The organism is Streptomyces griseoloalbus (assembly GCA_014650015.1).
Lineage (GTDB): Bacteria > Actinomycetota > Actinomycetes > Streptomycetales > Streptomycetaceae > Streptomyces > Streptomyces griseoloalbus.
The window spans coordinates 5,714-236,399 of record BMUD01000012.1 but is presented as its reverse complement, the minus strand read 5'-3'; the positions used below and the strand labels follow the sequence as shown (position 1 = coordinate 236,399).

At 71.8% G+C, this 230,686-nt stretch carries 175 protein-coding genes, 1 tRNA gene and 11 pseudogenes (1 of these 187 only partly in view); 114 read left to right on the top strand and 73 right to left on the bottom strand.

Annotated features, from left to right (window positions below; genetic code table 11):
* The 3 genes from IE178_RS20040 to map form a co-directional block, all read right to left on the bottom strand.
* Positions 1-1,417, bottom strand: the 5' portion of a protein-coding gene (locus IE178_RS20040) for a lasso peptide isopeptide bond-forming cyclase (RefSeq protein WP_193513269.1). The gene continues 437 nt to the left of window position 1, outside the view; only the first 1,417 of its 1,854 coding nucleotides appear in the window; the start codon lies at positions 1,415-1,417; its stop codon lies beyond the left edge, outside the window.
* Between the two features lie 25 nt (positions 1,418-1,442).
* Positions 1,443-1,553, bottom strand: coding sequence for a keywimysin-related RiPP (locus IE178_RS20035; RefSeq protein WP_193513268.1), 111 nt, complete (start codon positions 1,551-1,553; stop codon positions 1,443-1,445).
* A 394-nt stretch (positions 1,554-1,947) separates the two neighbouring features.
* Positions 1,948-2,721 (bottom strand): type I methionyl aminopeptidase, encoded by a 774-nt coding sequence (map, locus tag IE178_RS20030; RefSeq protein ID WP_193513267.1) that lies wholly within the window; start codon positions 2,719-2,721, stop codon positions 1,948-1,950.
* A 35-nt stretch (positions 2,722-2,756) separates the two neighbouring features.
* Between map and IE178_RS20025 the strand changes: the two genes are divergently transcribed.
* The 7 genes and pseudogenes from IE178_RS20025 (at position 2,757) to IE178_RS19995 (ending at position 9,998) form a co-directional block, all read left to right on the top strand.
* Positions 2,757-3,017, top strand: a complete 261-nt coding sequence (locus tag IE178_RS20025; RefSeq protein ID WP_184762919.1) for a helix-turn-helix domain-containing protein — start codon at positions 2,757-2,759, stop codon at positions 3,015-3,017.
* A gap of 111 nt (positions 3,018-3,128) precedes the next feature.
* Positions 3,129-4,601, top strand: coding sequence for a hypothetical protein (locus tag IE178_RS20020; RefSeq protein ID WP_193513266.1), 1,473 nt, complete (start codon positions 3,129-3,131; stop codon positions 4,599-4,601).
* 168 nt (positions 4,602-4,769) lie between these two features.
* A complete protein-coding gene (locus IE178_RS20015) occupies positions 4,770-5,612 on the top strand; it encodes a nitrilase-related carbon-nitrogen hydrolase (RefSeq protein ID WP_193513265.1) in 843 nt (280 codons plus the stop codon).
* Positions 5,609-6,895, top strand: a complete 1,287-nt coding sequence (locus IE178_RS20010; protein WP_184762922.1) for an aspartate aminotransferase family protein — start codon at positions 5,609-5,611, stop codon at positions 6,893-6,895. Before IE178_RS20015 ends, IE178_RS20010 begins: the two co-directional genes overlap by 4 nt.
* 212 nt (positions 6,896-7,107) lie before the next feature.
* A pseudogene (locus IE178_RS36965) lies at positions 7,108-7,402 on the top strand (PucR family transcriptional regulator); the annotation flags it as partial.
* Between the two features lie 182 nt (positions 7,403-7,584).
* Complete coding sequence (gene hydA, locus IE178_RS20000; RefSeq protein WP_184762923.1) at positions 7,585-8,988, top strand: dihydropyrimidinase; 1,404 nt, start codon at positions 7,585-7,587, stop codon at positions 8,986-8,988.
* An 11-nt stretch (positions 8,989-8,999) separates the two neighbouring features.
* Entirely contained in the window at positions 9,000-9,998 is a 999-nt protein-coding gene (locus IE178_RS19995) for a TIGR03842 family LLM class F420-dependent oxidoreductase (RefSeq protein WP_193513264.1), read from the top strand.
* A 98-nt stretch (positions 9,999-10,096) separates the two neighbouring features.
* Here the strand turns inward: IE178_RS19995 and IE178_RS19990 are convergent, their stop codons facing one another.
* The 3 genes and pseudogenes from IE178_RS19990 to IE178_RS36960 form a co-directional block, all read right to left on the bottom strand.
* Positions 10,097-11,005, bottom strand: a complete 909-nt coding sequence (locus IE178_RS19990; RefSeq protein ID WP_193513263.1) for a CAP domain-containing protein — start codon at positions 11,003-11,005, stop codon at positions 10,097-10,099.
* Positions 11,006-11,412: 407 nt separating this feature from the next.
* Complete coding sequence (locus tag IE178_RS19985; protein ID WP_184762927.1) at positions 11,413-12,078, bottom strand: hypothetical protein; 666 nt, start codon at positions 12,076-12,078, stop codon at positions 11,413-11,415.
* Between the two features lie 166 nt (positions 12,079-12,244).
* Positions 12,245-12,520: pseudogene (locus IE178_RS36960) on the bottom strand (carboxymuconolactone decarboxylase family protein); the annotation flags it as partial.
* Between the two features lie 230 nt (positions 12,521-12,750).
* Between IE178_RS36960 and IE178_RS19975 the strand changes: the two are divergent.
* Positions 12,751-13,191: pseudogene (locus IE178_RS19975) on the top strand (LuxR C-terminal-related transcriptional regulator); the annotation flags it as partial.
* Between the two features lie 95 nt (positions 13,192-13,286).
* Here IE178_RS19975 and lplAB read toward each other — a convergent pair.
* The 4 genes from lplAB to crcB (IE178_RS19955) form a co-directional block, all read right to left on the bottom strand.
* Entirely contained in the window at positions 13,287-14,378 is a 1,092-nt protein-coding gene (gene lplAB, locus IE178_RS19970) for a lipoate-protein ligase LplAB (RefSeq protein WP_193513262.1), read from the bottom strand.
* A 135-nt stretch (positions 14,379-14,513) separates the two neighbouring features.
* Complete coding sequence (crcB, locus tag IE178_RS19965; RefSeq protein WP_193513261.1) at positions 14,514-14,888, bottom strand: fluoride efflux transporter CrcB; 375 nt, start codon at positions 14,886-14,888, stop codon at positions 14,514-14,516.
* Positions 14,885-15,271, bottom strand: coding sequence for a DUF190 domain-containing protein (locus tag IE178_RS19960; protein WP_193513260.1), 387 nt, complete (start codon positions 15,269-15,271; stop codon positions 14,885-14,887). Before IE178_RS19960 ends, crcB (IE178_RS19965) begins: the two co-directional genes overlap by 4 nt.
* Complete coding sequence (gene crcB, locus IE178_RS19955) at positions 15,268-15,750, bottom strand: fluoride efflux transporter CrcB (RefSeq protein ID WP_184762932.1); 483 nt, start codon at positions 15,748-15,750, stop codon at positions 15,268-15,270. Before crcB (IE178_RS19955) ends, IE178_RS19960 begins: the two co-directional genes overlap by 4 nt.
* Before the next feature lie 276 nt (positions 15,751-16,026).
* Between crcB (IE178_RS19955) and IE178_RS19950 the strand changes: the two genes are divergently transcribed.
* On the top strand, positions 16,027-17,295 hold the full coding sequence (locus tag IE178_RS19950; RefSeq protein WP_193513259.1) for an APC family permease: 1,269 nt from the start codon (positions 16,027-16,029) through the stop codon (positions 17,293-17,295).
* A gap of 40 nt (positions 17,296-17,335) precedes the next feature.
* Here the strand turns inward: IE178_RS19950 and IE178_RS19945 are convergent, their stop codons facing one another.
* Positions 17,336-17,644 (bottom strand): Rv3488 family transcriptional regulator, encoded by a 309-nt coding sequence (locus IE178_RS19945; protein WP_193513258.1) that lies wholly within the window; start codon positions 17,642-17,644, stop codon positions 17,336-17,338.
* Between the two features lie 371 nt (positions 17,645-18,015).
* Positions 18,016-18,429, bottom strand: coding sequence for an arsenate reductase ArsC (locus IE178_RS19940; protein ID WP_184762935.1), 414 nt, complete (start codon positions 18,427-18,429; stop codon positions 18,016-18,018).
* 91 nt (positions 18,430-18,520) lie between these two features.
* Between IE178_RS19940 and IE178_RS19935 the strand changes: the two genes are divergently transcribed.
* The 9 genes from IE178_RS19935 to IE178_RS19895 all read left to right on the top strand — a co-directional run bounded on the left by IE178_RS19935 (position 18,521) and on the right by IE178_RS19895 (position 27,118).
* Positions 18,521-18,829 (top strand): ArsR/SmtB family transcription factor, encoded by a 309-nt coding sequence (locus IE178_RS19935; protein WP_184762936.1) that lies wholly within the window; start codon positions 18,521-18,523, stop codon positions 18,827-18,829.
* Positions 18,826-19,908 (top strand): ACR3 family arsenite efflux transporter, encoded by a 1,083-nt coding sequence (arsB, locus tag IE178_RS19930; protein ID WP_193513257.1) that lies wholly within the window; start codon positions 18,826-18,828, stop codon positions 19,906-19,908. Before IE178_RS19935 ends, arsB begins: the two co-directional genes overlap by 4 nt.
* Positions 19,909-20,070: 162 nt before the next feature.
* A complete protein-coding gene (locus tag IE178_RS19925) occupies positions 20,071-20,841 on the top strand; it encodes a helix-turn-helix transcriptional regulator (protein WP_193513256.1) in 771 nt (256 codons plus the stop codon).
* Between the two features lie 216 nt (positions 20,842-21,057).
* Positions 21,058-22,107 carry an iron-siderophore ABC transporter substrate-binding protein gene (locus IE178_RS19920; RefSeq protein WP_184762939.1) on the top strand — a complete coding sequence of 350 codons (1,050 nt, stop codon included), beginning with the start codon at positions 21,058-21,060 and terminating at the stop codon, positions 22,105-22,107.
* A complete protein-coding gene (locus IE178_RS19915) occupies positions 22,104-23,147 on the top strand; it encodes a FecCD family ABC transporter permease (protein ID WP_193513255.1) in 1,044 nt (347 codons plus the stop codon). Before IE178_RS19920 ends, IE178_RS19915 begins: the two co-directional genes overlap by 4 nt.
* Positions 23,144-24,196, top strand: coding sequence for a FecCD family ABC transporter permease (locus IE178_RS19910; RefSeq protein WP_193513254.1), 1,053 nt, complete (start codon positions 23,144-23,146; stop codon positions 24,194-24,196). Before IE178_RS19915 ends, IE178_RS19910 begins: the two co-directional genes overlap by 4 nt.
* A complete protein-coding gene (locus IE178_RS19905) occupies positions 24,193-25,053 on the top strand; it encodes an ABC transporter ATP-binding protein (RefSeq protein WP_193513253.1) in 861 nt (286 codons plus the stop codon). The genes IE178_RS19910 and IE178_RS19905 overlap by 4 nt, the downstream gene beginning before the upstream one ends.
* 2 nt (positions 25,054-25,055) lie before the next feature.
* Positions 25,056-26,342 (top strand): MFS transporter, encoded by a 1,287-nt coding sequence (locus tag IE178_RS19900; RefSeq protein ID WP_193513252.1) that lies wholly within the window; start codon positions 25,056-25,058, stop codon positions 26,340-26,342.
* A gap of 158 nt (positions 26,343-26,500) precedes the next feature.
* Entirely contained in the window at positions 26,501-27,118 is a 618-nt protein-coding gene (locus IE178_RS19895) for a TOPRIM nucleotidyl transferase/hydrolase domain-containing protein (protein ID WP_193513251.1), read from the top strand.
* A 182-nt stretch (positions 27,119-27,300) separates the two neighbouring features.
* Here IE178_RS19895 and IE178_RS19890 read toward each other — a convergent pair.
* Positions 27,301-27,759: pseudogene (locus tag IE178_RS19890) on the bottom strand (Rossmann-fold NAD(P)-binding domain-containing protein); the annotation flags it as partial.
* Between IE178_RS19890 and IE178_RS19885 the strand changes: the two are divergent.
* From IE178_RS19885 to IE178_RS19865, 5 genes and pseudogenes are all read left to right on the top strand, one after another.
* Positions 27,672-28,454, top strand: a pseudogene (locus tag IE178_RS19885) (helix-turn-helix transcriptional regulator); the annotation flags it as partial. The pseudogenes IE178_RS19890 and IE178_RS19885 sit on opposite strands and share 88 nt — an antisense overlap.
* A 286-nt stretch (positions 28,455-28,740) precedes the next feature.
* The gene (locus IE178_RS19880) at positions 28,741-30,570 is read left to right on the top strand and encodes a gamma-glutamyltransferase family protein (RefSeq protein WP_193513250.1); all 1,830 of its coding nucleotides are present in this window, start codon (positions 28,741-28,743) and stop codon (positions 30,568-30,570) included.
* A gap of 100 nt (positions 30,571-30,670) precedes the next feature.
* On the top strand, positions 30,671-31,561 hold the full coding sequence (locus IE178_RS19875; RefSeq protein ID WP_184762946.1) for an inositol monophosphatase family protein: 891 nt from the start codon (positions 30,671-30,673) through the stop codon (positions 31,559-31,561).
* Between the two features lie 45 nt (positions 31,562-31,606).
* Positions 31,607-33,016: a phytoene desaturase family protein gene (locus IE178_RS19870; RefSeq protein ID WP_193513249.1), complete on the top strand. Its 1,410-nt coding sequence runs from the start codon at positions 31,607-31,609 to the stop codon at positions 33,014-33,016.
* Complete coding sequence (locus IE178_RS19865; protein WP_193513248.1) at positions 33,013-33,522, top strand: O-acetyl-ADP-ribose deacetylase; 510 nt, start codon at positions 33,013-33,015, stop codon at positions 33,520-33,522. The genes IE178_RS19870 and IE178_RS19865 overlap by 4 nt, the downstream gene beginning before the upstream one ends.
* Before the next feature lie 16 nt (positions 33,523-33,538).
* On the opposite strand, the gene IE178_RS19860 is transcribed toward IE178_RS19865, so the two are convergent.
* A complete protein-coding gene (locus IE178_RS19860; protein ID WP_193513247.1) occupies positions 33,539-33,967 on the bottom strand; it encodes a DUF7919 family protein in 429 nt (142 codons plus the stop codon).
* Positions 33,968-34,257: 290 nt separating this feature from the next.
* Between IE178_RS19860 and IE178_RS19855 the strand changes: the two genes are divergently transcribed.
* Together IE178_RS19855 and IE178_RS19850 are read left to right on the top strand one after the other, a co-directional pair.
* Complete coding sequence (locus tag IE178_RS19855) at positions 34,258-38,202, top strand: glycoside hydrolase family 2 TIM barrel-domain containing protein (RefSeq protein ID WP_193513246.1); 3,945 nt, start codon at positions 34,258-34,260, stop codon at positions 38,200-38,202.
* Between the two features lie 10 nt (positions 38,203-38,212).
* Complete coding sequence (locus tag IE178_RS19850) at positions 38,213-39,094, top strand: DUF72 domain-containing protein (protein WP_193513245.1); 882 nt, start codon at positions 38,213-38,215, stop codon at positions 39,092-39,094.
* Here IE178_RS19850 and IE178_RS19845 read toward each other — a convergent pair.
* Complete coding sequence (locus IE178_RS19845; protein ID WP_193513244.1) at positions 39,075-39,437, bottom strand: ArsR/SmtB family transcription factor; 363 nt, start codon at positions 39,435-39,437, stop codon at positions 39,075-39,077. The genes IE178_RS19850 and IE178_RS19845 overlap by 20 nt on opposite strands.
* A gap of 35 nt (positions 39,438-39,472) precedes the next feature.
* Between IE178_RS19845 and IE178_RS19840 the strand changes: the two genes are divergently transcribed.
* From IE178_RS19840 to IE178_RS19830, 3 genes are read left to right on the top strand one after another with little or no spacing between them, the layout of a single operon-like run.
* Positions 39,473-41,425: a heavy metal translocating P-type ATPase gene (locus IE178_RS19840; RefSeq protein WP_193513243.1), complete on the top strand. Its 1,953-nt coding sequence runs from the start codon at positions 39,473-39,475 to the stop codon at positions 41,423-41,425.
* Positions 41,426-41,480: 55 nt separating this feature from the next.
* On the top strand, positions 41,481-42,962 hold the full coding sequence (locus IE178_RS19835; protein WP_280526853.1) for an AlkA N-terminal domain-containing protein: 1,482 nt from the start codon (positions 41,481-41,483) through the stop codon (positions 42,960-42,962).
* Positions 42,963-42,983: 21 nt separating this feature from the next.
* On the top strand, positions 42,984-43,466 hold the full coding sequence (locus tag IE178_RS19830) for a methylated-DNA--[protein]-cysteine S-methyltransferase (RefSeq protein ID WP_184762954.1): 483 nt from the start codon (positions 42,984-42,986) through the stop codon (positions 43,464-43,466).
* Here the strand turns inward: IE178_RS19830 and IE178_RS19825 are convergent.
* The 3 genes from IE178_RS19825 to IE178_RS19815 all read right to left on the bottom strand — a co-directional run bounded on the left by IE178_RS19825 (position 43,463) and on the right by IE178_RS19815 (position 46,087).
* Positions 43,463-44,188: an SIR2 family NAD-dependent protein deacylase gene (locus IE178_RS19825; RefSeq protein ID WP_193513242.1), complete on the bottom strand. Its 726-nt coding sequence runs from the start codon at positions 44,186-44,188 to the stop codon at positions 43,463-43,465. The two genes, IE178_RS19830 and IE178_RS19825, sit on opposite strands and share 4 nt — an antisense overlap.
* Positions 44,189-44,246: 58 nt before the next feature.
* Positions 44,247-44,750, bottom strand: coding sequence for an NUDIX domain-containing protein (locus tag IE178_RS19820; protein ID WP_193513241.1), 504 nt, complete (start codon positions 44,748-44,750; stop codon positions 44,247-44,249).
* Between the two features lie 263 nt (positions 44,751-45,013).
* Positions 45,014-46,087: an ADP-ribosylglycohydrolase family protein gene (locus IE178_RS19815; RefSeq protein ID WP_193513240.1), complete on the bottom strand. Its 1,074-nt coding sequence runs from the start codon at positions 46,085-46,087 to the stop codon at positions 45,014-45,016.
* A 167-nt stretch (positions 46,088-46,254) separates the two neighbouring features.
* Between IE178_RS19815 and IE178_RS19810 the strand changes: the two genes are divergently transcribed.
* Positions 46,255-47,424, top strand: coding sequence for a glycerate kinase (locus IE178_RS19810; protein ID WP_318280137.1), 1,170 nt, complete (start codon positions 46,255-46,257; stop codon positions 47,422-47,424).
* 422 nt (positions 47,425-47,846) lie between these two features.
* Here IE178_RS19810 and pssA read toward each other — a convergent pair whose 3' ends face one another.
* The 9 genes from pssA to IE178_RS19765 all read right to left on the bottom strand — a co-directional run bounded on the left by pssA (position 47,847) and on the right by IE178_RS19765 (position 58,829).
* Positions 47,847-48,629, bottom strand: coding sequence for a CDP-diacylglycerol--serine O-phosphatidyltransferase (gene pssA, locus IE178_RS19805; protein WP_184763258.1), 783 nt, complete (start codon positions 48,627-48,629; stop codon positions 47,847-47,849).
* 58 nt (positions 48,630-48,687) lie between these two features.
* Positions 48,688-49,344: a phosphatidylserine decarboxylase gene (locus tag IE178_RS19800; protein WP_184762958.1), complete on the bottom strand. Its 657-nt coding sequence runs from the start codon at positions 49,342-49,344 to the stop codon at positions 48,688-48,690.
* 170 nt (positions 49,345-49,514) lie between these two features.
* A complete protein-coding gene (locus IE178_RS19795; protein ID WP_184762959.1) occupies positions 49,515-50,729 on the bottom strand; it encodes an acyl-CoA dehydrogenase family protein in 1,215 nt (404 codons plus the stop codon).
* A gap of 3 nt (positions 50,730-50,732) precedes the next feature.
* Positions 50,733-51,245, bottom strand: a complete 513-nt coding sequence (locus IE178_RS19790; protein ID WP_184762960.1) for a MaoC family dehydratase — start codon at positions 51,243-51,245, stop codon at positions 50,733-50,735.
* 5 nt (positions 51,246-51,250) lie between these two features.
* Positions 51,251-52,270 (bottom strand): HpcH/HpaI aldolase/citrate lyase family protein, encoded by a 1,020-nt coding sequence (locus IE178_RS19785; RefSeq protein ID WP_318280136.1) that lies wholly within the window; start codon positions 52,268-52,270, stop codon positions 51,251-51,253.
* Positions 52,267-54,294 (bottom strand): protein meaA, encoded by a 2,028-nt coding sequence (locus tag IE178_RS19780; protein ID WP_193513239.1) that lies wholly within the window; start codon positions 54,292-54,294, stop codon positions 52,267-52,269. Before IE178_RS19780 ends, IE178_RS19785 begins: the two co-directional genes overlap by 4 nt.
* A 10-nt stretch (positions 54,295-54,304) precedes the next feature.
* Positions 54,305-55,648 (bottom strand): crotonyl-CoA carboxylase/reductase, encoded by a 1,344-nt coding sequence (gene ccrA / locus IE178_RS19775; protein WP_184762963.1) that lies wholly within the window; start codon positions 55,646-55,648, stop codon positions 54,305-54,307.
* A gap of 390 nt (positions 55,649-56,038) precedes the next feature.
* Complete coding sequence (locus IE178_RS19770; RefSeq protein ID WP_184762964.1) at positions 56,039-56,851, bottom strand: TetR family transcriptional regulator; 813 nt, start codon at positions 56,849-56,851, stop codon at positions 56,039-56,041.
* A 172-nt stretch (positions 56,852-57,023) separates the two neighbouring features.
* Positions 57,024-58,829, bottom strand: coding sequence for a 3-hydroxyacyl-CoA dehydrogenase family protein (locus IE178_RS19765; protein ID WP_184762965.1), 1,806 nt, complete (start codon positions 58,827-58,829; stop codon positions 57,024-57,026).
* A 398-nt stretch (positions 58,830-59,227) separates the two neighbouring features.
* On the opposite strand from IE178_RS19765, the gene IE178_RS19760 reads away from it, so the two are divergent.
* Positions 59,228-59,833, top strand: a complete 606-nt coding sequence (locus IE178_RS19760) for an adenylosuccinate lyase (RefSeq protein ID WP_193513238.1) — start codon at positions 59,228-59,230, stop codon at positions 59,831-59,833.
* Between the two features lie 112 nt (positions 59,834-59,945).
* On the opposite strand, the gene IE178_RS19755 is transcribed toward IE178_RS19760, so the two are convergent.
* Both IE178_RS19755 and IE178_RS19750 read right to left on the bottom strand, forming a co-directional pair.
* Complete coding sequence (locus IE178_RS19755) at positions 59,946-60,467, bottom strand: GNAT family N-acetyltransferase (protein WP_318280144.1); 522 nt, start codon at positions 60,465-60,467, stop codon at positions 59,946-59,948.
* Between the two features lie 160 nt (positions 60,468-60,627).
* Complete coding sequence (locus IE178_RS19750; protein WP_193513236.1) at positions 60,628-62,208, bottom strand: alpha/beta hydrolase; 1,581 nt, start codon at positions 62,206-62,208, stop codon at positions 60,628-60,630.
* Between the two features lie 485 nt (positions 62,209-62,693).
* Between IE178_RS19750 and IE178_RS19745 the strand changes: the two genes are divergently transcribed.
* A complete protein-coding gene (locus tag IE178_RS19745; RefSeq protein ID WP_193513235.1) occupies positions 62,694-63,374 on the top strand; it encodes a DUF899 family protein in 681 nt (226 codons plus the stop codon).
* Positions 63,375-63,501: 127 nt separating this feature from the next.
* On the opposite strand, the gene IE178_RS19740 is transcribed toward IE178_RS19745, so the two are convergent.
* Entirely contained in the window at positions 63,502-63,681 is a 180-nt protein-coding gene (locus tag IE178_RS19740) for a hypothetical protein (protein WP_193513234.1), read from the bottom strand.
* 377 nt (positions 63,682-64,058) lie between these two features.
* Here IE178_RS19740 and IE178_RS19735 point away from each other — a divergent pair, with 377 nt between their 5' ends.
* From IE178_RS19735 to IE178_RS19705, 7 genes are all read left to right on the top strand, one after another.
* A complete protein-coding gene (locus IE178_RS19735; RefSeq protein ID WP_193513233.1) occupies positions 64,059-64,502 on the top strand; it encodes an SRPBCC family protein in 444 nt (147 codons plus the stop codon).
* A gap of 165 nt (positions 64,503-64,667) precedes the next feature.
* Entirely contained in the window at positions 64,668-67,064 is a 2,397-nt protein-coding gene (locus IE178_RS19730) for an MFS transporter (RefSeq protein ID WP_193513232.1), read from the top strand.
* A gap of 190 nt (positions 67,065-67,254) precedes the next feature.
* Positions 67,255-68,088, top strand: coding sequence for a M55 family metallopeptidase (locus IE178_RS19725; RefSeq protein ID WP_193513231.1), 834 nt, complete (start codon positions 67,255-67,257; stop codon positions 68,086-68,088).
* Positions 68,081-69,385: a M20/M25/M40 family metallo-hydrolase gene (locus tag IE178_RS19720; protein WP_193513230.1), complete on the top strand. Its 1,305-nt coding sequence runs from the start codon at positions 68,081-68,083 to the stop codon at positions 69,383-69,385. Before IE178_RS19725 ends, IE178_RS19720 begins: the two co-directional genes overlap by 8 nt.
* Before the next feature lie 16 nt (positions 69,386-69,401).
* Positions 69,402-71,357, top strand: coding sequence for a S9 family peptidase (locus IE178_RS19715; protein WP_193513229.1), 1,956 nt, complete (start codon positions 69,402-69,404; stop codon positions 71,355-71,357).
* Positions 71,354-72,286, top strand: a complete 933-nt coding sequence (locus IE178_RS19710) for a S66 peptidase family protein (protein ID WP_193513228.1) — start codon at positions 71,354-71,356, stop codon at positions 72,284-72,286. Before IE178_RS19715 ends, IE178_RS19710 begins: the two co-directional genes overlap by 4 nt.
* A gap of 273 nt (positions 72,287-72,559) precedes the next feature.
* Positions 72,560-73,117 carry a GNAT family N-acetyltransferase gene (locus IE178_RS19705; protein ID WP_193513227.1) on the top strand — a complete coding sequence of 186 codons (558 nt, stop codon included), beginning with the start codon at positions 72,560-72,562 and terminating at the stop codon, positions 73,115-73,117.
* 185 nt (positions 73,118-73,302) lie between these two features.
* Here IE178_RS19705 and IE178_RS19700 read toward each other — a convergent pair whose 3' ends face one another.
* Positions 73,303-73,650, bottom strand: a complete 348-nt coding sequence (locus IE178_RS19700) for a VOC family protein (RefSeq protein WP_184762978.1) — start codon at positions 73,648-73,650, stop codon at positions 73,303-73,305.
* A gap of 108 nt (positions 73,651-73,758) precedes the next feature.
* Here IE178_RS19700 and IE178_RS19695 point away from each other — a divergent pair, with 108 nt between their 5' ends.
* Positions 73,759-74,196: a phage holin family protein gene (locus IE178_RS19695; protein ID WP_193513226.1), complete on the top strand. Its 438-nt coding sequence runs from the start codon at positions 73,759-73,761 to the stop codon at positions 74,194-74,196.
* A 266-nt stretch (positions 74,197-74,462) separates the two neighbouring features.
* Here IE178_RS19695 and IE178_RS19690 read toward each other — a convergent pair whose 3' ends face one another.
* Entirely contained in the window at positions 74,463-75,554 is a 1,092-nt protein-coding gene (locus IE178_RS19690; protein ID WP_184762980.1) for an enolase C-terminal domain-like protein, read from the bottom strand.
* A 258-nt stretch (positions 75,555-75,812) separates the two neighbouring features.
* On the opposite strand from IE178_RS19690, the gene IE178_RS19685 reads away from it, so the two are divergent.
* The 13 genes and pseudogenes from IE178_RS19685 (at position 75,813) to IE178_RS19625 (ending at position 85,140) form a co-directional block, all read left to right on the top strand.
* A complete protein-coding gene (locus IE178_RS19685; protein ID WP_193513225.1) occupies positions 75,813-77,402 on the top strand; it encodes an NAD(P)/FAD-dependent oxidoreductase in 1,590 nt (529 codons plus the stop codon).
* A complete protein-coding gene (locus IE178_RS19680; protein WP_193513224.1) occupies positions 77,399-79,246 on the top strand; it encodes a transketolase in 1,848 nt (615 codons plus the stop codon). Before IE178_RS19685 ends, IE178_RS19680 begins: the two co-directional genes overlap by 4 nt.
* A gap of 20 nt (positions 79,247-79,266) precedes the next feature.
* Positions 79,267-79,614 (top strand): annotated as a pseudogene (gene ligD, locus IE178_RS19675) (non-homologous end-joining DNA ligase LigD); the annotation flags it as partial.
* Positions 79,615-79,718: 104 nt separating this feature from the next.
* Complete coding sequence (locus tag IE178_RS19670; RefSeq protein ID WP_193513223.1) at positions 79,719-80,096, top strand: gas vesicle protein GvpO; 378 nt, start codon at positions 79,719-79,721, stop codon at positions 80,094-80,096.
* A gap of 46 nt (positions 80,097-80,142) precedes the next feature.
* The gene (locus tag IE178_RS19665; protein WP_184762984.1) at positions 80,143-80,577 is read left to right on the top strand and encodes a gas vesicle structural protein GvpA; all 435 of its coding nucleotides are present in this window, start codon (positions 80,143-80,145) and stop codon (positions 80,575-80,577) included.
* Positions 80,574-81,347, top strand: coding sequence for a GvpL/GvpF family gas vesicle protein (locus IE178_RS19660; protein WP_193513222.1), 774 nt, complete (start codon positions 80,574-80,576; stop codon positions 81,345-81,347). Before IE178_RS19665 ends, IE178_RS19660 begins: the two co-directional genes overlap by 4 nt.
* Before the next feature lie 4 nt (positions 81,348-81,351).
* A complete protein-coding gene (locus IE178_RS19655; protein ID WP_193513221.1) occupies positions 81,352-81,618 on the top strand; it encodes a gas vesicle protein GvpG in 267 nt (88 codons plus the stop codon).
* On the top strand, positions 81,615-82,274 hold the full coding sequence (locus IE178_RS19650; protein ID WP_193513220.1) for a DNA primase: 660 nt from the start codon (positions 81,615-81,617) through the stop codon (positions 82,272-82,274). The genes IE178_RS19655 and IE178_RS19650 overlap by 4 nt, the downstream gene beginning before the upstream one ends.
* Complete coding sequence (locus IE178_RS19645) at positions 82,271-83,443, top strand: SRPBCC family protein (RefSeq protein WP_193513219.1); 1,173 nt, start codon at positions 82,271-82,273, stop codon at positions 83,441-83,443. Before IE178_RS19650 ends, IE178_RS19645 begins: the two co-directional genes overlap by 4 nt.
* Positions 83,440-83,775 carry a gas vesicle protein gene (locus tag IE178_RS19640; protein WP_184762989.1) on the top strand — a complete coding sequence of 112 codons (336 nt, stop codon included), beginning with the start codon at positions 83,440-83,442 and terminating at the stop codon, positions 83,773-83,775. Before IE178_RS19645 ends, IE178_RS19640 begins: the two co-directional genes overlap by 4 nt.
* The gene (locus IE178_RS19635; protein WP_193513218.1) at positions 83,772-84,551 is read left to right on the top strand and encodes a GvpL/GvpF family gas vesicle protein; all 780 of its coding nucleotides are present in this window, start codon (positions 83,772-83,774) and stop codon (positions 84,549-84,551) included. Before IE178_RS19640 ends, IE178_RS19635 begins: the two co-directional genes overlap by 4 nt.
* Positions 84,548-84,736, top strand: coding sequence for a gas vesicle protein (locus IE178_RS19630; RefSeq protein WP_193513217.1), 189 nt, complete (start codon positions 84,548-84,550; stop codon positions 84,734-84,736). Before IE178_RS19635 ends, IE178_RS19630 begins: the two co-directional genes overlap by 4 nt.
* Before the next feature lie 140 nt (positions 84,737-84,876).
* Positions 84,877-85,140, top strand: a complete 264-nt coding sequence (locus tag IE178_RS19625; protein ID WP_193513280.1) for a gas vesicle protein K — start codon at positions 84,877-84,879, stop codon at positions 85,138-85,140.
* A gap of 81 nt (positions 85,141-85,221) precedes the next feature.
* Here the strand turns inward: IE178_RS19625 and IE178_RS19620 are convergent, their stop codons facing one another.
* On the bottom strand, positions 85,222-85,392 hold the full coding sequence (locus tag IE178_RS19620) for a hydrophobic protein (RefSeq protein ID WP_184762992.1): 171 nt from the start codon (positions 85,390-85,392) through the stop codon (positions 85,222-85,224).
* Between the two features lie 42 nt (positions 85,393-85,434).
* A complete protein-coding gene (locus IE178_RS19615; RefSeq protein WP_193513216.1) occupies positions 85,435-86,256 on the bottom strand; it encodes a class I SAM-dependent methyltransferase in 822 nt (273 codons plus the stop codon).
* A gap of 149 nt (positions 86,257-86,405) precedes the next feature.
* On the opposite strand from IE178_RS19615, the gene IE178_RS19610 reads away from it, so the two are divergent.
* Positions 86,406-88,025 carry an ABC-F family ATP-binding cassette domain-containing protein gene (locus IE178_RS19610; protein WP_193513215.1) on the top strand — a complete coding sequence of 540 codons (1,620 nt, stop codon included), beginning with the start codon at positions 86,406-86,408 and terminating at the stop codon, positions 88,023-88,025.
* 65 nt (positions 88,026-88,090) lie between these two features.
* Here IE178_RS19610 and IE178_RS19605 read toward each other — a convergent pair whose 3' ends face one another.
* Positions 88,091-89,203 carry a baeRF2 domain-containing protein gene (locus IE178_RS19605; protein WP_193513214.1) on the bottom strand — a complete coding sequence of 371 codons (1,113 nt, stop codon included), beginning with the start codon at positions 89,201-89,203 and terminating at the stop codon, positions 88,091-88,093.
* A 63-nt stretch (positions 89,204-89,266) separates the two neighbouring features.
* Between IE178_RS19605 and IE178_RS19600 the strand changes: the two genes are divergently transcribed.
* Complete coding sequence (locus IE178_RS19600; RefSeq protein WP_193513213.1) at positions 89,267-89,554, top strand: DUF6158 family protein; 288 nt, start codon at positions 89,267-89,269, stop codon at positions 89,552-89,554.
* A gap of 143 nt (positions 89,555-89,697) precedes the next feature.
* Here the strand turns inward: IE178_RS19600 and IE178_RS19595 are convergent, their stop codons facing one another.
* The 3 genes from IE178_RS19595 to IE178_RS19585 all read right to left on the bottom strand — a co-directional run bounded on the left by IE178_RS19595 (position 89,698) and on the right by IE178_RS19585 (position 91,206).
* Positions 89,698-90,252 (bottom strand): type 1 glutamine amidotransferase domain-containing protein, encoded by a 555-nt coding sequence (locus IE178_RS19595; protein ID WP_193513212.1) that lies wholly within the window; start codon positions 90,250-90,252, stop codon positions 89,698-89,700.
* A gap of 7 nt (positions 90,253-90,259) precedes the next feature.
* A complete protein-coding gene (locus tag IE178_RS19590) occupies positions 90,260-90,724 on the bottom strand; it encodes a CBS domain-containing protein (protein ID WP_184762998.1) in 465 nt (154 codons plus the stop codon).
* Positions 90,725-90,813: 89 nt separating this feature from the next.
* On the bottom strand, positions 90,814-91,206 hold the full coding sequence (locus tag IE178_RS19585; RefSeq protein ID WP_184762999.1) for a DUF2795 domain-containing protein: 393 nt from the start codon (positions 91,204-91,206) through the stop codon (positions 90,814-90,816).
* 91 nt (positions 91,207-91,297) lie between these two features.
* On the opposite strand from IE178_RS19585, the gene IE178_RS19580 reads away from it, so the two are divergent.
* The 5 genes from IE178_RS19580 (at position 91,298) to IE178_RS19560 (ending at position 95,945) form a co-directional block, all read left to right on the top strand.
* Complete coding sequence (locus tag IE178_RS19580; protein WP_193513284.1) at positions 91,298-91,504, top strand: hypothetical protein; 207 nt, start codon at positions 91,298-91,300, stop codon at positions 91,502-91,504.
* A 143-nt stretch (positions 91,505-91,647) separates the two neighbouring features.
* Positions 91,648-92,445: an RNA polymerase sigma factor SigF gene (locus IE178_RS19575; protein WP_193513211.1), complete on the top strand. Its 798-nt coding sequence runs from the start codon at positions 91,648-91,650 to the stop codon at positions 92,443-92,445.
* Between the two features lie 137 nt (positions 92,446-92,582).
* Positions 92,583-93,362: a hypothetical protein gene (locus IE178_RS19570; RefSeq protein ID WP_193513210.1), complete on the top strand. Its 780-nt coding sequence runs from the start codon at positions 92,583-92,585 to the stop codon at positions 93,360-93,362.
* A gap of 154 nt (positions 93,363-93,516) precedes the next feature.
* Positions 93,517-94,764 (top strand): aminotransferase class I/II-fold pyridoxal phosphate-dependent enzyme, encoded by a 1,248-nt coding sequence (locus tag IE178_RS19565; RefSeq protein WP_184763001.1) that lies wholly within the window; start codon positions 93,517-93,519, stop codon positions 94,762-94,764.
* On the top strand, positions 94,761-95,945 hold the full coding sequence (locus tag IE178_RS19560) for an MBL fold metallo-hydrolase (RefSeq protein ID WP_193513209.1): 1,185 nt from the start codon (positions 94,761-94,763) through the stop codon (positions 95,943-95,945). The genes IE178_RS19565 and IE178_RS19560 overlap by 4 nt, the downstream gene beginning before the upstream one ends.
* 51 nt (positions 95,946-95,996) lie before the next feature.
* Here IE178_RS19560 and IE178_RS19555 read toward each other — a convergent pair whose 3' ends face one another.
* Complete coding sequence (locus IE178_RS19555; protein WP_193513279.1) at positions 95,997-96,620, bottom strand: DedA family protein; 624 nt, start codon at positions 96,618-96,620, stop codon at positions 95,997-95,999.
* Between the two features lie 47 nt (positions 96,621-96,667).
* Positions 96,668-97,441, bottom strand: coding sequence for an MBL fold metallo-hydrolase (locus IE178_RS19550; protein ID WP_193513208.1), 774 nt, complete (start codon positions 97,439-97,441; stop codon positions 96,668-96,670).
* Positions 97,442-97,523: 82 nt separating this feature from the next.
* Between IE178_RS19550 and IE178_RS19545 the strand changes: the two genes are divergently transcribed.
* The 5 genes from IE178_RS19545 to dnaK all read left to right on the top strand — a co-directional run bounded on the left by IE178_RS19545 (position 97,524) and on the right by dnaK (position 103,598).
* Positions 97,524-97,925 (top strand): hypothetical protein, encoded by a 402-nt coding sequence (locus IE178_RS19545; RefSeq protein ID WP_184763004.1) that lies wholly within the window; start codon positions 97,524-97,526, stop codon positions 97,923-97,925.
* A gap of 121 nt (positions 97,926-98,046) precedes the next feature.
* Positions 98,047-100,122 carry a phage holin family protein gene (locus IE178_RS19540; RefSeq protein ID WP_193513207.1) on the top strand — a complete coding sequence of 692 codons (2,076 nt, stop codon included), beginning with the start codon at positions 98,047-98,049 and terminating at the stop codon, positions 100,120-100,122.
* A 256-nt stretch (positions 100,123-100,378) separates the two neighbouring features.
* Positions 100,379-100,807 (top strand): OsmC family protein, encoded by a 429-nt coding sequence (locus tag IE178_RS19535; protein ID WP_184763006.1) that lies wholly within the window; start codon positions 100,379-100,381, stop codon positions 100,805-100,807.
* An 80-nt stretch (positions 100,808-100,887) separates the two neighbouring features.
* The gene (locus tag IE178_RS19530) at positions 100,888-101,631 is read left to right on the top strand and encodes a glycerophosphodiester phosphodiesterase family protein (RefSeq protein WP_184763007.1); all 744 of its coding nucleotides are present in this window, start codon (positions 100,888-100,890) and stop codon (positions 101,629-101,631) included.
* 86 nt (positions 101,632-101,717) lie between these two features.
* The gene (gene dnaK / locus IE178_RS19525) at positions 101,718-103,598 is read left to right on the top strand and encodes a molecular chaperone DnaK (protein ID WP_193513206.1); all 1,881 of its coding nucleotides are present in this window, start codon (positions 101,718-101,720) and stop codon (positions 103,596-103,598) included.
* 57 nt (positions 103,599-103,655) lie between these two features.
* Here the strand turns inward: dnaK and IE178_RS19520 are convergent.
* The 3 genes and pseudogenes from IE178_RS19520 to IE178_RS19510 form a co-directional block, all read right to left on the bottom strand.
* Positions 103,656-103,952, bottom strand: a pseudogene (locus IE178_RS19520) (SAM-dependent methyltransferase); the annotation flags it as partial.
* A 52-nt stretch (positions 103,953-104,004) separates the two neighbouring features.
* Entirely contained in the window at positions 104,005-104,868 is an 864-nt protein-coding gene (locus IE178_RS19515) for a Sco1979 family transcriptional regulator (protein WP_193513204.1), read from the bottom strand.
* Positions 104,869-105,107: 239 nt separating this feature from the next.
* Entirely contained in the window at positions 105,108-105,929 is an 822-nt protein-coding gene (locus IE178_RS19510) for a helix-turn-helix domain-containing protein (RefSeq protein WP_184763011.1), read from the bottom strand.
* 142 nt (positions 105,930-106,071) lie between these two features.
* Here IE178_RS19510 and IE178_RS19505 point away from each other — a divergent pair, with 142 nt between their 5' ends.
* Genes IE178_RS19505 through IE178_RS19495 form a run of 3 tightly spaced genes read left to right on the top strand, consistent with a single transcriptional unit; the run spans position 106,072 to position 109,066 of the window.
* Positions 106,072-106,377 carry a 4a-hydroxytetrahydrobiopterin dehydratase gene (locus tag IE178_RS19505; protein ID WP_184763012.1) on the top strand — a complete coding sequence of 102 codons (306 nt, stop codon included), beginning with the start codon at positions 106,072-106,074 and terminating at the stop codon, positions 106,375-106,377.
* 5 nt (positions 106,378-106,382) lie between these two features.
* Positions 106,383-107,156, top strand: a complete 774-nt coding sequence (locus IE178_RS19500) for a class I SAM-dependent methyltransferase (protein WP_193513203.1) — start codon at positions 106,383-106,385, stop codon at positions 107,154-107,156.
* A gap of 38 nt (positions 107,157-107,194) precedes the next feature.
* A complete protein-coding gene (locus IE178_RS19495) occupies positions 107,195-109,066 on the top strand; it encodes a rhamnogalacturonan lyase (RefSeq protein ID WP_193513202.1) in 1,872 nt (623 codons plus the stop codon).
* Between the two features lie 45 nt (positions 109,067-109,111).
* Here the strand turns inward: IE178_RS19495 and IE178_RS19490 are convergent, their stop codons facing one another.
* The 4 genes from IE178_RS19490 to IE178_RS19475 form a co-directional block, all read right to left on the bottom strand.
* Positions 109,112-109,426 (bottom strand): hypothetical protein, encoded by a 315-nt coding sequence (locus IE178_RS19490; RefSeq protein WP_193513201.1) that lies wholly within the window; start codon positions 109,424-109,426, stop codon positions 109,112-109,114.
* Positions 109,427-109,566: 140 nt separating this feature from the next.
* Positions 109,567-110,133: a chloramphenicol phosphotransferase CPT family protein gene (locus tag IE178_RS19485; protein WP_193513200.1), complete on the bottom strand. Its 567-nt coding sequence runs from the start codon at positions 110,131-110,133 to the stop codon at positions 109,567-109,569.
* Positions 110,134-110,189: 56 nt separating this feature from the next.
* Positions 110,190-112,844, bottom strand: coding sequence for a cellulose binding domain-containing protein (locus tag IE178_RS19480; protein WP_193513199.1), 2,655 nt, complete (start codon positions 112,842-112,844; stop codon positions 110,190-110,192).
* Positions 112,845-113,037: 193 nt separating this feature from the next.
* Positions 113,038-115,953, bottom strand: a complete 2,916-nt coding sequence (locus IE178_RS19475; RefSeq protein WP_193513198.1) for a glycoside hydrolase family 48 protein — start codon at positions 115,951-115,953, stop codon at positions 113,038-113,040.
* A 495-nt stretch (positions 115,954-116,448) separates the two neighbouring features.
* On the opposite strand from IE178_RS19475, the gene IE178_RS19470 reads away from it, so the two are divergent.
* Entirely contained in the window at positions 116,449-118,170 is a 1,722-nt protein-coding gene (locus IE178_RS19470; protein WP_193513197.1) for a glycoside hydrolase family 6 protein, read from the top strand.
* 158 nt (positions 118,171-118,328) lie between these two features.
* Complete coding sequence (locus tag IE178_RS19465; RefSeq protein WP_193513196.1) at positions 118,329-119,222, top strand: class I SAM-dependent methyltransferase; 894 nt, start codon at positions 118,329-118,331, stop codon at positions 119,220-119,222.
* 69 nt (positions 119,223-119,291) lie between these two features.
* Here the strand turns inward: IE178_RS19465 and IE178_RS19460 are convergent, their stop codons facing one another.
* From IE178_RS19460 to IE178_RS19450, 3 genes are all read right to left on the bottom strand, one after another.
* Entirely contained in the window at positions 119,292-120,077 is a 786-nt protein-coding gene (locus IE178_RS19460) for an aldo/keto reductase (RefSeq protein WP_184763261.1), read from the bottom strand.
* A 124-nt stretch (positions 120,078-120,201) separates the two neighbouring features.
* A complete protein-coding gene (locus IE178_RS19455; RefSeq protein ID WP_193513195.1) occupies positions 120,202-122,028 on the bottom strand; it encodes an AMP-dependent synthetase/ligase in 1,827 nt (608 codons plus the stop codon).
* Positions 122,029-122,325: 297 nt separating this feature from the next.
* The gene (locus IE178_RS19450; protein ID WP_193513194.1) at positions 122,326-123,198 is read right to left on the bottom strand and encodes a LysR family transcriptional regulator; all 873 of its coding nucleotides are present in this window, start codon (positions 123,196-123,198) and stop codon (positions 122,326-122,328) included.
* Between the two features lie 217 nt (positions 123,199-123,415).
* Here IE178_RS19450 and IE178_RS19445 point away from each other — a divergent pair, with 217 nt between their 5' ends.
* Positions 123,416-124,429, top strand: coding sequence for a bile acid:sodium symporter family protein (locus tag IE178_RS19445; protein ID WP_184763262.1), 1,014 nt, complete (start codon positions 123,416-123,418; stop codon positions 124,427-124,429).
* Here the strand turns inward: IE178_RS19445 and IE178_RS19440 are convergent.
* The 6 genes from IE178_RS19440 to IE178_RS19415 all read right to left on the bottom strand — a co-directional run bounded on the left by IE178_RS19440 (position 124,365) and on the right by IE178_RS19415 (position 132,319).
* The gene (locus tag IE178_RS19440; protein ID WP_193513193.1) at positions 124,365-125,600 is read right to left on the bottom strand and encodes a DUF5005 domain-containing protein; all 1,236 of its coding nucleotides are present in this window, start codon (positions 125,598-125,600) and stop codon (positions 124,365-124,367) included. The two genes, IE178_RS19445 and IE178_RS19440, sit on opposite strands and share 65 nt — an antisense overlap.
* 128 nt (positions 125,601-125,728) lie before the next feature.
* Complete coding sequence (gene fdhD / locus IE178_RS19435) at positions 125,729-126,577, bottom strand: formate dehydrogenase accessory sulfurtransferase FdhD (RefSeq protein WP_184763023.1); 849 nt, start codon at positions 126,575-126,577, stop codon at positions 125,729-125,731.
* Positions 126,578-126,594: 17 nt separating this feature from the next.
* A complete protein-coding gene (locus IE178_RS19430) occupies positions 126,595-127,455 on the bottom strand; it encodes a 2Fe-2S iron-sulfur cluster-binding protein (RefSeq protein WP_193513192.1) in 861 nt (286 codons plus the stop codon).
* Positions 127,452-129,419 carry an NAD(P)H-dependent oxidoreductase subunit E gene (locus IE178_RS19425; protein ID WP_193513191.1) on the bottom strand — a complete coding sequence of 656 codons (1,968 nt, stop codon included), beginning with the start codon at positions 129,417-129,419 and terminating at the stop codon, positions 127,452-127,454. The genes IE178_RS19430 and IE178_RS19425 overlap by 4 nt, the downstream gene beginning before the upstream one ends.
* Before the next feature lie 6 nt (positions 129,420-129,425).
* Positions 129,426-131,351 (bottom strand): molybdopterin oxidoreductase family protein, encoded by a 1,926-nt coding sequence (locus IE178_RS19420; RefSeq protein ID WP_193513190.1) that lies wholly within the window; start codon positions 131,349-131,351, stop codon positions 129,426-129,428.
* Positions 131,348-132,319: a 2-dehydropantoate 2-reductase gene (locus tag IE178_RS19415; RefSeq protein WP_184763027.1), complete on the bottom strand. Its 972-nt coding sequence runs from the start codon at positions 132,317-132,319 to the stop codon at positions 131,348-131,350. Before IE178_RS19415 ends, IE178_RS19420 begins: the two co-directional genes overlap by 4 nt.
* 179 nt (positions 132,320-132,498) lie before the next feature.
* Here IE178_RS19415 and IE178_RS19410 point away from each other — a divergent pair, with 179 nt between their 5' ends.
* The 19 genes from IE178_RS19410 (at position 132,499) to IE178_RS19320 (ending at position 156,224) form a co-directional block, all read left to right on the top strand.
* A complete protein-coding gene (locus tag IE178_RS19410) occupies positions 132,499-133,845 on the top strand; it encodes an OFA family MFS transporter (RefSeq protein ID WP_193513189.1) in 1,347 nt (448 codons plus the stop codon).
* Positions 133,814-133,954: an MFS transporter small subunit gene (locus tag IE178_RS19405; RefSeq protein ID WP_184763029.1), complete on the top strand. Its 141-nt coding sequence runs from the start codon at positions 133,814-133,816 to the stop codon at positions 133,952-133,954. The genes IE178_RS19410 and IE178_RS19405 overlap by 32 nt, the downstream gene beginning before the upstream one ends.
* A gap of 144 nt (positions 133,955-134,098) precedes the next feature.
* A complete protein-coding gene (locus IE178_RS19400) occupies positions 134,099-135,046 on the top strand; it encodes a beta-ketoacyl-ACP synthase III (protein ID WP_193513188.1) in 948 nt (315 codons plus the stop codon).
* Positions 135,047-135,224: 178 nt separating this feature from the next.
* Positions 135,225-135,902 (top strand): GntR family transcriptional regulator, encoded by a 678-nt coding sequence (locus IE178_RS19395; protein ID WP_193513187.1) that lies wholly within the window; start codon positions 135,225-135,227, stop codon positions 135,900-135,902.
* Between the two features lie 217 nt (positions 135,903-136,119).
* Positions 136,120-137,301, top strand: coding sequence for an ROK family protein (locus IE178_RS19390; RefSeq protein ID WP_184763263.1), 1,182 nt, complete (start codon positions 136,120-136,122; stop codon positions 137,299-137,301).
* Between the two features lie 154 nt (positions 137,302-137,455).
* Complete coding sequence (locus tag IE178_RS19385) at positions 137,456-138,973, top strand: sugar ABC transporter ATP-binding protein (RefSeq protein WP_193513186.1); 1,518 nt, start codon at positions 137,456-137,458, stop codon at positions 138,971-138,973.
* Complete coding sequence (locus IE178_RS19380; protein WP_184763033.1) at positions 138,970-139,989, top strand: ABC transporter permease; 1,020 nt, start codon at positions 138,970-138,972, stop codon at positions 139,987-139,989. The genes IE178_RS19385 and IE178_RS19380 overlap by 4 nt, the downstream gene beginning before the upstream one ends.
* A 17-nt stretch (positions 139,990-140,006) precedes the next feature.
* Complete coding sequence (locus tag IE178_RS19375) at positions 140,007-141,053, top strand: substrate-binding domain-containing protein (protein WP_184763034.1); 1,047 nt, start codon at positions 140,007-140,009, stop codon at positions 141,051-141,053.
* Between the two features lie 79 nt (positions 141,054-141,132).
* A complete protein-coding gene (locus IE178_RS19370; RefSeq protein ID WP_193513185.1) occupies positions 141,133-142,341 on the top strand; it encodes a Gfo/Idh/MocA family protein in 1,209 nt (402 codons plus the stop codon).
* 15 nt (positions 142,342-142,356) lie between these two features.
* Positions 142,357-143,355, top strand: coding sequence for a sugar phosphate isomerase/epimerase family protein (locus IE178_RS19365; protein WP_184763036.1), 999 nt, complete (start codon positions 142,357-142,359; stop codon positions 143,353-143,355).
* Positions 143,356-143,616: 261 nt separating this feature from the next.
* Positions 143,617-147,339: a ThuA domain-containing protein gene (locus tag IE178_RS19360; RefSeq protein ID WP_193513184.1), complete on the top strand. Its 3,723-nt coding sequence runs from the start codon at positions 143,617-143,619 to the stop codon at positions 147,337-147,339.
* A gap of 121 nt (positions 147,340-147,460) precedes the next feature.
* Positions 147,461-148,621 carry an inositol-3-phosphate synthase gene (locus IE178_RS19355; protein ID WP_184763038.1) on the top strand — a complete coding sequence of 387 codons (1,161 nt, stop codon included), beginning with the start codon at positions 147,461-147,463 and terminating at the stop codon, positions 148,619-148,621.
* Entirely contained in the window at positions 148,618-149,691 is a 1,074-nt protein-coding gene (locus tag IE178_RS19350; protein ID WP_184763039.1) for an SCO3242 family prenyltransferase, read from the top strand. The genes IE178_RS19355 and IE178_RS19350 overlap by 4 nt, the downstream gene beginning before the upstream one ends.
* Before the next feature lie 32 nt (positions 149,692-149,723).
* On the top strand, positions 149,724-150,707 hold the full coding sequence (locus IE178_RS19345; protein ID WP_318280143.1) for a sugar phosphate isomerase/epimerase family protein: 984 nt from the start codon (positions 149,724-149,726) through the stop codon (positions 150,705-150,707).
* On the top strand, positions 150,704-151,477 hold the full coding sequence (locus IE178_RS19340) for an EboA domain-containing protein (RefSeq protein WP_193513183.1): 774 nt from the start codon (positions 150,704-150,706) through the stop codon (positions 151,475-151,477). Before IE178_RS19345 ends, IE178_RS19340 begins: the two co-directional genes overlap by 4 nt.
* A complete protein-coding gene (locus tag IE178_RS19335; protein WP_184763041.1) occupies positions 151,477-152,367 on the top strand; it encodes a TatD family hydrolase in 891 nt (296 codons plus the stop codon). The genes IE178_RS19340 and IE178_RS19335 overlap by 1 nt, the downstream gene beginning before the upstream one ends.
* A 3-nt stretch (positions 152,368-152,370) precedes the next feature.
* On the top strand, positions 152,371-153,540 hold the full coding sequence (gene eboE, locus IE178_RS19330) for a metabolite traffic protein EboE (RefSeq protein WP_193513182.1): 1,170 nt from the start codon (positions 152,371-152,373) through the stop codon (positions 153,538-153,540).
* Positions 153,537-154,916 (top strand): alkaline phosphatase family protein, encoded by a 1,380-nt coding sequence (locus IE178_RS19325; RefSeq protein WP_193513181.1) that lies wholly within the window; start codon positions 153,537-153,539, stop codon positions 154,914-154,916. The genes eboE and IE178_RS19325 overlap by 4 nt, the downstream gene beginning before the upstream one ends.
* A 114-nt stretch (positions 154,917-155,030) precedes the next feature.
* Entirely contained in the window at positions 155,031-156,224 is a 1,194-nt protein-coding gene (locus tag IE178_RS19320) for a sugar phosphate isomerase/epimerase family protein (protein WP_193513180.1), read from the top strand.
* A gap of 79 nt (positions 156,225-156,303) precedes the next feature.
* Here the strand turns inward: IE178_RS19320 and IE178_RS19315 are convergent, their stop codons facing one another.
* The 4 genes from IE178_RS19315 to IE178_RS19300 form a co-directional block, all read right to left on the bottom strand.
* Entirely contained in the window at positions 156,304-157,683 is a 1,380-nt protein-coding gene (locus IE178_RS19315) for an OFA family MFS transporter (RefSeq protein ID WP_193513179.1), read from the bottom strand.
* 122 nt (positions 157,684-157,805) lie between these two features.
* On the bottom strand, positions 157,806-159,950 hold the full coding sequence (locus IE178_RS19310; RefSeq protein WP_193513277.1) for an acetate--CoA ligase family protein: 2,145 nt from the start codon (positions 159,948-159,950) through the stop codon (positions 157,806-157,808).
* Between the two features lie 4 nt (positions 159,951-159,954).
* Positions 159,955-161,229: a formyl-CoA transferase gene (gene frc, locus IE178_RS19305; RefSeq protein WP_268250067.1), complete on the bottom strand. Its 1,275-nt coding sequence runs from the start codon at positions 161,227-161,229 to the stop codon at positions 159,955-159,957.
* Between the two features lie 10 nt (positions 161,230-161,239).
* Positions 161,240-162,922: a thiamine pyrophosphate-binding protein gene (locus IE178_RS19300; protein ID WP_193513178.1), complete on the bottom strand. Its 1,683-nt coding sequence runs from the start codon at positions 162,920-162,922 to the stop codon at positions 161,240-161,242.
* A 190-nt stretch (positions 162,923-163,112) separates the two neighbouring features.
* On the opposite strand from IE178_RS19300, the gene sucC reads away from it, so the two are divergent.
* The 4 genes from sucC to IE178_RS19280 all read left to right on the top strand — a co-directional run bounded on the left by sucC (position 163,113) and on the right by IE178_RS19280 (position 167,001).
* Entirely contained in the window at positions 163,113-164,243 is a 1,131-nt protein-coding gene (gene sucC, locus IE178_RS19295) for an ADP-forming succinate--CoA ligase subunit beta (protein WP_193513177.1), read from the top strand.
* Between the two features lie 14 nt (positions 164,244-164,257).
* Positions 164,258-165,142, top strand: coding sequence for a succinate--CoA ligase subunit alpha (gene sucD / locus IE178_RS19290; protein ID WP_193513176.1), 885 nt, complete (start codon positions 164,258-164,260; stop codon positions 165,140-165,142).
* Between the two features lie 57 nt (positions 165,143-165,199).
* Positions 165,200-166,744, top strand: coding sequence for an aldehyde dehydrogenase family protein (locus IE178_RS19285; protein WP_193513175.1), 1,545 nt, complete (start codon positions 165,200-165,202; stop codon positions 166,742-166,744).
* 172 nt (positions 166,745-166,916) lie between these two features.
* Positions 166,917-167,001, top strand: a tRNA-Leu gene (locus IE178_RS19280).
* Between the two features lie 154 nt (positions 167,002-167,155).
* Here the strand turns inward: IE178_RS19280 and IE178_RS19275 are convergent.
* Positions 167,156-167,887 carry an EcsC family protein gene (locus IE178_RS19275; protein WP_193513174.1) on the bottom strand — a complete coding sequence of 244 codons (732 nt, stop codon included), beginning with the start codon at positions 167,885-167,887 and terminating at the stop codon, positions 167,156-167,158.
* A gap of 475 nt (positions 167,888-168,362) precedes the next feature.
* Between IE178_RS19275 and IE178_RS19270 the strand changes: the two genes are divergently transcribed.
* Complete coding sequence (locus IE178_RS19270) at positions 168,363-169,307, top strand: serine/threonine-protein kinase (RefSeq protein WP_184763052.1); 945 nt, start codon at positions 168,363-168,365, stop codon at positions 169,305-169,307.
* A 33-nt stretch (positions 169,308-169,340) separates the two neighbouring features.
* On the opposite strand, the gene IE178_RS19265 is transcribed toward IE178_RS19270, so the two are convergent.
* Positions 169,341-171,590, bottom strand: a complete 2,250-nt coding sequence (locus IE178_RS19265) for a UvrD-helicase domain-containing protein (protein WP_184763053.1) — start codon at positions 171,588-171,590, stop codon at positions 169,341-169,343.
* Positions 171,587-178,501: a DEAD/DEAH box helicase gene (locus tag IE178_RS19260; RefSeq protein ID WP_193513173.1), complete on the bottom strand. Its 6,915-nt coding sequence runs from the start codon at positions 178,499-178,501 to the stop codon at positions 171,587-171,589. Before IE178_RS19260 ends, IE178_RS19265 begins: the two co-directional genes overlap by 4 nt.
* Positions 178,502-178,833: 332 nt before the next feature.
* On the opposite strand from IE178_RS19260, the gene IE178_RS19255 reads away from it, so the two are divergent.
* A complete protein-coding gene (locus IE178_RS19255) occupies positions 178,834-180,147 on the top strand; it encodes a hypothetical protein (RefSeq protein ID WP_193513172.1) in 1,314 nt (437 codons plus the stop codon).
* A gap of 314 nt (positions 180,148-180,461) precedes the next feature.
* Here IE178_RS19255 and IE178_RS19250 read toward each other — a convergent pair whose 3' ends face one another.
* Positions 180,462-180,956, bottom strand: coding sequence for an ATP-binding protein (locus IE178_RS19250; protein ID WP_318280132.1), 495 nt, complete (start codon positions 180,954-180,956; stop codon positions 180,462-180,464).
* 113 nt (positions 180,957-181,069) lie between these two features.
* Positions 181,070-181,703, bottom strand: a pseudogene (locus IE178_RS19245) (class I SAM-dependent methyltransferase).
* Between the two features lie 997 nt (positions 181,704-182,700).
* Here IE178_RS19245 and IE178_RS19240 point away from each other — a divergent pair.
* The 3 genes from IE178_RS19240 to IE178_RS19230 all read left to right on the top strand — a co-directional run bounded on the left by IE178_RS19240 (position 182,701) and on the right by IE178_RS19230 (position 185,163).
* Entirely contained in the window at positions 182,701-183,546 is an 846-nt protein-coding gene (locus IE178_RS19240; RefSeq protein ID WP_229875530.1) for a hypothetical protein, read from the top strand.
* Positions 183,531-184,748 (top strand): hypothetical protein, encoded by a 1,218-nt coding sequence (locus tag IE178_RS19235; protein WP_318280131.1) that lies wholly within the window; start codon positions 183,531-183,533, stop codon positions 184,746-184,748. The genes IE178_RS19240 and IE178_RS19235 overlap by 16 nt, the downstream gene beginning before the upstream one ends.
* A 148-nt stretch (positions 184,749-184,896) precedes the next feature.
* Positions 184,897-185,163: a hypothetical protein gene (locus tag IE178_RS19230; protein ID WP_318280130.1), complete on the top strand. Its 267-nt coding sequence runs from the start codon at positions 184,897-184,899 to the stop codon at positions 185,161-185,163.
* 224 nt (positions 185,164-185,387) lie between these two features.
* Here IE178_RS19230 and IE178_RS19225 read toward each other — a convergent pair whose 3' ends face one another.
* Complete coding sequence (locus IE178_RS19225; protein WP_318280129.1) at positions 185,388-186,176, bottom strand: LppU/SCO3897 family protein; 789 nt, start codon at positions 186,174-186,176, stop codon at positions 185,388-185,390.
* Positions 186,177-186,656: 480 nt separating this feature from the next.
* Between IE178_RS19225 and IE178_RS19220 the strand changes: the two genes are divergently transcribed.
* Together IE178_RS19220 and IE178_RS19215 are read left to right on the top strand one after the other, a co-directional pair.
* A complete protein-coding gene (locus IE178_RS19220) occupies positions 186,657-187,475 on the top strand; it encodes a helix-turn-helix domain-containing protein (protein WP_193513169.1) in 819 nt (272 codons plus the stop codon).
* Positions 187,472-187,678: a DUF397 domain-containing protein gene (locus tag IE178_RS19215; RefSeq protein ID WP_193513168.1), complete on the top strand. Its 207-nt coding sequence runs from the start codon at positions 187,472-187,474 to the stop codon at positions 187,676-187,678. The genes IE178_RS19220 and IE178_RS19215 overlap by 4 nt, the downstream gene beginning before the upstream one ends.
* Positions 187,679-187,776: 98 nt before the next feature.
* Here IE178_RS19215 and IE178_RS19210 read toward each other — a convergent pair whose 3' ends face one another.
* From IE178_RS19210 to IE178_RS19195, 4 genes are all read right to left on the bottom strand, one after another.
* Positions 187,777-192,846 (bottom strand): class I SAM-dependent DNA methyltransferase, encoded by a 5,070-nt coding sequence (locus tag IE178_RS19210; protein ID WP_193513167.1) that lies wholly within the window; start codon positions 192,844-192,846, stop codon positions 187,777-187,779.
* 23 nt (positions 192,847-192,869) lie between these two features.
* Positions 192,870-195,764 carry a DEAD/DEAH box helicase gene (locus IE178_RS19205; RefSeq protein ID WP_193513166.1) on the bottom strand — a complete coding sequence of 965 codons (2,895 nt, stop codon included), beginning with the start codon at positions 195,762-195,764 and terminating at the stop codon, positions 192,870-192,872.
* Positions 195,765-195,903: 139 nt separating this feature from the next.
* On the bottom strand, positions 195,904-197,193 hold the full coding sequence (locus IE178_RS19200; RefSeq protein WP_193513165.1) for a serine/threonine-protein kinase: 1,290 nt from the start codon (positions 197,191-197,193) through the stop codon (positions 195,904-195,906).
* Positions 197,194-197,357: 164 nt separating this feature from the next.
* Positions 197,358-199,493: an N-6 DNA methylase gene (locus IE178_RS19195; protein ID WP_193513164.1), complete on the bottom strand. Its 2,136-nt coding sequence runs from the start codon at positions 199,491-199,493 to the stop codon at positions 197,358-197,360.
* Between the two features lie 447 nt (positions 199,494-199,940).
* Here IE178_RS19195 and IE178_RS19190 point away from each other — a divergent pair, with 447 nt between their 5' ends.
* The 8 genes from IE178_RS19190 to IE178_RS19155 all read left to right on the top strand — a co-directional run bounded on the left by IE178_RS19190 (position 199,941) and on the right by IE178_RS19155 (position 216,141).
* Entirely contained in the window at positions 199,941-200,645 is a 705-nt protein-coding gene (locus IE178_RS19190) for a hypothetical protein (RefSeq protein ID WP_193513163.1), read from the top strand.
* Between the two features lie 179 nt (positions 200,646-200,824).
* The gene (locus IE178_RS19185; protein ID WP_193513162.1) at positions 200,825-202,456 is read left to right on the top strand and encodes an RNase H family protein; all 1,632 of its coding nucleotides are present in this window, start codon (positions 200,825-200,827) and stop codon (positions 202,454-202,456) included.
* An 886-nt stretch (positions 202,457-203,342) separates the two neighbouring features.
* Complete coding sequence (locus IE178_RS19180) at positions 203,343-205,385, top strand: hypothetical protein (RefSeq protein WP_193513161.1); 2,043 nt, start codon at positions 203,343-203,345, stop codon at positions 205,383-205,385.
* Entirely contained in the window at positions 205,382-206,374 is a 993-nt protein-coding gene (locus tag IE178_RS19175; RefSeq protein WP_193513160.1) for a hypothetical protein, read from the top strand. Before IE178_RS19180 ends, IE178_RS19175 begins: the two co-directional genes overlap by 4 nt.
* The gene (locus tag IE178_RS19170; RefSeq protein ID WP_318280128.1) at positions 206,371-211,836 is read left to right on the top strand and encodes a DEAD/DEAH box helicase; all 5,466 of its coding nucleotides are present in this window, start codon (positions 206,371-206,373) and stop codon (positions 211,834-211,836) included. The genes IE178_RS19175 and IE178_RS19170 overlap by 4 nt, the downstream gene beginning before the upstream one ends.
* Positions 211,836-213,575, top strand: coding sequence for a hypothetical protein (locus IE178_RS19165; protein WP_193513159.1), 1,740 nt, complete (start codon positions 211,836-211,838; stop codon positions 213,573-213,575). Before IE178_RS19170 ends, IE178_RS19165 begins: the two co-directional genes overlap by 1 nt.
* 149 nt (positions 213,576-213,724) lie before the next feature.
* The gene (locus tag IE178_RS19160) at positions 213,725-214,384 is read left to right on the top strand and encodes a hypothetical protein (protein WP_193513158.1); all 660 of its coding nucleotides are present in this window, start codon (positions 213,725-213,727) and stop codon (positions 214,382-214,384) included.
* Entirely contained in the window at positions 214,381-216,141 is a 1,761-nt protein-coding gene (locus tag IE178_RS19155) for an Hsp70 family protein (protein WP_193513157.1), read from the top strand. The genes IE178_RS19160 and IE178_RS19155 overlap by 4 nt, the downstream gene beginning before the upstream one ends.
* Positions 216,142-216,298: 157 nt before the next feature.
* On the opposite strand, the gene IE178_RS19150 is transcribed toward IE178_RS19155, so the two are convergent.
* Positions 216,299-217,711, bottom strand: coding sequence for an MFS transporter (locus IE178_RS19150; protein ID WP_193513156.1), 1,413 nt, complete (start codon positions 217,709-217,711; stop codon positions 216,299-216,301).
* Positions 217,712-218,194: 483 nt separating this feature from the next.
* Between IE178_RS19150 and fusA the strand changes: the two genes are divergently transcribed.
* Positions 218,195-220,252, top strand: coding sequence for an elongation factor G (gene fusA / locus IE178_RS19145; RefSeq protein ID WP_193513155.1), 2,058 nt, complete (start codon positions 218,195-218,197; stop codon positions 220,250-220,252).
* Between the two features lie 107 nt (positions 220,253-220,359).
* Here the strand turns inward: fusA and IE178_RS19140 are convergent, their stop codons facing one another.
* Positions 220,360-222,156 (bottom strand): pectate lyase-like domain-containing protein, encoded by a 1,797-nt coding sequence (locus tag IE178_RS19140; protein WP_193513154.1) that lies wholly within the window; start codon positions 222,154-222,156, stop codon positions 220,360-220,362.
* Between the two features lie 253 nt (positions 222,157-222,409).
* On the opposite strand from IE178_RS19140, the gene IE178_RS19135 reads away from it, so the two are divergent.
* The 4 genes and pseudogenes from IE178_RS19135 to IE178_RS19120 all read left to right on the top strand — a co-directional run bounded on the left by IE178_RS19135 (position 222,410) and on the right by IE178_RS19120 (position 229,286).
* A complete protein-coding gene (locus IE178_RS19135; protein WP_193513153.1) occupies positions 222,410-223,489 on the top strand; it encodes a DUF1996 domain-containing protein in 1,080 nt (359 codons plus the stop codon).
* Positions 223,490-223,745: 256 nt separating this feature from the next.
* The gene (locus tag IE178_RS19130) at positions 223,746-225,497 is read left to right on the top strand and encodes a discoidin domain-containing protein (protein ID WP_193513152.1); all 1,752 of its coding nucleotides are present in this window, start codon (positions 223,746-223,748) and stop codon (positions 225,495-225,497) included.
* Between the two features lie 42 nt (positions 225,498-225,539).
* Positions 225,540-227,982: pseudogene (locus IE178_RS19125) on the top strand (glycoside hydrolase family 3 C-terminal domain-containing protein).
* Between the two features lie 65 nt (positions 227,983-228,047).
* Positions 228,048-229,286 carry a LacI family DNA-binding transcriptional regulator gene (locus IE178_RS19120; RefSeq protein WP_193513151.1) on the top strand — a complete coding sequence of 413 codons (1,239 nt, stop codon included), beginning with the start codon at positions 228,048-228,050 and terminating at the stop codon, positions 229,284-229,286.
* Between the two features lie 305 nt (positions 229,287-229,591).
* Here the strand turns inward: IE178_RS19120 and IE178_RS19115 are convergent.
* Positions 229,592-230,488 (bottom strand): annotated as a pseudogene (locus IE178_RS19115) (ROK family protein); the annotation flags it as partial.
* Here IE178_RS19115 and IE178_RS36055 point away from each other — a divergent pair.
* A pseudogene (locus tag IE178_RS36055) lies at positions 230,411-230,686 on the top strand (hypothetical protein); the annotation flags it as partial. The pseudogenes IE178_RS19115 and IE178_RS36055 sit on opposite strands and share 78 nt — an antisense overlap.

The window sequence follows — 230,686 nt, the reverse complement described above, 5'->3', positions numbered from 1 at the left end:
TGGTGGAGCGGATCTGCTCCAGGTCCGCGTGCATGCCCCGGTCGGGATGGAGGGGAGTCGCCGTCGCGGCGGCGTCGAGCAGCGCCCGCCGCGCCACCTGCTCGGCGTCCGCGGTGACCCAGTCGAACAGGCGGGGCGCCATGCCCCAGCCGAGTCCCGTGGCGACGGAGGACGTGGCCGTCGGCTCACGCAGCCGGCCGGCGGCGTCGGCGAGCCACGCCCCGTACGGGCGCGTGTCGGCCAGGGCGCGGACGGTGCCGCCGAGCGGCCACTGCCACAGGGCACGGAACCCGCGCAGCTGCCGCAGCGCGTGCAGCGGGCGGGTACGCAGCAGCCGGTGGTAGTACGCCTCGGAGCACCAGGCCACGTGGTCGCCGCCGATGCCGGTCAGATGGACGCGGCTGCCGCGCTCGGCGAGTCCCGGCAGGTGGTGCAGGGCCCGGGAGCGGTCCATGACGCCGATGGTGGGTTCGTCCAGGACGTCGTCGATGCCCAGCAGGTCGTCGTAGACCAGTGGCGAGGCGTCGGCGTCCCAGACCACGTGCTCGACGTCCGGCAGGTGCCGGGCCGCCTGCTCGGCCCAGTACAGGTCGGTGTCCGCGGGGTCGCGTCCCGGCCAGGTGGCGGCCACCACGTGCGCGGGGGAGCGGTCGGCGAGGAAGCAGACGGAGGTGGAGTCCAGCCCGCCGGACAGGTCGCAGCTGACCACACCGCCCTGCCGGGTCCGTGCGTCGACGGCTTCCTGGAGCGCCGCGCGGACCGGGTCGGCCGCGTCGGCCAGCGGTACGACCGGTTCCGGCGGCGTCCACCAGCGGGTGTGCCGGGCGGTGCGCCCGTCGGCGGCGACGACCACCGCCTCCTGCGGGGGTACGGCGGTGACGGCGGGCCACAGCGACGTCTCGTACAGCGGATACGGCGCGGGCCACAGCAGCCGGACGGCCAGTTCCGCGGGATCGGGGTCGAGGCCGAGGGCGTCGGCGAGTACGTCGGCCCGGGTGGCGGCGACCCGCGTGCCGGCGAGCTCCGCGTGGAAGACCAGCCGGAGGCCGGAGGCCGTGCCCTGGACCCGGATCATCCCGTCGAGGGCGGCCACCAGGTGGAAGCTGCCGGGGAGGGAGCGGGCCAGCGCGTCGACCTCGGCGAGGTCGCGCAACCGGGCGGCCCTGTGACGTAGGTCGTCCGCTGCCACGGGGCAGCAGCCGATGACGGCCAGGGCGGTGTCACCGGCGTGCACCGTGACGGCCTCGTCGTCGCGCCACTGGCCGACCAGCCAGGGCCTGCCCGAGGGATGGCTCACGGTCCGGCAGCCGGGCGGGGCGAAGGAGCGGGCCGCGGCGGCCGCTTCCGCACGGTCGGTGAAGACCGCGAAGTGCGCCTCGCCGGGGCCCGTCCCCGCACTTGCGTGCAGTGGTGTCATGACGTCGGGTCGGTACCGTCGTCCGTCAGTTCTTGCTCAGGATCAGCCGGTCGTTGCCGTGCTTGCCCAGCAGCCCGGTCTCCTTGCGGAACCTACCGAGACGGACGAGGGTCGGTGCTTCGTATGCCTTCTTCATGACTCTCCTCGCGTGCTGATTGCCCGGACCGCTCCTCTCGTCGACGTGCCCGTGGCTCATCGGGAGCCCAGGACGAGGAGCGGTGCGGCACCCAGCTAGCGGCAGAACCGCCGAGCAGGGCAAGGAGAAACGGAAAAGTATGACGATGTGCCAATGGCCGACGATTCCGCTTGTCGGCCGGCCCGGTTCTGTCCTGTCCGACGGGGCGGCGTGTGCGGATCGTTCGGACGTGCGTGTGAAGAAACGTTGTCACGTCGGCTTTGTCGTCGGCTCGTCGAGCCGGCACGCCGGTCCTGATGAGGGCGCGGAGGGGAGCCGCCGGGGCGCGTTCACGGCTCTCCGGTGCGCACCACGCCCCTCCACTGCGTGCGGGTGGAGCGAGTGACGGATGTGCTCACGGGGCTTCGCGGGCCGTCAGAACGCGCGGTCCGCTCTCGGTGATCGCCACCGTGTGTTCCGCATGGGCCGCGCGGGACGCGTCGTCCGTACGGAGCGTCCAGCCGTCCGGCGCCGCGTGGAAACCGTCCGTGCCGTCGCCGGTGAGCATCGGCTCGATCGCCAGGGCCATGCCGTGCCGCAACGGCATGCCCCGGCCCGGCGCGCCCTCGTTCGGCACGGACGGGTCCTCGTGCATGCGGCGGCCGATGCCGTGCCCCCCGAAGCCGTCCGGGATGCCGTAGCCCGCCGCGCGGCACACGGTCCCGATCGCGTGGGCGATGTCGCCGACGCGGTTGCCGACGACGGCCGCCTCGATCCCTGCCGAGAGGGCCCGCTCGGCCGTCTCGGTCAGCCGTACGTCGGCCGGGCGCGGCGTGCCCACGACGAAACTGATCGCCGAGTCCCCGACCCAGCCGCCCAGTTCGGCGCCGCAGTCGATGGAGACGAGGTCGCCGTCGCGCAGCCGGTAGGTGTCCGGGATGCCGTGCACGATCGCGTCGTTGACGGACGCGCAGATCACGGCGGGGAACGGCGTCGGCGCGAAGGAGGGGCGATAGCCTAGGAAGGGCGAGGACGCGCCCGCCGCGCGCAGTACGTCCCGCGCCACCCCGTCCAGCTCCAGCAGGGAAACGCCCACGTCGGCGGCGTTCCGGACGGCCGTCAGCGCGCTCGCGACGACCTGGCCCGCCTCGTGCATGGCATCGATCGACGTGTCGGTCTTCAGCTCCACCGTGCCAATTACTATACCGGTATTAGTATGGGCTCATGGTGCGCACCCCCTTGACCCCCGAAGAGCGCGAACGCGGCGAGCGGCTCGGCCGGCTGCTGCGCGAGGCGCGCGGCAGTCGCAGCATGGCCGAGGTCGCGGCGAGCGCCGGCCTCTCCGCGGAGACGCTGCGCAAGATCGAGACCGGACGGGCCCCGACCCCGGCGTTCTTCACCGTGGCCGCCCTGGCGGGCGCGCTCGGGCTGTCGATGGACGAGCTGGTGGGGCGCTGCTCGCCGAGTGCGCCGCTCGCAGCCTGAGCCGCCGCGGGTTCCCGGTCCGCATCCCGCCGGAAAACTCTCCGTAGCGCGGCCGTAACACGCCGGGTGTTACCTACGGAGCCGGTGCTCCGGATCTGGTGGGAGTTGGCTATGGAAGCGGATCAACTCCCGGTGGCGGTCCGGGAGTTCACTGACTACCTGCGGGGCCTGCTGGCACGCCTCGACCGGTCCGCCGGCTGGTGCGCGGTGTTCTGGCAGCGGGATCCCGACGGCATGCGGGCCTGCGTCGACGGACGTGAGCCGCCGCCCTGGGACGTGCTGGAGGCCCTGCTCCAGGACCTCGCCGCAACGTACGGTCCCGCCGCCGCGACCGAGACCCCGACGGCCCGCGCCCTGCACCTGGCCGCCCTGGACGCGTACGACGCCCGGCCGGGGGCCCGGGACGCCCTGCGCGACCGGCTCGACGTCATGCTGCGCGAGCAGCGGTACGCGGCGGAGCGCCGGGCGGAGCTGACCCACCGGCTGGCCTCCGCCGCCACCCGCGAGGAGGCCGACGCACTCGGTCCTGCCCTCGCCTGGGCCGACGACGACCACCGGCGCGCCACGGCCCGGTGCGCGGAGATCACCGCCCGCGTGACCTCCCTCGACCGACGCGAGGGGCAGGCGGCGCGGGTGCCGACGCCGCAGGCCGACCCCTCGGCTGCGTCCGGACGGCCCGGGAACCACCCCACGGCACCCGCCACCCTCTCACCCGAGCGACACGGTCCCGGTGGTCACCGGCCCGCACCCGAGCGGGGCGGTGGGTCCGCACCCGGGGCCGTGCAGCCCGCGCCCGCCGCCCCCGGGCAGCGCAGGCGCCGGCGGGGCGGGGCTCGGTTCGCCGGGGCGGCGGAGGAGGCGGACGGTCCCGTCGCCGTGCCCCCCGCGGCCGTACCGAGCCTTCCCGCAGCGGCGCCCGCCGCGCGCGGTGCGCGGTTCGCCGGCGCTGCCGGGGCGGCGGGGGAGGAGCCGCCCCGGAGCGACCGGAGCGGCCAGGGCGACGGGGGTGGTCGACGGGGCCCGAGTGACCGGACGGAGCGGGGTGTCGACGGGGCGGACCGGCGGGAGGCCGGGCGGATCGTCGGGGCACTCGCGCGGTTGCGGAGCGAAGGGCGCAGCGGAGAGGCGCACGCGGTGCTGGTCGAGGCCGCGCACTGGCCCGCCGCCCGGTTCCCGCTGCTCGCTCACGAGATGCGCAGGGCCGGGCTGGGTGCCGACTGGGCGACCCTGCTGTGGGAGGCCGCCGCCTCGCTGCCCGCGGACCGGCTGGTCGCCGCGGCCGACGCGCTCACCGCGGCCGGCCGCGCGCAGGACGCGGAGCAGATCCTGCGGCAGGGCGTGGTGCGGCCGGTCGACGAGATCGGACGGGCCGTGCTCGCCCTGACCGGCGAGGAGCGGCACCGGGAGGTGCGGGCGCTGCTCGACGCCTGCGTCCGCATGCGCACCCCCGAGGACGCGGCCCGCACCGCCGCACCGGATCCGCAGCGGCTCGTCCCCCTGCTCCTGGCCGCCGCCCGGGACGTCTCGGACGAGCGGCACTGGGATCTGCTGCACGCCCTGCGCGTCGCGGGATTCGCCGCCTGACCGGGCCCGGCGGCACGCCCGACTCACCCACAGGGGTGTCAAACACGATCGACTCCACGGCCGTGGCGACGATGGTCTTGGCAAGGCCGTCCGAGAGGCTTACGTTCGTCCCTCTACGCCCGTCTCTACAGGCGTAGAGGCGCTGACGTCGCGTCGAAGGAGCAGCTCATGACCAACGTCGTACGTGCCGCTCTGGTCCAGGCCACCTGGACCGGCGACACCGAGTCCATGCTGGCGAAACACGAGGAGCACGCCCGCGAGGCGGCGCGTCGGGGGGCGAAGGTCATCGGGTTCCAGGAGGTGTTCAACTCCCCCTACTTCTGTCAGGTCCAGGACCCCGAGCACTACCGCTGGGCCGAACCCGTGCCCGACGGGCCGACCACCCGCCGGATGCAGGCGCTGGCCCGCGAGACCGGCATGGTGATCGTCGTGCCGGTGTTCGAGATCGAGCAGTCCGGCTACTACTACAACACCGCGGCGGTGATCGACGCCGACGGCACCGTCCTCGGCAAGTACCGCAAGCACCACATCCCGCAGGTCAAGGGCTTCTGGGAGAAGTTCTACTTCCGGCCCGGAAACCTCGGCTGGCCGGTCTTCGACACCGCCGTCGGCAAGGTCGGCGTCTACATCTGCTATGACCGCCACTTCCCGGAGGGTTGGCGGCAACTCGGCATCAACGGCGCACAGCTGGTCTACAACCCGTCCGCCACGCACCGCGGCCTCTCGTCCCACCTGTGGCGGCTGGAGCAGCCGGCGGCGGCCGTCGCGAACGAATACTTCGTCGCCGCGATCAACCGCGTGGGTGTGGAGGAGTATGGGGACAACGACTTCTACGGGACCTCGTACTTCGTCGACCCGCGCGGACAGTTCGTCGGCGACGTCGCCAGCGACACCAAGGAGGAGCTCGTGGTCCGCGACCTGGACTTCGGCCTCGTCGAGGAGGTGCGGCAGCAGTGGGCCTTCTACCGCGACCGCCGCCCCGACGCCTACGAAGGGCTGGTGCGGCCATGACCGACGACCTCCTGGGCCGCCACCGCTCCGTGCTCCCCGACTGGCTCGCCCTCTACTACGAGGAGCCGATCGAGATCACCCACGGCGAGGGCCGCCACGTCTGGGACTCCGCGGGCAACCGCTACCTCGACTTCTTCGGCGGCATCCTCACCACCATGACCGCCCACGCCCTTCCCGAGGTCACCAAGGCGGTGAGCGAGCAGGCCGGGCGGATCGTCCACTCCTCCACCCTCTACCTCAACCGGCAGATGGTGGAACTGGCCGAGCGGATCGCCCAGTTGAGCGGCATCCCGGACGCCCGGGTCTTCTTCACCACCTCCGGCACCGAGGCCAACGACACCGCCCTGCTGCTCGCCACCACCTACCGCCGCAGCAACACGATCCTGGCGATGCGCAACAGCTACCACGGCCGCTCGTTCAGCGCGGTCGGCATCACCGGCAACCGCGGCTGGTCCCCGACCTCCCTCTCCCCGCTCCAGACGCTGTACGTCCACGGCGGGGTGCGTACCCGAGGCCCGTTCGCCGCCCTCGACGACTACGACTTCGTCGCCGCCTGCGTCGACGACCTCAAGGACCTCCTCGGCCACACCCGCCCGCCCGCCGCGCTGATCGCCGAGCCGATCCAGGGCGTCGGCGGCTTCACCTCACCGCCCGACGGCCTCTACGCGGCCTTCCGCGAGGTGCTGCACGAGCGGGGCATCCTGTGGATCTCCGACGAGGTGCAGACCGGCTGGGGCCGCACCGGCGAGCACTTCTGGGGCTGGCAGGCCCACGGCCGCGGCGGACCGCCCGACATGCTGACCTTCGCCAAGGGCATCGGCAACGGCATGTCCATCGGCGGGGTCGTCGCCCGCGCCGAGATCATGAACTGCCTGGACGCCAACAGCATTTCCACCTTCGGCGGCACCCAGATCACCATGGCGGCGGGCCTGGCCAACCTCAACTACCACCTGGAGCACGACCTCCAGGGCAACGCCCGCCGGGTGGGCGGCCTGCTCATCGAGCGGCTGCGGGCCGTCGGCGCCCACGTTCCGGCCGTCCGGGAGGTGCGCGGACGCGGGCTGATGATCGGCGTCGAACTGACCAGGCCGGGCACCGACGAGGCCCACCCCGAGGCGGCGTCCGCCGTCCTCGAGGCGGCCCGCGCGGGCGGTCTGCTCATCGGCAAGGGCGGCGGCCACGACACCAGCGCCCTGCGCATCGCCCCGCCGCTGTCCCTCAACGTCGCGGAGGCCGAGGAGGGCGCCGCGATCCTCGAGAGCGCTCTGAGGAGCATCCAGTAGCGGTACACCGAACACCATCCAGTAGCGGTACACCGAACACAAGGACCCCGCCATGACCACCTGGGAACCCTCGGCACCGGCCCTGTCGGTCCGGCAGGTACGCGCGCTGGAGCGGGTGCTCGCCGGGGAGCCCGAGGTGGTCGCCGGCGCGGACCGGCTCGACCGGCCGCGACGGGTCGCCGTCTTGTGCCTCAATCACCTGGCCCAACAGCCTCGTCGTCAGCGACCCCGCCCACCGCGTCCGCGGCACGGCGGGGGAGCGGCCGGCCGTGGACGACGTACCGCGCGACCGGGAGCGCGTCGCCCGGCAGGCCGGCGGCGGCGAGGGCGACGGCCGGCTCCGCGCCGGACTCGGCGGGCGGGGGGAGCGCCGGGGCCGGATCGTGCTGTGCGGCTACCGCGGTGGCAGAGCCACCGGGCGGCTGCTGGCCGACCGCGCCGCCGAGGCCCCCGTGCTGCACCGGATGCTCGGCGGCGAGGCCGTCCGGTCCTGGGAGGAGCTGTCGCGGGACGACCCCCGGGTGCAGGCCTTCGCCGAGCGGGAGCCGGCTCGTCGGCCGCGACCCGGACCTGGCCACCCTGCGCGAGGTCCGCGACCGCCGACGGTTCTACCGCGACCGCGCCCCCCGGCGCCCACGGACCGCTGACCGCCCCCTGACAGCACCGAACACGTGAGGAGAGGGAGCACCATGAGCAGCCGTACCGTCATCCGTGGCGGCCTCGTCGTCACCGCCTCCGACGAGATCCACGCCGACGTCCTGATCGAGGACGGCCGCATCGCCGCCCTCGCCGCCTCGGCCACCCCGGCCGCCGAGACCTTCACCGCCGACCGGACCATCGACGCCACGGGGAAGTACGTCCTCCCGGGCGGCGTCGACGCCCACACCCACATGGAGCTGCCGTTCGGCGGCACCTTCGCCTCCGACACCTTCGAGACGGGCACCCGGGCCGCCGCCTGGGGCGGTACCACCACCATCGTCGACTTCGCGGTGCAGAGCGTCGGCCACTCCCTGCGCCACGGCCTGGACGCCTGGCACGCCAAGGCCGAGGGCAACTGCGCCATCGACTACGGCTTCCACATGATCGTCTCCGATGTGAACCAGGAGACGCTCAAGGAGATGGACCTGCTGGTCGAGGAAGGCGTGACCAGCTTCAAGCAGTTCATGGCCTACCCGGGGGTCTTCTACTCCGACGACGGCCAGATCCTGCGCGCCATGCAGCGCTCCGCCGAGAACGGCGGGCTGATCATGATGCACGCCGAGAACGGGATCGCGATCGACGTGCTCGTCGAGCAGGCCCTCGCCCGCGGCGAGACCGACCCCCGCTTCCACGGCGAGGTCCGCAAGGCCCTGCTGGAGGCCGAGGCCACCCACCGCGCCATCCGGCTCGCCCAGGTCGCCGGCGCCCCGCTGTACGTGGTGCACGTCTCCGCGACGGAGGCGGTCGCCGAGCTGGCCCGGGCCCGCGACGACGGCCTGAACGTCTTCGGCGAGACCTGCCCGCAGTACCTGTTCCTGTCCACCGACAACCTCGCCGAGCCCGACTTCGCGGGCGCCAAGTACGTGTGCAGCACCCCGCTGCGGCCGAAGGAGCACCAGGCCGCGCTGTGGCGGGGCCTGCGCACCAACGACCTCCAGGTGGTCTCCACCGACCACTGCCCCTTCTGTTTCGTCGGCCAGAAGGAGCTCGGCCGCGGCGACTTCTCCAAGATCCCCAACGGTCTCCCGGGCGTGGAGAACCGCATGGACCTGCTCCACCAGGCCGTCCTCGACGGGCACATCTCCCGCCGCCGCTGGATCGAGATCGCCTGCGCCACCCCGGCCCGGATGTTCGGCCTCTATCCGAAGAAGGGCACCATCGCGCCGGGCGCGGACGCCGACGTCGTGATCTACGACCCGCACGCCGAGCAGGTCATCTCCGCCGACACCCACCACATGAACGTCGACTACTCGGCGTACGAGGGCAAGCGGGTCACCGGCCGCGTGGAGACCGTCCTGTCGCGCGGTGTCCCCGTCATCACCGAGCGGGAGTACACCGGGCGCGCCGGACACGGTGTCTACACCCCACGTTCCACCTGCCAGTACCTCGACTAGGGACAATGCGCATGGACTTCGGACTCGTACTGCAGACCGACCCGCCGGCCTCGCGGGTCGTCGGCCTGATGAAGCGCGCCGAACGGAACGGCTTCACCCACGGCTGGACCTTCGACTCCGCCGTGCTGTGGCAGGAGCCGTTCGTGATCTACAGCCAGATTCTGGCCAACACCACGAAGCTGAAGGTCGGCCCGATGGTCACCAACCCGGGCACCCGCACCTGGGAGGTCACCGCCTCCACCTTCGCCACCCTCAACGACATGTTCGGCAACCGCACCGTCTGCGGCATCGGCCGCGGCGACTCCGCCATGCGCGTCGCCGGACGCAAACCCAACACCCTGGCCCGCCTGGGCGAGGCGATCGACGCGATCCGTGATCTCGCCGAGGGACGCGAGACCGAGATCGACGGGCAGCCGCTGCGGATCCCGTGGGTGAGGAACGGCAAGCTGCCCGTCTGGATGGCGGCGTACGGGCCCAAGGCGCTCGCCCTCGCCGGGCGGAAGGCCGACGGCTTCATCCTCCAGCTCGCCGATCCGTATCTGACCGAGTGGATGGTGAAGGCCGTCCGCGCCGCGGCGGCGGAGGCCGGGCGCGACCCCGCCTCCGTCACCGTCTGCGTCGCCGCCCCGGCGTACGTCGGTGACGACCTGGCCCACGCCCGTGAGCAGTGCCGCTGGTTCGGCGGCATGGTCGGCAACCACGTCGCGGACCTGGTCGCCCGCTACGGCGAGCACTCGGGCATGGTCCCCGAGGCGCTGACGGCGTACATCGGGGAACGGCACGGCTACGACTACAGCCACCACGGGCGGGCCGGAAACCCGTCCACGGACTTCGTCCCCGACGAGATCGTCGACCGGTTCTGCCTGCTCGGCCCGGCCGAGGCGCACATCGAGAAGCTGAAGGCACTGCGCGAGCTGGGTGTGGACCATTTCGCCCTGTACGACATGCACGACGCGCAGGAGACGACGATCGACGCGTACGGCGGGGAGATCATCCCGGCACTCATGTAGGTTCGCGTTTTCGCGTGTCCCCTTCTCACTGACGGTGACCCCTGTCCGGCGTACGTCGCGCCGATGGCAGGGCACCGGCGCGCGTGAGCGGACGGCGCCTACTGCGCCGTGCCGAAGTCCTGGGTCCAGTAGCCGCCCGGCTGCGCGAGACCGACACCGATCTCCTTGAACGCGCAGTTGACGATGTTCTCCTTGTGGCCGGGACTGGCCATCCAGCCGGCCATCACCTGCTCGGGAGTGGAGTAGCCGTAGGCGACGTTCTCGCCGTAGGTGCTCCAGTTGTAGCCGGCGCGGGTGATGCGGTCGCCGGGCGAGGAGCCGTCCGAGCCGGTGTGGGACATGTTGCCGCTCGCCGCCATGTCCTCGCTGTGCTTCTGTGCGGCCCCGGTCAGGGTGGCGTTCACCTTCACCGGGGAGCAGCCGGCCTTGGCGCGCTCGGCGTTGACGAGTTCCACGACCCTGGCGACGGCTGTGGAGGCCTGGGTGCCGCCCGTCGCGGCGGGGCTCGAAGCACCGGCGGTGGGGTCGGGGACGGCCGCGGTGGGCTTGGGGGCCGCTGTGGTGGGCTTTGGAGCCGCTGTGGTGGGCTTCGGAGCCGTGGTGGTGGGCTTGGGAGCCGCCGTGGTGGGCTTCGGGGCCGCGGTGGTGGGGCGGGAGGCGGATGCCTCGGGGGCCGTCTTCTTCGGCTTGTGGGTCGGCTTGTGCGACGGCTTGGCGCTGCTGTGCTTCGGTGCGCCGGCCTTGGAAGGGCTCGCGGTGGCGGTCGGTGTGTCCGTCGGTACCGCCGTGGGCTCGCCGTGCTGCTGGCTGCTCCACCGGCTGTACCAGTCGGGGCCGCCCCACCTGTACTCGGCCGCGTCCGGGCCGGCGCTGCTCCGCTCCTGGCGTTCCCCGTCGCCGGGCCAGTCCGTGCAGGCCATGGCGACGGAGGGTATGCCTATGACGCTCATGGCGACCGCCGCTACGACTGTCCGCCGGTAGTGCTGCTGATGACGATGCCTGCCCATGCGTGACCTCACCCCTGCTGTCCGGAGGCTGGTCATTCTTGGGACGGCCCGGCACCGGGCGCAAAGGGCCCTGCTACTACTGCCCCTCGTAGGTCCGCGAAGGTCTTGCGGCGGGCGGAACGGCGTGCAGACCTGCCCGCGACCCGGCCTGCGGAGCGCCTGCCGCCCCGTCAGGAACCGTCGCCGGGCGGAGAAGCCCCGACCCGCGGCCACCCACCGGATCACCATCCCCCTCGGCCCGCCCCGCGTTTACGGCAAGACGGACAAGTCCCCCATGTCGCCAGCGCGCCTTCTACTAAGCGAGCCGCACAGATCGGGAGTGCGGTGTGAGGGATGTCACGGAACCATCAATTCCGCATCGGTGCAGGAGGTCGACGAGCGCGCCCGGCCGGGCGCGGACCGCCTGGTCAGCGCCGCCCGTCCGCCAGGGCGGCGACCGCCTCCTTGGCGGCCTTGATGGCACCCTTGTTGATCTCGTCCGTGCTCGGCGCCTTCTTCGACTCGAAGTCGCTGCCGTTGTACGTCACGATCACCAGCGCGTTGGAGGCGCGAGCCACCACCACACCTTCACGGGTCTGCTGCTTGTCCTCGGTGGTGAGGTTCACGACGGAGTACGCCGCGTCACCGAGTCCGGGAACCGCGCCCCCGCCGCCCTTGTCCTCCAGGCGCCCCTCGTACGTCTGCTCCGCCGCCTCGTCCGACGCCAGCACCTCGAAGGACACGTCGAGCCAGCGGTACTCGTAGCCCTTGAGCGCGTTCCAGGAGCAGGTACGGCGCAGCTCGGCGTCCGTGGACGGTATCTCCTTGCCCGCTGTCCTGGCCCCCGGCACAAGGGACTTGACGGTCTTTTCGGCAACGCTCTCGCAGGGCGCGGGCGCGGCGGCGTAGGTCTTCGCCGCCTGGGTCTCGGACGGGGCGGACGCGGACTGCGTTTCCGTCTTCCCGGGAGGCTCGTTCTCGGCGGCCTGCGGCGCCGCCGACGGACCGGATGTCAGGGCCCAGCCCGCCGCGGCGAGTACGACCACGGGGGACAGGCGCGCGGTCAGGGCGATCGGCAGAGGAAAGGAACGCACGGCGCACTTCTCGTGGGGAATGGTGCGGAGGGAGTCCGCACTGCGGACGGGACGCCAGTGTCACACGCATTGTTGTGGTGCGGAAGGGTCAACTCGCTCCGTGCCCGGGCGGTGACGCAGGCGTGTCCGACGGCCACGGCCGCACGGCGGGGGTGGGCGACGCGGGTCACACGACCTCCTCGGTGGCCGGGGCGGAAAGGGCGGTCTCGATGCGGTCCACGGCGGCGAACGCGCCGTAGGCGACGAGGTGCACCAGGCAGTGGTCGGTGTGCTGCGGGCCGCGCCACGCGGCCACGTCCTCGTCCGTGATCCGGTACGGCGCGAGGGCGGCCAGCAACGCCAGGCGGGCGCCCGGCAGTTCGTCGCGGCCGGGGAAGCCGTGCCGGGTGAGGGAGGGGTGCGAGCCGTCCCAGGTGCGCAGGGCGTGCCGTACGAGGTCCTGTTACTTCGGCATCGACCGGCCCGCCACCTTACGACGACCGCGGGTGCTCCGGGAGCGCAGGCTGCTGTCCATGTCCACACCCTTCAGAACGGACAGGCGTTGGCGAGTGAGACACCGTAGGCCGCGAGTCCCTGCCGGTCCGGCTGCCGGCCCCCGCGATCAGCGACTCGCGCATCAGAGCCCAGGCGGGCGCGAGGAGTTCCGGCGCGGAGGCCGGCACGACGAAGGAACTGTCCGCCGTGCGCGTGGTGATCCTCACCAACTACGGACTGGACGAGTACGTCTTCGAGGCGCTGCGGGCGGGCGCGAGCGGTTTCCTGCTGAAGGACACCGAGCCGGCCGACCTGCTCCAAGCCGTCGAGGTGGTGGCGCGCGGCGAGGCCCTGCTGTCGCCCGCGGTGACCCGGACCCTGATCGGCGAGTTCGTGGCACGCCCCCCGGACCGGGCCACACCTGTCGGGCTGGAATGCCTCACCCGCCGGGAACGCGAGGTGACCGCGCTCGCCGCCCGCGGTCTGACCAACGAGGAGATCGCCGGCCACATGGTGATCAGCCCGTTCACGGCCAAGACCCACATCAGCCGGGCGATGACCAAGCTGGGCGCCCGGGACCGCGCCCAACTGGTCGTGTTCGCCTACGAGTCGGGGCTGGTGACGGCGCGCGGGCAGTGAGGCGGAGACCGGAGCGCCCGGGCACTGCGACCACTCAGCGTTTTCGGGCGGCCAACCGTCCCCGGGGGCTCACGGCTGCGGCGGACCCCGTTGGTTCAGGGGGCGGATGGTCCGCGCCGAACTCGGGGGACTCGGGTGGTCCACTCCGGCGAGGTGAACTTCGTCCGCGCCAGCGCCTCCGCGCGGGCCAGCTCCTCGTCCGTCACCTTGCCGTCGGCGAGCCCGTACCGGGCACGGAACGAGTCGATCATCCGCTCGATGACGGCCCCGCGCGGCAGACCGGTCTGCCGGCGCAGCGGGTCCACCCGCTTCCTGGCGCTCCCGGTGCCCTTGTCGGACAGCTTCTCCCGCCCGATGCGCAGCACCTGGAGCATCGTGTCGGCGTTGATGTCGTACGCCATGGTCACGTGGTGCAGCACCGCACCGGGACCGCCGTCCGGACCCACGATCCGCTTCTGGGCGGCGCCGGCGATCTTGCCCTGGTCGGTGGCGATGTCGTTCAGCGGCTGGTACCAGGCCCTGATCCCCATCTCACCCAGCGCGCCGAGCACCCAGTCGTCGAGGTAGGCGTAACTGTCCTGGAAGGACAGCCCCTGCACCAGCGCCTCCGGCACCGACAGCGAGTACGTGATCGTGTTGCCCGGCTCCACGAACATCGCGCCGCCGCCGGAGATCCGGCGCACGACCTCGATGCCGTGCCGCCGGGCGCCCTCCGGGTCGACCTCGTTGCGCAGCGACTGGAAGCTGCCGATGATCACCGCCGGAGCGCCCCACTCCCACACGCGCAGCGTCGGCGGACGCCGCCCCGCGGCGACCTCGGCGGTCAGCACCTCGTCCAGCGCCATGTGCAGCGCGGGGGACTGCGGGCCCTCGTGGATCAGCTGCCAGTCGTAGTCGGTCCAGTCGGTGGCGTGCGCGAGCGCGCGGCGCACCGCGATGCCGACACCCTCCGAGGTCAGCCCGTACATCACGGTCCCCTCGGGAAGGGCCGCGTCGATCCGCGCGGCGAGCCCTGCCGCGTCGGTGTCGGCGGGGGCGCCGTCCAGGGCGCGGTTCACGGCGTCCAGCGCCTCGTCCGGTTCGAGGAAGAAGTCGCCCGCCACGCGCGGGTGGCGCAGCACGCCGTCCTCCACGTCCACGTCCACGACGACCAGCTTGCCGCCGGGAACCTTGTACTCACCGTGCACGGCTCCGCCTCTCTCTCCGACGCTCGCACCAACCCGGCGGGGGCGGGGGTTGTTCCCGCCGGTGTCGGTGTGCCCGCGCGGCAGCGGTCGGGTGGTGCGCACGGGCATCACCGGCGTGGCGGTACGTCCCGACGTTCAGGCCCAGATCGCCTGGGCGAGGCCGGCGCCGGTGAACGCCGCTCCGACCCCGGCGTCGACGCCGGCGACGACATTGGCGGCGGCGAAGAACCTCGCGCCGGTCTCGGCCAGCCGCAGGGTCTCGTAGGAGAAGGTGGAGTAGGTGGTCAGGGCTCCGCAGAACCCGGTGCCGATCAGCAACCGCACCGAGTCGGAGGCGGCGCCGTAGGACACCGCGCCGGTGAGGACACCGAGGATCAGGCAGCCGACGATGTTCACGGTGAACGTGCCCCAGGGGAACAGCGTGTCGTGCCTGGCCTGGACCGAGCGGTCGGTCAGGTACCGCAACGGCGCCCCGACCATGGCTCCCGCGATGACGAGCAGCCAGTTCACGCCTTCTTCCCCCTGCCCCGCCGCTCCTTGTCCGCGTCCTTGCCCTCGTCCCGGCCGACGTAGCGGATGACCTCGCAGTCGTCGAGGATCACCAGGCCCTCGGTGACCAGTTCGTCCAGCTGGGGCAGGAAAGCGCGGACGCGCTCTTCGTCGTCGACGATGACGACGGCCACCGGCAGGTCCTCGCTCAGCGACAGCAGCCGGGTGGTGTGGACGAGGGAGGAGGCGCCGAAACCCTCGATGCCGCGGAAGACACTGGCCCCCGCCAGGCCGGACTTGTGCGCGCGGTGGACGATCTCGCTGTACAGGGGCCGGTGACGGAAGGTGTCGTTCTCGCCGACGAAGATCGTCACCCGCAGTGCGGTGCCGTGCAGCCGTGTCACTTCTGCCTCCGGGAGATCAGCCGGCGGGTCCCCTCCGCAGCGCACCACACCGCCGCGACGGCGGCCAGTGCGGTGGCCGCCAGATAGGTCAGGCCGGTGCGGGCGTGGCCGTCCGCCACCAGGCGCTGGATGTCGACGGCGTACGTCGAAAACGTGGTGAAGCCGCCCAGGACGCCGGTCCCGAAGAAGGGCCGCACCAGCCGGTGCGCGGCCCACACATCGGTGATGATCACCATGAAGACGCCGATGACCGCACATCCGACCGTGTTGACCGCCAGGGTGGTCCAGGGGAAGCCGCCGGCGGCGGTGGGCCACAGGAGTGAGGCTCCGTAGCGGGCCGAGGCCCCGAGGGCGCCGCCGACCGCGACGGCGGCGACGACGGGTGCCTGCCCCCGTGCGGCCCGGCGGCGCCGAGCGGGCGGTGACAGACCGGCGTCGGCGGCCGTGGTTCCGGCGCTCCGGTCGCGTGGTGTGGTCATGGACGCGCGTCTCCTACTCGTGTCCTCGCCCGGGAGTGCGAGCGGGTGCGATCACCAGTAGGGACTGTCGGCGGCGTCGGTGCCGCGGTTCGGGTGCGGCGAGCCCCACCGCCGCGCGGCCGCCCGTCCGGGCTGCCGCAGGCCACCAGGGTAACCGGGCGGCCGGACGGGCATCCTGCGGCCCGGGGTGAGGTCGAAGCGGCCTGCGAGGTCCCGTATCGTCTGCCGATATCGACGTCCGTCACAGGTGCGGCCACGCCGCCGGAGGAGTGGGCCATGAGCAAGCCGTCGACCGTCGGGGTGCCGGACGAGCTGCACCGGCGGCTGGGGGTGAGCGATGCCGTCGTGATCGGCCTGGGGTCGATGATCGGCGCGGGAATCTTCGCCGCCCTCGCCCCGGCCGCCCGCGCGGCCGGCTCCGGGCTGCTCATCGGGCTGGCCCTGGCCGCCGTCGTCGCGTACTGCAACGCCACCTCCTCCGCCCGCCTCGCCGCCCGCCACCCGGCCTCGGGCGGTACGTACGTCTACGGCCGCGAGCGTCTCGGCGCGTTCTGGGGCTACCTCGCCGGGTGGGGTTTCGTGGTCGGTAAGACCGCCTCCTGCGCGGCGATGGCGCTGACGGTCGGCTGGTACGTGTGGCCCGGCCAGGCCCACGCCGTGGCGGTGGCCGCCGTGGTGGCGCTGACCGCGGTCAATTACACGGGCGTGCGGAAGTCCGCACTGCTGACCCGGGTGATCGTCGCCGTCGTCCTGGCGGTGCTCGCCGCGGTCGTGGTCGCCACGCTCACGTCCGGCAGGACCGGGGCGGCACGCCTGGCCGTCGGCGACGACACCACCTTCGGCGGTGTGCTGCAGGCGGCCGGCCTGCTGTTCTTCGCGTTCGCCGGGTACGCGCGGATCGCGACGCTCGGTGAGGAGGTTCGCGATCCGCGGCGCACCATCCCGCGGGCCGTTCCGCTGGCCCTGGGCATCGCCCTGGTCGTGTACGTGATGGTGGCGGTGTCCGTGCTGCTGGTGCTGGGTCCCGTGCGGCTGGCCGCGGCGGCGGCGCCGCTGTCGGACGCGGTGCGCGCCGCCGGTGCCGGCGGGCTGGAGCCGGTCGTACGGGTGGGTGCGGCGGTGGCCGCGCTCGGCTCGCTGCTGGCGTTGATCCTGGGAGTCTCGCGGACCACCCTGGCGATGGCCCGGGACCGGCACCTGCCCCCCGCTCTGGCGGCCGTCCACCCGAGGTTCAAGGTGCCGCATCGCGCGGAGCTGGTCGTCGGCCTGATCGTCGCCGCGGTCGCGGCCACGGCGGACGTGCGGGCGGCGATCGGGTTCTCCTCCTTCGGCGTCCTCGTGTACTACGCGGTCGCCAACGCCTCCGCTCTCACCCTCGCTCCCGACGAGGGCCGTCCGGCGCGGATCGTCCCGGTCGTCGGTCTGGCCGGGTGCCTCGTCCTGGCCTTCGCGCTTCCCGTCTCGTCGGTGATCTCCGGCGCGGCGGTCCTGGCGGCGGGCGCCGCCGTGTACGGCGTCCGCCGTGCGGCCGCGGCGCGGAGCTGAAACCGCGAGGTCGGGCCGCGCGCCGTGCTCCGGCCGCGATTCAGCCGGGTACGTCGTCGCCGAGGACCTCTCGGGCCAGCTCGCTCAGCGCCCGGCGGTCCTCCGCCAGCGCTTGCCTCCCCGCCTCCGTCGCCCGGTACACCCGCCGGGTACGGCCGCCGACCACACGCTGCTCGGATGCCAGCAGCCCGTCGGCCTCCAGCCGGTGCAGCGTCGGATACAGCGTGCCCGGGCTGATCCGGTACCCGTGACGGGCCAGCTCCTCGGTCATCCAGGCGCCGTGGATCTCCTCCTCGGCGGCGTGGTGGAGGATGTGCAGCCGCACCGCGCCCCGCTGGAATTCCCGCACCCTCTTCCCACCTTCCGCCCCGGCCCGGGGCAGTGACGAAACCGATATCGGCAATCGATCCTACGTCCCGGCGCCAGGTCGCGGCACCGGACGCCACCGGGTGCGGGCCCGGCCGGACGTCATGGTGTCGTCAGCCACCACCTGCGCAGACCGCGCGAGGCCGGCCTGCTGGTCTCGGAACGGCGGGCCGGCTGGGTGTACGACAGCGTGGCCCCGGCGTCCTCGCGGGCATGGCGGGCCTGCTGTCACGGGCCGTCTGCGGTGGTCCGCTCCGGCGGGCCGCCGGCACCGCTTCGGCCTCGGAGCTCAGGCCTTCGGCTGCGAGGCCGATCTCCCCGATCAGCTCTTCCGCTGGAGGCCGATCTCCCCGATCAGCTCTTCCGCTGCGGGGCGATCTCCTCGATCAGTCCTTCGACCAGCACCTTGATCTCGTCCCGGATCGGGCGGACCGCCTCGACGCCCTGCCCCGCCGGGTCGTCCAACCGCCAGTCCAGGTACCGCTTGCCGGGAAAGACCGGGCAGGTGTCGCCGCAGCCCATGGTGATACAGACGTCGGACTCCCGCACGGCGTCCACGGTGAGCGCCTTCGGTACCTCGGCGGCGATGTCGATGCCGACCTCGCGCATCGCCTCGACGGCGGCCGGGTTGACCTCGGTGCCCGGGGCGGAGCCGGCGGAACGGACCTCGACGCGGTCCCCGGCCAGGTGAGTCAGCCACGCCGCGGCCATCTGGGAACGGCCGGCGTTGTGGACACAGACGAAGAGCACGGAGGGCTTGTCGGACATCAGGAGGTCTCTCTTGTCTCACGACGGCGTCAGGCGTGGATGACTTCAGTACCCGTGATGTCAGTCATCACTGATGTGACAGTATCAGCACATGATGACGTCAGTCGACGCTGACCTGATCCGGGTTCTGGCGGACCCGCTCAGGCTGCGCATCGTGGCCCTGCTCGCCCGAGAGACGCTGTGCACCACCCACCTGGTGGAGGAGACCGGTGCCCGGCAGACCAACCTCTCCAACCACCTCAGAGTGCTGCGCGAGGCCGGTGTGGTCGAGACCGAGCCGTGCGGCCGGTACACGTACTACAAGCTGCGTCCGGACGTCATCGCCCGGCTCGCCGGCCAGTTCACCGACCTCGCCGAGTCCGCCCGCAACGCCGCCGACAACAAGAGGGCCTGTCCGTGACCCGCACAGAAACACCCGCGACCGCCGAGGAACCCTCGATCGTCGCGAAGCTGTCGACGCTCGACCGCTTCCTCGCCGTCTGGATCCTCGTCGCCATGGCCGTGGGTCTCGGCCTGGGGCGCCTGGTTCCCGGCATGGACGACGCCCTCGCGCACCTGGAGGTCGGCGGCGTCTCCCTGCCGATCGCGCTCGGCCTGCTGGTCATGATGTATCCGGTGCTCGCCAAGGTCCGCTACGACCGGCTCGACGCCGTCACCGGCGACAAGAGGCTGATGGTCTCGTCGCTGGTCGTCAACTGGCTGATCGGCCCGGCCGTGATGTTCGCGCTGGCCTGGCTCTTCCTGCCGGACCTGCCCGAGTACCGCACCGGCCTGATCATCGTCGGTCTGGCCCGCTGCATCGCCATGGTCGTCATCTGGAACGACCTCGCCTGCGGCGACCGTGAGGCCGCCGCCGTCCTGGTCGCCCTCAACTCCGTCTTCCAGGTCCTGGCGTTCGGCCTGCTCGGCTGGTTCTACCTCGATCTGCTGCCCGGCCGGCTGGGCCTGGGCGACGGCGAGAGCCTGGACATCTCGACGGGGAAGATCGCGCTCAACGTCGTGATCTTCCTCGGGGTGCCGCTCCTCGCCGGATTCCTCACCCGCCGCATCGGCGAGCGGACACTGGGCCGCGAGACGTACGAGACCGCCGTCCTGCCGAAGATCGGCCCGTGGGCGCTGTACGGCCTGCTCTTTACGATCGTCGTCCTCTTCGCCCTGCAGGGGAAGACCATCACCACCCAGCCCCTCGACGTCGCACGCATCGCGCTGCCGCTGCTGGTGTACTTCGCCGTGATGTGGGCCGGCACCTTCCTCCTGGGCAAGGTGATCGGCCTCGCCTACGACCGCACCGCCACCCTCGCCTTCACGGCGGCCGGCAACAACTTCGAGCTGGCCATCGCGGTCGCCATCGCCACCTTCGGTGTCACCTCCGGCCAGGCCCTGTCCGGCGTCGTGGGACCCCTGATCGAGGTGCCCGTCCTGATCGGCCTCGTCCACGTGTCCCTGGCCTGGCGCAGGAAGTTCACCACCGCCGCATGACACGGCACGTCGGCGTCGCGGTGGTCGGCGGCGGCCGGGCGGGGCCCGCCGCCCCCACGCTCATCGGCGTCGGCCGCGCCCGCCCACGGCGCCGCGCGCGAGACCGCCCGAGTCCTCGGACGCGACGGCCGGCGGAGGCCGGGCTCCGGTTAGCCTGAGCGCATGCGTGTCACCAGGGACCTGCCGTCGCTCGCCGCGGGTGAGGTGGACGTGCCGTTCGTGATCCAGGGGTACGAGGAGGTCGTCGCCACCGACACGGCGTGGAACGAACACTCGCATCCGTGGCACGAACTCCTGTGGAACGAGCGCGGTACGTCCACGGTCGTGGTGGGTTCCCGGGTGTGGTGCGTCACGCCGACCCTGGGACTGTGGATGCCGGCGGGGCAGCTGCACTCCGCCTCGGCGGTCGCGGGCACCTCCTACCGTGCCCACTTCTTCCGGCACGGCACGGTGTCGGCGCTGCCCGACGTGCCGGTGGCCGTGGAGATCACCCCGCTGCTCCGGCTCCTCCTGGAGCGGCTCGAGGAGGCGGACCTGCCGCCGCGTTCCCGGGCCGTGACCGAGGCGATGGTCCTCGACGTCCTGCGGCCGTCGCGCCGGGCGCTGCTGGTGCAGCTGCCCACGTCCGCGTTGCTGCGGCCGATCGTGGACGTGGTGCGGGCCGATCCCGCCGACCAGCGGACGCTGACGGGCTGGGCCGCCTCGCTCGGATGCAGCGCGCGCACGCTGACCCGTGCGTTCCGCGCCGAGACGGGCACGAGTTTCGCCCGCTGGGTCGCCTCGGTACGAGCCCAGCACGCCGTGCAGCTCCTTTCTCTCGGTTGCGAGGTCGACGTGGTGGCCGAAGCGGTCGGCTACCGCTCGGCGAGCGCCTTCGGGGCGGCCTTCCGGCGGACGACCGGCATGACGCCCGGCAGGTTCCGGGCGCGCTGAGACGTGCCGACAGCGGCGGGGCGGACAGCCGTGCCGTGCCGGAGCCCGCGGCCACGCGTGTCCCGATCGCTACAAGGGCTGTCAAAAAGGCTCGATTGATCCGTAGGCCGCCGCTCCATACGCTGTGCAGGCAAGCCTTACCTAACTTGCCGTCGCGCTTGGTGTCCCCGCCCTGCGTGAGCCCCGGCATACCGATCGAAAGTGGAACACGGGTCGATGAGAACCCCACGCCTTCGTGCACTCGCCCTCGCGGCGGCCCTCCTGTTCGGACTCACCGCCTGCGGCGGCGAGTCCGGTGACAAGGACGACAGCAGCTCCGCCGGTGCGGGTGCCGACGGCGCCGGCCGGTTCCCCGTGACGATCAAGCACGCGCTCGGGACCACCGAGATCCCCGCCAAGCCCCAGCGCGTCGCCACCGTGAACTGGGCCAACGACGAAGTGCCGCTCGCCCTCGGCGTCGTCCCCGTCGGCATGGCGCGGGCCAACTTCGGTGACGACGACGCGGACGGCGTGCTGCCCTGGGTCGAGAAGCGGCTCAAGGAACTCGGCGCCAAGACGCCGGTCCTGTTCGACGAGACCGACGGCATCGACTTCGAGGCCGTCGCCGACACCAAGCCGGACGTCATCCTCGCCTCGTACTCCGGACTGACGAAGCAGGACTACGAGACCCTCAGCCAGATCGCTCCCGTGGTGGCCTACCCCGAGGCGGCCTGGGCGACCCCGTGGCGCGACATCATCCGCCTGAACAGCAAGGCCATCGGACTGGCCGACGAAGGTGACGAACTGATCGCCGACCTCGAGGGGCAGATCGAGAAGACGGCCGCCAAGTACCCCCAGCTGAAGGGGAAGTCGGCGATGTTCATGACGCACGTGTCGTCCAAGAACGTCAGCCAGGTCGGCTTCTACACCACCCACGACACCCGCACGCAGTTCTTCACCGACCTCGGCCTGAAGATCCCCGCCAGCGTCTCCGGACCGTCCGCGTCGACGAAGAAGTTCGTCCTCACCAAGAGCGCCGAGCACATCGACGACTTCAACGACGTCGACATCATCACCGGCTACGGCGACGACACGGGCGAACTGCTGAAGGCCCTCAAGAGCGACCCGCTCACCTCCAAGCTGGCCGCCGTCAAGCGGGACTCCCTCTACCTGCTGCCCGGCAGCACCCCGCTGGCCACCGCCGCCAACCCGACCCCGCTATCCATCCCGTACGTCCTCGAGGACTACGTGAAGGCACTCGCCGAGGCCGCGGACAAGGCCGCGTGACCGTCACCGAGACCCCGCACGCGCCGGACGCCGCCCTCGTACGGCGTCCGGCGCGCGTGCGCGTGACCTGGCTCCTCGTGGTGGCCGCGGTCCTGATCGCCGCCATGACCGCCTCCCTCGCCCTCGGCTCCCGCGACGTCGCCTGGGCCGACGTCTGGTCGGCGCTCGGCGGAGCGGAGGACACCCTGGAGGAGGCGGCGGTCGCCAACCGCATCCCGCGCACCCTCCTGGCCGTCGTCGTGGGCGCCGCCCTCGGCCTCTCCGGCGCGGTCATGCAGGGGGTGACCCGTAACCCACTGGCCGATCCCGGCATCCTCGGCGTCAACATGGGCGCCTCGCTCGCCGTGGTCACCGGCATCGCGTACTTCGGCCTCGCCTCGGTGTCCGGGTACATCTGGGCGGCGATGACCGGGGCCGCCCTCACCGCCGGATTCGTGTACACCGTCGGCTCGCTGGGCCGCGGCGGCGCCACCCCGCTGAAGCTGGCCCTCGCCGGTGCCGCCATCTCGGCCGCGCTCGCCTCGCTGGTCAGCGCCGTCGTCCTGCCGCGCAACGACATCTCCGACACCTTCCGGCTGTGGCAGATCGGCGGCGTCGGAGGCGCCACCTACGCCCAACTCGGCAGCGTCGTGCCGTTCCTGGCCGCCGGCTTCGCGATCTGCCTCGCCTCCGCCCGTGCCCTCAACTCGCTGGCACTGGGCGACGACCTGGCCGCAGGCCTCGGTGAGCGCGTGGCCCTCGTCCGGGGCACCGCCGCGCTCGGCGCGGTCGTGCTGTGCGGCGCGGCCACCGCCGTCGCCGGGCCGATCGCCTTCGTCGGCCTCGTCGTACCGCATGCCTGCCGGCTGCTGGCGGGCGTGGACCACCGGTGGCTGCTGCCGTTCTCCGCGCTGAGCGGCGCCGTCCTGCTGACGGCCGCCGACGTGCTGGGGCGGGTCGTGGCACGGCCCTCCGAGATCGAGGTGGGCATCGTGACCGCGCTCGTCGGCGCTCCCTTCTTCATCCACATCGTCCGCCGGCAGAAGGTCAGATCCCTGTGAGCGCGCCCGTCGTCCCCGCCCCGCCCACGCTGCGCGCCGTCACCCGGGCCAGGGTCCGCCGCGCGTACCGGCGACGGCTGCTCGTCTCGACGCTGCTGATCCTCGTCGTCGCCGCGTTCGCCACCACGCTCATGGCCGGGCACACCTTCTACCCGGCCTCCGACGTGCTGCGCGTGATCACGGGCGAGCAGGTGCCGGGCGCGTCCTTCACCGTCGGCACGCTGCGGCTGCCGCGGGCGGTGCTCGCCCTGACCGCCGGATTCAGCTTCGGCATCGCCGGCGTCACCTTCCAGACGATGCTCCGCAACCCGCTCGCCAGCCCCGACATCATCGGCATCAGCGCGGGAGCGAGCGCGGCGGCGGCCATCGCCATCGTCACCTTCTCGCTGAGCGAGACCGAGGTGTCCGCGCTCGCGATCGCCGCCGCGCTCGGAGTGGCGCTGCTGGTGTACACGCTCGCGTTCCGCGACGGGGTCGCCGGAACCCGGCTGATCCTGATCGGCATCGGCATCTCCGCCCTGCTCGACAGCATCACCTCCTACGTCCTGTCGCGGGCCGGCGACTGGGACCTCCAGGAGGCGATGCGCTGGCTCACGGGCAGTCTCAACGGCACGACCTGGGAGGAGACCGTGCCCACCGTCCTCGCGGTGCTCGCACTCGGTCCGGTGCTGCTGTTCCAGTCGCGCAACCTGAGCGCCCTGAGCCTGGGCGACGACACGGCGTCCGCGCTCGGCGTCCGCGTCGAACGCACCCGTGTCACGGTCATCGTCGCGGCCGTCGGGCTGATCGCGTTCGCCACCGCGGCGGCCGGACCGATCGCCTTCGTCGCCTTCCTCTCCGGGCCGATCGCCGCCCGGCTGACCGGAACCGGCGGATCCCTGCTGGTGCCCGCCGGCCTCGTCGGCTCCCTGCTCGTCCTGGTCGCCGACTTCACCGGCCAGTACGCCTTCGACACCCGCTACCCCGTCGGCGTCGTCACCGGCGTCCTCGGCGCGCCCTACCTCGTCTACCTGATCGTCCGCACCAACCGGGCCGGAGGCTCACTGTGACCGCGTCCCACACCCTGTCCACCGAGGACCTCACGCTCGGCTACGGCGACCGTGCCGTCATCGAGGGCCTGGACCTGACGCTCGCGGCCGGGAACATCACGGTGATCGTCGGCGCCAACGCCTGCGGCAAGTCGACGCTGCTGCGCTCGATGTCCCGGCTGCTCGTGCCCCGCGCGGGCCGGGTCGTCCTGGACGGCAAGGAGGTCCACCGCACCCCGGCCAAGGAACTCGCCCGCACCCTGGGCCTGTTGCCGCAGTCACCGGTGACGCCCGAGGGCATCACGGTCCTCGACCTGGTCGGCCGGGGCCGTCACCCCCATCAGCGTGCCTTCTCCCGCTGGACGGCGCAGGACGACGCCGCGGTCGCCGCCGCGCTGGAGGCCACACAGACCACGGAACTGGCGGAGCGGTCGGTCGACGAACTCTCCGGCGGCCAGCGCCAGCGCGTGTGGATCGCGATGGCCCTGGCCCAGCAGACCGACCTGCTGCTGCTCGACGAGCCCACCACGTTCCTCGACATCAGCCACCAGATCGAGGTCCTCGACCTGCTGACCGACCTGAACCGGACCCGCGGCACCACGATCGTCATGGTCCTGCACGACCTCAACCTGGCCGCGCGCTACGCCGACCGGCTCGTCGCCCTCGCGTCCGGCCGCCTGCACGCCGCCGGAACGCCAGAGGAGGTGATGACCGAGGACACGGTGCGGACCGTGTACGGCATGGACAGCCGCGTCATCGAGGACCCGGTCTCCGGCAAGCCCCTCGTCCTGCCGATCGGCCGTCACCACGCCACCGTCGCGGACAGCGCCGCACAGACGGTGCCGTCGTCCGTGACCCGGCCGGCCGGGAGCCGCTGACCATGACGTCCAAGCTCGCCGCGGTGCTGCCCGACCTCACGCCCTGGCGCTCCTCGAAGGACTTCCGCCTCCTGTGGGTGCAGGGCCTGGTCACCTACCTCGGGAGTGTGATGGCGCTGATCGCGCTGCCGCTCCAGATCAAGGACCTGACCGGCTCACCGCTCGCGGTCGGCGCGATGGGCGCCGTCGAACTGGTGCCGCTGGTGGTCTTCGGACTGTACGGCGGGGCACTCGCGGACGCCGTGGACCGGCGCAAGGTCATCGTGCTGACCGAGGCGGGACTGGGACTGCTGGCAGCCGTCCTGCTGCTGAACGCGATGCTGCCGGAGCCCATGCTGTGGCCGCTGTACGTGGTCGCGGCCGGAGTCGCGGCACTCGCCGGACTCCAACGGCCCGCCCTCGACTCGCTGCTGGCCCGGATCGTCCCGCACGACCAGCTGGCCGCGGCGGCCGCGCTGAACGCCCTGCGCTGGCAGACCGGCGCGATCGCCGGGCCCGCGCTGGCGGGCCTGGTCGTGGCGTACGCGGGCAACGGTCCCGCCTACGCCACCACGGTCGTCTGCTTCGCCGCGTCGGTCCTGATGTGCCGCCGGCTCTCGCCCGTACCGCCCGTCGAACACGCGGCCAGGCCGTCGCTGCGCGGCATCGCCGAAGGGGCCCGCTACGCCTGGTCCAGGCCGGTGCTGCTGGGCACGTACGCGGTCGACCTGGCGGCGATGTTCTTCGCCTTCCCGAACACCGTCTTCCCCTTCCTCGCCGACGAGCTCGACGCCGACTGGTCCCTGGGGCTGATGTACTCGGCGGGAGCCGTCGGGTCGCTGTTGCTCAGCCTGACCAGCGGCTGGGTGTCCCGGACGCAGCGGCACGGCCTGCTGGTGGTGTGCGGCGCCGCCGGCTGGGGCCTGGCGATGGCCGCGGCGGGCTGGACGTCGAACGTCTGGCTGGTGCTGCTGTGCCTCGGCCTGGCGGGCGCGGGGGACATGCTGAGCGGACTGGGCCGCTCCACCATCTGGAACCAGACCATCCCCGACCGGCTGCGCGGCCGGCTCGCCGGGATCGAGGTCCTGTCCTACAGCGTCGGCCCCCAGCTCGGCCAGGTCCGCGCCGGGGCGATGGCCGGCTGGACCGGCGTCCGCCCGGCGATCTGGAGCGGCGGACTCGCCTGCGTCGCCGCGGTGGGCCTGCTCACCGCCGCGCTGCCCAAGCTCATCAGCTACGACGCCCGGACCGACGAGGACGCCCGCCGGCGGCGGGCCGGCCAGGAAGCGGCGGATGCCGCCGGACCGTGAGGGATTCCGTCACCCGGCAGGAGCCCGGACACACCGACCCCGCCGGCCGCCGTCCGGTGGAGCCGCCGGGTGGAGCCGTCCGGCGCGGCGGCTCCACCGGACGGCGGCCGGCGGAAAATGTTTGGCGCGGTGGCCGTGAAGGGCGTAAGACTCGGCCCATGACCGACATGCGGGCGTTCCGGGAAGCGGCCACCGTGTGGGCGGCCGGTGGTCCCGGCGACCCCGTGCGCGAGCTGGCCGCGCGGCTGCCCGTCCGTACGGCCGTGCTGCTCGAAGGGCTGAGTGACGCCGCGGCGGTGAGTGCGCTGGCCGCCGCCCGCGGCCGGAACCTGGCGGCCGAGGGCGTCTGTGTCCTGCCGATGGGCGGCGCGATGAACGTCGGGCGCTTCGCCCGCCTCCTCGGCCCACCGGGCCTGGGCCTCCGCCTCACGGGACTGTGCGACGAGCGCGAACGCCCCTACTACGATCGCGCCTTGGAGCGGGCCGGCGCGGCGCAGCGAAACTTCTTCGTCTGTGCGGCGGACCTGGAGGACGAGCTCATCCGCGCGCTGGGCGTGCCGCGGGTGAAGGAGCTCGTTCTGGCGGAGGGCGACTCGCGCCCCCTGCAGACCTTCCTGCGCCAGCCCGCCCAGCAGGGCCGCCCCGCACAGCAGCAGCTGCGGCGCTTCCTCGGGACGAAGAAGGGACGCAAGATCCACTACGGCCGCGTCCTCGTCGAGGCCCTCGGCCCCGACCGCGTACCCGCCCCACTCGACGACCTGCTCACCGGTCTCTGACCACCGGGCGGAACCGGTGGCGGTGATCCCGCCGGCCCCTCTCCACCAGCCGCTTCAGCCGTGCCCTCGCTCCCTCGACCCGGGAGGCGGACGCGCTGCCCCGGCCCAGTACCCCTCCGCCCGCCGGGCGCCCGGTCCGGCCGGCGAAAGCCGCGCACGAGGTGCGGAAGGAGAACGACCTCTCAGCTGTGGGGAAAGGGGACCTGCGTGAGCTCTTCGGAGACCTGCCAGACGCGCCGGGCCTCCCCGGCGCTGCGAAGGCGCGAGTGGAGTTTCTGCTCGCCGGGAGGGCCGCCCAGGTGCCCGGGTCCGCGCGGCCCGTAGAACCCGCCACGCTCGGCGTCGGGGGAGGTGGCGGCGTACAGGGCGGGAAGTTGCGCGGTGTGGACCGTCCCGACGAGGACGCCGCGGGCAGACAGCGCCCGGATCAGGCGCACGCCCATGGTGTCCCTGGTGCGTCCCACCTCGGGGCGAGCGGCGAGCAGGTTCGTCGGAGCGATCCCGGGATGGGAGAGGTTGCTCGTGATGCCCCAGCCATTGGCCTGACTGCGCCGGTCGAGTTCGAGGCCGAAGAGCCCGAACGCGATCTTCGACTGGCTGTAGGCCCTCATGCCGTCGTAGGAGCGTTCCCAGTTCACGTCGTCCGACCGACTACTACGCGCGGCTCGAGCGGGAGCGCGGACCCCAGCCGTCCGAGCAGATGATCGCCTCCATCGCGCAAGGACTCCACCTCTCCCTCGACGAGCGCGACCACCTCTTCCGGCTCGCCGGACAGACCCCGACCCCGCGGGGCGCGGACAGCGAGCACATCAGTCCCGGCCTGCTACGCATCCTCGACCGCCTGGACGACACCCCCGCGGAGATCGTCACCGAGCTCGGCGAGACGCTGCGGCAGACCCCGCTCGGCATCGCGCTCACCGGCGACCTGACCGTCTACGGCGGCCCGGCCCGCAGCCTCGGCTACCGATGGTTCACCGACCCCGCCACGCGACAGCTCTACGCCCCCGACGACCATCCGTTCCTCACCCGCATGTTCGTCTCGGGCCTGCGCGGGGTGGCCACGCTGCGGGGTCCCGGTTCCCGCGCGGCCCACTACACCGACCTGCTGCTCGCGCACAGCGAAGAGTTCCGCCGGGTGTGGAACGACCACGAGGTCGGCATCCGGCCCCACGAGGTGAAGCACTTCATCCACCCCGAGCTCGGCGCGTTGGAGCTGACCTGCCAGACGCTGCTCGATCCGAACCAGTCGCATCACCTGCTGGTCTACACCGCCCTCCCCGGCAGTGAGAGCCACCGGAAGTTGCGGTTGCTGTCCGTCACCGGTGTATTGACCTGAAGCGTTGTTCAGAGCGGCTGATCGTGTGAGTGGCCGCCGAGTGCGGTGCGGCAGCGGTGGTGGTCGTAGGTGTGCAGGAGGTGCGAGAGGGGTGGCTTCGGTCGGTGACGCGCATCTACGCTGCCTGCGGCAGCGGCGGACGTCGGCAGCCCGGCCCAGGTGGCCGAGGAAAGGGGCCAGGTGGAGGAGATGGTCTCGCGCTCGTTCCCCCCACATTCTCCATTTCTCCCCGCGGCCCATCTCGCTGTCGCACAGGTCCACCGACGCATGAACACCGAGGTCAGGTATGCGATTCACCACCCGCCCCACCCTCCAGGGCACCTTCGGCATGGTGTCCTCCACCCACTGGCTGGCCTCCCAGTCGGCCATGGCCGTGCTGGAGGACGGCGGCAACGCCTACGACGCGGCCGTGGCGGGCGCCTTCGTCCTGCACGTGGTCGAGCCGCATCTCAACGGCCCGGCCGGCGAGGTACCGATCCTGCTCGCACCGGCCGGCGGCGAGGTGCGGGTGCTGTGCGGGCAGGGCGTCGCCCCGGCCGGGGCGAGCGCCGCCCACTACCGGAGCCTCGGCCTGGACCTTGTCCCCGGCACCGGACCGCTCGCTGCCGCCGTGCCCGGAGCCTTCGACGCCTGGATGCTCCTGCTGCGTGACCACGGCACCAAGACCCTCGCCGACGTCCTGAAGTACGCCGTCGGGTACGCCGAGGACGGGCACCCGCCCGTGGAGCGCATGGCCGAGACCGTCGGGACCGTACGGGAGCTGTTCGAGACGGAGTGGACCTCCTCGGCCGAGGTGTACCTGCCCGGCGGCCGGGCGCCCCGCCCCGGCGAGCTCTTCCGCAACCCCGCTCTCGCCGCCACCTGGAAGCGGCTGCTCGCCGAGGTCGCCGGGGCGGGGGACCGGGAGGCGCAGATCGACGCCGCGAGGGAGGTGTGGCGCACCGGCTTCATAGCCGACGCCCTCGTCCGGCAGGCCGCACGGCCCACCCTGGACACCAGCGGTGAGCGCCACACCGGCACGCTGACCGCCGCCGACCTCGCCGCCTGGTCCGCGACCTACGAGACTCCGGCGACGTACGACTTCCACGGCTGGACCGTGTGCAAGGCCGGCCCCTGGAGCCAGGGCCCGGTCCTGCTCCAGCAGCTCGCCCTGCTCCCGCCGGAACTGCCCCGCTACGGCTCCGCCGACTACCTGCACCTGCTGATCGAGGGCTGCAAACTCGCCATGGCCGACCGCGAGGCCTGGTACGGGGACGCGGCCGAGGTGCCGCTCGACGACCTGCTGTCGGCCGAGTACAACGCCGAGCGGCGGACCAGGGTCGGCCCCCGCGCCTCCCACGACCTGCGGCCCGGCAGCCCCGGCGGGCGCACGCCACGGCTGAGCGCCCACGCGCGCGTCGTGGCCACGGACGAACCCGGCTTCAGCCCGATGGGCGTCGGCGAGCCGACCGTCGCCAAGCGCCCGACGTCCCCCGTGCCCGGCGAACCGGACGTCTCCGGCGACGGCGGCACCCGCGGCGACACCTGCCACCTCGACATCGTCGACCGCTGGGGCAACATGATCGCGGCCACCCCCAGTGGCGGCTGGCTCCAGTCCAACCCCGTCGTGCCCGAGCTGGGCTTCCCGCTGGGCACCCGGCTGCAGATGACGTGGCTGGAGGACGGCCTGCCCAACACCCTCACCCCGGGCCGCCGTCCCCGGACCACCCTCACGCCCTCCCTCGCGCTGCGCGACGGAGTGCCGGTCATGGCGTTCGGCACGCCCGGCGGGGACCAGCAGGACCAGTGGCAGCTGCACTTCTTCCTGGCGGTCGTCCTGCGCGAGCAGGTACGCGGCGGACTCGACCTCCAGGGCGCCATCGACGCCCCGAACTGGCACAACGACAGCTTCCCCGGCTCCTTCTACCCGCGCGGCATGCGCCCCGGCAGCGTCACCGTCGAGTCCCGCACGGACCCGGGGGTGGTGGCGGAGCTGCGGCGCCGCGGTCACGAGGTCACGGTCGGCGAGCCCTGGTCGGAGGGCCGGCTCTGCGCGGTCGCACGGGACCCGGCCACCGGCGTGCTCTCCGCGGCGGCGAACCCGCGCGGCATGCAGGGCTACGCGGTGGGCCGCTGAGCCCACGGCCGCGCGGACCGCAACCCCGTGTTCATGCCGATTCCACCCGTGGTGAACCGGACGGGTGGGATTTGTCAGTGGGGCGTGCTCTCATGGACACATGATCGAGGACAACGAAACCATCGACGAGTTTCTCGCCCGGCACGCCTGTGACGTGGAGGAATCCATCCGCAAGGCCGCGGCACAGGAGATCATGCCGCGGTGGCGCCGGCTCGCCGCGCACGAAGTCGATCTCAAGACCGGCCCGCACGACCTGGTGACCGACGCCGACCGCAAGGCCGAGCTGTATCTGACGGAGGCACTCCTCGCCCTCCTGCCCGGCTCGGTCGTGGTCGGCGAGGAGGCGGTGCACGCCAACCCCGCGTCGTACGAGGCGATCCAGGGCGAGGCGCCGGTCTGGATCGTCGACCCGGTCGACGGGACCCGCCAGTTCGTGCACGGTGACCCCGGCTTCTGCACCCTGGTCGCCCTCGCCCGGCGCGGAGTCCTGTACGCCTCCTGGACCTACGCACCCGCCCGCGACCAACTCGCCACGGCCGTCCGGGGACGCGGCGCCCACCTCGACGGTGAGCGGCTCCTGGCGGGTTCCCCGGAGCCCGGCCGGGACCTCCGCGTGGCCACCTCCCACCCGGACTACACGACGGACGAACAAAAGCGCGCCCTGCTCGGCCTGTGGACCGACGGGATGGCCCCCCGCGCCTGCGGCTCGGCCGGCCTGGAGTATCTGGCCGTCGCCCGCGGCGAGTCGGACGCCACCGCGTTCAGCTGGGAAGTCGCATGGGACCACGCGGCCGGCCTGCTCCTCGTGGAGGAGGCGGGCGGCACCCACCTCACGCGCGCGGGCCGGCCCTTCAGCATCAAGGGCGGCAACACCCTGCCCTTCACCGCGGCCCGGGACACGGCCACCGCTCACCGGGTGGTGGGGCTGCTGTCCGACGGGGCCGATCCCACGGAGGCCACGGGAGAACGCCGGCGACCCGGCATATCCTGATCCCCAGTGGCCGCCGGCTGACAAAGGAGTCCGAAGGTGCCGTCGATGCTCGATGCGGTCGTGGTGGGTGCGGGGCCGAACGGGCTGACCGCCGCCGTGGAGCTGGCCCGGCGCGGTTTCTCCGTCGCCCTCTTCGAGGCGCACGCCACCGTGGGCGGCGGCGCACGCACCGAGGAGCTCACCCTGCCCGGCTTCCGGCACGACCCGTGCTCCGCCGCGCACCCCCTCGCCATCAACTCACCCGCGTTCCGCGCCCTCCCGCTGGAGCGCTACGGCCTGGAATGGCTGCACCCGGACCTCCCCATGGCGCACCCCTTCCCGGACGGCACGGCGGCCGTGCTGTCCCGGTCGGTGGGTGAGACGGCCGCCTCCTTCGGACCGCGCGACGCCGGCGCCTACCGCCGGCTCGTCGAACCCTTCCTGCCCAAGTGGGACACCCTGGCCCGCGACTTCATGTCCCTGCCGCTGACCGCGCTGCCCCGCGACCCGGTCACCCTCGCCCGCTTCGGCCTGGTCGGCCTGCCTCCGTCGACCTGGCTCACCCGCCGCTTCCGCGACGAGCGGGCCCGCACCCTCTTCGCCGGCCTCGTCGCCCACGTCATGGCTCCCCTCGGCGGCTTCGCCACCGGCGCCGTCGGCCTGGTCTTCGCCCTCGCCGCGCACGCCCGCGGCTGGCCCGTCGCCCGCGGCGGCTCCCAGGCCATCTCCGACGCCCTCGCCGCGTACCTGAGGGACCTCGGCGGCGCGATCCACACCGACTACGAGGTCAAGCGCCTCGACGACCTGCCGCCCGCCCGGGCGTACGTCTTCGACACCTCGCCCACCGCCCTGGCCCGCATCGCCGGCTTCGGCAACCACTACGCCAACTACCGCTACGGCCCGGGCGTCTTCAAGATCGACTACGCCCTGGACGGTCCCGTGCCGTGGACCGCCCCGCAGGCCCGCTCCGCCGGCACCGTGCAGGTCGGCGCGGACAGCGCCGAGATCGCCGCCGCCCTGCGCGCCGCCTCCAAGGAGGGCCGGGCCCCCGACGCGCCCTTCCTCATCACCGTCCAGCCCGGCGTCGCCGACCCCACCCGCGCCCCGGCAGGCCGGCACGTCTTCTGGGCCTACGGCCATGTCCCGAACGGCTGGACCGGTGACCTCACCGACGCCATCGAACGCCAACTGGAGCGCTACGCCCCGGGTTTCCGCGACCGTGTCCTCGCCCGCGCCACCGCGGGACCGCCCGAGCTCGCCGCCCGCAACGCCAACTACGTCGGCGGCGACATCGCCACCGGCGCGGTCTCCGGGCTCCAACTGCTGCTGCGCCCCAAACTGTCCCTGTCCCCGTACACGACCCCGCATCCGGCCGTTTTCATCTGCTCGTCGGCCACCCCGCCCGGCCCCGGCGTGCACGGCATGTCGGGACACAATGCGGCGAAGGCCGTCTGGAGGGGGCTGCGACGGACATGACCACCATCACGCTCGTCCAGGGAGACATCACCGGTCAGAGCGCCGACGCGATCGTCAACGCGGCCAACTCGTCCCTGCTCGGCGGAGGCGGGGTCGACGGCGCGATCCACCGCCGGGGCGGCCCGGAGATCCTGGCGGAATGCCGCGGGCTCCGCGCCTCGCAGTACGGCAAGGGGCTGCCCACCGGCCGGGCGGTCGCCACCACCGCGGGCCGGCTCGACGCTCGCTGGGTGATCCACACCGTCGGCCCGGTGCACAGCGCCAGCGAGGACCGCTCCGCCCTCCTCGCCTCCTGCTACCGCGAGTCCCTGCGTGTCGCCGACGAACTGGGCGCCCGCACGGTCGCGTTCCCCGCCGTCTCCACGGGCGTCTACGGCTGGCCCATGGACGACGGGGCACGCATCGCCGTCGAAACGGTCCGGGGGGCTCGCACCGCGGTCGAGGAGGTACGGTTCGTCCTCTTCGACGACCGTGCCTACGCGGCGTTCGCCGCCCGGCTCGCCTGATTCCCCGCCGGCTCGCTCAATCGGCCGACGTCAGCTGCCCGGACGTTTCGGTGCCCGCAGTCCGCACCGCCGCGCGGCAGAACTCCTCCGGCGGGCAGTACCGGTGCCTGGTGATGTAGTGGATCACCAGGTTCGGTGCGGTGTGGAGCGTGCCGTCCGCTCCCCGCACCCGAATCTCCGCCGATCCGAGCCACACCTCGGTCTCGAGGGCGGGGCCGCCGAGGACGACGGGACGGTCGGTGTCGCAGAATCCGCAGGGGTGGATGCCGCGCGTCTGGTTGTCGTAGCCCGCGCTGAGCACGCTCAGCGCCTCCACCACACGCTCGTCCACGATTCCCGTGCGACAGCCGTGTCCCGGCGCCGGCCAGCCGACGTTGAGCATCTCCCCGTCCGACTCGTCGTGCGGGGCGTACGCATGGCGCGTCAGGTCGCGGTAGTAGGTCATGTGTGGCTCCTCGGCGCCGTGGGGCGCGGTGTGCCGGCCGGGCGGATCGTCAGCTGTGATGCGGGTCCATGGCGCCCCGCCGCCGGAACCATCAGGACCGCACAAAGTCCTACGGCATCGTTGCTTCGGTTGTGTTCGAGTCCTAGGGTGTGGCTGGCTCAGTAGTTGCTCCGTCACCACCGGTCGTGACCCGCCTCCGCAGCAACGTCCCCCCATGACGGTGCGTCGAGGGGGGCCCGACGTGCCCTCAGTCCGTGCAGCGCTCCGTCGAACCGAGGAAGGCCACGGTCATGCCGCACCCGCACGTGTCACCCGCCGACCGGCCCATCCACCCCGAACGGCCTCTCGTCAGCCGTCGCCGGCTGCTGGAGTCCGGCGCCGCCGTGCTCGGCGCTCTCGCCCTGTCGTCGCCCGGCATGGCACAGGCCGCCGCCCCACGAAGCGCGGACGCCGACGCCGCACCGGAGTGGAACGGCCGGATGTCCCTCTTCCGGCTGGGCACCGAGCCCCCGCACACCACCCTCATGCCGTACGCGAACCTGCAACAGGCGCTGGCCGCCGACCGTACCCGCTCGCCGTACCGGATCGGACTGGACGGCCGGTGGAAGTTCGCCCACGCCGACCGCCCCGACGACCGGGACGCCGACTTCTACCGCACCGACCTCGACGACTCGGCCTGGGACACCGTCCCGGTGCCGTCCGTCTGGCAGGTCCACGGCTACGACCGGCCGATCTACCTCAACATCACCTACCCCTACTGGGGCCCCAACGGCCGTGGCGAGGACCCCCAGCCGCCCGCCGCCCCGACCCGCCACAACCCGGTGGGCCAGTACCGGCGCACCTTCACCGTCCCCCGCGACTGGCGTGGCCGACGGACCTTCCTGCACTTCGAGGGCGTCAAGTCCGCCCACTACGTGTGGGTCAACGGGGAACTCGTCGGCTACCACGAGGACTCGTACACGCCGGCCGAGTACGACATCACCGAGCATCTGCAGCCCGGCACCAACCACCTCGCGGTGGAGGTGTACCGCTACTCCGACGGCGACTGGCTGGAGGACCAGGACATGATCCGACTGAGCGGCATCTTCCGCTCGGTCTACCTGTACTCCACCCCGGCCGTGCACCTGCGCGACTTCAAGCTGGACACCCCGCTGAGCGACGGCTACCGAGCGGCCGAGCTCAAGGTCACCGCGAGTGTGCGTGACCGCGGAGGTGACGGCGCCGGCCGGTACACCGTGGAGACCCGGCTCTACGACGCCCGCGGGCACGCCGTCTGGTCCCGGCCGCTGAAGCGGAGCGCCGACCTCGGCACCGTACCGGCCGGGGAGGACGTCACCGTCGAGGCGTCCGCGGCCGTACCCGAACCGAGGCTGTGGTCGGCCGAGCACCCGTACCTCTACACCGCCGTGCTCCAACTCCGCGACCCCGCGGGCGAGGTGGTCGAGACCCTGTCCCACCGGGTCGGACTGCGCGAGTTCGCGCTCAAGGACGGGCTGATGCGCATCAACGGCCGCCCCGTCTCCTTCCGCGGTACCAACCGGCACGAGATGCACCCGGCGCGCGGCACCGCCCTCACCCGCGAGGACATGATCGAGGACATCACGATCATCAAGCGGATGAACATCAACTCCGTCCGCACCTCGCACTACCCGAACAACCCGGTGTGGAACGAACTCGCCGACGAGTACGGCCTCTACCTCGTCGACGAGACCAACCTCGAGACCCACGGCATCCGTTCCGAGTACCCGGGCGACCACCCGGAGTGGACCGAGGCCTGCGTGGCCCGCGCCCGGAACATGGTCCACCGCGACAAGAACCACGCCAGTGTGGTCATCTGGTCACTCGGCAACGAGGCAGGCGGAGGCACCACCTTCAACGCCATGCACGACTGGATCCGCTCCTACGACCCCACCCGCGTCATCCAGTACGAGGGCGACGACCGGCCGGGGATCAGCGACATCCGCTCCAAGATGTACGAGAGCCCGGCACGCGTCGAGCAGCGGGCCGAGGACACCGCCGACACACGTCCCTATGTCATGATCGAGTACTCCCACGCGATGGGGAACTCCAACGGCAACTTCGCGAAGTACTGGGACCTCGTCCGCCGCCACGACGTCCTCCAGGGCGGCTGGATCTGGGACTTCGTCGACCAGTCCCTGAACTGGCCGACCCCCGCACGCACGCGGTTCACCGAGTCGGGGCCGGGCCGGCTGCACGGCGAGATCCTCGCCGCCGGCGGCCACTTCGACCGCGCCGAGGGCATCACCGGAGGCACCGTCTTCGCCCGCGACGACCGCCTCGACCTCACCGGCTCGCTGACCCTGGAGGCATGGGTCACCCCCCACTACACCGGCTACCACCAGCCCATCCTCGCCAAGGGCGACACCCAGTACGCCCTGAAGCAGACCAACGGGAACCTGGAGTTCTTCATCCACTCCGGCGGCCAGTGGATCACCGCGAGCTGGGCACTGCCGGACGACTGGACCGGCCGCGAACACCACATCGCGGGGGTCTTCGACGCGGAGGCGGGCCTGCTGACCCTGCACGTCGACGGCGCGGTCAAGGCCACCCGGACCACCACCGCACGCCCCTCCCGCACCACCGCGCCCCTCGCCCTCGCCACCGACGCCGACCACCAGACCCGCGAGTTCAGCGGCACCGTCCGCCGCGCCCGCGTCTACGCCCGCGCCCTCAGCCCCGCCGAACTGGCCGCCGGCGGCCGGGGACCCGGGGACGACGGGGTGCGGTTCTGGTTCGACGCCGCCACCGTCGAGGTCGCCGAGGAGCGCCCCCGCGACCGCACCTTCCTCGCCTACGGCGGCGACTGGGGCGACAACCCCAACGACGGGAACTTCGTCGCGGACGGCATCATCACCGCCGACCGCGGTCACACCGGCAAGGCCGCCGAGGTCAAACGCGTCTACCAGGCGATCAACGCCGCACCGGCCGACGGCGGCCCCGGCGCGGTCACCCTCACCAACGAGTATCTGTTCACGGGCCTGGGGGAGTTCGACGGACGCTGGGCCCTCGTGGCCGACGGCACGGTCGTCCGGCGCGGCCGGCTGACCCGCGACCAACTGGACGTCGCGCCGCTGAGCAGCAAGGACATCACCGTGCCGATCCGGCTGCCGGACGATCCGGCACCGGGCACGGAGTACTTCCTCGAACTCTCCTTCACCACCAGGGAGTCCACCGCGTGGGCGAAGGCCGGCTTCGAGGTCGCCCGGCAGCAACTGCCCCTCGACGCGGGCAGCCCGGCCGTGACCCCCGTGCCGCTGGACGGCGTCCCCGCCCTGCGTCACGACGAGACCGCCGCCGGCGTCACCGTGACGGGCAGGCGTTTCTCCGTCACCGTCGACAAGTCCAGCGGCACGATCACCTCCTACGAGGCCGCCGGTGTCCGCCTCATCACCTCCGGGCCCGTGCCGAACTTCTGGCGGGCCCCCACCGACAACGACCACGGCAACGGCCAGCCCACCCGCAACCAGACCTGGCGCGACGCCGGCGCCCGGCGGAAGGTGACCGGAGTCCGCGTACGCGCCCTGCGCGACCGCGCCGTGGAGATCACCGTCACGGGAACCCTGCCGACCACCGTCGAATCCCGGTACAGCACCACCTACACCGTCTTCGGCAACGGCGAGATCAAGGTCGACAACACCCTGCACCCGGGCGCCCGGGACCTGCCGTACATCCCGGAGGTCGGCACGCTGCTCCTCCTGCCGCGCCGACTCGACCGCCTGCACTACTACGGCCGCGGCCCGGAGGAGAACCACTGGGACCGCAACACCGGCACGGACGTGGGCCGGTACGCCTCCACGGTGGCCGAGCAGTGGACGCCGTACATCCGCCCGCAGGAGAACGGCAACAAGACCGACGTCCGCTGGGCCGCCCTGACCGACGGCAGCGGGCGCGGTCTGCTGGTCTCGGGCGAACCCCTCCTGGAGGTCAACGCCTCGCACTTCACCCCGGAGGACCTGTCCACCGGGGTCCGGCACGACTACCAGCTGACCCCGCGGGACGCGGTCGTCCTGCGGGTCAGCCACCGGCAGATGGGCGTGGGCGGCGACAACAGCTGGGGCGCCCACACCCACGACGAGTTCAAGCTGTTCGCCGACCGCGACTACGCCTACACCTACCGGCTGCGTCCGCTCACCGACGTGGACGAGGCGATGGCGCTGTCGCGCCGGCCCACGGCGTCCGCAGAGGGCAGGCACACTCCCGGGAGCCCGGGGTAACCGGGCTCCCATGGGTGAGGTTCTGGTCGGGTCCTGTTCGTGGACGGATCCCCAACTCGTGTCGAGCGGCTGGTATCCGCGCGGACGGCGGGACGCCGAGGGGCGGCTGCGGCACTACGCGTCGCGGCTGCCCCTCGTCGAGGTGGACTCCGCGTACTACGCGCTGCCGGGACGGCGCAACAGCGAGCTGTGGGTGGAGCGCACACCGGACGGGTTCCGCTTCGACGTCAAGGCGTTCTCGCTGCTGACCGGCCACCCCACGCGCCCTCAGGCACTGCCCCCCGACCTGCGCACCCGGCAGGCGGACCTCACGCGGCGGCGCGAGCCGGCGGGTGGTGCGCTGCTGGACGAGGTGTGGGGGCGGTTCGCGGAAGGGATCCGGCCGCTGCGCGAGGCCGGGCGGCTGGGCACCGTACTGTTCCAGTTCCCGCCCTGGTTCGCGCCCGGCGCCCGGGCGGAGCGCGCGCTGGAGGACTGCGCGGAGCGCGCGGCGGGCTGGCCGCTCGCCGTCGAGTTCCGGCATCCGGCCTGGTGGGAGGCGGAGCGGGCGGACGACACCCGCGCGCTGCTGACGGGGCTGGGCGCGACGGCCGTGGGCGTGGACACGGTCCAGGGGCTGGGCGGCTCGCTGCCGCCCGTCGCGCCCGTCAGCCGCACCGACCTCGCCGTCGTACGCTTCCACGGCCGGAGCGGGGCCTGGGGGAGCGGCGGCAAGGAGGACCGCTTCCGGCACGACTACGACGTGACCGAACTCGCCGCCTGGGTCCCCCGGTTGTGGCGGGTGGCGCGGCAGACGGAGGAACTGCACGTGCTGTTCAACAACTGCTGCGCGGACGCCGCCGTACGCGCCGCCGAGACCATGCGGGGGCTGCTCACTCGGCCGCGTCGCTGATGCCCAGCCGCAGATGCTCCACGTGGTAGACGGCCTGGTCGAGCAGTTCGGCGACATGGTGGTCGTGCAGCGCGTACACGATGGAACGGCCGCGGCGTTCGCCGACCACCAGGCCGAGGTTGCGCAGCAGCCGCAGTTGGTGCGAGCAGGCCGACTGCTCCATGCCCACCTCCGCCGCCAACTCGGTGGCCGGCAGCGGACCTTCGCGCAGGCGGGCGAGGATCAGCAGGCGTGAGGGCGTGGACAGGGCCTGGAGCGTGGTGGCGACCTTCGCGACGTTGTCCGCGTCCAGGCGGACGCGCTCGGCGTCGTCCTGCGCGGCGATGACGACTCCATGACCCATGGGGAACATCCTACCCATCGCATATGAACGCATGAATGACTCTTCATGTGTTCCTGTATGGTGTCCGCGTGTCCGTGACTCTCGCTCCCTCGTCCCCGCCGTCCACCGGCATCCCCGCGACGCGACGCCGCACCCGTGTGCTCGCCCTGCCCGAAGCGCGGTGGGCCCTCACCGCGCTCGTGGCCTTCCTGGCCGGGCTCGCCGCGGACCTCGGCGGCGCACCGCCCTGGATCGGCGCGGTCCTGTACGCCGTCGCCTATGCGTCCGGCGGCTGGGAACCGGCCCTCGAAGGACTGCGCGCCCTGCGCGGGAGGACCCTCGACGTCGACCTGCTGATGATCGTCGCCGCGCTGGGCGCCGCCGCGATCGGACAGGTGCTCGACGGCGCCCTGCTGATCGTCATCTTCGCGACCTCGGGCGCGCTGGAGGCCCTGGCCACCGCCCGCACCGCCGACTCCGTACGCGGCCTGCTCGACCTCGCGCCCACCACCGCGACGCGGCTGGCCGACGGCGGCGAGGAGACCGTGCCCACCGCCGAACTCGCCGTCGGCGACGTCCTGCTGGTCCGGCCGGGGGAGCGCGTCGGCGCCGACGGCACGGTCCTGGACGGCGTCAGCGAGGCGGACCAGGCCACCATCACCGGCGAGTCGCTGCCGGTGGTCAAGCGCCCCGGCGACGACGTCTTCGCCGGCACCCTCAACGGCACCGGTGCCCTGCGCGTCCAGGTCGAGCGCGACCCGGCCGACTCGGTGATCGCCCGCATCGTGGCCCTGGTCGAGGAGGCGTCCCGCACCAAGGCGCCGACCCAGCTCTTCATCGAGAAGATCGAACAGCGGTACGCGGTCGGCGTGGTGGTCGCCACCCTCGCCGTGTTCGGCATCCCGCTCGCCTTCGGCGAGAACCTCACCGACGCCCTGCTGCGGGCGATGACCTTCATGATCGTCGCGTCGCCGTGCGCGATCGTCCTCGCCACGATGCCTCCCCTGCTGTCCGCCATCGCCAACGCCGGCCGGCACGGCGTCCTCGTCAAGTCGGCCGTCGCCATGGAACGCCTCGGCGAGATCGACGCGGCGGCCCTCGACAAGACCGGCACCCTCACCGAAGGCACCCCCGAGGTGACCGCCGTACGCCCGCTGCCCGGATCCGGCCTCGGCGAGGACGCCCTGCTCGCCCTGGCCGCCTCGGCCGAACACCCCAGCGAGCACCCGCTGGCCCGCGCCGTGGTGGCCGCGGCACACGCCCGTGACCTGCCGCTCGCCCCGGCCACCGGCTTCACCGCCCTGCCCGGCCGCGGCGTCAACGCCACCGTGGACGGACACGTGGTGAGCGTCGGCCGCGCGGAGGAGACGGACGCGACCGACGGCGAGACCGTCATCCGTGTCACCCGCGACGGCAGCCCCGTGGGCACCCTCGCCCTGACCGACCGCCTCCGCCCCGACGCCCCGGCCGCCACCGCCGCCCTCACCGCCCTCACCGGCACCGCACCCGTCCTCCTCACCGGCGACAACGCCCGCGCCGCCGCCCGCGTGGCCACCGCGACCGGCCTCACGGACATCCGCGCCGGCCTCCTGCCCGAGGACAAGGTGCACGCCGTACGCGACCTCCACGAGGCCGGCCGCAAGGTGCTGTTCGTCGGCGACGGCGTCAACGACGCACCCGCCCTCGCCGCCGCCCACGCCGGCATCGCCATGGGCCGCGCGGGCTCCGACCTGGCCCTGGAGACGGCGGACGCGGTCGTGGTGCGCGACGAGCTCGCGGCCGTCCCCGCGGTCGTACGGCTGTCCCGCACCGCCCGCCGACTCGTGGCGCAGAACCTCGTCATCGCGGGCGTGGCCATCACCGGCCTGGTCCTGTGGGACCTCATCGGCCACCTCCCGCTCCCGCTCGGCGTCGCCGGACACGAGGGATCGACCGTGCTGGTCGGTCTGAACGGACTGCGGCTGCTGCGGGAGTCGGCGTGGCGATCCGGGCAGGCCCAGGACACATGAGGTTGATGTCGGATTCCCGCCGGACCCGGCGCCCCCGGTGCCCGATGCTTGAGCCATGCAGAAGGGGATGCACACCGACACCGAGCGCTGCGTGCGCGCCGTGCGGTCGAAGGACGCGCGGTTCGACGGCTGGTTCTTCACCGCCGTCCTGACCACCGGCATCTACTGCCGGCCCAGCTGCCCGGTGGTGCCGCCGAAACCGCAGAACATGGTCTTCCACCCGAGCGCGGCGGCCTGCCAGCAGGCCGGGTTCCGGGCCTGCAAGCGCTGCCGGCCCGACACCAGCCCCGGCTCACCGGAGTGGAACCGGCGAGCCGACCTCGTGGCCCGCGCCATGCGGCTGATCGCCGACGGCGTCGTGGACCGCGAGGGCGTACCCGGGCTCGCCACCCGGCTCGGCTACAGCACCCGGCAGATCGAACGCCAGCTGCTCGCCGAGCTGGGCGCGGGCCCCCTCGCGCTCGCCCGCGCCCAGCGCGCCCAGACCGCACGGCTGCTCATCGAGACCACGGAGCTGCCGATGGCCGAGATCGCCTTCGCGGCCGGCTTCTCCTCCATCCGCACCTTCAACGAGACCGTGCGCGAGGTCTTCGCGCTCGCCCCCGGCGAGCTGCGCACCCGGGCCCCGGGGAACGCCTCCCGCGGCACCCCCGGCGTGCTGTCCCTGCGGCTGCCGTTCCGCGCGCCGCTCAACCCCGACAACCTCTTCGGCCACCTCGCCGCCACCGCCGTACCCGGGGTGGAGGAGTGGCGGGACGGAGCGTACCGGCGCACGCTGCGGCTGCCGTACGGGCACGGCATCGTGGCGCTGACCCCCCGCCCGGACCACATCGCCTGCCGTCTCACCCTCGGCGACCCGCGCGACCTCACCGTCGCCATCAGCCGCTGCCGCCGTCTGCTCGACCTGGACGCCGACCCGGTCGCCGTCGACGACCAGCTGCGCGCGGACCCGGTCCTCGCGCCCCTGGTCGACAAGGCCCCCGGCCGCCGGGTGCCGCGCACGGTCGACGAGGCGGAGTTCGCCGTACGGGCCGTCCTCGGCCAGCAGGTCTCCACGGCCGCCGCCCGCACCCACGCGGCCCGCCTGGTCACCGCGCACGGCACACCGGTGGACGACCCCGAGGGCGGCCTCACCCACCTCTTCCCGTCCCCCGAGGCACTGGCCGCCCTCGACCCGGAAACCCTGGCCATGCCCCGCACCCGCCGGGCCACCTTCACCGGCCTCGTCCGCCGACTGGCCGACGGCGACCTCCACCTGGGCGTCGAGAGCGACTGGCCCGAGGCCCGCGCGCGACTCCTCGCCCTTCCCGGCTTCGGTCCCTGGACGGTCGACGTCATCGCCATGCGCGCCCTGGGCGACCCGGACGCGTTCCTCCCCACCGACCTCGGCATCCGCCGAGCCGCCCGGGAGCTCGGCCTGCCCTCCACGCCGGCCGCGCTCACCGCCCGCGCGGCGACCTGGCGGCCCTGGCGGGCGTACGCGGTGCAATACCTGTGGGCGACCGACAGCCACCCGATCAACTTCCTGCCGGTGTGAGAGACCAGGGACGCACAGCCGATGAAGCAGCACACCGTGATCGACAGCCCCTACGGCCCGCTGACGCTCGTCGCCGACGACGGCGTCCTGTGCGGCCTCTACATGACCGACCAGCGTCACCGTCCACCCGAGGAGACCTTCGGCGGCCCCGACGACACCCCCTTCGCCGAGACGCAGGAACAGCTGGCCGCGTACTTCGCGGGCGAGCTGAAGGAGTTCACCCTCGCACTGCGCCTGCACGGCACCCCGTTCCAGCGCCGCGTCTGGGACGAGCTGACCCGCATCCCGTACGGCGAGACCCGCACCTACGGCCAACTCGCCGACGCCCTCGGCAACTCCCGGGCCTCGCGCGCGGTGGGCCTCGCCAACGGCCGCAACCCGATCGGCATCATCGTCCCCTGCCACCGCGTCATCGGCGCGGGCGGCGGCCTCACCGGGTACGGCGGCGGCCTGGAGCGCAAGCAGCGCCTGCTGGACTTCGAACGCGGAACCGCCCTGTTCTAAGCGGCGATCCGATGCAGCAGCCCGGGCAGCGAGGTGCCGATCGGTTCGCGGACGACCTCGTCGGCGAGGTCGTCGTACGGGGTCGGCTCCGCGTTGACGATGATCAGACGGGCGCCGTGGTCGGCGGCCACGCCCGCGAGCCCGGCGGCGGGCTGGACCTGGAGGCTGGTGCCGACGGCGACGAAGACGGTGCAGGCCTTGCTGATCGCCAGCGCCTCGCCGAGCACCACCGGGTCGAGCCGCTCGCCGAACATCACCGTCGCCGACTTGAGGACGCCGCCGCAGTCCAGGCACGGCGGATCCGCCTCACCGGCCTCGACCCGGGCGAGGGCGTCTTCCATCGGACCGCGCGCGTGGCACCTGGTGCACACCACCCGCCGGACCGTGCCGTGGAGTTCGAGCACCTTGCGGTCCGGCATTCCGGCGAGCTGGTGCAGCCCGTCCACGTTCTGCGTGATCACCCGCACCGGCACCCCGGACCGCTCCAGCTCGGTCACGGCGCGATGCGCGGCGTTCGGCTCGACGGCGAGCGCGAAGTTCTCGCGCCGCATCTGCCAGGAGCGTCGGCGGATCTCCGGGTCGCCCATGTAGTACTCGTACGTCACGAGTTTCTCCGCCTCGGGATCGCGCCGCCACAGTCCGTTCGGCCCGCGGTAGTCCGGGATGCCGGAGTCCGTGCTGACACCGGCGCCGCTGAGGAGGGCGACGAGGGGCTTGCTCATGAGCCGAGGGTAGGGCGCCGGGCGGCGGCGCGGCGAGCGGATAATCCCCGGCGCCGGTTCAGTGCACCCGGTGCCCGTCCTCCAGCTCCGCGGTGCCCGAACCGTCGGCGAGCACGTCCAGCGCGGCCCGTACCCGGCGGCCCAGGGAACCGTGCAGGTACGCGCCGAGCTCCTCGCGCGGCACGAGCCGCCAGGACAGCAGCTCCGACTCCTGCAGCCGGATCGCCCCGAGGTCGTCCTCACCGAGCACGCCACCGTCGTACAGATACGCCACCACGGGCGGGCGCGTGCTTCCCCTCACCCAGTCCACCGCCAGCAGCCGGCCCGGCGCCCGGTCCAGTCCGATCTCCTCGGCCGTCTCCCGGCGCGCCCCCTCACGCGGGCTCTCCCCGTCGTCCGACTCGATCGTGCCGCCGGGCAGCGCCCACCCCTCCCGGTAGTTCGGCTCGACGATCAGCACCCGACCCGCCGCGTCCCGGAAGAGAACGGCGGCTCCGGCGAGGACACGGGGAAGGGAGGCGATGTAGGCGGCGTAGTCCTGGGTGTCCTGAGTGGTGGTCATGCGGGAAGGGTAACGGCGGTGCGGGGCGGGTGCGGGTACCGGCGACCGCCCGCCCGGGCGCACGGCAGCACACGCCGTCCCGTGATCGACACCGGGCGGCGCGCACGCCCGGTGCACGGGCCACCGGGGCCCGTCAGCCGCCGGCGGCACCACCCGCATCCCGAGGCCGTACGAGCCGATGGCCCCGGCGGCGGCCACCGCCGCCTCGGGCCGGAGCCTCGGCCGCCCTGCACCATCCGGCCCACGACGTCCGTCCCAGGGCCTCAAGCCCCGGCCAGCGCCAGCCGCAGGGTGCGTTGCGCCAGATCGCTGATCCGTACTCCGTCGAAGCCGAAGACGGCGCTGCGCACCGTGTCCTGGAGGGGCTCCTTCCACTGGCCGGGGATGGCCGAGGCACCGCACAGGACGCCCGCCACCGAGCCCGCCGTCGCGCCGTTGGAGTCCGTGTCCAGGCCGCCGCGCACGGTCAGGGCGATGGTGCGGGTGAAGTCGTCGTCGCCGTGGAGCAGACCGGCGGTGAGTACGGCCGCGTTCGGGACGGTGTGGATCCAGCCGAGGCCCGCCGTCTCCCCGGCGAGCGTCGTGAGCGTGTCCTCCCAGGCCAGGCCGGTGTCGTACAGGGAGGTCACCCGGCGCACGGTGCGCGCGAGGCGGCTGCTCGCCGGGATCACCGTCAGCGCCTCGTCCAGCGCGTGCCGCACCGTGGGCGCCGTGAACGCCGCCGAGATCAGTGCCGCCGCCCACATCGCGCCGTACACACCGTTCCCCGTGTGCGACAGCACCGCGTCCCTGCGGGCCAGCGAGGCGGCACGGCGCGGGGCGCCGGGGCAGGTCCAGCCGTGGATGTCGGCGCGGATGAGGGCGCCGATCCACTCCTGGTACGGGTTGTCGTAGGTGGCGGTGAGCGGCGGTCGGAGGCCGTTCGCGAGGTTCCGGTAGGCCGCCCGTTCCGCCGTGAAGGTCTGCAGGTACGGCAGCCGCAGCAGCCACAGGTCGCCCACCTGCTCGGTGCTGAAGGCGAAGCCGTACGTCTCCAGCAGGTCGAGGCCGAGGACGGCGTAGTCGACGTCGTCGTCACGGCAGCTGCCGTGGATGCGGCCGCGGACGCAGACCCGCCACTCCGGGCGCAGGTCGAGACTGTCGCTCTCGCTCGGCGGCTCGGGCAGGTAGTCGGTGAGGGGGAGGGCGTCCGCCCGCCGCAAATAGCCGTCGATGCGTTCACGTGTCCACACCTCGCCCTGCTCCACCGGCTTGCCGAGCATGTTGCCCGCGATCCGGCCCAGCCAGCCTCCGAGGATGCGGTCGGCCAGTTCTGACTCCGTGCCCACAGCGGTCATGGCTCCGGTCTACCCGATTCCGCACGGCTCCGCGCCACCGCCGCCCGGCCGCACGCCGTTCCACGGGCTGGGCGGGGCATGACGGCGACGGCGCCCGCCGGTTAAGGTCACAGCGGCGCGACTGGCCTTGACGTGCGCGCAGGGCCCGGAGAACAAGGGGAACGCAAGTGGCGGACGCTGCAGTGAGCGGCACTCGTACGACGCGGTCGGCACAGCGGGTGCTCGTCGCCGCGGACAAGTTCAAGGGGTCGCTGACGGCCGTCGAGGTCGCCGAGCGGGTGACGGCCGGGCTGCGCCGGGTCGTACCGGACCTGGTCGTCGAGGCACTGCCGGTGGCCGACGGCGGCGACGGCACCGTGGCCGCGGCGGTCGCGGCCGGGTTCGAACGGCGGGAGGTACGGGTCACCGGCCCCCTCGGGGACGACGTGACCGCGGCGTACGCGCTGCGCGGTGACACCGCCGTCGTGGAGATGGCGGAGGCCAGCGGGTTGCAGCGGCTGCCGGACGGGGTCTTCGCACCGCTGACGGCATCGACGTACGGCTCCGGTGAGCTGCTGCGGGCCGCGCTGGACGCGGGGGCGCGCACCATCGTGTTCGGGGTGGGCGGCAGCGCCACCACGGACGGCGGGGCCGGAATGCTGTCGGCGCTGGGCGCTCGGTTCCTGAAGGCCGACGGTGAGCCGCCGGCGCCGGGCGGCGGCGGGCTCGCCGAGCTGGCCTCCGCCGACCTGTCCGCTCTCGACCCGCGTCTGCGCTCGGTCGAGTTCGTGCTCGCCAGCGATGTCGACAACCCGCTGACCGGCCCGAAGGGCGCGCCGGCGGTCTACGGCCCGCAGAAGGGTGCCTCGCCGGAGGACGTGGAACGGCTGGACGCGGCGCTCGCGCACTTCGCGAAGGTGCTGGAGGGCGTGGTCGGGCCGGAGGCCGCCGAGTACGCCGCCTCTCCGGGGGCGGGCGCGGCGGGCGGCATCGGGTACGGGGCGCTGCTGCTCGGGGCCGTGTTCCGGCCCGGCATCGAGGTCATGCTGGACGTGCTGGGCTTCGCGGCGGCGCTGGAGCGGGCGGATCTGGTGATCACCGGTGAGGGGTCCCTGGACGAGCAGACGCTGCACGGGAAGGCGCCGGCGGGTGTCGCGGCGGCGGCGCGTGCGGCGGACAAGGAGGTCGTCGCGGTGTGCGGGCGCCTCGCGTTGCCGCCGGAGGTGCTGGGACGGGCGGGGATCCGGTGGGCGTACGCGCTGACCGATCTGGAGCCGGACGTGGCGACGTGCATCGCGGATGCGGGGCCGATCCTCGAGCGCACGGCGGAGCGCATCGCCCGGGACTTCCTGAGCTGAGCCGGGCGGGGTCCGTGCTGCCGGCCGGTTGTCCGGCGGCGTTCCAGCGGCCCTGACGGGGCCTCACCACTCGTACCGTTCCGGGCCCGAGAACCGTCGTCAGGGCGGCGCACACAGGCCGATCGAGCGGGGCCCGGACCCGGCGCCCGGAGGGGAGCTGTTCTGCCGCCGGCAGCAGGCGCTCCCGCACAGCCGCTCACGCTGGCACGTACCTAGCTGTCACCCGGCGCACCGCGCCATGGGTGAGCATCCCGGTGAGGGAGCTGGACGCCTTCTGGGAGGAGATGGCCAACCGGAACCGCAAGGCCCCCGAGGAGGACGAGCAGATCCTCTGACGTGCGTGCTCCGTCACGGCCGGGTGCCCGGACAGACAAGCGGCCCCGGACCCAACCCGGGTCCGGGGCCGCACACCATCCGCCGCGTCACGGCAACTGTGCCGCCCGCGCCTCACGGCGATTGTCACGGAAGTTGTTCACCCGCCGCGCCGTGGCGAACAGCGGGATCACCGCACCCATGACCAGCTGCAAGGCGCACCCCGTCTGCAGCAACAGCTGACCGCTCGGCGCGTCGAAGGCCCATGCCGCCAGAAGCCCCATCGACAGCACGATCCACGAGAGCATCGCCACCGCGAGACGCCCCCGCGGCTTCGGGTACTCCACCCGGCTCACCATCAGCCAGGCCGTCCCCAGGATCGCCAGCAGCGTCGCCACGAACGGCAGCTCCAGCAGCACGATCGAGACGACGGTCAGCGCGCCGAACGGCGACGGCATGCCCTGGAAGGTGCCGTCCTTCACCGTGACGCAGGAGAATCTCGCCAGCCTCAGCACGACCGCCAGCAGCACCACGATCGCCCCGACCGCGGCCACTCTCTGGTGCGCGTCGTCCGCGACCATGCCGTAGACGAGGACGAAGTACGCCGGTGCCAGGCCGAAGCTGATCAGGTCCGAGAGGTTGTCCAGCTCGGCACCCATGGGGGAGGAGCGCAGCTTGCGCGCCACCAGGCCGTCGAACAGGTCGAAGACCGCCGCGCACAGCATCAGGATGACCGCCGTGGCCGCGCTGTGGCGGGCCATGCCGGTTTCCTGGCTGCCCTGCAGGTGCGGGATCAGGATGCCGGTGGTGGTGAAGTACACCGCCATGAAGCCACAGGTGGCGTTGCCCAGGGTGAGGGTGTCCGCTATCGACAGCCGGAGCGAGAGGGGCATCTCCTCCTCGTCGTCCGCCTCGTCGGCCTCCGGTACCCAGCCGGTCTGTGTCTCCGGATCAACCACGGTCAATGCGAGTCACCCCAGCCACGGTCTTCTGACCCACCTCGACCGCGACCTCCACGCCCTCGGGCAGGTAGAGGTCGACGCGCGAGCCGAACCGGATCAGACCGACGCGCTCACCCTGCTCGACCTTGGTGCCCTGGGGCACGTAGGGGACGATGCGGCGGGCGACCGCGCCGGCGATCTGGATCATCTCGATGTCGCCGAGCTCGGTGTCGAAGTGCCACACCACGCGCTCGTTGTTCTCGCTCTCCTTGTTGAAGGCGGGAACGAAGCCACCGGGGACGTGCTCGACCGACGTCACGGTGCCGGCCAGCGGCGCCCGGTTGACGTGGACGTTGAGCGGGCTCATGAAGATCGCGACGCGGGTGCGGCCGTCCTTCCACGGCATGATGCTCTGCACCACACCGTCGGCGGGCGAGATGACCCGGCCCTGGGTGATCTCGCGCTCGGGGTCGCGGAAGAACCACAGCATCCCCGCCGCCAGGGCGGTGGCGGGGACGGCGACGGCCTTGGCGGCACCCGAACGGCGGGCGCGGAGCAGGCTGACGGCCGCGGTGGCGACGGTCGGCAGAAGCCACGGCGATGCTCCGCGCGCGAGGCGTACGCCGGCGAGGCTGTCGCGGTGTGCAGAGGTTTGGCTGTGGGGCATGGATGACCTTCGTAGCGGATGATGCCGCGCACTTGCGGGGGACGGCGGCTTTCCGGCGATCGTAGCGGCTCCGGGCGACAACTGGGTAAGCCAGGCAGCCGAGTCGACGGCCGAAGAGTGCATACGGGGTGTGATCCTCTTCTCCAAGAAAACACCCCGTATCCGGACATTCAGCCCTGGAATCGATACTCTTCGAGCAGTCGCCTGCCGATGATCATTTTCTGGATTTCGGCGGTGCCTTCACCGATCAGCAACATCGGTGCCTCACGGTAGAGGCGTTCGATCTCGTACTCCTTGGAGAAGCCGTAGCCGCCGTGGATCCGGAAGGCGTCCTCCACGACCTCTTTGCAGTATTCGGAGGCGAGGTACTTCGCCATCCCTGCTTCAAGGTCGTTTCGTTCCCCCGAGTCCTTTTTGCGTGCGGCGTTCACCATCATCGCATGCGCGGCCTCCACCTTGGTAGCCATCTCCGCCAGCTTGAACTGGATGGCCTGGTGCTGGGCGATCGGCTTGCCGAACGTGTGCCGCTGCTGGGCGTACCGGACGCCCAGCTCGAAGGCGCGCCGAGCGACGCCGCAGCCACGTGCCGCCACGTTGACGCGGCCGACCTCGACGCCGTCCATCATTTGGTAAAAACCCCGGCCGGTGGCCCCGCCGAGCACCCGATCGGCCGGAACGCGCAGGTCGTCCATGATGAGCTCGGTCGTGTCGACGCCCTTGTAGCCCATCTTGTCGATCTTCCCCGGGATGGTGAGACCGGGGCGCACCTCGCCGAAGCCGGGTTCCTTCTCCACCAGGAAGGTGGTCATCGACTTGTGGGGCGCGGCGGCTGTCTCCGCGGGGGAGTGACCCTCGTCACTTCGGACCAGGACGGCCACCAGCGACGACGTGCCGCCGTTCGTGAGCCACATCTTCTGGCCGTTCAGGACGTAGTCCTCACCGTCCTTCACCGCCTTCGACGTGATGGCGGACACATCGGAGCCCAGACCCGGCTCCGACATCGAGAAGGCGCCGCGGATGTCGCCGGCCGCCATCCTCGGCAGGAAGTGGTCCTTCTGCTCCTGCGTGCCGTGCTGCTTGAGCATGTACGCCACGATGAAGTGCGTGTTGATGATGCCGGACACCGACATCCAGCCGCGGGCGATCTCCTCGACGCAGAGGGCGTACGTCAGAAGGGACTCGCCCAGACCGCCGTACTCCTCGGGGATCATCAGACCGAACAGGCCGAGTTCCTTCAGGCCGTCCACGATCTGCTGCGGGTACTCGTCGCGGTGCTCCAGCCCGGTCGCGACCGGGATGATCTCCTTGTCCACGAAGTCCCGCACGGTGGACAGGATCTCCTGCTGGACGTCGGTCAGACCGGCGGTCTGGGCGAGACGGGCCATGGCCTACTTCTCCTGCTGCTTCGGTTCCGGGCGGCCCGGCTGCTCGCCGCCGCGCTCCTTGATGTACGTCTCGGTCGGCACCATCACCTTGCGGCGGAACACACAGACCACGGTGCCGTCCTGCTTGTAGCCCTTGGTCTCGACGTGCACGATGCCGCGGTCGTCCTTCGACTTCGACGGCCACTTGTCGAGCACGGTCGTCTCGCCGTAGAGGGTGTCGCCGTGGAAGGTCGGCGCCACGTGCTTCAGCGACTCGATCTCCAGGTTGGCGATCGCCTTGCCGGAGATGTCCGGGACGGACATGCCGAGCAGGAGGGAGTAGATGTAGTTCCCGACCACCACGTTCCTGCCGAAGTCCGTGGTCCCCTCCGCATAGTGGGAGTCCATGTGGAGCGGGTGGTGGTTCATGGTGAGGAGACAGAACAGGTGGTCGTCGTACTCGGTGACCGTCTTGCCCGGCCAGTGCTTGTACGTCGCCCCGACCTCGAACTCCTCGTAGGTCCGTCCGAACTGCATGGCCGTCACGCCTCCGGGATCTCGAACGTGCTGGTGCGCCGCATGCCGGCGGCGCGTCCCTTGCCGGAGATGACCAGGGCCATCTTGCGGCTCGCCTCGTCGATCATCTCGTCGCCGAGCATCGCGGAGCCCTTCCTGCCGCCCGCCTCGGACGTGTAGTAGTCGTACGCGTCCAGGATCAGCTCGGCGTGGTCGTAGTCCTCCTGCGAGGGCGAGAAGATCTCGTTGGACGCCTCGACCTGGCCCGGGTGCAGCACCCACTTGCCGTCGAAGCCGAGCGCGGCGGCGCGCTGCGCGACCTCGCGGTAGCCCTCCACGTTGCGGATCTGCAGGTAGGGGCCGTCGATCGCCTGGAGGTCGTTGGCGCGGGCGGCCATCAGGATCTTCATCAGGATGTAGTGGTAGGCGTCCGCGGGGTAGCCGGGCGGCTGCTCGCCCACGACCAGCGACTTCATGTTGATGGACGCCATGAAGTCGGCCGGGCCGAAGATGATGGTCTCGACACGCGGGGAGGCCTGCGCGATCTCGTTGACGTTGTTCAGGCCCCGCGCGTTCTCGATCTGCGCCTCGATGCCGATGCGGCCGACCTCGAAGCCCATCGTCTTCTCGATCTGCGTCAGCAGGAGGTCGAGCGCGACGATCTGCTGGGCGTCCTGGACCTTCGGCAGCATGATGCAGTCGAGGTTCTGGCCGGCGCCCTCGACGACCGTCACGACGTCCCGGTACGTCCATTCGGTCGTCCAGTCGTTCACCCGCACGACCCGCGTCTTGCCGGTCCAGTCGCCCTCGTTGAGGAACTTGACGATGGTGTGCCGCGCCTCGGGCTTGGCGAGCGGAGCGCAGGCGTCCTCCAGGTCGAGGAAGACCTGGTCGGCGGGGAGGCCCTGGGCCTTCTCCAGGAAGCGGGGATTGCTTCCCGGGACCGCCAGGCAGGAGCGGCGCGGGCGCTGTCCGAAGGCGCCGCCCCGCGGGGGCGTCGTCCGAGGGTGGTGGTGGGAGACGGGCGGGCGGTTGACGGTCGTCATGCGGGGACCTCCAGGGGGTCGAGCTGGTTCGCGTTCCGGATCTCGTCGAGGATGCGGCCGATGATGTGGGTGATGTCGAAGTCCTTCGGGGTGAAGACCGCGGCCACTCCGGCGGCCCGCAGCTGTTCGGCGTCACCGTTCGGGATGATGCCACCGGCGATCACCGGTATATCTGTGGCACCGGCCACACGGAGCCGTTCGAGCACGTCCGGTACCAGCTCGGCGTGGGAACCGGAGAGGATGGACAGGCCCACCGCGTGGACGTCCTCGGCGAGGGCGGCGTCCACGATCTGCTCCGGAGTGAGCCGGATGCCCTGGTAGACCACCTCGAACCCGGCGTCGCGGGCCCGCACGGCGATCTGCTCGGCGCCGTTGGAGTGCCCGTCCAGGCCGGGCTTGCCGACCAGGAAGCGCAGCTTGCCCACGCCGAGGTCACGTGCGGTCAGTTCCACCCGGCGGCGGACCTCGGACAGGGCCGAGCCCTCCTCCGCGGCGACCGCCACCGGGGCCGAGGAGACTCCCGTGGGCGCCCGGAACTCGCCGAACACCTCGCGCAGCGCCCCGGCCCACTCGCCGGTCGTGACGCCGGCGCGGGCGCACTCCAGGGTGGCCTCCATCAGGTTGTCGGTGCCCTTCGCGGCCTGTTTCAGCTTCTCCAGCGCCTTGCAGGGGCGCGGGTGGTTGAACGGCGGCTGGTAGCGGGTGTCGCGCCAGTTCCGCAACGAGGCGATGACGCGGGCCTCCACCGCCGGGTCCACCGTCTGGACCGCCGTGTCCAGGTCGGCGGTCAACGGGTTCGGCTCGGTGCCCTCGAAGGCGTTGACACCGATGATCCTCTCCTCGCCCGACTCGATCCGGGCCCGCCGCGCGGCGTGCGAGGAGACCAGCTGGGACTTGAGGTAGCCGGATTCGACGGCCGCCATCGCGCCGCCCATCTCCTGGATCCGCTCGATCTCCGCGAACGAGTCCGCGACCAGCTGCTCCACCTTCGCCTCGATCACCTTCGAGCCCTCGAAGATGTCGTCGTACTCCAGCAGGTCGCTCTCGTAGGCGAGGACCTGCTGGATGCGCAGCGACCACTGCTGGTCCCAGGGGCGGGGCAGACCGAGGGCCTCGTTCCAGGCCGGCAGCTGCACGGCACGCGCGCGTGCGTCCTTGGAGAGGGTCACCGCCAGCATCTCCAGCACGATCCGCTGGACGTTGTTCTCCGGCTGCGCCTCGGTCAGGCCCAGGGAGTTGACCTGGACGCCGTAGCGGAAGCGGCGGTGCTTGGGGTTCTCGATGCCGTACCGCTCGTGCGTGACGCGGTCCCAGATGCGGCCGAACGCGCGCATCTTGCACATCTCCTCGACGAAGCGGACACCCGCGTTCACGAAGAAGGAGATCCGGCCGACCACATCACCCATGCGCTCCTGCGGCACCTGGCCCGAGTCCCGCACCGCGTCCAGCACGGCGATGGCGGTGGACATCGCGTACGCGATCTCCTGCACCGGCGTGGCGCCCGCCTCCTGGAGGTGGTAGCTGCAGATGTTGATCGGGTTCCACTTGGGGAGGTGGGAGACCGTGTACGCGATCATGTCCGTCGTCAGGCGCAGGCTCGGGCCCGGCGGGAAGACATGGGTGCCGCGGGACAGGTACTCCTTGACGATGTCGTTCTGGGTCGTGCCCTGGAGCCGGGTGATGTCCGCCCCCTGCTCCTCCGCGACGACCTGGTAGAGCGCCAGCAGCCACATGGCGGTGGCGTTGATCGTCATCGAGGTGTTCATCTGCTCCAGGGGGATGTCCTGGAACAGCCGGCGCATGTCACCGAGGTGCGAGACCGGCACCCCGACCCGGCCGACCTCGCCGCGGGCGAGGATGTGGTCGGGGTCGTAACCGGTCTGCGTCGGCAGGTCGAACGCGACCGACAGACCGGTCTGGCCCTTGGCGAGGTTGCGCCGGTACAGCTCGTTGGACGCCTCGGCCGTGGAGTGACCGGCGTAGGTCCGCATCAGCCACGGACGGTCCTTCTGGCGCTCTGTCATCCGGCTGCCCTCAGATGTTCCGGAAGCGGTTGATGGCGTCGAGGTGCTGTGCGCGCTTTTCGTGGTCGCGCACGCCCAGGCCTTCCCCGGGCGCCATGCACAGCACGCCGACCTTGCCCTGGTGCACGTTGCGGTGCACGTCGTGGGCGGCCTGGCCGGTGTCCTCCAGGGAGTACACCTTCGAGAGCGTCGGGTGGATCCTGCCCTTCGCGATGAGCCGGTTGGCCTCCCAGGCCTCGCGGTAGTTGGCGAAGTGCGAGCCGATGATCCGCTTCAGCGACATCCACAGGTAGCGGTTGTCGTACTGGTGCATGTAGCCCGAGGTCGAGGCGCAGGTGGTGATCGTGCCGCCCTTGCGGGTGACGTAGACGCTCGCGCCGAAGGTCTCGCGGCCGGGGTGCTCGAAGACGATGTCGATGTCCTCGCCGCCGGTGAGTTCGCGGATGCGCTTGCCGAAGCGCTTCCACTCCTTCGGGTCCTGGGTGTTCTCGTCCTTCCAGAACTTGTAGCCCTCGGCGCTGCGGTCGATGATCGCCTCGGCGCCCATCGCCCGGCAGATGTCCGCCTTCTGCTCGCTGGAGACGACACAGATCGGGGTGGCGCCGCCGGCCAGCGCGAACTGGGTGGCGTAGGAGCCGAGGCCACCGCTCGCGCCCCAGATGAGCACGTTGTCGCCCTGCTTCATGCCGGCACCGTTGCGGGAGACCAGCTGCCGGTACGCGGTGGAGTTGACCAGGCCCGGCGCGGCGGCCTCCTCCCAGCTGAGGTGGTCCGGCTTCGGCATGAGCTGGTTGGACTTCACGAGCGCGATCTCGGCGAGGCCGCCGAAGTTGGTCTCGAAGCCCCAGATGCGCTGCTCCGGGTCCAGCATCGTGTCGTTGTGGCCGTCGGAGGACTCCAGCTCGACGGACAGGCAGTGGGCGACGACCTCGTCGCCGGGCCGCCAGGCGTTGACGCCGGGGCCGGTGCGCAGGACCACGCCCGCGAGGTCGGAGCCGATGATGTGGTACGGCAGGTCATGGCGCTTGGTGAGCTCGCTGAGCCTGCCGTAGCGCTCCAGGAAGCCGAACGTCGACAGCGGCTCGAAGATCGAGGTCCACACGGAGTTGTAGTTGACCGAGGAGGCCATGACGGCCACCAGGGCCTCGCCCGGGCCGAGTTCGGGCACGGGCACGTCGTCCAGGTGGATCGACTTGCGGGGGTCCTTGTCGCGCGTGGCGAGCCCGGCGAACATCTCCGTCTCGTCCTTGTGCACGGTGATCGCGCGGTACGACTCGGGGAGTGGCAGAGCGGCGAAGTCCTCCGACGTGGAGTCGGGCGACTGGATCGCGTCCAGGATGTCCTTCACGGTCACGGTGTTGCCTCCGGCGATGAGCGCCCGAGTCGGGGGCGCTGAGGGGTACGTCGGTGTGCTGCTGAGGGTTGGGGGGTGCCGTCGGTTCGGCGGTGGTGCTTCGGCAGCGCTTTGTGGCGCGGGAGGTTGCCTGTGACGCAGGCGTCCGGACGTACGGGCCGGTGAGCCCGCCGGGACATCGCCCGGACCTCTTCAACGTATGGCACGCCGTGTCACACGGCAAGGCACTGCGTGCCAGAACTTGGGCTCAGGTGAAATCTTTACGCATCAGATGAGCGATGATCGATCGAATCGCTGGGGAAAGCGGTGCGAAAAGGGCCCCTGACATGGCAAAACGGCCACCCGGTGGGGTGGCCGTCATCACAGCGTCGGGGCGAGGTGCGGGCCCGCTCAGCGCTCCTTGAGCGCCTGCTCGATGGTCCGCATCACCTCGTCCAGCGGGGCGTCGGTGCGGGCGACCGTCACCAGCACCTCGCCGTGCGGGGACACCGTCGCCGCGGCGGGCTGCGGCGACGCGGTGCGCCGGCCCGCCATGATGCCGCTGCCGAAGGTCTTGCGGACGATCGCGAACGCATGGTCGAGCTGGGCCTCGACGTCGCCCTGGCCGCCCGCCCTGAGCCAGCGCCGCAGCACGTGGTTGTGGGCGGTGACCACGGCGGACGCGGCGACCTCCGCCAGCAGCGGGTCGTCGTTGGCGTCGTCGTCGTGCGCGTGCTCGTCGAAGTGGCCGAGCAGATAGCGGGTGAACAGGCGCTCGTAGCGGGCCACCGACGCGATCTCCGCCTCGCGCAGGGTGGGCACCTCGCGCGTCAGCTTGTAACGGGCGACCGAGATCTCCGGCCGCGCCGCGTACATCTTCATGACCTCCTTGATGCCACGGCACACCGTGTCGAGCGGATGCTCGTGCGCGGGCGCGGCGTTGAGCACCGCCTCCGCGCGGACCAGGGTGTCGTCGTGGTCGGGGAAGATCGCCTCTTCCTTGGAACGGAAGTGGCGGAAGAAGGTGCGGCGGGCCACCCCGGCGGCGGCCGCGATCTCGTCGACGGTGGTCGCCTCGTACCCCTTGGTCGCGAACAGCTCCATCGCGGCGGCTGCCAGTTCCCGGCGCATCTTCAGCCGCTGGGCGGCGGCGCGGGTACCCGCGGCGCTTTCCGGCGGCTCGGCCGTGGCGGGTGTACGTACGGACTTGGCGGGCTGGGACATGCCCTGAACGTACTGCATGTGCACAGCTCGATGCGCATGACCGGGGGCTCCCCCGCCCTCGGCGGGCGGGGGAGGGGCGCCGGGGGCGCTGTGGGCGGGTGGCGGGGACCGGTCGGGGTCGAGGAGCCCGCCCCACTCCGCGCCGCCGGGGAACCGGTCGCCGGGACGCGGCTCAGCGCTTGGCATATTCGCGGAAGCCTCGGCCGGTCTTGCGGCCGAGGCAGCCCGCGGCCACCAGGTGCTCCAGCAGCGGTGCCGGAGCGAGCCCCGGGTCGCGGAACTCACGGTGCAGGACCTTCTCGATGGCGAGCGACACATCCAGGCCGACGACGTCCAGCAGCTCGAACGGGCCCATCGGGTAGCCGCCGCCGAGCCTCATCGCGGCGTCGATGTCATCGAGGGAGGCGTAGTGCTCCTGCACCATCTTGACCGCGTTGTTGAGGTACGGGAACAGCAGCGCGTTCACAATGAAGCCGGCCCGGTCGCCGCAGTCCACGGCGTGCTTGCGGATCGTGCCGCAGACCTCGCGCACCGTCGCGTGGACGTCGTCGGCGGTCAGCACCGTGCGCACCACCTCGACCAGTTTCATGGCCGGGGCCGGGTTGAAGAAGTGCATGCCGATGACGTCCTGCGGGCGCGAGGTGGCGCGGGCGCAGGTGACGACCGGGAGGGAGGAGGTGGTGGTGGCGAGCACCGCGCCCGGCTTGCAGACCTTGTCCAGCGTGGCGAACAGCTGCCGCTTGACCTCCAGGTCCTCGGCCACCGCCTCGACCGCCAGGTCGACGTCGGCGAAGTCGTCGTAGGTGCCCGTCGGACGGACCCGCGCCAGGGTCCGGGCGGCGGCCTCGGCGGTCGTCCGGCCCTTGTCGACCGAGCGCGCGAGGGACTTCCCGATCCGCGCCCTGGCGGCCTGCGCCTTCTCCTCGCTGCGGGCGGCCAGGACCACCTCGTAACCCGCCTTGGCGAACACCTCGGCGATACCGGAGGCCATGGTGCCGGAGCCCGCGACACCCACCGAGCGCACCGGACGTCCGGCGGTGAGGGGACCGCCCTCCAGCGGGGTCAGCGCGTCCCGCACGACCGTTTTGCTGCCCGGGGCCTCGTACGTGTAGAAACCGCGCCCGGACTTGCGGCCCGTCAGGCCCGCCTCGCTGAGCTGCTTGAGGATCGGCGCCGGGGCGTGCAGCCGGTCACCGGACTCGGCGTACATGGCCTCCAGGACCGTACGCGCGGTGTCGACGCCGATCAGGTCGAGCAGCGCCAGCGGACCCATGGGCAGCCCGCAGCCGAGCCGCATCGCGGCGTCGATGTCCTCCCGGGAGGCGTAGGCGGCCTCGTACATCGCGGCGGCCTGGTTGAGGTAGCCGAACAGCAGCCCGTCGGCGACGAAGCCGGGCCGGTCGCCGACCGCGACGGGCTCCTTGCCCAGGTCCAGGGCGAGGTGGGTGACCGCGGTGACGGCCGCCGGGGCGGTCAGTACGCAGGAGACGATCTCGACCAGCTTCATCGCCGGTGCCGGATTGAAGAAGTGCAGGCCCAGCACCCGCTCGGGGCGGGCCGAGTCGGCCGCGAGACGGGTGACGGACAGCGCGTTGGTTCCGGTCGCCAGGATGGTCTCCGGCCGCACGATCCCGTCCAGTTCACGGAAGATCTGCTGTTTGATCTCGTACGACTCCGGCGCCACCTCGATCACCAGATCGGCACCGGCCGCGGCGGTGAGGTCGGTGGAGGTGGTGACGCGGGCGAGGAGGTCGGAGCGCTGCCGCTCGGTCAGCCGGCCGCGCTCCACGGCGCGGGCGGTCGAGGACTCCAGGGCGGCGACGCACTTCGCGGCCTGGGCCTCGCTGATGTCGATGCCGACGACGTCGCGGCCGGCTCCGGCCAGGACCTCGGTGATGCCGGTGCCCATCGTGCCGAGGCCGACCACGGCGACGGTCCGGAGCGGGGACGAAGGGGTGTCGGACAGGGGAGTGGCCATCGCGGGACTCCAGGAATGAGGGTGACGACGGGAAACACGCCCCGGTGCGCCGAAGGGCGCACCGGGTGCGTGCGAGATGCGGGTGCCGACCGGGCTGCGAGCGCACACGCCCGGTGCCGTCGGCGGATCCCCGCCCGGGTGAAACCGGGTGCGGGAGGGCGCGCACACGCCCTGAACGACGGCGGGTCCGACCGGCCCTGTCCCGGGGCCGAGCCGTACTGCGGTACACGGGGTACCGAACCGACTGCGACTCACGGCGGCCGCGTCACCAGACCGCCATGAGGAGGGTCACGAGTGGGTAACTCGCTCGTATGAGCTTAACTCGCGGGTAACGAGCGCGCCAGCCCCCGGCTTTGTGATGTACGTCCCGAGCGGCCCCAGGCCCTAGTCTCTGCATCATGGACGAAGAGTTGCGATCGCTCACGGAGCGCTTACGGCTGGAGTCGGGAGGGTCGACGGCGTACGACCGTCTCCTGGCCGCGGACGACCCGGACACCCTGGCAGCCGTCCTCACCGAACCCGGGCAACCGCTGTGGGCCCGGGAACTGGCCGCCTTCCGGCTGGGGCTGGCGGGGGACCGGCGGGCCTTCGAGGCGCTGGTGCTCCTCCTCAACCACCGTGACCCACCGCGCTGTGCCTCCGCCGCCCATGCCCTCGCCCGTCTCGGCGATCCGCGCACCGCCCGCGCGGCCGCCGCCCTCGCCACCAATGAACTCCGCGTCGCCTACGCCCTGCACCCGGTCCGCCTGCTGACGCGGCTGCGCGCCCCCGAGGCGGTACCCGCCCTGATCACCACGTTGCAGCGCCGGCTGCGCCCCCATGACCCGTATCGCCGGGTCGCCCTCGCCTGTGTGGAAGGGCTGGGTGAACTCGGCGACCCGCGCGCCGAACCCGTCCTGACCGAGGCCCTCGCCCATCCGGCGCTCGCCGAGGCGGCGGTGCACGCGCTGGCCCGCATTCCCCGGCAGAGGGGTTCCCGGCGGAGCATCCCGGGACAGCGGTAGCCCCGTCGGCGGAGAGACCCTGCCGACCGGGGAGGTCCTGTCGGCCGGAGAGACCCTGCCGGCCGGAGAGGTCCTGTCGGTCGGAGAGAACCTGTCGGCCGGAGAGATCCCGTCAGCCGGAGAGACCCGGTCCGCCGGAGAGATCCTTCGCGTACCGCACCTCGGGGACCTCGACCCCGTCCACCTCGAAGGGCTCCTCGGCGCCGTCCGCGCCGAACCCCGCGCGCTCGTAGAAACGGCGGGCCCGGGCGTTGTCCTTGAGGACCCACAGGTACATGGTCCGGTGGCCGGCGGCGGCGCAGCGGTGGGTGACCTCGGTGAGCAGTGTCCGTCCCACGCCCTGGCCGATGCGCTCGGGGCGCAGGTACAGGGCGTACAACTCGGCGTCCCCGGTGCGCAGATCACCGTCCCGGTAGCGGCCGAACGCGGCCCATCCGGCGAGCTCGCCGCCCTCGGTCTCGGCGACGAGGTTGACCACGCTGCCGTCGCCCCGCAGCAGGCGGGTGCGGTGCCGCTCGGCGTCCGCGGTGATGTCGAGGCCGTCGAGATACGGCTGCGGGACGAGGCCCCGGTAGGCGTGCTGCCAGCCCCGGATCCGGATCTCGGCGACGCGCTCGCAGTCGTCCGCGGTCATGGGCCGCAGGAGCAACCCGGTCATGCCGCCACGACCGCGGGCGCCTCGATCGTGGGCCGCCGGGCCCACGCCGTCGGGGGCGGGGATGCGGGTCGGGTCGCTCATGGAGTCATGATGGACCATGGTCCGACGGTCCCGTCCCCGACGGGTCGTCAGGTACTCAGCCCCGGAAGCCGAGCAGGCCGTGCAGCGTCGAACCGCGGGCCGTCGTCGGCGCCGCCTTCGATGTCAGCGGCTTCGGGTCGGGCAGCGGCGCGCACACCGCGTCGGCCTCGCCGTGACTGCCTCGCGGCACGGTCCCGTCGGTCAGATAGGCGGCCAGATGCCGGTCCAGGCAGGCGTTCCCGCTCAGCGTGATGCCGTGGTTGCCGCCGCCCGACTCCACCACCAGGCTGGAGCGGTCCAGCAGACGGTGGACGGTGGCGGCACCCTGGTACGGGGTGGCCGCGTCGTGCGTCGCCTGGAACAGCAGCGCCGGGGGCAGCTTGCTGTTGCGGATGCGCTCCGGCCGCAGGGAGCCGGTCGGCCAGAACGCGCACGGCGCGTTGTACCAGGCGTTGTTCCAGGTCATGAACGGTGCCCGCTCGTACACCTCCCAGTTGTCCTTGCGCCACTGCGACCAGTCGCGCGGCCAGCCGGCGTCCCGGCACTCCACGGCCGTGTAGATGCTGTAGCCGTTGTCGCCGGCGGCGTCGACGGCACCGAAGTTCTCGAACGCCTTGATCAGGGGCTCGGCGTCCTTGTCGTTCACGTACGCGGAGAACGCCTCCGCGAGGTAGGGCCAGTAGCCGTTGTAGTAGCCGCCCGGGATGTAGGTGTCCTCCAGTTCGGCGGCGCCGACCTTGCCGCCGGCCGGGTTCTCCCGCAGGGCCGCGCGCATCGCGTACCAGGTGGCCTCGATCTTCTCCGGGTCGGTACCCAGCCCGTACGTCGTGTCGTACCGGGCGACCCAGTCCATGAAGGCGCGGTGGCGGTCGTTGAAGGCGTGGTCCTGGTTCAGGTTGGCTTCGTACCAGACCTCGGTGGGGTCGACGACCGAGTCCAGGACCAGGCGCCGCACCCGCTCCGGGAACAGCTTGGCGTAGACGGCGCCCAGATAGGTGCCGTAGGAGTAGCCGAGATAGTTGATCTTCTTCGCGCCCAGCGCCCGTCGGATCACGTCCAGGTCACGCGCCGCGCCGGCCGTGTCGATGTACGGCAGCAGATCGGCGTATTTCCCGCTGCAGGCCGCGGCGAAGGACTGCACGCGCTGGAGGTTTGCCTGTTCCACCGCGGGTGTGGTCGGCACCGAGTCGGGGCGGACCGGGTCGATGTGGCCCGGCGCGCAGTCCAGCGCGGGCTCGCTCGCGCCCACGCCCCGCGGGTCGAAGCCGATGACGTCGTACTGGGCGGCCACCTCCTCGGGCAGCGACGACGCGACGAACCCGGCGAGTGTCAGACCGCTTCCGCCGGGGCCGCCGGGGTTCACCAGCAGGGGGCCCTGGTACTTCTTCGCGGTGTGCCGGACGCGGGACAGCGCGAGTGTGATCTTCCGCCCGGTCGGGTCGGTGTGGTCGAGCGGCACCTCGACGGACGCGCACTGGAGCGTCGGGTAGTCGTCGGTGCCGCACCTCTTCCACGCGGCTTCCGCGGCGTGGAACGGCTCCGCGGCGCGTGGTGTGCCGGCCTCTGCGGGCACGGCCGTGAGGCTTCCGGCCACGACGGCGGCGGCACCGCACAGCACGGCTGCGCGTTTTCTCATGGGGTTCTCCCAGGACGGAGGTGCTGCGGGCCGCGAGGCTCACGGTCCACGCGGCATCGTCCCGGAGTGGGGCCCTGTAGGAACGTTTTCTGCCGGTTCTTGACCCAATTGGTCCGTCCGATGCGCTCGAATGCGCCTATGGGAGCGTCAGTTGGGTTCGGCCCGGTCGACATTCTTCAGTGGCCCAGTGGCCCAGTGGCCCAGTGACAGGGAGTCCCGACTTCGGAGAAGACCCTCACTGGACCGGCACCGTCGAGCAGCCCGGGCGTAGCGCCGCCGCGGGCCGCCTGTCGAACCGGCCCGTGGCGCGCCCGTGCGGTGCTGCCTTCCTCGGCGCGCTCGCGCTCAGCACGGAGCCGGACCGCAGCTCGGCTGTCGGCGGAGGCGGAGCCGCCATAGACTCGAAGGGCCCGTTCGGGAGCCGGGGAACCGTACGCTTGTGATCCGGACCGGGATCGGGGGGACGGCCACCCCAGGAGGACGAGATGGTGCGGCACACCAGACTGGCCGGCGAATCGGCGGACTATCTCGACGCCCGCGAAGAGTTGCGCCTGGCCGAGATCGGTCTCATGCGTCACCGCGAGGAGGTCGCGGCCCGGCGACGGGCGCTCCCCCGGGGGCCGCTCGTCGACGACTACGCCTTCATCGAGGGCCCCGCCGACCTCGACGCCGGCGACACACCGGTCCGCGAGGTCACCCTGAGCGGGTTGTTCACCGCCACGGACCGTCCGCTGATCGTCTATCACTTCATGTACGGCAAGCTGCAGACCGACCCCTGCCCGATGTGCACCCTCTGGATCGACGGCTTCGACGGCATCGCCCACCACATCGCCCGCAACGCCGACTTCGTCATCGCCGCCGCCGACGTGCCCACCCTCCGGCAGCACGCCCGCAACCGCGGCTGGCACCGGCTACGGCTCCTGAGCTGCGGCAGCAGCACGTTCAAGTACGACCTGGGCAGTGAGGACGAGGACGGCGAACAGGACTCCACGATCTCCGTCTTCACCCGCGACGGCGACGGCGCGGTCCGCCATTTCTACTCCACCCACCCACGCATGGCCGACGACATCGACGAGCGCGGCATCGACCTGCTGGCCCCTGTGTGGCACCTCCTCGACCTGGTCCCGCTGGGCCGCGGCGACTGGTATCCGAGCCTCGACTACTGACCCCGACGACCGGCGGTGCCTGCCGTCGTCCCCGGCGCATGGTTCGGGCCGTCGAAGCCCGGAGGCGATCTCCTCACCGACGTGGCGGTCGGCATCGAGGCGTGCGGCCCCGTGCAGCGGCGGGGGCTCATTGCTGGCGCAGGCGGTCGGTCGTGCGTTCGCGCAGGAGTAGCCACGGCCTGGCGGAGGGGTCGCCTGCCGGGCTCGTTCCGGCGCCCTGGAGCAGCGTGAGGTATGCGGTCACCCCCGCCCGGGGTGAGGTGGACCGTGGTGCGCCGGCGTCCCGGTCGGTGATCGATGCGGTCATGCTCTTCCAAGCCCTGTCGGCGTGCGGCGCGCTGACCATGGCAACCACTCCCAGTCGATTGGGTCGTCGATCGAAGCGCGGGCACGCGCGTGCGTGCGGGCGCGGTAGGGATTTACCATCCACTCGAACGGCAGGCGGGAGACCCTCGGCACCCGGTTGCCGATCGAGCGGGCCCGCCTGTGTCCGGAAGTCCGGGGTGAGGTTCTCCCGGCGCATGACGCCTCCTTCGATGGCACTGGTCCACAGAATAGAACACGTGTTCCTGTGCTAGTGCGAGCGACATCTTCGGTCACTTACGGAACCCCGATTTGGGCGGCCGGGCGCGCGGGTGGTTGGCTTGCCCCGACCCCCGAGAACCCATGCCCTGGAGGAAAGCGATGGCGCAGGTCGAAGCCACTACGGAGCGGATCGTCGCGGCGGACGCGGAAACGGTGTTCGATGCCCTCGCGGACTACAGCGGCACCCGCGCGAAAGTCATGCCCGAGCAGTACAGCGAGTACGAGGTCCGTGAGGGCGGCGACGGTGAGGGCACCCTCGTGCACTGGAAGCTCCAGGCCACCAGCAAGCGCGTGCGCGACTGCCTGCTGGAGGTCACCGAGCCGGCCGACGGCGAACTGGTCGAGAAGGACCGCAACTCCTCCATGGTCACCACCTGGCGCGTCACCCCGGCCGGCGACGGCCGGTCCCGGGTGGTGGTGACCACCGTCTGGAACGGTGCGGGCGGTATCGGCGGCTTCTTCGAGAGGACCTTCGCGCCCAAGGGCCTCGCCCGCATCTACGACGCCCTGCTGGCCGGGCTGGCCGCCGAGGTCGAGAAGTAGACGGCCGCAGGCCGGCTCAAGCGCCAGGAACCGGTGAGGAGTTGGCTCCTCACCGGTTCGGGTGATTCCCTTGCGGCCCGTCTCTGTCCCGTAACTCGTCGCGCTTGCTCGTAGTTGTCGCTTTTACGCGGGAATTGTCCAGCGGTGCGACGAGGGGAGCGGCACGTGGGCGGGATCACTCCGACGCAGGACGAGCCGGTCACGGCACCACCGGCCGGGGACCCGCCGCCCCCAACTCCCGAGCCCGGGCCGAGTCCGCGCCGGGTCCGGCTGGTCTTCCTCGCGCTCATGCCGGCGCTGCTGCTCGCCGCGCTGGAGCAGATGGTCGTCGCCACCGCGCTCCCACAGATCGTCGGCGAGCTGCACGGCCTCGACAGGATGTCCTGGGCGATCACCGCCTATCTGCTCACCGCCACCATCGGCCTGCCGGTCTACGGCACGCTCGGCGACCGGTTCGGCCGCAAGGGCGTCTTCCAGTTCGCGGTCCTCGTCTTCGTCGTCGGCTCCGCCCTGGCGGGCCGCGCGTCGACCATGGACCAGCTGATCGCCTACCGCGCGGTGCAAGGGGCCGGCGCGGGCGGCCTGATGACGGGCGTCCAGGCGATCACCACGGACATCGTGCCCGCGCGGCGGCGCGGCCGCTACATGGGACTGATCGGTGCCGCCTTCGGCCTCGCCTCCGTCGCCGGGCCGCTGCTCGGCGGCTACATCACCGACCACCTCTCCTGGCGCTGGTGCTTCTATGCCAACGTGCCCTTCGGCCTCGTCACCATGGTCGTCGTCGCCCTGGCGCTCCGCCTTCCGAAACCGGCCGCCCGGCCCCGCTTCGACGTCCTCGGCGCCCTGCTGCTGGCCGCCGCCTCCACTTGCCTGATCCTGCTGACCAGTTGGGGCGGCACCGCATACGCCTGGGACTCCCGCGTCGTGCTCGGCCTCGGCGCCGGCGCCGCCGCGGCCACCCTGCTCTTCCTCCTCGTCGAGCGCTTCGCCGCCCAACCCCTCATCCCGCTCCGGCTGTTCCGGGACTCCGTCTTCAACGTCACCGCACTGGTGGGCCTGGTGATCGGGGTCGCCCTGTTCGGCGCCGCCTGCTATCTGCCGACCTACCTCCAGATGGCCGACGGGGTCTCCGCCACCGAGTCCGGACTGCTGATGCTGCCCATGACGGGCGGCATCGTCGGCGCCTCGGTCATCTCCGGGCAGTTCATCAGCCGCACCGGCCGCTACCGGTGGCACCCCGTCGTCGGCTCCGCCCTCGCCGTCACCGGCATGTGGCTGCTGTCCCACTTGGAGACCGGCACGCCCCGGCTGCACTACGGCATCTGGACGGCCGTCCTCGGCGCCGGGATCGGCGTGGTGATGCCGGTGCTGATCCTCGCCGCGCAGAACTCCGCGCGCTCCGCCGACCTCGGCGCCGCCACCAGCGCCCACACCTACTTCCGGCAGCTCGGCGGCAGCGTCGGCGCCGCCGCCTTCGGCACCCTCTTCGCCGGCCGGCTCACCGACGCGCTCGACGAACGCCTCCCCGCGCACACGGGCACCGCACCGCGGGGCGCCGAGTCGATCACCCCGCAGTTCGTGCACGCGCTGCCGCCCGAGCTGCGCGACACCTACGTCCAGGCCTACGCCGACGCCATGCCGCGCATCTTCCTCCACCTGGTGCCGGTGCTCGTCCTCGGCCTGCTCATCGCCTTCTTCCTCAAGGAGAAACCACTGGTGTCCCACCACACCCCCACCGCCGACGCGGTACAGGAAGCACCCCGCATCGATCCGCGCGTACCGCGCGCCCGTTCGCCGCACACCGGCGGCGTCCCCGTCTGCGGGACCGTGCAGCATCCCGACGGCACCGCCGTAGCGCGCGCGGCGCTCACCCTCATCGACGTCTCGGGGCAACAGACCGGACGGGGCGCCAGCGGCGACGACGGGCGGTACGCGCTCGCCACGCCCGGCCCGGGATCGTACGTCCTGATCGCCGCCGCCGGCGGCCACCAGCCGCAGGCGGTCTCCGTGACCGTCGGCGAGCGGCCCGTCGAACTCGACGTCGTCCTCGGCGGCGCGGGCCGCCTCGCCGGCAGCGTCCTCACCGCCGACGGGACGCCCGTGCGGGACGCCGCCGTCACCCTCACCAACGTCCACGGTGAGGTCGTCGCCGGCACCCGCAGCGGCCGGGAGGGCGGCTATGTCATCAGCGATCTGGTGGCCGGCGAGTACACCCTCGCCGCCAGCGCCCCCGCCTTCCGCCCGGCCGCCCTCCCCGTCACCGTCCAGGCCGCCCGCGAGACCCGCCAGGACGTCGAACTGGCCGGCGGCGCCATGCTGCGCGGCACCGTGCGGGCCGGCGGCGGACGGCCCGTCGAGGAGGCCCGCGTGACCCTGCTGGACGCGGCGGGCAACGTCGTCGACACCCTCACCACCGGCCCCGACGGCACCTTCCGGTTCGTCGACCTGTCCTCCGGCGAGTACACCGTCATCGCCGCCGGGTACCCGCCGGTCGCGACCGTGCTCCGGATGGCGGGCGGGGGACGAACGGAACGCGATCTTCAGCTGGGGCACGAGGACTGAGGCGGCAGGTCACGCGCGGGAGCACGCGCCGGTGACGGCACGCTCCGCTTGAGAGCGGACGCGTCAACGGGTAAGGCGGGCGGGTCGGCGGGGGTGAAGTCGCCGCCGGGCGGACGTGTCATTGGTCTGGACCGGTGGGAGTTATCCACAGGCTGGCCGGGAATCGGCGGAAGCACGTAGCGTGTGCCGCATGAAGATCCTCATCAGCGCCGACATGGAGGGCGCCACCGGTGTCACCTGGCCGGCGGACGTGCTCCCGGGGACCTCCCAGTGGGAGCGGTGCCGGTCGATGTTCACCTCGGACGTCAACGCCGCCGTCCAGGGATTCTTCGACGGCGGCGCCGACGAGGTGCTCATCAACGAGGCCCACTGGACCATGCGCAACCTGCTGCTGGAGCAGCTGGACGAGCGGGCACAGATGCTCACCGGCCGGCACAAGTCCCTGTCCATGGTCGAGGGCGTGCAGCACGGCGACGTCGACGGTATCGCCTTCATCGGCTACCACGCCGGCGCCGGCATGGAGGGCGTCCTCGCGCACACCTTCCTCGCCAACTCCATCACCGGGGTGTGGGTCAACGACGTACGGGCCAGCGAAGGACTGCTCAACGCGCATGTGGTCGCCGAGTACGGGGTGCCGGTCATCCTGGTCACCGGTGACGACGTCGCCTGCGAGGACGCCCTCGGTTACGCGCCCGAGGCGCTGAAGGTCGCCGTCAAGGACCATGTGTCGCGGTACGCGGCCGTGTGCCGCACGCCCGCCCGGACGGCCGCCGACATCCGCGCGGCGGCCAAGGAGGCGGCCACGCTGGCGGTGCGCCGGGAGCCCGTCGACGGCGGGCCGTTCACCGTCGCGGTGGAGTTCGACGCCGAGCATCTGGCGATGGCCGCCACCGTCGTGCCGGGCGTGACCCGGACCGGCGAGCGGAAGGTCGCCTACACCAGCGGGACCATGTACGACGGAATCCGCACCTTCAAGGCGGTCACCACGATCGCCTCGGCCGCGGTGGAGGAACAGTATGGCTGACGAGCGGGTTCTGGACGAGGTCGTGACGTTCACGTCCGACCTGATCCGGATCGACACGACCAACCGGGGCGGGGGCGACTGCCAGGAGCGGCCCGCCGCCGAGTACGCCGCCGCACGGCTCGCCGAGGCGGGCCTGGAACCGGTGCTCCTCGAACGCACCCCCGGCCGGACCAATGTCGTCGCGCGCCTGGAGGGCACCGACCCGTCGGCCGACGCGCTGCTCGTCCACGGCCACCTGGACGTCGTACCGGCCGAGGCCGCCGACTGGAGCGTGCACCCCTTCTCCGGAGAGGTCCGCGACGGGGTCGTCTGGGGGCGCGGCGCCGTCGACATGAAGAACATGGACGCGATGATTCTCGCGGTGGTGCGTGCCTGGGCCCGCGAGGGCGTCCGCCCCCGGCGCGACGTGGTGATCGCCTTCACCGCCGACGAGGAGGCCAGTGCCGAGGACGGTTCCGGATTCCTCGCCGACCGGCATGCCCACCTCTTCGAGGGCTGCACCGAGGGCATCAGCGAGTCGGGCGCGTTCACCTTCCACGACGGCGAGGGCCGGCAGCTCTACCCGATCGCGGCCGGCGAGCGCGGCACCGCCTGGCTGAAACTCACCGCGCGCGGCCGGGCCGGGCACGGCTCCAAGGTCAACCGGGAGAACGCGGTGACCCGCCTCGCCGCCGCCATCACCCGTATCGGCGAGCACGAATGGCCGCTGCGGCTCACCCCGACGGTGCGGGCCGCGCTCACCGAACTCGCCGCCGTGTACGGCATCGAGACGGACCTGACCGACGTGGACGCGCTGCTGGACAAGCTCGGCACGGCGGGGAAGCTCGTCGAGTCCACCGTCCGCAACAGCGCCAACCCGACCATGCTGGACGCCGGCTACAAGATCAACGTGATTCCCGGGGAGGCCGTGGCGCACGTCGACGGACGGTATCTGTCCGGCGTCGAGGACGAGTTCCGCGCCACCATGGACCTGCTCACCGGGCCGGACGTCGACTGGGAGTTCCAGCACCGGGAGGTGGCCCTCCAGGCGCCGGTGGACTCCCCGACGTTCGCCCGGATGCGGGCCGCCGTCGAGGCGTTCGCGCCCGAGGGACACGTGGTGCCGTACTGCATGTCCGGAGGCACGGACGCCAAGCAGTTCTCCCGGCTCGGCATCACCGGCTACGGCTTCGCGCCGCTGAAACTGCCGGAGGGCTTCGACTACCAGGCCCTCTTCCACGGGGTCGACGAGCGCGTACCGGTCGAGGCGCTCCACTTCGGTGTCCATGTGCTCGACCGGTTCCTGCGGACGGCCTGAACGAGTGGGGGAGACGATGCGGACCCTGGCGTACGGCGAGTGGCCCTCGCCCATCGACGCGGCCACGGCCGCGGCGCACGACGGCAGCCCCGAGTTCGCGGGGTTCGTCGGGGACGAGGTGTGGTGGACCGAGCCCCGGCCCGCCGAGGCAGGCCGGCGCACCCTGGTGCGGCGGCACGCCGACGGTGCCGAGGAGTCCGTCCTGCCCGCACCGTGGAACGTGCGCAGCCGGGTCATCGAGTACGGCGGCCTGCCCTGGGCCGGAACCGTGCGGGACGGCGGCGGCCCGCTCGTGGTGTTCGTGAACTTCGCCGACCAGCGCCTGTACCGGTACGAACCGGGCGGCGAGCCGCGCCCGCTCACCCCCGTGTCCCCGGTCGGGCAGGGGCTGCGCTGGGCCGAGCCGGTGCCGCTGCCGGAGCGCGGCGAGGTGTGGTGCGTCCTGGAGGAGTTCACCGGCGACGGCCCCAGCGATGTGCGCCGCGTCCTGGCCGCCGTACCGCTCGACGGCTCCGCCGCCGAGGACCGGAACGCCGTGCGGGAACTGAGCGACGCCCGGCACCGGTTCGTGACCGGGCCGCGCCTGTCGCCCGACGGGCGGCGCGCGGCCTGGCTCGGCTGGGACCACCCCCGCATGCCGTGGGACGGCACCGAACTGGTCCTCGCCGACGTCGCCCCCGACGGCACCCTGCGCGACGCCCGCACGGTGGCCGGCGGACCGGAGGAGTCCATCGCCCAGGTCGACTGGACCCACGACGGCCGGCTGCTGTACGCGAGCGACCGCACCGGCTGGTGGAACCTGTACCGCGACGGGGAGCCGGTCTGCCCGCGCGAGGAGGAGTTCGGCGGGCCCCTGTGGAAGCTCGGACACCGCTGGTTCGCCCCGCTGGGCAACGGCCTGATCGCCGTCCTGCACGGCCGGGGCGCCCTCGCCCTCGGCATACTCGACCCCGAGACCGGCGAGGTCGTCGACGCCGCCGGCCCCTGGACCGAGTTCGCACCCACCCTCGCGGCGCACGGCGAGCGGGTCGTCGCCGTCGGGGCCGGCCCGCACAGCGCCCACGAGGTGGTGGAGCTCGACACCCGGACCGGGCGGGCCCGCGTGATCGGCGCCGCGCACGAGGACGCCGTGGACCCCGCGTACTGCCCCGAGCCGCAGGTCCGCGTCTTCACCGGACCCGACGGCCGGGAGATCCACGCCCACGTCTACCCGCCGCACCACCCCGAACACACCGGCCCCGCCGACCAGCTGCCCCCGTATGTGATCTGGGCGCACGGCGGACCCACCGGCCGGGTGCCGCTCGTGCTCGACCTGGAGATCGCCTACTTCACCTCGCGCGGCATCGGCGTCGCCGAGGTCAACTACGGCGGCTCCACCGGGTACGGACGCGCGTACCGCAACCGGCTGCGCGAACAGTGGGGCGTGGTCGACGTCGAGGACTGCGCCGCCGTCGCGCTGGCCCTCGCCGACGAGGGCACCGCCGACCGCGAGCGGCTCGCCATCCGGGGCGGCAGCGCCGGCGGCTGGACCACGGCCGCCTCGCTCACCACGACCGACGTCTACGCCTGCGGCACCATCATCTACCCGGTGCTCGACCTCACCGGCTGGGGCACCGGGGAGACCCACGACTTCGAGTCCCAGTACCTGGAGAGCCTGATCGGTCCCCGCGCCGAGGTACCCGAGCGCTACGCGGAACGCTCGCCCGCCGCGCACGCCGACCGGCTCACCGCGCCCTTCCTGCTGCTCCAGGGACTGGACGACGTGATCTGCCCGCCCGTGCAGTGCGAGCGGTTCCTGGCCCGGCTGGCCGGCCGGGACGTGCCGCACGCGTACCTCACCTTCGAGGGGGAGGGGCACGGCTTCCGGCGGGCGGAGACCATGGTGCGTGCCCTGGAGGCGGAACTGTCCCTGTACGCCCAGGTGTTCGACATGAAACCGCCCGGGGTTCCGACCCTGGAGCTCGGCCGGTGAGCGGGGCGCAGCCGCTGCGCCGGCCGGCCCGGCTGGCGCCCGGCGCCCGCGTGGCCGTCGTCGCACCCAGTGGCCCGGTGCCCGAGGAGCGGCTCCAGGCCGGGCTCGACGTGCTGCGCGGCTGGGACCTCGACCCGGTGGTGGCCCCGCATGTCCTGGACCGGCACGGCGAGTTCGGCTACCTGGCCGGCACCGACGCCGACCGGGCCGCCGACCTGCAGTCCGCCTGGTGCGACCCGGACGTCGACGCGGTGATCTGCGCCCGCGGCGGGTACGGCGTGCAACGCATGGTCGATCTGCTGGACTGGGCGGCGATGCGGGCGGCCGGGCCGAAGGTGTTCGTCGGCTTCAGCGACATCACCGCGCTGCACGAGGCGTTCGCGGTCCGGCTCGGCCTCGTCACCCTGCACGGGCCGATGGCGGCCGGCGTCGACTTCGTGAAGAGCGCCCGGGCGCAGAGTCATCTCAAGGCCACCCTCTTCGCCCCCGAGACGGTCCGCACCCTCCGCTCCGACGGCACCGCGCTCGTCCCGGGGCGGGCGCGCGGGGTCACGCTCGGGGGCTGCCTCTCCCTGCTCGCCGCCGACCTCGGCACCCCGCGGGCCAGATCCTCCGCGCGCGGCGGACTGCTGTGCCTGGAGGACGTGGGGGAGGAGACCTACCGGCTCGACCGCTACCTGACCCAGCTGCTGCGGGCGAGGTGGCTGGAGGGGGTCGCGGGGCTGTTGCTCGGTTCCTGGGCGCGGTGCGAGCCGTACGACGGGGTGCGGGCGCTGGTCGCCGACCGGCTCGGTGCTCTCGGGGTGCCGGTGGCCGAGCAGTTCGGGTTCGGCCACTGCGACGACGCGCTCACCGTTCCCTTCGGCGTCGCGGCGGAACTCGACGCGGACGCGGGCACGCTGACGCTGGACGAACCGGCGCTGAGCTGAGCCGTGCGGTGCCGGGCGGGGTGAGGCGTCCGGCGTCGTGCAGGGCGAGCCACCCGTCGGAGTGCCTGGTGAGCCACCCCCTGCCGCGCGGGGTGAGGTGTCCCGTGCCGCGGGGGTGAGGCGTCCCGCGTCGCGCGTGGTGAGCCACCCAATGTCGCGCGGGGTGAGGCGTCCGGCGTCGCGCGGGGTGAGCCGTCCGATGCCGGGTCGCGCCGTGCGAGGTGGGCCACCGGGCTTCGCGCGGGGCCCGTGGACCCGTCGTAGGGTGGCAGGATGCCGCACACCGCTTCCCGCTACCTCGCCGAAGGCCGCCGCGTGGGGCTGCGTCACTTCACCCGGGCGGACGGCGCCGAGTTCACCGCCCGCGCCCGGGAGAGCAAGGACCTGCACCACCCCTGGCTGTTCCCGCCGGACAGCGCCGGGGCGTATGCCGCGTACGCGGAGCGGCTGATCGAGGACCCCACCAAGGCGGGGTTCCTGGTCTGCGAGAAGGAGGCGGACGGCGCCCTCGCCGGGTTCATCAACATCAACAACATCGTCGAGGGCGGCTTCCAGTGCGGTGCGCTGGGCTATGGCGCCTTCGCGCACGCGGCGGGGCGCGGGCTGATGCGCGAAGGGCTCCACCTGGTGGTGTGTCACGCCTTCGGCCCGATGCGGCTGCACCGGCTGGAGATCAACGTGCAGCCCGCCAACGCCGCCTCCATCGCCCTGGCCCGCGCCTGCGGGTTCCGCCTGGAGGGCTTCTCGCCGAAGATGCTGTTCATCGACGGGGCCTGGCGCGACCACCAACGCTGGGCGATCACCAGGGAGATGACGGCGGCCTCCGGCTGACCGCCCACGCCCGGGCGGTCAGGTGCCGCGCCGTTGCGAGGCCGTTGCAGACGGAACCCCCCGTGGCAGACCTGCGGGAGGGGGACGAGGTCATCGGGCGGCTGTGGACCGGGCTCACCGGCGAACCGCTGCCGCGGCGGCACGACTTCCGGATGCGGTCGACGCCGTGACCGTGCCCGAGCCCGTCAGGCGCGGCGGTCCGCGTACTCGTAGACCGCCCCGTCCGGGTGCCGTGCGATGAGGTTGCGGCCCACCGGAGTGGGGAGCGGGCCCGCGATGATGTCCGCGCCCATCTCGGCGAGCACCTCGCGGGTTTCCTCGACGTCCTGCACGGCGATGGTCGCCGCGACTTTGCGCAGCACGTCCAGTTCGGCCGCGGGACCGCTCATCAGCAGGAAGCAGCCCACCGCGGCGACCTGGACGCCGCCCCGTTCGAACCGGAGGGCTCTGCCGCCCGCCAGCCGCTCGTAGAAGGGGATGGCGGTCTCGATGTCGTCGACGCAGACGCGCAGTGTGGCACCCAGAATCTCCATGCGGACAAGCCTAGTTGGGTCGGCGGGGACCAGGGGTTCGGCACGGACGATCTCCACACCCCGTGCCCGCGGGCGTTACGCGTCCCGGGCCACGGGTACCCGCCCGCCATGCAGCGCTTGGAGCACTTGGAGCATCTGGACAAGCACCTGGTCGACGAGTTGGCACAGGTGGCCCGCGAGACCGTGCGCGACGAACTGCGCGAACAGGCGCGGGGACAGCGCCGCAAGGCCGCGCTCTACGCCGCGTCCGGCGCCGCCGCCCTGTACGCGGGCGCGGCCGTCGCACTGGCCGTGGGGCTCGCCCTCGCCCTGGTCCTGCCGGACTGGGCCGCAGCGCTGATCACGGCGGTGATCCTGGGCGCGCTCGCCCACGCCCTGCGCGGGGCCGCCCGGCCCACGGCCGCACGGCCGATCCCCGGTCGGTCCACCGCACCCGCCGGACGGCCCGCTGACGTCCCGCCGGTGCCGTCCGCCCCGCCCACCGTCGGTGCCGTACCCCCGCGGCCGGAGAGCTCCGGCCCCGAAGCACCCCACCGCCGGGTCTGACCCCCTTAGGGGCGGAAGCCGGTGGCACAGCTCCTGTCGCGGAACCGCAAGGTCGTCGTGGTGACCGGGGCGAGCGGCGGCGTCGGCCGGGCCACGGCTCCTGCCCTCGCGGGCAGGACCGCGGGCAGGACGCACCGGGGAACCCGTGGGCACGGGAAAGACGGCCCGACGGCCGGGGCTTCGGCGCCCACGGGCGGTTCGACGACGAGCGCCGACCCGGTGCGGCGACGACGAGCGCCGACCCGGTGCGGCGCGGTGTGCCGACGTCAGCCGACCCGGTACCGGGCGATGTCCTCGGTCCGCAGCGTCAGGCCGTGGCCGAGGCCCACGCCGGGGACGACCGTGCCGCCCGTGGGGTCCAGCGCGCCGTCGAAGAGCATGTCCTCGACGCGGACGTGGTCGTGGAACCACTCGATGTGCCGCAGGTTCGGGATCGTGGCCGCCACCGCCGCGTGGACGTGCGGGGCACAGTGCGCCGAGACCTCCAGACCGTGCGCCTCCGCCAGCGCCGCCGCGTGCAGGAACTCGGTGAGACCGCCGCAGCGCGTCGCGTCGACCTGGAGGCAGTCCACCGCCCCGGCCGTGATCAGGCGGGCGAAGTACGGCAGGTCGTACCCGTACGCCCCGGCGGTCACGTCGCTCAGTACGGCGTCGCGGACCAGCCGCAGCCCGGTCAGGTCGTCCGAGGACACCGGTTCCTCGAACCAGCCCACCCCGTGCTCGGCGATCGCGTGACCGACGCGCACCGCCTGCTTGCGGGTGTACGCCCCGTTGGCGTCGACGTACAGCTCGGCGTGTTCGCCGATGACATGCCGGGCCGCGCGCACCCGGTGCAGATCGCGGGTCACCTCCCGCCCCCAGCCCTCGCCGATCCTGATCTTCACGCGGGGGATGTGCTGCCCGTGCACCCAGCCGTTGAGCTGCGCGGCCATGTGTGTGTCGTGGTACGTCGTGAACCCGCCGCTCCCGTACACCGGCACCCGCTCCCTGCGCGCTCCCAGCAGCCGCACCAGGGGCAGCTCCAGCAGCCGGGCCTTGAGATCCCACAGGGCGATGTCCAGCGCGGAGATCGCGCACCCCGCGATGCCGGGGCGGCCGGTGTCGCGGACCGAGTGGCACAGGGCGTCGTGCACGGCCGGGATGTCCAGCGCGTTCCTGCCCTCCACGAGCGGCGCGAGCTGCTCGCTGACGAAGTCGCCGATCGCCGCCGGACCGTACGTCCAGCCGGTGCCGGTCGCGTCGCCCGCCGACACCTCGGCGATCACCACCGTCGTGGATTCCCAGGCCAGCGTGCCGTCCGCCTCGGGGGCGTCGGTGGGCACGGTGTAGACGGAGACACCGGGTCGGTGCAGTTTCATCGTCGGTCCGTCCTCCCTGCGCTCACCCGGCCCGCTGGAGCTGCGGCAGCACCTTCGTGCGGTAGACGTCGAAGAAGCCGCGCGGATCGGAACCGGAAATAGCCGTACTCGGGCATGTGGGCTGCCTCCGCCGCATGGGCGGTTCCGGTCCCGGTCCGGGTACCCGGGGGGCCCCGGGGAAACCGGCGGACGTTTGGCGGCCCCCACCAGGGGGACGCGGAAGTCTCCCGACGTACGCGACAGCGCCGGAGGCGAACCGTGAGTCGACCCCGCATAGTGATCGTCGGTGCCGGCTTCGCCGGTTACCGCACGGCCCAGACCCTGTCCCGGCTGGCCCGGGGCCGAGCCGAGATCATTCTGCTCAACCCGACCGACTACTTCCTGTATCTCCCGCTGCTGCCCCAGGTCGCCGCCGGCATCCTGGAGCCGCGCCGGGTCACGGTCTCCCTCTCCGGCACGCTGCCGCAGGTACGGCTGGTGCTGGGGGAGGCCGACCGCATCGACCTGGACGCGCGGCAGGTGCACTACACCGGCCCCGAGGACGACGGCGGAACCCTCTCCTACGACCGGCTGGTGCTCGCGGCCGGCAGCGTGAACAAGCTGCTGCCGATCCCCGGCGTCGCCGAGCACGCGCACGGCTTCCGCGGCCTGCCCGAGGCCTTGTACCTGCGCGACCACGTGACCCGGCAGGTGGAACTCGCCGCCTCCACCGACGACCCCGAGCGCTGTGCCGCGCGGTGCACCTTCGTCGTGGTGGGCGCCGGCTACACGGGCACCGAAGTCGCCGCGCACGGGCAGCTGTTCACCGACGCCCAGGTCAGTGGGCACCCCCTGCGGAACGGTATGCGGCCGCGCTGGATGCTGCTGGACATCGCCGACCGGGTCCTGCCCGAGCTGGACGAACGGCTCTCCCGCACCGCGGACAAGGTGCTGCGCGAGCGGGGCGTGGACGTGCGGATGGGTACGTCCGTGAAGGAGGCCACGCACGACGGAGTGCTGCTGACCGACGGGGAGTTCGTCGATACGCGGACTCTGGTGTGGTGCGTGGGCGTACGCCCCGACCCGCTCGCCGAGTCCCTCGGGCTGGCCATGGAACGCGGCCGGCTGCTCGTCGACCCGCACCTCCGGGTCCCGGGCCGGCCGGAGGTGTTCGCCTGTGGTGACGCGGCCGCGGTGCCCGACCTGGAGAAGCCGGGGCAGTACACGCCGATGACCGCGCAGCACGCCTGGCGGCAGGGCAAGGTGTGCGGGCACAACGTCGCCGCGTCGTTCGGTGAGGGCGAGCGGCGCGCCTACCGCCACAAGGACATGGGGTTCGTGGTGGACCTTGGAGGCGTCAAGGCCGCCGCCAACCCGCTCGGTGTGAACCTCTCCGGGGTGGCGGCGGGGGCGGTCACCCGCGGCTACCACCTCGCGGCGATGCCGGGCAACCGGGTGCGGGTGGCCGCCGACTGGCTCCTCGACGCCGTACTGCCGCGTCAGGCCGTCCAGTTGGGGCTCGTACGGTCCTGGTCGGTACCCCTGGACACGGCATCCCCGGAACTGGCCCGGGTGCCCGGCAGGCCCGAGCGGGGACAGCCGTCGGCGGGCAGGGACGGCGACGGGGGCGGAGGTGGGGGCGGTGCACCCGCGAAGAACCAGCCGGGCGGCGAGCCGGCCAGGAACCAGCCGGGCGGCGAGCCCGCGAAGAACCGACCCGGTGGTGAACCGGCGAAGAACCGACCCGGTGGCGAACCGGCGAAGAGCCGGCCCACCGTCTCTCCACCCCCTGATCAGCCGCAGCCCGGCCCGGACGTCGCACCCGGGCCCGTGAAGCGCACCGACCATCCTGGCGAAGGAGACTCATGAACACCGGTGAACTCGTCGAGCTCGGCCAGCAGCTGCGCGTGGACAGTATCCGCGCGGCGGCCGCCGCGGGCTCCGGGCACCCCACGTCGTCGATGTCCGCGGCGGACCTGATGGCCGTCCTGTTCGCCCGCCACTTCCGCTACGACTTCGAGCGCCCCGACCACTCCGGCAACGACCGCTTCGTCCTCTCCAAGGGCCACGCCTCGCCCCTGATGTACGCCACGTACAAGGCGACCGGCGCCATCGACGACAAGGAACTGCTCACCTTCCGCAAGAGCGGCAGCCGCCTCGAAGGCCACCCCACCCCGCGGCAGTTGCCCTGGGTCGAGACGGCCACCGGGTCACTCGGCCAGGGGCTGCCGGTCGGCGTCGGCATCGCGCTGGCCGGGAAGCGGCTGGACCACGCCGACTACCGGGTGTGGGTGCTGTGCGGGGACAGCGAGCTCGCCGAGGGCTCGGTGTGGGAGGCCGCCGAGCACGCCGCGTACGAGCACCTGGACAACCTCACGCTGATCGTGGACGTCAACCGGCTCGGCCAGCGCGGACCCACCCGGCACGGTCATGACCTCGACGCCTACGCCCGCCGTTTCCAGGCCTTCGGCTGGCACACCGTCGAGGTGGACGGCCATGACGTGGACGCCGTCGACCGCGCGTACGGGGAGGCCGACTCCACGAAGGGCCAGCCCACCGCGATCCTCGCCCGCACCCTCAAGGGCAAGGGCGTCGAGGCGGTCCAGGACCGCGAGGGCCTGCACGGCAAGCCGCTGCCGGAGGCCGAGGAGGCGATCGAGGAACTCGGAGGCCCGCGCGACCTGCGCATCCCGGTGCGGCAGCCGTCCCCCGCCCCGGCGCCGCCCGCCGGACACACCGGGCACCTCGACCTGCCCCGCTGGGACAAGGGCGAGGCGGTGGCCACCCGGAACGCCTTCGGTGAGGCGCTGACCGCTCTCGGTACCGCGCGCGGCGACATCGTGGCCCTGGACGGGGAGGTCGGCGACTCCACCCGCGCCGAGTTCTTCGCCAAGGAGCATCCCGAGCGGTACATCGAGTGCTACATCGCCGAGCAGCAGATGGTCGCGGCGGCGGTCGGCGTCGCGGCGCGCGGCCGTACGCCGTACGCCTCCACCTTCGCGGCCTTCCTCACCCGCGCCCACGACTTCATCCGCATGGCGTCGGTCAGCGGCTCCGGCATCAACCTCGTCGGCTCCCACGCGGGCGTCGCCATCGGCCAGGACGGCCCCAGCCAGATGGGCCTGGAGGACCTGGCGATGATGCGCGCGGTGCACGGCTCGACCGTGCTGTACCCGTGCGACGCCAACCAGACCGCACGGCTCGTCGCCGCGATGGCCGACCTCGACGGCATCCGCTATCTGCGCACCTCGCGCGGCGAGAGCCCGGTCGTCTACGGCCCCGACGAGGAGTTCCCCGTCGGCGGCAGCAAGGTGCTGCGCTCCTCCGACCGCGACCGGCTCACCCTCGTCGCGGCGGGTGTCACCGTGCCCGAGGCACTGGCCGCCGCGGACGCCCTGGAGGGTGAGGGCATCGCCGTACGGGTGATCGACCTCTACTCGGTGAAGCCCGTCGACCGGGAGACCCTGCGCACGGCCGCCGAGGAGACCGGATGCCTGGTGACCGTGGAGGACCACCACCCGGAGGGCGGCCTTGGGGACGCGGTACTGGACGCCTTCGCCGACGGGCGTCCGGTGCCGCGTCTGGTGCGGCTGGCCGTCCGCAACATGCCGGGCTCCGCCTCCCCGGACGAGCAGCTGCACGCCGCCGGCATCGACGCCGAGTCGATCGCGGCCGCGGGCCGGCTGCTGGTGGGGGAGGCGATCGTGGCGTGAGCGACGACGGGTCGCGCACGGTACGGGCCGGCCGTCGCCCGGTCGCCGGCATCCTCGCCGACGCCCACCCCGACCGGCTCACCACCGCCGCCCGCAAGAAGGACCGGGGTGACCGGGGCTACCTCGATGTACAGCGCAACGCCTACGCGCAGACCGCGGTCGCCCCCTACACCGTCCGTGCCCTGCCCGGCGCCCCCGTCGCCACCCCCCTGTCCCGGGACCAACTGGACGATCCGGATCTGCACGCCCGTCGCTGGACCGTCGCCGACGCGGTCGAGCAGGCGCGCACCGACCCGTGGGCGGGCCTGCCGCGCCGGGGACGCGCCCCGGGGCCGGCGCGCCGGCGGCTGCGCGCGCTGCGCGGCTGAACGCCGGCCGCCTCCGAGCCGGCACGGGCGGGACCGAGGCGAACGGGTGAGCCCCATGGAGGTTTGGCGAACAGACTTGCGGCCACACGAAGGGGGAGGTGGCCATGTCGAATACAAACAACACCGATGAGCCACAGGATTCACAGGAATCCCAGGACTCTTCCGAATCCCGCACAACGGCAGCAAACAAGAACAACGGAAAACGCGAACGGCCGGGCCCGATGGAGGTGCTGCGCCAGGCGCGCGGACAGCTCGCGGAGCTCACCGGGATGGAAGCCGAGTCCGTGTCGTCCTTCGAGCAGACGGAGGAGGGCTGGGCGCTGGAGGTCGAGGTCCTCGAGCTCGAGCGTGTGCCCGACACGATGAGCCTGATGGCCAGTTACCAGGTGGAGCTGGACCCCGACGGGCAGCTCACCGGCTACCGGCGCGTCCGCCGCTACGAGCGCGGGCGGGCCGACGCACACAGGCCCGGCGGCCGCTAGGCCGCCCGACCGGACGATCACCCACAGACAAGGAGGACTGGTAGGCATGACAGTCGTACCGGCACAACAGACCGGCGGTGGGGGCGGCAGCAGTGGCCTCTACGACGTGCTTGAGCTTGTTCTGGACAGGGGGCTCGTCATCGACGCATTCGTGCGCGTGTCCCTGGTCGGAATCGAGATTCTCAAGATCGACGTCCGTGTCGTCGTCGCCAGCGTCGACACCTATCTCCGTTTCGCCGAGGCGTGCAACCGCCTCGACCTCGAAGCGGGGCCCCGCAAGAGCCCGGGTCTGCCCGAGATAGTCGGCGAGGTCACCGAGTCCGGTGCCCGCGGCAAGTCCAAGGGGGCGCTGTCCGGTGCCGCCGAAACCGTCTCCGACGCCTTCAGGCAGGCGCGCGAGGGCGGCTCCGAGCGCGAGACCGAGTCCCGTCCGCGGGCTCGTAAGAGCACCGCAACGCGTCGGAAGGAGGAGCAGGAGTGAGCACCTACGTCTACGGCATCACGGCGGCGTCGCACCCGGCGCTCCCCGACGGCATGGGCGGTGTCGGCGATCCGCCGCGTCCGGTGCGCGTCCTGCGGGAGGGCGAGCTGGCGGCCGTCGTCAGCGACGCCCCCGAGGGACTGCGTCCCAAGCGCAGGGAACTGCTCGCCCACCAGAACATACTCAGCGAGGTCGGCGCGGCCGGCTGCGTGCTGCCCATGCGCTTCGGCAGCGTCGCCCCGGACGACGACGCCGTCACCGGTGTCCTCGCCGAGCGCGCCGAGCACTACCGGGAGCGGCTGCGGGCGCTGGACGGCCGGGTCGAGTACAACATCAAGGCCAACCACGTCGAGGACGCCGTACTGCACCACGTGATGGCCGGCAACCCGGAGATCCGCGCCCTCGCGGAGGCGAACCGGCAGGCCGGCGGCGGCAGCTACGACGACAAGATCCGGCTCGGCGAGATGGTCGCCGCCGCGGTCAAGGCCAAGGAGGCCGAGGACGGCACCGTGCTGGAGCGCGCGCTGGAAGGCTCCGCCGACGCCGTGAGCGTGGGCCCCGAGTCCACGGGCTGGCTCGCCAACATCTCCTACCTGGTGAAGCGGGAGACGGCGGAGGAGTTCCTGGCCGCGGTGGATCAGGCCCGCAAGGACATGCCCCACCTGGAGGTGCGGCTGAACGGGCCGCTGCCGCCGTACAGCTTCGTCGAGCCCGGCCCGGCCGAGCCGGCGGGCACCGCGGCCGGCGGGGCGGACACCGGAGCGGGGTGACGACATGGGCCTGATCTCGGAGGTGCTGCTGCTGCCGTTCGCCCCGGCGCGCGGCGGCGCCTGGGCCATTCGGCAGGTGATGCAGGAGGCGGAACGTATCTACTACGACCCCGCCACGATCCGTGCCGAGCTGGCCCGACTGGAAGAGCTGCTGGAGGCCGGAGAGATCACCGAGGAGGAGTTCGACACCCAGGAGGACGCACTCCTCGACCGGCTGGAGACCGCGACGCGCACAGGCGCGGGTGCGGAGGACGGGACGGCACCACAGTGAATCGAATGGGACTGGGCCTCGCGATCGGGGCCGGATACCTCCTCGGACGGACGAGGAAACTGAAGACGGCGGTCGCTGTCGGCGGGTTGGTGGCCGGCAAGAAGCTGAACCTGAGCCCGCGGATGGTCGCGGACCTGGTGTCCCAGCAGCTGCGTGACAACCCGCAGTTCAAGGAGCTCGGTGACCAGCTGCGCGGCGAGCTGCGCGGCGTCGGCAAGGCGGCCTCCGGCGCACTGGTCGAGCGGCAGCTCGACTCCCTCGCGGACCGGCTGCACGGCCGTACCGCCGAGATGCGTAACCGGCTGACGGGCGCCGCCCCGCAGGACCGGGCCGAGGCGGACACCGAGGACACCGAGGACACCGAGGACGCCGAGGAACCCGAGGACCTGGAGGAAGAGGGCCGGGAGCCGTCGGCCGAGCCGGATGAGGAGAGGGATGAGGAGAGGCCGGCCCGCGAGGACGGGCCGGCCCCGGGGCGGGCGGCGAAGAAGGCCCCCGCCAAGGCGGCGGCCCAGAGGCCCGCCGCCAAGAAGGCACCGGCGAAGAAGGCCGCCCCGGCCAAGAAGACGGCCGCGAAGAAGTCGGCGGCGAAGAAGTCGGCCGCCGCGCCCGAGGGCGCCCGCTCACGTACGTCGAAGGGAGGCGGTGAGCGATGACCGAGACCCTGGGACGGGCGACTTCCGCCGCCCGCGACGGCGCGAGCCGGACACCACACAACCCGCTCGCCGACGTGGCCCACAGCGAGGCCGCCGACCGCCTGAAGGCCGAGCTGCAGGACTTCCTCGCGGCCCAGGCCACCCGCCTGCTGAGCGGCCTCGGCCAGAAGCTCGGCGAGACCACGAACAAGCTCAACGACATCGCCGAGGGCAACAGCCCGGGCTTCGCCAAGCTCGCCGTCGACGGCGGTCGCAAGATCGCCGAAGGAAAGGGTCCGCTGCGCACCGCCGTCGAACTCGGCGCCTCACGGGCCAAGGACAACGTGGTGGGCGCCCTGAAGAACCTGGGGGGAGGCAAGAGCGGACGCAAGCGCTCGGCCGGCAAGAAGCCCACCGTCATCATCGAGCACATCGACATCGGGGTCCCGCTGCGCACGGCCTACGACCAGTGGACCCAGTACCAGACCTTCAGCACCTTCGCCAAGGGCGTCAAGAACGCCGACAAGTCCGACGACACCACCTCGGACTGGCAGCTGAAGGTCTTCTGGTCCAGCCGCAGCTGGAAGGCGCAGACCACGGAACAGATCCCCGACGACCGCATCGCCTGGTCCTCGGAGGGCGCCAAGGGCACGACGAAGGGCGTCGTCTCCTTCCACCGCCTCGCCGACAACCTCACCCGCGTCCTGCTGGTCATCGAGTACTACCCCACGGGGTTCTTCGAGAAGACCGGGAACATCTGGCGCGCCCAGGGCCGCCGCGCCCGGCTCGACCTGAAGAACTTCGCCCGCTTCATCACCCTCAAGGGTGAGGCCGAGGACAGCTGGCGGGGCGAGATCCGCGACGGCGAGGTCGTCCGCAGCCACGAGGACGCGCTCGCCGAGGAGGGGGAGGAGGAGGAAGCCCCCGCCGAGGCGTACGAAGAGGACGAGGAACCCGAGCCCGAGGACGAATCCGGCACGGAACCCGAGGAGGAGTACGAGCCGGAGTCCGAGGAGGAAGAGGAGTACGAGCCGGAGTCCGAGGAGGAGGAATCCGGGGAGGAGCAGGCACCCGAGGAACCCGCTGACGAGTACGAGGAGGACGCGTATCCGGAAGAGGAAGACGAGGCCGAGGAAGACGTCGAGGAAGACGCCGAGGACGCGTACCCCGAGGGCCGGAGCCGCCGATGACCACCCCCAGCCGACTTCCCGAGCCATACGGGCAGGGCGGCGGTGCCAATCTCGCCGACATCCTGGAAAGGGTGCTGGACAAGGGCGTCGTGATAGCGGGCGACATCCGCATCAACCTGCTCGACATCGAACTGCTCACCATCAAACTGCGCCTCGTCGTCGCCTCCGTCGACAAGGCGAAGGAGATGGGAATCGACTGGTGGGAGTCCGACCCGGCGCTGTCCTCACGCGCCCGTCGCGACGAACTGGCCAGGGAGAACGCCGAGTTGCGTGAGCGACTGGCCCGGCTGGAGGAGCTGGAGCCCCGCCGCGCACAGGAGGAGGCGCCGTGACCGGACTGCGGTACGTCTACGCGGTCTGCCGGCCCTTCGGCACACCGCTCCAGGCACAGTTGACCGGGGTCGGAGGCGACCCGCCCCGGCTGCTGCCCCACCACGATCTGGTGGCGGTCGTCAGCCACGTACCCGAGGCGGACTTCGCCGAGGAACCGCTGCGCGCGCATCTGGAGGACCTCGACTGGCTGACCACGGTCGCCCGCGCCCACCAGGGCGTGATCGACGCCCTCACCACCGTCGCCACCCCGCTGCCGCTGCGGCTCGGCACCGTGTTCCGCGACGACAGCGGCGTACGGTCGATGATCGAGGCGCGCGAGGAGAACTTCCTGCGGACCCTGGACCGGCTAGAGGGCCGGGTCGAGTGGGGCGTCAAGGTGTACGTCGAGCCGGAGCCCACGCCAAAAGAGCCCGCCACGCCCGCGCCGAAGCCGGCGTCCGGCCGTGACTACCTGCGACAGCGGCGCATGCGGACGAAAGCCCAGGAGGATCTGTGGCAGCGGGCCGAGTCCTTCGCGACCCGGCTGCACGAGACCCTTTCGGAATGTGCCGAGGACTCCCGGCTGCACGCACCGCAGAATCCCACCCTGTCCGGCGCCTCCGGACGCAATGTGCTCAATGCCGCCTATCTCGTCCCGCGCGCGGAATCCGAGGAATTCGTCGAAAGGGTGGACCGGACGAAGGACGGCACTCCCGGACTGCGTGTCGAACTCACCGGCCCCTGGGCGGCCTATTCGTTCGCCGGTGAGGAAACGGCCGGGGAGGAGGGGGCGTGACCGTCGTCGAACGCCGCGAGGTGGCTCTGGTGGATCTGCTCGACCGGCTCCTGGCCGGCGGAGTCGTCATCACGGGTGACATCACGCTGCGCATCGCGGATGTCGATCTGGTCCGTATCGACCTCAACGCGCTCATCAGCTCGGTGAACGCGCAGGTCCCCTCGCCCTTCGAGGAGTCGCGTTGAACGCCGCCCCGGACAACCGGCCCGCGGAGCCGCATGTCGAGCCGCTTGGCGAGCCGCCTGCCGGGCCGCATGTCGAGCCGCTTGCCGAGCCGCCGCCTGCCGGGCCGCATGTCGAGCCGCCCGGCAGCCGGCGCAAGCGGCTGGACCTGGAGCCGGACACCGTCGAGCGCGACCTGGTGAAACTGGTGCTCACCGTCGTGGAACTGCTGCGCCAGCTCATGGAACGCCAGGCGGTGCGCCGGTTCGACGAGGGGGGCCTGACCGAGGAGCAGGAGGAGCGGGTCGGGCTCACCCTCATGCTGCTCGAGGACCGTATGGCGGAATTGCGGAACCGCTACGGACTGCGGCCCGAGGACCTGAATCTGGACCTCGGGCCGCTCGGACCGCTGCTTCCCCGCGAGTGAGGCGTGAGTGGGTGGTGAGTGATTCGGCAGTGCGGAAATAGAAAATTCCCCGGGACCAGGTCCCGGGGAATTCTCGTCATCTCACCACCTGTACCAGCGGCCCCTGCCCCCGCCTGCCGATGTGCTGCGCATGAAGAATCCCAGCAGCCACACGACCAGAACCGCCAGGGCAATCCACCAGAGAATCTTTACCGCGAATCCGGCACCGAAAAGGATCAGCGCCAGCAGCAGAACGAGCAGAATGGGAACCATAGTGTCAACCTCCTGACGTTCTGATTGCCCGTACAACGCGATTCAGGCCTCCTTGCGGCAGAGAATTTCCCCGTGCAGCACGCTGAACCAGCCGTCGTCCCGCGCGCCCCACTCCCGCCAGGCCGCGGCCACCTCACGCAGCTGCTCGCGGGTGGCGTGGCCCCCGTCCACGGCGCGCCCGGCATAGGCCGACGCCACGGTGCGGTCCGCCCACAGACCGCTCCACCAGGCCCGCTCCCGCGCGGTCGAGAACGTCCAGGTGCCCGAGGTGGCGGTGACCTCCGTGAAGCCCGCGGCGAGCGCCCAGGACTTCAGCCGCCGGCCCGCGTCCGGCTCACCCCCGTTGGCCCGGGCCACCCGCCGGTACAGATCCAGCCAGTGGTCCATGCCCGGCGACAGCGGATACCAGGTCATCGCCGCGTAGTCCGAGTCCCGTACGGCGACGAACCCGCCCGGCCGGGTCACCCGGCGCATCTCGCGCAGCGCCCGCACCGGGTCGCCCACGTGCTGCAGCACCTGATGGGCGTGCACCACGCAGAACGTGTCGTCCGGGAAGTCCAGCGCGTGCACGTCGCCCACCGCGAAGTCGACGTTCGTCAGCCCCCGCTCGCCGGCCACCGTCCGGGCCCGTTCGAGGATCCCCGGCTCCCGGTCGAGACCGGTGACGTGCCCGTCCGGAACGAGCCCGGCCAGATCGGCCGTGATCGTCCCGGGTCCGCATCCGATGTCCAGGATCCGCATGTGGGGCCTCAGCGCCCCGAGGAGATAGGCCGCCGAGTTCTCGGCGGTCCGCCAGGTGTGCGACCGCAGCACCGACTCGTGGTGCCCGTGCGTGTAGACGGCGGTCTCCCGTGCTTCCGACATGCCGAGCCCACCCCTTCCACTCTCGTAGGAGGACGCTCACGCTACGCGCACCACCCGAATAATGAGACTCGCGTCTCACTTTTCGGGCGATCGGCCGGCTGTCCGAAACCCGTTTGCCCCCGGCGTCGACGAACCCGCAAAATCCCCCCATGGGTCACCTGGAAGCAGCACACCTCGAGTACTACCTCCCCGACGGGAGGGCGCTTCTGGGCGATGTGTCGTTCCGGGTGGGCGAAGGCGCCGTGACGGCCCTGGTCGGGCCCAACGGCGCGGGCAAGACGACCCTGCTCCGCCTGCTCGCCGGCGAGCTGAAGCCGCACGGCGGATCCGTCACCGTCACCGGCGGCCTGGGCGTCATGCGCCAGTTCGTCGGCTCCGTGCGCGACGAGACGACCGTCCGCGACCTCCTCGTCTCCGTCGCCACGCCCCGTATCCGGGAAGCGGCCCACGCCGTCGACAAGGCCGAGCACGCCCTCATGACCGTCGACGACGAGGCGGCCCAGCTCCGTTACGCGCAGGCCCTCGCCGACTGGGCCGAGGCCCGGGGCTACGAGGCCGAGACGCTGTGGGACATGTGCACCACGGCCGCGCTGGGCGTCCCGTACGACAAGGCGCAGTGGCGCCAGGTCCGCACCCTCTCCGGAGGCGAACAGAAGCGCCTGGTCCTCGAGGCACTCCTGCGCGGCACCGACCAGGTCCTCCTCCTCGACGAGCCGGACAACTACCTCGACGTGCCCGGCAAGCGCTGGCTGGAGGAACGGCTCACGGAGACCCGCAAGACCGTCCTGTTCGTCTCCCACGACCGCGAACTCCTCGCCCGCGCCGCCGAACGCATCGTCTCCCTGGAGCCGAGCCCCACCGGCGCCGACACCTGGGTGCACGGCGGCGGCTTCGCCACGTACCACGAGGCCCGCCGTGAACGCTTCGCCCGCTTCGAGGAATTGCGCCGGCGCTGGGACGAGAAGCACGCCCAGCTCAAGAAGCTCGTACTGAATCTGCGCCAGGCCGCGTCGGTCAGCCACGAGATGGCCTCCCGCTACCAGGCGGCCCAGACCAGACTGCGCAAGTTCGAGGAGGCGGGGCCCCCGCCGGAGCCGCCTCGTGAGCAGAACATCACGATGCGTCTGAAGGGCGGCCGTACCGGGGTGCGCGCGGTCACCTGCGAGCGGCTCGAACTGACCGGTCTGATGAAACCCTTCGACCTGGAGGTGTTCTACGGCGAGCGGGTGGCCGTGCTCGGCTCCAACGGCTCCGGCAAGTCGCACTTCCTGCGTCTGCTCGCCGGTGAGGACGTGGCGCACACGGGTGGGTGGCGCCTCGGCGCGCGCGTCGTCCCCGGACACTTCGCGCAGACGCACGCCCACCCCGAGCTGCAGGGCCGCACGCTCCTGGACGTCCTGTGGAAGGAACACTCCCAGGACCGTGGTGCCGCCATGTCGCGGCTGCGCCGCTACGAGCTGACCGGCCAGGCCGAGCAGACCTTCGACCGCCTCTCCGGCGGCCAGCAGGCCCGCTTCCAGATCCTGCTCCTGGAACTCCAGGGCGTCACCGCCCTGCTGCTCGACGAGCCGACGGACAACCTCGACCTGGAGTCCGCCGAGGCGTTGCAGGAGGGGCTGGAGGCATTCGAGGGCACGGTCGTCGCCGTCACCCACGACCGCTGGTTCGCCCGTTCCTTCGACCGGTTCCTGGTGTTCGGCAGCGACGGCCAGGTCAGGGAGACCCCCGAACCGGTGTGGGACGAACGCCGGGTGGAACGAGCCCGCTGAGTGTACTGATCACCAGCGTGGGGGCCTGTCCGGCGGATCACGCCGACAGGCCCCGGCCGGGCGGCTCACTTCCAGCGCAGCAGCGCCCCCAGCCCGCCGACCGGCGCGTCCTGCGGCGCGTCCGGTGCGAGGCTGACCGCCAGCGCGGGCGCGTCCGTCGCGACCGCCGACCGGATCAGCGCGTCGTCCGCCCGCGCGGACCAGGAGTTCTGCTCACCGAGGACCTTCAGGTCCGTACGCCGCACCGCCAGCTGGTCCGGATCCTCACCGATCCACACCTCACGGTGTGCGTCCGCCCCGTCCGGCCGGATCAGCAGCTCGTCGATCCGGTGCTCGCGAGCGGCCTCGATCAGCGCGGGAACGCCCTCCACGGCACCCGACCGGCCCGCGTCGTCGGGACTGCGGGCGGCGAGGAAACGCTCCAGCTCGGCGGCGGCACGGTCGTGGATGTGCTCCGTGCGGATCCGCTCGACGTCCTCGTCGAGCAGCCGGCTGCCGGCGCCGCGCGAGGCCTCGACCACCAGATCGTGCAGCCGCCGCGGCAGCCGCTCGTGAACGGACCGCTGCTCGCGGTCGTCACCGACGAGGATCAGCAGGTCGGCCCCGGTCTCCTCCTGGCAGACGGCGAGCGAGTCGGCGATCTCCGCCGCGTTGTGCTCCCAGGTGTTCTCCACCCGCAGCTGGAAATGGCGCTCCGACCAGTCGACGGAGCCGGTCCGGTGCAGGGGCCACTGGCGCCCGGTGACACCGCCGACGTCGTCCCGGCCCAGGGAACTGCGCAACTCGAAGTCCGCCCCCTTGCGGTCGACGTAGGCGACCACGCACACGGGGTCCTCGCCGGCCAGCTCCAGCAGGGGTGCGACCCTGGGCAGCGGCGCCCACTGCGCCCAGTCCCGCCGGGGGGAGCGGGCCAGCGGCGGGTCGAGCACCACCTCGCCGTCCCGGGCGAACACGGCGCGGCCGTGCGGTTCCGTGGAGTGCCGCAGTTCCTCGAGCGCGCGTCGCACCGCCTGGCAGGTCGCCTCGTCCGCGCCCTGGTCCGCCAGTTCCTGGGCCATCGCCTGCGCCGTCAGCTGCCGCTCATGGGGCGTGTGCTCCGTGTGCCGGGAGGTGTCGACGTAGACGGAGGCCCAGGGGCCGGGACGTTCGTAGAGTGGATGCAGGAAAGCGAGTTCCATGGCTCCCTCCCGGTTGCCGTTCGAGGTAGTGCCTGTCGCCGGCCGGGCGGGTACCCGTACCGCATGAACGCACACGACGAGCGGGGCACCACCATGACCGGAGTCGAGCCGAGCCGCCTGGACGACCAGCAGCTCATGAAGGAGCTGGAAACCATCCACCGCACGCGCCACGACACGCTGCTGTACGGCTCCAACGACGCGCTGCGGGCCCACAACGAGCGGATGGCGCAGCTGGAGGGCGAGTATCTGCGCCGCAACCCGCGCCGCCCGGTGGCCGCGGGCCGCACCCGTGAGGGAGCCCGCGAACGGGGCGCCGCGGACACGACGACGCCCACGACTCCGGACACCTGACGTCCCGGACACCCGAGCCCGGCCGCCGGAGGCCCCCGGATCGGTGACGGAGGTGCCCGGACCGGCGACCGAGGTCCCCGGATCCGCGACCGGGGCCCGCACCCACGCGAGCCCCGGAGCAGCGTCCCGCACGGGACGAGACCTCAGACCCCTTGGGCGGCCCCTTCCGCCGCGAACACGTCCAGGAACGTCTCGCAGAACGCCTTCAGATCGTCCGGCTTGCGACTGGTGACCAGCTTGTTCGGCCCGTGGTCGCAGACCTTCACCTGCTCGTCGACCCACGTCCCGCCGGCGTTGCGGATGTCGGTGCGCAGGCTCGGCCAGCTGGTCAGCTCACGGCCCCGCACGACGTCGGCCTCGACCAGGGTCCAGGAGGCGTGACAGATCGCCGCGACCGGCCGGCCCTGTTCGAAGAAGTCCCGCACGAACGCGACGGCCTTCGCGTCCATGCGCAGGAAGTCCGGATTGGCCACCCCGCCCGGCAGCACCAGCCCGCCGAAGGAGTCCGCCGACGTCTCGCCGACGACCTCCTGCACGGGGAAGGTGTCCGCCTTGTCGAGATGGTCGAACGCCTGGATCGTGCCCGGGCTCGTCGACACGAGCACGGCCTCGTGACCGGCGTCCACGGCCGCCTTCCACGGCTCGGTCAATTCCACCTGCTCGACGCCCTCGGGCGCGGTCAGAAATGCGATGCGCATGGTGGTCCTACATCCCTTCGTCTGCTTTCGGCGGCTCGCGTCCGGCTACGCCGCTCTCGTCCGGCTCCGCACGGCTGATGTCGGCCAGCGCCGATCCGGGGTCCCGGGCCTCGGCCAGATCGCCGAGACTCACCAGCCCGACGGGCAGACCGCCCTCGACCACGGGAATCCGGCGTATCGCGTGCTCACGCATCAGGGCGACGGCCGAGGACACCGGATCGTCCGGGGCGAGCGTCAGCGGGTCAGGGGTGCACACCGACCCGACACTCACACCGAGCGGGTCCGCTCCCTCGGCGACCGACCGGACCGTGATGTCGCGGTCGGTGAGCACGCCGACGACCCGCTGCCCGTCGGCCACGACGACGTCGCCGATGTTCTGGGCGCGCATCAACTGCGCCGCCTCGACGATCGAGGCGTCCGGGCGTACGGCGACCACGCCCGGTGTCATCACGTCCTTGACGAACTCGGCCATCACTGAGGCCCTCCCTCCGGATCCCGGCCCGTGGGGCGCCGCGTCCGACCGCCGTACGACCGCCCCGGCGCGGCGCCCTCATCGGCCGGTCACGCGGTCTCGGTCTCCCGGGACCGGGTCAGTGCCTCGGCCAGCTCCTGGACGCTGCCGTAGCGTGCCTGGCGCGGCAGCCGCTCCAGCGCCTCGATGAGCGCGTCGGGCGCGTACCGCCGGTCCAGGGTGCGCATCAGCTCGCGCGGACCCGCGGGGAAGGCCCCGCGGCCCAGGATCCTGGCCAGCTCCAGTCGTACGGACTCCATTGACGTCGGGCCGCGGCTCGGCGTCACCGGGCCGTGCGCCACCTCGGGATCGTCGTCGGCGAACGGCTCCGGGTCGTGCCACTCCTCGGTGCGGGTGGGGTGCCCGGACCTCAGCAGACCCTGCAGTTCGTGCTTCATCTCGTCGTCGCGATGGACGCTGAGCCGGTCACTGCCTCGCTGCATGTCTCCCTCCAGATGCTTCGGGGTGCGCACCGCGTACCCGGGGAGCGCAAGCCGACACCGGGTTCGGAAGCCGGATCGTCACCGCCCGGGTTTGGCCGCCGGACGGTGGGAGACCCGCATCGCACGCCCCCCACGCGCCTCCTGGAAAGGACCGGCCATGGCGGTGCTCGCCGTGCTCATCCCCCTGCTCATGCTCGGCGTGATCCTGCTGCTGGGCCGCTACGAGGACCTGCTGCTACCGCCCCGGCCGCCCGCGAGCGACCCCCGGGAAACAGGGCTGCGGAGTTTGGGGCAGTGAAGCGGGGGCAGGCGCGGGTGCAGTGCTTCGGACAGGAGGCACGCCCGTGGCAGCGGCATCAGGACGCTGCGGGCGCCCCTGTCCCGATCGGTGCGCCCGCCACGGTGACGGTCCGTCCCCACCCGAGGGAGTTGCGACGCACCATGCCGACCCGAGCGAGCGCGAAGCGCCATCCGCACGACGACGCCCCCGACACCGCGACCGCCTTCCGCATGCTCGCGGCCCTGCCCCCCGGCCCGGAGCGCGACGCGCTCCGTGACGGGACCGTCGAGGCCTGGCTGCCCATGGCCGACCGCCTCGCGGGACGGTTCCGCAGCCGTGGCGAGACCTTCGACGACCTGCGCCAGGTCGCCGCCCTCGGTCTGGTGAAGGCGGTCGACCGCTACGACCCCGAGCTCGGCAACGCGTTCGAGAGCTACGCCGTGCCGACCATCACCGGCGAGATCAAACGACACTTCCGCGACCACATGTGGACCCTGCACGTACCGCGCCGGGTGCAGGATCTGCGCAACCGCGTCCGGCACGCCGCACAGGACCTGTCCCAGACCATTCCCGGCCGTCGGCCGACCGTGGCCGAGATCGCCGAGCACGCCGATCTGAGCGAGGACGACGTCCGTGCGGGGCAGGAGGCACTGGAGAGCTTCTCCGCGCTGTCCCTGGACGCCGAACTGCCCGGCAGCGACGACGGCTACTCGCTCGGCGACGCCCTCGGAGCGCCCGACCCGGCGCTGGACACCGTGGTCGACCGCGAAGCGGTCAAGGAGCGGCTGGCCGCACTGCCGGAGCGGGAGCGGGCCATTCTCCACATGCGGTTCTTCGGCGACATGACGCAGAGCAGCATCGCCGAGGAGCTGGGCATCTCGCAGATGCATGTCTCCCGCCTGATCAGCCGCTGCTGCGGCCGCGTACGGGAACAGGTCATGCGGGACGGGGAGACGTAGCCCCCGTCACCCGCTCGGGTGTGCCCGGTCCCGCCAATGGTGGGCGAGCGCGCGCGGGGGAGCGACGAGCGGGCTGTGATGGCGGTGGAGCGCGACCGATCGCCGCGCCCCTGCCGTCGCTCGAAGGAGCCCGCACCATGCGCCGCACCGCACGTGCCCTGTCCCTCGCCGCCGTCGCCGGTACCGTCCTCGGCGCACTCGCACCGGCCGCGTTCGCGGGAGCCGTCCCGGGCAGCGAACCCTCCTGGGGCACCGCGTCCCACTCGCCCTGCCCGGAACCGGAGGGGCAGGGGAGGGAGGGGTACGAGCCGAAGAACACCGCACCGGGGGCCGCCGAGGCGGAAGGCCTCGAACCCGGAGCCCGCGAACCCGGAGCCCGCGAACCCGGAGTCCGCGAACCGGAAGCGCTGGGACCGGATGCCGCCGTACCGGAGGGCACGGCTCTGGAGGAGCTCGTTCCGGACGAGGTTCCCGCCCCCGGGGACGCCGAAGGCGAGATCCCCGCTCCCCAGGCGAGCGACCCCGCCGAACGGAAGGCCGTGGAACCGAGCGCCCCGCAACCGCAGCACACCGCGCCGAGCGACACCGAGTCGAAGGGCACCGGGCCGGAGGAAACCGGGTCGACGGAGACCGAGTCCGAGGAGACCGGGCCGAAGGACACGGAGCCGAAGGAAACCGGGCCCAAGGAAACCGAGTGGAAGGGCACCGCGCCGAAGGACACCGAGTCGGAAGAAGCCGAGCCGAAGGGCACCCACTGCGCCGACGCGCCCGTGCACCACGGCGTCCACGCGGGTGAGGGCGGTGCCTTCACCGATTCCGTGCCCGCCCTGGCCGCCGGCGGCCTGCTGATCGCGGGCGCCGTCGGCGCCGCCGCACACCGGCTGTACCGGGACCGGACCACCCGCACGGACGGCTGACGTCGGCCGCCCTTCCCGGCCGCCGCCCACGCCGTGGAACGCGCCACCCGTCCGGACAGCCATGACCCGCGGCACGATGGGTACTGACTCGCCTGGAGCACGAGCGGGCGCCCGGGCACACCGCCCGGGTACCAGGGACTGCGCGGAGGTAGGGATGCGGCGGACGGACCCGGAAGGACACGGCCCCGTGCGCTTCGGGCCGTCCGCTCCCGAGGACGGGCTGCCCGTCCTGCCCGAACTGTCCGCCGTACTCGCCGCGGCGGCATCCCGCGGCGACGCCGAGCCGGTCGGGGGCGGCCCCGCCCTGCTGGACGCCGCATGCGGCTACGGCGAACGGCGCGGACTGCCCGCCGCTGCCGAGCGGATGGCGGTCGGCCCGGGCGCCCCCTCCCTGCTGGTGGCCCTCACCGCCGCCATCGGCGGCGACGTCCTGGTGCCCAGACCCTGCGCCGCCTGGTGGGCCCCCTACGCCCGCCTGCTCGGCAGACCCGCCTTCCACGTGCCGACTCCGGCCGAGAGCGGCGGCGTCCCCGACCCGTACGCCCTGCTGGAGACCGTGCGCCGACTGCGTACCGAGGGCGGCGACCCGCGCCTGCTGGTGCTCTCCGTCGCCGACGACCCCACCGCCACCGTGGCCCCGCCGGAACTGCTGCACGAGACCCTCGAGGCGGCCGTCGGCGAAGGGCTCCACCTGGTCAGCGACGAGACCTGGCGCGACACCCTGCACGACCCGCACGGCACCGTGCTGCTCAGCCCCGCCGAGATGCTGCCCGACCGGGTCACCGTCGTCACCGACCTGGCCGGCGCCCTGCTCCCGCCGGGCTGGCCGGCGGCGGTGGCCCGCTTCCCGGCGGGCGGGGAGGCGAACGCGCTCCACGCGCGCGTGCTCGACGTGCTCACCGCACTCGACGCGCGGATCGCCGCCCCCGTCGCCGCCGCGGCGGCGTACGCGCTGTCCGAGCCCGAACCGGTCACCGCGCGCGTCGCCGGCACCGTCCGTCTGCACGCGCGCGTGGCCGCCGCCGCGCACCACGCCGTCGTCGCCGCGGGAGCCGTCGCCCGGCCCCCGTCCTGCGGTCGGCACCTGTACGTCGACCTCACGCCCCTGGCCCCCGCGCTGGCCGAGCGGGGCATCGGTGACGCCCAGGAACTGGAGGACTTCCTCACCGCCCGCCTCGGCATGCCCGCTCCGGGCGGTCACCGCTTCGGCGACGATCTCGAGGTGCCGCGCGTACGGCTGTCCACCGCCCCGCTGCTGGGCGACACCGCGGAACTGCGCGCGCAATCCCTGCGCTCACCCGCGCCCCTGGAACTGCCGCAGGTACGACGCGCGTTGCTCCGTCTGACATCGGTCTTCGACGATCTGCGTGGCGACGCTCGGCGAGGGGAGTCCCCTCGATGACGCAGCGGCCCGAGTCGACCACCGGAACGACCACGACCACAGCGCCGAGCGCGGCCACCCCGAAAACCTCCGCCCCGAAAACCCCCACCCCGAAAACCCCCACCCCGAAAACCTCCGCCCCGAAAACCCCCGCCCCGACGGTCCACGCCCCGACGACGCGCGCCCCGAATCCCGACGCCCCGGACGTCCCCTCCCCCCTCGCGCCCCCGTACCCCCCACCGGCCGAACCGCGTCCGCTCGCCGAACGCCGGGTGTGGCCGCGTACCTTCCACGACCGGCTGACGGCCCCGCTGCCCGGCCTCAAGGCCCTCGCCCGCTTCGCCCGGGAGGGCGCCGTACGGCCCACTGCGGACGGCCTCGCCGACATCCCCCGGCTGCCCTACGCGCCCGCGCCGCTGCCCCGCGTGGACGCCCGCACGGTCGCCGTCACCTGGGCGGGCCACGCGAGCTGGGTCGTGCGGATCGGCGGGCTCACCGTGCTCACCGACCCGGTCTGGTCCCGCCGTATCCTCGGCACCCCGGCCCGTATCACCCCCGTCGGCGTCGCCTGGGACGCCCTGCCGCGCGTGGACGCGGTCGTCATCAGCCACAACCACTACGACCACCTCGACGCCCCCACCCTGCGCCGGCTCCCGCGCGACACCCCGCTGTTCGTGCCGGCCGGGCTCGCCCGCTGGTTCCACCGCCGCCGGTTCACCCGGGTCACCGAGCTCGACTGGTGGGAGGCCGCCGAACTGGACGGAGTGCGCTTCGACTTCGTACCGGCCCACCACTGGTCCAAGCGCACCCTCGTCGACACCTGCCGCTCCCTGTGGGGCGGCTGGGTGCTCACCGACCCCGACGGGCAGCGGGTGTACTTCGCCGGCGACACCGGCTACGGCCACTGGTTCTCCCGTATCGGCCGCCGCTGTCCGGGTATCGACCTCGCCCTGCTGCCCATCGGCGCCTACGACCCCCGCTGGTGGCTGGCCGACGTCCACTGCGATCCGGAGGAGGCGGTCCGCGCCGCCCAGGACCTCGGTGCGCGCCGCATGGCCCCGATGCACTGGGGCACGTTCGTCCTCTCCGCGGAACCGGTCCTGGAGCCGCTCACACGCGTGCGCGCCGCCTGGGAGAAGGCGGGCATGCCCCGCGAGGACCTGTGGGACCTGCCGGTGGGAGCCTCCCGCGTCCTCCGGTGACCACCCGCCCGCGGTGACCAGGCGCCCCGCGGCGACCGGAGGGGGGCGACGTCACCCCGCTGTCGTCCCCCGCACCCGCCGCCACACACTCGGGGCCACGCTGATCAGCACGGTCAGCACGATCGCCGCGAGCACGCCCTCCCACGGCTCCTCGAAGAGCGAGCCGCCGAGGACACCGATCAGTTGGTACGTCACCGCCCACGCCAGACAGGCCGGCAGATTGCCGCGGACGAAGCGGCGCATCGGCCACTTCGCGAGCAGACAGGCCAGCATCACCGGCAGGCGCCCGGCCGGCATCAGCCGGGACAGCACCAGCACCGCCACCCCGTGGTCGGCGAGCTTGTGCTGCGCCTGCGCCAGCCGGTCCTCCGGCGCACGCGCCCGGATCGCCTCCAGCCAGCGCGAGCCGTTCTTCGACTTCATCCCGCGCCGCCCCAGCCAGTACAGCGCCACATCCCCGAGGAACGCGGCCAGCGACGCCGTCACGAACACCAGCGCCATCGAGAACGGTGCCGTCCGGTGGAAGGCGACCACCGCCGCCGAACTCACCAGCGCGCCCGTCGGCACGACCGGCACCAGCGCCCCGATCAGCACCAGCAGGAACAGCGAGGGATAACCGATCGCCTGCTGGGTGGACTCCGGAGCCACGGCCGGCACCGCCGCCAGAGCGGCCACCGGGAGGAGTGACGCACCGGCCGCCTGGCTCAGGGTGGCGGGGAGTGTCACCGCGCGACCTTCAGGCGCACGCTCTCCCCCTGCCCGAGCCGGTGCACCGTCACGTCGGGTGCGTGCCGGGCCGCCAGCCGCACGAACTCGTGGCCGGGGGCGTGGAATTCGTGCGGGCGCACGGCGTCCATCCCGATCGGCCAGTACGTGCCGTAGTGCACCGGCACCGCGCTGGACGCCCCCAGCCGGGCCAGCGCCTCGGCCGCCCGTCCCGCGTCCAGATGGCCCTCGCCGAGGTACGGACCCCAGCCGCCCACCGGGAGCAGCGCCACGTCGACCGGCCCGACCTCCTTGGCCATCGTGTCGAACAGTCCGGTGTCCCCGGCGAAGTACGTCCGCGCCTCACCCTCCAGGACATAGCCGAGGGCGGGGGAGCGGTGCGGTCCGACCGGCAGCCGCCGACCGTCGTGCCGCGCGGGCACGGCCCGTACGGCCAGCCCGCCGACCGTCGTCACATCGCCGGGCGCCACCTCGCTCACCACGAGATGCGTGAGCCGGCGCAGCCCCGGCACCGCGCGTCGTGCGCCCCGGGGCACGAGCAGGCGTGTGCCCGGGGCGAGCCGGGCGAGCGAGGGCACGTGCAGATGGTCCGCGTGCAGATGGGAGACCAGGGCCACGTCCGCCTGCCGGGCCTCGGCCGGGGGCACCGCGCCGCGCCGGCGCCGCAGATGCGCCAGCCTGCGGGCGAACAGGGGGTCGGTGAGCACGCGGGTGTGCGAGTCCTCGACCGTGCAAGTGGCGTGACCCCACCAGGTGATCTCCACCGGCACTTCTCCGCCTCCTTCGCGCGACTCCCCGCAGCCTACGTGCAGGAGTAGGGTCGGCGACGAAACCGGAGGTGAGGGGGACGCCATGGGGCCGGTACGGGTGACGGCGATCGCGAGTCTGACACCGCTGGTGGAACTGGACGCCGATCCCTTCCTGGTGGACTCCCGCAGCCAGCACGCCATGTGCGCGCGCTGGGCCGCCGAACACGGCTACGTGGTGGCCCGGGAACTCCTCGTGCGGGGACTGCGCCCGGATCACTGCCTGCTGTGGGAGGGCGTGCGGCCCGGCACCGATCTGTTCGTGGCGCCCAGCCTGCGGGTACTGGAGCGTGCCCTGTCCTCCGTCGAGGAGTTCGCCGCGGAGTGCGCGCGGCGCGGGGTGCGCGTGGAGACGGTGGGCCGCGCCGAACCGTCGTACGACGCGGCGATGAAGGCGTGTGTGCACCGCAGGCTGTCCATGCCGACGGCCGGCTACGACGGCCGCTGAGACCCGGTGACCTGCGTGACCGGGGACAGAATGCCTCTTCCGGTCGTTGTGGCAGGGTGGGTACGGGCTAGGGCCCGTCCGTCACGGTGACGGACGGACCGGGACGCGAGGTGTGCGGGGCGTGCGGGGCGAGCGGTGGCGACGGGTCGCCAGTCAGATCGGGCGGAGTGTCGCCGTGTGGGCGGTCTCCACGCTCACCATGCTGCTGCTCGCCGGGATCCTCCCGGACTTCCGCCTGCGCTCGGCGGACGGCGACAGCGCCACCGACATCGCGGTCACCGCCGCGCTCGGCGCGGGCGCCTTCGGCCTGCTCTCCGCCTTGGTGTGGCCGCTGCTCGTGCGCCTGCTGCTGCTCGTTCCGGCGCTCGTGCTCGGGCTGCTGGTGTTCTTCCTCAACGGCGCGCTGCTGTGGCTGGCCCTGCGCGTCAACCCGGTCGAACGGGGCGCCGCGGCACCGGAGACGGCGGTCGTGGTCGCCGCGGTGATGTCCGCGGTCGCCTCCGCCACCGGCGCCGCCCTCGCCGTACGCGACGACGACGCCTACCGCCGTCGCCTGTACCGCCTGGCCGACCGCAGACGGCGCTCCACCCCGCCCTGCCCGCCGACCTCCGGCACCGTCTTCCTGCAACTCGACGGCGTCGGCCACGACGTGCTGCTGGACGCCGTCGGCAAGGGGCTGATGCCCACCGTCGCCCGCTGGCTCGGCACCGCAACCGGCGGCGACCGTCCCAGCCACCGACTCACCCCCTGGCGCACCGACTGGTCCAGCCAGACCGGCGCCAGCCAGCTCGGCATCCTGCACGGCAGCAACCACGACGTCCCCGCCTTCCGCTGGTACGAGAAGGCCCGCCGCGAGGTGATGGTCTGCAACCGGCCCACCAGCGCCGCCGAGCTCCAGGCCCGCGCCATCGAGTACGCGGGGCACGCCGGGCTGCTCGCCACCGACGGCGCCAGCCGCGGGAACCTCTTCGGCGGCGGCGCCGGCGAACAGGCCCTGGTGCTGTCCATCGCCACCCGCCGGCGCGGTCCGGCGGCCCGCTCCCGGGCGGGCTACTTCGCCTACTTCTCCGACCCCGCCAACGCCGTGCGCACCGCGCTGTCCTTCATCGCCGAGGTGTGCCGCGAGATCGGCCAGTCCACCCGGACCCGGCTGCGCAAGCAGCGCCCGCGCGTCTCGCGCGGCGGGCTCTACCCGTTCGTCCGCGCCTTCGCCACCGTCGTCGAACGGGACGTCGTCGTCGCCGCCGTGACGGGCGACCTGCTCGCCGGCCGTACGGCCGTCTACGCCGACCTGGTGGCCTACGACGAGGTCGCCCACCACTCCGGGCCGGCGAGCCGGGACGCCGAGAAGGTCCTCCAGCGCCTCGACCGCGCCCTCGCCCTGATCGAGAACGTCGCCGAGCACGCCCCCCGCCCGTACCGGCTCGTCGTCCTCTCCGACCACGGGCAGAGCCCCGGCGAGACCTTCCGCTCCCGCTACGGCCTCACCCTCGGCGACCTGGTGCGGGCCGGCTGCGGACTGCCCGTGCCGCGCCGGGCCCGGCGTACCCACAGCGGCGCGGAGGCCCGCGCGGCCGTCCGGGCGGCGCTGCGCCGGCCCGTGGAGGAGGGAGCCGAGCACTTCCGGCCCACCCGCGGCTCGGAACCCGTCGTGCTGGCCTCCGGCAACCTGGGCCTGGTCTCCTTCCCGGACGTGCCGCACCGGATGACCAAGGAGGAGATCGACGCCCGCCACCCCGCGCTGCTGCCGACCCTCGCCAACCATCCCGGCATCGGCTTCCTCCTCGTCCGCAGCGAACGTCACGGCGGGGTCGTGCTCGGCGCGTACGGCGCGGAGATCCCGCTGGACGAGCTGGACGACAACCCCGGACCGCTCGCCGCGTTCGGCGCCGGCGCCGCCGACGTCGTACGCCGCACCCATACCTTCCCGCACACCGCCGACATCATGGTCAACTCCTTCCACGACCCCGCCGACGGCGAGGTCCTCGCCTTCGAGGAGCAGATCGGCTCCCACGGCGGCCTCGGCGGCGCCCAGTCCCGTCCCTTCCTGCTGTCCCCGCTGGCGCTGTCCCAACCGGTCGCCGACGGAGCGGAACTCGCCGGGGCCGAGCACATCCACCAGGTGCTGCGCCGCTGGATGACCGAGTCGGACGAGGCGGAACTGCCCGCGACGCCGGACCGGGAACGCGCGGCCTGAGCCCGACGTCCCGCCCACGGCGGAGCGACGACCGCGGCACCCGCCCGTCCGCGCCATCCCCGACGGCCGGGTGGACGTCCCGCGAGCGCGCGTACCTGACGCCGCCGGGCGCTCACCTGCCGTTTCCCCGGGAGAGGGCCCGTCTTCCGGGTGAGTTGAGCCGTGATGTGATCGGATGGGGGCGGGAACCGGGTGACACCGGCTCCCGGACCGAGCACCGCCGGACACACGGCCGGACATTTCGAAAGGATGCGTCATGGCAGCCACGCGCTCCGCACACACCGTTTGGGAAGGCAACCTGTTCAAGGGCAGCGGGGTCGTCGCCTTCGACTCCTCCGGCAGCATCGGTGAGCAGCCGGTCACCTGGGCGTCGCGCGCCGAGGAGGCGAACGGCAAGACCAGCCCGGAGGAGCTGATCGCCGCCGCGCACTCCAGCTGCTTCTCGATGGCCCTCTCCAACGGCCTCGACAAGGCCGGCACCCCGCCGACCCGTCTGACGACCTCCGCGGACGTCACCTTCGTGCCCGGTGAGGGCATCACCGGCATCCACCTCACCGTCGAGGGCACCGTTCCCGGCCTGGACGAGGCCGGTTTCGTCGCCGCGGCCGAGGACGCCAAGGTGAACTGCCCCGTCAGCCAGGCCCTGAAGGGCACGAACATCACCCTGACGGCGAAGCTCGCCTGACCCGCTCGCCGCGCCGAACCACCGCAGGCCGCTCCCTTCCGGGGCGGCCTGCGGCACGTCCCCTTCCGGAGCCGACCACCATGACGCCACGCCCCGCCGTCTCCGCCCACCGGGGCGGCTCCGAGCGCGCCGCCCCGGCGACCTGGGAGGCGTACGAGGACGCGCTCGCGTCCGGCGCGGAGTACGTCGAGATCGACGTCCGGCGCACCGCGGACGGGGTCTTCGTCGTCCACCACGACCCCCGGGTACGGCACACCGGCCCGCTGCTGTCCACGCTCACCCACGCCGAACTGAACGAGCGTGCCGGACACCCCGTGCCCGTCGTGGAGGACGTCATGGAGCTGGTCGCCGGGAAGCTCGTCGGGCACCTGGACCTGAAGGAGACCGGCCACGAGCGGGAGCTGATCGACCGCGCGATCGCCCTGCTCGGCGAGGACGGATTCGTCGCCACCACCCTGGAGGACCGGTCCGTCGCCGCCATCACCGCGGCCCACCCGCGTGTACGCACCGCGCTGTCCCTCGGCCGCGACGGCAAGGACATCGGCCGGCGCCGCCTGGTGCCGACGAGGCTCAGCGAACTGCTGCCCATGCGCCGGGTCCGCGCCTGCGGGGCCCACGGGGTCGCCGTGCACCAGCGTCTGGCCCGCGCCACCGTGCTGCGCGAGGCGGCCCGTAACAGACTGTTCACCATGGTGTGGACGGTCAACGAGGACGCGGCGCTGCGCGGCTTCCTCGGCGACCCGCGCGTGGACGTGCTGATCACCGACCGCCCCCGCCGCGCCGTGGAACTGCGCGACCACACGGACGTGCGGCCCTCCCGTTGACAACCACCCACTCAACCTATTGACAACAGGGCGCTCAAGTTTTGTGCTGGAACTCCGGAGAGGTGCCCTGACGGAAGGGGACAGCGATGGGACGTGCCGTCGGAATCGACCTGGGAACCACGAACTCGGTGGTGGCCGTGCTGGAGGGCGGTGAGCCCACCGTCATCGCCAACGCGGAGGGCGCGCGGACCACCCCCTCCGTCGTCGCGTTCGCCAAGAACGGCGAGGTGCTGGTCGGCGAGGTCGCCAAACGGCAGGCCGTGACGAACGTCGAGCGCACCGCCCGCTCGGTCAAGCGGTACATGGGCGACGCCCACTGGCGCTTCCCCGACGAGGGCTCCGTCGACGGCACCCGCTACCGGGCGCAGGAACTGTCCGCCCGGGTGCTGCAGAAGCTGCGGCGGGACGCCGAGTCCTACCTCGGTGAGGACGTCACCGACGCGGTCATCACCGTACCGGCGTACTTCGACGACACCCAGCGGCAGGCCACCAAGGAGGCCGGGGAGGTCGCCGGCCTGAACGTCCTGCGCATCATCAACGAGCCCACGGCGGCGGCCCTGGCGTACGGCCTGGACAAGGAGAACGACCAGACCGTCCTCGTCTTCGACCTGGGCGGCGGCACCTTCGACGTGTCGCTGCTCGACATCGGCGAGGGCGTCATCGAGGTGAAGGCCACCAACGGCGACACCCACCTCGGCGGCGACGACTGGGACCAGCGCGTCGTCGAGTACCTCGCCAAACGCTTCAAGGGCCGCAACGGCATCGACCTGGCACAGGACAAGATGGCGGTGCAGCGGCTGCGGGAGGCCGCCGAGAAGGCGAAGATCGAGCTGTCCTCCTCGTCGGAGACCACCATCAACCTGCCCTACATCACCGCCTCCGCCGAAGGCCCCCTGCACCTCGACGAGAAGCTGACCCGCGCCCAGTTCCAGGAGCTCACCGAGGATCTGCTGGAGCGCTGCAAGAAGCCCTTCCACCAGGCCGTCAAGGACGCCGGTGTGAAGCTCTCCGCGATCGACCACGTCATCCTCGTCGGCGGCTCCACCAGGATGCCCGCCGTGACCGACCTGGTCCGCGAACTCACCGGCAAGGACCCGCACAAGGGCGTCAACCCCGACGAGGTCGTGGCCGTCGGCGCGGCCCTCCAGGCGGGCGTCATCCGCGGCGACGTCAAGGACGTGCTGCTCCTCGACGTCACCCCGCTGTCCCTGGGCATCGAGACCAAGGGCGGCATCATGACCAAGCTGATCGAGCGCAACACCACGATCCCCACCCGGCGTTCGGAGATCTTCACCACCGCCACCGACAACCAGCCCTCGGTCGGCATCCAGGTCTACCAGGGCGAACGCGAGATCGCCGCCTACAACAAGAAGCTCGGCGTCTTCGACCTGACCGGCCTGCCCCCGGCCCCGCGCGGCGTCCCGCAGATCGAGGTGGCCTTCGACATCGACGCCAACGGCATCATGCACGTCTCCGCGAAGGACCTCGCCACCGGCCGCGAGCAGAAGATGACCGTCACCGGCGGCTCGGCGCTCCCCAAGGACGACATCGACCGCATGATGCGCGAGGCCGAGCAGTACGCCGAGGACGACCGCAGGCGCCGGGAGACCGCCGAGACCCGCAACCAGGCCGAACAACTGGTCTACCAGACCGAGCGGTTCCTGCGGGACAACAGCGACCGGGTGCCCGACGACACCAGGTCCGAGGTCGAGTCGGCCGTCACGGAACTGAAGCAGCTGCTGGAGCGGGAGTCCTCCGACACGGCCGCGCTGCGCGCCGGCGTCGACAAACTCGCCTCGGTCAGCCAGAGGATGGGCCAGGCGATGTACGCGCAGGCCTCGCAGACCCCCACCGAGGACGCCGGACAGCACACCTCGCCGCAGGACGAGGAGGGCGTCGTCGACGCGGAGATCGTCGACGACGACAAGGACACCGGCACCGGGGACCGCAAGGACGGCGCCGCCTGACCGGCCGCCCCGACCCCCAGCCCCCGCAACTCCCGGAGTTCACGGCTCGCGGGCGACCGACTCCGCCTCGACGCCCTGCGCCACCTGGTGCGGATGGGGCTCCGTCGGGACGCCCGTGCCGATGTCCGGGAACGGGCGTGTCCCCGCCTCGGCGCCGGTGCGCACGGCCCGGTGCGTGGACCGCCGGCCGGCCCGCGTCCCGCGCAGCACCGTGGCGTCCGCCGCGAGGATCCCGCGCGCCGGTTCCTCGCCCACCGGGTGGCTGTCCCTGCCGCCGAGCCGCCGGTCGTGGACCCGCGCGGGACGCGGCCGGCCGGTGTCGACGGCGGTGGGCGCGGTGTCGGATCCGGTCATGGGCAGTCCTCGCCTCGTGGGTGCGAAGGGCTCGCCGGCGCTGTCCGCCCGGTCAGTAGTGCTCCCGGTACTCCCGCAGCAGCTTCTGCGTGCGCTGCGCCGAGGCCGCCCGCGCCGTCATGTGGTCCAGGACCTCCAGATGCGCCGAGACCTCCGTGCGGGAGTCCAGGTACAGGGCACCGGTCAGATACTCGGTGAACACCATGTCCGGCAGCTCCGGCTCGGCGAACCGGAACAGCGAGAACGGCGCGTACGTCCCCGGGTGCGGCCCGTCCGCGAACTCGGCGATCTGGAGCGTGATCCGGTCCCGCGCGGACCATTCGAGCAGCTTGTCGAGCTGGTCGCGCATCACCCGGCCGTCGAGGCTCACCGGACGCCGCAGCACGGTCTCCTCCATCAGCACCCACAGGTGCGGCGGATCACGGCGCTCCAGGAGGCGCTGGCGCTCCATGCGCAGCGACACATGCCGCTCGACCACGTCGGGCCCGACGCTCCCGACCGTCCCGGCCTCCAGGACGGCCCGCGCGTACTCCTCGGTCTGCAGCAGCCCCGGCACGAAGTGCGGCTCGTAGGACCGGATGATCCGGGCCGCGCCCTCCAGGCTCACATACAGGCTGAACCAGTCCGGCAGCACGTCGTGGTACCGCTGCCACCAGCCCGGCCGGTTCGCCTCCTCCGCGAGATCGACGAACGCGACGGACTCGCTCTCGGGCACCCCGTACGCGGACAGCAGCAGCTGCACGTACGGGATCTTCAGCGCGACCTCGGCGGTCTCCATCCGCCGTACGGTCGCGGGTGCCACCCGCAGGATCCGGGCAGCCTCCTCCCGCGAGAGGCCCGCGGCCTCCCGAAGCTCCTGCAGCCGCCTTCCCAGGACCACCTGGCCCACGGTGGGTGCGGCCCGCCGCTCACTCACGCCACGCCTCCCCAACGCGCCCGGGCACGCGCTCAGTCTGTCATGTTCCACCGAGACTCTCACGCGCCGCAGGAAACCGTCCCGTCCCGCCGGTCCCCGCCCCATGACCCGGCAGGTGATCGACCGGGCCGCGCCCCCGAGGGATCGTGGACGCACCGGTTCCGGGCCGGCGCACTCCGTCCCGGGACCCGGCCCCGGCCGCCGCGACCCGTCCCGACGCGCCGAACGCTGACGGAGCGTCAGCTCAACCAGGACTGGAGGTACTTGGCCGTCGCCGGATCCGCCGGCAGCAGTGTCTCCACGGCCAGCTCGGCCACGGTCACATCCATCGGCGTGTTGAAGGTCGAGATCGACGAGACGAAGGACAGCCTCCGCCCGTTGTGCTCGATCACCATCGGCAGCGCGAAGTGCACCACCGGTGCGCCGGGTTCCGCCGTGTACCGCTCGTCGGTGTCCGGCACCGGGTACGCGGCGACCTCCTCGTACAGCGCCCGCAGCGGCGCGGAGCGGCGCAGCGCGATGTGCCGCTCCATCTGCTCCAGCAGGTGCCCGCGCCACTCCCGCAGATTCAGGATCCGCGGCGCCAGACCCCGCGGGTGCAGGGTGAGCCGCACCGCGTTCAGCGGCGGCTCCAGCAGGGACTCCGGGACCCCGTCGAACAGCATCATCACCCCCCGGTTGGCGGCCACGACGTCGTACATCGCGTCCACCACCAGCGCCGGGTACGGTTCGAAACCGCCGATGAGCCGCTCGATGCCCTCCCGCAGCGCGTCCAGCGCAGGATCGTCCAGCGGGGTGTGCGGGAACCGGGGCGCGTGACCGGCCGCCAGCAGCAGGGAGTTGCGCTCCCGCACGGGGACGTCCAGGTGCTCGGCCAGCCGCAGCACCATCTCCTCGCTGGGCCGGGAGCGGCCGGTCTCGATGAAGCTGATGTGCCGTGCGGAGGAGCCGGCGCGCAGGGCCAGCTCCAGCTGGCTGACCCGCCGCTGTTCCCGCCAGGCCCGCAGCAGCGGGCCCACGCCGTCGGCGGTGGAAGCGGTACCGGATGGGGCAGTGGTCATGCCGGGACCGTAGTCGAGAAACGGCCGTTCCGGGGAGCCGCACGCTGCTGACCAGGGCCTCGGGGCCGCTGCTGTGGCAGCCTGGGAGGCGAGCCCCGTACGGGGTGCCGACGAGGACCGAACCGGCGAAGGAGCACAGCCCATGCCCGTCGAACCGCTGTCGCAGAAGGAGATCGAGGACCGGCTGGCCGAGCTGCCGGGCTGGTCGCTCGACGGGGACCGCCTCACCCGCTCCTACCGGCTCGGCTCGCACGTCGCGGCGACGGCGATGGTCGTCCACATCGCCCAGGTGCAGGAGGAACTCGACCACCACTCCGACCTCACCCTCGGCTACGACACGGTGTCCCTGTCCGTGCACACCCACAGCGCGGGTGGCGCCGTCACCGAGAAGGACATCGAGCTCGCCCGCAGGGTGGAGGACCTGGCAGCCGGACACGGTGCACACTGAGGCGCGTGCTGGACTACGACGAGGAAGCCGAACAGTACGACGCCTTACGCGGCGGTGAACCCCGGGCGGCGGCCGCCGCCGACGCCGTGCTGAGCCTCGTACCGGGACGGGCGCGGGATCTGCTGGACGCGGCCTGCGGCACGGGCATCGTGACCCGGCGGTTCGCCGCCGCCCGCGCGGGTCTGCGCGTGACGGGTGTCGACCTCGCCGCGTCGATGACCCGGATGGCCGCCGCCCGCCTGCCGGGCGCCGTGGTCCGCGCCGACAGCCGTCGGCTGCCCTTCGCGGACGCCCGGTTCGACGCCGTCGTCAGCGTGTGGCTGCTGCACCTCATGCCCGGCCCCGAGGACGTACGCGCGGTGATCGGCGAGTGCGCCCGCGTACTGCGGCCCGGCGGGGTCTATGTCACCACCGTCCACAAGGGCGCCTCCCACAACGTCGGCAGCGACATCGACGCGATCCTCGCGGCCCGTCCGCCCAGCCCGGTGCCCGACGCCCCCGACGAGGTCGAGGCCCTGGCCGCCGGACACGGCCTGGTCCCCGCCGGAGGGGCCCGCTTCCGGGGGCACGGACAGGGCCGCAGCCCCCGTCGCACCATCGCGGACCTGCGACGCGGCTGGTTCGTCACCCTGCCCCCCGGCGACCCCCTCGCGGACCGCTTCGCCGCCCGGCTGGCCGAGCTCCCCGACCAGGACCGGCCCCGCCCGGACCCCGCGTTCAGCCTCCGTGCCTACCGGAAGCCGCCGCACGGCAACCCGCGGGGCCCCGGCGGCGACTGAGAGGCGGAACCCGTCCGTCCTCCCAGGAGGTCCGTCCCGTGAAACATCCCCACCGGCACGGCAGACGCCGTGTCCTGCTGCCCGCGGCACTCGCCGTGGCGGCGCTGGCCGGCGCCGGCCCGACCGCGCTGTCGCCGTCGTCCGCCGAGGCCGCCACCGCCCGCCAGGTCGAGGCCCTCGACCGGGGCGTGGTCAGCGTCCACAACGGCAGCGGCAACCTGGTCGGCTGGCGCTGGCTCGGCACCGACCCGGACGACGTCGCCTTCAACGTCTACCGGGCCGGCACCAAGGTCAACTCCACTCCCGTCACCGGCTCCACCACCTACTTCCACTCCGGCGCGCCCTCCCACGCCGACTACACCGTCCGCGCGGTCGTGAACGGCGTCGAGCAGGGCGACTCCGTCCACGCGATCCAGTTCCGCGCCGGCTACAAGGACGTACCACTCTCCCCGCCGTCCGGCGGCACCACCCCCGACGGCGTCTCCTACACCTACGAGGCCAACGACGCCTCCGTCGGCGACCTCGACGGCGACGGCGCCCTCGACATCGTCCTCAAGTGGCAGCCCACCAACGCCAAGGACAACTCCCAGTCCGGGTACACCGGCAACACGATCGTCGACGGCATCAAGCTCGACGGCACCCGGCTGTGGCGCATCGACCTGGGCCGCAACATCCGCTCCGGCGCCCACTACACGCAGTTCCAGGTGTACGACTACGACGGCGACGGCGAGGCCGAGGTCGCCATGAAGACCGCCGACGGCACGAAGGACGGCACCGGCGCGGTCATCGGCAGCTCCTCGGCCGACCACCGCAACTCCAGCGGGTACGTACTCGCCGGCCCCGAGTACCTGACGATGTTCAACGGCCGGACCGGCAAAGCGATGGGCAGCGTCGACTACGTCCCGGCCCGCGGCACCGTCTCCTCCTGGGGCGACTCCTACGGCAACCGCGTCGACCGCTTCCTCGCCGGCACCGCGTACCTGGACGGCGCCCGCCCCTCCCTGATCATGGCCCGCGGTTACTACACCCGCACCGTCATCGCGGCCTGGGACTGGCGGGGCGGCGCCTTCACCCGCCGCTGGACCTTCGACACCAACTCCTCCACCAACAGCGGCAAGGGCTACGACGGTCAGGGCTCCCACAGTCTGTCCGTCGGGGACGTCGACAACGACGGCCGGGACGAGATCGTCTACGGCTCGATGGCCGTCGACGACAACGGCAACGGCCTGTGGACCGCCAGGACCGGCCACGGCGACGCCCAGCACCTCGGCGACCTCGACCCGTCGACCTCCGGCCTGGAGTACTACAAGGTCTCCGAGTCCACCAGCCAGCCCGCCGCGCTGTACATCAACCCCGCGAACGGCACGGTCCGCTGGAAGCTCTCCGCCTGCTGCGACAACGGACGCGGAGTCGCGGCGGACATCTGGCCGGGCAACTCCGGACCCGAGATGTGGTCCTCCTCCGACAGCTCCGTCCGCGACGAGGGCGGCGGCACCAAGGGACGCAAGCCGTCCTCCGCCAACTTCCTCGCCTGGTGGGACGGCGACCCGGTCCGCGAACTCCTCGACGGCACCCACATCGACAAGTACGGCACCTCCTCCGACACCCGCCTGCTGACCGGCTCGGGCGTGGCCTCGAACAACGGCACGAAGTCCACGCCCGTGCTGTCCGGCGACATCCTCGGCGACTGGCGCGAGGAGGTCGTCTGGCGCACCGGCGACAACACGGCGCTGCGCATCTACTCCACCCCGCACGACACGGACCGCAGAATCACCACGCTCCTCCACGACACCCTGTACCGCACGGCCCTGTCCTGGCAGAACACCGCCTACAACCAGCCCCCGCACACCGGCTTCTTCCTCGGCGACGGCATGCCGACGCCGACGAGACCCGCGGTGTTCACTCCCTGAGCGTCCCGGCCGAGGGAGCCCGGTGCCGCGTCGGACCGTGGCCGACTACCGCGGGACCGTGTCCTGACAGCTCTCCGAAACCCCCACCACGCCGAAGACCACCGGGTCATCGGTGAGCTGCTGGTACGGCCCCGGTCGGGAGGTGCAGATCTTCCACGCGGCGGGGTCGTCCACTGGACGGCCCCGTCCGCTCGCGTCCTCGAAGACCATGTCGATGCCGGAGCCCATCTGCTCCTGCGCGCGTCCGGCGTTGCCGCCGATGACATCGGGCATGCCGGCGGTGACCGGCTGAGCGGCCGACGAACGGCGCGGCTCGGCGGCGGCCGCGCCGGTCGTGGTGTCGGCCGGGGCCGCCGGCACGGACGAAGCGCCGCAGGCGGTGACGGAGGCCAGGAGCGTGGCGGCGAGGGCGGGTCGCAGAAGCTTGATGACGGTCGTCCTTCCCAGCGTGGTGGTGGTCCGGACGTGATCGTAGTTCGCGCACCGATGGCCCGGGTCCGTCAGGCCTCCGGCCGCAGGCCTGGGCGCAGCACCGTGCGGAGTCTCTCGAACGCGGTGGGGAGTGGCCGTTGCGGCAGGAAGGCGCTGATCCGGCGGGCGCAGTCCGTGGCACTGGCCGTGGTCGTGTCGCATGCGATGTCGTACAGGCCGTGCGCGTGGACCTGCTCGAACTGCCGGGCCGCCAGCCCTGCCGGGCGGTCGCCGCGCGCCTGTTCGCGCCGTTGCAGTTCCTCCAGCGAGCAGCGCACGCCGACCAGGACGACATCCCGCGCGGGGAACAGCTCGAGGCAGTCCAGCAGGCGCCACTCCTCGCTCAGTACGTGATCGACCACCACGTTGTTTCCCGCCGCCGCCATACCGGCGACCGCCCGGTGGAACCCCTTCCAGGTGCGGTGCAGCACGTCGGGCAGTTCGTCCGCGGCGATCTCCCGGCGTGACCGCATCGCGTGGAAGGAGTCCACGGGCATGTGGAAGTGCGGGTCGTCCAGGACGCGCAGGAGTTCCCGCGCGATGCTGGACTTTCCCGAACTGGACGTGCCGTTCAGGAAGATGATGCGCCCGTGCATCGGGTCTCCTTCGCTGTCGCCGGTGGAGTCCGGGCATCATTCTCCACCGGCGATGTTCAGCGCACCGCGCAGGTCTGCCCACCCAGCTCGAAGGCCGTCGGTGCGGTGTTCGCCGCCGACCTGCTCGCCGTGAAGCCGAAGGCGGCCGACGAGCCTGCCGCCACCGTGCCGTTCCAGCCGGTGTCGCGTACCGTCACCGCCGGTCCCGACTGGGTGTGGGACGCGTTCCAGAGCTGCGAGATCTTCTGGCCGTCGGTGAAGGACCAGTTCAGGGACCAGCCGTTCCAGGTGGTCGATCCCGTGTTGGTCAGCCGCACGTCGGCCTGGAAGCCGTCGGACCACTGGTTGGTGATCTTGTACGTCACCTCGCAGGCGCCGGACGGGTCCGGGTCCGGGTCCGGGCCGGGGCCCGTGTCGTCCCCGGTGTCGCCGTAGACGATGCCGCGGCCGTTGGTCGCCACGTAGACGCGGCCGTAGACCCGCGGGTCACCGGTGATCGCCGCGCCGGTCCAGCCCCACTGGTGGGCGTCGTCGTTGACGCGGGTCCAGGTCGTGCCCTTGTCCGTGGAACGGAAGATGCCCCGTACGCCGTCGATCTTCGCGCTGGTGAAGAGGGTCTGGTACGAGGCGCCGGGTGCCGCCTTGCCGAAGCCGACGGCGTCGGCCTCGTCGACGTTCGTCAGTTTCGTGAACGTCGCTCCGGCGTCCGTGGAGTGCCACAGGCCGTACGCCCCGTCGCTCGCACCGCCGGCCAGCCAGACGTCGCCCTTCGCACCCGGCAGCGCCTTGAAGCGCACGCTGTCACCGCTGGGCAGGCCGGTCGCGGACGAGGCCGAGAAGGTCGCCCCGCCGTCCTTACTGACGTAGAACCTGCCGGACTTGAAGCCGTAGAACGTCTTCGGGTCCACCCGGTCGGACTCGACGATCGCCCCCGCCGGGATGCCGCTCGACGCGGACCAGGACGTGCCGAACCCGGTCGCGTGGTGCACGCCGGCACCCTGCGGGCTCCACACGAACCGGCTGCCGTCGGCCGCCGCCGCGACCGTGCCGCCCCCGCTGACGCCCGAAGGGTCCGTGCCCGCGAACCAGTTGGCGCCGTTGTCCGTCGAGAACGCGATGTGCGGACCGGAGTCCAGGTTGCCCGCCCGCACCACCGTGTCCGGGTTCGACTCGGCGAAGTCCAGGCTCGTCGTCGAGGTGAAGTTGGGCTGGGTGAACATCATCGACGGCACCTTGGTGAGATCCGTGTGCCGGAAGCCGCCGATGTCACCGAGCGCGCTCAGCAGCGGCGCGCCCGACGGGGGAGAGGCGAGGTCGTTGACGGCCGTCTCCTCCAGGCCCCGCACCATGGGCGTGATGGTGAACTTCGAGCCGGTGTCCCAGTTCGTGAGGTTCTCGGAGCCGTAGATCGTCGCCCCGGTGCCGTACATCATGCGGTCGGGGTCGAAGGGGTCGATCTCCAGCGCCTCGGTCATCCAGCCCAGCTTCGGGGTCTGTTCGGGCGGGGAGGGGTTGGCGCCCCAGGTCAGCCACGGCACGGACGACACGTCCATGGTGTAGCGGTTCTCGCGGTTCGGGTACGACGTGTAGTCCCACGCCTTCGTCCAGGTCGCCCCGCTGTCCCCGGAGCGGAAGATCTGGGTGTCCGGCCACCAGGAGCTGTACGCCGTCGCCATCACCGTGCCCGGGTTCTGCCGGTCCACGGTCAGTCCGCTGAAGCCGTAGGACGTGTCGGCCTCGGCGACCGGACTGATGTCCGTCCAGGTGCCGGTCGCCGTCGCGTACCGGTACAGGCGGCCCTTGCCTCCGTCGTAGGGGCCGCCGGTGTCGCTGTACGCGAGGTACAGATAGCCGTTCTCCGCGTCCAGCACCCCCTTGTGGGCCAGGTATCCCGTCGGCTGCCCGGCCAGCCGCTGCCAGGTCGCGCCCGCGTCCGTCGACCGGTACACGGCGTTCTCCTTGTCGGCGACACCGACGTAGACCGTCTTCGTCGCCGTCCCCGCGCTGCCCGTCGACTCGTCGAAGGTGACCCAGACGATGCCCTGGTTGTCGGACGCGTAGCCGGAGGTGTCGCTCGGATCCTGCGCGTAGTCCCCGACGTTGGGGAAGTTCGTCACCTGCGACCAGCTCGCGCCCGAGTCGGTCGACCGCCACAGCCCCTTCCCGCTGGGCGCGCCCAGGTACAGCACGCTGTTGCGGTTCGGGTCGACGGCCAGGCGTTCGCCCATGCCCCGGCCCGGCATGTTCCCGCCCAGCTTGAACGGCAGCGCGGCCTTCTGCCAGCTCGCGCCCCGGTCGGCGGAGCGCAGCACCGCGCCGTTCCCGGGATCCCAGTCGTTGGTGTACGTGCCGACCGCCGCGTACACCCGGTCGGGGTCGACGGAGTCGGAGGCGAGGCTCACCACGCCGGTGTGTCCCCAGTCGTCCCAGCCGACCGAGTCCAGCAGCGGGGTCCAGGTCTTGGTGGACTCCTGCCAGCGGTAGGCGCCGCCGATGTCCGTGCGGGCGTAGGCCAGGTCCTTCTCGCCGCGGTTGAAGACGATGCCGGGCACGAAGCCGCCGCCGTCGACGCGCGCGTTCTTCCAGGTGTAGGTGTCGGCGGCCAGGGTCGTGGCCGGTTCCGGGGGGCCTGCGGCCAGGGCGGGCGGGCCGCCCGCGAGCAGACCGGCCGCCAGCGCGAGCACGGTCGTCAGGATGCGGGTTCTTCGCACGGTGCGTTCCTTCCTCAGGGGGAGGGGCAGTGGGGAGCGTGCGAGGGCCGGGCGGCCTCCCGTGTGCGGGGTCCCGTCGTCCGCCTCCCGCCATGAGGCGGACGGGAGGCGGACGACGGGGCCCGGGGAGGCCGCCCGGCCGGGTGGCCCCGGCGTCAGGTGCCGGGGCCGGTACGCGGAGCGTCGGCGGGGGCTATTCGAGAAGCTCCGCGTACGAGCCCATGGCCAGGGCGATGTCGGCCTGGGCCCAGAACCGGTGGTACGTGAAGGTCGGCGCGGCGCCGCCCTCGAGGTAGCTTTCGATCTTCGACCAGGCCGGGTCGTCCTGGTAGAAGGACCGGATCGACTGGAAGGTCGACGACGAGTTGATCGTGTCGCCGTTGGGCATGGTGCCGGTCCAGCCGCTCGGGACGTGGATCGGGTCGTCGAAGCGGTTGTAGTCGGCGCGGGTCTCCGGGACGGCGATACCGAGTGCGTCCTGGTTGTTGGCCCACATGCCGTCGAGCAGCGCCTTCGCCGTGGACGCCGCCTCCGTGTCACCGGAGCGGTCGGCGTAGTACGTCAGCGTCTTGGCGTAGGCCGCGGCCACACCGACGTCGTTGGTGTAGTCGGCGACGGTGACGTGCAGTCCGCTGTTGGCGCCGGGCGACGACGGGTTCCAGGTGTCCGGCTTGCCCGACCACTGCAGTGTCGACGGGATCCGGAAGGAGCCGTCGGGGTTGATCGTGGTCTCCGACAGCGCCCAGTCGACCCACTTGTCGAGGACGACCTTGGCGTCGGCGTCACCCGTCTGCTGGTAGTACTCGGCGACCCGCTCCATGGACCACGCCTGGAAGCCGAACCACTGGTTGGACGGCGGGTCGTGGTACACCGGCTTCTCGTCGTAGTGCATGCCGTAGAACGTCGGCGTCCCGGACGGCGGTGTCGTGTACCGGCCCGCCCAGCTGTTGGTCGCGCCGCCCGCGATGCCGCCCTCGTCGGACTGCAGCCAGCGGTAGAACTCCAGCTGCCGGTCGAGGGACTTGGCCCAGTCCGCCGCACCCGTGGCCGACTTGGGCTTCAGGTCCGCGTAGGAGCTGAGGGCGTGGGCCGCCAGGGGGTTCTGGTAGCCGCCGTGGGCGTGGCTGGAACCGATGCGCCAGGCCCAGCCCGCCGAGGTGTCGGTGGCACCGCCCCAGGCGTAGTACCAGGACAGCAGGTAGTGCGAGGCGTCCTTGCCGGTGCCGGCCGGGCAGGAGGGGCTGGTGCAGTTGCCGATCTTCTTGAAGTACTTGTCGAACATGGCGTAGCGCAGGTAGTCGCCCATCTTCGCGGCCTTGGCGACGGTCGCGGAGACCGCGGAGCCCTTGCCCTGCTCGTCGGCCCACTTGTCCGCCCAGTACGCGGCCTGCACGGCGCGCGCGTCGGCGTCCGGGGCGTTGGTGAACTTCCACTGCTTGGCGTACGAGGCGTCCTTGGTGAACAGGTCCAGGTAGCCGTTGGTGCCGCCGTACTTGAAGGCGTCGCAGGTCGGCTGCGGCACGGTCTCCCACACCGACTCCTGCGGGCCGCGCTGGAAGGTGTTGATGTACGACGGTCCGGTGTCCGACGGACCCGCCTCGCACTTGCCGGGCGAGTTGCCGTAGCCATAGATGTTGTCGACGTCCTGGATCCAGTGCATGCCGTAGACGTCGTCCGTGCCGTAGGCGGACTTCAGCTCGGCTGCGATCGGGTCGGGGCCGACCGAAACGCCCGTGTCGAGTGCGGACGGGTACTGGTTGGGGGTGTCGTACTCGGGCGCGTACGTCGCCGGCTTCGAGGCGTTGTAGAAGGAGTTGGTCGGCTGGTCGGCGTGGGTCGGGATCATGTACTTCTCCATGATCTCCCAGGCCCCGTTGAACTTCGACCAGTCACCGGTCACCTTGCCGTACATCGCCTGGAGCCACAGCAGGTAGCTGTACGCCTCCGAGGTGGTCTCGTGGCCGTGGTCCGGTGCCTCGACGATCAGCGTCTCGACCGAGTGGTACGGGACGCCCTCGGGCGAGAAGTAGCCGTTCGCCGGGTCGGTGATCTTCCCGTACAGCTCCAGGAAGCGCGCGTCGTACGCCTTCGTCGCACCCAGCTGCGTCACCGTGACCGCCGCCTTGGCGTGGCCCGGTGCCGAGGACTCGAAGACGGCCGATCCGGTGCCGGAGGAGTCGGCGGCGATCGTCACCCGCTGCGCGGTGTTCCAGTTCGACGGCGTGAACGTGAGCGAGCCCCCACCGGAGACCGACAGCCCCGCGTTTCCGCTCGCTCGGGTCGTCGTGACGGTCACATTGGCGCTCGGCTGCTTGGACAGCTTCACCTCGAACGTGCCCGACTTGCCCTGCTGGACGCCGAGTTGGGACGGCGTGGCCACCACGGCGGGACCCGAGGCGACCGTGATGCCGACCGGGGTGGAACTGGCGGAGGCGCCCATGCTGTCGTACGCCTTCGCCACCAGCGAATGACTGCCCACGGTCAAACCAGCGACGGAGAGCGTGAAGGGCGCACTGGTGTCCGTGCCCAGCAGCTCGGTGTCGTCGTAGAACTCGACCTTGGAGATCGTGGCGTTGTCGGCCGCCGCGGCGGTCGCCGCGAGCGGGACCGTCGCGCCCTGCGTGTAGACGGCGCCGGCCGCGGGGCTGGTCAGCACGGTGATCGGCGGCTGGTGGGCGCCGGTGCAGGTGGTGCCGTTGATCGCGAAGGACGTGGGGGCGGCGTTGCCGCCGCTGTAGGAGAACTGGGCGCCGGTCGTGACGGCGCCGCCGGCGGCGATCCGGGCGTTGTGCCCGGCGTTCTTCACGGTCACGCTCTTGCCGGACTGCGACCAGCTGCCGTTCCAGCCGTTCACGAGTTTCTGGTTGCCGGCGTAGTCGTACGTCAGGGTCCAGCCGTCGACGGCCTCCGCACCGCGGTTGGTGAGCGTCAGATCCGCGGTGAAGCCGGAGCCCCAGTCGTTGGTGCGGTAGTCGACGCTGCACTGAACAGCCGCCGCCTGAGCTGGGGTCGAGCCCGTCGAGAGCATCGTGAGCGGAAGCGCGAGAGCCGCTGCGGCGGCCGTCCATAACCGCCGGACGCCTCTGCGTCTCCTGGGTGGGGGATGCATGGTGCTGGTTCCTCCTGCGACTCGGTGATGTCAAGCCTTGAACCAGTGGGAGCGCTCCCATAGTGAGGACGGCACCCCGAGCGGTCAAGGCTTGTGAAGAATCGAAAAGATTCGACGCCCGGACTTGAGTGAAAGTCAGCAACCCCCCTGTTCTTTGCCGTCACTTGGCGCTAGCTTCAAAAGCACCAGTGGGAGCGGTTCCATCAGTCGACGCGTCCGTCACAGCGCGTCCGACCTGCAAGGAGTCGCTCATGCGCCACCCCCCGCGTTCAGTACTTTTAGCCATCCCCGCGTACCTGTGGATCACCTGACGCGGGGTCTGCGCACTTCGTGGGACCCCGCGTCGCTCCGCGCTGCCCGGAAACACCCGGGCCCGCACGGACGGCCCGTCCTCAACCGGGCCGCGACGGCACTCCCACCCCGTAAGGCACAGGGCCGCGCGCACATGCGCATGCCCTGGAAGGACAGCCCCCTACGGATAGGAAACCCGCACTCATGAGTCGCACCAGAACCGCGCTCCTCGCCGCCATGGCGCTGGTCGCCGGCGCCTCCGGGACGGCGTTCGCCGTCGTCCCCGGCGACGCCGGCGCGGCCGCCGTTCCCTGCACCGTGGACTACCAGGTGCAGAACCAGTGGGACACCGGCTTCACCGCGTCCGTGAAGGTCACCAACAACAGCGCCGCCAAGTCCTCCTGGTCGCTGAAGTGGTCCTACGCCGGCAACCAGAAGGTCACCAGCGGCTGGAACGCCAAGGTCACCCAGTCCGGCGCGAACGTCACCGCCGCCAACGAGTCGTACAACGGCACGCTGTCCACCGGGGGTTCGGCCACCTTCGGCCTCCAGGGCACCTACAGCGGCAGCAACGCGGTCCCCGCCGCCTTCACCCTCGACGGGGTGACCTGCAACGTCGACTCCGGCGGACCCACCGACCCGCCGGACCCGACCGACCCGCCCGCGCCGGGTGACCGGGTGGACAACCCCTACAGCGGCGCCAAGGTGTACGTGAACCCCGAGTGGTCCGCCAAGGCCGCCGCGGAGCCGGGCGGCAGCCGCATCGCCAACCAGCCCACTGGCGTCTGGCTGGACCGCACCGCCGCCATCAACGGTGTCAACGGCGGCATGGGTCTGCGCGACCACCTCGACGAGGCGCTGAGGCAGAAGGGCTCCGGCGAACTCGTCGTCCAGCTCGTCATCTACAACCTGCCCGGCCGCGACTGCGCCGCCCTCGCCTCCAACGGCGAACTCGGCCCGACGGAGATCGACAAGTACAAGACGCAGTACATCGACCCGATCAAGGCCATTCTCGCCGACTCGAAGTACGCCTCGCTGCGGATCGTCACCACGGTCGAGATCGACTCGCTGCCCAACCTGGTCACCAACGTCTCGCCGCGACCCACCGCCACGCCCAACTGCGACGTGATGAAGGCCAACGGCAACTACGTCAAGGGCGTCGGCTACGCCCTGAACAAGCTCGGCGACGTGCCCAACGTCTACAACTACGTGGACGCGGGCCACCACGGCTGGCTGGGCTGGGACGACAACTTCGGGGCCTCCGCGGAGACGTTCAAGCAGGCCGCGACCGCCGAGGGCGCGACCGTGGCCGACGTGCACGGCTTCATCGCCAACACCGCCAACTACAGCGCGCTGAAGGAGGACCACTTCTCCGTCGACCAGACCGTGGCCGGCAAGTCGGTGCGCGAGTCCAAGTGGGTCAGCTGGAACCGTTACGTCGACGAGTTGTCGTACGCCCAGGCCCTGCGAGGGAAGCTGGTCTCGCTCGGCTTCGATTCGAAGATCGGCATGCTGATCGACACCTCCCGCAACGGCTGGGGCGGGGCGAACCGGCCCACCGGACCCGGCGCCACGACCAGTGTGGACACCTACGTCGACGGCGGACGCTACGACCGCCGGTTCAACACGGGCAACTGGTGCAACCAGAAGGGCGCGGGTCTCGGGGAGCGGCCGCAGGCCTCGCCGGAGGCCGGGATCGACGCCTACGTGTGGATGAAGCCCCCGGGCGAGTCCGACGGGTCGAGCAAGGCCATCGACAACGACGAGGGCAAGGGCTTCGACCGGATGTGCGACCCGACGTACACGGGCAACCCGCGGAACGACAACAACATGTCGGGCGCCCTGGCGGACGCCCCGGTCTCCGGACACTGGTTCTCCGCCCAGTTCCAGGAGCTCATGAAGAACGCCTACCCGCCGCTGTCGTGACGGGCTGACCACTGTTCCGCCGGGGCCGGGCCGGCCAGGTCCGGGCCCGGCGGAACGCGCACGTCTCTCCCTCGGGTTTGCGGAAGCGGCAACACAGGTTGCTCCTTTCCGGTGCGTCGTCGCACCCTGACGGCATCCGAGCGGAGAGGCTGACCACCATGGCGCACCACCAGCACGAGCACGAGCACCGGCACGGCCACGACCACGGCGACATCGACTGGGCCGAGATGGCCCCCCTGCTCGAAGCGCAGGCCGAACTGTTCACACCGCTGTACGAGCGGGCCCTGGCCTGGCTGGCGAAGGAGGTGACGGACCCGGGGCTGGTCGTGGACGCGGGCAGCGGCCCCGGCGTCATCTCGTGTCTGTTCGCCGAGACCTTCCCGGGCGCGCGGGTCGTGGCCGTCGACGGTTCCGAACCGCTGCTGGAGCGGGCCCGCGCCCGGGCCGGGCGCCAGGGCGCCGCCGACCGCTTCGGCACCCTCGCCGGTGACCTTCCCCAGGTGCTCGGCGAACTGGACTACCCGGCCGACCTGCTGTGGGCCAGCCGCAGCGTGCACCACCTGGGCGACCAGGGTGCCGCGCTCGCCGCCTGCGCGCAGCGGCTCGCGCCCGGCGGCACGCTCGCGGTGATGGAGGGCGGACTGCCCGCCCGGTTCCTGCCCCGCGACATCGGGTTCGGCCGCCCCGGACTCCAGGCGCGCATCGACGCGGCGGAGGAAGGGCGGTTCAGCCGGATGCGCGAAGAACTGCCGGGCTCGGTGGCACAGGTCGAGGACTGGCCGGCCCTGCTCACCTCGGCCGGCCTGCACCACACCCGCTCGCGCACCTTCCTCCTCGATCTTCCCGCCCCGGCCACGGACCGCGCCCGCGCCTATGTCGTCGCCTCCCTCACCCGCACCCGCGAGGTCGTCGCCGAGGATCTGGACGCCGACGACCGCGCCACCCTGGACCGCCTCCTCGACCCCGCCGACCCGGCGAGCGTGCACCACCGCCCGGACGTGTTCGTGCTGGCGGCCCACACGGTCCACTCGGCGGTGCGGCCCGCGGACTGACCACCGTCACCCGGACGCGCGACGGCCTCCCCGCGATGGGGAGGCCGTCGCGCGGGTCCGCCCTCCGGCTCAGTTGAACTCCGCCGGGTGCGCACCCAGCCGCCGGTCCTCGTTCAGCGCGCTGATCGCCGCGAGGTCCTCGGCGTCCAGGCTGAACCCGAAGACGTCGATGTTCTCCTTGATCCGGGACGGCGTCACCGACTTCGGGATGACGACATTGCCCAGCTGGATGTGCCAGCGCAGCACGATCTGGGCCGGGGTGCGGCCGTGCTTCCGCGCGATCGCCACGATCGCCGGCACCTCCAGCAGGCCCTTGCCCTGGCCCAGCGGCGACCACGCCTCGGTGGTGACGCCCTGCTCCGCGTGGTACTCACGCGCGGCCTGCTGCTGGAGATGCGGGTGCAGCTCGATCTGGTTGACCGCCGGAACGACCGACGTCTCGCTGATCAGCCGCTCCAGGTGCTCGGGCAGGAAGTTGGACACACCGATGGCCCGGATCCGGCCGTCGGCGTGCAGCTTCTCGAACGCCTTGTAGGTGTCGACGTACAGATCCCGCTGCGGGGTCGGCCAGTGGATGAGGTACAGGTCCACGTAGTCCAGGCCGAGCTTCGACAGGGAGGTGTCGAAGGCCCGCAGGGTGGACTCGTACCCGTGGTCGCTGTTCCAGAGCTTGGTGGTGACGAAGAGGTCCTCGCGCGCGATGCCCGAGCGGGCCACGGCCTTGCCGGTGCCCTCCTCGTTGCCGTAAGCCGCCGCGGTGTCGATGCTGCGGTAGCCGGCCTCCAGCGCCGTCGCGACCGCCGTCTCGGCCTCGTCGTCCGGCACCTGCCAGACGCCGAAGCCCAGCTGGGGCATCTCGACGCCATTGTTCAGGATGATCGGGGGGACCTTGCTCACGAGCTCTGATCCTTCGGTTGTGGACAGGTGGTACCCCCATGGTCAACGATCACGGCCCGTGCCGCATTCCTGACCGCCACACTCACGCGTGGTAGAGCGCCTCGACCTCGCGCTCGTACGCCTTCTCGATCGCCTTCCGCTTCAGCTTCAGCGACGGCGTGAGCAGTCCGTGCTCCTCGGTGAACGGCTGCGCCAGGATCCGGAACGTGCGGATCGACTCGGCCTGCGAGACCAGGGTGTTGGCGGCGACCACCGCGCGTCGCACCTCCGTCTCCAGATCCGTGTCGCGCACCAGTTCGGCCGGTGACATCCGTGGCTTGTCGCGCATCGTCAGCCAGTGCTCGACGGCCTCCTGGTCGAGGGTGACCAGGGCGGCGATGTACGGACGGTCGTTGCCGACGACGATGCACTGGTTGACCAGCGGATGGTCCCGCACCCGCTCCTCCAGCACCCCCGGGGAGACGCTCTTGCCGCCCGAGGTCACCAGGATCTCCTTCTTGCGCCCGGTGATGGTCAGATAGCCGTCCTCGTCCAGGGAACCGAGGTCACCGGTGGCCAGCCAGCCCTCGTGCAGGGTCTCGTCGGTGGCCTTGGGGTTGTTGAGGTAGCCCTCGAAGAGGTTGTCGCCGTGCAGCCAGATCTCGCCGTCGTCCGCGATGTGCACGGTCACCCCCGGGATGGGTTGGCCGACGGTGCCGTAGCGGGTGCGCTCGGGCGGGTTGGCGGTGGCCGCCGCCGTCGACTCCGTGAGGCCGTACCCCTCGTAGATGTGGACGCCCGCGCCCGCGAAGAACAGCCCGAGCCGGCGGTCCATCGCCGAACCGCCCGACATGGCGTGCCGGATCCTGCCGCCCATCGCGGCGCGGATCTTGGAGTAGACGAGCTTGTCGAAGAGCTGGTGCTGCATCCGCAGCGCCGCGGACGGGCCGGGCCCGATGCCCCAGGCCCTCGCCTCGGCGGCGTCCGCGTACTTGATGGCCACCTCGACGGCCTTCTCGAACGGCCCCGAGCGTCCCTCCCGCTCCGCCTTGCGCCGCGCCGCGTTGAACACCTTCTCGAAGATGTACGGCACGGCCAGGAAGAACGTCGGCCGGAACGCGGCCAGATCGGGCATCAGCGCCGCCGCGTTCAGCTGCGGCTGGTGGCCGAACTTCACCTTCCCGCGGATCCCGGCGACCTGCACCATCCGCCCGAAGACATGCGCGAGGGGCAGGAACAGCAGCGTCGCCGCCTCGTCGCCCCTGCGGGAGTGGAACACCGGCTCCCAGCGCTCGATGACGGTGTCCGCCTCGAACATGAAGCTGCCGTGCGAGATCACACAGCCCTTGGGGCGGCCGGTGGTGCCCGAGGTGTAGATGATCGTCGCCACCGAGTCGGGGGTGACCGCCTGCCGGTGCCGGTGCACCACCTCGTCGTCCAGATGCGCGCCGGCGTCGTACAGCTCCCGCACCGCGCCCGCGTCGAGCTGCCACAGCCGGCGCATCGCCGGCAGCCGGTCGATGACCGTGGCGATCGTCATCGCGTGGTCCTCGTGCTCCACCACCGCGGCCGTCACCTCGGCGTCGTACAGCATCCAGTAGCACTGCTCGGCGGACGACGTGGGATAGACGGGGACGACCTGCGCGCCGATCGTCCACAGCGCGAAGTCGAACAGCGTCCACTCGTACCGGGTACGGGACATGATCGCGACCCGGTCGCCGAACCGGATCCCGCCCGCGAGCAGGCCCTTGGCGAGGGCGAGCACCTCGTCGCGGAACTCGGCGCTGGTCACGTCGCGCCACCGGCCGGTGTCGTCCTTGCGGCCGAGCGCGATGTGGGAGGGGTCTTCTTCGGCATACCGGAAGACCACGTCGGCCAGACCGCCCACCGGAGGCGCCAACGGCAACGGAGGGTTGGTGAACTCGCGCAATCCCGCTCCCCGCTTCTCAGCGCTCGGACTGGTGCGGGGACGGCGTCGTCCCGCACAGCGCCGTGAAAGCTACCCCACGCGGACGGAGGCCGGGAGGGGGTCGAAAAGCGAGTGCGGCTCTTGTTCGCGCCGGTCGGTGAAGGAAATAAGCGCACACATGGGGAAGCGCCGGACAGAAACCTGACGCTCGAGTAAGTTCCGGTGCCGTAATCTCCACCGAATCTGTACGCCCGCATGACCGCCTCTTGGGGTGGTGACACGGGTCTACTCAGGTCAGCGCGCGGGCGGCCGGAAACGTCACCGTCGCCCGCCGCGGTGCAGCCGGTCGCCGCCCGCGAGGATCGCCGCCGCCAGGGCGTCGGCCGCCCCCCGCGCGGAGGGACGGCGCCGGCCGTGCACCACCACGAAGTCCACTTCGCCCGGCTCCGGCAGTCCCGCCCGCTCCGGCATCCGCACCAGCCCCGGCGGGATCAGCCCGCGCGAGTGCACCATCACCCCGAGCCCGGCACGGGCCGCCGCGAGCAGACCGTTCAGGCTGCCGCTGGTGCACACGATGCGCCACTCCCGGCCCTCCCCCTCCAGCGCCCGCAGGGCGAGGGCCCGGGTGATGCCCGGCGGCGGATAGACGATCAGCGGCACCGGACGGCTGGGGTCCAGCCGCAGCCCCGGCGCGCCGATCCACACCAGCTCGTCGTGCCACACCAGCTCGCCCCGCGGATCCTCCGGCAGCCTCTTGGCGAGCACGAGGTCCAGCCGGCCCGCCGCCAGCTGCTCGTGCAGGGTGCCCGACAGTTCGACCGTCAGCTCCAGGTCGACCTCCGGGTGTTCGTGCCGGAACCGCTCGAGGATCTCCGGGAGCCGCGTCAGCACGAAGTCCTCCGACGCGCCGAACCGCAGCCGGCCGCGCAGCCGGGTGCCGGTGAAGAACTGCGTCGCCTGTTCGTGCACGTCCAGGATGCGCCGCGCGAAGCCGAGCATCGCCTCGCCGTCCTCCGTGAGCTCCACCGAGTGCGTGTCCCGGGTGAACAGCTGCCGTCCGGTGGCCTCCTCCAGCCGCCGCACATGCTGGCTCACGGTCGACTGGCGCAGCCCGAGACGCCGCGCCGCCTGGGTGAAGCTCAGCGTCTGCGCCACCGACAGGAACGTCCGCAGCTGCGTCGGGTCGTACATACCGGAAGGCTACCCCGGTCATCGCGGAACATGATGACAGTGAGAGCGGTATACCGGATTCCCGATCACGGAGGGAGGGAGCAGGATGGCAGGGGGAGCCCTCGTCCCCGAGTTCCGGGGACCCTGGTCCTCGAATACGTGAGCACACCGGGCACCTGAAGCACACCAGCACCTGAGCAAGTGGAGCACCGTGAAACGCCTGCGCCTGCCGAGTCGGATGCCGATCGACCCGTACATCCTGCTTCTGCTCGGGACGGTGGGCCTCGCCGCGCTGCTGCCGGCCCGCGGGACCGGCGCCGACATCGCCTCCGGCGCCTCCACGGCCGCCGTCGCCCTGCTCTTCTTCCTCTACGGCGCCCGGCTGTCCACCCGTGAGGCGCTGGACGGACTGAAGCACTGGCGGCTCCACGTCACCGTGCTGGCCTGCACCTTCGTCGTCTTCCCGGTGCTGGGTCTCGCCGCCCGCGGGCTCGTCCCGGTGTTCCTGACCGACCCGCTCTACCAGGGCCTGCTCTTCCTCACCCTCGTCCCGTCCACCATCCAGTCGTCGATCGCGTTCACCTCGATCGCCCGCGGCAATGTGCCCGCCGCGATCTGCGCCGGCTCCTTCTCCTCGCTGGTCGGCATCGTCGCCACCCCGCTGCTCGCGGCCACGCTGCTCGGCGGCAGCGGTGGCGGGTTCTCCACCGACTCGGTGGTGAAGATCGTGCTCCAGCTGCTGGTGCCGTTCGCCGCCGGGCAGATGCTGCGCCGCTGGATCGGCTCCTTCGTCGCCCGGCACCGGAAGGTGCTGGGGCTGGTCGACCGGGGGTCGATCCTGCTCGTCGTCTACACGGCGTTCAGCGCGGGCGTGGTGCAGGGCGTCTGGCACCAGGTGAGCCCGGCCCGGCTCGGCGGGCTGCTCGCCGTGGAGGCCGTCCTGCTCGCCGTGATGCTGCTGCTGACCTGGTACGGCGCGAAGGCGCTGCGGTTCGGCCGGGAGGACCGGATCGCCATCCAGTTCGCCGGTTCCAAGAAGTCGCTGGCCGCCGGGCTGCCCATGGCGAGCGTGCTGTTCGGGGCCGAGGCCTCGCTCGCCGTGCTGCCGCTGATGCTGTTCCACCAGATGCAGCTGATGGTGTGCGCGGTGATCGCCAAGCGCCGGTCCCAGGACCCGGTGGAGGAGGTCACCGTCCAGGACCCAGCCGGACGGTCACGAACCGAGGTCGGTACAGGGACACGTCCCGGCTGAGCATCACGGCCGCGCCGGTCGTCTCCAGCCAGTTCACGTCGTAGCTGAGCACCAGCCGCCCGTCGCCGCTCAGCTCCGGGTGTGCCTGCGGGTTGTAGGCGGCGGTCCCGCCCCCGGGCAGCGCGGGGGTGAACTCCCGCGCCGGTCCGTGCCACGGCCCGGTCGGGGAGCAGGACCAGTACGACGCCACCGCGGTCAGCCCCTCCGCACCCGCGGCCATCGTGAACAGCACGTACGTCCCGCCGTCCCGCACCACGGAGAACGCGCTGCCCACACCGGTGCGCCGCCCGTCGCCGAGCACGGGGCGCGGGCGGGCCCGGGTCTGCCAGTCCGAGCCGTTCCAGTACTCCCAGGCCGCCGGGTCGGCGAGCCCGCCCTCGGGGACGCGGGCCGCATACGCGTGCGACGCCGGGCGGGAGGCGGGGCGGCCGTCGTCGCCGCCGAAGACATACGTCCAGCCGTCCTCCTCGACCAGGGTGGTCCCGAACAGCACCCGCCGGGACGGATCGGTGACCTGCTGCTGGTCGTGCACCCGCACGACCGACTCCACGCGCAGTCCGGGCAGGGAGAGCGTGGCGACCTCGGTGGCGGTGGGCACCCCGTAGATCCACGGGTGCTGTCCGGCCGTACGCACCCACAGCAGGACCCGGACGACCCGCTCGGAGGAGCCGGGGGAGCGCGGCTCGACCCGGGCGGCGACCGGCCAGCGCCACTGGTCCGGCGCCGGGTCGGGGAAGAGGGGGGCGGGAAGGGTGCCCTCCAGGCGGCCGTCGCGCATCAGCACGGCCGAGTTGCGCACCAGCGGGGCGGTGGTGTCCCGCCAGGCGGTGGACTCGCCGACCGGGTTGGGCGGGCGGTGCACCCGCCCCAGATAGGTGTCCGAGAACAGCCACAGCAGCCGGCCGTCCGGCAGCCGCACGGAGTGGGTGCCGTCCCCGCCGGTCCAGTCGTCGGTGCGGGTGGCGTCGTCGCCGTAGCGGGCGAACTCGGAGGTCAGGGTGGAGTCGGCGCTGAAGGAGGCGACCGTACGCGGCCGGCAGCCGGCGCCGTCGGGTCGCCGGTCGTCGTCCTGCGGCAGACCGGTGAGCAGCACTGCCCCGAGGACCAGGGTCAGCGCCAGGGCGATCCCGGTCCCCGTCCGCCGTCGTGCTCGTGCTGCGTCGTCGGGCACGCTCCGGGACGTTAGTGGCTGTCGTGGTCCCGGTCCATGGCGCCTTCCGGGAGTCGAGGCGGGGCCCCGCGGCGCAGGGGGCGCTCCCCGCCGGCAGGGGCCCCGCCGCCGTGCAGCGAGGGGACCGGTCAGCCCCGGGAGGCCGCGGCCCTCAGGGCGATGCGGTCCTCACCCGCATACACGTTCATGGAACCGCCCCGCAGAAAGCCCACCAGGGTGAGACCCGTCTCCGCCGCCAGGTCCACGGCCAGCGAGGACGGTGCCGAGACGGCCGCCAGCATCGGGATCCCGGCCATGACCGCCTTCTGCGCCAGTTCGAACGAGGCCCGGCCGGAGACCAGCAGAATCGTCCGCGACAGCGGCAGGTTCCCGCTCTGCAGGGCACGGCCGACCAGCTTGTCGACCGCGTTGTGCCGGCCCACGTCCTCCCGTGCGTCGAGCAGCTCGCCGTCCTCGTCGAACAGGGCCGCCGCGTGCAGGCCGCCCGTGCGGTCGAAGACCCGCTGGGCCGCGCGCAGCCGGTCGGGCAGGCTCGCCAGCAGCTCCGGGGCCACGCGCAGCGGGGGAGTGTCGGCGATGGGGTGGCGGGCCGTCGTGCGGACCGCGTCCAGGCTGGCCTTGCCGCACAGGCCGCAGGAGGAGGTGGTGTAGACGTTGCGCTCGAGGGTGATGTCCGGGATGACCACGCCGGGGGCGGTCTTCACGTCCACCACGTTGTAGGTGTTCGATCCGTCGGCCGTCGCCCCGGCGCAGTAGACGATGTTCCGGAGGTCGGCCGCGGCGGCCAGCACTCCCTCGCTCACCAGGAAGCCGGCCGCCAGCGCGAAGTCGTCGCCGGGGGTGCGCATGGTGATCGCCAGCGGTTTTCCGTTCAGCCGGATCTCCAGGGGTTCCTCGGCGACGAGTGTGTCGGGGCGGCTGGAGACCGCCCCGTCCCGGATGCGGAGCACCTTGCGTCGTTCCGTGACTCGTCCCATGTGTCCTTCAGCCCCGATCAGTCCCGGTTCTGTACGTGCTGGTAGCCGAAGCGGCCCTTGATGCACAGGTTGCCGTGGGTCACCGGGTTGTCGTGCGGCGAGGTGACCTTCACGATCTCATTGTCCTGCACATGGAGGGTGAGGTTGCAGCCCACTCCGCAGTACGCGCACACGGTCGTCGTCTCCGTCTGGCGCGACGCGTCCCACGTACCCGCCGCCCGCATGTCGAACTCCGACTTGAACGACAGGGCCCCGGTGGGACAGACCTCGATGCAGTTGCCGCAGTACACGCACGCCGAGTCGGTCAGCGGGGCGTCGTGCTCGACTGCGATCCGGGCGTCGAACCCACGGCCCGCGACCGAGATCGCGAAGGTGTTCTGCCACTGGTCGCCACAGGCGTCCACGCACTTGTAGCAGAGGATGCACTTGTCGTAGTCGCGCACGTAGAGGTCGTTGTCGACCTTCGGCTCCTCGTTGAGGCGGGCCGCGGCCGGGCCGAAGCGGTCCGGTTTCGCCTCGTACTCCTTGAGCCATTCGGCGACCCGGGGGGTGGTCGACAGGTCGACGCAGGACGCGAGGAGTTCCAGGACGACCTTGCGGCTGTGCCGGGCCCGCTCGGTGCCGGTGCGCACCTCCATGCCCGGCTCGGCCTTCCGCGAGCAGGCGGGGACGAGGGTACGGGAGCCCTCGACCTCCACCACACAGACCCGGCAGGCGTTCTTCGGTGTGAGCGTGTCGCCCTCGCACAGCGTTGGAATGTCCTTCCCGGCGGCCCGGCAGGCGTCGAGGATCGTCGACCCCTCGGGCGCCCTGACCGGCTCGCCGTCGAGGGTGAACTCCAGCAGACGGCGGGGGATCCCCAGCGGTGTCACGGTCATTCGTACGCCCCCAGACGGTCGATGGCGGATTCCACGGCGTTCCACGCGGTCTGTCCCAGACCGCAGATCGAGGCGTCCCGCATCGCGCGTCCGACCTCGCGGAGCAGGGCGATGTCACCGGCGGCGTCGGCGCCCGTACGCTCGACGATCCGGTGCAGCGCCTCCTCCTGGCGCACGGTGCCCACCCGGCAGGGGACGCACTGGCCGCACGACTCGTCGCGGAAGAACTCGGCGATGCGCAGGAGGAGGCGGGGGAGCGGGACGGTGTCGTCGAAGGCCATGACGACTCCGGAGCCGAGGGTCGTGCCTGCTTCCCGTGTGCCTTCGAAGGTGAGGGGGACGGCCAGCTCGTCGGGGCGGACGAAGCCGCCGGCGGCTCCGCCGAGGAGGACCGCGCGGAGGTTGTCCCGCACACCGGCGAGTGTGAGGAGTTCGCCCAGTGTCGCGCCGAACGGGAGCTCGTAGACACCGGGGCGGGCCACGCTGCCCGAGACGCAGTACAGCTTCGGACCGGTGGACGTCTTCGTGCCGATCGCCGCGTAGGCCGGGGCGCCCATGGTCAGGACGGGCAGGACGTTGACGAGGGTCTCGACGTTGTTCTCCACCGTCGGCTTGCCGAACAGGCCCTTCTCCACGGGGAACGGGGGCTTGGCGCGGGGCTCGCCCCGGTGGCCCTCCAGGGAGTTGAACAGGGCCGTCTCCTCGCCGCAGATGTACGCGCCCGCGCCGCGCCGGATCTCGATGTCGAAGGCGTAGCCCTGGCCGAGGATGTCGTCGCCGAGCAGGCCCCGGGCGCGGGCCCGGGTGATGGCGTGTTCCATGCGGTGCAGCGCCCGCGGATATTCGCCCCGGAGGTAGAGGTAGCCCTGGTGCGCGCCGGTCGCGTACGCCGCGATCGTCATCGCCTCCACCAGCGCGTACGGGTCGCCCTCCATGAGGACGCGGTCCTTGAAGGTGCCCGGTTCGGACTCGTCGGCGTTGCAGACGAGGTAGTGCGGGTGGTCCGGCTGGGACGCCGTGGCCTGCCACTTGCGGCCGGTGGGGAAGGCGGCGCCGCCGCGGCCCAGCAGACCGGAGTCGGTGACCTCGCGGATCACGCCGGCGGGGCCGAGGGCGAAGGCGCGGCGCAGGGCGGTGTAGCCGCCGTGGGCGCGGTAGTCGTCCAGGGAGGCGGGGTCCGCGGTGCCGACGCGTTTGAGGAGGGTGAGGGTGGGGTCGCCCGCCTGGGGGACCGCCGCGGCGGGCGGGGGCTCCGAGGGGGCGTTCTCCGGGGCCGTGGCGGTGCCGATGGCCGTGTCGATGGTGGCGGGGGCGCAGACGGCGGTGGCCCTGGAGACCGCTCGCCCCCGCCGCCCCTTCCCTTCCCCACTCCCGGCTGCGCTCGAGCGGGAGGGACCCCCCTCGACCCCGGGGGCTGTGCCCCCGGCCCCTCCTTCGGTCCGGACGGCCTCGTCCTCGATCGCCGGACGGGCTGGATCATCCCCGGCCCGGATCACCAGGGCCGCCGGGGCGCGTTCGCACAGGCCCAGGCAGGGGCTGCGTTCGACCTGTACGCCGCTGCCCGGGCCCAGGCGGGTTTCCACGGCTGCGCACAGCCGCGTCGCCCCGGCCGCTGTGCAGGCGAGGTCCGTACAGACGTGCAGGACGGTCGCCGGGCGTGGCTTCACCGAGAACATCGCGTAGAACGTGGCCACCCCGTACGCCTCCGCCGGTGGCACCGTCAGGCGGCGGCACAGGTAGTCCAGGGCGCCCTCGCTGATCCAGCCGACCCGGTCGTTGAGGGCGTGCAGCCCCGGCAGCAGCAGGTCACGGCGGTCGCGGGCCTCGCGTCCGCCGCGGGCCCACCTGAGGTCCGCGGCGGAGCGGTCGGCGCCCTCCCAGGCGGACTCGGGGGGCCCGAGCAGCGCGTCGACCGCCGCCCGTTCCTCGTCGGTGGGCTTGCTGTCACCGAAGTGCAGGTCCACGGTTGCTCACCTCACGTGTGTCGGGGCCGGGAGTTTCTCGATCCGGATCGCCGACGCCTTGAACTCCGCCGTCCCCGCGATCGGGCAGTTCGCCTCGATCGTCAGCTGGTTGGTGTCCACCTCGTCGGGAAAGTGGAACGTCATGAAGGCGAGCCCCGGCCGCAGCGCGGTGTCGACCCAGACCGGCGCCAGCACCGACCCGCGTCGTGAGGACACCCGCACCTCCTCGCCGACCACGACCCCGTACCGCTCGGCGTCCTCGGGGCACAGCTCGACGAATTCGCCGCGTCGCAGCGGGGAGGAGTAACCGCCGCTCTGCACCCCGGTGTTGTAGGAGTCGAGCCGCCGGCCGGTGGTGAGCCGGATCGGGTACTCCTCGTCGGTGAGGTCGACCGGCGGGTCGTGCTGCACGAGTCCGAAGGGTGCCGGCCTGCCGCGCCGTTCCGGGTCCGTCTCCCACAACCGGCCGTGGAGATACGGCGGTTCCAGCGCGTCCGTGCTCGGGCACGGCCACTGGATGCCCTGGTGTTCCTCCAGGCGCTCGTACGTCATGCCGTGGTGGTCGGGGGAGACGGAGCGCAGTTCGTTCCAGACGGCCTCGGCGTCGGGGTACTTCCAGTCGTGACCGAGGCGGCCGGCGAGGTCGCAGATGATGTCGATGTCCTCGCGGGCCTCGCCGGGCGGGACCACGGCCCGGCGGACGCGCTGCACCCGCCGCTCGCTGTTGGTGGTGGTGCCCTCGGTCTCCGCCCAGCCGGCGGTCGCGGGCAGCACGACGTCCGCGAGCTCGGCGGTCTTCGTCAGGAAGATGTCCTGCACCACCAGGAAGTCCAGCTGCCGCAGCCGGCGTACCGCCTGTTCGCCGTCCGCCTCCGACTGGGCCGGGTTCTCGCCGATGCAGTAGACCGCCCGCAGCGATCCGTCCTCCATGGCCTCGAACATCTCCGTCAGGTTGAGCCCGTAGTGCGGCTGGATGACGGTGTCCCAGGCGGACTCGAACTTCGCCCTGATGCCGGTGTCGAGGATGTCCTGGAAGCCGGGCAGGCGGTTGGGGATGGCGCCCATGTCGCCGCCGCCCTGCACGTTGTTCTGGCCGCGCAGGGGTTGCAGGCCCGAGCCGTAGCGGCCGATGTGTCCGGTGAGCAGGGAGAGGTTGATCAGGGCACGGACGTTGTCGGTGCCGTTGTGGTGCTCGGTGATGCCGAGGGTCCAGCAGAGCTGGGCGCGTTCGGCGCGGGCGTAGGCGTGCGCCACCTCCCGTATGGCGGCGGCGGGTACGCCCGTCACCTTTTCGGCGAGGGACAGCGTCCATGGCTCGACGAGCGCCTTGTACTCGTCGAAGCCGGTGGTCGCCCGCCGTACGAACGCCTCGTTGACCAGGCCGGCGTGGATGATCTCGCGGCCGATCGCGTGCGCCATCGGGATGTCCGTGCCGACGTTCAGCCCGAGCCAGCTCTCCGCCCACTCGGCGGTGGACGTCCGCCGCGGGTCGACCGCGTACATGCGGGCGCCGTTGTGGACGCCCTTGAGCACGTGCTGGAAGAAGATCGGGTGCGCGAAGCGGGCGTTGGAGCCCCACATCACGATGACGTCGGTGTGCTCGATCTCCTCGTACGACGACGTCCCGCCGCCCGAGCCGAACGCGGCCGACAGGCCCGCCACGGACGGGGCGTGGCAGGTGCGGTTGCAGGAGTCGACGTTGTTGGTGCCCATGACGACCCGGGCGAACTTCTGCGCCACGTAGTTCATCTCGTTGGTCGCGCGGGCGCAGGAGAACATCCCGAACGCGCCGTGCGCCGCCCAAAAACCCCGGGCGGCCCGGTCCAGGGCCTCGTCCCAGGTCGCCCGGCGGAAGGGCGCGTCGCGGGAGTCCCGGACGAGGGGGTGGGTGAGGCGGGTGTAGGTCTTCGGGCTCCGGTCGCGTTTCCTCATGCGGCGCTCCTCAGCGCGAGCAGGTCGGACAGGGCGTGCACGGTGCGCAGGGTGGGCACCGGGACGCCGGTGACTTCCGCCAGTTCGACGACGGCCGCGAGCAGCACGTCGAGTTCGAGCGGCTTGCCGCGCTCCAGGTCCTGGAGTGTGGAGGTGCGGTGGTCGCCGACCTTCTCGGCGCCCGCGAGCCGGCGTTCGATGGAGACGCCGACCTCGCAGCCGAGGGCCCCGGCGACCGTCAGCGTCTCGGTCATCATGGTCTCGATGACCTGGCGGGTGCCGCCGTGCAGGCACATCTGCCGCATGGTGGCGCGGGCGAGGGCGCTGATCGGGTTGAAGGAGATGTTGCCCAGCAGCTTCAGCCAGATGTCGTTGCGCAGGTCCGGCTCGACCGGGCACTTCAGGCCGCCCGCGCGCATCGCCTCGCTCAGTGCCAGACAGCGCGCGGAGACGCTGCGGTCGGGTTCGCCGATCGAGAAGCGGGTGCCTTCCACATGCCGGACGACGCCGGGCTGTTCGAGTTCGGTGGCCGCGTAGACGACGCAGCCGACGGCCCGTTCGGGCGCGAGCACCGCACTGACCGCGCCGTCGGGGTCCACACTCTCCAGGCGGCGGCCGTCGTACGGCCCGCCGTGCCGGTGGAAGTACCACCAGGGGATGCCGTTCTGGGCGGCCACGACGGCCGTGGTGTCGTGCAGCAGCGGCTCGATCAGCGGCCCGCACGCCGCGTACGAGTTGGCCTTCAGCCCCAGGAGGACGAAGTCGGCCGGGCCCACTGCGCCCGGGTCGTCGGTGGCATGGGGGTGGGCGGTGAAGTCACCGCGCGGGCTGCGCACCTGTACTCCGTACTGCCTCATGGCCGCGAGATGCGGTCCACGGGCGATGAGGTGCACGTCGGCGCCCGCACGATGGAGCGCGGCACCGACATAGGCGCCGATCGCCCCGGCGCCGAGGACTGCGACTTTCATGGCGGGGGGAGCTCCGTCCGGTCGAGGGATACCGAGGAACCGCGGGAACTGCCGAATCTCTGTCGACGAAATATTGTCTACAGTATGGAGGTAGCCTCAGCAAGGCTTTGTGCAGCACCAGTGGTTGTCTCCTCAACCGCCTTCTCAACGGCACCATCGGTCCCTACGGTTGGGGACTCATGAGTCCCCCCGTCGCACCCCCCGGCTGGAGCCGCTGGCTCGTCCCGCCGGCCGCGCTCTCCGTTCACCTCTCCATCGGCCAGGCCTACGCGTGGAGCGTGTTCAAACCGCCGCTCGAGTCCGCGCTCGGTCTCAGCGGCACCCAGAGCGCCCTGCCCTTCCAGCTCGGCATCGTCATGCTCGGTCTGTCCGCCGCGTTCGGCGGCACCCTCGTCGAACGCCGGGGACCGCGCTGGGCGATGACCGTGGCCCTGGTCTGCTTCTCCTCCGGCTTCCTGCTCTCCGCGCTGGGCGCGGCCACCGAGCAGTACTGGCTGATCGTCCTCGGTTACGGCTTCGTCGGCGGCATCGGCCTGGGCATCGGCTACATCTCGCCCGTCTCGACGCTGATCAAGTGGTTCCCGGACCGGCCCGGCATGGCCACCGGCATCGCCATCATGGGCTTCGGCGGCGGCGCGCTGATCGCCTCGCCCTGGTCGGCGCAGATGCTCGACTCCTTCGGCACCGACAGTTCCGGCATCGCGCTCGCCTTCCTCGTGCACGGGCTGACCTACGCCGTGTTCATGCTGCTCGGTGTGGTGCTGGTGCGGGTACCGCGCACCGCGCGTCCGGTGGCCGGCGCGCCCGCCGTGCACGCCGGGCCGCAGGTCTCCGCCCGCTCCGCCGTGCGCACCCCGCAGTTCTGGCTGCTGTGGATCGTGCTCTGCATGAACGTCACCGCGGGCATCGGCATCCTGGAGAAGGCCGCGCCGATGATCACCGACTTCTTCGCGGACACCTCCGCGCCGGTGTCGGCGACGGCCGCCGCCGGTTTCGTCGCGCTGCTGTCGGCGGCGAACATGGCGGGCCGTATCGGCTGGTCGACCACCTCCGACCTGATCGGCCGGAAGAACGTCTACCGGCTGTACCTCGGCGCCGGCGCCCTGATGTACGCGCTCATCGCGCTGCGGGGCGACGCCTCCAAGCCCTTGTTCGTGCTGTGCGCGCTGGTGATCCTCTCCTTCTACGGCGGCGGCTTCGCCACGGTCCCGGCGTATCTGAAGGACCTTTTCGGCACCTACCAGGTGGGCGCCATCCACGGCCGGCTGCTCACCGCCTGGTCCACGGCCGGCGTGCTCGGGCCGCTGATCGTGAACTGGGTCGCCGACCGGCAGGAGGAGGCGGGCCGGCACGGCTCGTCCCTGTATGGGATGTCGCTGCTCATCATGATCGGGCTGCTCGTCGTCGGCTTCGTCGCCAACGAGCTGGTCCGGCCGGTCCACCCCCGTCACCACGTCCCCAGCCCCAGCCCCGAGACAGCGCAGGAGGCCGCCGATGACCGGCGACAGCAGCCAGAGTCCGCCTAGCCCCGGCCGCCGCGGGCTGATCACCTTCGCCTGGCTGTGGGTGGGGGTGCCGCTCGCCTACGGGCTGTACGAGCTCGTGCGCAAGGCGACACAGCTGTTCACCGGGTGACGGCCGGTCCGCGCGCGGTCCCGTCAGGTCTGACGGAAGCCGACAAGCCCGGTACCCGTTTCCTGTCGCTTCACCTACCGTCGTACCGGTGAGTCACTGATCAGACTGGTGCATCCCGCAACCGACCCACGAGGGGGATCACCCATGATCGGCTCGCGCATCGCCGCCGTCGGCCACTACCAGCCCGCCAAGGTCCTCACCAACGAGGACCTGGCGGGCATGGTCGACACCAGCGACGCGTGGATCACCAGCCGGGTGGGCATCCGCACCAGGCACATCGCGGGTCCCGACGAGCCGGTCGACGAGCTGGCCGCGCACGCCGCCGCCAAGGCGCTGGCGGCGGCCGGCCGGACACCCGCCGAGATCGACCTGGTCCTGCTCGCCACCTCCACCGCGATCGACCGCTCGCCCAACATGGCCGCCCGGGTCGCGGCCCGTCTCGGCATGCCCGGGCCCGCCGTCATGGACATCAACGTGGTGTGCGCCGGCTTCACCCACGCCCTCGCCACCGCCGACCACGCCGTACGGGCCGGCGGCGCGAGCCGGGTGCTGGTCGTCGGCGCCGACAAGATGACCGACGTGACCGACTGGACCGACCGCTCCACCTGCGTGCTCGTCGGCGACGGGGCGGGAGCCGCCGTGGTGGAGGCCTGCGCGCCGGGCCAGGGGGCGGGGATCGGCCCGGTGCTGTGGGGCTCGGTGCCCGAGATGGGGCACGCGGTGCGGATCGAGGGGACACCCCCGCGGTTCGCCCAGGAGGGGCAGAGCGTCTACCGCTGGGCGGCCACCCAGCTGCCCGTCATCGCCCGCCAAGCCTGCGAGAAGGCGGGACTGGCCCCGGAGGACCTCGCCGGCGTGGTGCTGCACCAGGCCAACCTGCGGATCATCGAACCCCTCGCGCGCCGGATCGGCGCCGTCAACGCCGTCGTCGCCCGCGATGTCATCGAGTCCGGCAACACCTCGGCCGCCAGCATCCCGCTGGCCTTCTCCAAACTCGTCGAACAGGGCGCGGTGTCGACCGGCGAACCGGTGCTGCTGTTCGGCTTCGGGGGAAACCTGTCGTACGCCGGACAGGTCGTACGCTGCCCCTGAGCCGCTCCGCGCGGTCCCCCGGACGGGTACGACGAGGCCGGCTCCTCGGCCCGCGGGCACTCCTCGCCCCACGAGCTCCTGTGCGCCGTAGACTGTAGACGAAAGACAATCACTACTGGCGTTGCGGTGACACCGGCGTTCGTGGCGGTGCACGGCGCTGCCGAGGAGGGGGACCGCGATGTTGTCGGCAGGACTGCCCCAGGGGGCGGTGCCCAGGCTCGAACGGCCCGGCCCGCTGCGCGACCGCGTCTACGAGGCGCTGCTCGAACTCATCACCACCCGCGCCCTCCAGCCGGGCCAGCACCTGGTCGAGAGCGAACTCGCCGGGCACCTCGGCGTCTCCCGCCAGCCGGTGCGCGAGGCGCTGCAGCGGCTCAACACCGAGGGCTGGGTCGATCTGCGGCCCGCACAGGGCGCGTTCGTGCACGAGCCGACGGAGGAGGAGGCCGACCAGCTCCTCACCGTGCGTACGCTGCTGGAGGCCGAGGCCGCCCGTCTCGCCGCGGGCAACGCCGACAGCGCGGGCATCGAGGTCCTGGAGGCGATCCTCGCGGAGGGCCTCAACGCCGTGGACGCCGACGACGTGGACACCGCCGTCGCCCTCAACGCCCGTTTCCACGCCAAGATCATGGACCTGGCCGGCAACGCCGTGCTCGCGGAGCTCGCCGCCCAGGTCGACCGGCGGGTGCGCTGGTACTACACCCCGGTCGCCCGGCAGCGCGGTGAGCAGTCCTGGGTCGAGCACCGCGAGATGATCGCCGCCATCGCGGCCCACGACGAGCAGCTGGCCACCCGGCTGATGCGCGAACACACCGAGCACACCCGCCGCTCGTACCACGCGCGCTCGAAATCCTGAGTCCCCGCCGTCATCGCTTCACGCCCTTTCGCCCGGTTTTCGGGCGACCTCGCGAGCTCCTTTGTCCTGTGAGTGGAAAAAGTAAGGGCCAATTCCTGCGCGACTTCTTCCCACCTCCGGCAGGCGCTGCTACTTTCCCATCCGAAAGCACGCCACACACGTGGCCGGAATCCGGCGCGCACAGGCCGATTGAGGCGGGGAGGGGCTCGTGAGACGTATGACCGCGCGACCCGCCAACGCTCACCAGGCCCGACTGCTCAGGCTGCTGCGCGACGGTGGCCCCAACTCCCGTGCCCAGCTGGGCGACCAGGTCGACCTCTCCCGGTCGAAACTGGCCGTGGAGGTGGACCGGCTGCTGGAGACGGAACTCGTCGTGGCCGACGGACTCGCCGCCTCGCGCGGTGGCCGGCGCTCCCACAACATCCGGCTCAACCCGCACCTGCGGTTCCTCGGCGTCGACATCGGCGCGACCTCGGTCGACGTCGCCGTCACCAACGCCGAACTGGAGGTCCTCGGGCACATCAACCAGCCCATGGACGTCCGCGAGGGCCCGGTCGTGGTCTTCGAGCACGTGCTGTCCATGGCGGCGAAGCTCCGGGCCTCGGGGCTCGCGGAGGGGTTCGACGGCGCCGGCATCGGCGTCCCGGGCCCGGTCCGCTTCCCCGAGGGCATCCCGGTGGCTCCGCCGATCATGCCGGGCTGGGACGGCTTCCCCGTGCGGGAGGCGCTCAGCCAGGACCTCGGCTGTCCGGTCATGGTCGACAACGACGTGAACCTGATGGCCATGGGGGAGCAGCACGCGGGCGTCGCCCGCACCGTGCACGACTTCCTCGTCGTCAAGATCGGTACCGGCATCGGCTGCGGCATCGTCGTCGGCGGTGAGGTCTACCGCGGTACGACGGGCAGCGCGGGCGACATCGGGCACATCCAGGCCGTGCCCGACGGCCGCCCGTGCGCCTGCGGCAACCGGGGCTGTCTGGAGGCACACTTCTCCGGCGCGGCCCTCGCGCGGGACGCCATGGAGGCCGCCGAACAGCGGCTCTCCACCGAACTCGCGAACCGACTGGAGTCGAACGGCACACTCAGCGCCGTCGACGTCGCCGCCGCGGCCGCGGCCGGTGACGCCACCGCCCTCGATCTGATCCGCGAGGGCGGCAACCGCACCGGCCAGGTCATCGCCGGCCTGGTCAGCTTCTTCAACCCCGGTCTGGTGGTGATCGGCGGCGGGGTGACCGGACTCGGTCACACCCTGCTCGCCGCGATCCGCACCCAGGTCTACCGGCAGTCGCTGCCCCTGGCCACCGGCAACCTGCCCATCGTGCTGGGCGAGTTGGGACCCACCGCCGGAGTCATCGGCGCGGCCCGGCTCATCAGCGACCACCTTTTCTCACCCGCCTAGCACCTTCACCGCACCCGCTCCACCGCACGGACACTTCACCGGTACCAGGCACCACACCCACCGCCACCGCCCTACCCCGCGCTGCCCGAAAACGCTTGCCCCGCAAGGGGATCGCCCTGACACCGGCCCGCATGCCCGCCGAGGGGATATCCGCATGGCACCAGAACCACCGCTGCTCAGCATGTCCGGCATCACCAAGTCGTTCCCCGGAGTCCGGGCCCTGGACGGCGTCGATCTCGACGTCCAGGCCGGCGAGGTGCACTGCCTGCTCGGCCAGAACGGCGCCGGGAAGTCCACCCTGATCAAGGTGCTGGCCGGCGCTCACCAGCCCGACACGGGCACCATCCGCTGGCGTTCGGAAGAGGTCACGCTCCGCTCCCCGATCGCCGCCATGCGCCTCGGCATCGCCACCATCTACCAGGAACTCGACCTGGTGGAACACCTGTCGGTCGCCGAGAACGTGCACCTCGGCCACGAACCCACGGCCGCCGGCTTCGTCGTACGGGGCAAGGTCGCCCGGGACTCGACGGCCCAGCTCCTCAAGCGACTCGGTCACCCGGAGATCGACCCCGGCCGGCTGGTCGGTGAACTGTCGGCGGCGCACCAGCAGATCGTGTCCATGGCGCGGGCGCTCTCCCACGAGGTTCGGCTCATCGTGATGGACGAGCCGTCCGCGGCCCTCGACCCGGACGAGGTCGACAACCTCTTCCGTATCGTGGGCGACCTCACCGCGGACGGAGTCGCCGTCGTCTACATCTCGCACCGCCTGGAGGAGATCCGGCGCATCGGCGACCGCGTGACCGTGCTGAAGGACGGCCGCGCCGTGGCCGGCGGGCTGCCCGCCAAATCGACGCCGACCAGCGAGGTGGTCGCGCTGATGACGGGACGCAACGTCGAGTACGTCTTCCCGCGACGGCCCACCGCCGCACCGCAGGGCGAACCGGTGCTGACCGTCGAAGGGCTCTCCCGCGAGGGCGAGTTCGCCCCCCTCGACCTCCAGGTGCGACCCGGTGAGATCGTCGGACTCGCGGGACTCGTGGGCTCCGGACGCTCCGAGATCCTGGAGACCGTCTACGGCGCCCGCAAGCCGGACACCGGCCGGGTCCTGGTCGACGGACGGCCCCTGAAACCGGGCAGTGTGCGGGCGGCCGTGAGCGCCGGGCTCGGGCTCGCCCCCGAGGAACGCAAGGCGCAGGCCCTGCTCATGCTGGAATCCGTCACCCGCAACGTGTCGGTGTCCTCCATGTCCCGCTTCGCACGGGTCGGCTGGATCGACCGCGGCGCCGAACTGGGCGCCGCGCGAGCCGCCACCCGCGAACTGTCCCTGCGTCCCGACAACCCCGACGTGCCGGTGCGCACCCTGTCCGGCGGCAACCAGCAGAAGGCCGTGCTCGCGCGCTGGCTGCTGCGCGGCTGCCGGGTGCTGCTGCTCGACGAACCCACCCGCGGCGTCGACGTGGGCGCCCGCGCCGAGCTCTACGCGGTCATCCGCCGACTGGCGGACGAAGGCCTCGCGGTCCTGCTGGTCTCCAGCGAGGTGCCCGAGGTGCTCGGCCTCGCCGACCGCGTCCTGGTCCTGCGCGAGGGCACCGTCGTCCACACGGCGCCCGCCCGCGAACTCGACGAACACCGTGTACTCGACCTGGTCATGGAAGGAAGCCCGGCGTCATGACGCAGCCCGTCTCCCCGCCGCGGGACAGCACCGACAAGGTGCCGTCGGCCGCCGAAACACCCCCCTGGCGCGCCGTGTTGTTCCGCGCCGACGTCCGCACGCTGTCGTTGCTCGGCGTGCTCGCCGTACTGATCCTCATCGGCGGCATCACCAAACCGGACGAGTTCCTGGACACCCGCAACCTCCAGCTCGTCCTCACCCAGGCCTCCGTCATCGGTGTCGTCACCGTCGGCATGACCTTCGTCATCATCTCCGGCGGCATCGACCTGTCGGTCGGCGCGATCGTCGCCCTCGCCTCCGTGTGGGCCACCACCGTCGCCACCCAGGAGTACGGTTTCGGCGGCATCCTGTTCACCGCCGTCGCCGTCGGAGTGGGGTGCGGGCTGGTCAACGGGGTGCTCATCGCGTACGGCGGGATGGTGCCGTTCATCGCCACCCTCGCCATGCTCGCCTCGGCCCGCGGCCTCGCCCTGCAGATCACCGACGGCCGGACCCAGATCGTCAGCGTCGACAGCGTCCTCGACCTCGGCGAACGCGACGCCTACATCCTCGGCATCCCGCCGCTGGTCCTGGTCTTCGCAGCGGTCACCGTCATCGGCTGGCTGGTCCTCAACCGGACCACCTTCGGCCGCCGCACCGTCGCCGTCGGCGGCAACGCGGAGGCCGCCCGGCTCGCCGGCATCGACGTACGCCGCCAGCGGCTCTACCTGTACCTGCTGTCCGGGCTGTGCTGCGGCATCGCCGCCTTCCTGCTGATCGTCCTGGCCGGCTCCGGCCAGAACACCAACGGCAACCTCTACGAACTCGACGCCATCGCCGCCGCGATCATCGGCGGCACCCTGCTCACCGGGGGCCGCGGCACCATCGTCGGCTCCGTCCTCGGCGTCCTGATCTTCACCACGATCACCAACATCTTCGCCCTGAACAACCTGCAGAGCGACGTCCAGCAGATCGCCAAGGGCGCGATCATCGTCGCCGCCGTGCTGGTCCAGCGCCGTACCGCGAGCACGACATGAGGAAAGGGTTCACCGCCATGCCACAGACGCCTTTCACGAGCCGCAGAGGGCTGCTCTTCGGAGCGGCCGCCGTATCCGCCGGTGCCCTCGTCACCGGGTGCACGAGCAACGAGTCCAGCGCCGACGAGCCGGCCGCCAACGACCAGCCCGCCGCCGACGACAAGCCCGGCAAGCCGGTCACCATCGGCTACGCGGGACCGCAGGCCGACCACGGATGGCTCAACGCCATCAACGACAACGCCAAGAAGCGGGCGGAGAAGTACTCCGACGTCACCCTGGAGATCACCGAGGGCTCCAACGACACCGCCCAGCAGATCGGCCAGATCGAGACCCTCATCAACAAGAAGGTCGACGTCCTGGTGGTGCTGCCGGCCGACGGCAAGGCGCTCACCCAGGTCGGGCTGAAGGCGATGCGGGCCGGCATCCCGGTGGTCAACCTCGACCGGATCTTCAACACCCCGCAGGCCTACCGCTGCTGGGTCGGTGGCGACAACTACGGCATGGGCCTGAACGCCGGTCACTACATCGGCGAGAAGCTCAAGGACAAGCCGAACGCCCGGGTCGTCGAACTCGCCGGGCTGGACAACCTGGAGCTCACCCAGCAGCGCACCAAGGGCTTCGACGACGCGCTGAAGAACTACCCCAACATCAAGAAGGTGGCCCGGCAGGCCGCCGAGTTCACCGTCGAGTCCGGCCAGGCCAAGATGGCCCAGCTGCTCCAGGCGCAGTCGGAGATCGACGCGCTGTGGAACCACGACGACGACCAGGGCGTGGGCGCGCTGCGCGCCATCGAACAGGCCGGTCGCGACGAGTTCCTGATGGTGGGCGGCGCCGGCGCGCTCGCCGCCTTCGAGGCCATCAAGGCCGACAACGGTGTCCTGAAGGCGACCGTCCTGTACCCGCCGACCATGGCCGCGTCCGCGATCGACCTCGCCCGCGCCCTCGGCCAGGGCAAGGGCATCGGCGGCCTCGCCGAGTTCGAGATCCCCTCGACGGTGACCTGCTACTCGGCCGTCGTCGACAAGGAGAACGTGGACCAGTACATGCCCACCGGGTTCAAGTGAGGGGCCCCGCCCCACGGGCCTGACCAGCCCACCGGGCGGGACCCACCCCGCCCGCCACGACGACGAGGAGGACATTCGTATGGCACAGCCGCAGCAGTCCGAAGGTGCAAAAACGGGGAAGCCACCGCTGCGCGTCGGCATGGTCGGTTACGCCTTCATGGGTGCCGCCCACTCCCAGGGCTGGCGCACCGCGGGACGCGTCTTCGACCTGCCGCTGAGCCCCGAACTGGCCGTGATCTGCGGCCGGGACGCCGACGCCGTGCGCGCGGCGGCCGACCGGCACGGCTGGGCGGAGACCGAGACGGACTGGCGCGCCCTGGTCGAACGGGACGACATCGACCTCGTCGACATCTGCACCCCCGGCGACAGCCACGCCGAGATCGCGCTCGCCGCGCTCGCCGCGGGCAAGCACGTGCTGTGCGAAAAGCCCCTCGCCAACACCGTCGAGGAGGCCGCGGCCATGACCCGCGCCGCCGAAGAGGCGGCGGCACGCGGCCAGCTGGCGATGGTCGGCTTCAACTACCGCCGGGTCCCCGCCACCGCGCTGGCCCGGCGGATGGTGGCCGAGGGCAGGATCGGCACACTGCGGCACGTGCGGGTGGCCTACCTCCAGGACTGGCTGGTGGACCCCGCGTTCCCGCTGACCTGGCGGCTGCGCCGCGAGCAGGCCGGATCCGGCTCGCTCGGCGACCTCGGCGCGCACATCGTCGACCTGGCCCAGTACCTGGCCGGGGAGCGGCTGGCGGGCGTCTCGGCGCTCACCGAGACGTTCGTACGGCAGCGGCCCCTGCCCACCGCGCCCAGCGCCGGCCTGGCCGCCGTCACCGCGGCCGGCACCGGAGAGGTCACCGTCGACGACGCCGCCCTGTTCACCGGCCGCTTCACCTCCGGCGCCCTCGCCTCCTTCGAGGCCACCCGGTACGCCACCGGACGCAAGAACGCCCTGCGCATCGAACTCAACGGCGAGCGCGGCTCGCTCGCCTTCGACCTGGAGCGGCTCAACGAGCTGTCGTTCCACGACGGCACCGAGCCCGCGACGCACGCCGGTTTCCGCCGCATCCTCGTCACCGAACCCGACCACCCCTACCTCGAGGGCTGGTGGCCGCCGGGCCACGGCCTCGGCTACGAGCACACCTTCGTGCACCAGGCCCGCGACCTGGTCCACGCCGTCGCCGAGGGCCGCACCCCCGAACCCTCCTTCGCCGACGGGCTGCAGGTGCAGCGCGTCCTCGCGGCGGTGGAGGAGAGCGCAGAGAAGAACTCCGTCTACACACCGATCGCCGCCTGAGGAGGACGGATACGGATGCCGCGCAACTTCACGCTGTTCACCGGACAGTGGGCGGACCTGCCGCTGGAGGAGGTCTGCCGACTCGCCCGCGACTTCGGCTACGACGGCCTCGAACTCGCCTGCTGGGGCGACCACTTCGAGGTGGACAAGGCGCTCGCCGACCCGTCCTACGTCGCCGGCCGCCACCAGCTCCTCGACAAGTACGGCCTGAAGTGCTGGGCGATCTCCAACCACCTGGTCGGGCAGGCGGTGTGCGACGCCATCATCGACGAACGCCACCAGGCGATCCTGCCCGCCCGGATCTGGGGCGACGGCGAGGCCGAGGGCGTACGGCAGCGGGCCGCCGCCGAGATCAAGGACACCGCGCGCGCCGCGGCCCTCCTCGGCGTCGACACCGTCATCGGTTTCACGGGCTCGGCCATCTGGCACCTGGTCGCCATGTTCCCGCCCGCGCCCGAGTCGATGATCGAGCGGGGGTACGAGGACTTCGCCGAGCGGTGGAACCCCATCCTGGACGTCTTCGACGCCGAGGGAGTGCGGTTCGCGCACGAGGTCCACCCCAGCGAGATCGCCTACGACTACTGGACCACCGTCCGCGCCCTGGACGCGGTCGACCGCCGGCCGGCCTTCGGCCTCAACTTCGACCCCTCCCACTTCGTGTGGCAGGACCTCGACCCGGTCGGCTTCCTGTGGGACTTCCGCGACCGGATCTACCACGTCGACTGCAAGGAGGCCCGCAAGCGCCTCGACGGACGCAACGGCCGCCTCGGCTCCCACCTGCCCTGGGGCGACCCCCGGCGCGGCTGGGACTTCGTCTCCGCCGGCCACGGCGACGTGCCGTGGGAGGACGTCTTCCGCATGCTGCGCTCCATCGACTACCAGGGCCCCGTCTCCGTCGAATGGGAGGACGCCGGCATGGACCGGCTCCAGGGCGCCCCCGAGGCGCTGACCCGCCTGAAGGCGTACGACTTCGAGCCGCCCAGCGCGTCCTTCGACGCGGCGTTCAACAGCTGAGTCGCGCCCGGCCGCAGGTCGGGAACGGGGGCCGGTACGTCCGCCGGCCCCCGGTCCGGCCTGCCCGGATACCGCTTTGTCCTGCATTGGGAAAAAGATTGAACCGGTCTTGATCCAAGGGGTGTTCGCCCCGGAAGAACGCGGTTACCGTCCCTGAAGTGTTCAGGACACCCACGCCTCCGGGGTGACGGCGCACCCCGGCGCCCGCTTCGCCGCCTTCGCACCCACCCGTACGGCCCATCCCGTTCCCGGAGGGACTTCGTGCACAGAACCAGACTCAAAAGCACCACGACCACGAGGCGTCCCAGGCTTCGCACCACCCTCGCCCTGTTCACCGGCCTGCTGCTGGCCGTGGGCACCCCGGCGACCGTCGCCGGCGCCCACCCCGGCCACCCGGAGCACGACGACCCGGCGGCCGCCGAGGGGCAGTTCCAGCAGGTACCGCTCGCCAAGGGCGAGCCCGAGACGGGCGAGCCGATGTCGCTCGCCGTGCTCCCGGACCGCAGCGTCCTGCACACCTCGCGCGACGGCACGCTGCGCCTCACCGACCAGGGCGGCGTCACCAAGGTCGCCGGCAAGATCCCCGTCTACAGCCATGACGAGGAGGGCCTGCAGGGCGTCGGCATCGACCCGGACTTCAAGAACAACCGGGCGATCTACCTCTACTACGCCCCGCCGCTCGACACCCCCGCGGGCGACGCCCCGGAGACCGGCACCGCCGAGGACTTCAAGAAGTTCGACGGCGTCAACCGCCTGTCCCGCTTCGTCCTCAACGCCAACGGCACGCTCGACCTGGCCAGCGAGAAGAAGGTCCTGGACGTCGCGGCCTCCCGCGGCACCTGCTGCCACGTCGGCGGCGACATCGACTTCGACGCCGAGGGCAACCTCTACCTGTCCACCGGCGACGACACCAACCCCTTCGCCTCCGACGGCTTCACGCCGATCGACGAGCGGCCGGACCGCAACCCGGCCTTCGACGCCCGCCGCAGCGCCGGCAACACCAACGACCTGCGCGGCAAGATCCTGCGCATCAAGGTCGCCGAGGACGGCTCGTACACCGTCCCGGAGGGCAACCTCTTCGCCCGCGGGACCGACAAGACCCGTCCCGAGATCTACGCGATGGGCTTCCGCAACCCGTTCCGGATAAGCGTCGACGACAAGACCGGCATCGTCTACGTCGGCGACTACGGCCCCGACGCCGGTGCCGCCGACCCGAACCGGGGCCCGGCGGGACAGGTCGAGTTCGCCAAGGTCACCAAGGCCGCCAACTTCGGCTGGCCGTTCTGCACCGGCGACAACGACGCCTACGTCGACTACGACTTCGCGACCAAGGTCTCCGGTGAGAAGTTCGACTGCGCCGCCCCCAGGAACACCTCGCCCCACAACACGGGCCTCGTCGACCTGCCGCCCGCGCAGGCCGCCTGGATCCCGTACGACGGCGACTCCGTGCCCGAGTTCGGCAGCGGCTCCGAGTCCCCGATGGCCGGCCCGGTCTACCGCTACGACCCCGAGCTCGACTCCAGTGTGAAGTTCCCCGAGGCGTACGACGGCGACTTCTTCGCCGGTGAGTTCGGCCGCCGCTGGATCAAGCGCATCGAGCAGGGCGAAGACGGCTCCGTCGCGAAGATCAACGACTTCCCGTGGACCGGCACCCAGATCATGGACATGGAGTTCGGGCCCGACGGCGCGCTCTACGTCCTGGACTACGGCGTCTCCTGGTTCCAGGGCGACGAGAACTCCGCGCTGTACCGGATCGAGAACGCCGAGGACGGCTTCTCCCCGATCGCCGAGGTGAGCGCCGACAAGACCTCGGGCGCGGCCGGCCTGAAGGTCAAGTTCACCGCCACCGTCAAGGACGCCGACTCCCCGGACCTCACCTACAGCTGGGACTTCGGCGACGGCACCAAGGGCGAGGGACTCACCCCCACCCACACGTACAAGAAGATCGGCACCTACACGGCGACCTTCACCGCGAAGGACGCCGAGGGCAACACCGGTAACGCCAGCGCCCGGATCGTGGTCGGCAACACCGAGCCCAAGGTGAGGATCGACGTCCCCGGCAACGGCAGCCTGGCCGCCTTCGGTGAGCCCGTGCCGTTCAAGGTGACCGTCACCGACCCCGAGGAGACCGTCGACTGCTCCAAGGTCAAGGTCGCCTACAGCCTCGGCCACGACTCCCACGCCCACGAGCTGACCAGCGAGATGGGCTGTGAGGGCACTCTGAAGCCGCCCGCCGGAGACGGCGGTCACGACCCCAACGCCAACATCTACGGCGTCGTCGGCGCCAGTTACACCGACGGCGGGGCGAACGGCCAGGAGACCCTGACCGGCACCGCGCGCACCGTGGTCCAGCCGCTGCACCGCCAGGCCGAGCACTTCACCACCCAGTCGGGCGTTCAGACGTACGACAAGACCGGCGCCAACGGCGGCAAGACCGTCGGTGACATCAACGACGGCGACTGGATCTCCTTCAGCCCCTACCGCTTCGACGGTCAGAAGAAGATGACCGTGCGCGCCTCCTCCGGTGGCGCCGGCGGCTTCGTCGAACTGCGCACCGGCTCGCCCGACGGCCCGCTGCACGGCTCGGCGTACATCCCGCCGACCGGCGGCTGGGACACGTTCCAGAACGTCGACGTGCCCCTGCGGTCCCTGCCGAAGCGCACCACGGACATCTACCTGGTGTTCAGGGGCGGCGACGGCGCGCTGTACGACGTGGACGACTTCGAGTTCTCCAAGGAGCCGTTCAAGGCCGGCAAGAAGGTCCTGGTCTTCTCCAAGACGGCGGGCTTCCGGCACGACTCCATCCCGGCCGGCATCGCCGCCCTGAAGGAGCTCGGCGCCCCGGCCGGCATCTCGGTCACCGCCACCGAGGAGGCCGGACAGTTCACCACGGCCAACCTCGCCAAGTACGACGCCGTGGCCTTCCTGTCCACCACCGGTGACGTGCTCGACGCCGACCAGCAGAAGGCGTTCGAGAACTACGTGAAGAACGGCGGCGGCTACGTGGGCATCCACGCCGCCGCCGACACCGAGTACGACTGGAAGTTCTACGGCGGTCTCGTCGGCGCCTACTTCGACTCGCACCCGGCCATCCAGAAGGCCACCGTGCGCGTCGAGGACCACGACCACCCGTCCACCGCGCACCTGGACGAGGCGTGGGAGCGCACCGACGAGTGGTACAACTACCGCACCAACCCGCGCGAGCAGGCCAAGGTCCTCGCCACTCTCGACGAGACCACCTACCAGGGCGGCACCATGAAGGGCGACCACCCGATCGCCTGGTGCCAGAGCTACGGCGGGGGCCGCTCGTTCTACACGGGCGGTGGCCACACCAAGGAGTCCTACGCCGACGAGGCCTTCCGCGCCCATCTGCTCGGCGGTCTGCAGTACGCCACCGGCCAGGTCAAGGCGGACTGCAAGCCGAGCAAGGGCTACCGGGAGATCTTCAACGGCCAGACCCTGGACGGCTGGAAGCAGGCAGGCCCCGGCACGTTCGACGTCAAGGACGGCACCCTGGAGACCGAGGGCGGCATGGGCCTGCTCTGGTACCAGGCCAAGGAGCTGAAGTCGTACTCCCTCAAGCTCGACTGGAAGATGCGGGGCGACGACAACTCCGGGATCTTCGTGGGCTTCCCGGCCTCCGACGACCCCTGGTCCGCGGTGAACAAGGGCTACGAGATCCAGATCGACGCCACGGACGCGCCCGACCGCACCACGGGCTCCGTCTACTCCTTCAAGTCGGCGAACATCAAGGCCCGTGACCAGGTCCTGCGCCCGCCCGGCCAGTGGAACTCCTACGAGATCAAGGTCCAGGGCGAACGCCTCCAGGTGTTCCTCAACGGAGTCAAGATCAACGACTTCACCAACAAGGACCCCGAGCGGAGCCTGACGGACGGCCACATCGGCCTCCAGAACCACGGCGCCGACGACCAGGTCTCCTTCCGCAACATCCAGCTGAAGGAACTGCCCGCACAGGGCGACTAGAACGGCGGCGGGCGGAGGACGCCGGACCTCCGCCCGCCGTCCCGCCGGGCCCCGCGCCCGGCGCCCCGCTCGTCCCCATCCGGCACTCGCACCGGGTTCGCGTACGACAAGGAGGCTGCCCATGTCCGCCGAACCGTCCCTCCCCACCCCCTCCCCGGCCCCGCGCTACGGCGTCTGGCTCATCGGGGCGCGCGGATCCGTCGCCACCACCGTGGTGGCGGGATGCGCCGCCATGACCGCCGGACTGCACCCGCCGACGGGCATGGTGACCGAGGACCCCGTCTTCGCCGACTCCGGCCTGCCGGCCCTGTCCTCCCTCGTCTTCGGCGGCCACGACACCCTGGACTGCCCGCTGCCCAAACGCGCGGAGGCACTCGCGGCCGGCGGGGTGCTGCCGCCCGGTCTGCCGTCCGCCGTCGCGGCCGAACTCGACGCCGCCGACCGGGAGATCCGGCCCGGTGGTCCGGCCGCCGGGGACACCCGCAGCGAAGAGGAACTGATCGCCGCCTTCGCCTCGGACATCCGCGACTTCATCACCCGGTGCGGGCTGGAGGGCACGGTGGTGGTGAACGTGGCCTCCACGGAACCGGCGCCCGTCGGCTCCGCACTCCCCGCCAGTTCCCTGTACGCCGCCGCCGCCCTCCGCGCCGGCTGCCCCTACGTCAACTTCACCCCCTCGACGGGACTGCACCACCCGGCGCTGGCCCCGCTGGCCGAGGCCTCCGGTCTGCCCTACGCGGGCCGCGACGGCAAGACCGGCCAGACCCTGCTGCGCTCGGTGCTCGGCCCGATGTTCGCCCAGCGGGCGCTGACGGTGCGCGCCTGGTCCGGCACCAACCTCCTGGGCGGCGGCGACGGTGCCGCCCTCGCCGACCCCGCGGCCGCCGCCGCCAAGAACGCCGGGAAGGAACGCGTCCTCGTCGACACCCTCGGTGCCGCCCCCGAGGGCGAGGTCCACATCGACGACGTGCCCGCGCTCGGCGACTGGAAGACGGCCTGGGACCACATCGCCTTCGACGGCTTCCTCGGCTCCCGCATGATCCTGCAGACCATCTGGCAGGGCTGCGACTCGGCGCTCGCCGCCCCGCTCGTTCTCGACCTGGCCCGGCTGGTCGCCCGTGCCCGGGAGAGGGGCCTGTCCGGTCCGCTGGGCGAACTGGGCTTCTACTTCAAGGACCCGGTCGGGGACGGCCCGTCGTCACTGGCCGAGCAGTACGCGGAGCTGAGGCACTTCGCCGGGCGACTGCGGGACGGCGCCGACGGTCGCGGGGCGCAGCGGTGAGCCGCACGGTCGCCGGGGCGCAGGTCACGCCCGCGCCGACCGGGCGAACGGCGGCGGGCCCGGCCCCCGAGGACGCCGCATCGGCCCCCGGCGGTGCCGCGCCCCACACACCCCGTCCCCACTCCGACCGCGCGGGCGCCTGGGCCGAACTGCTGCGCCTGCCCGCGCTGTTCACCGTCCCCGGCGACGCCCTGGCCGGCGCGGCGGCGGTCGGCGCGCGCCCCGGGCCCCGCACCCTGCTCGCCATCGGATCATCCCTGTGCCTGTACGAGGCCGGCATGGCCCTGAACGACTGGGCGGACCGCGCCGAGGACGCCCTGGAACGCCCGCACCGCCCGCTCCCCTCCGGTCGCATCCGCCCCGCCGCCGCCCTCGCCGCGGCCTGTGGCCTCACCGGGGCCGGTCTGGTGCTCGCCGCCCGTGCCGGTCGGCCCGCGCTCGCCGTGGCCGCGCCGCTGGCGGCGACCGTCTGGGCCTACGACCTGGCGCTGAAGCACACTGCCGCCGGTCCCGCGGCCATGGCCACCGCCCGCGGACTGGACCTGCTCCTGGGCGCGGCCGCCACGAGCGGCGGCACCCGGGCGGCACTGCCCTCCGCCGCGCTGCTCGGCAGCCACACCCTCGCGGTCACGGCCGTGTCCCGCCGGGAGACCGGCGGCGGCTCGGCCCTGGTCCCGCTGGCGGCCCTCGCCACGACGGGAGTGCTGACGCGGCTGATCACCCATCGCCGCACCCGACTCCCGGCAGGCCGACGGGCAGCAGCCGCCCCCGGCCTGCCGGGTCCCAGCCCGGCCGAGGGCCCGCCCGGGGTCACCGGCGCCCTCACCACCGCCCTGGCCGCCGCCTACGCCGCCACGGCCGCCCGCCCCTACTTCCACGCCGCCCTCAACCCCTCGCCCCCGCTCACCCAACGCGCCGTCGGTGGCGGCATCCGGGCCACGATCCCGCTCCAGGCCGCACTCGCCGCCCGTTCCGGCGCGGCCGCCACATCCCTCCTGGTCGCGGCCCTGGCCCCGGCCGGCCGGATGTTCGCGAGGAGGGCCGGCATGAGGAAGGTGAGCATCACGTGAGCCGACACCCGAACCCGGGGCCGAACGGGGACGTGGCCACGGGCCTGCGACCGAACACGGACGGCGTCTCCCCGCCCTCTCTCCGCTTCGGCTACGGCACCAACGGACTCGCCGACCTCCGGCTCGACGACGCCCTCGGCCTGCTCGCCGACCTCGGCTACGACGGTGTCGGACTGACCCTCGACCACATGCACCTCGACCCGCTCGCCCCGGACCTCGCCGCCCGCACCCGCCGGGTCGCGCACCGGCTGGACGCGCTCGGTCTGGGCGTCACCGTCGAGACCGGTGCCCGCTATGTGCTCGACCCCCGCCGCAAGCACGGCCCCTCGCTCCTGGACCCCGACCCGGACGACCGCGCCCGCCGCGTCGACCTGCTCCTGCGGGCGGTCCGGGTCGCCGCCGACCTCGGCGCGCACGCCGTGCACTGCTTCAGCGGGATTGTCCCCGACGGCACGGACGAGGACACCGCGTGGAAGCGCCTCACGGAGGCGCTCACCCCCGTCCTGGACGCCGCCGGCACCGCCGGCGTCCCGCTCGCCGTCGAACCCGAACCCGGTCACCTCCTCGCCACCCTCGCCGACTTCCACCACCTGCGCCGCACGCTCGGCGACCCCGGGCCCCTCGGCCTCACCCTGGACCTCGGCCACTGCCAGTGCCTCGAACCCCTCCCTCCCGCGGACTGCGTACGCGACGCGGCCCCCTGGCTGCGCCATGTCCAGATCGAGGACATGCGCCGCGGCGTCCACGAACACCTCCCCTTCGGGGACGGCGAGATGGACTTCCCGCCCGTCCTCGCGGCCCTCGCCGCCACCGGATACCAGGGCCTGACCGTCGTCGAACTGCCCCGCCACTCCCACGCGGGCCCGCACTTCGCCGCCCACTCCCTCCCCTTCCTCCGCCACGCCGCCACCCAGGCCGCGGCGTTCGCCGCACCCGCACCCGCCTCCACCTCCTCGGTCCCCGCCGCCCCGCACGGCGATCCCTCCGCCACCCCCGAAGGGAGCAGCACCCCATGACGCGCCCCCGTGCCACCCCGGCCACCCCGGAGGCAGACGCAGCCGGCGTCCAGGCGACCGCTCACACCTCGGGAGCGGAGGCGGCCGACGGCCCCACCGCCGCCCAGGGCACCACTCCCGCCCTCACCCCGCCCGCCGAACTGCGCCGCCGGCTCACCGAGCTCCTGGACGGAGCCGCCCGCGCCTGGCTCGACCAGGCCCTGGACGAGGCATCGGCGCATCCCGGCGCCCACGGACCCATCTCCGTGTGGGAGCTGCGCCTGGCCGAGGCCGGCCGCCGCTGCGGCCCCGTCCACGCCGACGCCGCCCGCGTCCTCATCCTGCACACGGCCCACGCCGACGCCGACGCGCTCACCCGGGTCTACTTCCAGGGCACCGCCGACGAACGCCGTGCCGTCCTGCACGCCCTGCCGCACCTCCTGACCGGCCCCGACGCCCTCCCGCTGATCGAGGACGCCCTGCGCACCAACGACACCCGGCTCGTCGCCGCCGCCCTCGGCCCCTACGGCGCCCGTCACCTGGACGCCCACGCCTGGCGGCACGCCGTACTGAAGTGCCTCTTCACCGGCGTCGGCCTCGACCACGTGGCGGACCTGGCCCGGCGCGCCCGGGGAGACGGCGAACTCGCCCGCATGCTCGGCGACTACGCCGAGGAACGCACCGCCGCCGGCCGCCCCGTCCCGGAGGACCTGCGCCGCGTTCTGGCCCTGACCGAGTCCGCCGCCACCCCGGCGCACGGCACGGACGACCCCCACGGCAAGGAGTCCTGATGCGCATCTTCGACCCCCACATCCACATGACGTCGCGCACCACCGACGACTACGAGGCCATGTACGCCGCGGGTGTCCGCGCCGTCGTCGAGCCCGCCTTCTGGCTGGGCCAGCCCCGCACCTCCCCGGCCTCCTTCCTCGACTACTTCGACTCCCTCCTCGGCTGGGAACCCTTCCGCGCCGCCCAGTACGGCATCGCCCACCACTGCACGCTCGCCCTCAACCCCAAGGAGGCCAACGACCCGCGCTGCACGCCCGTCCTCGACGAACTGCCCCGGTATCTCGTCAAGGACAACGTGGTGGCCGTCGGCGAGATCGGCTACGACTCCATGACCCCCGCCGAGGACGCCGCCTTCGCCGCCCAGCTCCAGCTCGCCGCCGACCACGGGCTGCCCGCGCTGGTGCACACCCCGCACCGCGACAAGCTCGCCGGGCTGCGCCGCACCCTCGACGTGGTCCGTGAGTCCGCGCTGCCGCTGGACCGCGTGCTGGTCGACCACCTCAACGAGACCACCGTCAAGGAGGCCAAGGACAGCGGCTGCTGGCTCGGCTTCTCCGTCTATCCGGACACCAAGATGGACGAGGAGCGGATGGTCGCCATCCTGCGCGACCACGGGCCCGAGCGGGTCCTGGTGAACTCCGCCGCGGACTGGGGCAAGAGCGATCCACTGAAGACCCGCAAGGTCGCCGACCTGATGCTCGCCGAGGGCTTCACCGAGGACGACGTCGACCGGGTGCTGTGGCGCAACCCCGTCGCCTTCTACGGACTCAGCGGTCGCCTCGACCTCGACGTGACCGCCACCGACGCCACCCACGAGGGCAACTCCATCCTGCGTGGTGTACCGAGAGACGAGCCCCGGCCGGCCGGCGTCCCCGACACGGAGGCGTGAGCCATGCGCTTCCGCCACCCCGACGGCTCCACCGTCCACCTCGCCTACTGCACCAACGTCCACCCCGCCGAGACCCTCGACGGCGTCCTCGCCCAGCTCCGCGACCACTGCGAACCCGTCCGCCGCCGCCTGGGCCGCGACCGGCTCGGCATCGGCCTGTGGCTCGCCAAGGACGCCGCGCACGCCCTCGTCACCGACCCGTCCGCCCTGCGCGGACTGCGCTGCGAGCTCGAACGGCGCGGCCTCGAGGTCGTCACACTCAACGGTTTCCCCTACGAGGGTTTCGGTGCCGAGGAGGTCAAGTACCGCGTCTACAAGCCGGACTGGGCCGATCCCGAACGCCTGGAACACACCACCGCCCTGGCCCGCGTCCTCGCCGGACTGCTGCCCGACGACGTCGCCGACGGCAGCATCTCCACCCTGCCGCTGGCCTGGCGCACCGCCTACGACGAGCAGCGCGCGGAGACGGCCCGCACCGCCCTGCGCACCCTCGCCGAACGCCTCGACGCACTCCAGGAACTGACCGGACGCTCCATCCGCGTCGCCCTTGAGCCGGAACCCGGCTGCGTCGTCGAGACCACCCGGGACGCCATCGCCCCGCTCACCGCGATCGCCCACGACCGCGTCGGCATCTGTGTCGACACCTGCCACCTCGCCACCTCCTTCGAAGACCCGCACACCGCCCTGGACGACCTCACCCGGGCCGGCGTGCCCGTGGTCAAGTCCCAGCTCTCCGCCGCACTCCACGCCGAGCAGCCCCACCTCCCCGAGGTGCGTGAGGCCCTCGCCGCCTTCGCCGAGCCCCGCTTCCTGCACCAGACCCGCACGTCCACCGCGGCCGGTCTGCGCGGCACCGACGACCTCGACGAGGCACTGGCCGGCGACACCCTGCCCGACGGGGCGCCCTGGCGAGCCCACTTCCACGTCCCGCTGCACGCGTCCCCCACCGCGCCCCTCACCTCCACGCTGCCCGTCCTGAAGTCCGTCCTGACCCGGCTGGTCGGCGGCCCGCACCCGCTCACCCGCCACCTCGAGGTCGAGACCTACACCTGGCAGGCGCTCCCGCCCGAACTGCGCCCGCGCGGCCGCGGCCAGCTCGCCGACGGCATCGCCGCCGAACTCTCCCTGGCCCGCGACCTGCTGACGGACCTCGGCCTGAAGGAACTCCCATGAGCGACCCCACCCCCCTGCTCGTCCTCGACGTCGTGGGCCTCACCCCCCGTCTCCTCGACCACATGCCCCGCCTCAGGGCACTCGGCCAGTCCGGCTCCCGCGCCCCACTCGGCACCGTCCTGCCCGCCGTCACCTGCGCCGCCCAGTCCACCTTCCTCACCGGCACCATGCCGTCGGAACACGGCATCGTCGGCAACGGCTGGTACTTCCGCGAACTCGGCGACGTACTGCTGTGGCGGCAGCACAACGGCCTTGTCTCCGGCGACAAACTCTGGGACGCGGCCCGCCGCGCGCACCCCGGCTACACCGTCGCCAACATCTGCTGGTGGTACGCCATGGGCGCCGACACCGACATCACCGTCACCCCCCGCCCGGTCTACTACGCCGACGGCCGCAAGGAACCGGACTGCTACACCCGCCCGGCCGCGCTGCACGACGAACTCACCGAGAAGTTCGGCACGTTCCCCCTGTTCCACTTCTGGGGTCCGGGTGCCGACCTCGTCTCCAGCCAATGGATCATCGACGCGACCCGCCACATCATGCGGACCCGCCACCCCGATCTGACGCTGTGCTACCTCCCTCATCTCGACTACGACCTGCAGCGCTTCGGCCCCGACGACCCGCGCTCGTTCAAGGCGGCAGCCGACCTGGACGCCGCCCTGGCCCCGCTCCTGGACGACGCCCGCGCCGAGGGCCGTACCGTCGTCGCCCTGTCCGAGTACGGCATCACCCGTGTGAACCGGTCCGTGGACATCAACCGCGCCCTGCGCCGTGCGGGCCTCCTCGAGGTGCACACCCAGGACGGCATGGAGTACCTCGACCCGATGGCCTCCCGCGCCTTCGCGGTCGCCGACCACCAGATCGCCCACGTCTATGTGCGCCGCCCCGAGGACCTCGACGCCACCCGCGCGGCCCTCGAAGGGCTGCCCGGCATCGAGCAGCTCCTCGACGACGAGGGCAAGAAGACCCACCACCTCGACCATCCGCGCGCCGGCGAACTGGTCGCCGTCGCCGAACCCGACGCCTGGTTCACGTACTACTACTGGCTCGACGACGCCCGCGCGCCCGACTTCGCGCAGCTCGTCGAGATCCACCGCAAACCCGGCTACGACCCGGTCGAACTGTTCATGGATCCCCTCGACCCGTACGTCAAGGTCAAGGCGGCCACCGCGCTGGCGCGCAAGAAGCTCGGCATGCGCTACCGCATGGCGGTCGTGCCCCTGGACGCCTCACCTATTCGAGGCAGCCACGGCCGCCTCCCCGCGAGCGACGACGACGGTCCGCTCCTCATCTGCTCCACCCCCCGCGCTGTCGGTGACCGCGTCGCGGCCACCGACGTCAAACAAATCCTGCTCCAGCTGGCCGGTCTCGGCTGACGCACCACCATGCACGGCCGCCGAGATCCGACTACTGAGAGTGAAACACACGGCACTGACAACGGCCGGTCCCAGCGGCACCGGGACCGGCCACGACCGAGAAGGCAGGCACCCGTGACCCTGTACTCCGACCCCTCCCGCACCGAGGCCGCCACCGCCTCCGACGCCCCGGACGAGGGACTGCGCCGCACCCTCGGCGTGGACCGGCGCCGTTTCCTGAGCACCTGCACCGCCGTGGCGGCCGGAGCCGTCGCGGCCCCGGTCTTCGGCGCCGCCCCGGCCCTCGCCCAGGAGCACGGCAGAGACCGCGACCACGGGCGCGGCGGGCAGGTTCTCGTCCCGCCGCACAAGCGCGGCATCATCCTCTACACCGTCCGCGACGCCACCGGCCGCGACCCCCTCGCCACCGACCTGCCCTCCGGCTTCCGCGAGGTGTTCAAGCAGCTGGCCCGCCACGGCTACAGCCAGGTGGAGTTCGCCGGCTACCGCCAGCACGCGAACGCGCCCGGCGGCGCCAGCCTGGAATCCGTCGAGGGCGCCAAGCTGCTGCGCTCCTGGCTCAACGAATACGGCCTGCGCGCGCAGGGCAACCACGGTTTCATCCCGCCGTCCTGGCCGCTGACCACGGCGGACCTGGACACCTTCAAGAAGCACCTGGAGATCGCCAACATCCTCGGCATGGCGCACATGGGCACCGGTGGAGACCCCACCGGCAGCTCCTACCGCGCCGACTGGGACGTGGCCGCCGACAAGTGGAACGCGCTGGGTGAGATCGCCCAGCGCGAGGGCATCAAGCTCTACACCCACAACCACGACGGGGCCTACGGCTTCCTGCTCGACGGCGGCCCGCTGGACGACCAGGGCCGGCCGACCCGCAGCTCCGGAATCCGGAAGCTGGAGTACTTCCTGAAGGTCACCGACCCGAAGGCCGTCTGGCTGGAGATGGACATCTTCTGGGCGCACGTCGCCCAGTACAAGTTCCACACGTACACGGCACACGACGGCTCCACCCGGAAGAACGTCTTCGACCCGGCCGGCCTGGTCGCCCGCAACAACCGGCGCTACCCGCTGTTCCACGCCAAGGACGGCGTCGTCAGCACGACCAACGGCATGGGCTACGACATGGTGCCCTTCGGTACCGGCGTCATCGACTACACGACGTTCTTCTCACGGGTCGGGCAGCGGAACTACCACAACCCGATGATCGAGGACGACAATTCGCCGAGCGCCACCGATCCCGCGCAGTCGCTGCGGGAGGCGAAGATCAGCTACGACAACCTGGCGGCCCTGCGCAAGCGGCGCCACTGACCCGGACCACGGACCGGGCGGCCCTTCCCGCGGGGTGCGGGAGGGGCCGCCCGGTCCGTGCGAGGAAAGCTCCGTCAGGTCATCCCTCGCCGAGTGGACGGGGGTTGGGCGTGACGCGCTTGTCCTTCGAGCGTCCCGGTGGTTGCAGGAACAGCGCCACGAAACCGGCGAAGATCGAGATGCAGCCCGCCAGGGTGAAGGCGCCGTTGTAGCCCCAGGCGCCGACGACCACGGCCCCCATGCCCGCGCCCAGTCCGGAGACGAGCTTGGAGCTGTAGACCATCCCGTAGTTGGTGGCGTTGTTGTTCTCGCCGAAGTAGTCCGCCGTCAGCGCCGCGAACATCGGGAAGATGGCTCCGCCGCCGAACCCGGAGACGGCGGAGAAGAGCAGGAACAGGGGCAGGTTCGCGATCTCGGCCGACCAGATGATGCCGAACTGGGCGAGGCCCAGGATCGCGCACACGTAGAGCAGGCACCGCTTGCGGCCGTAGAGGTCGGAGAGCCACCCGATGACGCCGCGCCCGGTGCCGTTGACGATCGCCTTCAGCGACATCGCGGTGGCCACGATGCCGGCCGCGAAGCCCGCTTCCTCACCGATGTCGACCTGGAAGGCGATGCCGAAGATGTTCACGCCGGAGGTACAGGCGAGACAGAACCACATCAGCGCCACCCGGCCGGTCCTCCAGGCCTCCAGCGGGGAGTACTGCTTGACGGCCGGTGGGTTCTTCTCCAGCGAACGCCGGGCCCGCGGGTCGTCCGGCGGGTTCAGCGGGTCGACGGAGGCGGGCCACCAGTTCTTCGGCGGGTCCCGGAAGTAGAAGCCGGCGAGCGCCACCGTCGCGGCGAGGAAGACACCCGCCGAGATCAGTACCCAGCGGAAGTTGGAGCCGTCCATGTAGCCGTGGAAGATGAAGACGAACGGCACCGAGCCGTAGGCGAAACCGCCGTTGACGAAGCCGGTCTTGCCACCCCTGCGCTCCGGGTACCACTTGCCGACCATGTTGACGCAGGTCGCGTACACCATGCCCGCGCCCATGCCGCTGAACACGCCGAACCCGATGAAGGCGAGCGCGACATGCGGCGCGAACGCCAGCGACAGATAGCCGAGCAGCGTGCCGGCCGAGCCCAGCATCATCGCCCCTCGCGCGGGCAGTTTGCCGTTCTCACGCAGCCGCCCCGCCGGAAAGGCGACCGCGGCCTGGCAGAAGATCCAGGCGGTCATCATCCAGTAGATGCTGCCGCTGGACCAGTGGTGGGCCTCGTGGAGCGTGTCCTCGGCGGACGCGAACGCGTACTCGGCGGAGGAGATGCCCATCATGCCGACCCAGGGCAGGATCACCATCCACTTGCGCTTGCGTCCCATGATGTCGATGTCGGACTCGCCCACGCGATAGACGCGTCCGTTCCTGTCGGTCACCTCCCGGTAGGTGGCGACCTGTGTGACATCGGTGGTTGTCATGTAGTTTGCACCCCTTGCGTCGAAAGTTCTGGCCAGCGCCCCCTGTCCAATGCCTTTCGTGCGCGCGTGGGTCCCCGGGGCCGGCCGACGCGCACCGTCGGCCGGTCCCTCGCCGCCTCACCTCATGAGCCGCCCCCCAACAGCCCCGCGGCCCGCGCCCATTGGTACTTGGCGCCCAGCACGGCCACCGGCTTCTCGGTGGTGTACGGGTACGCCACGACCCCGCGTTCGAAGAGGTACTGGCACGCCTCCTCGACCTCCACGTCCCCCGCGAGCGAGGCCACCACGGGCTTGGCGATCCCCCGTTCGCGGAACTCCGCCACCACCCGCGCGGTGAGCTCGGCGAACACCATGGGAGGAGTGACGATCGTGTGCCAGTAGCCGAGCACCAGCGCGTGGATGCGTGGATCCTCGAGGCCCAGCCGGATCGTCGCCTCGTACGTCGACGGCGGCTCCCCGCCGGTGATGTCCACCGGGTTGCCCGCGGCCCCGAACGGCGGGATGAACTCCCGGAACGCCGCGTCCAGGTCGGCCGGGATCTCCATCAGCGACAGCCCGCTGTCGGTCACCGCGTCCGACAGGAGCACCCCGCTGCCGCCGGCCCCGGTGATGATCACCACGTTGTCGCCCCGCGGAGTGGGCAGCACCGGCAGGGCGCGCGCGTACTCCAGCATGTCGTTCAGACCCGGCGCCCGGATGACGCCCGCCTGCTTCAGGATGTCGTCGTACACCGCGTCGTCGCCCGCCAGGGCGCCGGTGTGCGAGCCCGCGGCCTTCGCGCCCGCCGCCGTGCGCCCCGCCTTCAGGACCACGACCGGTTTCTTCGGCACGGTCTCCCGCGCGGCCTCGACGAACGCGCGCCCGTCCTTGAGGTCCTCCAGGTGCATCGCGATGCACTCGGTGTGCGGGTCCTCCCCGAACCAGGTCAGCAGGTCGTCCTCGTCCAGGTCCGACTTGTTGCCCAGTCCGACGATCGCCGACACACCCGTCTTCGTCGTCCGCGCGAAGCCCAGGATCGCCATCCCGATGCCGCCCGACTGGCTGGTCAGCGCGACCCCGCCCTTGACGTCGTACGGCGTGCAGAACGTGGCACACAGGTCCTGCCACGTCGAGTAGTAGCCGTAGATGTTGGGCCCCAGCAGCCTGATGCCGTGCCGCTCGGCGATCGCCACGATCTCGTCCTGGAGTTCGTGCTCACCGGTCTCCGCGAACCCGGAGGGGATGAGCACGGCGTTCGGGATCCTCTTGCGCCCCACCTCCTCCAGCGCCGAGGCCACGAACTTGGCGGGGATCGCGAAGACCGCCACATCCACCTCACCGGGAACGTCGGTGACACTCTTGTACGCCTTGCGGCCCAGAATGTCATCGGCCCTGGGGTTCACCGGATGGATCTCCCCGGCGAAGCCCCCGTCGACGAGGTTGCGCATCACCGAGTTGCCGATCTTGCCGGACTCGTTCGAGGCGCCGATCACCGCGACCGAGCGCGGCTGCATCAGCCGCCGCATGGAGGCGAGGATCTCCTCGCGCGAGTAGCGCCGCCGCTCCTTCCTCTTCTCGGTGGAGAGGATCACCCGGATGTCGGCCGCGACCGCTCCGTCCGCCGTGGCGATCACCGGGTTGAGGTCCACCTCGGCGATGTCCGGGAAGTCCGCGACGAGTTGCGACACCCGGCGGATCTGCTCGGCGACCGCCCACCGGTCCACGCCCTCCTGGCCGCGCACACCCCGCAGGATCTCCGCCGACCGGATGGAGTCCAGCATCGACAGCGCCTCGTCGGTGTCCACGGGCGCCAGGCGGAACGTGACGTCCTTGAGCACCTCGACCAGCACGCCGCCGAGCCCGAACGCCACGATCTTCCCGAACGTCGGATCGGTGACCGCGCCGACGATGACCTCCTGCCCCTTCGGCAGCAACTCCTGCACCTGCACCCCCGCGATGCGCGCATCCGGGGCGTACGCCCGCGCGTTCTCGACGATCCGGCAGAACGCCGCCCGCACGTCCGTCGCGCCCTCCACACCGACGATCACACCGCCGGCGTCGGTCTTGTGCAGGATGTCCGGCGACACGATCTTCATCACGACGGGCCCGCCGAACCGGGCCGCGTACGCCACGGCCTCGTCGACGTCGGTCGCCAGTTCCTCACCGGGTACCGCGATCCCGTACGCGTCGGCGATCAGCTTCCCCTCGGGCGCGGTGAGCGCGGTGCGGCCCTCGGCGCGCACCGAGTCCAGCAGCGCGCGTACCCGCAGCGCCCGGTCTTCGGCCATCACGTCAGATCACTCCGTTCGACTTGAGCAGGCGCAGCTCCTCGTCCCCGAGGCCGAGTTCGCCGACGTAGACCTCTTCGTTGTGCTCGCCGAGCAGCGGGGAAGTGCTCACGTCCACCGGGGAGTCGGAGAGCTTCAGCGGGCTGCCGACGGTGACGAACTCGCCGCGCTCGGGGTGCGGGACGGTGACGACCATCTCGTTGGCGACCAGCGAGCCGTCCTCGATGATCTCCTTGGTGGACAGGATCGGCCCGCACGGGATGTTGTGCGCGTTGAGCCGCTCCAGCACCTCCCACTTGGGCAGCGTCGAGGACCACTCCTCGATCAGCTGGAACATCTTGTTCAGCTTGGGCAGCCGGGCCCCCGGCGTCGCCCACTCCGGGTCCTCGGCCAGTTCGGGCCGGCCGATGAGCTCGCTCAGCGGCTTCCAGCCGACGGGCTGCACGATGACGTACACGTAGTCGTTGGGACCGCCCGGCGCGCACTGGACGGCCCAGCCGGGCTGGCCCCCGCCGGAGGCGTTCCCGGACCGGGGAACCTCGTCGCCGAAGTCCTCGTTGGGATATTCGGCGAGGGGACCGTGTGCCAGGCGCTGCTGGTCGCGCAGCTTCACCCGGCAGAGGTTGAGGACCGCGTGCTGCATGGCCACGTTCACCCGCTGCCCACGTCCGGTGTGCTCCCGCTGGAACAGGGCGGCGAGGATGCCGGCCACGGCGTGGACACCCGTGCCCGAGTCCCCGATCTGGGCTCCCGTCGCCAGCGGCGGCCCGTCCTCGAAGCCGGTGGTCGACATCGACCCGCCCATGGCCTGCGCGACGACCTCGTACGCCTTGAAGTTGGTGTACGGGCCCTCGCCGAACCCCTTGATGGAGGCGTAGACGATCCGTGGATTGATCTCCTGGATGCGGTCCCAGGTGAAGCCCATCCGGTCGACCGCGCCCGGACCGAAGTTCTCGACCATGACGTCCGAGCGCCGGATCAGCTCGGTGAGGATCTCCTTGCCGCGTTCGGTCTTGGTGTTGAGGGTGATGCTCCGCTTGTTGCAGTTGAGCATCGTGAAGTAGAGGGAGTCGACGTCCGGCAGGTCGCGCAACTGCTTGCGCGTGATGTCGCCGGTCGGCGCCTCCAGCTTGACGACGTCCGCGCCGAGCCAGGCCAGCAGCTGGGTCGCGGAGGGCCCGGACTGGACGTGCGTCATGTCCAGGACGCGGATGCCTTCAAGTGCCTTGGCGGGACGTGCGTCGGTGGTGCGCGCGTTCGTGGCGGTCTCGGTGGTCACCGGGGTCACCTCACTTGTACATCGTCTGGTTCATGGTTCCGGGGGCGTACGCGTCCGGGTCCACCCAGACGTTGATCAGGGACGGCTTGCCGGACTCGCGGGCGCGGCGCAGCGCGGGGCCGATGTCGGCGGGGTCGCGGACCTCCTCGCCGTAACCGCCCAGCATCTGCGCGAACTTGTCGTACCGGACGTCGCCGAGGGTGTTGCCGACCCGCTCGCGCTCCTTGCCGTACTTGGCGGCCTGGCCGTAGCGGATCTGGTTCATCGAGGAGTTGTTGCCGACGATGCCGACGAACGGCAGGTCGTAGCGGACCAGGGTCTCGAAGTCCCAGCCGGTGAGGGAGAAGGCGCCGTCGCCGAAGAGGGCGACGACCTCCTTGTCGGGCCGGGCCTGCTTGGCGGCGAGCACGAAGGGGACACCGACGCCGAGGGTGCCGAGCGGTCCCGGGTCCATCCAGTGCCCGGGCGACTTGGGCTGCACGACCTGTCCGGAGAAGGTGACGATGTCGCCGCCGTCGCCGATGTAGACCGAGTCCTCGGTGAGGAAGTCGTTGATCTCGCTCACCAGCCGGTACGGGTGGATCGGCGAGGCGTCCGACCTGAGCTGCGGCAGCCGCTTCTGCAGAGCGGTGTGCTCGGCCGCGCGCAGTTCGTCCAGCCACTCCTTGCGCTTGGACGCACCGCCGTTCACCCGTCCCGAGGCCGCCTCGGTCACCGACTTCAGCACCAGCCCCGCGTCACCGACGATGCCGAGGTCGATATCGCGGTTCTTGCCGACGGTGCGGTAGTCGAGGTCGATCTGCACGACCGTCGCGTCGGGGGAGAGCCGCTTGCCGTAGCCCATGCGGAAGTCGAAGGGCGTGCCCACGATCACGATCACGTCGGCGTTGGAGAACGCGTACCGGCGGGAGAGCTGGAAGTGGTGGGGGTCGCCGGGCGGCAGCGTGCCGCGCCCCGCGCCGTTCATGTACGCGGGCATGTTGAGGGTGCGCACGAGCTCGACGGCGGCCTCGGTGCCCCGGGTCGTCCACACCTGGCTGCCGAGCAGGATCGCCGGCTTCTCGGCGTGCACCAGCAGATCGGCGAGCCTCTCGATCGCCTCGGGGTCACCGGGCGAGCGGGTGGAGGCCCGGTAGGCGCCCTGCTGGGGCACGCGCGCCTTGGACACGGGCACCTTGGCGTCCAGCACGTCGCGCGGGATCTCCAGGAACGAGGGACCGGGCGCGCCGTGGTAGCACTCCCGGAAGGCCATCGACACCATGTCCGCCGCGCGCGCCGTGTCCGGCACGGTCGCCGCGAACTTGGTGATGGGGTTCATCATGTCGACGTGCGGCAGGTCCTGCAGGGACCCCATCTTGTGCTGGGTCAGCGCCCCCTGACCGCCGATCAGCAGCATCGGGGACTCCGCGCGGAAGGCGTTGGCGACTCCGGTGACGGCGTCGGTCGTCCCCGGTCCCGCGGTGACGACCGCGCAGCCGGGCTTGCCGGTGATGCGCGCGTAGCCGTCGGCGGCATGGGCGGCGACCTGCTCGTGCCGTACGTCGACGACCTCGATGCCCTCGTCGACGCAGCCGTCGTAGATGTCGATGATGTGGCCGCCGCACAGCGTGTAGATGCGGTCGACGCCCTCGGCCTTCAGGGCCTTGGCGACGAGATGACCGCCGGAGATGACGTCCTGGGTGTCGTCGGGCATGGCGAAGTCCTTGTCCCTTCCTAGGGGGTGGGAACGCTCTCGCAGTACATTGCATACAGTCGACGAATACTGTATGAAGCTTGTTATCCCGCATCCGATGGGTGGTGTCCAGGGGGTGCGCGGCACTTTTCGGTCGTCGGCCTCCGGCCACTCCTCGGACCTTCCGGCGACTTCGCAGACAGGAGCCGAGATGGACCTGTACGAACACCAGGCAAGGGAACTCTTCGAGGAACACGGCATCGTGGTGCCGCGGGCCGAAGTCACCGACTCGCCCCAACGGGCCCGTGGGATCGCCCGCCGGCTCGGCGGCCGCGTCGTCGTCAAGGCGCAGGTCAAGACCGGCGGACGCGGCAAGGCGGGCGGCGTCAGGATCGCAGCCGACCCGGCCGCCGCGGAACTGACGGCCCGCCAGATACTCGGCATGGACATCAAGGGCCACACGGTCGGCACGGTGATGCTGGCCCAGCCCGTCGACACAGAGGAGGAGTTCTACGTCTCCTACGTCCTCGACCGCGCGGCCGGCCGCTTCCTCGCGATCGCCTCCGCCGAGGGCGGCATGGACATCGAGGAGGTCGCCGCGACCCGCCCCGAGGCCGTGGCCCGCGTCCCCGTCGACCCGGCCGAGGGCGTCACCCCGGCGCAGGCGGCCCGTATCGCCGGGGCGGCCGGACTGCCACCGCAGGCCGTCGACGTCCTCGTGCGGCTGTGGGAGGTCCTCGTCCGGGAGGACGCCCTGCTCGTCGAGGTCAACCCGCTCGTCCGCACCCGGGACGGGCGGATCATGGCCCTCGACGGCAAGGTCACCCTCGACGACAACGCGAGCTTCCGCCAGGCACGCTGGGGAGCCGAGCACAGCACCCCTCACGACCCGCTGGAGGCCGCCGCGGCCGCCAAGGGCCTCAACTACGTCAAGCTCGACGGCGAGGTCGGCATCATCGGCAACGGCGCCGGACTCGTCATGTCCACCCTCGACGTGGTCGCCGGCTGCGGAGCCCGTCCCGCCAACTTCCTCGACATCGGCGGCGGCGCCTCGGCGCAGGTGATGGCCGACGGCCTGTCGGTCATCCTCTCCGACCCGTCCGTGAAAAGCGTCTTCGTCAACGTCTTCGGCGGCATCACCGCCTGCGACGCGGTCGCCGACGGCATCGTCCGCGCCCTGGACACCGTCCGCCTGACCAAACCGCTCGTCGTACGCCTCGACGGCAACAACGCCGCCCGGGGACGGGCCGTCCTCGACGAGTACGCACACCCGCTCGTCGAACAGGTCACCACCATGGACGGCGCCGCCGGCCGGGCCGCCCGACTCGCCACCACACCCTGAGGAGACCGGACGACATGGCCATCCACCTCACCAAGGAGAGCAAGGTCCTCGTCCAGGGCATGACCGGCGGCGAGGGCATGAAGCACACCCGGCGCATGCTCGCGGCCGGCACGAACGTCGTCGGCGGCGTCAATCCGCGCAAGGCCGGCCGCAGCGTCGACTTCGACGACCGCCGGGTGCCCGTCTTCGGCTCGGTCGCCGAGGGCATGGACGCGACGGGAGCCGACGTCACCGTCGTCTTCGTGCCGCCCGCCTTCGCCAGGGCCGCCGTGACCGAGGCGGCCGACGCAGGCATCGGCCTCGCGGTCGTCATCACCGAGGGCATCCCCGTCCACGACTCCGTCGCCTTCATCGCCCACGCCCGGCGCAAGGGCACCCGCGTCATCGGCCCCAACTGCCCCGGCCTGATCACCCCCGGCCAGTCCAACGCCGGCATCATCCCGGCCGACATCACCAAGCCGGGCCGTATCGGACTGGTCTCCAAGTCCGGCACGCTCACCTACCAACTCATGTACGAGCTGCGGGACACCGGCTTCTCCACCTGTGTCGGCATCGGCGGCGACCCCGTCGTCGGCACCACCCACATCGACTGCCTGGCCGCCTTCCAGGACGACCCCGACACGGACCTCGTCGTCCTCATCGGCGAGATCGGCGGCGACGCCGAGGAACGCGCGGCGGCCTACATCCGCGACCACGTCACCAAGCCGGTCGTCGGCTACATCGCCGGCTTCACCGCACCCGAGGGCCGGACCATGGGCCACGCGGGCGCGATCGTCTCCGGTTCCTCCGGTACGGCGCAGGCGAAGAAGGAGGCGCTGGAGGCAGCCGGAGTCAGGGTGGGCGACACGCCCACCCAGACGGCCCAGCAGGTGCTGGCCGTCCTGAACGCCGACGGCTGAACCCTTTCGCCAAGTCCCCCTTTCTCTCGACCGTGCACCGAGAGCGGAGCGAACTCCATGCCACCACCCACCCTCACCCTCAAATCCGGTACCTCCTGGACCGACGCCTGGCAGCGCTGCCTCGCCGTCGCCCCCGAGGCCTTCCGGGACGACCGCGTCCTCAGCCTCTGGAACGCCGCCTGGCAGGCGGACGGCCGGGCCCTGCCCGCCGTCAGTCCCGTCGACGGCAGCCCCGTCGCGGGCCCACCGCGCCTGGACCGGGCCACCGCCCGGCAGGCCGTGCGCGCCGCGCTCGACCAGCACCGCGCCTGGCGCCACACCCCGCTGCCGGAGCGCCGCGCCCGCGTCGCGGCCACCCTCGACGCCCTCGCCCAGCACCGCGAACTGCTCGCGCTGCTGCTCGTGTGGGAGATCGGCAAGCCCTGGCGGCTCGCCCGGGCGGACGTCGACCGGGCCATCGACGGCGTGCGCTGGTACGTCGACGGCATCGACGGCATGCTCGCCGGGCGGGCCCCGCTCGACGGACCCGTCTCCAACATCGCCAGCTGGAACTACCCGATGAGCGTGCTCGTGCACGCCCTGCTGGTCCAGGCGCTGGCGGGCAACGCCGTCGTCGCCAAGACCCCGACCGACGGCGGCGTCGCCTGTCTCACCCTCGCCTCGGCGCTCGCCGCCCGCGAGGGAATCCCCGTCACCCTCGTCAGCGGCGGCGGGGGCGAGCTGTCCGAGGCGCTGGTGCGGGCGCCCGAGGTCGGCTGCGTCTCCTTCGTCGGCGGCCGCGACACCGGCGCCGCCGTCGCCACGGCCGTCGCCGACCTCGGCAAGCGGCACATCCTCGAACAGGAGGGGCTCAACACCTGGGGCATCTGGAACCACTCCGACTGGGACACGCTCGGCGCGGTGATCCCCAAGCTCTTCGACTACGGCAAACAGCGCTGCACGGCCTACCCCCGCTTCGTCGTCCAGCGCCACCTCTTCGACGAGTTCCTCGCCGCCTACCTCCCCGCGGTCCGCACGCTCCGCCTCGGCCACCCGCTCGCCGTCGAACACCCCGACGATCCCTGCCCGACCCTGGACTTCGGGCCGGTGATCAACGCGGCCAAGGCGAAGGAACTGCACGACCAGGTCGCCGAGGCCGTCGACCGCGGCGCCGTCCCCCTGCACCGGGGCACCCCGTCCGACGCCCGCTTCCTGCCCGGCCAGGACACCTCGGCGTACGTCCAGCCGGTCACGCTGCTGAACCCGCCCCGCTCCTCCCCGCTGCACCACGCCGAGCCGTTCGGCCCGGTCGACACCATCGTCCTGGTCGACACGGAGGCGGAACTGCTGGCCGCCATGAACGCGTCCAACGGCGCGCTGGTGGCCACACTCTCCACGGACGACCGGGCCACCTACGACCGGCTGGCCCCGCAGATCCGCGCCTTCAAGGTCGGCCACGGCGTCCCCCGCTCCCGCGGAGACCGCGACGAACTGTTCGGCGGCTTCGGCGCGTCCTGGCGGGGCGCGTTCGTCGGCGGCGAACTGCTGGTCCGCGCGGTGACCCAGGGGCCGGCGGGGGAGCGGCTGCCCGGCAACTTCCCCGAGTATCAGCTCATGCCGTGAGGGCGTCGGTGTAACCGGCCCGCCACTCACCGTGCACCGCGAGCGGTCCGTGACCCACGGCCGCGGACCGCCACCCGGGGCACGGAAAACGCAGGTGAAAGGCGCTGCGAAAGCTTGGTATGGTTGTCCATGTCGCCACGGGGGAGTACCCCGGCACGGCGGCAGACACCTTGTCCGGGTGGCGGAATGGCAGACGCGCTAGCTTGAGGTGCTAGTGCCCTTTATCGGGCGTGGGGGTTCAAGTCCCCCCTCGGACACATCGCTCAATCGATGGCCCCGACCGAAACGGTCGGGGCCATCGATTGTTTTGTGTCACCGAGGGTGAGGCGTGATGTCTCGGGAAGGGGCGTGTCCAACGAGTTGCACACTCACTGCACACACCCCGCTCGTACAACCTGGTTCGCTTCTACGTTACTTCGGTTCCTCGGCCCGAAGGGTGCCATCGCGCAAGGCCTTGTCCGTGGCCCGTCCGATGACAGCAGTCGCTCCTGCGTCCACAGCCCCTCCGACAATGCCTCCCAGGATCGGGACCCCCTTGGCGAGCGTGATCGCGGCGCGTTTGGTTCCATACTTCGCGACGAGGTGGGTTCCGGCCTTCTTGTTGATCGCCCGGATCACCGTGATCGGGATCTTTTTGATCATCTGCTCACCGAACTTCTGGCCGACCTTCACGCCGAAGGATGCCAGGACGTTCTGCGCGCTCATCCCGATCGCGAGCATCATCGCGACGGTCCGCACGTGCGGATCACGGATGTCCCATCCCCGAAGGTGCGCGATGGCGCCGGCCATTCGCATGTTGACAGCGAGGGACGCGGCCACGTTCGCAGGGATCGTCACGCCCGCGGTGAGCAGACCTCCGAGCCCGGTGACGAACCCCTGCGTCCCGGCCGCGGCCACGGACTCCTTGATGAGACGGGCGACGACCGCATCGATGTCGTCCTGCATGTCCTCGGGAGAACGGCGCTCATCGTCACCAGGTGCCTTGTAATCGGCGCCCTGTCGACGCGAAAGACGGTCCTCGGCCCAGGTCACCGACCCCGTGATCGGCCCCACACCGTTCACCATGACCTTCTCCGCGAGATCGGCGAGCCACCGCCCGGCCTTCTCGACCGCTCCCTCATCAGGAGTCTTCTCGTCGGCCATCACACACCCCTTCCGCGAGCACCCCACCGCGGGGCATCCCGCACTGCTGCGGGCAGGAGAAGGATTCCGGTCGCAGGTATCACCGGCAAAGCCGCAAGCGGCTGAAGCCGCATCCCCCTCGCTACCGCCCGTCCACCCCTCACGCCGCGACGTCCTTCGCCGCGACGCCTTCACGAACCGAAGCACCTAAACCTTCCCATGAAAGTGAAAGCACCGTCAAACTTGTTCCTTGTGCTGGCCTTCGCTGACCCGAGCAGTGGTGAGCGGACCGTGTCGGCTACCCCGCCCCGCGGCCGGCCTCCATCAGGAACGGGCTCGGCTGCCCGCTCCACGAGGCGGGATTGCGTGGTCCCTGGGGTTTTCCGGTCTGCGCACGGGGCTGGTTGACTGCTTCCGCGCGGGCCGCCGATGCCGGGGCTCCGGCCGGTGGTCCGTGCGCCGACAGACCGCTGGGGCTCAACTGAAGGAAGTGCACGTGGAGCAGTTCGCTGCGGGCAAGGTACTGCGCGGCAGGTACCGGCTGGACCGGATTCTGGGCAGGGGGGCGATGGGGCACGTCTGGCAGGGGACGGACGTGTATCTGGAGCGTCCTGTCGCGGTCAAGACCGTCGCCGCGGACCTCCTGGCCCTGCCCGACTGGCGCCGCACCGCCCTCGCACGCTTCGAGAGGGAGGCCAAGACCGCCGCCCGTCTGGACCACGCCAACATCACCACCGTGTACGACGCGGCCGTCACCGAGGACGTCTGCTGCCTGGTGATGCAGCTCGTCGACGGGACGACCCTCGACAACGTCGTCGACGGCGCCGACGATGGGCGCCTGCCGGTGCCCGCCGCGGTCTCCGTGGCCGCGCAACTGTGCTCGGGGCTGTCCGCCGCGCACGCGGCCGGTCTCGTCCACCGCGACCTCAAGCCCCAGAACGTCATGGTCCGCGCCAGCGGCCTGGTGAAGATCCTCGACTTCGGTCTCGTGAAGGTCCTTTCGGACACCGACCCGCAGCTCACCATGACCGGCGAAACACTCGGCAACGTCGCCTACGCCTCGCCCGAACTCCTGGCCGGCGACAGGCCGCTGGACGGTCGCAGCGACCTGTACGCGGTGGGGTGCCTGCTGCACCACATGCTCACCGGCCACCCTCCCTTCCGCGGCCCGGGACCCGCCGAGCTGGCGACTCAGCACCTCACCACGTCCCCGCCCCGATTGGCCGACGGCGGTGTCGACGCCCCGGCCGCGCTCCAGGATTTGGTGCACGCACTGCTCGCCAAGCGCCCCGAGGACCGTCCCGGCGGCGCGGCGGACGTGTACGCGGCTCTCGCCCCGTACCTGCCGGCCCCTGATCCGGCACTCGTGACCCGCAGGATGCCGCCGGAGGATCCCCGGCGGCCGTTCCTCGTGCCCCAGGGACCGATCATGCCGCGTTAGCCGAAGCGAACCGCGGCACGATCCCCGGACCGATCATGCCGCGACCGGTGGCCGGACCTTGATCAGTTCCTTGAGGAACGGGCTCGGCTCCCCGTGCCAGAAGACGTCCAGGCTGTCCCGTGCGCGCGTGGCCGCCACGAAGAGCAGGGACCGGGCGCGCTGCATCTCCGTCCGGTGGCGTGCCGGGTCCGTGGTGCGCCGCTGCTGGACGCCCGCGCGCGGCACCAGCCCGTCGGTCACCCCTGCGATGATCATGCGCTGGTACTCGAGCCCCTTGAACCGGAACATCGTGCCGATGTGGACGCCGCTGTCGCCGAGGGGTCCGTCCGGGCCGATCTCCAGCGCCATGATGCCGTGCTCCCGCAGCGTGTACGCGACTTCGCGCGCCATGTCGTTGGTCGGCACGGCGATGGCGATCTGCTCGTGCGGCACCTCCCCCCAGGACTCGATCAGTGCGGCGATCGCCTCGCGCTCGTCCGCCCAGTCGGCCAGCCGGTGCAGGTCCGGGACGGCGCCGCTGAGCACGGACCGATACCCGGCCAGTGTCTCGGCGCTGCCGTCGAGGTCGTCGTACTTCTCCTCGCCGAGTACGTTCAGCGCCGAGCGCAGGATCTGCCGGGTGGTGCGGTAGCTCAGCGACAGCTTCGACGACCGGCCGCGGATGTTGATGCCGAGGCTGCCGAGGGTCACCTGGTTCTTGTAGATGCGCTGGTGGGTGTCACCGACCAGGAAAAGGTCGTTGCGGTCGGGAGTGGTCATCGCACGCAGCATCTTCCAGTGCGCCGGCCGCAGGTCCTGGGCCTCGTCGACCACGATGTGCCGGTACCGGTAGCGCAACCAACCCCCCGAACCGTCGGCCACGTGGACGTTCTCCAGGCCGCCGGCCTCCTCCCGCCGACGGTCGATGTCCTGGATACGCCGGGCGCGCGCCGCCTCCAGCTGCGCCGCCCGTTCCGCGATCTGGTCCCACGTCTGGACTCCGATCCGGTCCAGACGCTGCGTGAACCGCTCGGCGAGCTGCCAGATCTCGGCGCGCTCGGCACGGCTGACCGTGCGTCCACGGCCGGCGCGGCGGGCGCGGAAGTAGTCCGTGCGGGAGGTCACCGCCTGACCGAGGATCACCTGCGTCCACTCGTCGTGCAGGAACTCCGCGTCCCAGCCGTCCTCGCCCAGCTCGTCGAGGAGCGAGCGCCATTCGCGGACCGCCTGCGCCTCGTCGACGATCCGCTTGCGGTTGCCCGGTTCCGCCTCCCGGACGGTGCGCAGCGCGAGCTGGTCGACGTGGCTGATCTCGACACGCGACAGCAGCGTCTCACCGCCCAGGGCGAGCAGCCGCGAACGCAGGTCCGCCGCGAGGTTCTTGTTGTACGTGGTCAGCAGGACCGGCTTGGTCCGGCCGGCCGGCAGCCGCTCCACCAGGTGCTTGACCCGGTGCAGCGCCACGATCGTCTTGCCGGTGCCGGGCCCGCCGCCCACGCGGGCCGGGCCGCTGTAGTCCCGCGTGACCAGCTTGGCCTGGGTGGGGTGCAGGAACACCTTCCAGCGCCCGAAATCCTCACCCTCCAGCGCCTCGCGCAGCGCGTCGTCGGTCGTGGTGACGATGGTGGCGGGACGTTCGACGGCGGCCCGGAAGTCCTCGGGGTCCACGGGGTCGGGCGCCGCCACGGGGGCGGTCACCTGCTCCAGGACGTCGTCGTACTCCTTCCCGTCGTACAGCGCCAGCAGCACCTCGCCGGTGAGCTGCGGCGCGTACTCGACGAGTCCGAGGAGCTGGTCCTCGGTGGTCAGCGCGGCGACGACCGGCACCAGGGAGGGAGCCACGCCCAGGTCGGTGAGCTGCTGCTCCGACCAGTTCGCGAACAGCGGTTGCCGGGCGGCCGGTTCGGCGGGCTCGGCGGGTGCGGCGGGCCGCGGGGCCGCGGGAGCCAGCACCTCCTCCTGCACGACCTGCAGGTCCACGTACTCGATGCCGCCGGTGACGCGGTTGACCGAGTACGTGAGCCGGTCCAGATGCGTGTACACGTCCTTGCGGTGCTTGACCGAGACGATCAGCCAGTCGTCGTCGGCCAGCCGCAGCAGCAGCGCGCGGTACTCGTCGTTGACGCGCGCCGAGTGCAGCTTGTCGTGTCCCTGCAACCGCTTGAGGCGCAGGCCCGCGGAGTCGGGATTGGTCTTGAACTTGTGCTGGAAGTCGTAGATCGCGCCCTTGACCGGGCGGGGGAGCTTGAGGATCTCCCGGTCCGCCTTGTCGAGCAGGCGCAGTGTCACGTTCTTGCCGGTCACGGCTGTTCATTCCCCCCGTTGTCCGTGGTGGTTCCGTCTGGCTGACGACCTTCCCGGTCGCCGGATGGTGGTGCGCCGGCGAGGCGGTCCGCGAGGGCCTCGGCGGTCCAGTCGGCGGCGGGCCGCACCTTCCAGGCGGCCGCGGCGAACGCACGGTCCCGGTCGACTGCCTCCGGGTCCTCGTCCTCGCCCTCCGGCGGGCGTGGGGCGAGGACGACACCCACGCGTGCGGCAGGCCAGGCCAGTTCGGCCAGCCAGCCGTTCGAGTCGAGCTCGTAGCCGTCCTCGGGAACCGGGACGCCCCGCGCGGCTAGGGACTCGGCGAGCGCGAGCAGGCCCGGTTCGTCCGGGTCGAGGTACTCGATGACCCGGTCCCACGCCGCGTCCCGGACGGGCGGGGTGTCACCCGTGGTGGACACCTCGGCGGTCGCGGGGACCAGCGGTGCCGACGGTGCGGTCGCCGCCGGCGCGGGTGTGCTGCCGGCGGGTGCGGTGGCGGCGAGCGTGACGTGGAGGCTCTCCAGGACGCCGCTGCCGCCCGTCACCGCCAGAGTCTCCACGGGGAACCCGTCGAGGCGGCCGGTCGTGAGCTGGACGGCGTCCCCGCCGCCGGTGTCCAGGAACTGCAGCAGATTGCACCAGTACAGCCAGGCCCGCCAGCGGCGCTTGTGCGCCTCCTCCCGGGCGTGGACGCCTGGCGTGTCGTCGAGGAGGGCGATGCCGGTCCAGGCGGGGGGCCTCGCCCGGGTGTCGGCGGCCAACACCAGCGGCAGTTCCGAGCGGTCGGTCACGGTGAACAGCTGCACCGGGCCGCCCGCTCCCGTCGGTGTTCCGCCGCGTAGCGCCGTCGTGATCTGCTCTCCCAGGACGTCCGGCGTGAGTGCGGCCGGACGGGCCCCGGCGCCCATGAAGCCCGCCAGGGCGGCCTCCGCCCGCCACTGCCAGCACTCCGCGTCCGGCCGGCGCAGGTACTCCACGATCTGCACGGCCGGGTTGACCCACACCGTCTCCGCGAGCTCACCGGGCAGTCCGCCCCGTACGGTGGCGTAGTAGCCGCGGGCCTTGCCGCAGGCCTTGTCCCCGTACGGCTCCCACACCGGGTCGGCCGGTCCCGCGCCCGCGTGGCCGGTGTCCCGGACGCGGCGCCGCCAGTCCCTCACGTCGCCGTAGGTGAGCTGGAAGACCCTGAGCCCTTCGGACCGCAGCCGCGTGCGCTTGTCGGCGTCGTCACCGACGCGATTGTGCTCCCGGCCGGCGTGGAACTCGTAGCCGTCCAGGTAGAGCGCCACGCGCGGGCCGGGCGCGTCGACCCGTTCGAAGAGGACGTCGGGGCGGGTGCCGTCGAGGACCCGCTGCTGGGACACCCGCCACCTCAGTGTGGTGCCGTCGGCGGCGGTCAGCCGCAGGTCCAGCGCGTGGGTGCCGGCCGGGGTGATGTAGGCGTCGCCGCTGGCACGGCTCTCGGGCAGCGCGGCCCACTCCCGCAGCGTGTCGATGAACAGGACCTCGAGGTCGCTCTCGGCCTGCTGGTGCATCGGGATGTGCTGGGTGGTGGTGACGGGAGAGGTGGCCCAGCGCTCGCCGTCCGCGCCGAGCAGTTCGTCCAGCATCTGCCGGACCTCGTTGCGGCTGACCTTGTCGTAGTCGGCCGGCGGGACGCGGCGCAGCAGGCAGCGGTGGCAGCCGTCGAGCCCCTTCTCCAGGCAGCCGCAGCCCTCGATCACCTCGCGGGCTTTCAGCAGGACCTCGCGGAAGCCGTCGGAGGTCGCCAGGCGGTGCAGGTAGCCGGTGCCGCCGGGCAGCCGGTCATAGACCACGAGGAACCGGCGCGGCCAGTCGCGGTCCTCGCCGTCCGGCATGGACGCGGAGGTGATGTCGATGTGGTCGGGGTCGCCGCCGTAGCGGGCCGCTATGCCCGCGAACAGCGCGGCGGTGAACGAGGCGAGCCGCTCCTTGGCCCGTGCCACGGACGCCGGCAGCAGGATGCGGACGGCCTCCGTGGTCAGCTCGTGCGCCAGCAGCAGCGGTACGTCCACTCCGGCGCCCTGGCCCTCCCCGCTGCCGCGCAGCCGCCGGCGCGGGCACCACAGCTGGTGGTGGGCGCTCGCCCGGGTGGAGTGGGCGAGGGACGCGGTGAGGGCGTGCTGCGACTGGTCGACGACCGGCCGTCCGTCGGCTGTCGCGCCGCCGCAGCTCGTGCACACGTAGAACGGGTTCAGACGTACGTCGTCCCCGGCCAGCGGAACCGTGCTGCTGCCGTCCTGCCGGTCGATGCCCAGGTTCAGGGTGCGCACGACGGCCCTGCGGGTGAAGTCGGCGCCGAAGACCGCGGTGTCGTGCCGCCAGGATCCGGCCGCCAGGTGCGCCGGGTCGACGTCGACGGTGGTGAGTACCGCGTACCGCCGGCGGTCGCGCTCGTCGCGGTCGTCCCGCACCCGGGCGTCGTCCCGCTTGTCCCGGGACGTCACGCGCCGGGGCTCCAGGACGTGGTGCACGCAGCCCGCGTCGGCTATCTCCCTCGAACCGCACCGCGGGCACGGCGAGGTGTCGTTCTTCGGGTCGCCGTGGGTGCGCGCGTACCCGCAGGCCGGGCAGAGACGCCACACCGACCAGGCGCGCCGCTCCGGGCTGCCGATGTCGAGGGCGCGCACGACGTGCCGGTAGCCGTTGACGTAGAAGCTGTTGCCGGGCGCGAGTTCGGTGAGCGCCAGTTTGCGGGACCGCTCGTAGGCGCGCGTCTCGCTGCGGTATACCCACTCCCGGCGCTCGTCGTCGCCCTCCGGCGCCTCCGCGTCCTCGTCGTTCCCGGCGGCCTCCTTCCAGTAGAGGGTGGCCTCCAGGGACGTCGTGGTGTCGGTGAGGCTGTAGTTGGGCAGCAGGCCGAGTTCGACGAGGGCACCGTGGGCGTTGGTCTGGCTGAGCCGGCGCAGCAGTTCGCCCGTGGCGCGCCGTTCCGCGAGCAACTCGCGCCGCTCGGCGCCCTGTTCGCGGTCCTCGGCGAGCAGTCCGTCCATGGCGGTGTCGATGGCGGCGATGCGGCGGCGCAGTTCCTCGCGGCGCGCCGTCCACTCCTCCTCGGCCTCCGCCAGCGTGCGCGCGATGCCGCCGGTGGCGTACGCGCGCAGTTCGTCCGCGGCGTGCGGGGACACGCCCCGGTCGTCGTCCGGGCCGCCGTCCGGCGCCTGCGGGAACAACGCCAGGAACTCCTCGACGAGCCGGGCCCCGTGGGTGAGTGCCGCGTCCGACAGGTCCTGGCACCAGCCGGTGGTGCCGAACAGGGCCGACGACAGGCGCGGCACCGGCATGAGCGGCTCGCCGTCCGCCGTGGTGAGTTCGCCGCGCGCCGCCCGGTCCAGCAGGTGTGCCGTGTACTGGCGGCGCAGGATCTCGACGGCCGACAGGTAGCAGCCCGGCGGCACGATGTCACCGGCGATCATCTCGGTCGGGTCGTCCAGGTAGTACCGGTCGCGGGCCCGGCGCCCGCCGAAGGCGATCACCAGGGCGTTGCCGGTCCGGCGTCCGGCGCGTCCGGCACGCTGCACGTAGTTCGCGGGGCCGCCCGGCAGCGAACCGAGCAGGACCGCCGACAGGTCGCCGATGTCGATGCCCAGTTCCAGGGTGGGCGTGCAGGACAGCACGTTGGGGTCGGTGTAGTGGGTGCCCTGCCGGAACGTCCGTTCCACGCCCTCCCGTTCGGGCCGGGTGAGCATGCCGGTGTGCTCGGCGGTGACGACCCGGTAGGTGCCGCCGGTCAGGTACAGGCGGCGGTAGTAGTCGGCCCGGTAGTCGCGCTCCAGTTTCCCGCCGAAGCCGCCGCTGCCCGCCCCGGTCGACGACGTGCCGTGCTGGGGAGGGGTGAGGACGCCGGTGCAGCGCCAGCGCGGGCAGGGGTGCCCGTACCAGCGGGTGCGCCGCTCGGGCGGCACCACCTGCTGCCAGCCGCACTCCTCGCAGGCCACGAACGCCTTGTTGACCAGGTCGTCCGCCAGGAGCCGCACATGGATGTGGCCCGGCTGGAGTCCGTACACGCGGGTGGTGCGGTCCTTGGCGGTGCGCGCCGACAGCACGCCCACGTCCGCGAGGACGGGCAGCAGCCGGCGCAGGTACTCGGTCGCCTGGGCGGCGTCCAGGCCGAGGCAGCGCCGCGTCCAGTCCTGGTACCAGTTGCCGCGACCGCTGATCGTGTCGAACTTGGTCTTCTCCTTGGGCCCGGCGAGCAGGAACCTCGGCGGTGCCACGTACCCCTCGGGGAAGGCCGGCATCCCCTCCGGCCGCTGCCCGGAGATCAGGTACTGGTTGACGCCCGCTTCCTTGATCCAGGTGTCCAGCCACCGGTGCCGGACGCCGCCGCGCAGCCGCATCCGCTCCAACAGCCCCCGCACGTATGCCAGGTACCGATCGGGCGTGGGCAGGCCGCCGTCGAGGCCCAGCTGCCCCGGCAGCGTGAGGTGCAGGTCGCGGGCGAGCGCGACGATGCGGTCCGGTTCGGCGATCACCACCTCCGCGGCCGTGGTCCGGGTCAGCTCCAGGGTGCGTCCGAGCCGCGAGCGCAGCCCGAACTCCATGACGGTCGCGAACGCGAGCCGTTCCCCGATGAGTTTCCACGTCCGCGCGTCTCCGGTGCCGCGTCCCGACAGCAGCCGGTCCACGCCCGGTTCGTCGTGCAGGTCCGGCGGGACGACCGCGGCCAGCGTCTGCGGGTCGTCCACGGCGTCCAGGACGTCGCCGATGAGGTCGTTGAGCGGGAGCGGCGCGCCGGAGTCGTCCAGCCGGTGCGCCAGCAGCGAGCGCAGCGAGAACTTGTACGAGGCGTTGGCGACGTATCCGGCGCGGTGCGCCGCGTCCTGCGTGGAGTCGTTGAACAGCAGCGTCTTGCGCTCCTCCGGCGCCAGCGCGATCTCGTGGCCGCCGGTGAACAGCTGGGTGACCGTGGCGGAGGCGAGCGCGGCGAGCGCGGTGCCGAGGAACCGAATGCCGTTGTCGGCGTTGCACGCCGGGCAGGTGTCGTCCTTGGCCGCCTGGTCGGCGGTCTTCTTGTCCAGGACGGCCCGCGCGAACCAGGCGTCCTGCAACCCCTCCCCGTCCTCGGCGACGGGCATCCGGTAGGTGCCCTGCGCCCCGTCCAGCACCACCACGGACTGCGGGTCGACGCCGCCCGCCTGCTTCGGCGCGGTGCCGGTGAGCGCCGCGAGGGCGTCGCGTGCCTCGGCCGGCGTCGCGGAGATGAAGTACCGCAGCCGCCGCTTGTCACGTCCAACGGCGGCCTGCCAGATCTTCGGCGGACCGGTCTCCAGTTTCTGCGGATCGGCCTCCGGGGACAGCGCCGCCCAGCCGGAGCGGCCACACACCCGGCAGTAGATCGCGGGCAGGTGCGCCTGGGCCGGCCGTTGCACGGTGTCCGAACCGGGCAGCGCCTCGGGCCGCCGGGAGCCCGCCGTCGGCCACTCGTCGCCGTCGGACGACTCCTCGGACGCGGACGCCGCGGTGAGCGCGGAGCGCCGGGCGAGCGTCCGCTCGTCCTCGTACCAGCGGAACTCCGGCCGGGCGCCCACCCCGCTCAGCACCCGCCCCACCGGCCGGACCCACAGGTGCGCCTCGATGTGCAGCAGCGGACGCGGCCGGCGCTCGTCGGACTCCGGGTCCCGTGCGGACGACAGCAACGCCACGAACCGCGACAGCGCCTCCAGAGCGAGCCGCGGGTTCTCCCGAGCGGTGCGCGCCCACGCGTACCCGAAGCGGGCCATGCGGTCCCGCAGCCCCCACTCGTCGAGCGGTTCGCCGTTCAGCAGCGCGAGCACCCCATGGGTGAAGTCGTGTTTCTTCAGCAGCCGCCCGATCCGGAAGGCGTCCAGGCCGCGCCGCCCCAGCAGCCGTTCGGCGAGCCCGTCCAGGTCGAGCCGGTCCGGGTCGGACTCGACGCCCGGCCCGCCGGAGACGTCGATGACCTCCTTGGGGTCGGGGGGCTCGGGCAGTTCGTAGTCGATGTCGCCGACGAAGTCGTCGGCGCTCAGCCGCTCCTCACCGATCACCGCGTCCGGCCCGAACGGCACGCCGAACACCTGCTCGGCGACGGTGAGGATGCCGCTGCCGTCGCCGCCGCCCTCACCGAGGGTCGCCGAGGTCGCCACCGGGCAGATCGACCCGAGCGGCCGCTCCGGCTTCGAGGCGCCGACGGCGGACGCCAGCCGCCGCAGCAGCATCGCCACGTCCGTGCCCTGCGCGCCGTCGTAGGTGTGGAACTCGTCCAGGACGACGTACGCCGGGTCCGCCCCCTCCCATAGTGGCCGGTCCTCGGCGCGCTGGAGCAGCAGGTCCAGCATCTTGTAGTTGGTGATCAGCACGTCCGGCGGCGCCTGGCGCATCTCCTCGCGCCGCGTCATCACCCGCCGGAAGTCCGTGTCCGGCTTGTCGCCGATGTAGAGACCGGCCGTCACCTGCGCCAGCTCCGGCTGCGCCAGGTACTCGCCGATGCGTCCGGCCTGGTCGGTGGCGAGCGCGTTCATCGGGTACAGCAGCACGGCCTTCACACCGCGCCGGCCCAGCGCCTTCTGCCGCCGGCAGTGGTCGAGCACGGGGATCAGGAACGACTCCGTCTTGCCGGAGCCGGTGCCGGTCGTCACGAGCGTCGGCTCGGCCGCCCCCTTGTACGTGCTCAGCCGCTCCCACGCCTTCGCCTGGTGCCGCCACGGCGTGAACGACGGCTGCCACTGAAGCGCCGCCCGCCACCCGTCGTCGGCGGGGTGGAACGGCGTCCGTATTCGCAGGTACGGCCCCCGGAAGATGCCCGTCTCCGGATCCCCGAGGAACCGCTCCAGCGCGAGCCGCGTGTCCTCGTCGGCCAGCGCGTACGTCGTCGTGAGGTACTGCGTCAGACTGCCGCGGAGCTGCGCGGCGGCCAGGGTGGGCTTCACGAGGACCTTTCGGGCAGGACGGCTGACGGGACCGCCTGGTGCGCCGCGCCGTGACAGGCGGCGAGGGCATCGTGACGATCAGCGTCAAAAATAACGCCCACCTCGGACAACGACACCCACCTCGTCGAATCCCGGACGCCGGAGGCCCCTGCCGGGCGATGATGAGCGTCATGATCCGGTCGCTCAGGGCGGGGGGCAGGTCGAGTGCGGCAGGGCGAGAAATCAACGGGGTTCCTGTGCCGGAGAGCCGAGGCGTCGAACGCCACCCCCAACGGCACGGGAGGCTTGTCGGACGTCGGCCGTAGGCTGTCGTCGGAAAACAAGGGGAGACGATGACTGACGACCGCAACGCGATCATTCCGGTGTGGACGCTGGCGACCGGTGACGTCCGGGTGCCCGCACTGGCCGGGGACGAGCCGATGACGGCTGAGCGCCTGGCCGAACTGCGCGGTGTGCTGGCGGCCCTGGCCGACGCGCCGATCGCCACACTCGAGGTGCATCCGCTGCCCGACAAGCTCGACCGCGGCCAGGGCATCCCGCTCGATGCCGCGAGTCCTCTGGCACAGCACCTGTCGCAGCTCATCACGCAGTCGGCGCGAGGTTCCTCCGCGCCGGCCACGGCGACCGCTGCCGGCGAAGGCCTGTACCGCATGGTGGTTCCGGCGAAGGTCGCCGCCCAGCTCGGTCAGGGCGTCGTTCGCCCGATGGTGGCGAAGGGGGCTGCCGGTGGCATCCGCGGTCCACTCGTGAACTCGATGACGGGCCGCATCGCCTCCGGCGCGACGTTCGAGCCGGTCGGTAGAGCGGCAGCGGCGGGCGCGGTCGGGGGAGCCGGTGCGACAGCCGGCGTCGCGGTCGCCGGCAGCGCGGCGCTCACCGTGGCCGCGCCGCTCGTGCTCATGGCCGTGGCGGTGGGGGTGAGCGCGAACGCCGACTCCAAGCGCCAGCAGGCCATCGAACGCATCACGGAACTGCTGGAGCAACTGCACGACAAGGAGCTCAATGACGAGCGCAGCGAACTCGACGGCTGCCGCGATGCCATCGACAAAGCCACCGCCGTGCTGCTCGACCAGGGCAAGCTCGGTGCCTCGCTGGGACTGGACTCGGCGGTGCACGCCATCAGCAAGGCGCTGGCCGCCGCCGACCGCCGCCTCGCCCAGTGGCAGAGCGCACTCGACGAGCTGCCCGACGGCAAGGCCGTCGAGATCGGCACGCTGACCAAGGCGTTCCCCGGCGTCGACGAGGGCGGCGGCACGTTCCGCGCCCACCTCGAACTCGCCGCCCTGGCCGTTGCGCTGAAGCGGCGGGTCATCGTCCTGCAGGCCGTCGAGCATGCCCAGACCGACTCCGGCAACCCGTTCGAGAACTTCACCCGCGCACTCAAGGCCGACCAGCGGCGCCTCGACACACTGGAGTCGGGCATCGCCGGTGTCCTGCAACGCCTGTCGGCGCTGGAACTGGCACGCCCGCAAGGTCTGCGGCCCGTCTTCACGAACGGTGAGGTCGATCGCCTGATGCGCGCGGCGAACCGGATCCACAGGCTGCGCGACGGCGTCACGGTCAACGGCCCCACGACGGACGTGGCGATCGAGATCGCCCGCGACAAGGACGGCTCGGTGGTCGTGTTCCCCGCGCTGGCCGCGTAGGCGTAGGCGTGCTCACATTCTCTCGGTGAGTGGTGCGGGGATGGCCCGAGACCTCGAACGCGGTGATGGCTCTCTTCGCAATGTTCAGCACCATGACCGACGGCAGGGCGGTTGCGAGTCCCGGGACCCCTCATGCCGCTCGCCAGCCACTTCACCGACCTCTTCCGCTGCACGCAGCGGTGAAGTCGAAGTGTGCGTGCGGTCCGAGGCGTCCAGCGCGTCGTCGGTCAGGTGAGTCGCTGTCGCCCGCGTGGGACCCGTGGTCACCGGCTCGGCGGCAGACCGGCAGCTTGGCAGGGTGATCCGCCGGGCGCCTACCGGGGGGCGCCTGGCCGACCACCCAATGCGGTGCTCACCACCGCCCACACGGTCTTGCCGGGGCCGTGGCGGCGGTCGGTGACGCCCCAGTCGTCGGCCAGGGCGGCGACGAGGAGGAGGCCGCGGCCGGACTCGGACTCGGTGTCGGGGTCCGTGGGGACGGTGGTGGCGGGCCGGCGTTCCGTGCGGGTGTCGGAGACCTCCACGCGCAGCCACCCACCGTCCGCCTCGGCGGCCAGCCGGACGTGGAAGTCCCGGCCGGGAACGCGTCCGTGCTGCACGGCGTTGGCGCACAGCTCGGCGGTGATCAGCGACAGCGTCTCGTTGACATGCCCGGTGTGGGGGTGGCCCCAGGAGTCCAGGCAGTGCGCGACGAACAGCCGGGCCAGGCGGGCCCCTCGCGGGGTCGAGGTGAAGGCCATCGCGAACTCGGTGGAGGGCATGGGGAGGAGGGAGAGCAGCCGGGGCCGCTGCGGGGAAGGACTGTGCATGTCGTCAGCGTGGTGGCTGCGACGGGCGTGTCACCAGCAGCGACGCCTGTACGGAGCGGTGCTGTACGCGGGTTCGGAGGCGGGCCCGCCCCGGCGGGAGGGACCGTCCGTGGTCAGGTGCGGCGGGCGGCCCAGACGGTGCGCTCGGTGCGTACCGTCAGGTCGTCGCGGCGCAGGACGCTGTGCGGGCCGCCGGTGTCGAGGAGCCGGTCGAGCGCGGTGAGGTCCTCGGGGGCGTTCTCGGGCAGGAAGCGGGGGTGGCCGGCCAGTTCGACGACGGCGAACAGGCCGCCGGGCGCGAGCGCGGCGTGGACGGTGCGCAGGGCGCGGCCGGGACGGGCCATGTGATGCATCGAGGCCGACGCCCAGACCAGGTCCGGTGAGCCGAGGCCGGGCCAGGCGTCGTCGTCGAGGTCGGCCCGCACGGTGCGTACGCGCTCTTGGACGCCGCGGGTGTGCGCCTTGGTGCAGACGCCGCAGGTGTTCGGCGGAGGCGTCGACGGCGGTGACGTGCGCGTCGGGGAAGCGGTCGAGGAAGGCGAAGGTGCCCGCGCCCGTGCCACAGCCCAGGTCCACGATGTGGTGCGGGGTGGTCCGCAGCGGCAGCCATGCGGTGATGGAGGCGGTGTGCTCGGCGAGGACCTCGGCGTCCGGGTCGAGGATCTCCGCCTGGCCGTCCGTCGCGTCCTCGTGGTGGTGACCGTGCGGAGCGCCGGGGCGGGAAGCGGTATGTCTGCCGGCCGCGATGGACCACGCCGGAACGGTCCTCGCGTAACGGCAGATCGACACGAAGAGCAACGAGACACCTGCGTTTTCATCCCTCTTCTGGACGGCCTGGCCCTGGAGAACGCCGTCGTCACCGCGGACGCGGCCCACACCCAGCACGCGAACGGTATCCGGCTGCGCGAGCAAGGCGCTCACTGCATCGCTGTCGTGAAGGGCGACCATCCCGGCCTGCTCAAGCAGCCGAGGAAACTGTCGTGGGCTGCCATCGCCCTGGACCACGGGGACCGCACCAGGAGTCGGGTCCGGCTCTCCTCATCCCTGACCGGGATGTGTCCCGAAGCTGAGCGAGCCCACGTTGCCGCGGGCGATGCTGGGCCTGGTGGAGTCGATGGAGGAGCCTTCAACCGTCATGCCGGCCATCCTCCCCCGTGACGTCGCCCGCCCACTGGCGTTCCGGAATCCCGGGCGGACGGATTCCGAAGTCGCGTCGGCCCCGGCCCACGGCCGCCGAGGACCCGGCGGTGGGCTGTACAGCGGGCGGGGGCACGGTGTGGGGCCGGGACAGGGGCTGTCAATTCTGCGGACAGGCAGAGCCGTTGTCCCTATGGTGGGTGGTGAGGGACGGTCGGTGCTCGACGGGGGTTCCGTACGGGGCTCCGCGCCGGGCCGCCGAGCGGGAACACCACCTATCACGTCGTGAGGGGACGGCATGACGGCGACCGCGCCAGCGGGCGGGACACCGGAACCCCGGCCGAACACCGCCGGGAGCACCGGGGGCACCGGGGGCAGCACCACTCCGGGACCGGCAGGGCGGAACGGAACCCCGGACGGTACCTCACCGCCCGCCCCCGTACCGACCCCGCCGACGCGGCCCCCGGACGTGCCTCCTCCGCCCCCGACGTCCCCCGGCGCGGGCGGCGGGGCCGACGACGGTCTGCGGACGGTCCTTCCCGAAGTGCTCGGCGTGCCTGCCGGAGCCTCCCGGCGTAAGAGGAGGCTGTGGTTGACGGTGGCGACGGTGAGCGCTGTGCTGGGAGGTCTGGGCGGTGCGCTGCTGGCCTACGCCATGATCGGGCCGAGCGTCACCAAGGAGAACGACTCCAATAAGGAGTACGACGCCTCCCAGCCGCCGTTCACGGTGTCGGTGCAGCCCGAGCAGAGTGCGCCCCGTGAGTGGGCGATGGTGCTCGACCGGACGCTGACCGACGAAGAGATCCGGAAGATGAAGGCCAGTTCGGACGTCTTCTCCTACCTCAAGTCCCTGGGCGGCCGGCCGCTCGCCTACGCGCCGCTGCTGGAGCACGCTCCGCAGCGTTACCTGGAGGAGCAGAACTCCAGTGGGCACATGGAGTTCTCGGACAACTTCAAGATGACGGTGATGAGCAGACGCCAGTACGCGGTGACCATCAACGACTGGAAGGTCACCGACCTCACATGCCGGAAGAGCACCGCGCAGGCCGTCGTCGGCCACCCGCCGCAGGGCGGGGCCGCCTACGAGGGAATCCGGCTCCACCTTCCGCCCCGCGCCGACGAACCGGTGCTGACCGACGACACCGAGGGACAGGGCGAGCCCTATTTCGGCAACCGCTTCGTCGAGGTCGGCAACGGTCAGTCCTCGGGCGGGCTGCGGGCGGAGGTCATCGCGCCGCGGGGACAAGTGTGCGAGTGGGGCGTCCAGGTCCACTACAACGACACCTATCGGCCGGAAGGGCGGTGGGTCCAACTGAAGGACGACAAGGGGAAGCCGCTGCGCATCCGCACGGAGTCCGTTCCGGAGAACCCCCGGCAGCGCTGGGTCTTCGGGGCCATGCCCTGGACATCGTGTGACGACATGCCCGAGGAGGGGGAGTGTTACGGGCTCTGACGGGCAAGGTCGCAGTCCTGGTCGCCGTGCTGGCCGTCCTGTGCGTCCAGGGGTGCAGCTCCTCGCAGTCCGAGGAGGAGAAGGGGCCGGCGCCGGGCCCCTCGGCGCCCTACTGGGGCAACCGCGCATACACTCTCCCGGACAGCCCGTTCACCCGCGAGGGCACGGTCGTCACCGCCACGTGCAGCATGGGCGCCCGCTTTGCCGGGGTCAACGTGCAGGCCTGGGATCCCGAGCGGTGGGAACTGCGCGAGACCCGGAACTTCTTCATCCCGGTCGACGCCGCGTTCACCAACTACCCGGACGTCAAGGACGTCCACAGCCCTCTCGTGGACCTCTGCGGAGTGAGCTCGGACAGTCCGTCGCCCTACGCCGTGGACGATCTGGAGTACGTGACTCCCCGGGTCCGCGCCTTGTTCGACCTGGCGTACACGCGCATGGCGGTGGTGCTCCGGGACGCGGACGGCAGGACGACGCACGCCGGCTACGTGGAGAGCGAAGGCAACGCCGACGACTTCGTGAGTCTGAGCGACGCGGAGGGCGACGACGAGCAGAACGCCGTGATGGCGCCCGACGGACGCAGCGTGTGGTTCACCTACGTCACCGCCGACGGTGAGCGCAGGATCGGCTCGCGGTCCACGGAGGGGGATCACCGGCTGTCGGACGAGGGCCCGGCGATCGGGCACGACCTCCCCCTGGCCGTCACCGGGAAGCCGCCGCACGCCGTCCAGGCCAACATGGTCCACCTTGCCCCCGACGGCCGCCGCCTCACCGCGACCGCGCCGAAGATCTACGGGCACGTCTTCCACACTCGGGATTCCTCGGGCCCGCTCACCGCGGCGTCGGGCCGCTCCGCCAGGCTGCTCAGTGGGTGCGTCGGCATCGTGGGCTGGGTCGCGGACGAACGGGTGCTGTGCCGCACCCAGTCCGGCAATTTCCGGACGGTGGACGCCCGTAGCGGCCGTGCCGAGGGGAACGCCGTCGCCGTGATCCGAGAGGACGACGGGAGGGTCGCCGAGGGGATGGTGGTCTCGGCGGACGGTGAGAAGTTCATCGTGTCCGTTCACTCGCCCAACGACCGCTCGGGGCAGCCGTTGGGCCTGGGCGACTTCCGGGTGGTGTCGACCTCGGGGGAAGGGGGCGCGGTTCCTGTCTCCGCCGAGTCCTTGACCAGCGACACGGTGTTCCTGGAGTGGCGCTGAAGCACGCGGGTGCGGGTGTACAGGCGGGGGCTGTACGGGGGAGGGCGGGGCGTTCGTACGCGGTACGGGGAAGAGGGCATGGGACCGGGCCTCGACCCGGCGCACCCTCGCCCGCCTGGAGCGGGAGGCGGGCCGGCTGCCGCAGGCGGTGGACAGCCTGGCCGCCGTACGCGACGCCCTGGCCACCCCGGGCGACGACTCACTGCGCCACTGGCAGCAGGTCAACCTCGGCCGTTTTATCGCCGAGGAGCACTACCGGCTCACCCTCGCCCCGGCCGACGCGGGCCGCCCCGAGGAGGCCCGTGTCCTCCTCACCGCCGCCGACGCCGTACTCGGCGAACTCTCGGAGAACGCCGCCAAGGGCGTCCGCGAGCTCGCCGGGCGGACCGCTGCGAGAGTGCGGGAGGCCGACTGAGGACGGGCACGGCGGGCGGGGCCCGCCAGGAAGCAGGGGCTGCCGAAGCAGCCTCCCCGCCCGCTGCTCCGGGCGACGCACCACCGTCAGCGTGGCATCCTTCGAGCTCGCCGACGGGGAGAACGCCCGGACCACCGACTCGACGGCCGTCACGACGACGGAGACGGGTCTGAACCGGCCTTTTCAGGAGCGTGCTCGAGCGGCTGGGGGACCCGAATTGTCGGTCAGCTGCCCTGGTAGATCGTGGTGCACAGCAGCGTGGCGCCGTCGTCCACCAGGGCGGCCCAGTAGCGCGTCTGGTCGCCTGCCACCCGGCGGCAGTTGTTCGCGTCGGCGCCCGCCGGGGCGCGGTAGACGCCTGTGATGTGCATGATCTGGTTGTACGGGGCGGGTACCGGTTCGCGTCGGCAGGCCACGGCCGTCATCAGCGCGAGGGAGATCGAGTCGCCGGACTGCCGGCCGAGGATGCAGTAGTTGGCGTGGTAGACGCGGGTGAGGCAGAGTTTCGTGGTGTCGCCGGTGGTGGTGGACCGGTAGCTCCAGTACGACTTCCCGTAGCCGGTGGGGCAGGCCGTGTTGATGGCGGTCACCTGGACCTGCGCCTGCTCGCCGGCGCAGGACACGGGGTCCGGCGGAGCACCGACGCTCCAGTCGACGCTGGTGGTGCCCCCGCGGCCGGTGTCGTGGACCGGCAGGCAGTCGCCGGCCGAGACGGCTTCGAACGCCGCTTCGGTGGGATCCGGAGTGGGAGTGGGTGTCGACGGCTCGGGGTCGGGCTCGGGCTCGTCGGCGCTTTCCTCACCGTTGTCGGAGTCATCGGGGATGCGGTCGGTCGGCGAAGACGTGGACGGGGCCGGGCTGGAACTGGAGGGGGGCGAGTCGGTCAACAAGTCCTTCAGTTCCCCCGGGCTGCCCACGCCCAGCCAGGCCAGGATCGACAGCACGGATGCGATCCCGCCGACCAGTGCCCATGACTTGGCAGCGGAATGATCACCGGATGCGTCTGCCACCATGCCCTCCCCCGCTGAGGCTCAGGCGATGTTAACCATTCTGGCGCCGCTGGGAGCCGAACTCCCTTTATCTCAGGTCTGTCGGCCTTCATTCGCGCAGATCCGGCACTCCACTGACTCGGTGTCCGGTCAGATCATCCGTTTATCGTCTTCGTCCATCTGTCCAGCGAGCGGTACGGGCCATGGGGTGGGGTGGCCAGGGCGACTTTGGGGGAGGGGAGGCGGCCCGTGTCTCCGACGATTCCCTGGCCAACGGCACGGTGGTCCTGGAGTGGCGGTGAGCCGCGCGGGTGTGTATGTACGGGCGGGTGTTGTACGGGGCGAGGGCGGGCGCTCGTCCCCGGTACAGGGGAAGTGGCACCAAGTGGCGGGAAAGCTACGGTGTGTGTCCTTAGAGTGAGCTGTGAGTGACGGTCGGGTGTGGTGCCTGCGGCGGGTCGAGGGGTGGGCGCCACTGTGCGGGTGGGTGAGGTGAGGTCACCGGTGACTACGGCTCACGGTGAGGGCGAGACGGGCATCCTGCGGTGTTTCGGTCAGCAGTTGCGGCTGCTGAGGACGAGCAGGGGGCTGACGCGGGCGGAGCTGGGTGCGAAGCTCAGTTACGGCGAGGACATGGTTGCCTCGGTGGAGTTGGGGCGGCGCATTCCCAAGCCGGAGTTCATCGAGCGGGCGGATGCGGTGCTGGAGGCCGGCGGGCTGCTTACGGTGATGAAGGAGGAGGTGGCTCGGGCCAGGTATCCGGCGTTCTTCCGGGATGCGGCGAAGTTGGAGGCGGAGGCGGTTGAGCTGCATGTGTACGCCAACCAGGCCGTTCCGGGACTGTTGCAGGTCGAGGAGTACGCGCGGGTGGTGTTCGAGATGTGGCGCCCCCTTCTGGACGAGGAGACGGTGAACCAGCGTGTAGCCGCCCGGCTGGCTCGCCAGGAGCTGTTTGCACGCAGGACCATGCCAACGATCAGCTTCGTCATCGAGGAGAGCACTCTGCGACGGCCGCTGGGAGGGAGCGCGGTGATGCGGGCACAGTTGGAGCAGATCCTCCTCTACGGCCAGCAGCGCAACGTCGAGATCCAGGTCATGCCGACTGACCGTCGCCAACACGCTGGGATGGGTGGCCCGTTCACCTTGATGGAGACGAGCAAGGCGCAGAGGATCGCCTATGTGGAGGTGAATGAGCACAGCCACCTCTACAGTGAGCGGCCGGTGGTCCGAGGGTACGAGGAGCGGTACGGCATCCTGCGAGCGCAGGGCCTCACGCCCTCGGAGTCACTGGCCTTCGTTCAGAAGCTGTTGGGAGACCTATGAACACGGAAGACGCAAGCCTCCAGCCCCGCTCGGCACTGCGCTGGTTCACGAGTAGCTACAGCAGCGGCGCGGGTGGTGAGTGCGTTGAGGTTGCTGTGGAGGCTGCCGCTGTTCACGTGCGTGACTCGAAGCGGGTAGCCCAAGGTGGGCCTGTGCTGAAGGTTAGCTCTGAGGCGTGGTCGGCCTTGCTCGACACGATGTGAGCTGGCCGTCCACGGTCAATCGTGCGAGGCAGACAGTGGATCGCGAGGTCGGCGCTTCTCTCAGTGAAGCGCCGACCTGCGCGAAGAAGTTGAGGTACTCAGGCTTCACGAATTGTGGGTGGAGACCAGCGGCCAGCAGCGATCTCCTTGTCCAACCGAGCTTGAAAGTGTGCGTGCGCGGCGCGCATCTCGGCTTCGCGATCGGCCTTGTAGAAGGGAGCGGTGTAGCCAGCAGGGGGTGGGGTGGTCTCTGGGTCCTCCAGGTGGACCAAGACATCGATGTAGTCCTGTTTGGTCTGGCCATGACCGAAGGTGTTGAAATCGGCCGCCACCTTGCGGCCCTTGGCGTCGAAGTAGGTTGCCGTCTCGTAGTCGTACAGCTGCGGGAAGCGAGTCTTGAAGATGGCTACGAGCTGGTCGGAAGTGATGCCTAGCCAGACCGCGACGAGCGCGTCGATCTCAACGAGCGCGGCGCGGCGCTCGTGCTCGGTGCGGAGCGGGGTGGTGTACTCCCAGGTCGACTTCAGACCAGCGGCTAGGGGCTGCAGGTGTGGCCAGTGGGGATTGGCCCAGTCTTCGTAACCGGCCCACTGGGCGTCGAACAACTCCGCCCAGAGTGAAGCGTAGTGAGTGGTGAGGGCGTTCAGGCGGAGGGTGCGGAGAAGGAGGGCCGGGGCGAGGGGGTGGTTCGGATCGGGGGCTGGCATCTTGCGGGCCTCAGAGACATGAAGATTCGAGCGGCCCGTGACCCGTAGTACGTAGTCGAGAGGCAACGATGCCCAAAAGCCTGCGTTAAGTACGGTGAGACGCGTGTCTGATAGGGCCATTGAACGCACGGCGTCGACATGGGCCGGTCCGGGTGGGATGAGGGCGGCTTGAAGGCTGCGGCTGGTGTTGAAGGGGACCATTTTGCGCCACGCCAGCCGGAAGAACTCGGTGAACGGCTTTCCACTCCAGGAGTCCTGAGCCGCTAGGTACTTCGCCTCATCGGCGGCCCGCACATAGTTGGTCACAGGGATGTATTTTTCGGGCAGTGCCGTCGGCGAGAGCGTGTTCCAGTGCCTTTGGTTCCGGCAGGGAATCATGGGCTCATTCGAGAAGGGGTCGGCACACGAAAAATGCGGTCCTTGCAGGATGACATCCGAGAGCTCGGGTACGGAATGGTTGCCCCACCGGATAAGCCCGTCCTTCTTGGCCGTGGTCTCGTTGTATCCTTGAGAGATCATCGGGTTGAAATCGGCCAAGATGACGTGATGGCTAGTCAAAGCGTGGACAGCACCTAGTTCGCTACGGAGGACCGGATATAGGAGAGGGCTGCGGGACGCTTCACCAGTTGATCCCGTCAGAGCTCGCCAACTGGCCAGCAATTCGGCGGTCACATGCACTACACGTTCTTGATGTGGTCGAATGTCCCACGAGCCGTTATTTTTAATTCCAGGGGTTGCGCCTTCTCCATCGTGAGCGAGTGAATCGGGTAGCATGTTAGCGTCGCGAAGTTGGCTCAAGTGAAGGAAATTTGGAGCTTGCGACGTGCCGTAGACGTGCATCCCGAACTCTTGGGAACGAGAAAGATCTTCGAAGGCCCAGTTCGCCGAGTTCACGAAGTGTGCGTGCACTCGCAGATGCTGATACGCGGCGGCTCGGATCGTGCCCTCTCGCACGCCCCCGAAGTGTGTGTCTGGGTGGATCAGGCCCGCACTCCCGTAGGGTGCGAGGTGCTGCCACACCTGAGCCATAAAAGCGCGGTAGAGGTCGCTCTTGGTCCCCGCGAGCAGCGGATAGACTGCCGGGCTGCTGAGTACGGCTACGATCCCTGCATTAACCGCCAACTCGTTTAGAAAATAGGATCTGCTGCGATCTTGCGCGTTGAGTGTTTCCTCCCTGCGGAGGCGCCACTCGGCGGCGCTCGGTTTCTCAGTCAGCATGAACCACGGATCTCGCTCCGCGAGTACCTGGTCCTCATACCATTGAGGTTGCACCCAAGGTGGGTTCCCTACTTGCAGGTCGTATCCACCCCGCGCAAACACCTGCGCGAACTCCAACTCCCAGTGAAAGAACCCCTGCCGGTCAGCCATATCGCGCGTAACCGCCGCCCACGGATACCGCGACTCCAGCGAGTAGAACCGCTCCATGCCCATCCACTCGGGCAACTCGTCCTCGTACCGCTCCAGTTCATCCAGCGTGTCGAACTGGGCCACCAGCGAATCCGCAGCCACATCCTGCGTACCCAACAGCGACTCGGCGAAGTCAAGCCAGTCGTCCAGCGAGGCCAGCGCGATCACCGGGCGGCGCTCGCCCCGGATCTGCTCCTTACGGCTGCCGCCCCGCGCACCCTTCGACTTGACCTCGACGACCTGGACGTCACCGAACAGGTCCTCCGACTCGTACGTCTCCCGCGCGGGTGCCCCCGCCTGCCCCGGAACCGGAGTCGCCGACACAGTCCACCCCGACGACTGCGAAGCAACCTCCGCCGCCCGCACGTACGCCTCATGCGACCCGTCCAGCAGCGCAGCCTCCTGCACCGGCCAGAACCACAGCGCACACCACGCGTCCATCAGCGTCTTCAGACGCCAGTACGGCGTGTCCACCGCCTCCAGGTCCGCCTTGACCTTCTCCCTCGGCACCGCGACCTCGGGCGACCGCAGCCAGCCACCCTCCGCACCCCACACGTCGATCCGCCGCGAGATCTCCCGCTCGGAGATCTCCAGCCGGCGCACGACCAGCCCCCACAGGTACTCCGCCCGCCGCGCCAGCCCTTGAAGCCGCTTCGTCTGCGTGGCACTCGGCGACTTGGTGATCGCCTTCCGCCAAGCGGCCAGCGCTTTCGCCTCCGCAGGAGCCAGCGCCTTGGCCTCCTTCTCGGCCGCGACCGCGCCCCACTCCTTCGCCGGAAGCAGGAAGTGATGCACCGCCCCTTCAGGCAGCGGGGCCCCCGCCAGCGCCTCCGACAACGGGAAGCGTTCCGGAGTCGTCCCCAGCCAGCCGCCCTTCTTCAGGCGCTCGGCCGAGTACACCTCCCGACGCCCGCCGATCAGCGAGTTGCCGCGCCGCAGGTGCAGCCCGAACCACGGCGCCTCCATCCCCGGATGCATCGTGTTGAGCCACAGCGACACCTCCGCCAGCTCCACCGCCGTGTTGTTGAGGTCCACGCCGTAGGAGTTGTGCAGGGCGATGTACGCCTTGGCCTTCTGGAGCTCGACCGCGTACTTCTCCGTGTCGATGGCGACGCCCAACTCGTCCTGCCGCCGCCGCAGGTACTCCGCCGCGACCTGGTTGATCGCCTCGTTCAAGAACGCGCCCGAGCCGAGCGCCGGCTCGCAGATCTTCCACTCCAGCAGCTCGCGCGCCTCGGTCACCGTGTCGTCCTGGTCCAGCCGGTGCTGCAACGCCAACTGCACGGTCACCCGAGTCAGCGACTCCGGCGTGTAGTACGAGGCGGACGTCTGCCGGTCACGCCCCGACAGGCGGTACACGAACGCGCCCGGCGCGTACCGAACCCGCCGCTCCTCGCCCGTGTCCTCGTCCTTGTGCCGGACGAACACCTCGTCGGGGTACTCGTCGGCCTTCGTCGCCGGAACGAGCCACGAACCGTCCTTCGGGTCACCGTGCTTCGCGACCTCGTACAGTTCCTCGCCCGCGACGAAGCCCGAGTACGACATCAGGCCCTCGTACACGGCGCCGAGCTGGTTGATCCCCAACTGCGCGTAGGAGATGAAGCCACCGCGCTCCCGCCGCTTGCCGCGCGTGAGCATCAGCAACCGCAGCACCCGGTACAGCGTCTCGTTGCGCAGCCGGGTGTCGATGAACCGTTCCCCGCCCTCGACCTCACCGTCGACACGGGGGTCCGGAACCGCACGCGCGCCGATCAGCCGGATCGCCTCCGGCTCGAACAGCTTGGAGTGCAGCGGCTCGAACCGCAGCCCCATGTCCTCCGACGTCTTCGCCGTCACGGTTTCCGACGCCTCCGCGTCCACCCCGTGCGTCCGACGCGGCCGGTAGCCCTCCTGGACCTTGTGGAACAGCAGGTCCAGCGACTCGTACAGGTAGAACCCCTTGCGGGACTTCTCGTCGACGAGATCCCGCTCGGCGATCAGCTCGCCCAACCGGCCCAGTCCGTACCCCATCTGGTACTCGGGGTAGTCCGAGGGCAGGATGCCCAGCTCCGGGCGGGCCTCCGCGTACAGCAGGAACAGGACCCGGTACAGGTACCGCAGCGACTCACGGGTCAACTGGCGGCCCAACTCGGGGAGTTCCTTGACCTCCTCCGGACGGACACCGCCCTCGCGGATCCGGTCCAGCACCTCGTTGGCGATCAGCTCGACGCTCAGCCGCAGTCCGTCGCGCAGCTCGCTGGAGACGCCCACCGCGTGCTTCGTCGACTTGTCGACGAGCGTGGCGAGGGGGTTCTCCCCGCCCTCCTCCGGCGTGCGCAGCGAGTCCGCGCCGAACAGGGCGGCCACCGTGTCGAGTTCGCCGCCCGCCTTGGTGTCGTTGCGTTCCAGCACCCGGTCCAGCGACACCGCGAGGTAGCGGCCCTCGCCCCACGCGGCCCGGTCGGCGAGCACGACGACGCCGCCGACCAGCAGCAGCACGTAGCGCGGCGCGTCCTCGCAGGCGAACAGGAAGGAGGCGAGCTTGGAGCCGGTGGCGACGGTGTGCTGGCCGTCCAGCCGCAGCTCGTCCAGCAGCCGCCCCGCCCCGTCCGGGTCCAGCGCGTCATCCGGCTCCGCCGACCAGCCGCAGTCCAGCGCGACGAGATCCTTCTCCGCGTGCGCGACCGTCACCTCGTGCGACTGGTCGGCGCGGACCACGGTGAGCGTGCCCGGCTTGGCGTCGAAGCCGAGGGCGCGCAGCACCTCCCCGTTGAGCGTGCGGACGCGGTCGCGCCACTCGGGAGCGTCGTACGTCATGGCGTCGTCACCCGTCGCCGCCCGCTCCTCGTCCATCGTGAAGTACGACCGAGAGGCGAAGTAGGCGCGGCGCAGCGCCCGCAGGCCGGCGCGCGGGGTGACCGGCAGCGCGCCCTCGGGCCGCTCGGCGCCGGCGGCGTCCTCCTCGCGCTGCTTCCACTCGGCGAGCAGACCGGACTTGAGGTCCTTGGGGAGGACCTCGGCGAGGTAGTGCGCGGAGAAGTAGTCGCCGCGGTTGACCAGGGAGTCGAACGTCATCGTGTGAACCTCTGGGTGATCGGTCAGGCGGCGGCGTGGGCCGGGGCGAGGACGGCGAGGACGCGGAGCATCGGGCGGCCGGTGGTGAGCAGGGAGTCCGCGAGGGAGGCGAGCCGGTCGCGGGTGGCGGTGGGCGCGGTGCCGCCGCCCGTCGTCAGCGTCGGCTGCTCCCACGCGCCCAGGCGGGCCTTGTACTCCTCGATGGGCGCCCTGAGCGGTTCGTCCCACGCCTCGCGGCGCTGCTCCAGGAACGCCTCCGCGGTGTCCAGGACGCCGGGGATCGCCCCGGCGAGGTGGTCCGTGTCGTGGGTGAGGCCGGGGTTCGCCATCGTCGGGCCGACCTGGGCGCGGCGCAGCACCGCCACCATGTCGTCGTCGACCTCGCCGTCCGTGGTGACCGCCATCCACTTGACGACGGTCGGCCGGCCGAGCGCGTTGGAGTAGATGCCCTGCACGAGGTACGTGGGCCGGGACACGTCGGCGGTCAGCACCGGCGCCTCCTGGCGGTCGAGGCGGACCAGGACCTTGTCGGTGAGCCACTCCATTACCGGGTGCAGGTCGGTCAGCAGCGAGATGTCCGGCCAGCTCGACGTCGCCGAGGCGCGGGCGCGCGTCAGGCTGCTGTCGGCGAGCCGCCGGTTGAAGGTGACCTTCAGCCGGTCGCGCAGGCCCTGCTCACGGACGTATTCCGGAGGCAGCGCCTTGAGGCGGTGGACCAGGTCGGAGGGCGGGACGAAGGAGAGCAGACCGGTCTCGGGGTCGGCGGACAGGTCCAGCCGTTCGTGGGCGTCCGGGTAGACCTCGCGCAGCGCCTCGTCGAGGAACTCGCGGGCGGAGCCCAACAGCCGGGGCACGTCCGCCCGGGGCACCGCCCCGGTGCCGTCGCCGCCGCCCGCGTCGGAGGCGCCGGTGTCGTCGTCCTCCGGCTCGTCGTTCACCGCGCCGAAGAAGTCGGCGAGGAAGTCGTCCATGCCGTCGTCGTCACCGGTACCGGAGCCGCGGCCGGCGTCCAGGGACTCGTCCACGTCACGGCCGCGCAGCAGGTCCTGGATGAGGGACTTCTCCTCGGCCTCCGCCCGGTACAGGCCGGACACCGCCTCCGCCGTGCCCAGCGACCGGTGCGCCTCGGCCTCGCGCTCCAGCAGACGTTCCGACACGAGGGTGTCGTCCTTGGCGCCGTCGACGGAGCTGGTGAGGATCAGCGCCCGGAACTGTGGCTGGTGCGGCTGCCCGTAGCGGTCGATGCGGCCGTTGCGCTGCTCGATGCGGATCAGGGACCAGGGCACGTCGTAGTGGACGAGCTGGTGGCACTGGCGGTGCAGGTTGACGCCCTCGGAGGCGACGTCGCCCGTGAACAGGATGCGTACCGGCGTGTCCGCGAGGCCGAAGTCCTCCACGCACTGCATCTGCTGCTCGTCCGACAGGCCGCCGTGCATGACCCGGGCGGCCTCCTGAGCGGCCTTGCCCTTGAAGCCGAGGGCCAGCGGCACGGTCCGCGCCAGCCACTCCAGGGTCTGCACCCGCTCGGAGAACACCACGACCCGGGTGTCGGACTTCGGCCCGACCCCGATCTCCCGCAACTGCTCGAGCAGGGCCCCGAACTTGCCCGAGTCCGCCTCCGTCATGCCCGACGCCAGCTCCAGCAGCCGGTGCAGGGCCGCGCGCTCGGCGGCCGTAGCCTCCGGGTCGTCCTTCTTCTCCAGCGTCTTGATGCGCGTACTGACGGTGGCCTTCAGCGCGGCGTGCGAGGAGAGGAAGGACTTCAGCAGTGTGTACGGGAACAGGGGGACGTCGCTGACCGACTTCGAGCCGTCGGACGGCAGCCACACCGCCGCCAGCTCCTCGAAGACCTTCTCCTCGGCCGGCGTGGCCGTCACCCGGATCGAACGCGACGGGCCGCGGTCCGCCCACTGCCCCTTCATCTGCTCCCGCACCTCGGGGCTGACCTTCGTACGCCGGATGAACAGGTGCTTGATGTCCTCGGCGCGGTAGTGCTCCGGGTCGCGGATCGCGGCCGGGTCGAGCAGCGAGATCAGCTCGGCGAAGGAACGGGCGTCACCGTTGTGCGGGGTCGCCGAGGCCAGCAGCAGGGCGTCCGTGTGCGGGGCCAGGGTGCGGGCCAGCTGGTTGCGCAAGGACCCCTTGTTGATGAGGTTGTGCGACTCGTCGATGACGACCGCGTCCCAGGTGATCCGCTCCAGGTGATGCTTGTACTGGTCGGTGTTCTTCAGGGTGTCGATGGAGACGATGACCCGCTTGAAGTACGTGAACGGGTTGCGGCCCGCCGGGATCTCCCGCTGGATCCGCTCGATGCCCACCGAGTCCAGGCGCACCAGCGGGATCGCGAACCGCGTCCACAGCTCGTGCTGGAACTGCTCCAGGACGTGCTGCGGGGTGACGACGAGGATGCGCTCGCCCCGGCCGCGGCGGATCAGCTCGGCGAGGGTGAGGCCGATCTCCAGGGTCTTGCCGAGGCCGACGACGTCCGCGATGAGCAGGCGGGGGCGCAGGTTGCGGCCCGACAGGGCGAGCTGGGCGGGACGCTGCTGGTAGGGGAGGGCGTCCAGGAGGAAGGAGTCCGCGAGCGCCAGGCCGCGCTCGGCCTGCGGCAGCGGCGTCTTGCGCAGCACCGCCTCCAGGAACAGGCGCGAGCGGCGGAAGTTCGGCGAGTCGTCCCGCACCAGGCGGGTCCGCCTGGGGTCGAGCAGTTCGATCCGGTCGAGGCCGGTGAAGAACACCGCCTCCTGGTCGCGCACGAAGTCCGACGCGCCGACCGCCTCGATCCTGGCCCCGTCGTGCTCGGTCCGCGTCGCGTTGCGCACCAGCCACACCTCGTCCCGTACGAGGATCTGGGCGCCCGGCGGGAACTGGGCGTCCTCGCCGCTCGTCGCGGGAGCGGTGCTCAAGTCGGCGGTCACGCGGGTGCCTCCCGGGCTTTCATGTCGTGCGGGTGGATGTGTGGTGGGGCGGGCGATCGGTGGGGGCGCGGCCGGAACGGCGGGACACGGAGCCGGGGGAGCGGGCGTGACGCCCGGCCCGGCCGACCGGCCTCCGGTCTCAGAACGGGGCCTTCGCCGCGTACGCGGTACGCAGGCGCTCCGCCGTCCTGCGGGCCTGTACGGAGTGCCGCGCTGTGCGCGTTCCCGCCGTCGGCCGCCCGGGGTCCGTGGGCGGGCGGCGGCCCGGCTCCGGTCGCTCACGCCGGGCACCGTCGGCACGGTCGCGCGGCTCGGTGGTCACGACGCCGGGGGAGCCGGGGACCCGGGGGTCGGAGGGGGCCGGGGAGTCGTGCGCCGGAGGGGCGTCGGGGCCCGGAACGGTCTCGACGCGGGTGGGGGAGACCGGCGGGGCGTCGGCCGGTGTTTCCAGTTCGGCCGGGCTGATCTCCGTGACCTGGGCGTCACGCGCGGGGGCGGGCCAGGCGACGGTGGGGACGCTGTCGGCGGGGACCGCCGGCCTGTGCTGCCGCTGCTCCGCGGTGTGCGCGGTGAGCCTGCGACGCGCCTGGGCGATCTTCATGCCCTGGGCCTCGATCACCGAGCGGCACTGCTGCACCACCTCGGTCAGCGACGGCCGGTCCTCGGCGCCCTGGGCGAGCATGCCGGTCAGGAGCGGTGCCAGTTCGTCCGGCACACCGGACAGGTCCGGCGCCGTACCGGGGTCCGTGACCAGGTGGAACACCATGTACGGGGTGGCCGCCTCATGCGGGTAGTGACCCGTCACGGCGAAGAGCAGCAGCGCTCCCAGCGCGTACACGTCCACCGCCGCCGTCAGCGGCTTCACCCCGGCGGCCTGCTCCGGAGCCATGCAGATCGGGGTGCCGACGACCTGGTGGGGGGCGGTGAGGGAGACACTCGACTCGGTGAACGCGGCCAGGCCGAAATCGATGATCTTCGGGCCGTTCGGTCCCAGCAGGACGTTGGCCGGCTTGAGGTCACGGTGCAGCAGGCCCTGGGCGTGCACGGCCGACAGTGCCTCGGCGAGGATCGCGCCGAGCGCCGCGGTCAGGACGGACGGCAGCGGCCCGTGCGTCTTGAGGTGCCGCGCGAGGTCCGGGCCGTCCACGTACTCCGTGGCCAGCCACGGCTGCTCCGCCTCCGCGTCCGCTCCCAGGAACGCCGCGATGCGAGGGCCCCAGATGGTCTTGAGCACCTCGATCTCCTGCGCGAACCGCTGCCGGGACTCGGAGTCCACGACCGACGGTTTGATCACCTTCACCGCGGCGGGCTCACCGCCGAGCGACTCACCCAGGAAGACCTGGCCCATGCCTCCTTGACCGATCCGGCCGAGGAGCTCGAAGTCGCCCAGCGCGAGCGGATCCTCGGGGTTCAGGGGCGTGATCTGCACGTGTGTCCTCGACATTCGGTCCTGGCGAGCGTCCGATCAGCCGCGAAGCGCGCCTGGAGACACGGTAGTGGATGGGTTCGGGGTCGGTACCGAGGGTTGCGGAATGGAGATATCAACGCCTATGGGCGAAGAAGGTGCGGAGGGTGCGCGCGATGGGCGTGGAGTCACGTCCCGCGCGGCAGCAACTGGCCGCCCGTGAGTCCGCCCGACAGCAGCCGTGCCGTCTCCTCCGCCTGCCGTGTCGCCCGCTGCGCCTCCGCCCGGAGCGCGTGCACGTGCCGGAACGCCTCCCCGTACCGTCGCTGCTCCGCCAGCGGCAGCAGCGGTACGCGCAGCCGCCCTGGGGTGAGGTGGAGCGTCGAGCTGCCGGTCGAGGCGCCGGCCAGATTGGCCTCGGAGCTGAGGAAACCCAGGAGGAACCAGGGGTCCAGCCGCGCCGGATCCGGCCGGAACAGGTGGACGCCGGCCCCCAACAGGGCGCCGGCCTCCGCCTCGCCCGCGACCCGGGCCACGGGGCCGGTGCCGCCGACCGGGTTGCGGACCAGGACGTCGCCCACGGCGATCTCCGGCATCTGCTCGGCCTGCACGTCCGGAACCTGCCCCGTCGGCCCGCTCCCGCCGGCGATGTCGCCGCTCGTCAGAGCGGGCCTGCGTTCCCCGCCGTCGGCGCCCGCCACGGCGGCCTCCGCCTCGGTGGCCATCGCCCGCGGCGAGACCGGAACCGCACGCAGCACCTTCAGCGCCCCGCCCCGGGCCAGGTCCGACACCGTGGCCGTGCGCCACGCGCGGGCCGAAGCCCCCGCGGCGTCCCACGACGCCGTGCCGGCCAGCTCGGCCACCGTCCGCGCCGCCGCCGCCAGCCCTTCGCGGGCCGCCGCGGCCGCGCGGGCCAGTTCCTGCGGGTCGACGTCCACCTGGGAGGCACGCACCTGCCGGGCCGGGGTCACGTCGACGACCTCGTCGAGCAGGTCGACCACGCTCACCGCCCGCGCCACACCGGCCCGCGCCTCGAACCCGTCCGGGTCCTCGGCGTACGCCGTCCACGCGGAGACGATTTGCTCCGTCACCCGCGCCCAGTCCACCGCATCGGCACGGCTCCCGCCGCGCCCCGCAGCCGTGGGCTCGCCCGCGGTGTCGACGAAGAGCACCGTCTGGTGCGCCGGTCGGGTCGGCTCCGGCCGTTGCAGCACCCACACCTGCAGGCCGATGTGGAGCGGGATCGCCGCCCCCGGCGGCAGGGCCGCGACCGCCCGCAGCGCGCCGCTGCGGATCAGCTCGGCGCGGACGCGGCGGCCGGAGGAGCGGGACGCCGTGGCCGGCGGGAGGAGCAGCACGGCGTGGCCGCCCGGTGCGAGGTGGGACAGCGCGTGCTGGACCCAGGCCAGTTCGGACTCGGCGCGGGGCGGGAAACCGTACGCCCAGCGCGAGTCGTAGGCCAGTTCGTCGTGGCCCCAGTCCCGGTCGCCGTAGGGCGGGTTGCACAGCACGGCGTCGACGGTGAGGTCCGGGAAGGCGTCGGCGCGCAGGCTGTCGCCCGTGCGCACGGTGACGTCCGCGCCCTCCTCGGCCGTCAGGGTCAGGCCGACCGCGGTGCGCCGTGCCTGGACGGGGAGGCTGTCCTGCCCGTACAGCTCGCGCGCGCCGCGCGCGGCGGCGGCCGACAGCAGGGTGCCGCTGCCGCAGGCGGGGTCGAGGACGCGGGCCGGGGAACCCGGGATCAGGCGGGCCAGCAGGTCGGCGAGCGGGGCCGGGGTCCGGTAGGCACCGCTGGCGGCGCTGTCCTCCAGCTCCCGCTCCGCCAGAATGCCCAGCGCCGTCTGCGCGCCCTCGTCGCGGACGCAGAGCAGCAGGGCGCGCAAGACCGTGGTGTCGGCGGCGGTGAACCGGACGGGTTCCGTGTCCGGCACCACGTCCGCGACCCCGGCAGCCGCCTCGTTCGCCTGCTTCACCAGGTCGGCGTCGGGCAGCGCGAGCAGACCGGTGGGGTCGTCGGCGGGGCAGCGGGCCGCCGCCAGGACCAGCAGGAGCAGGTCGGACGTGCCGGCGCCGGCCCGCTCGCGGAGGCGCAGGGTGGTGCGTAGCTCCCCGCTGGGCGTGGCGGCCGTGTGCTGTCCGCGTGAGGCGAGCCAGGCGCGGACCACCTCCAGGTCGTACAGCGGGCTGCTGTCCGTACCGCCCGAGGGAGCGGGGAAGTCCTCGTGCCGACGGCGCCAGTTGCTGACGGTGGCGCGCGTGACGCCCGCGATGCGGGAGATCTCGGCGGCTGTCACCTGGGCGGATGGTGCGGGTGGCTGCGGCATGGACGGTTCCTGGCTCCGATGGTCGGCGTGATCACACCCTACAGCACGCGTCAACATCCAAAAGCTGTTGGACAGTGCTTTCGTGGTCGTGCTTACATGTAGACGCTTCCGCCGGTGAGCGACGCTGCCCGGCGTGAGGTGTCACTTCCTTTGCCACAGCCATGTCCTCGAGTGCCCGGCCCCTCGTCCTGTCCCGACCCCTCTGGGCGGGATGCCGGGGGACGTGCGGTACCTCGGGGCCGGCGACGGCCGATCGACCACCACCCAGGGGGAACCCATGCGTCTGACCATGCCGAGCGGTGCCCCGGAAGAAATGGCCTCATGAGCTACGCGAACATCTCCGGCACGCCGTCCGCTCCCTGCTCTTCGCCCCCGTGTGCCGTCTCCGCCGCATCCACGGGCAGTCCCCGGCACCGGACAGCGGCCGGTCGGGCTCCGGCCACGGGCATGCCGGGGGCGCCGCAGACGCCCCTCGCGCCCGCGCAGCCGTCGCCCGGGAGGAAGCCGTCGTGGCGCGGAGCACGGCTCGCCCTCGGTGCCTCGACGCTCCTCGCGCTGATCGCGGTGCCCCTGTCCCGCCCGCGCAGAACCGTCCTCGCCGTGGCCGCGACGGTCGTGGGTTGCTCCCTGTGCGCCTGCTCCACCGCCGGCGGCGCCCGGACCGATACCGCTCCGCCGACGGCCACCGTCAGCGCCTCGCAGGACACCGGGAGCGCCGAGGACGCGCAGGACACCCAGGACGACTCCGGCAGCGACACCTTCATCGTCGCGCTGGACAAGACCGCCACGTGGAACAACGGCGTCAAGGCGCACCTGAGCGGCTTCAGCCGGGGCACCTCCGGTGAGTACGCCAGCCCGTCCGGCGAGGCCTACTTGGCCTTCTCCGTCACCATGCGGAACGACTCCGAGTCCACGATCGACCTGACCATGGTCAGTCTGTCCTGCCCGGACGGCGCCGACGAGATCTTCGACACGGACGCGGGCTTCGACGGCACGCCGGACACGCACCTGCTGCCGGGCAAGTCGCAGACCTGGGAGGCGGCCTGCGTGTTCCCCAAGACGGCCAGAAGCGCCCAGATCGAGATCACGCCGACCGACACCTCCGGCTCCGGCTGGTACCGCACGGCCATCTTCACCGGCCAGGTGCGGTAGCCCGGACCGCGGACGGGACCCTGCCGGGTGCCGTCGTCGTCTTCGCACGGCGGCGGGCTCACGCCTCCGCCGGCATCGGGTGCACCCCGATGCCGGGCCCACCGGCCCGCCCGTACCCACGTCCGATCACGCACCCTGTGCGGCCCCGCCCACCACCACCCGCGACCTGGGAGGCCATCGTGACGATCACCGAGCACACCGAGCTGATCCGCCGCTTCGCCGACGACTTCACCGCCCTGCAGGAGGCCGTCCTCGCCCGCATGAACGGGATCTGCGCTCCGGAGGTCGCAGCGGCCCTGGAACACGCTTCGCTCACCGGTCCCATCGCCGTCGCTCTGGCCCACGCCGACGTCCTCGCCCGCGGGGCCGTCCGGCGCGCGGAACTCTCGGCTCAGCTCCCCGAGCGGCTGCGACGGCTGCGCGCCCACGCGCGCAGAGTGCGACGGGCCCGGTCGCAGGCGGAGGCCCGGTACAAGGAGCAGCGTGCCCGCCGCCCCGCCGGCCGTTCCCGGCCGGCGGACACACTGGAGCTGAGGGTGGCGCGCACGGCGTCCCCGGCGGCCTTCGCCGAGGCCCTGCGGCAGGAACTCCGCGACAGGGGACTGCCGGACGGCACACCGCAGGCGCCGGAGAGCGACCTCGGCCAGTGGGCCTGGAACCGGCAAACGGCAGGAGACGAACTGCCCGCACCGGTACGCGAATTGCGGGATTGCGACGACGACGCCTTCGTCCGGGCCCTCCTGCGCGACGCCCGGGAGGAGGAGAACCCGTACCTCCCGCACGACGCGGTGGCCGAACGGTGGAGCCGCCACGCCCGTGCCGCGCTGGCCTGGGGCCGCTACGCGATCGGCCGGGCCGAACGGGAGGTGCTGGCCTGCTCTCTCTCCGCACGGCGCACCCGACTCGACGCCCTGGACGACGCCTACCAGGACACCGCGGTGCTCGCCGCCCGCTCCCGCGAGGCCCTGCTGCGGGTCGTGGAGCTGCACGACCGGATGTGGATCTCCGTGAACACGGAGCCCTTCGCAGAGCTCATCGCGCAGTGTCGCGCCGAGGCCCTGGCGCGCTTCGCCGACGCCGAGCCCGAGGTGTGGCACAGCGTGTGTGAGCTGACCGAGAGGCACCAGGCGCACTGCTCCGAACAGGCCGACGGCTGCCCGCACTGCCACGGCGCGCTCGCCGCCGTCCTCGCCGACGCCCCTCCCGCCGACACGGGTGAGGGCGGCGACGACGAACATCCGACGGCAACGGTTCCGGCGGACGAGGACCGCTACGCCCTGCTCGCCGACCTCCCCGACACCGCCGTCGTGGCCGTCGCCGACGCCGCCGTCGGTGACGAGTCGGCACTGTGCGGCTACGGCTGGGCCGCCGAGGACGGGACGACCGGACACGGCGACTCCCTGGCCTCGAGCAGCGGTGAGGCCGAAGTCATCGGTGTCTGCGCCGCCGCCCTCAGCCTCCTCGAACACCACGAGGACGCACCCGTCGTCCTCCTGTGCGACAGTACCGAGGCGGTCGACGCGGTCGACGCGGCCCTGCGCTCCGCCGACCCGGCAGCCGCCCACCGCACCCTCCTCTTCCCGGAGAGCCGGCAGCTGATGGACCGCCTGGTGCGCCATCGCCACCGCGTCCAGGTCCGCTGGCTGAAGGGCCACATCGGACACGACCTCAACGAAACAGCCGACGCCTTCGCCCGCCTCGCCCTCCGCCGCGTCAGCGGCCGAATCCCTTCCGCCGCCGCCCGGAAGGAGGAGGCACGGATCCTGCGCTCGCTCGGTTCCGGAGCCGGCCCCCTCCCGGTCGCTGCCTGAGTTCACGGCGCACGGCGGCAGTTGCCGAGTCTCACGGTCTTCTTCGTCCTCGTACCGGCACGTCGACACGGACAGCCGCAGGAGCCGCGGGGACAGCTCGCGTGACGCCGTCCGCGGACAGCCCTACCACCCTGAGAACCGATTTCCCCGTCCCGCGACGAAAGTGAGCGACCCTCTTCATGGCCCATCCCCGGTGGCACCACATCCTCATGGAGTCCCGGCTTCACGCCCTCAAGGCGCTCGACGAATGGAACTGCTCCGGCGGGTACTGCGACTTCCTCGCCCATATGCTCAAGGCCTGGCGAGCAACTGCCCTTTTCGGTTCAGCGGATCCATGGAACACGCGGAGATGTGGAAGCGGCTTGAAGTCCGTCCCGTCAAGGTCTCCGGCAACCCTCATGCCACCGTCGCCAGGTGCTGCTCGTACGACGAAGCCTTCGACCGGCAGTTCAACATCCAGTCATGGATATAGAGGATTCCCAAGGGACCGGGGCGGTCGAAAAGTACCGTGCGCTCTTCGGCGGGGAGTCTTTGGTTGTAGGGTCAATCAATTGGTGTTCCTGGGTGATCGCGGTGGGGGCCGCGATTGCTGCGGGTGCATCGCCCTTGGTGAAGCTCTGGCCATGTCTTCTGGGTGGTTGTGCGAGCACCGTTATGAACGCTTGTGGAAACGGTGGGGGATAAGTGGGGCGTCTCTGTGTGTTGCGTGCCGCCAGGTTACGTCGGGCAAGTGCAGTCGAGGGCTGCGCCCGAGAGGGCGTTCGCTGGTAGCTCGTTGTCAGTAGCGGGTTCAGGGTGACGCGGAAGACCGTTCCATGCCGGGGGATTTTGCGAAAAAGGGCATTGGAACCTCTCTTTTGGGGACAGAGTGGATCATTCTTATCAGGTGTGGCAGGAAGTGCTGGCCGAAGAGTTCTTCGGACGGCAGCACGCCGGCCACCCGACGTTGTTCTACGTCGACGACGACGTGGAGCAGGAGCTGCGGCACGGATACGGCATGGAGGAGCCCCTCGCCCAGTGCGTGGGCAGGTTCCTGAGGTTGGGGACCGCGGAACCGTACAGCGCAATGGAGGACTACCGCTGGCGCAAGCGGCAGCGGGACAAGGACGGCGTGCCCGCCTTCCTGCCGCTGCTGGCCTGCTCGGTGATGGCCGCGTCCCGGATGGTGAACGACCGGAACCACCGGGCCACCGCCTACCACGCCCGCTTCTCCGAGCTGTTGACGGGCGACGACAAGCAACTGGGCAGCCACCACTATGAGCCCATCTCCCGGATGTGGCAGGTGCTGGCCTCCTGGCAGCACAGCCAGAAGGGCGCGCGGGGCCTCTGCACCATTCCCGCCCCCGCCGACCTGCCCTCGAACCGCAGCATGATCGGGTTCGCCCAGTCCCAGGCGCTCCTCAGCGGCGCGGACCGGTCCTTCATGCCGAAGTTCTTCCGGTCGTTGCGGGAACACGGCACGACCTGGCCCCTGCCGGGGGAGACGCTGCTGGCCCAGATCGAGATCCGGGGCATGGAACAGCACTTCTCCAAGGGCTTCCGCAACGCTCTGCAAGAGGCGGAATTCCGCCCCCTCCTCGCCAAGCTGATCGGCAACTACGCGGCTTCGTGGGACGGTTCGGACGAGCTGGTGCCCACTGGTGTCACCCGGGCCGAACTCCTGGTGCGGCTGGACGCGGGGCGTCTCGGCTGGGTGGCGCGCCTGCGGTCCGCGGAGCAGAGGCAGCGCATCGAGCTCAAGGGGGGAGTCGTCCTCGAGCAGCTCGGCGACACCGCCTACTACGAGGTGACGGGCCTGCCCGCCCCGAGCGCGGACACCCTCACCAGGGGCATCCGCCGCGACGGGGACAATCTGGTGCTCAGCCGCCCCTCCTCCTCTGTCCTGGTGCTCGCACGGGACGACGTGCTCGGCGTCTGGGCCGGCACCGCCGGCTTCCGCCCGGGAGAGGCACACGTGGTGCTCGCCGCCCCGACCGCGCAGCGGGACGTGCAGCGGCTGCTGGACAAGGCCGCGACCACGGGCCGGAGCGCCGACACCAGCAAGCTGGCCTGGGTGCCGCAGGGCTGGTCCCTGCACAAGCCCGTCACCTTCGACGACGCGGTCACGCTGCGCCGGGCGCTCCAGGAGGTCCAGGGCGCGGTCGGTCTCCTGCAGCCCCCAGCCCAGTTCAAGCTCCGCCTGGAAGGCGGACTGAAGCTCGCGCCCTCGCTCGATCCCCACTTGTACCTGCGGGGAGGCGAGCCCCAGGTGGTCCTCCCGGACGCCACGGAGGGCACGGGCACCCTCCTGATCGACGGAAACGAGCGGCCCGAGCTCAGAAAGGCGATCGCCGCGGGCCGCCCCGTCCCCCTGGCCGTGCTCCGGCTGGAGCCGGGCCGCCACTCGGTGAGTTATGCAGGCGCGGACATCGGCTTCGCCACCGCGGATCAGGCCGTCGTCGAGCCGAAGGTGACCAAGGTCTGCGGCTTCACCGTCGTGGACGGCAAGGCCTCGGAGTCGCCCTCCCTCCTCGACGGGCAGACCCTGCCGACCGGCATCACCGGCGCCGACTGCACGAGCGCCACGACCCAGGACGCGGCAGCCGTCATGGAGCTGTGCCGCCGGGACGCGGACGAGGTGCTGTTCGCGGCGGCCGACGGACGGCTGTGGACGTTGGAGGCACCGGAGCAACCGGACTGGTGGACGGAACGCCTCCCCGACACCGCCGCCCCGCTCCGCTTCGAGGCCGGCTTCCACGGCATCGGCGGCTGGCTCCTGGAGCGCCGGAGCGGACGCTGGAAGGGCCGCCCGGTGAACCCCGGAACGCCGAAGCCGAAGAGCGCCGGCAACCCGCGGGCATGGGCCCGCGCCGTCCTGACCGCCCAGCAGGCGTCCGTCGAACCCTCGTGGGCCGCGTACGTACAGGCAGCGAAGGAGCTTGACCGATGACGGGACCGATGAGCACCACCGAGTTCGGCGGAATCCTCCTGCGCTGGCTGAGCGAGAGCCGCAGCGGCAAGGCGTCCGCACTGCGCGACGGGATCCGCGGCCAGGCCCAGGCATGTGGCCTGGAGCTGGAGGAGTACGCCGACTGGGACTGGATGCGCAAGGCCGCCGCCCTCGGCTTCATCGACGTGGACCTGCGCGCCGACCGCTGGTCGGTGGCCCCGCCGGTGCTGACCCGGCTGCCCCACGCCGACGGCCTCGCGGTGCTGACCGGTGCGCGCACCGCGCGGATCAGCACGCGTATCGAGGAGGCGGCACGGGAGTGGATGGAGCTGATCACCGTCCCGCACTGGCCGGAGGCCGGTGAGGCCCCACTGCCCGACACCCTCCTGTTCCAGTACGAGGACCAGCGGACCCTGCAGGAAGCCGCGAAGTCCCTCAGGGTCCGCTACGTGCCCTGCGCCGCCCTGCAGTTGACGGAGCTGCTTCCGCAGGCGGCGCCGGGGCCCGAGTCCGCACCGCCCGGTGGGAGCACCGCCGACACGCTGGAGAAGTACGAGCTGCGCCTCCAGCGGTTCGTCCCCGTGGCGGGGGACGACGAGGACGGCCTGTACCGGTGGCGCGGAGCCGACTACGCACGCCTGACCCGCGTCCGCCGCAACGGCGTCTTCCACGCGGTGGAACGCGAGACGGGCGTCTACCTGGAGCTCGCCCGCCACCGCATCGGCGCGATGCGCTGGCGGCCGGAATCCGGCAAGGGCCGTGCCGGCATCGGCCGGCTCTTCATCGACCGGTACGCGCCCCTGCCCGCCTTGCACGAGCGCGCGGCCGTCCTGTGCAGCGGCTTCCCTCCCTCGGTGGGCAAGCAGGCACAGACCCGTGCGTACGACAACGTGCCGAGGGCGCTCGCCGAGGCGATCGCGGCCTCGCTGCAGCAGAACCTGGAGATCACGCCACGACCGGTGGCGGCCACCGGCGGGAGGACCAAGTGAGCGTCGAACAGCAGACAGCGGAGGTGACGAACACCGATGTCCAGGACGTCATGGGCACGTTCGACGACCTGCGCAGCGCACTCTTCCGCTACTACGACACCCCGTTCGGCGTCGACGACCGTTCCGTCATGGAGGAACGACGCAACCTCCTGAACCGGGACAACGGGGCCTGGCGCGACCCGCTGATCGAACTGCGTCCGCAGTACGCCCCCCGGGGCCTCAGCATCGCGGAGTCCTTCGCCGAGGCAGGGGCGCACCCCGACGCGGCCGAGTTCGCCCGCTTCACCCTCCCCGGCGGTGTGTCCAGCCTCTACCAGCATCAGCACGACGCCCTGGTCGCCGCCTGCGAGGGCAAGGACTTCGTGGTCACCGCGGGCACCGGTTCCGGCAAGACGGAGTCCTTCCTGCTGCCGGTCCTCGCCGACCTGGTCGCCGAGTCCGCACACTGGCAGGGCACCCGTGCGGTGCAGCGGGAATGGTGGCAGGGAGACGGCGAGTACGTGCCCAGCCGGCAGGGCGAGCACGGGCACCCCGCCGCCCTGCGCGTGCTGATTCTTTACCCCACCAACGCCCTCGCCGACGACCAGCTGGTCCGGCTCCGGAAGTCGCTGGACAGCCGCGAGGCCCACGCATGGCTGGACCGGAAGCGCAAAGGACACCGCTTCTACTTCGGCCGCTACACAGGAGCCACCCCCGTCTCCGGCAGCCGCGACTCCGAGCCGGCGAACTTCCGTCTCCGGCAGTACCTGCGGGAGGTCCAGGAACGGCAGCGCAAGGCCGACGAGAAGCTCGACGAGGAGCTGCGACCCTTCATCCCGCGCCTCGGCGGAGCGGAGATGCACGCCCGCTGGGACATGCAGGCCGCGCCGCCGGACATCATGGTCACCAACTACTCGATGCTGAACATCATGCTGCTCCGCAAGCAGGAGGAGCACATCTTCAGCGCCACGAGGAAGTGGCTGGAGGAGACCCCTGGCGCCCGCTTCACCCTGATCCTCGACGAACTCCACATGTACCGCGGCACGGCCGGCACCGAGGTGGCCTACCTGCTGCGCAACCTCCGCCACCGCCTCGGCCTCGACAAGTACCCCGAGAAGCTGCGTGTGCTCGCCGCCTCCGCCTCCCTGGAGGCCGGCCGGGACGACGCGTTCCTCGACGGGTTCTTCGCCCTGCCCGGGTCCCGACGCGTGATCATTCCCGGAAAGGCGAAGGAGACTCACGGCGAGGGCGACCTGGCCGCACACGCCGAACGCCTCACGCAGGCCGCGAAGGCCCCCGTCACCCAGGACGAAGCCGTAGTCCTGGCCCGGGAGACCGGCCTCGGCCCGGCGCTCCAACGCGCACTCACTCCAGGCGGCAAGCCCCGTGCTCTGCCCGCCCCCGAACTGGCGAAGAGTTTGTTCCCGTCCGTCCCCGAGGAACAGCGCCAGGACGCTCTCCACGGCGTTCTGCGCATACTCGGCTACGCACAGGACCCCGAACTTCCCCAGCTCCGAGCCCACTTCTTCTTCCGGAACATCGAGGGCATCTGGGCCTGTTCCGATCCGAACTGTCCCCATGTCCCCGTGCAGCAGGGCCCCGAACGGCGGGTCGGCCGCCTCTTCGCCGAGCCCACCTCCCGCTGCACCTGCGGCGCCCGCGTACTGGAACTTCTCTCCTGCCAGGCCTGCGGCGACCTCATGCTCGGCGGATACGCGAGCCCCAAGGACACCCAGCGGCGCACGTTCACCGGTGCCCTCCACACCGACTTCCCGGACCTGGACCTGCTCCCCGACGAGGCCAGCGGCGCACCCACGGCGGCGAACTACGTCGTGTACTGGCCGCGCACCAAGGGCCTCGGCCTCGACGACCCCGGCTGGCACGCGGGCCTGTCCGACGGCGGGCCGCAGGTCGAGTTCGAGTTCCGCCGCAGCGCCTATCAGCCCGCCACCGGCCGCCTGGAGAACCGGGGCGTTCAGCACACCGGATGGTCGTTCCACATCTCCGTGCCCCCGGACAAGGAGAGCAAGAAGCCGGCCTACGATCCGGCCCGGCTCCAGGCCTTCCCCACCCGCTGCCCCGCCTGCGGCGACGACTGGGAGATCAAGTACGACAGGGACGGCCGTTTCGTCCCGCTGGAATCCCCTGACCGGCTGCGCAACGCGCCGGTCCGGCGGATGCGCACCGGTTTCTACAAGATCAACCAGGTGCTGGTGACCGAAGCCCTCGGCCACCTTCCCGACGGCCGGCGCAAGGCGATCGCCTTCTCCGACAGCCGTGACGACGCCTCCGAGCTCGCCAGCGGTCTTGCCCTGCGCCACCACCAGGACCTTCTCCGCCTGCTCAGCGCCGAGGCCGTCGAGAATCAGGGGGATCCGTTCGCAGACCTTCAGCTCGTGAAGGCCCACTACGCCGGGGAGCCGGTCGATCGTGCGGATGCCCGTGCCGCCATGGAACGGCTGCGGGACCGCGACCCGGCGCATTGGGGGCGCCTGAAGGCGATCCTCGCCGACGACCTCGACGCGGAACCGGAACTCCTGCCCGACCTGGAGCGGAACCTCTCCGAACTGCCCTCCCTGGACAACCTCGCCTCCGACCTCGAAGGCATGCTCCTGCAGTACGGCACCAACCCCGCCGGTCCCGCGGCCTCGCTCCAGCAGACCTCGGCCGGACAGCCCTGGACCGCGCTCTACAACTGGGAGCGGGACCGGGAAGCGGTGGTGGAGACCCAGGCACAGCAGGAACTCCTCAACCGCCTTCGCTCCCGCCTCCGCCTCGAGACCATCGGCAGCCTGTTCTCCGGCGGCGGCCGTGACTTCGAATCGCTCGGACTCGGCTGGCTCTGCCTGCGCGACGACCGCTCACCCGCGGAGATCGGCCCGGACAGCGATCAGGCCGTGGCGCGGGCCAGTCTGCGAATCCTCGGTTTGATGCGGCGCTTCACCCGGATACGTTCCTCTCTGCAGAGGCCGCCTGCGCCTCTGAGGCGTTTCTGGAAGCAGGTCGCCGAACGCCAGGGCACCGATGTGCAGACGATCGAGGACCGGGTCCTCGGCGTCTGGAAGGATGCCGTGGTCGATTACGTCATCAAGCCGGAGAAGGTGGCGCTCCGTCCCGGCGAGAACAAGACCTGGACGTGCGGTTCCTGCCACCGGCCGCACCTTCACCCGGGTGCGGGGCTGTGCACCAAGTGTTTGACCCCGCTGCCCGCAGTGACCCAGCCGTACAGCGGAGTCCTCGAAGACGACTACTACGCATGGAAGGCCGCCCACCGCACCGGCGACTTCCCCCTGCGCACCGCGGAGCTGACCGGCCAGACGGACCGGCTGGAGGCCCAGCGTCGGCAAAGCCTCTTCCAGGACGTCTTCCTCGGCGACAACGACGTCCCGCAGGCGGACGGCCTGGAACTGCTCTCCGTGACCACGACCATGGAGGCCGGTGTCGACATCGGCCCCCTCAACACCGTGATCATGGCCAACATGCCGCCCACCCGCTTCAACTACCAGCAGCGGGTGGGGCGCGCGGGCCGACGCAACAGCCCGGTCGCCGTGGCCCTCACCGTCTGCCGCGGCCGCAGTCACGACGAGCACTACTTCGCCCGCCCGGAAGCCATCACCAACGATCCGACTCCGCCGCCCTACCTGGTCCTCGGCATGGTCTCCGTCTTCCGGCGGGTCCTGTTGGGAGAGGTGCTGCGCCAGGCCTTCGAGCCTCTGCAGCCGGAGGACCGCCGTAAGGGGCCGGACATGACGTCCAACGTCCACGGACAGTTCGGTCTCGCCGCCGACTGGCCGGTGCATCGCGGTGCCGTCCGCCGCTGGATCGGCCAGCACCCGGACCGCATCAGATCCGCTGCCGCCGCCTTCCAGGCCGGAACACCGGAGAGCATCGCCGCCATCGAACCCTTGGCTGCCATCGACGAACTCCTCGGCCAGGTCGACGAGGTGGCAGCCCGGACGGTCGGCCACTCCGACCTCAGCCAGCGGCTGGCAGAGGCGGGTCTCCTGCCCATGTTCGGCTTCCCGACCCGCTCCCGCCTCCTCTACCGGAGCATCCCGCAGAAGACCTTCCCCTGGCCGCCGGCCGACTCCGTCAACCGCGACCTCGCCGCCGCCCTCAGCAAGTTCGCACCGGGCAGCGAAACCCCGCAGGACGGCCGTCTGCTCCGCTCCATCGGAGTGGTCTCCCTCGTCCCGAGCGGTCGCGGAGTACAGGCTGCCGAGGACCCGTTCGGACCGGAACAGTTGGTCGCGATGTGCCGGATCTGCTCCCACGTGGACCCGCAGGCCGTCGTCGACCCGGAAATCGGGGGCGCCGGCACCTGCCCCGCCTGCGGAGCGGAGAGCAAGTACTACAGGACCGTTCCCTTCCGGGAGCCCGCAGGCTTCAGGGCCGCCCGCGAAGCACGGGACTACGACGGATACCGGGAGCTCGGCTCCAACGCCACCAGCGCACGGACCGCCACCGACCTGGAGAAGACCGCCCCACGCATCCACCGCGCCGCCGACGACTGGATGGTCGTTCACACCGGCAGCGGAGACCGCTACATCGTCAACACCAACGGCGGGAAGCTCTTCCGGTTCGTCAAGAACACCGGCCCGTGGCGCGGATACCTCGCTCTGGACCATCCCAAGGAGGAAGCCGACCTGGAGATCGCCCTCGGCGCCACCCAGCACACCGACATGCTCTTCATCGGGGCCAAGGGCGCCCTCGACACGAACCGGGGCCTCCGCTTCGACATCTCGAAGTCGCAGCAGATCGATGGCTTCCCCGAGGCTTACCACGGCCGGCGCGCCGCCTGGTACTCGCTGGCGGCCCTGCTGCGCCGTGCCGCAGCCCCGCACCTGGACGTGCAGCCGGAGGAACTCCTCAGCGGCATCCACGGCTCGGACGCCCCGGTGGCCGCTCCCGTCATGGCCTACCTGGCGGACAGCCTCGACAACGGCGCGGGCTTCAGCACCTACCTCGGTTCGGAGGAACACATCGAGAAGTTCCTCCAGGCTGTCGACCGGTACGTGCACGACCTAGAGGCCGGCCATCATGCGCAGAACTGCCACAGCTCCTGCTACGCCTGCCTTCGCGACTACTCCAACATGCGCCTCCACCCGCTGTACGACTGGAGGCTCGCCCGCGACCTGACCGACGCCCTGCGCGGCCGGAAAGTGCAGATCGACCCGGACAAGCACGCCCTCCTGCTGAAGGGGTGGGCGGGCGAGGAGCCCAACGTCAGTCTGAAGGAGACCGCCGCCGGACCGGTGGCGCTCTTCACCTCGGACTTCACCGGCGAGCCCGTCGCGGTCGCCGTCAAGCATCCGCTGGAGTCCGCCACCGGCGAATGCGGGAACGAACGGCTCCAGGCCCTGCGTAACGAGGTCCGTGGCGGCGGCCTCGCGGCGAGGATCGCCTTCGCCGACTCCTACAGCCTGGACCGGACCCCTGCCGCGGTGATCGAGCAGGTGCGCATCTTCGCGGAGGACTTCTGATGACGGCAGGAATTCCGATGGGAGCGGGCCAGGACGAGCAGGCCCGCGTGGAGGAGCTGCGGCAGCGCGAGATGGCCCGCCGCCTCGCCCTCCACCAAGCCCGCACCCAAGGCCGGACCCTTGGGGGAGCTCCGCAGGTCGCGGAAGCAGTCGGCGGCCCTGCTCCGGTCGTTCCGCCGCAGAAGCAGCCGGAGCCGGGACCGGCCGTGCCCCAGCCGGTCCCCGAAGGATTCGCCGACCGGGAGGCCTGGGAGCGCGCCCGCTCCTTCGCCGACATCATGCTGCCCGACGCGCTGAAGGCGGAGACCGGAACGCTCTCCGCGCGGAAACTGGCCCGGGCCGCGGCCGGTGCAGCGTCCCGTCAGGACGACCCGGTCGCGGGCGTCTCCGTGCTCGTCATGGCGCATGACCACGGGCTGGACGTTCTCAACGACCGGCTCGACGACCGCGCCCGCGCCCTGGTGGAGGACAAGCCGCTGCGGCTCCTGGGGGAGCCGGGCAGCATGTGGCAGATCTACCAGGACGACCGTCGCCTGATGGAGAACAACCTGCCGGTCCCTCGGCAGAGGGCGCTCCTGGCGAAGCTTCCCCGGCCGCTTCTCGACGACTACATCGACGAGGAGTGGATCGGCGCGGTCCCCGAGTACGACGGCACCTCTCGTGCCGCCTACTTCCGCGCCCGCCTGGATCCGGCGTCCCTCACCGACGAGGAAATGGACGTGTTGGCCTGGCCCCTGGAACGGGAGCGCCGGCAGGCAGGCCCGGGAACGGAACCCGGCCGTGACTGGCCGCAGGACTGGCGCCTGCTGGTGAGGCTGCAGGCCAACGACGCCAAGGCCATCGCCGAGGAGTGGACCGACCTCCTGCCGCCGACACAGAAGCTCGCGGACGCCCTGCGCGAGGTGCGGCGGACCGGAGAGGCCCCGGACGACCTCGTCGCCGACGAGCGGCTGTGGGTTCTCCTGGAGCGGGTTCACCCCAGCGTGCGCAGCGCGACCAACAGAATGTTCAACGGCTGGATCGGCGTGCGGACCCTGATCAGGGCCGTGCGGCAGATGCACCGTGCCCTCCTCCGCGGGGACGACGAGACGGCGGAACAGCGGAGGAGGGCTGTGCTCACGATGGCCGCGAGGCTCCGGCACCACTCGCAGCCGGTGCGCTGGGAGGCCCAGAACATCCATGCCTACCTGCGCGCCGGCCACGAGATCACGGAGTCCCTCAAACTCCTGGAGCAGGACGCCGAAGGCCGTCCCCCGGTGCGGGACCAGCTCGGCGGAGGTGCCGTGGCCACGCTGCGGAAGAATCGGAGCTTCCTCGAGGACCGGCCCGGCGGAGAACGCGACCAGCCGCTCAACCCTTATCTGCTGCTCGGCGTGCCCGACGGGGCGGACGACTGGAAGAGGGCCTGGCGAGCCCTGAGGAAGGAGCTCGACGACAGCGGCCGCGTCCGGATCAACCGCGCCAAGGACATGATCGAGAAAGCTGAGCGCGAGCAGCAGGAAGTACCCCGGTTCGCCGTTCCGCTCGCCCCGCACCGCTGGAAGGACCCCACCGGCACGAGCCACCGGCTGGAACTCCCGCCCGAGCCCCTGCAGAGGCTCACCGCGCCGCCCACGGACAGCGACCGCGCGTGGTCCCGCACCGAGGCGGCCCGAGAAATAATCACCAAGGCGACTGAACGCCTTGCCCTGGCTGAAGACACCGCAGCCGTTGAAGACCCAGAGAGCAGCACATCGTGAGCAACAAAGCCGGTAAAGGCGACAGTGGTTCTGGCTCCGGTGACGGAGCCCGGCAGAACCGGGGACGCGGGCCGAACAGCGGAAGCGTGCGGAATCGTGGTGAGCGCAGGGCGGCCGAGGCTGCTCCCTGGCGATTCACCGAGAGCCACTTGCCCGAGTTCACCCCGGGGACCCTGGACGCCGCCGCGATCCTGAAGTCGGTCAACGAGACGCTCCTGCCCGTGGTGGAGAAGGAACTGGAGGCGGCGACGGACAGGCTGGTCGCCGCTCTGGACGACAAGGAGACTGAAGGCGATCTGATCGCTGTCTTCCGGGCCGAGTTGATGCGCCGAGTCCTTCCTCAGTTCACCGAAGCAGTACGTAAAGGCGTGCTGGAAAGCATTCGTACGCGCCAGATGCACTTGGCCCAGCTGGCCGTCTTGCATCGGCAGGCGCTGGACGCCAAAAAGCTGACAGCAGTGTTGACCCGCATCAACCACGAGGCGGAGAAGGCCGGCTTGCAGATCGTTGACGACGACGCCGGTGATCGGTCACTCTTCAACGTTGTCGAGGAAGATCCCGGTGTGATGCAGCGAGGTCCGGTTGCCTTCGAGCTCGTCGCGCCGGCCTACGTCGACAAGGAGTCTGGAAAGCTCGTCGAACGCGGCTGGCTGCGAGCCGTTGCCGGGCAGGAAGCACCCGCGCTGGAGAGTGTCGACCTTAGTGCTGCAACCGGCGTGGAGGACCCGGCTCCGGCGCCGACCTACAGGCAGACGCTGCGTGCTGCGGTGAGCTGGCGACTTGGCATGACGCAAAGGGGAACGCGATGACGTTCGGTATCGATTTCGGCACCAGCAACTCCGTGGTGGCCCACTGGAACGGGCACACCACCGACGTTCTGCCGGTCGACGGCGACAACGTGCCCGCCCAGTGGCGCATGTCGGAGTTCGAGCAGCTTTTCCCCTCCGTGTTGTCCGTCCGCGACCTCCAGCGCACCCTCTGCTTCGGCTGGGAGGCGAAGACCGGCACCAGCGAGCCGCTCGACGCCGTGAAGCGCATGCTCGGCACCCGCTCCGGTGCCGAGAAGGACGGCGACATCGACGGTCTCGAGGTCGCGGCCCAGCTCGAGGAGCATCACGCTTGGGTGGGCTCCGAGAAGTTCCACAGCACGGTCGCGGCCGCGTCCCTCTTCAGCCGCATGAAGGAAGGCGTCGCTGCTCAGTTGCTCGACCTCTCCGACGCGGTCGTCACCGTCCCCGCAAAGGCGACGGGCGGCGCCCGCTACCGCACTCGTGCCGCGGCAGCGCTCGGCGGAGTGAAGGTCCGGGCCCTGCTCAATGAGCCCACCGCGGCTGCCATCTCGTACGCCCACGACTTCCCGATCCCCGGCCGTTTCCTCGTTTTCGACTGGGGCGGCGGCACCATCGACGTCACCGTCCTGGAATACGACGACGGCCTCTTCGAGGAGCAGACCTCCCGCGGTATCACCGCCCTCGGAGGCCTGGAGTTCGACAACGCGCTGGCCCAGCTGATCCAGCAGAAGATCGGCCTCACCGCGGACCAGCTCACCAAGGCCGAACGACGCCGCTGGCGCCGGTCGGTCGAGCTGACGAAGATCGCCCTGTCCTCCGTGTCGATGGACGGCTCGCGCTTCTTCGACCTTCCGGTCGGCCTCGCCCCCTCGATCTCGAAACGTGCGGTCAGGATCACCTCGGCCGAGTACACCGAGGCGATCACCCCGCTCATCACCCGCGCCCTGGAGGCGGTTCAGCAGGCCCTGGAAGACCTGGCCATCACCTCACACGACATCGACTCCGTCCTGATGATCGGCGGCACCTCGCAGATTCCCCAGGTGCGTCACGCCCTGGGCGAGCTCCTCGGCCACGACCGCATCGTCGACAGCGCCCTGTGCCGGCCCATGACCGCCGTCGCCCGAGGCGCGGCCATCTACGCGGCCTCCCTCGACGGCGAACTCGGCGACGACAGCGATTTCTCCCTGGTGACCAGCTACGACCTGGGAACGGCCGTGAGCGCGGGCGAGCAGAAGGGCTTCCGCGCCATCATCCGACGCAACGCCACGCTCCCCGCGGAGGGTTCGGCCAACTTCTACCCGGACACGCCGGGCGCTTCCTTCGTGCGCGTGCCGGTGATCGAGGGCGAGGTCGGCTATCCGGCCGACAGTGACCGTGCCTTTCCCCTGGCCAACATCGAGGTGAATCTGCCGACCCGCGAACAGGACATCCGCCGGAACAAAATCGAGATCAAGTTCCGCTACAACGAGAGCGGCATCCTGCGCTTCACCGCCACCCACGCGGAGACCGGCGTGGTGCTCGCCGAGCGCGAGATCGACTCCTTCGGCCCCGACGGCACTCCACTGCAGCATGGTCTCGACGATGAGCTGACCCGCCTTCTGGCCCACACCGTCCGCCCGTTCGCCGACGGCTCCGCCAACGTCCGGCACCTCTCGGGAGCCGAATCGGCCAACGTCCGCCCCGCACCGATCGACATGTCCGTGCGCGTGGTCGAGGCCGACCCTGCGGTAACGGTCAACGGCGAGCCGCAGGGAGTGGTGACGGGGGGACGTTGACAGCCTCCGGACTCCGATGCGCGATCTCCGGGTGTGCCAGGCTCGCTCCACTGCCGCGGCAGGTGTCGGCAGCCGACGCCGCCGCCCGCGAAGACGCACCGGGGCCCCCTTCCGCTCCGGGCGGGGGAAGGGGGCCGTGGCGCAGGCGCCGGACGACTCAGGGGGCCGCCGTGGCGGCGGGGTTCTCGTCCCGGTCGAGGGTGGTGGGGTCCTCGCCCTCGTCGAGCGCGACGTCCTTCGTCTCCTTGCCGAGCAGCAGTGCGACCAGGGTCAGCAGCGCCATCGCGGAGAGGTAGACCCCGACCAGCCACGGCGAGCCGTCACCGGCCTCCCACAGGGCCACCGCTATGAACGGGGCGACGGCCGCGCCGAGGATCGAGCTGACGTTGTACGAGATGCCGGAGCCCGTGTAGCGCACGCTCGTCGGGAACAGCTCCGGCAGGAGCGCGCCCATCGGGCCGAAGGTCATACCCATCAGCGTGAAGCCGAGCACCAGCCACAGCACCACGCCCAGCGTGCCCAGACCGATCAGCGGCACCCACGCCAGCCCGAAGACCAGGATCCCGGCGGTGACCGCGATCAGCGTGCCGCGCCGGCCGTACTTGTCGGCGAGCGGGCCGGAGACCAGGGTGAACACGGCGAAGAACAGCACCCCGAAGATCATCATCAGGACGAAGGTGGTGTAGCTGTACCCCAGGCCCGGCACGGCGGCGTCCTCCGGCGTGCGGCCGTAGCTCAGCGAGAACGTGGTCATCAGGTAGAAGAGCACGTACGTCGCCAGCATGAAGAAGGTGCCGAGGACCAGCTGCTTCCAGTGGCTGCGGAAGACGGTGGCCAGCGGCAGCTTCCGCACCAGCCCGGCCTCCCGGGTCTTGGCGAAGACCGTCGACTCGACGAGGCGCATCCGCACCCACAGCCCGATCGCGACCATCACGGCGGAGAACAGGAACGGCACGCGCCAGCCCCAGGTCAGGAAGGCCTCGGAGGGCTGCGACGGGTCGGCGCCCGCCGCGGACGGCAGCAGCGCGCCGATGGCCAGGAAGAGGCCGTTGCCGATGATGAAGCCGAGCGGGGCGCCCAGCTGGGGGAAGGTGCCGTAGAGGGCGCGCTTGCCGCTCGGGGCGTTCTCGGTGGCGATCAGGGCGGCGCCGCTCCACTCGCCGCCGAGCGCGAAGCCCTGCGCGAGCCGCATCAGCACCAGCAGCGCGGTGGCGATCCAGCCGGCCTGCTCGTAGGTGGGCAGCACACCGATGAGGAAGGTGGCGATGCCCATGGTGAGGAGCGAGGCCACCAGTGTGCCCTTGCGTCCGAGCCGGTCGCCGAGATGTCCGAAGACGACGGCGCCGATCGGGCGGGCGACCATCGCGGCGCCGAACACCGCGAACGACGACAGCAGGGCCGTGGTCGGGTCGCTGTTCGGGAAGAAGAGCGTGGGGAAGACCAGGACGGCGGCGGTCGCGTAGATGTAGAAGTCGTAGAACTCGATCGTCGTGCCGATGAGGCTCGCGATGAGGACGCGGGACCGCGAGTTGACGGGTGCCGGTGCCGGGCTGGTGGTGGGTGCGGGCATTTCACGGTCTTTCCGGGTAGAACGGCCGTCGGCGGCATGCGACGACGGCCCGCACGACGCCACGCGCCCCCCGCACGGGAGGTCGCGTGCACGGTGCGGGTTGCCCAACGATCCCAAAAATCTCATGTATCAGGAACGGCATACCGATATGTGAGACGCCGAATAATCCGTGGACCCGCCTTTCCCTCCGTCCCTAGACTCACCGAGCAGGCGCCGCCCGCCGTCCGGGCCGCGCACCGATGACCAGTCGAGGGGAGTCCGGCCGTGCGTGACCGCGCCGCTGCTGCCGCTCCCCGTTCCCGGTCCCGCCGGTCCGAGGTGATCCTGGTGTCTCCGGCCGTCCGGTGCTCGCCGCGCGGCCGGTACCGGATGCCCGTGACGCACGTCTGAACTCCGCACCCCCTGTGCATCAGGGGGCGTGCGCCGTCGTGCGTCAGGGAAATCGCGCTGCCCTTTCCCGGATCATCCGAAAGGCCCTGGGCCATGCGCACCAACCCGCTTGCCGCCGTCCGCAACCTCGGCATCCTCGCCCACGTCGACGCCGGCAAGACCACCGTCACCGAGCGGATCCTGTACGCCACCGGCACCACGCACAAGCGGGGCGAGGTGCACGACGGCACCACCGTCACCGACTACGACCCGCAGGAACGCGACCGGGGCATCACCATCTTCGCCGCCGCCGTCAGCTGCGCCTGGGACGGTCACCGGATCAACCTCATCGACACCCCGGGCCACGTCGACTTCGCCGACGAGGTGGAGCGCTCCCTGCGCGTCCTCGACGGCGCGGTCGCCGTGTTCGACGCCGTCGCCGGCGTGGAGCCGCAGAGCGAGTCGGTGTGGCGGCAGGCGGACCGGCACGGTGTGCCGCGGATCGCGTTCGTCAACAAGATGGACCGGGCCGGCGCCGACCTGGACACCGCCGTCGCCTCCGTCCGGGAACGGCTGCACCCCGCACCCCTGGCGGTCCAGCTGCCGATCGGCGCGGAAGACACCTTCACCGGTGTCGTCGACCTCGTGCGCATGCGCGCCCTGACCTGGACCGACGCGGGCGAGGCCGACGACGCGGCACCGGTTCCGGAGGCACTGCGCGAGGAGGCGGCCAGGCGGCGCCGACTGCTGGAGGAGGCCGTCGCCGAACTGCATCCGGGCGCCCTGGAGGAGTTCTGCGACACCGGCTCGCTCAGCGGCGCCACGCTCGCCTCGGCCCTGCGGGACCTGACCCGCAGCGGTGACGCCGTCGTCGTACTGTGCGGCTCCGCCTACCGCAACCGTGGCATCGAACCGCTGCTGGACGCCGTACTCGCCTATCTGCCGTCGCCGCTCGACGTGCCCCCGGTCCGCGGCACGCACGACGGCGACGGCGACGGTGCCGAGCAGGAGCGGGCCGCGGACCCGGCGGCACCGTTCGCCGCCCTCGCGTTCAAGGTGAACGCCACCTCGACCGGGCGGCTGACCTACCTGCGGATCTACTCGGGAACGATCGAGAAGGGAGACACGGTGTGGGACGCGACCGCACGGCGTCCCGAGCGCATCGGCCGCATCCTGCGGGTTCGGGCCGACCGGCACGCCCAGCTGGACCGGGCGGTCGCCGGGGACATCGTCGCCGTGGTCGGACTGAAGTCCGCCCGCGCCGGCGCCACCCTGTGCGCACCGGACGCCCCGCTGGTCCTGGAACCTCCGGGTGTCGCCGAGCCGGTCGTCTCCGTGGCGGTCGAGGGGCTGAAGGGCACGGACACCGGGCGTCTGGCGTCGGCACTCGCACGGCTCGCGGAGGAGGACCCCTCGCTGGTCGTGCGCACCGACCCGGAGACCGGTCAGACGGTGCTGTCCGGCATGGGCGAGCTGCATCTGGAGGTCGCGGTGGAGAAGATCCGCCGTGAGCACGGACTGGGCGTCAACGTCGGCCGTCCCCGGGTCGGTTACCGGGAGACCGTCGGAGGCGGTGTGTCCGGGTTCGTGTTCCGGCACGTCAAGCAGGACGGCGGGGCGGGCCAGTTCGCCCATGTCGTCCTCGACGTCGAGCCGCTTCGGTCACCGGGGTCCGGGTTCGAGTTCCGCTCGGCGGTCGTCGGCGGGCGCGTGCCCCAGGAGTACGTCCGCGCGGTCGAGGCCGGCTGCCGGGACGCCCTGGCCGAGGGACCGCTGGGCGGGCATCCGGTGACCGGGCTGCGGGTCACGCTCACCGACGGGTCGACGCACGTGAAGGACTCCTCGGACACCGCCTTCCGCACCGCCGGCCGGTTCGGACTGCGGGACGCCCTGCGAGCCTGCGCGATGGTCCTGCTGGAGCCGGTCGTCGAGGTCACGGTGACCGTGCCCGAGGACGCGGTGGGCGGCGTGCTCGGCGATCTGGCCGCGCGGCGCGGGCGGGTGACCGGCTCGGTCACCCGGGCGGGCGCGACGGTGGTCACCGCCACCGTGCCGCTGGCCGAACTGTTCGGCTACGCGACCCGGTTGCGCAGCCGCACCCAGGGCCGCGGCACCTTCACCACCCGGCCCACCGGCTACGCCCCGGCGCCGGTCGCGTCGCCCGCCGGGTAACGGGGAAGGTGGCCCCTCCCGCACACCGAAGGAGGGGCCACCACCGGTGCCGTACGGGCACACACCCGACCGCCGGCGTCGGTCGGAGCATGCCCCCGGCGCCGGGATCAGGGGTAGGACACCACCGTCGACGGCACCGTGTTGGTGCCCGAGGTCGGCGACCCCGTGTCGTTGATGACGCACTCGTACTGCCCGTTGCCGCTCAGCGACACCACCGACAGGCTGTGGAAGCGCACCCCGTCCCGCTCGGGGGCGGCGAAACCGTGGTGCTGGACGATGCCCGGATTCACGTTGTAGTAGCAGTAACTGCCCATGCCCCAGCCCTCGTGGGTGGTGACCTGGTCGCCGACCTTGTACGCGGCGTAGCCCTTGATCGAGCCGTTCTGGACGGCGGCCTGGTCGGGGGCGTCGTACGCCTTCTCGTTCTGGAAGAAGATCGTGCGGCCCCGCTCGCCGTTCCACTGCACGTCGTACTTGTTGAAGTGCTCGACGAACAGGCCGGTGGCGAGGACGTCGTCGCCGTTGACGACGACACCGTAGTCGCAGCGGTTGGTCTCCCAGCCCACGCCGTCACCGTGGTCGGCACGCCAGACCCAGGTGTGGTCGACGACGGTGTGCCGGGCGTTGATCACCATGCTGGTGGTCGCCTTGCCGGGGCCCGCGCCGCCGATCCGGATGAACACGTCCTGGACGGTGATGGGGTTGGCGGAGTGGTCCGCGGAGGCGCCCTCCGGCCCGACCTCCAGCAGCACGGGGGAGTTCACCGGCCCGGCGTCGACCAGGAAGCCGGCCAGCCGTACGCCGTCGACGTCGGCGACCCGCAGCGCGGTGACACCGTTGTCGGGGATCAGGGTCGCGTACCCCAGACCCAGCACGACCGTGTCCGCCCGGTTCACCCGGACCGGCTGGTCGACGTGGTAGATGCCCGGTGTGAGCAGCAGGTTGAGGCCCTGTTCGAGCGCCTGGTTGAGGGTGGCCGCCGAGTCGCCCGGTTTCGCGACGTAGAAGCGGTCCAGCGGCAGGGAGGTGCCGCGCGGGGTGCCGTTGCCCCAGGTGACGCCACGGGCATTGGTCCGCAGCGCGGGCAGGAAGACGCGGTAGTCGGCGCCCTCCAGATACAGGAACGGCTTCTCGCGGGAGATCGGCGTCGTGTCGAGCGTGGTGTACGGCGGGTCGGGGAAGCCCTGCGCGGGGGCGCCCTCGACACCGGAGAACACCATGTTCCACACGCCGTTGGTCCAGCCGCCGACCGCGCTGTCCCGGGTGTACCACTGCTGCTGCGAGTACGGGCCGACCGTGCCGTCGACGCGGCTGTCCGCGATGTAGCCGCCGCTCGCCCAGCCGTAACCGGCGGGGGCGAGGTTGAGGCCGCCGCGTACGTGCATCCGGCGGAACGGCGCGGCCTGGGCGACCGCCCAGCGGTTGGTGCCGTTGACCGGGACGAGCGCCAGGTTCTCCGCCGAACGCCAGAAGTTCTGGGTGGCGTTGCCGTCGAACCAGCCGGCGTCGACCGTCACGTCACCGTTGATGGTGGTGTCGTCGGGGGAGAGACCGAGGCCGGAGATGGACGTGTAGAAGCCGATCTGCGCGTTGAGCCCGTTGTACGTGCCCGGCTTGAACAGCAGTTGGTAGCGGCCGGTGCCGAACTGGGCCCGCTCCTGCTGCCGGAAGATCTCGTCCAGGCGGGCCTGGATGTCCGGGGTGGACGGATCGAAGACGATGACGTTCGGGCCGAGGTCGCCGCCGCCGGGGAGGGCGCGGGGACGCCTGCGCGAGCCGGGGGCCGCGGCGGCCGTGCCGGAGAGCCCGGCCAGCACGGGAGCAGCCGCGGCCGCCCCGAGGAGGGCCCGTCGCCGCACGCCGGAGGGTTCGGGCGTGGCGGAGTTCGTGGGGGAAGTGGGCATGGGGCGGCTCTCTCCTTGTTCGGAAATTGAACGCAGTGGGGGTGGGGGAGCGCTCTCTGGAAGTGCATGCTTCATCCGTGTGCGGGACACGTCAAGAGTTACGACCGTCCCACCTGTGACGTGTTCAACAAGTGTGGGCGCGGGGCCCGTTGATTTTCCCGCCGGATCCCTTGACACCATCGGCCCCCGCCTCAACACTCCCTCCGTGGGAGAGCGCTCTCCGAGATTTCCCCGACCCTCTCAGGAGGTCTCCATGCCACGGAGATCAAGAGTTCTGTCCGGCACCCTTGTCGCGACCGCGTTACTGCTGACCTCGATCGGCGTCGGCACCGTCGCGGCGAACGCCGACACCGTCCCCGCGCCGGCCGTGCGCGCTGGGCACACCGGGCACACCATGGCGGCCTCGACCGCCGCCTCGCCCGAGGACCCGGACGGCGACGGCTACATCCCCGCGAACCCGCCGGTCACCGGCGTCACCCCGTCCACGAAGGAGCCGCCGCACCGCTACTTCCACGAGTTCCAGGCCAACTGCTCGGTCACCCACACGGCCCCCGACGACCCGATCGTGTACCCGCAGCAACCGGGTAAGTCCCACGACCACACCTTCATGGGCAACACCACGACCGACGCGAACAGCACGACCGCGTCGCTCGACGCGGGCACCACGACCTGCCTCGCCCCCGGCGACCGGTCGGCGTACTGGATGCCGACCATGTACGACGGCGACGAGCCGGTGCTGCCGGTGGGTCCGCAGGTCATCTACTACAAGGCCGGCGTCACCGACTACACCAGCGTGCGCCCCTTCCCCAAGGGCCTGCGATACGTGGTCGGCAGCCCGATGCAGAGCGCCCAGGAGTTCCGGGACCACCCGGGCTTCGTCGAGGGCTGGGAGTGCGGCGACAGCTTCTTCAACGTCGACTTCCCGACCGACTGCCCGGACCGCCAGGACGTCCAGGTCAACATCCGTTTCCAGGCGCCCAGTTGCTGGGACGGCCGCAACCTGGACACACCGGACCACCAGAGCCACATGGCCTACCCGGTGGTCAACCCCGGCACGAACAACAACATCTGCCCGGCCGGCCACCCGGTCGCCCTGCCGATGATCGAGTTCAAGATGGCCTTCCCGGTCAACGGCGACCTCTCACAGGTGAGGCTGGCCAGTGGAGCGAGCCACTCGTTCCACTACGACTTCTTCAACGCCTGGGACGAGCCCACCCTGAAGGCCATGGTCGACCACTGCATCGTGGGCGGCCTCCAGTGCAACGCGCGCGGCTACGACGAGACCCACCCGGAGGCCGGGGCGGCCCTGAACGAGGACTACGAACTTCCCTGATGTGCCCCTGATCGGTCCGCTGGCCTTCTCCTGACCTGCCCCTGATCAGTCCCCTGGCCTTTCCCGGGCCAGCCCTTGATCAGCCCCTGATCCGTTCCTGACCGCCTCCGATCCGCTGTCCCGACCACCCGGCCGGCTCCCGCGACGACGGGCCGAGCCAACCGAGCGGGCCGAGCCAACCGAACGGGCCGGCCCGGCCGTCCATGCCCCGCCACGGCCGGGCCGGCCCCCCCACCCCGTACACCGGAGACCCCACATGAGCCGACCACCCACCCGCGCCCGCAGACTCACCGCACCCCTGACCGCAGCCCTGCTCACCGTCGGCGCCCTGACCGCCCTGCCCGGCGCGCAGGCGGTGGCCGCGGGCAGCACGGTGAAGGTCACCGGCGGCCAGGGCAACTGGCAGCTGACCGTCGACGGCAGCCCTTACCAGATCAAGGGCCTGACCTGGGGCCCCTCCGTCGCCGACGTCGACCGGTACATGCCCGACCTGAAGTCCATGGGCGTCAACACGATCCGCACCTGGGGCACCGACGCGAGCAGCAGGCCGCTGCTCGACTCCGCGGCCGCGCACGGCATCAAGGTCATCGCCGGCTTCTGGCTCCAGCCCGGCGGCGGCCCGGGCAGCGGCGGCTGCGTGAACTACGTGACCGACACCGGGTACAAGGACAAAATGCTCGCCGAGTTCCCCCGGTGGGTGCAGGAGTACAAGGACCATCCGGGCGTCCTGATGTGGAACGTGGGCAACGAGTCGGTCCTCGGCCTGCAGAACTGCTACAGCGGCGACGAACTGGAGCGGCAGCGCGACGCCTACACCACCTTCGTCAACGACGTGGCGAAGAAGATCCACTCCGTCGACCCGAACCACCCGGTCACCTCCACCGACGCCTGGGTCGGCGCCTGGCCGTACTACAAGGAGAACGCCCCCGACCTCGACCTGTACGCCGTCAACTCCTACGACGCCGTCTGCGACGTACGGACCGCCTGGGAACAGGGCGGCTACACCAAGCCGTACATCGTCACCGAGTCCGGACCCGCCGGTGAGTGGGAGGTCCCCGACGACGCCAACGGCGTACCCAGGGAACCCACCGACCAGGCGAAGGCCGAGGGATACACCAAGGCCTGGAACTGCGTCACCGGACACCGGGGCGTCGCCCTGGGCGCGACCCTGTTCCACTACGGCACCGAGTACGACTTCGGCGGCATCTGGTTCAACCTCCTCCCGGCCGGCCAGAAGCGGCTGTCGTACTACGCCGTGAAGCGGGCGTACGGCGGCGGCACGTCCGGCGACAACACGCCGCCGGTCGTCTCCGGCTTCGGTGTCGAGGGCGACGCGGGCAAGGTGCAGGCGGGCAAGGACCTGGTGCTCACCACGCGCGCCACCGACCCCGACGGCGACCCCCTCACGTACGAGGTGCAGGCCAACAGCAACTACATCGACCAGAGCAAGCAGTTGACCACATTGCCGTCCACCGACCTGGGCGGCGGACGTCTGAAGGTCACCGCCCCCGACCGTCCCGGCGTGTGGAAGCTGTACGTCAAGGTCACCGACGGCAAGGGCAACGTCGGCGTGGAGACCCTCTCGGCGCGCGTCGTGCCGCCCGCCGTGGACGGCACGAACGTCGCCCTGGGCAAGCCGGCCACCGCCTCGTCGTCCCAGCCCGGTTACGGCGACTGCCCCTGCCCCGCCGCCAACGCCGTGGACGGCAACCCCAACACGCGCTGGGCCAGTGACTGGAGCGACCCGCAGTGGCTGCGGGTGGACCTCGGCACGCGCACCACGTTCCGTCACGTGCAGCTGTACTGGGAGACCTCCTACGCCAAGGCGTACACCGTCCAGACCTCCGACGACGGACAGAACTGGCACACCGTGCGCACCGTCACCGACGGCAACGGCGGCGTCGACACCCTCGAAGTGACCGGCACAGGCCGCTACGTCCGGGTCAACGGCACCGCACGCGGCACCGGCTACGGCTACTCGCTGTACGAGTTCGGCGTCTACAGCTGACACGGCGGCAACAGTTCCAGGAACGAGAGGGTGGGGGCCCGGGTGGGGACGAGCGAGGAAGACATCGACCGGCTGCTGGGCAAACTGACACCGCGCGCCCGCGCGCTGCTGCTCAGCGGCGCCACGACCTGGCGCACCCGCGCCGAACCGGCCGTTGGTCTGCGCGAGTTGGTGATGTCGGACGGTCCGGGCGGGCGTGCGTGGACAGGCGTGGGACGAGCGCAGCACCTCCGTGCTGCTGCCCTCCGCCACCGCGCTCGCCGCCACCTGGGACGAGGCGCTCGTGGAACGCCTCGGCGGCCTCCTCGCCGCCGAGGCGCGGCGCAAGGGCGTGCACGTCCTGCTCGCCCCCACCCTCAACCTGCACCGCAGCCCACTGGGCGGCCGGCACTTCGAGTGCTTCTCCGAGGACCCCGAACTGACCGGCCGCATCGGCGCCGCCCTCGTCCGCGGCGTCCAGGCGGGCGGGGTGGCCGCGACGGCCAAGCACTACGTGGCCAACGACTCCGAGACCGACCGGCTCACGGTCGACGTACGCGTCGGCGAACGGGCGCTCAGGGAGGTCTACCTCGCGCCCTTCGAGGCCGCGGTGGCCGCCGGGGTCCGGCTGGTCATGGCCGGCTACAACGCGGTCGACGGCACCACCATGACCGCGAGCGACCTGCTCACCGACCCGCTGAAGAGCGAGTGGGGCTTCGACGGCGTGGTCGTCTCCGACTGGGGAGCGGTGCGCGACACCGTGCCCACCGCGCGCGCGGCGCTGGACCTCGCCATGCCCGGGCCGGACGGCCCCTGGGGCGAGGCCCTGGCCGGCGCGGTGGCCGACGGCGGCGTGCCCGCGGCGGCCGTCGACGACAAGGCGCGGCGCCTGCTGCGGCTCGCCGCCCGCTGCGGAGCCCTCGGCGACGAACGGCCGCCGGCCCCGGTCCCGACCCGTACCCGGGACGTACGGGCGCTGGCCCGGCGGGCGGTCGCCGCGGGCGCGGTCCTGCTGAGGAACCGGGACGTACTGCCCCTGGACGCCGACCGCCTCGGGACGGTCGCCGTGATCGGCGCGCACGCCGCACGGACCCGTACCCAAGGGGGCGGCAGCGCGGGCGTCTTCCCCCAGGGCGAGGTGTCCGTCCTGGACGGCATCCGGGCCGCGCTGCGCGGCCGGGCCCGCGTCGTCCACGTCCCCGGGCCCCGCCCGGACGGCCCGGCGCCCGCGCTGGACGCCACGACGTGCACCGACCCGCGCTCCGGGCGCCCCGGCGTGCTGCTGCGCGTGCTGGACGCCACCGGGGCCGAGCTGTACGCCGAGCGGCGCGCCGGCGGACGCCTGCTGGAGCCGCGCCTGGCGCCGGGCGCGCACACCGTCGAGATCAGCGCGATGCTGCGCCCCCGCACGGGGGGACGCTGGACGCTGGGTGTCGCGGGCTTCGGGCGGATGAGCCTGAGCCTGGACGGACACGTACTGCTGGACGGTGCGTACCCGCCGCTGACCGACGATCCGGCGATCGTCCACGTCAACCCGCCCGCCCGGTACGCCACCGCCGACCTGGCCGCCGGCCGGGACGTCCTGCTGGTGGCCCGCCGCGAACTGGCGCCCGGCACCGGCCGGGCCACCGTCGTCAGCGCGGCCCCACCGGCCCCCGACGTCGCCGCGTCGCTGGCCGAGGCGGCCCGCGCGGCCCGGTCGGCGGACGCGGCGATCGTGGTCGTCGGCACCACCGAACACGGCGAGTCCGAGGGGTACGACCGGACGACTCTCGCCCTCGGCGACACCCAGGACGCGCTGGTCCACGCCGTCGCCGCCGCCAATCCGCGCACGGTGGCCGTGGTCAACAGCGGTGGGCCCGTCGAGATGCCGTGGCGCGAGGCGGTGGGCGCGGTCCTGCTGGCGTGGTTCCCGGGGCAGGAGGGAGGCGGCGGACTGGCCGACGTGCTCTTCGGACGCGCCGAGCCGGGCGGGCGGCTGCCCACCACCTGGCCGGCCGCCCTCGCCGACGCCCCCGTCACCCGCACCCGGCCGGTCGACGGCCGCCTCTCCTACACCGAGGGCCTGCACGTCGGCTACCGCGGCTGGTTGCGTGAACGCCGTACTCCGGCCTACTGGTTCGGCCACGGACTGGGCTACACGGCGTGGGCCTACGAGGAGTTGACCGTACCGTCCGGGTGGCGGGCGGGGGAGGAGCTGACGGTGTGCGTGCGCGTGCGCAACACCGGTGGGCGGGCGGGCCGTGAGGTCGTCCAGGTGTATCTCGCCCGGCCGCCCGGACCGGTCGACCGCCCCGAGCGGTGGTTCGCCGGGTACGAGGCCGTGCACGCCGGGCCGGGGCAGGCGGTGACGGCACGGGTGCGGATCCCGGCGCGGGCGCTGCGCCACTGGTCGGCCGAGGAGCACGCGTGGCGCATCGAGCCGGGGCCCTGCCGGGTGCTGGCGGGGCGGTCGGCGGGGGACCTGCCGCTGGCGGCGGAGGTGGTGGTCCGCCCGGCCGGATGACACCCCGGACCAGGGGCGGGAGAGCGCTCTACCGTGCGGGCGGCCCCGCCGGTTAGGGTGCGGTCATGAGCAGACAGGCCCCGACCCTGGAGGACGTGGCCCGGGAGGCGGGCGTCTCCCGGGCCACCGTGTCCCGGGTGGTCAACGGCGTCCGCAACGTGGACCCGGCCATCCAGGACCTGGTCCGCCGGGCCATCGAACGGACCGGCTACGCCCCCAACCAGGCCGCCAGACAACTGGTCACGCGGCGTACGACCACCGTGGCGCTGGTGGTCTCCGGCGCGGGGGACGGATCGGAGACGGGCGGCAAGGAGGACGGACATCGGAGGGACAGGCAACGGAGGGACGGGCAACGGACGGACGGGGAAGGGGTGGGCCGGGAGGAGGCGAACCGGGGCGAGGTGAACCGGGACGGGACGAGCGGGGGCGAGGTGAACCGGGACGGGGCGAACCGGGACGGGACGAGCGGGGGCGAGGCGAACCGGGACGGGGCGAACCGGGAGCAGATCGCCTTCGCCACCCGGGTGTTCGCCGACCCGTTCTTCGGTCGCGTGGTCGGCGGTGTGGTCGGGCATCTGCGGCCGCGTTCCATGCACCCGGTGCTGATGTTCGCCGAGACCCCCGAGACCCGGCAGGAGGTCGTGACCTACCTCCGGCAGGGCGGCGCGGACGGCGCGCTCGTCGTGTCCACCCACCCCGACGACCCGCTGCCCGCGCTGCTCGCCGAAGCCCGGCTGCCGGCGGTGCTGTTCGCCCGGCCCGGGCGTCCGGTGCCGCTCAGCTACGTCGACCTCGCCCACCGCGAGGGCGGCCGGCTCGCCGCCGAGCACCTGCTGGCCCGCGGCTGCCGCCGGATCGTCACCGTGGCCGGCCCGCTCGCCGTCGCCGCGAGTCAGGAGCGCCTGGCCGGCTTCCGGGACACCCTGGCCCGGCAGGGGAACCCCTATGTGCCGGTGGCCGAGGGAGGCTTCACGGTCGACAGCGGCATGGCGGCGATGACGTCCCTGATCGCCGAACATCCCGACATCGACGGGGTGTTCACCGCCAACGACCTGATGGCCCAGGGGGCGATCCAGGCCCTGCGCGACCACGGACGCAGGGTGCCGCAGGACGTCGCGGTCGTCGGCTTCGACGACTCCAGCGTGGCCGTCACCTGCCGGCCCCGGCTGACCACCGTCCGGCAGCCGGTGGAGGAGATGGCGGCCACGATGTCCGGCCTCCTCGACGACCACATCAGGGGCAGGCGTCGCGAGCCCACTTCGGTGATCTTCGATCCGGAGTTGGTCGTACGGGACTCGGCGTAGCGATGAGCGGCGTCGGGCCGTGGGAGCCGGCGGCACAGGGCGCGAGGGCCGGTGGGCGACCGCCGGTCCTTCGTGGGGTGCCGCGCGGTTTCCCGCGCCCCTGACGGCGTGACCGCGGCGGGCACGTCAGGAAAACCTCCCTCGCCTCACCGGGCCGGATTCCCGGGCCGGTCGACTGCGAGGGCGGTCCGGGGCTCGTCTGCCCCACGGGCGACAGCACCATCCCGGTTGCGCCGACGACCAGCACGTCGTGGCGTGGTTCCGTTGAACCAGGTGATCACTCGCCGTTCGGTTCAACCGAGTGATCACTCGCCCCGTCGCCCCGGTGCCGCTGCGGAGTGTGCCATCCTCCCCCCGAGTGCCGCCCGCCACGCCGGTACCGGTGGTGGCGGGGAACCGGCCGGTGCGCGGTAGCCGCCGCGGGCGAAGTACGCCGCGAGGGGCAGGGTGGCGGCGCCCATCGTCACCGCGTCCGGACCGAGCCGGCCGAGCGTGATGTGGACCCGGGCCGCGGGGTGGCGCAGGGAGTGGTCCAGCGCGTGGCCGCGCACCGACTCCAGGAACCGCGTGCCGAGTTGAAGGCCGGCCCAGCCGCCGACGAGGATGCGCTCGGGCTGGAAGAGATTGATCAGGTCGGCGAGGCCCGCGCCCAGATACTCCGCCGTCTCCTCGAGCACCCGTGCCGCCACCGGGTCCGGTGCGCCACCGTTCGCCGGGAGGGCGGCGGCGAGCATCGAGGTCAGCGCGGCCTCCTCGTCGGCCCCGTGCGGGGGCCGGCCGCCCGCTTCCCGCCAGCGCGCCAGCAGCGACTCCGCGCCCGCGTACGCTTCCAGGCATCCCAGCGCACCGCAACGGCACCGACGGCCGCGCACCCGCACCGTCAGATGGCCCCACTCCACCGCGCGGCCCCGCTCCAACTCGTCGGTCACGACACACGCGCCGACTCCGGAGCCGAACAGCACCACCACGGCGCTGCGCGCCCCGCGACCGCCGCCGAACCACATCTCGGCCTGCCCCAGCGTCTTCGCGCCGTTGTCGATGAACAGCGGCACGTGCGCGGGCAGCCGCCCCGACGCCCGCAACAGGCGCTCCAGCGGTACGGCGTCCCAGCCGATGGTCTGACCGTGCACGAGGGGGCCGTCCCCGGTGTGCTCGACGATCCCGGGTACGCCGATGCCGACGCCCAGCAAGTCACCGGACCCGAGGCCACCACCGGACCCGAGGCCGACACCGGACCCGAGGCCCCCGCCGGGTCCAGGACCCCAGCTGGGGCCGAGGCCCCCACCCGCGCCGAGCACGTCGCCCGCGCCGAGCACGTCGCCCGCGCCGAGCACGTCGCCCGCGCCGAGCACGTCGCCCGCGCCGAGCACGTCGCCCGCGCCGAGCACGTCGCCCGCGCC

Bases quoted from the DNA above. Each gene is read 5' to 3' on its own strand.
- IE178_RS19995 (WP_193513264.1), top strand. From the start codon at position 9,000: ATGGACTTCGGACTCGTACTGCAGACCGACCCGCCGGCCTCGCGGGTC.
- IE178_RS19570 (WP_193513210.1), top strand. From the start codon at position 92,583: ATGCGCCGCACCGCACGTGCCCTGTCCCTCGCCGCCGTCGCCGGTACC.
- IE178_RS19450 (WP_193513194.1), bottom strand. From the start codon at position 123,198: ATGTACGACCCGACGCAGCTGCGGACGTTCCTGTCGGTGGCGCAGACG.
- IE178_RS19155 (WP_193513157.1), top strand. From the start codon at position 214,381: ATGACGTTCGGTATCGATTTCGGCACCAGCAACTCCGTGGTGGCCCAC.
- IE178_RS19190 (WP_193513163.1), top strand. From the start codon at position 199,941: ATGCCGGGGGCGCCGCAGACGCCCCTCGCGCCCGCGCAGCCGTCGCCC.
- IE178_RS19255 (WP_193513172.1), top strand. From the start codon at position 178,834: ATGACTGACGACCGCAACGCGATCATTCCGGTGTGGACGCTGGCGACC.
- dnaK (WP_193513206.1), top strand. From the start codon at position 101,718: ATGGGACGTGCCGTCGGAATCGACCTGGGAACCACGAACTCGGTGGTG.
- IE178_RS19800 (WP_184762958.1), bottom strand. From the start codon at position 49,344: ATGCCCCACAGCCAAACCTCTGCACACCGCGACAGCCTCGCCGGCGTA.
- IE178_RS20020 (WP_193513266.1), top strand. From the start codon at position 3,129: ATGGAAGCGGATCAACTCCCGGTGGCGGTCCGGGAGTTCACTGACTAC.
- IE178_RS19365 (WP_184763036.1), top strand. From the start codon at position 142,357: ATGCCGCGCAACTTCACGCTGTTCACCGGACAGTGGGCGGACCTGCCG.
- IE178_RS19225 (WP_318280129.1), bottom strand. From the start codon at position 186,176: ATGGTGGCAGACGCATCCGGTGATCATTCCGCTGCCAAGTCATGGGCA.
- IE178_RS19430 (WP_193513192.1), bottom strand. From the start codon at position 127,455: ATGACCGTGACACCGCTGGGGATCCCCCGCCGTCTGCTGGAGTTCACC.
- IE178_RS20010 (WP_184762922.1), top strand. From the start codon at position 5,609: ATGACCGACGACCTCCTGGGCCGCCACCGCTCCGTGCTCCCCGACTGG.
- sucC (WP_193513177.1), top strand. From the start codon at position 163,113: ATGGACCTGTACGAACACCAGGCAAGGGAACTCTTCGAGGAACACGGC.
- IE178_RS19370 (WP_193513185.1), top strand. From the start codon at position 141,133: ATGGCACAGCCGCAGCAGTCCGAAGGTGCAAAAACGGGGAAGCCACCG.
- IE178_RS19465 (WP_193513196.1), top strand. From the start codon at position 118,329: ATGGCGCACCACCAGCACGAGCACGAGCACCGGCACGGCCACGACCAC.
- IE178_RS19250 (WP_318280132.1), bottom strand. From the start codon at position 180,956: ATGCACAGTCCTTCCCCGCAGCGGCCCCGGCTGCTCTCCCTCCTCCCC.
- IE178_RS19860 (WP_193513247.1), bottom strand. From the start codon at position 33,967: ATGACCTACTACCGCGACCTGACGCGCCATGCGTACGCCCCGCACGAC.
- IE178_RS19705 (WP_193513227.1), top strand. From the start codon at position 72,560: ATGCCGCACACCGCTTCCCGCTACCTCGCCGAAGGCCGCCGCGTGGGG.
- IE178_RS19600 (WP_193513213.1), top strand. From the start codon at position 89,267: ATGAACGCACACGACGAGCGGGGCACCACCATGACCGGAGTCGAGCCG.
- pssA (WP_184763258.1), bottom strand. From the start codon at position 48,629: ATGCCCCTCTCGCTCCGGCTGTCGATAGCGGACACCCTCACCCTGGGC.
- IE178_RS19340 (WP_193513183.1), top strand. From the start codon at position 150,704: ATGACGCGCCCCCGTGCCACCCCGGCCACCCCGGAGGCAGACGCAGCC.
- fusA (WP_193513155.1), top strand. From the start codon at position 218,195: ATGCGCACCAACCCGCTTGCCGCCGTCCGCAACCTCGGCATCCTCGCC.
- IE178_RS19765 (WP_184762965.1), bottom strand. From the start codon at position 58,829: ATGGCCACTCCCCTGTCCGACACCCCTTCGTCCCCGCTCCGGACCGTC.
- IE178_RS19505 (WP_184763012.1), top strand. From the start codon at position 106,072: ATGCCCGTCGAACCGCTGTCGCAGAAGGAGATCGAGGACCGGCTGGCC.
- IE178_RS19920 (WP_184762939.1), top strand. From the start codon at position 21,058: ATGAGAACCCCACGCCTTCGTGCACTCGCCCTCGCGGCGGCCCTCCTG.
- IE178_RS19120 (WP_193513151.1), top strand. From the start codon at position 228,048: ATGAGCAGACAGGCCCCGACCCTGGAGGACGTGGCCCGGGAGGCGGGC.
- IE178_RS19140 (WP_193513154.1), bottom strand. From the start codon at position 222,156: ATGCCCACTTCCCCCACGAACTCCGCCACGCCCGAACCCTCCGGCGTG.
- IE178_RS19195 (WP_193513164.1), bottom strand. From the start codon at position 199,493: ATGCCGCAGCCACCCGCACCATCCGCCCAGGTGACAGCCGCCGAGATC.
- IE178_RS19420 (WP_193513190.1), bottom strand. From the start codon at position 131,351: ATGAGGAAACGCGACCGGAGCCCGAAGACCTACACCCGCCTCACCCAC.
- IE178_RS19475 (WP_193513198.1), bottom strand. From the start codon at position 115,953: ATGCATCCCCCACCCAGGAGACGCAGAGGCGTCCGGCGGTTATGGACG.
- IE178_RS19820 (WP_193513241.1), bottom strand. From the start codon at position 44,750: ATGACCACCACTCAGGACACCCAGGACTACGCCGCCTACATCGCCTCC.
- IE178_RS19385 (WP_193513186.1), top strand. From the start codon at position 137,456: ATGGCACCAGAACCACCGCTGCTCAGCATGTCCGGCATCACCAAGTCG.
- IE178_RS19300 (WP_193513178.1), bottom strand. From the start codon at position 162,922: ATGCCCGACGACACCCAGGACGTCATCTCCGGCGGTCATCTCGTCGCC.
- IE178_RS19870 (WP_193513249.1), top strand. From the start codon at position 31,607: ATGCTCGATGCGGTCGTGGTGGGTGCGGGGCCGAACGGGCTGACCGCC.
- IE178_RS19745 (WP_193513235.1), top strand. From the start codon at position 62,694: ATGGTGCGGCACACCAGACTGGCCGGCGAATCGGCGGACTATCTCGAC.
- IE178_RS19680 (WP_193513224.1), top strand. From the start codon at position 77,399: ATGAACACCGGTGAACTCGTCGAGCTCGGCCAGCAGCTGCGCGTGGAC.
- IE178_RS19760 (WP_193513238.1), top strand. From the start codon at position 59,228: ATGGACGAAGAGTTGCGATCGCTCACGGAGCGCTTACGGCTGGAGTCG.
- IE178_RS19670 (WP_193513223.1), top strand. From the start codon at position 79,719: ATGTCGAATACAAACAACACCGATGAGCCACAGGATTCACAGGAATCC.
- IE178_RS19830 (WP_184762954.1), top strand. From the start codon at position 42,984: ATGAAGCAGCACACCGTGATCGACAGCCCCTACGGCCCGCTGACGCTC.
- IE178_RS19615 (WP_193513216.1), bottom strand. From the start codon at position 86,256: ATGTCGGAAGCACGGGAGACCGCCGTCTACACGCACGGGCACCACGAG.
- IE178_RS19690 (WP_184762980.1), bottom strand. From the start codon at position 75,554: ATGAAACTGCACCGACCCGGTGTCTCCGTCTACACCGTGCCCACCGAC.
- hydA (WP_184762923.1), top strand. From the start codon at position 7,585: ATGAGCAGCCGTACCGTCATCCGTGGCGGCCTCGTCGTCACCGCCTCC.
- IE178_RS19415 (WP_184763027.1), bottom strand. From the start codon at position 132,319: ATGAAAGTCGCAGTCCTCGGCGCCGGGGCGATCGGCGCCTATGTCGGT.
- eboE (WP_193513182.1), top strand. From the start codon at position 152,371: ATGCGCTTCCGCCACCCCGACGGCTCCACCGTCCACCTCGCCTACTGC.
- IE178_RS19530 (WP_184763007.1), top strand. From the start codon at position 100,888: ATGACGCCACGCCCCGCCGTCTCCGCCCACCGGGGCGGCTCCGAGCGC.
- IE178_RS19565 (WP_184763001.1), top strand. From the start codon at position 93,517: ATGCGGCGGACGGACCCGGAAGGACACGGCCCCGTGCGCTTCGGGCCG.
- IE178_RS19400 (WP_193513188.1), top strand. From the start codon at position 134,099: ATGATCGGCTCGCGCATCGCCGCCGTCGGCCACTACCAGCCCGCCAAG.
- IE178_RS19735 (WP_193513233.1), top strand. From the start codon at position 64,059: ATGGCGCAGGTCGAAGCCACTACGGAGCGGATCGTCGCGGCGGACGCG.
- IE178_RS19315 (WP_193513179.1), bottom strand. From the start codon at position 157,683: ATGACAACCACCGATGTCACACAGGTCGCCACCTACCGGGAGGTGACC.
- IE178_RS19840 (WP_193513243.1), top strand. From the start codon at position 39,473: ATGACTCTTCATGTGTTCCTGTATGGTGTCCGCGTGTCCGTGACTCTC.
- IE178_RS19535 (WP_184763006.1), top strand. From the start codon at position 100,379: ATGGCAGCCACGCGCTCCGCACACACCGTTTGGGAAGGCAACCTGTTC.
- IE178_RS19740 (WP_193513234.1), bottom strand. From the start codon at position 63,681: ATGACCGCATCGATCACCGACCGGGACGCCGGCGCACCACGGTCCACC.
- IE178_RS19585 (WP_184762999.1), bottom strand. From the start codon at position 91,206: ATGCAGCGAGGCAGTGACCGGCTCAGCGTCCATCGCGACGACGAGATG.
- IE178_RS19865 (WP_193513248.1), top strand. From the start codon at position 33,013: ATGACCACCATCACGCTCGTCCAGGGAGACATCACCGGTCAGAGCGCC.
- IE178_RS19590 (WP_184762998.1), bottom strand. From the start codon at position 90,724: ATGGCCGAGTTCGTCAAGGACGTGATGACACCGGGCGTGGTCGCCGTA.
- IE178_RS19275 (WP_193513174.1), bottom strand. From the start codon at position 167,887: ATGGCCGACGAGAAGACTCCTGATGAGGGAGCGGTCGAGAAGGCCGGG.
- IE178_RS19935 (WP_184762936.1), top strand. From the start codon at position 18,521: ATGATGACGTCAGTCGACGCTGACCTGATCCGGGTTCTGGCGGACCCG.
- IE178_RS20015 (WP_193513265.1), top strand. From the start codon at position 4,770: ATGACCAACGTCGTACGTGCCGCTCTGGTCCAGGCCACCTGGACCGGC.
- IE178_RS19620 (WP_184762992.1), bottom strand. From the start codon at position 85,392: ATGGTTCCCATTCTGCTCGTTCTGCTGCTGGCGCTGATCCTTTTCGGT.
- IE178_RS19335 (WP_184763041.1), top strand. From the start codon at position 151,477: ATGCGCATCTTCGACCCCCACATCCACATGACGTCGCGCACCACCGAC.
- fdhD (WP_184763023.1), bottom strand. From the start codon at position 126,577: ATGGGACGAGTCACGGAACGACGCAAGGTGCTCCGCATCCGGGACGGG.
- IE178_RS19715 (WP_193513229.1), top strand. From the start codon at position 69,402: ATGCGGACCCTGGCGTACGGCGAGTGGCCCTCGCCCATCGACGCGGCC.
- IE178_RS19750 (WP_193513236.1), bottom strand. From the start codon at position 62,208: ATGAGAAAACGCGCAGCCGTGCTGTGCGGTGCCGCCGCCGTCGTGGCC.
- IE178_RS19700 (WP_184762978.1), bottom strand. From the start codon at position 73,650: ATGGAGATTCTGGGTGCCACACTGCGCGTCTGCGTCGACGACATCGAG.
- IE178_RS19850 (WP_193513245.1), top strand. From the start codon at position 38,213: ATGGGTGAGGTTCTGGTCGGGTCCTGTTCGTGGACGGATCCCCAACTC.
- IE178_RS19795 (WP_184762959.1), bottom strand. From the start codon at position 50,729: ATGGCCCGTCTCGCCCAGACCGCCGGTCTGACCGACGTCCAGCAGGAG.
- IE178_RS19310 (WP_193513277.1), bottom strand. From the start codon at position 159,950: ATGGCCGAAGACCGGGCGCTGCGGGTACGCGCGCTGCTGGACTCGGTG.
- IE178_RS19605 (WP_193513214.1), bottom strand. From the start codon at position 89,203: ATGGAACTCGCTTTCCTGCATCCACTCTACGAACGTCCCGGCCCCTGG.
- IE178_RS19900 (WP_193513252.1), top strand. From the start codon at position 25,056: ATGACGTCCAAGCTCGCCGCGGTGCTGCCCGACCTCACGCCCTGGCGC.
- IE178_RS19790 (WP_184762960.1), bottom strand. From the start codon at position 51,245: ATGCAGTTCGGACGGACCTACGAGGAGTTCGAGGTCGGGGCGACGTAC.
- IE178_RS19725 (WP_193513231.1), top strand. From the start codon at position 67,255: ATGAAGATCCTCATCAGCGCCGACATGGAGGGCGCCACCGGTGTCACC.
- IE178_RS19325 (WP_193513181.1), top strand. From the start codon at position 153,537: ATGAGCGACCCCACCCCCCTGCTCGTCCTCGACGTCGTGGGCCTCACC.
- IE178_RS19175 (WP_193513160.1), top strand. From the start codon at position 205,382: ATGACGGGACCGATGAGCACCACCGAGTTCGGCGGAATCCTCCTGCGC.
- IE178_RS19215 (WP_193513168.1), top strand. From the start codon at position 187,472: ATGAACACGGAAGACGCAAGCCTCCAGCCCCGCTCGGCACTGCGCTGG.
- IE178_RS19855 (WP_193513246.1), top strand. From the start codon at position 34,258: ATGCCGCACCCGCACGTGTCACCCGCCGACCGGCCCATCCACCCCGAA.
- IE178_RS19545 (WP_184763004.1), top strand. From the start codon at position 97,524: ATGGGGCCGGTACGGGTGACGGCGATCGCGAGTCTGACACCGCTGGTG.
- IE178_RS19405 (WP_184763029.1), top strand. From the start codon at position 133,814: ATGACCGGCGACAGCAGCCAGAGTCCGCCTAGCCCCGGCCGCCGCGGG.
- IE178_RS19755 (WP_318280144.1), bottom strand. From the start codon at position 60,467: ATGACCGCGGACGACTGCGAGCGCGTCGCCGAGATCCGGATCCGGGGC.
- IE178_RS19510 (WP_184763011.1), bottom strand. From the start codon at position 105,929: ATGACCACTGCCCCATCCGGTACCGCTTCCACCGCCGACGGCGTGGGC.
- IE178_RS19665 (WP_184762984.1), top strand. From the start codon at position 80,143: ATGACAGTCGTACCGGCACAACAGACCGGCGGTGGGGGCGGCAGCAGT.
- crcB (WP_184762932.1), bottom strand. From the start codon at position 15,750: ATGACCACACCACGCGACCGGAGCGCCGGAACCACGGCCGCCGACGCC.
- sucD (WP_193513176.1), top strand. From the start codon at position 164,258: ATGGCCATCCACCTCACCAAGGAGAGCAAGGTCCTCGTCCAGGGCATG.
- IE178_RS19835 (WP_280526853.1), top strand. From the start codon at position 41,481: ATGCAGAAGGGGATGCACACCGACACCGAGCGCTGCGTGCGCGCCGTG.
- IE178_RS19485 (WP_193513200.1), bottom strand. From the start codon at position 110,133: ATGCACGGGCGCATCATCTTCCTGAACGGCACGTCCAGTTCGGGAAAG.
- IE178_RS19720 (WP_193513230.1), top strand. From the start codon at position 68,081: ATGGCTGACGAGCGGGTTCTGGACGAGGTCGTGACGTTCACGTCCGAC.
- IE178_RS19880 (WP_193513250.1), top strand. From the start codon at position 28,741: ATGCGATTCACCACCCGCCCCACCCTCCAGGGCACCTTCGGCATGGTG.
- IE178_RS19845 (WP_193513244.1), bottom strand. From the start codon at position 39,437: ATGGGTCATGGAGTCGTCATCGCCGCGCAGGACGACGCCGAGCGCGTC.
- IE178_RS19655 (WP_193513221.1), top strand. From the start codon at position 81,352: ATGGGCCTGATCTCGGAGGTGCTGCTGCTGCCGTTCGCCCCGGCGCGC.
- IE178_RS19460 (WP_184763261.1), bottom strand. From the start codon at position 120,077: ATGCCCCAGCTGGGCTTCGGCGTCTGGCAGGTGCCGGACGACGAGGCC.
- IE178_RS19380 (WP_184763033.1), top strand. From the start codon at position 138,970: ATGACGCAGCCCGTCTCCCCGCCGCGGGACAGCACCGACAAGGTGCCG.
- IE178_RS19560 (WP_193513209.1), top strand. From the start codon at position 94,761: ATGACGCAGCGGCCCGAGTCGACCACCGGAACGACCACGACCACAGCG.
- IE178_RS19610 (WP_193513215.1), top strand. From the start codon at position 86,406: ATGGGTCACCTGGAAGCAGCACACCTCGAGTACTACCTCCCCGACGGG.
- IE178_RS19645 (WP_193513219.1), top strand. From the start codon at position 82,271: ATGACCGAGACCCTGGGACGGGCGACTTCCGCCGCCCGCGACGGCGCG.
- IE178_RS19825 (WP_193513242.1), bottom strand. From the start codon at position 44,188: ATGAGCAAGCCCCTCGTCGCCCTCCTCAGCGGCGCCGGTGTCAGCACG.
- IE178_RS19445 (WP_184763262.1), top strand. From the start codon at position 123,416: ATGCCGATCGACCCGTACATCCTGCTTCTGCTCGGGACGGTGGGCCTC.
- IE178_RS19780 (WP_193513239.1), bottom strand. From the start codon at position 54,294: ATGACAGAGCGCCAGAAGGACCGTCCGTGGCTGATGCGGACCTACGCC.
- IE178_RS19165 (WP_193513159.1), top strand. From the start codon at position 211,836: ATGACGGCAGGAATTCCGATGGGAGCGGGCCAGGACGAGCAGGCCCGC.
- IE178_RS19595 (WP_193513212.1), bottom strand. From the start codon at position 90,252: ATGCGCATCGCATTTCTGACCGCGCCCGAGGGCGTCGAGCAGGTGGAA.
- IE178_RS19410 (WP_193513189.1), top strand. From the start codon at position 132,499: ATGAGTCCCCCCGTCGCACCCCCCGGCTGGAGCCGCTGGCTCGTCCCG.
- IE178_RS19470 (WP_193513197.1), top strand. From the start codon at position 116,449: ATGAGTCGCACCAGAACCGCGCTCCTCGCCGCCATGGCGCTGGTCGCC.
- IE178_RS19210 (WP_193513167.1), bottom strand. From the start codon at position 192,846: ATGACGTTCGACTCCCTGGTCAACCGCGGCGACTACTTCTCCGCGCAC.
- IE178_RS19895 (WP_193513251.1), top strand. From the start codon at position 26,501: ATGACCGACATGCGGGCGTTCCGGGAAGCGGCCACCGTGTGGGCGGCC.
- IE178_RS20035 (WP_193513268.1), bottom strand. From the start codon at position 1,553: ATGAAGAAGGCATACGAAGCACCGACCCTCGTCCGTCTCGGTAGGTTC.
- IE178_RS19925 (WP_193513256.1), top strand. From the start codon at position 20,071: ATGCGTGTCACCAGGGACCTGCCGTCGCTCGCCGCGGGTGAGGTGGAC.
- IE178_RS19785 (WP_318280136.1), bottom strand. From the start codon at position 52,270: ATGACGACCGTCAACCGCCCGCCCGTCTCCCACCACCACCCTCGGACG.
- IE178_RS19135 (WP_193513153.1), top strand. From the start codon at position 222,410: ATGCCACGGAGATCAAGAGTTCTGTCCGGCACCCTTGTCGCGACCGCG.
- IE178_RS19355 (WP_184763038.1), top strand. From the start codon at position 147,461: ATGTCCGCCGAACCGTCCCTCCCCACCCCCTCCCCGGCCCCGCGCTAC.
- IE178_RS19990 (WP_193513263.1), bottom strand. From the start codon at position 11,005: ATGGGCAGGCATCGTCATCAGCAGCACTACCGGCGGACAGTCGTAGCG.
- IE178_RS19875 (WP_184762946.1), top strand. From the start codon at position 30,671: ATGATCGAGGACAACGAAACCATCGACGAGTTTCTCGCCCGGCACGCC.
- IE178_RS19940 (WP_184762935.1), bottom strand. From the start codon at position 18,429: ATGTCCGACAAGCCCTCCGTGCTCTTCGTCTGTGTCCACAACGCCGGC.
- IE178_RS19390 (WP_184763263.1), top strand. From the start codon at position 136,120: ATGACCGCGCGACCCGCCAACGCTCACCAGGCCCGACTGCTCAGGCTG.
- IE178_RS19375 (WP_184763034.1), top strand. From the start codon at position 140,007: ATGCCACAGACGCCTTTCACGAGCCGCAGAGGGCTGCTCTTCGGAGCG.
- IE178_RS20025 (WP_184762919.1), top strand. From the start codon at position 2,757: ATGGTGCGCACCCCCTTGACCCCCGAAGAGCGCGAACGCGGCGAGCGG.
- IE178_RS19950 (WP_193513259.1), top strand. From the start codon at position 16,027: ATGAGCAAGCCGTCGACCGTCGGGGTGCCGGACGAGCTGCACCGGCGG.
- IE178_RS19815 (WP_193513240.1), bottom strand. From the start codon at position 46,087: ATGACCGCTGTGGGCACGGAGTCAGAACTGGCCGACCGCATCCTCGGA.
- IE178_RS19130 (WP_193513152.1), top strand. From the start codon at position 223,746: ATGAGCCGACCACCCACCCGCGCCCGCAGACTCACCGCACCCCTGACC.
- IE178_RS19640 (WP_184762989.1), top strand. From the start codon at position 83,440: ATGACCACCCCCAGCCGACTTCCCGAGCCATACGGGCAGGGCGGCGGT.
- IE178_RS19395 (WP_193513187.1), top strand. From the start codon at position 135,225: ATGTTGTCGGCAGGACTGCCCCAGGGGGCGGTGCCCAGGCTCGAACGG.
- IE178_RS19150 (WP_193513156.1), bottom strand. From the start codon at position 217,711: ATGCCCGCACCCACCACCAGCCCGGCACCGGCACCCGTCAACTCGCGG.
- IE178_RS19695 (WP_193513226.1), top strand. From the start codon at position 73,759: ATGCAGCGCTTGGAGCACTTGGAGCATCTGGACAAGCACCTGGTCGAC.
- IE178_RS19770 (WP_184762964.1), bottom strand. From the start codon at position 56,851: ATGTCCCAGCCCGCCAAGTCCGTACGTACACCCGCCACGGCCGAGCCG.
- IE178_RS19575 (WP_193513211.1), top strand. From the start codon at position 91,648: ATGCCGACCCGAGCGAGCGCGAAGCGCCATCCGCACGACGACGCCCCC.
- IE178_RS19285 (WP_193513175.1), top strand. From the start codon at position 165,200: ATGCCACCACCCACCCTCACCCTCAAATCCGGTACCTCCTGGACCGAC.